This is a genomic window from Paenibacillus lentus, from assembly GCF_042714055.1.
Lineage (GTDB): Bacteria > Bacillota > Bacilli > Paenibacillales > Paenibacillaceae > Fontibacillus > Fontibacillus lentus_A.
On record NZ_JBHGVC010000006.1, the window covers coordinates 57,672 to 288,357 of the forward strand.

The 230,686-nt window shown below is 47.5% G+C and carries 195 protein-coding genes, 3 tRNA genes and 5 pseudogenes (2 of these 203 only partly in view); 53 read left to right on the plus strand and 150 right to left on the minus strand.

The annotated features are described in order from the left end of the window. From ACE3MQ_RS15520 to ACE3MQ_RS15535, 4 genes are all read right to left on the minus strand, one after another. A protein-coding gene (locus ACE3MQ_RS15520; protein WP_379394213.1) for a response regulator crosses the window boundary here: on the minus strand, positions 1 to 711 show its start. 954 nt of this gene lie to the left of the window's left edge; 711 of the gene's 1,665 nt are visible here — the first part of the coding sequence; its start codon is at positions 709 to 711; its stop codon lies beyond the left edge, outside the window. Position 712: 1 nt separating this feature from the next. Beyond that, positions 713 to 2,446, minus strand: a complete 1,734-nt coding sequence (locus tag ACE3MQ_RS15525) for a sensor histidine kinase (RefSeq protein WP_379394215.1) — start codon at positions 2,444 to 2,446, stop codon at positions 713 to 715. A gap of 158 nt (positions 2,447 to 2,604) precedes the next feature. Continuing rightward, complete coding sequence (locus tag ACE3MQ_RS15530; RefSeq protein ID WP_379394217.1) at positions 2,605 to 4,737, minus strand: glycoside hydrolase family 52 protein; 2,133 nt, start codon at positions 4,735 to 4,737, stop codon at positions 2,605 to 2,607. 93 nt (positions 4,738 to 4,830) lie between these two features. After that, on the minus strand, positions 4,831 to 5,136 hold the full coding sequence (locus ACE3MQ_RS15535; RefSeq protein ID WP_379394607.1) for a hypothetical protein: 306 nt from the start codon (positions 5,134 to 5,136) through the stop codon (positions 4,831 to 4,833). Here ACE3MQ_RS15535 and ACE3MQ_RS15540 point away from each other — a divergent pair. Further along, positions 5,083 to 5,886 (plus strand): AraC family transcriptional regulator, encoded by an 804-nt coding sequence (locus tag ACE3MQ_RS15540; protein ID WP_379394579.1) that lies wholly within the window; start codon positions 5,083 to 5,085, stop codon positions 5,884 to 5,886. The two genes, ACE3MQ_RS15535 and ACE3MQ_RS15540, sit on opposite strands and share 54 nt — an antisense overlap. A gap of 787 nt (positions 5,887 to 6,673) precedes the next feature. Then, positions 6,674 to 6,766, plus strand: a pseudogene (locus tag ACE3MQ_RS27410) (transposase); the annotation flags it as partial. A 153-nt stretch (positions 6,767 to 6,919) separates the two neighbouring features. On the opposite strand, the gene ACE3MQ_RS15545 reads toward ACE3MQ_RS27410, so the two are convergent. The 6 genes from ACE3MQ_RS15545 to ACE3MQ_RS15570 form a co-directional block, all read right to left on the minus strand. After that, positions 6,920 to 7,960 (minus strand): NAD(P)-dependent alcohol dehydrogenase, encoded by a 1,041-nt coding sequence (locus ACE3MQ_RS15545; protein ID WP_379394219.1) that lies wholly within the window; start codon positions 7,958 to 7,960, stop codon positions 6,920 to 6,922. Positions 7,961 to 7,997: 37 nt separating this feature from the next. After that, positions 7,998 to 8,546, minus strand: a complete 549-nt coding sequence (locus ACE3MQ_RS15550) for a D-lyxose/D-mannose family sugar isomerase (RefSeq protein WP_379394221.1) — start codon at positions 8,544 to 8,546, stop codon at positions 7,998 to 8,000. Between the two features lie 56 nt (positions 8,547 to 8,602). After that, positions 8,603 to 11,119 (minus strand): beta-mannosidase, encoded by a 2,517-nt coding sequence (locus ACE3MQ_RS15555; RefSeq protein WP_379394223.1) that lies wholly within the window; start codon positions 11,117 to 11,119, stop codon positions 8,603 to 8,605. A gap of 55 nt (positions 11,120 to 11,174) precedes the next feature. Further along, the gene (locus tag ACE3MQ_RS15560) at positions 11,175 to 12,014 is read right to left on the minus strand and encodes a carbohydrate ABC transporter permease (protein ID WP_379394225.1); all 840 of its coding nucleotides are present in this window, start codon (positions 12,012 to 12,014) and stop codon (positions 11,175 to 11,177) included. 3 nt (positions 12,015 to 12,017) lie between these two features. Beyond that, positions 12,018 to 12,911: a carbohydrate ABC transporter permease gene (locus tag ACE3MQ_RS15565; RefSeq protein WP_379394227.1), complete on the minus strand. Its 894-nt coding sequence runs from the start codon at positions 12,909 to 12,911 to the stop codon at positions 12,018 to 12,020. 82 nt (positions 12,912 to 12,993) lie between these two features. Then, on the minus strand, positions 12,994 to 14,361 hold the full coding sequence (locus tag ACE3MQ_RS15570; RefSeq protein ID WP_379394229.1) for an extracellular solute-binding protein: 1,368 nt from the start codon (positions 14,359 to 14,361) through the stop codon (positions 12,994 to 12,996). 281 nt (positions 14,362 to 14,642) lie between these two features. Between ACE3MQ_RS15570 and ACE3MQ_RS15575 the strand changes: the two genes are divergently transcribed. Together ACE3MQ_RS15575 and ACE3MQ_RS15580 are read left to right on the plus strand one after the other, a co-directional pair. Further along, positions 14,643 to 16,415 carry a sensor histidine kinase gene (locus ACE3MQ_RS15575; RefSeq protein WP_379394581.1) on the plus strand — a complete coding sequence of 591 codons (1,773 nt, stop codon included), beginning with the start codon at positions 14,643 to 14,645 and terminating at the stop codon, positions 16,413 to 16,415. Between the two features lie 4 nt (positions 16,416 to 16,419). Then, on the plus strand, positions 16,420 to 17,940 hold the full coding sequence (locus ACE3MQ_RS15580; RefSeq protein ID WP_379394231.1) for a response regulator transcription factor: 1,521 nt from the start codon (positions 16,420 to 16,422) through the stop codon (positions 17,938 to 17,940). A 116-nt stretch (positions 17,941 to 18,056) separates the two neighbouring features. Here the strand turns inward: ACE3MQ_RS15580 and ACE3MQ_RS15585 are convergent, their stop codons facing one another. The 3 genes from ACE3MQ_RS15585 to ACE3MQ_RS15595 are packed head-to-tail and all read right to left on the minus strand — an operon-like array spanning position 18,057 to position 21,068. Continuing rightward, complete coding sequence (locus ACE3MQ_RS15585) at positions 18,057 to 18,863, minus strand: carbohydrate ABC transporter permease (protein WP_379394233.1); 807 nt, start codon at positions 18,861 to 18,863, stop codon at positions 18,057 to 18,059. Next, positions 18,860 to 19,735 (minus strand): carbohydrate ABC transporter permease, encoded by an 876-nt coding sequence (locus tag ACE3MQ_RS15590; RefSeq protein WP_110931880.1) that lies wholly within the window; start codon positions 19,733 to 19,735, stop codon positions 18,860 to 18,862. Before ACE3MQ_RS15590 ends, ACE3MQ_RS15585 begins: the two co-directional genes overlap by 4 nt. A gap of 25 nt (positions 19,736 to 19,760) precedes the next feature. Next, on the minus strand, positions 19,761 to 21,068 hold the full coding sequence (locus tag ACE3MQ_RS15595) for an ABC transporter substrate-binding protein (RefSeq protein WP_379394236.1): 1,308 nt from the start codon (positions 21,066 to 21,068) through the stop codon (positions 19,761 to 19,763). A gap of 266 nt (positions 21,069 to 21,334) precedes the next feature. Between ACE3MQ_RS15595 and ACE3MQ_RS15600 the strand changes: the two genes are divergently transcribed. Both ACE3MQ_RS15600 and ACE3MQ_RS15605 read left to right on the plus strand, forming a co-directional pair. Next, a complete protein-coding gene (locus tag ACE3MQ_RS15600) occupies positions 21,335 to 22,906 on the plus strand; it encodes a response regulator transcription factor (RefSeq protein ID WP_379394238.1) in 1,572 nt (523 codons plus the stop codon). A gap of 16 nt (positions 22,907 to 22,922) precedes the next feature. Beyond that, a complete protein-coding gene (locus tag ACE3MQ_RS15605) occupies positions 22,923 to 24,668 on the plus strand; it encodes a sensor histidine kinase (protein WP_379394240.1) in 1,746 nt (581 codons plus the stop codon). 193 nt (positions 24,669 to 24,861) lie between these two features. Here ACE3MQ_RS15605 and ACE3MQ_RS15610 read toward each other — a convergent pair whose 3' ends face one another. From ACE3MQ_RS15610 to ACE3MQ_RS15625, 4 genes are all read right to left on the minus strand, one after another. After that, positions 24,862 to 25,800: a glycoside hydrolase family 43 protein gene (locus ACE3MQ_RS15610; protein WP_379394242.1), complete on the minus strand. Its 939-nt coding sequence runs from the start codon at positions 25,798 to 25,800 to the stop codon at positions 24,862 to 24,864. 591 nt (positions 25,801 to 26,391) lie between these two features. After that, positions 26,392 to 27,678: a galactokinase gene (locus ACE3MQ_RS15615; protein ID WP_379394244.1), complete on the minus strand. Its 1,287-nt coding sequence runs from the start codon at positions 27,676 to 27,678 to the stop codon at positions 26,392 to 26,394. 17 nt (positions 27,679 to 27,695) lie between these two features. Then, positions 27,696 to 30,077, minus strand: coding sequence for a beta-galactosidase (locus ACE3MQ_RS15620; RefSeq protein ID WP_379394246.1), 2,382 nt, complete (start codon positions 30,075 to 30,077; stop codon positions 27,696 to 27,698). A 108-nt stretch (positions 30,078 to 30,185) separates the two neighbouring features. Then, complete coding sequence (locus tag ACE3MQ_RS15625; RefSeq protein WP_379394248.1) at positions 30,186 to 32,243, minus strand: beta-galactosidase; 2,058 nt, start codon at positions 32,241 to 32,243, stop codon at positions 30,186 to 30,188. A 194-nt stretch (positions 32,244 to 32,437) separates the two neighbouring features. Here ACE3MQ_RS15625 and ACE3MQ_RS15630 point away from each other — a divergent pair, with 194 nt between their 5' ends. Next, a complete protein-coding gene (locus tag ACE3MQ_RS15630; protein ID WP_379394250.1) occupies positions 32,438 to 33,283 on the plus strand; it encodes an AraC family transcriptional regulator in 846 nt (281 codons plus the stop codon). A 57-nt stretch (positions 33,284 to 33,340) separates the two neighbouring features. On the opposite strand, the gene ACE3MQ_RS15635 is transcribed toward ACE3MQ_RS15630, so the two are convergent. The 7 genes from ACE3MQ_RS15635 to ACE3MQ_RS15665 all read right to left on the minus strand — a co-directional run bounded on the left by ACE3MQ_RS15635 (position 33,341) and on the right by ACE3MQ_RS15665 (position 42,202). After that, positions 33,341 to 34,921: an ABC transporter substrate-binding protein gene (locus ACE3MQ_RS15635; RefSeq protein WP_379394252.1), complete on the minus strand. Its 1,581-nt coding sequence runs from the start codon at positions 34,919 to 34,921 to the stop codon at positions 33,341 to 33,343. 69 nt (positions 34,922 to 34,990) lie between these two features. Further along, positions 34,991 to 35,842: a carbohydrate ABC transporter permease gene (locus ACE3MQ_RS15640; RefSeq protein ID WP_379394583.1), complete on the minus strand. Its 852-nt coding sequence runs from the start codon at positions 35,840 to 35,842 to the stop codon at positions 34,991 to 34,993. A gap of 111 nt (positions 35,843 to 35,953) precedes the next feature. Beyond that, on the minus strand, positions 35,954 to 36,874 hold the full coding sequence (locus ACE3MQ_RS15645; RefSeq protein ID WP_379394254.1) for an ABC transporter permease: 921 nt from the start codon (positions 36,872 to 36,874) through the stop codon (positions 35,954 to 35,956). A 198-nt stretch (positions 36,875 to 37,072) separates the two neighbouring features. Then, complete coding sequence (locus ACE3MQ_RS15650; protein WP_379394256.1) at positions 37,073 to 38,644, minus strand: response regulator; 1,572 nt, start codon at positions 38,642 to 38,644, stop codon at positions 37,073 to 37,075. Between the two features lie 66 nt (positions 38,645 to 38,710). Then, positions 38,711 to 40,522 carry a sensor histidine kinase gene (locus ACE3MQ_RS15655; RefSeq protein WP_379394258.1) on the minus strand — a complete coding sequence of 604 codons (1,812 nt, stop codon included), beginning with the start codon at positions 40,520 to 40,522 and terminating at the stop codon, positions 38,711 to 38,713. 191 nt (positions 40,523 to 40,713) lie between these two features. Beyond that, positions 40,714 to 41,613 carry an anti-sigma factor gene (locus ACE3MQ_RS15660; RefSeq protein WP_379394260.1) on the minus strand — a complete coding sequence of 300 codons (900 nt, stop codon included), beginning with the start codon at positions 41,611 to 41,613 and terminating at the stop codon, positions 40,714 to 40,716. After that, the gene (locus tag ACE3MQ_RS15665; protein WP_379394262.1) at positions 41,588 to 42,202 is read right to left on the minus strand and encodes an RNA polymerase sigma factor; all 615 of its coding nucleotides are present in this window, start codon (positions 42,200 to 42,202) and stop codon (positions 41,588 to 41,590) included. Before ACE3MQ_RS15665 ends, ACE3MQ_RS15660 begins: the two co-directional genes overlap by 26 nt. A gap of 234 nt (positions 42,203 to 42,436) precedes the next feature. Here ACE3MQ_RS15665 and ACE3MQ_RS15670 point away from each other — a divergent pair, with 234 nt between their 5' ends. Genes ACE3MQ_RS15670 through ACE3MQ_RS15680 form a run of 3 tightly spaced genes read left to right on the plus strand, consistent with a single transcriptional unit; the run spans position 42,437 to position 45,718 of the window. Next, positions 42,437 to 43,597, plus strand: coding sequence for a COG1470 family protein (locus tag ACE3MQ_RS15670; RefSeq protein ID WP_379394264.1), 1,161 nt, complete (start codon positions 42,437 to 42,439; stop codon positions 43,595 to 43,597). 2 nt (positions 43,598 to 43,599) lie between these two features. After that, positions 43,600 to 44,634, plus strand: coding sequence for an ABC transporter ATP-binding protein (locus ACE3MQ_RS15675; protein WP_379394266.1), 1,035 nt, complete (start codon positions 43,600 to 43,602; stop codon positions 44,632 to 44,634). Beyond that, positions 44,594 to 45,718 carry an ABC transporter permease gene (locus ACE3MQ_RS15680; RefSeq protein WP_379394268.1) on the plus strand — a complete coding sequence of 375 codons (1,125 nt, stop codon included), beginning with the start codon at positions 44,594 to 44,596 and terminating at the stop codon, positions 45,716 to 45,718. Before ACE3MQ_RS15675 ends, ACE3MQ_RS15680 begins: the two co-directional genes overlap by 41 nt. Positions 45,719 to 45,841: 123 nt before the next feature. Here the strand turns inward: ACE3MQ_RS15680 and ACE3MQ_RS15685 are convergent, their stop codons facing one another. From ACE3MQ_RS15685 to ACE3MQ_RS15705, 5 genes and pseudogenes are all read right to left on the minus strand, one after another. After that, positions 45,842 to 46,810, minus strand: a complete 969-nt coding sequence (locus tag ACE3MQ_RS15685) for a radical SAM protein (protein ID WP_379394270.1) — start codon at positions 46,808 to 46,810, stop codon at positions 45,842 to 45,844. A 175-nt stretch (positions 46,811 to 46,985) separates the two neighbouring features. Further along, positions 46,986 to 47,290: pseudogene (locus tag ACE3MQ_RS15690) on the minus strand (pectate lyase family protein); the annotation flags it as partial. A gap of 104 nt (positions 47,291 to 47,394) precedes the next feature. Then, complete coding sequence (gene glpX / locus ACE3MQ_RS15695; protein ID WP_379394272.1) at positions 47,395 to 48,369, minus strand: class II fructose-bisphosphatase; 975 nt, start codon at positions 48,367 to 48,369, stop codon at positions 47,395 to 47,397. A 310-nt stretch (positions 48,370 to 48,679) separates the two neighbouring features. Then, a complete protein-coding gene (locus tag ACE3MQ_RS15700) occupies positions 48,680 to 49,477 on the minus strand; it encodes a pyruvate, water dikinase regulatory protein (RefSeq protein WP_379394274.1) in 798 nt (265 codons plus the stop codon). Positions 49,478 to 49,490: 13 nt separating this feature from the next. Then, complete coding sequence (locus ACE3MQ_RS15705) at positions 49,491 to 50,108, minus strand: helix-turn-helix transcriptional regulator (RefSeq protein ID WP_379394276.1); 618 nt, start codon at positions 50,106 to 50,108, stop codon at positions 49,491 to 49,493. Between the two features lie 370 nt (positions 50,109 to 50,478). On the opposite strand from ACE3MQ_RS15705, the gene ACE3MQ_RS15710 reads away from it, so the two are divergent. The 4 genes from ACE3MQ_RS15710 to ACE3MQ_RS15725 all read left to right on the plus strand — a co-directional run bounded on the left by ACE3MQ_RS15710 (position 50,479) and on the right by ACE3MQ_RS15725 (position 54,515). Beyond that, positions 50,479 to 51,306, plus strand: coding sequence for a helix-turn-helix domain-containing protein (locus ACE3MQ_RS15710; protein WP_379394278.1), 828 nt, complete (start codon positions 50,479 to 50,481; stop codon positions 51,304 to 51,306). 143 nt (positions 51,307 to 51,449) lie between these two features. Beyond that, positions 51,450 to 52,610: a Gfo/Idh/MocA family protein gene (locus ACE3MQ_RS15715; RefSeq protein WP_379394280.1), complete on the plus strand. Its 1,161-nt coding sequence runs from the start codon at positions 51,450 to 51,452 to the stop codon at positions 52,608 to 52,610. A gap of 13 nt (positions 52,611 to 52,623) precedes the next feature. Then, positions 52,624 to 53,358: a ThuA domain-containing protein gene (locus ACE3MQ_RS15720; RefSeq protein ID WP_379394282.1), complete on the plus strand. Its 735-nt coding sequence runs from the start codon at positions 52,624 to 52,626 to the stop codon at positions 53,356 to 53,358. Positions 53,359 to 53,411: 53 nt separating this feature from the next. Continuing rightward, on the plus strand, positions 53,412 to 54,515 hold the full coding sequence (locus tag ACE3MQ_RS15725; protein ID WP_379394284.1) for a Gfo/Idh/MocA family protein: 1,104 nt from the start codon (positions 53,412 to 53,414) through the stop codon (positions 54,513 to 54,515). A 76-nt stretch (positions 54,516 to 54,591) separates the two neighbouring features. Here the strand turns inward: ACE3MQ_RS15725 and ACE3MQ_RS15730 are convergent, their stop codons facing one another. Beyond that, a complete protein-coding gene (locus ACE3MQ_RS15730; RefSeq protein WP_379394286.1) occupies positions 54,592 to 55,227 on the minus strand; it encodes a bifunctional 4-hydroxy-2-oxoglutarate aldolase/2-dehydro-3-deoxy-phosphogluconate aldolase in 636 nt (211 codons plus the stop codon). Positions 55,228 to 55,515: 288 nt separating this feature from the next. On the opposite strand from ACE3MQ_RS15730, the gene ACE3MQ_RS15735 reads away from it, so the two are divergent. Continuing rightward, the gene (locus tag ACE3MQ_RS15735; protein ID WP_379394288.1) at positions 55,516 to 56,460 is read left to right on the plus strand and encodes a sugar kinase; all 945 of its coding nucleotides are present in this window, start codon (positions 55,516 to 55,518) and stop codon (positions 56,458 to 56,460) included. Positions 56,461 to 56,519: 59 nt separating this feature from the next. On the opposite strand, the gene ACE3MQ_RS15740 is transcribed toward ACE3MQ_RS15735, so the two are convergent. The 17 genes and pseudogenes from ACE3MQ_RS15740 to ACE3MQ_RS15820 form a co-directional block, all read right to left on the minus strand. Then, positions 56,520 to 57,539, minus strand: coding sequence for a LacI family DNA-binding transcriptional regulator (locus ACE3MQ_RS15740; protein WP_379394290.1), 1,020 nt, complete (start codon positions 57,537 to 57,539; stop codon positions 56,520 to 56,522). A 204-nt stretch (positions 57,540 to 57,743) separates the two neighbouring features. Further along, entirely contained in the window at positions 57,744 to 59,828 is a 2,085-nt protein-coding gene (locus tag ACE3MQ_RS15745; RefSeq protein ID WP_379394292.1) for a glycosyl hydrolase 115 family protein, read from the minus strand. Between the two features lie 392 nt (positions 59,829 to 60,220). After that, entirely contained in the window at positions 60,221 to 66,271 is a 6,051-nt protein-coding gene (locus tag ACE3MQ_RS15750) for a WIAG-tail domain (RefSeq protein WP_379394294.1), read from the minus strand. A gap of 166 nt (positions 66,272 to 66,437) precedes the next feature. Continuing rightward, on the minus strand, positions 66,438 to 67,298 hold the full coding sequence (locus tag ACE3MQ_RS15755) for a hypothetical protein (RefSeq protein ID WP_379394296.1): 861 nt from the start codon (positions 67,296 to 67,298) through the stop codon (positions 66,438 to 66,440). Positions 67,299 to 67,453: 155 nt separating this feature from the next. Next, positions 67,454 to 67,894, minus strand: a complete 441-nt coding sequence (locus ACE3MQ_RS15760) for a disulfide oxidoreductase (RefSeq protein WP_379394298.1) — start codon at positions 67,892 to 67,894, stop codon at positions 67,454 to 67,456. A 2-nt stretch (positions 67,895 to 67,896) separates the two neighbouring features. After that, a complete protein-coding gene (locus ACE3MQ_RS15765; RefSeq protein WP_379394300.1) occupies positions 67,897 to 68,616 on the minus strand; it encodes a DsbA family protein in 720 nt (239 codons plus the stop codon). A gap of 213 nt (positions 68,617 to 68,829) precedes the next feature. Next, positions 68,830 to 69,471 carry a 50S ribosomal protein L25 gene (locus tag ACE3MQ_RS15770; protein WP_379394302.1) on the minus strand — a complete coding sequence of 214 codons (642 nt, stop codon included), beginning with the start codon at positions 69,469 to 69,471 and terminating at the stop codon, positions 68,830 to 68,832. 196 nt (positions 69,472 to 69,667) lie between these two features. Beyond that, positions 69,668 to 71,383 carry a phosphoenolpyruvate--protein phosphotransferase gene (gene ptsP / locus ACE3MQ_RS15775; protein ID WP_379394304.1) on the minus strand — a complete coding sequence of 572 codons (1,716 nt, stop codon included), beginning with the start codon at positions 71,381 to 71,383 and terminating at the stop codon, positions 69,668 to 69,670. Beyond that, positions 71,376 to 71,651 carry an HPr family phosphocarrier protein gene (locus tag ACE3MQ_RS15780; protein WP_379394306.1) on the minus strand — a complete coding sequence of 92 codons (276 nt, stop codon included), beginning with the start codon at positions 71,649 to 71,651 and terminating at the stop codon, positions 71,376 to 71,378. Before ACE3MQ_RS15780 ends, ptsP begins: the two co-directional genes overlap by 8 nt. Positions 71,652 to 71,729: 78 nt before the next feature. Next, positions 71,730 to 72,581: pseudogene (locus ACE3MQ_RS15785) on the minus strand (glucose PTS transporter subunit IIA); the annotation flags it as partial. Between the two features lie 247 nt (positions 72,582 to 72,828). Beyond that, a complete protein-coding gene (gene glcT / locus ACE3MQ_RS15790) occupies positions 72,829 to 73,671 on the minus strand; it encodes a glucose PTS transporter transcription antiterminator GlcT (protein ID WP_379394308.1) in 843 nt (280 codons plus the stop codon). 167 nt (positions 73,672 to 73,838) lie between these two features. After that, positions 73,839 to 75,449 (minus strand): flotillin family protein, encoded by a 1,611-nt coding sequence (locus ACE3MQ_RS15795; protein WP_379394310.1) that lies wholly within the window; start codon positions 75,447 to 75,449, stop codon positions 73,839 to 73,841. Beyond that, positions 75,450 to 75,992 carry a protease gene (locus tag ACE3MQ_RS15800; protein ID WP_379394311.1) on the minus strand — a complete coding sequence of 181 codons (543 nt, stop codon included), beginning with the start codon at positions 75,990 to 75,992 and terminating at the stop codon, positions 75,450 to 75,452. A gap of 251 nt (positions 75,993 to 76,243) precedes the next feature. After that, positions 76,244 to 77,407 carry an iron-containing alcohol dehydrogenase gene (locus ACE3MQ_RS15805; protein ID WP_379394312.1) on the minus strand — a complete coding sequence of 388 codons (1,164 nt, stop codon included), beginning with the start codon at positions 77,405 to 77,407 and terminating at the stop codon, positions 76,244 to 76,246. 288 nt (positions 77,408 to 77,695) lie between these two features. Beyond that, positions 77,696 to 79,300, minus strand: a complete 1,605-nt coding sequence (locus ACE3MQ_RS15810; RefSeq protein WP_379394314.1) for a UDP-glucose--hexose-1-phosphate uridylyltransferase — start codon at positions 79,298 to 79,300, stop codon at positions 77,696 to 77,698. Continuing rightward, a complete protein-coding gene (gene galE, locus ACE3MQ_RS15815) occupies positions 79,284 to 80,276 on the minus strand; it encodes a UDP-glucose 4-epimerase GalE (protein ID WP_379394316.1) in 993 nt (330 codons plus the stop codon). Before galE ends, ACE3MQ_RS15810 begins: the two co-directional genes overlap by 17 nt. A 1-nt stretch (position 80,277) precedes the next feature. Then, a complete protein-coding gene (locus ACE3MQ_RS15820; protein WP_379394585.1) occupies positions 80,278 to 81,456 on the minus strand; it encodes a galactokinase in 1,179 nt (392 codons plus the stop codon). A 166-nt stretch (positions 81,457 to 81,622) separates the two neighbouring features. On the opposite strand from ACE3MQ_RS15820, the gene ACE3MQ_RS15825 reads away from it, so the two are divergent. Then, on the plus strand, positions 81,623 to 82,474 hold the full coding sequence (locus ACE3MQ_RS15825) for an AraC family ligand binding domain-containing protein (protein WP_379394318.1): 852 nt from the start codon (positions 81,623 to 81,625) through the stop codon (positions 82,472 to 82,474). Between the two features lie 70 nt (positions 82,475 to 82,544). Here the strand turns inward: ACE3MQ_RS15825 and mgrA are convergent, their stop codons facing one another. The 3 genes from mgrA to ACE3MQ_RS15840 form a co-directional block, all read right to left on the minus strand. Then, on the minus strand, positions 82,545 to 83,549 hold the full coding sequence (gene mgrA / locus ACE3MQ_RS15830) for an L-glyceraldehyde 3-phosphate reductase (protein ID WP_379394320.1): 1,005 nt from the start codon (positions 83,547 to 83,549) through the stop codon (positions 82,545 to 82,547). 110 nt (positions 83,550 to 83,659) lie between these two features. Next, a complete protein-coding gene (locus ACE3MQ_RS15835; protein ID WP_379394587.1) occupies positions 83,660 to 84,409 on the minus strand; it encodes an NAD-dependent protein deacylase in 750 nt (249 codons plus the stop codon). Between the two features lie 11 nt (positions 84,410 to 84,420). Continuing rightward, complete coding sequence (locus ACE3MQ_RS15840) at positions 84,421 to 85,194, minus strand: HAD family hydrolase (protein WP_379394589.1); 774 nt, start codon at positions 85,192 to 85,194, stop codon at positions 84,421 to 84,423. Between the two features lie 221 nt (positions 85,195 to 85,415). Between ACE3MQ_RS15840 and ACE3MQ_RS15845 the strand changes: the two genes are divergently transcribed. The 3 genes from ACE3MQ_RS15845 to ilvD all read left to right on the plus strand — a co-directional run bounded on the left by ACE3MQ_RS15845 (position 85,416) and on the right by ilvD (position 88,745). After that, complete coding sequence (locus tag ACE3MQ_RS15845) at positions 85,416 to 86,471, plus strand: acyltransferase family protein (RefSeq protein ID WP_379394322.1); 1,056 nt, start codon at positions 85,416 to 85,418, stop codon at positions 86,469 to 86,471. Positions 86,472 to 86,609: 138 nt separating this feature from the next. Further along, positions 86,610 to 86,867: a KGG domain-containing protein gene (locus ACE3MQ_RS15850; RefSeq protein WP_379394324.1), complete on the plus strand. Its 258-nt coding sequence runs from the start codon at positions 86,610 to 86,612 to the stop codon at positions 86,865 to 86,867. Positions 86,868 to 87,059: 192 nt separating this feature from the next. After that, positions 87,060 to 88,745, plus strand: a complete 1,686-nt coding sequence (ilvD, locus tag ACE3MQ_RS15855) for a dihydroxy-acid dehydratase (RefSeq protein ID WP_379394326.1) — start codon at positions 87,060 to 87,062, stop codon at positions 88,743 to 88,745. Positions 88,746 to 88,844: 99 nt separating this feature from the next. On the opposite strand, the gene ACE3MQ_RS15860 is transcribed toward ilvD, so the two are convergent. The 17 genes from ACE3MQ_RS15860 to ACE3MQ_RS15940 form a co-directional block, all read right to left on the minus strand. Then, positions 88,845 to 90,287: a polysaccharide deacetylase family protein gene (locus ACE3MQ_RS15860; RefSeq protein ID WP_379394328.1), complete on the minus strand. Its 1,443-nt coding sequence runs from the start codon at positions 90,285 to 90,287 to the stop codon at positions 88,845 to 88,847. Between the two features lie 107 nt (positions 90,288 to 90,394). Continuing rightward, complete coding sequence (locus tag ACE3MQ_RS15865) at positions 90,395 to 92,179, minus strand: peptidoglycan D,D-transpeptidase FtsI family protein (RefSeq protein ID WP_379394330.1); 1,785 nt, start codon at positions 92,177 to 92,179, stop codon at positions 90,395 to 90,397. A 229-nt stretch (positions 92,180 to 92,408) separates the two neighbouring features. Next, positions 92,409 to 93,467 (minus strand): HD-GYP domain-containing protein, encoded by a 1,059-nt coding sequence (locus tag ACE3MQ_RS15870; protein WP_379394332.1) that lies wholly within the window; start codon positions 93,465 to 93,467, stop codon positions 92,409 to 92,411. Between the two features lie 276 nt (positions 93,468 to 93,743). Then, on the minus strand, positions 93,744 to 94,484 hold the full coding sequence (locus ACE3MQ_RS15875; RefSeq protein WP_379394334.1) for a Bax inhibitor-1/YccA family protein: 741 nt from the start codon (positions 94,482 to 94,484) through the stop codon (positions 93,744 to 93,746). Between the two features lie 92 nt (positions 94,485 to 94,576). Further along, positions 94,577 to 96,748 carry a methyl-accepting chemotaxis protein gene (locus tag ACE3MQ_RS15880; protein WP_379394336.1) on the minus strand — a complete coding sequence of 724 codons (2,172 nt, stop codon included), beginning with the start codon at positions 96,746 to 96,748 and terminating at the stop codon, positions 94,577 to 94,579. Positions 96,749 to 96,987: 239 nt separating this feature from the next. Further along, entirely contained in the window at positions 96,988 to 98,322 is a 1,335-nt protein-coding gene (locus tag ACE3MQ_RS15885) for a peptidase U32 family protein (RefSeq protein WP_379394338.1), read from the minus strand. Between the two features lie 22 nt (positions 98,323 to 98,344). Continuing rightward, the gene (locus tag ACE3MQ_RS15890; RefSeq protein ID WP_379394340.1) at positions 98,345 to 99,283 is read right to left on the minus strand and encodes a peptidase U32 family protein; all 939 of its coding nucleotides are present in this window, start codon (positions 99,281 to 99,283) and stop codon (positions 98,345 to 98,347) included. 15 nt (positions 99,284 to 99,298) lie between these two features. Next, on the minus strand, positions 99,299 to 100,351 hold the full coding sequence (mltG, locus tag ACE3MQ_RS15895) for an endolytic transglycosylase MltG (protein WP_379394342.1): 1,053 nt from the start codon (positions 100,349 to 100,351) through the stop codon (positions 99,299 to 99,301). Positions 100,352 to 100,425: 74 nt separating this feature from the next. Next, a complete protein-coding gene (locus ACE3MQ_RS15900) occupies positions 100,426 to 100,725 on the minus strand; it encodes a DUF1292 domain-containing protein (protein ID WP_379394344.1) in 300 nt (99 codons plus the stop codon). Continuing rightward, a complete protein-coding gene (locus ACE3MQ_RS15905) occupies positions 100,722 to 101,033 on the minus strand; it encodes a DUF1292 domain-containing protein (protein WP_379394346.1) in 312 nt (103 codons plus the stop codon). The genes ACE3MQ_RS15900 and ACE3MQ_RS15905 overlap by 4 nt, the downstream gene beginning before the upstream one ends. Positions 101,034 to 101,045: 12 nt before the next feature. Further along, positions 101,046 to 101,462 carry a Holliday junction resolvase RuvX gene (ruvX, locus tag ACE3MQ_RS15910; RefSeq protein WP_379394348.1) on the minus strand — a complete coding sequence of 139 codons (417 nt, stop codon included), beginning with the start codon at positions 101,460 to 101,462 and terminating at the stop codon, positions 101,046 to 101,048. Positions 101,463 to 101,471: 9 nt separating this feature from the next. Further along, positions 101,472 to 101,732, minus strand: a complete 261-nt coding sequence (locus ACE3MQ_RS15915) for an IreB family regulatory phosphoprotein (protein ID WP_055105165.1) — start codon at positions 101,730 to 101,732, stop codon at positions 101,472 to 101,474. Positions 101,733 to 101,863: 131 nt separating this feature from the next. Further along, positions 101,864 to 104,488 carry an alanine--tRNA ligase gene (gene alaS / locus ACE3MQ_RS15920; RefSeq protein ID WP_379394351.1) on the minus strand — a complete coding sequence of 875 codons (2,625 nt, stop codon included), beginning with the start codon at positions 104,486 to 104,488 and terminating at the stop codon, positions 101,864 to 101,866. Between the two features lie 412 nt (positions 104,489 to 104,900). Next, positions 104,901 to 105,968, minus strand: a complete 1,068-nt coding sequence (locus ACE3MQ_RS15925) for an AI-2E family transporter (protein ID WP_379394353.1) — start codon at positions 105,966 to 105,968, stop codon at positions 104,901 to 104,903. A gap of 205 nt (positions 105,969 to 106,173) precedes the next feature. Further along, positions 106,174 to 106,383 carry a hypothetical protein gene (locus tag ACE3MQ_RS15930; protein WP_379394591.1) on the minus strand — a complete coding sequence of 70 codons (210 nt, stop codon included), beginning with the start codon at positions 106,381 to 106,383 and terminating at the stop codon, positions 106,174 to 106,176. A gap of 14 nt (positions 106,384 to 106,397) precedes the next feature. Further along, entirely contained in the window at positions 106,398 to 106,919 is a 522-nt protein-coding gene (locus ACE3MQ_RS15935) for a PRC-barrel domain-containing protein (protein ID WP_379394355.1), read from the minus strand. A 93-nt stretch (positions 106,920 to 107,012) separates the two neighbouring features. Continuing rightward, entirely contained in the window at positions 107,013 to 108,170 is a 1,158-nt protein-coding gene (locus tag ACE3MQ_RS15940) for a cysteine desulfurase family protein (protein WP_379394593.1), read from the minus strand. A gap of 197 nt (positions 108,171 to 108,367) precedes the next feature. On the opposite strand from ACE3MQ_RS15940, the gene ACE3MQ_RS15945 reads away from it, so the two are divergent. After that, the gene (locus tag ACE3MQ_RS15945) at positions 108,368 to 108,625 is read left to right on the plus strand and encodes a hypothetical protein (protein ID WP_379394357.1); all 258 of its coding nucleotides are present in this window, start codon (positions 108,368 to 108,370) and stop codon (positions 108,623 to 108,625) included. 150 nt (positions 108,626 to 108,775) lie between these two features. Here ACE3MQ_RS15945 and ACE3MQ_RS15950 read toward each other — a convergent pair whose 3' ends face one another. Then, positions 108,776 to 109,510 (minus strand): collagen-like protein, encoded by a 735-nt coding sequence (locus ACE3MQ_RS15950; RefSeq protein ID WP_379394359.1) that lies wholly within the window; start codon positions 109,508 to 109,510, stop codon positions 108,776 to 108,778. A gap of 332 nt (positions 109,511 to 109,842) precedes the next feature. After that, positions 109,843 to 109,917 (minus strand) — tRNA-Pro (locus tag ACE3MQ_RS15955). Positions 109,918 to 110,396: 479 nt separating this feature from the next. On the opposite strand from ACE3MQ_RS15955, the gene ACE3MQ_RS15960 reads away from it, so the two are divergent. Further along, entirely contained in the window at positions 110,397 to 110,750 is a 354-nt protein-coding gene (locus ACE3MQ_RS15960) for a hypothetical protein (protein WP_379394361.1), read from the plus strand. A 708-nt stretch (positions 110,751 to 111,458) separates the two neighbouring features. On the opposite strand, the gene cymR is transcribed toward ACE3MQ_RS15960, so the two are convergent. Beyond that, complete coding sequence (cymR, locus tag ACE3MQ_RS15965; RefSeq protein WP_379394363.1) at positions 111,459 to 111,878, minus strand: cysteine metabolism transcriptional regulator CymR; 420 nt, start codon at positions 111,876 to 111,878, stop codon at positions 111,459 to 111,461. A gap of 284 nt (positions 111,879 to 112,162) precedes the next feature. Between cymR and mnmA the strand changes: the two genes are divergently transcribed. Next, positions 112,163 to 113,299 (plus strand): tRNA 2-thiouridine(34) synthase MnmA, encoded by a 1,137-nt coding sequence (gene mnmA / locus ACE3MQ_RS15970; RefSeq protein ID WP_379394365.1) that lies wholly within the window; start codon positions 112,163 to 112,165, stop codon positions 113,297 to 113,299. A 145-nt stretch (positions 113,300 to 113,444) separates the two neighbouring features. Further along, positions 113,445 to 114,589, plus strand: a protein-coding gene (locus ACE3MQ_RS15975; protein WP_379394367.1) for an IS3 family transposase whose coding sequence is annotated in 2 segments (ribosomal slippage) — positions 113,445 to 113,718 and positions 113,718 to 114,589 — 1,146 coding nt in all. Because the reading frame shifts where the segments join, the coding sequence is not laid out codon by codon here. Between the two features lie 133 nt (positions 114,590 to 114,722). Here the strand turns inward: ACE3MQ_RS15975 and ACE3MQ_RS15980 are convergent. Continuing rightward, the gene (locus tag ACE3MQ_RS15980; RefSeq protein ID WP_379394369.1) at positions 114,723 to 116,039 is read right to left on the minus strand and encodes a replication-associated recombination protein A; all 1,317 of its coding nucleotides are present in this window, start codon (positions 116,037 to 116,039) and stop codon (positions 114,723 to 114,725) included. Between the two features lie 403 nt (positions 116,040 to 116,442). Between ACE3MQ_RS15980 and ACE3MQ_RS15985 the strand changes: the two genes are divergently transcribed. Continuing rightward, the gene (locus ACE3MQ_RS15985) at positions 116,443 to 116,745 is read left to right on the plus strand and encodes a CD3324 family protein (RefSeq protein WP_199925584.1); all 303 of its coding nucleotides are present in this window, start codon (positions 116,443 to 116,445) and stop codon (positions 116,743 to 116,745) included. Between the two features lie 83 nt (positions 116,746 to 116,828). Here ACE3MQ_RS15985 and ACE3MQ_RS15990 read toward each other — a convergent pair whose 3' ends face one another. The 17 genes from ACE3MQ_RS15990 to ACE3MQ_RS16070 form a co-directional block, all read right to left on the minus strand. Continuing rightward, positions 116,829 to 118,589, minus strand: a complete 1,761-nt coding sequence (locus ACE3MQ_RS15990) for a glycoside hydrolase family 2 protein (protein ID WP_379394372.1) — start codon at positions 118,587 to 118,589, stop codon at positions 116,829 to 116,831. A gap of 75 nt (positions 118,590 to 118,664) precedes the next feature. Then, positions 118,665 to 119,477: a carbohydrate ABC transporter permease gene (locus ACE3MQ_RS15995; protein WP_379394374.1), complete on the minus strand. Its 813-nt coding sequence runs from the start codon at positions 119,475 to 119,477 to the stop codon at positions 118,665 to 118,667. A 17-nt stretch (positions 119,478 to 119,494) separates the two neighbouring features. Further along, a complete protein-coding gene (locus tag ACE3MQ_RS16000) occupies positions 119,495 to 120,391 on the minus strand; it encodes a carbohydrate ABC transporter permease (RefSeq protein ID WP_379394376.1) in 897 nt (298 codons plus the stop codon). A gap of 108 nt (positions 120,392 to 120,499) precedes the next feature. Next, a complete protein-coding gene (locus tag ACE3MQ_RS16005; RefSeq protein WP_379394378.1) occupies positions 120,500 to 121,816 on the minus strand; it encodes an ABC transporter substrate-binding protein in 1,317 nt (438 codons plus the stop codon). Positions 121,817 to 122,045: 229 nt separating this feature from the next. Next, positions 122,046 to 123,647 (minus strand): response regulator, encoded by a 1,602-nt coding sequence (locus ACE3MQ_RS16010; RefSeq protein WP_379394380.1) that lies wholly within the window; start codon positions 123,645 to 123,647, stop codon positions 122,046 to 122,048. A gap of 13 nt (positions 123,648 to 123,660) precedes the next feature. Continuing rightward, a complete protein-coding gene (locus tag ACE3MQ_RS16015) occupies positions 123,661 to 125,511 on the minus strand; it encodes a cache domain-containing sensor histidine kinase (RefSeq protein ID WP_379394382.1) in 1,851 nt (616 codons plus the stop codon). A gap of 35 nt (positions 125,512 to 125,546) precedes the next feature. Next, positions 125,547 to 128,018, minus strand: coding sequence for a family 43 glycosylhydrolase (locus ACE3MQ_RS16020; protein WP_379394384.1), 2,472 nt, complete (start codon positions 128,016 to 128,018; stop codon positions 125,547 to 125,549). 114 nt (positions 128,019 to 128,132) lie between these two features. Further along, the gene (locus ACE3MQ_RS16025; protein WP_379394386.1) at positions 128,133 to 129,179 is read right to left on the minus strand and encodes a GntR family transcriptional regulator; all 1,047 of its coding nucleotides are present in this window, start codon (positions 129,177 to 129,179) and stop codon (positions 128,133 to 128,135) included. Positions 129,180 to 129,418: 239 nt separating this feature from the next. Beyond that, positions 129,419 to 131,572: a HelD family protein gene (locus ACE3MQ_RS16030; protein WP_379394387.1), complete on the minus strand. Its 2,154-nt coding sequence runs from the start codon at positions 131,570 to 131,572 to the stop codon at positions 129,419 to 129,421. 156 nt (positions 131,573 to 131,728) lie between these two features. Further along, on the minus strand, positions 131,729 to 132,481 hold the full coding sequence (locus ACE3MQ_RS16035) for a tRNA threonylcarbamoyladenosine dehydratase (protein ID WP_379394388.1): 753 nt from the start codon (positions 132,479 to 132,481) through the stop codon (positions 131,729 to 131,731). An 81-nt stretch (positions 132,482 to 132,562) separates the two neighbouring features. Then, positions 132,563 to 134,344 carry an aspartate--tRNA ligase gene (gene aspS, locus ACE3MQ_RS16040; RefSeq protein ID WP_379394390.1) on the minus strand — a complete coding sequence of 594 codons (1,782 nt, stop codon included), beginning with the start codon at positions 134,342 to 134,344 and terminating at the stop codon, positions 132,563 to 132,565. Between the two features lie 764 nt (positions 134,345 to 135,108). After that, a complete protein-coding gene (hisS, locus tag ACE3MQ_RS16045) occupies positions 135,109 to 136,353 on the minus strand; it encodes a histidine--tRNA ligase (RefSeq protein ID WP_379394392.1) in 1,245 nt (414 codons plus the stop codon). 610 nt (positions 136,354 to 136,963) lie between these two features. Beyond that, a complete protein-coding gene (locus tag ACE3MQ_RS16050; RefSeq protein ID WP_379394394.1) occupies positions 136,964 to 137,428 on the minus strand; it encodes a hypothetical protein in 465 nt (154 codons plus the stop codon). A 57-nt stretch (positions 137,429 to 137,485) separates the two neighbouring features. Continuing rightward, entirely contained in the window at positions 137,486 to 137,992 is a 507-nt protein-coding gene (locus ACE3MQ_RS16055; RefSeq protein ID WP_379394396.1) for a type 1 glutamine amidotransferase domain-containing protein, read from the minus strand. Positions 137,993 to 138,100: 108 nt separating this feature from the next. Next, positions 138,101 to 138,268, minus strand: a complete 168-nt coding sequence (locus ACE3MQ_RS16060) for a hypothetical protein (RefSeq protein ID WP_379394398.1) — start codon at positions 138,266 to 138,268, stop codon at positions 138,101 to 138,103. Positions 138,269 to 138,379: 111 nt separating this feature from the next. Further along, entirely contained in the window at positions 138,380 to 138,844 is a 465-nt protein-coding gene (gene dtd / locus ACE3MQ_RS16065; RefSeq protein ID WP_379394400.1) for a D-aminoacyl-tRNA deacylase, read from the minus strand. A gap of 38 nt (positions 138,845 to 138,882) precedes the next feature. Beyond that, the gene (locus ACE3MQ_RS16070) at positions 138,883 to 141,060 is read right to left on the minus strand and encodes a RelA/SpoT family protein (protein WP_379394402.1); all 2,178 of its coding nucleotides are present in this window, start codon (positions 141,058 to 141,060) and stop codon (positions 138,883 to 138,885) included. 291 nt (positions 141,061 to 141,351) lie between these two features. On the opposite strand from ACE3MQ_RS16070, the gene ACE3MQ_RS16075 reads away from it, so the two are divergent. Then, positions 141,352 to 141,702, plus strand: coding sequence for a DUF4870 domain-containing protein (locus ACE3MQ_RS16075; protein WP_379394404.1), 351 nt, complete (start codon positions 141,352 to 141,354; stop codon positions 141,700 to 141,702). 214 nt (positions 141,703 to 141,916) lie between these two features. Continuing rightward, positions 141,917 to 143,206 (plus strand): uracil permease, encoded by a 1,290-nt coding sequence (uraA, locus tag ACE3MQ_RS16080; RefSeq protein WP_379394406.1) that lies wholly within the window; start codon positions 141,917 to 141,919, stop codon positions 143,204 to 143,206. Between the two features lie 177 nt (positions 143,207 to 143,383). On the opposite strand, the gene ACE3MQ_RS16085 is transcribed toward uraA, so the two are convergent. The 7 genes from ACE3MQ_RS16085 to ACE3MQ_RS16115 form a co-directional block, all read right to left on the minus strand. Next, the gene (locus ACE3MQ_RS16085) at positions 143,384 to 146,221 is read right to left on the minus strand and encodes a glycosyl hydrolase (protein ID WP_379394408.1); all 2,838 of its coding nucleotides are present in this window, start codon (positions 146,219 to 146,221) and stop codon (positions 143,384 to 143,386) included. A 271-nt stretch (positions 146,222 to 146,492) separates the two neighbouring features. Further along, positions 146,493 to 147,005, minus strand: a complete 513-nt coding sequence (locus tag ACE3MQ_RS16090; protein WP_379394410.1) for an adenine phosphoribosyltransferase — start codon at positions 147,003 to 147,005, stop codon at positions 146,493 to 146,495. 63 nt (positions 147,006 to 147,068) lie between these two features. Further along, positions 147,069 to 149,492, minus strand: coding sequence for a single-stranded-DNA-specific exonuclease RecJ (recJ, locus tag ACE3MQ_RS16095; protein WP_379394412.1), 2,424 nt, complete (start codon positions 149,490 to 149,492; stop codon positions 147,069 to 147,071). A gap of 47 nt (positions 149,493 to 149,539) precedes the next feature. Then, a complete protein-coding gene (locus ACE3MQ_RS16100) occupies positions 149,540 to 150,499 on the minus strand; it encodes a cation diffusion facilitator family transporter (RefSeq protein ID WP_379394414.1) in 960 nt (319 codons plus the stop codon). A 99-nt stretch (positions 150,500 to 150,598) separates the two neighbouring features. Beyond that, positions 150,599 to 151,474, minus strand: coding sequence for a protein translocase subunit SecF (secF, locus tag ACE3MQ_RS16105; protein ID WP_379394595.1), 876 nt, complete (start codon positions 151,472 to 151,474; stop codon positions 150,599 to 150,601). Between the two features lie 16 nt (positions 151,475 to 151,490). Then, positions 151,491 to 152,744 (minus strand): protein translocase subunit SecD, encoded by a 1,254-nt coding sequence (secD, locus tag ACE3MQ_RS16110; RefSeq protein ID WP_379394416.1) that lies wholly within the window; start codon positions 152,742 to 152,744, stop codon positions 151,491 to 151,493. Between the two features lie 131 nt (positions 152,745 to 152,875). Next, positions 152,876 to 153,130 carry a post-transcriptional regulator gene (locus tag ACE3MQ_RS16115; RefSeq protein WP_379394418.1) on the minus strand — a complete coding sequence of 85 codons (255 nt, stop codon included), beginning with the start codon at positions 153,128 to 153,130 and terminating at the stop codon, positions 152,876 to 152,878. A gap of 205 nt (positions 153,131 to 153,335) precedes the next feature. Here ACE3MQ_RS16115 and ACE3MQ_RS16120 point away from each other — a divergent pair, with 205 nt between their 5' ends. Continuing rightward, a complete protein-coding gene (locus tag ACE3MQ_RS16120; protein ID WP_379394420.1) occupies positions 153,336 to 154,943 on the plus strand; it encodes a putative polysaccharide biosynthesis protein in 1,608 nt (535 codons plus the stop codon). Here ACE3MQ_RS16120 and ACE3MQ_RS16125 read toward each other — a convergent pair whose 3' ends face one another. Further along, on the minus strand, positions 154,944 to 155,669 hold the full coding sequence (locus ACE3MQ_RS16125) for a YetF domain-containing protein (protein WP_379394422.1): 726 nt from the start codon (positions 155,667 to 155,669) through the stop codon (positions 154,944 to 154,946). Between the two features lie 224 nt (positions 155,670 to 155,893). On the opposite strand from ACE3MQ_RS16125, the gene ACE3MQ_RS16130 reads away from it, so the two are divergent. Next, positions 155,894 to 156,289, plus strand: coding sequence for a TIGR04086 family membrane protein (locus tag ACE3MQ_RS16130; protein ID WP_379394424.1), 396 nt, complete (start codon positions 155,894 to 155,896; stop codon positions 156,287 to 156,289). Positions 156,290 to 156,376: 87 nt separating this feature from the next. Here ACE3MQ_RS16130 and ACE3MQ_RS16135 read toward each other — a convergent pair whose 3' ends face one another. From ACE3MQ_RS16135 to ACE3MQ_RS16145, 3 genes are all read right to left on the minus strand, one after another. Next, entirely contained in the window at positions 156,377 to 156,967 is a 591-nt protein-coding gene (locus tag ACE3MQ_RS16135) for a hypothetical protein (protein WP_379394426.1), read from the minus strand. A 68-nt stretch (positions 156,968 to 157,035) separates the two neighbouring features. Beyond that, a complete protein-coding gene (locus ACE3MQ_RS16140; protein ID WP_379394428.1) occupies positions 157,036 to 157,701 on the minus strand; it encodes a hypothetical protein in 666 nt (221 codons plus the stop codon). Between the two features lie 23 nt (positions 157,702 to 157,724). Next, the gene (locus ACE3MQ_RS16145) at positions 157,725 to 158,660 is read right to left on the minus strand and encodes a DMT family transporter (RefSeq protein WP_379394430.1); all 936 of its coding nucleotides are present in this window, start codon (positions 158,658 to 158,660) and stop codon (positions 157,725 to 157,727) included. A 119-nt stretch (positions 158,661 to 158,779) separates the two neighbouring features. On the opposite strand from ACE3MQ_RS16145, the gene pdxR (ACE3MQ_RS16150) reads away from it, so the two are divergent. Both pdxR (ACE3MQ_RS16150) and ACE3MQ_RS16155 read left to right on the plus strand, forming a co-directional pair. Beyond that, positions 158,780 to 160,168 carry a MocR-like pyridoxine biosynthesis transcription factor PdxR gene (gene pdxR, locus ACE3MQ_RS16150; RefSeq protein WP_379394432.1) on the plus strand — a complete coding sequence of 463 codons (1,389 nt, stop codon included), beginning with the start codon at positions 158,780 to 158,782 and terminating at the stop codon, positions 160,166 to 160,168. A 25-nt stretch (positions 160,169 to 160,193) separates the two neighbouring features. Next, complete coding sequence (locus ACE3MQ_RS16155) at positions 160,194 to 160,886, plus strand: aspartate/glutamate racemase family protein (RefSeq protein ID WP_379394434.1); 693 nt, start codon at positions 160,194 to 160,196, stop codon at positions 160,884 to 160,886. Between the two features lie 216 nt (positions 160,887 to 161,102). On the opposite strand, the gene yajC is transcribed toward ACE3MQ_RS16155, so the two are convergent. From yajC to ACE3MQ_RS16210, 11 genes are all read right to left on the minus strand, one after another. After that, the gene (yajC, locus tag ACE3MQ_RS16160; protein ID WP_379394436.1) at positions 161,103 to 161,423 is read right to left on the minus strand and encodes a preprotein translocase subunit YajC; all 321 of its coding nucleotides are present in this window, start codon (positions 161,421 to 161,423) and stop codon (positions 161,103 to 161,105) included. A gap of 32 nt (positions 161,424 to 161,455) precedes the next feature. Continuing rightward, complete coding sequence (gene tgt / locus ACE3MQ_RS16165) at positions 161,456 to 162,595, minus strand: tRNA guanosine(34) transglycosylase Tgt (RefSeq protein ID WP_379394597.1); 1,140 nt, start codon at positions 162,593 to 162,595, stop codon at positions 161,456 to 161,458. Between the two features lie 18 nt (positions 162,596 to 162,613). After that, a complete protein-coding gene (gene queA, locus ACE3MQ_RS16170) occupies positions 162,614 to 163,642 on the minus strand; it encodes a tRNA preQ1(34) S-adenosylmethionine ribosyltransferase-isomerase QueA (protein WP_379394438.1) in 1,029 nt (342 codons plus the stop codon). Positions 163,643 to 163,651: 9 nt separating this feature from the next. Beyond that, positions 163,652 to 165,766 carry a SpoIID/LytB domain-containing protein gene (locus tag ACE3MQ_RS16175; RefSeq protein ID WP_379394440.1) on the minus strand — a complete coding sequence of 705 codons (2,115 nt, stop codon included), beginning with the start codon at positions 165,764 to 165,766 and terminating at the stop codon, positions 163,652 to 163,654. A 54-nt stretch (positions 165,767 to 165,820) separates the two neighbouring features. Further along, positions 165,821 to 166,825, minus strand: coding sequence for a Holliday junction branch migration DNA helicase RuvB (gene ruvB / locus ACE3MQ_RS16180; RefSeq protein WP_379394599.1), 1,005 nt, complete (start codon positions 166,823 to 166,825; stop codon positions 165,821 to 165,823). 35 nt (positions 166,826 to 166,860) lie between these two features. Beyond that, positions 166,861 to 167,478, minus strand: coding sequence for a Holliday junction branch migration protein RuvA (gene ruvA, locus ACE3MQ_RS16185; protein WP_379394442.1), 618 nt, complete (start codon positions 167,476 to 167,478; stop codon positions 166,861 to 166,863). After that, positions 167,475 to 167,978 (minus strand): crossover junction endodeoxyribonuclease RuvC, encoded by a 504-nt coding sequence (ruvC, locus tag ACE3MQ_RS16190; protein ID WP_379394444.1) that lies wholly within the window; start codon positions 167,976 to 167,978, stop codon positions 167,475 to 167,477. Before ruvC ends, ruvA begins: the two co-directional genes overlap by 4 nt. 220 nt (positions 167,979 to 168,198) lie before the next feature. Next, positions 168,199 to 168,903 carry a BofC C-terminal domain-containing protein gene (locus ACE3MQ_RS16195; protein WP_379394446.1) on the minus strand — a complete coding sequence of 235 codons (705 nt, stop codon included), beginning with the start codon at positions 168,901 to 168,903 and terminating at the stop codon, positions 168,199 to 168,201. A gap of 124 nt (positions 168,904 to 169,027) precedes the next feature. Next, positions 169,028 to 169,101: transfer RNA gene (locus ACE3MQ_RS16200), tRNA-Pro, on the minus strand. 153 nt (positions 169,102 to 169,254) lie between these two features. Further along, entirely contained in the window at positions 169,255 to 170,937 is a 1,683-nt protein-coding gene (locus tag ACE3MQ_RS16205) for an ABC transporter ATP-binding protein (protein WP_379394448.1), read from the minus strand. A gap of 42 nt (positions 170,938 to 170,979) precedes the next feature. Next, complete coding sequence (locus ACE3MQ_RS16210; protein WP_379394450.1) at positions 170,980 to 172,335, minus strand: PqqD family peptide modification chaperone; 1,356 nt, start codon at positions 172,333 to 172,335, stop codon at positions 170,980 to 170,982. A 522-nt stretch (positions 172,336 to 172,857) separates the two neighbouring features. On the opposite strand from ACE3MQ_RS16210, the gene ACE3MQ_RS16215 reads away from it, so the two are divergent. Genes ACE3MQ_RS16215 through ACE3MQ_RS16225 form a run of 3 tightly spaced genes read left to right on the plus strand, consistent with a single transcriptional unit; the run spans position 172,858 to position 174,785 of the window. After that, positions 172,858 to 173,241 (plus strand): GntR family transcriptional regulator, encoded by a 384-nt coding sequence (locus ACE3MQ_RS16215; protein ID WP_379394452.1) that lies wholly within the window; start codon positions 172,858 to 172,860, stop codon positions 173,239 to 173,241. Beyond that, positions 173,238 to 174,110: an ABC transporter ATP-binding protein gene (locus ACE3MQ_RS16220; RefSeq protein ID WP_379394454.1), complete on the plus strand. Its 873-nt coding sequence runs from the start codon at positions 173,238 to 173,240 to the stop codon at positions 174,108 to 174,110. The genes ACE3MQ_RS16215 and ACE3MQ_RS16220 overlap by 4 nt, the downstream gene beginning before the upstream one ends. A gap of 15 nt (positions 174,111 to 174,125) precedes the next feature. Then, positions 174,126 to 174,785, plus strand: coding sequence for an ABC-2 transporter permease (locus ACE3MQ_RS16225; protein WP_379394456.1), 660 nt, complete (start codon positions 174,126 to 174,128; stop codon positions 174,783 to 174,785). 310 nt (positions 174,786 to 175,095) lie between these two features. Here the strand turns inward: ACE3MQ_RS16225 and ACE3MQ_RS16230 are convergent. Further along, positions 175,096 to 175,254, minus strand: a pseudogene (locus ACE3MQ_RS16230) (YnfA family protein); the annotation flags it as partial. Between the two features lie 178 nt (positions 175,255 to 175,432). Between ACE3MQ_RS16230 and ACE3MQ_RS16235 the strand changes: the two are divergent. From ACE3MQ_RS16235 to ACE3MQ_RS16245, 3 genes are all read left to right on the plus strand, one after another. Continuing rightward, positions 175,433 to 176,356 carry a tyrosine-type recombinase/integrase gene (locus ACE3MQ_RS16235; RefSeq protein ID WP_379394458.1) on the plus strand — a complete coding sequence of 308 codons (924 nt, stop codon included), beginning with the start codon at positions 175,433 to 175,435 and terminating at the stop codon, positions 176,354 to 176,356. Between the two features lie 93 nt (positions 176,357 to 176,449). Then, positions 176,450 to 177,559 carry a D-alanine--D-alanine ligase family protein gene (locus ACE3MQ_RS16240; RefSeq protein WP_379394460.1) on the plus strand — a complete coding sequence of 370 codons (1,110 nt, stop codon included), beginning with the start codon at positions 176,450 to 176,452 and terminating at the stop codon, positions 177,557 to 177,559. Beyond that, positions 177,543 to 177,962, plus strand: a complete 420-nt coding sequence (locus ACE3MQ_RS16245; RefSeq protein WP_379394462.1) for a GNAT family N-acetyltransferase — start codon at positions 177,543 to 177,545, stop codon at positions 177,960 to 177,962. Before ACE3MQ_RS16240 ends, ACE3MQ_RS16245 begins: the two co-directional genes overlap by 17 nt. Here the strand turns inward: ACE3MQ_RS16245 and ACE3MQ_RS16250 are convergent. Then, positions 177,939 to 180,419 carry a P-loop NTPase family protein gene (locus tag ACE3MQ_RS16250; RefSeq protein ID WP_379394464.1) on the minus strand — a complete coding sequence of 827 codons (2,481 nt, stop codon included), beginning with the start codon at positions 180,417 to 180,419 and terminating at the stop codon, positions 177,939 to 177,941. The two genes, ACE3MQ_RS16245 and ACE3MQ_RS16250, sit on opposite strands and share 24 nt — an antisense overlap. A 344-nt stretch (positions 180,420 to 180,763) precedes the next feature. Between ACE3MQ_RS16250 and ACE3MQ_RS16255 the strand changes: the two genes are divergently transcribed. From ACE3MQ_RS16255 to ACE3MQ_RS16265, 3 genes are all read left to right on the plus strand, one after another. After that, entirely contained in the window at positions 180,764 to 181,738 is a 975-nt protein-coding gene (locus tag ACE3MQ_RS16255; RefSeq protein WP_379394466.1) for an aminoglycoside phosphotransferase family protein, read from the plus strand. Between the two features lie 42 nt (positions 181,739 to 181,780). Beyond that, positions 181,781 to 182,635: an aminoglycoside 6-adenylyltransferase gene (ant(6), locus tag ACE3MQ_RS16260; protein ID WP_379394468.1), complete on the plus strand. Its 855-nt coding sequence runs from the start codon at positions 181,781 to 181,783 to the stop codon at positions 182,633 to 182,635. Between the two features lie 62 nt (positions 182,636 to 182,697). Beyond that, on the plus strand, positions 182,698 to 183,171 hold the full coding sequence (locus ACE3MQ_RS16265; RefSeq protein ID WP_379394470.1) for a GNAT family N-acetyltransferase: 474 nt from the start codon (positions 182,698 to 182,700) through the stop codon (positions 183,169 to 183,171). Positions 183,172 to 183,247: 76 nt separating this feature from the next. On the opposite strand, the gene ACE3MQ_RS16270 is transcribed toward ACE3MQ_RS16265, so the two are convergent. Then, entirely contained in the window at positions 183,248 to 183,841 is a 594-nt protein-coding gene (locus ACE3MQ_RS16270; RefSeq protein ID WP_379394472.1) for a GNAT family N-acetyltransferase, read from the minus strand. A 400-nt stretch (positions 183,842 to 184,241) separates the two neighbouring features. Then, a complete protein-coding gene (locus ACE3MQ_RS16275; RefSeq protein WP_379394474.1) occupies positions 184,242 to 185,633 on the minus strand; it encodes an MFS transporter in 1,392 nt (463 codons plus the stop codon). A 162-nt stretch (positions 185,634 to 185,795) separates the two neighbouring features. On the opposite strand from ACE3MQ_RS16275, the gene ACE3MQ_RS16280 reads away from it, so the two are divergent. Together ACE3MQ_RS16280 and ACE3MQ_RS16285 are read left to right on the plus strand one after the other, a co-directional pair. Continuing rightward, a complete protein-coding gene (locus tag ACE3MQ_RS16280; protein ID WP_379394601.1) occupies positions 185,796 to 186,455 on the plus strand; it encodes a helix-turn-helix transcriptional regulator in 660 nt (219 codons plus the stop codon). A 38-nt stretch (positions 186,456 to 186,493) separates the two neighbouring features. Then, positions 186,494 to 187,054, plus strand: coding sequence for an NADPH-dependent FMN reductase (locus ACE3MQ_RS16285; RefSeq protein ID WP_379394476.1), 561 nt, complete (start codon positions 186,494 to 186,496; stop codon positions 187,052 to 187,054). A gap of 149 nt (positions 187,055 to 187,203) precedes the next feature. On the opposite strand, the gene ACE3MQ_RS16290 is transcribed toward ACE3MQ_RS16285, so the two are convergent. After that, positions 187,204 to 188,436: a serine hydroxymethyltransferase gene (locus ACE3MQ_RS16290; protein WP_379394478.1), complete on the minus strand. Its 1,233-nt coding sequence runs from the start codon at positions 188,434 to 188,436 to the stop codon at positions 187,204 to 187,206. Positions 188,437 to 188,591: 155 nt separating this feature from the next. Between ACE3MQ_RS16290 and pdxR (ACE3MQ_RS16295) the strand changes: the two genes are divergently transcribed. After that, positions 188,592 to 190,022 (plus strand): MocR-like pyridoxine biosynthesis transcription factor PdxR, encoded by a 1,431-nt coding sequence (pdxR, locus tag ACE3MQ_RS16295; protein WP_379394480.1) that lies wholly within the window; start codon positions 188,592 to 188,594, stop codon positions 190,020 to 190,022. A gap of 62 nt (positions 190,023 to 190,084) precedes the next feature. On the opposite strand, the gene ACE3MQ_RS16300 is transcribed toward pdxR (ACE3MQ_RS16295), so the two are convergent. From ACE3MQ_RS16300 to serA, 3 genes are all read right to left on the minus strand, one after another. Continuing rightward, positions 190,085 to 191,314, minus strand: a complete 1,230-nt coding sequence (locus tag ACE3MQ_RS16300) for a benzoate/H(+) symporter BenE family transporter (RefSeq protein WP_379394482.1) — start codon at positions 191,312 to 191,314, stop codon at positions 190,085 to 190,087. A 21-nt stretch (positions 191,315 to 191,335) separates the two neighbouring features. After that, complete coding sequence (locus tag ACE3MQ_RS16305; RefSeq protein WP_379394484.1) at positions 191,336 to 192,079, minus strand: YggS family pyridoxal phosphate-dependent enzyme; 744 nt, start codon at positions 192,077 to 192,079, stop codon at positions 191,336 to 191,338. An 81-nt stretch (positions 192,080 to 192,160) separates the two neighbouring features. After that, positions 192,161 to 193,756 (minus strand): phosphoglycerate dehydrogenase, encoded by a 1,596-nt coding sequence (serA, locus tag ACE3MQ_RS16310; RefSeq protein ID WP_379394486.1) that lies wholly within the window; start codon positions 193,754 to 193,756, stop codon positions 192,161 to 192,163. Between the two features lie 218 nt (positions 193,757 to 193,974). On the opposite strand from serA, the gene pdxR (ACE3MQ_RS16315) reads away from it, so the two are divergent. Next, complete coding sequence (pdxR, locus tag ACE3MQ_RS16315; protein ID WP_379394488.1) at positions 193,975 to 195,405, plus strand: MocR-like pyridoxine biosynthesis transcription factor PdxR; 1,431 nt, start codon at positions 193,975 to 193,977, stop codon at positions 195,403 to 195,405. Positions 195,406 to 195,475: 70 nt separating this feature from the next. On the opposite strand, the gene ACE3MQ_RS16320 is transcribed toward pdxR (ACE3MQ_RS16315), so the two are convergent. From ACE3MQ_RS16320 to ACE3MQ_RS16345, 6 genes are all read right to left on the minus strand, one after another. Further along, positions 195,476 to 195,784: a MazG nucleotide pyrophosphohydrolase domain-containing protein gene (locus ACE3MQ_RS16320; RefSeq protein ID WP_379394490.1), complete on the minus strand. Its 309-nt coding sequence runs from the start codon at positions 195,782 to 195,784 to the stop codon at positions 195,476 to 195,478. A gap of 163 nt (positions 195,785 to 195,947) precedes the next feature. Next, complete coding sequence (locus ACE3MQ_RS16325) at positions 195,948 to 196,484, minus strand: pyridoxamine 5'-phosphate oxidase family protein (RefSeq protein WP_379394492.1); 537 nt, start codon at positions 196,482 to 196,484, stop codon at positions 195,948 to 195,950. 248 nt (positions 196,485 to 196,732) lie between these two features. Next, positions 196,733 to 198,022, minus strand: a complete 1,290-nt coding sequence (locus ACE3MQ_RS16330) for an MFS transporter (RefSeq protein WP_379394494.1) — start codon at positions 198,020 to 198,022, stop codon at positions 196,733 to 196,735. 154 nt (positions 198,023 to 198,176) lie between these two features. Beyond that, positions 198,177 to 199,010, minus strand: coding sequence for a sugar ABC transporter permease (locus ACE3MQ_RS16335; RefSeq protein ID WP_379394496.1), 834 nt, complete (start codon positions 199,008 to 199,010; stop codon positions 198,177 to 198,179). Continuing rightward, positions 199,007 to 200,317, minus strand: coding sequence for a carbohydrate ABC transporter permease (locus tag ACE3MQ_RS16340; protein ID WP_379394498.1), 1,311 nt, complete (start codon positions 200,315 to 200,317; stop codon positions 199,007 to 199,009). Before ACE3MQ_RS16340 ends, ACE3MQ_RS16335 begins: the two co-directional genes overlap by 4 nt. A gap of 89 nt (positions 200,318 to 200,406) precedes the next feature. Further along, the gene (locus ACE3MQ_RS16345) at positions 200,407 to 201,735 is read right to left on the minus strand and encodes a sugar ABC transporter substrate-binding protein (protein ID WP_379394500.1); all 1,329 of its coding nucleotides are present in this window, start codon (positions 201,733 to 201,735) and stop codon (positions 200,407 to 200,409) included. A 537-nt stretch (positions 201,736 to 202,272) separates the two neighbouring features. On the opposite strand from ACE3MQ_RS16345, the gene ACE3MQ_RS16350 reads away from it, so the two are divergent. Next, the gene (locus tag ACE3MQ_RS16350) at positions 202,273 to 204,102 is read left to right on the plus strand and encodes a glycoside hydrolase family 13 protein (protein WP_379394502.1); all 1,830 of its coding nucleotides are present in this window, start codon (positions 202,273 to 202,275) and stop codon (positions 204,100 to 204,102) included. 302 nt (positions 204,103 to 204,404) lie between these two features. Beyond that, positions 204,405 to 206,564 (plus strand): alpha-amylase family glycosyl hydrolase, encoded by a 2,160-nt coding sequence (locus ACE3MQ_RS16355; RefSeq protein ID WP_379394504.1) that lies wholly within the window; start codon positions 204,405 to 204,407, stop codon positions 206,562 to 206,564. Positions 206,565 to 207,338: 774 nt separating this feature from the next. On the opposite strand, the gene ACE3MQ_RS16360 is transcribed toward ACE3MQ_RS16355, so the two are convergent. The 8 genes from ACE3MQ_RS16360 to ACE3MQ_RS16395 form a co-directional block, all read right to left on the minus strand. Beyond that, complete coding sequence (locus ACE3MQ_RS16360; protein WP_379394506.1) at positions 207,339 to 207,674, minus strand: alpha/beta fold hydrolase; 336 nt, start codon at positions 207,672 to 207,674, stop codon at positions 207,339 to 207,341. Then, positions 207,659 to 208,129: an alpha/beta fold hydrolase gene (locus tag ACE3MQ_RS16365; RefSeq protein WP_379394508.1), complete on the minus strand. Its 471-nt coding sequence runs from the start codon at positions 208,127 to 208,129 to the stop codon at positions 207,659 to 207,661. The genes ACE3MQ_RS16360 and ACE3MQ_RS16365 overlap by 16 nt, the downstream gene beginning before the upstream one ends. 126 nt (positions 208,130 to 208,255) lie before the next feature. Then, positions 208,256 to 208,879, minus strand: a complete 624-nt coding sequence (locus tag ACE3MQ_RS16370) for a TetR/AcrR family transcriptional regulator (RefSeq protein ID WP_379394510.1) — start codon at positions 208,877 to 208,879, stop codon at positions 208,256 to 208,258. Positions 208,880 to 208,963: 84 nt separating this feature from the next. Continuing rightward, on the minus strand, positions 208,964 to 209,140 hold the full coding sequence (locus ACE3MQ_RS16375) for a hypothetical protein (protein ID WP_379394512.1): 177 nt from the start codon (positions 209,138 to 209,140) through the stop codon (positions 208,964 to 208,966). 147 nt (positions 209,141 to 209,287) lie between these two features. After that, complete coding sequence (locus ACE3MQ_RS16380; protein ID WP_379394514.1) at positions 209,288 to 210,430, minus strand: ABC transporter permease; 1,143 nt, start codon at positions 210,428 to 210,430, stop codon at positions 209,288 to 209,290. Next, positions 210,427 to 211,377, minus strand: coding sequence for an ABC transporter ATP-binding protein (locus ACE3MQ_RS16385; protein WP_379394516.1), 951 nt, complete (start codon positions 211,375 to 211,377; stop codon positions 210,427 to 210,429). The genes ACE3MQ_RS16380 and ACE3MQ_RS16385 overlap by 4 nt, the downstream gene beginning before the upstream one ends. 39 nt (positions 211,378 to 211,416) lie before the next feature. Continuing rightward, positions 211,417 to 211,884, minus strand: a complete 468-nt coding sequence (locus ACE3MQ_RS16390) for a hypothetical protein (RefSeq protein WP_379394518.1) — start codon at positions 211,882 to 211,884, stop codon at positions 211,417 to 211,419. A gap of 18 nt (positions 211,885 to 211,902) precedes the next feature. Further along, on the minus strand, positions 211,903 to 212,112 hold the full coding sequence (locus tag ACE3MQ_RS16395) for a DUF3788 family protein (protein ID WP_379394603.1): 210 nt from the start codon (positions 212,110 to 212,112) through the stop codon (positions 211,903 to 211,905). Between the two features lie 105 nt (positions 212,113 to 212,217). On the opposite strand from ACE3MQ_RS16395, the gene ACE3MQ_RS16400 reads away from it, so the two are divergent. Further along, on the plus strand, positions 212,218 to 212,463 hold the full coding sequence (locus ACE3MQ_RS16400) for a helix-turn-helix domain-containing protein (RefSeq protein ID WP_379394520.1): 246 nt from the start codon (positions 212,218 to 212,220) through the stop codon (positions 212,461 to 212,463). A gap of 136 nt (positions 212,464 to 212,599) precedes the next feature. Here the strand turns inward: ACE3MQ_RS16400 and ACE3MQ_RS16405 are convergent, their stop codons facing one another. Both ACE3MQ_RS16405 and ACE3MQ_RS16410 read right to left on the minus strand, forming a co-directional pair. Then, entirely contained in the window at positions 212,600 to 213,400 is an 801-nt protein-coding gene (locus tag ACE3MQ_RS16405; protein WP_379394522.1) for a CPBP family intramembrane glutamic endopeptidase, read from the minus strand. 277 nt (positions 213,401 to 213,677) lie between these two features. Then, on the minus strand, positions 213,678 to 214,646 hold the full coding sequence (locus ACE3MQ_RS16410) for a helix-turn-helix transcriptional regulator (RefSeq protein WP_379394524.1): 969 nt from the start codon (positions 214,644 to 214,646) through the stop codon (positions 213,678 to 213,680). 422 nt (positions 214,647 to 215,068) lie between these two features. On the opposite strand from ACE3MQ_RS16410, the gene ACE3MQ_RS16415 reads away from it, so the two are divergent. After that, on the plus strand, positions 215,069 to 215,545 hold the full coding sequence (locus tag ACE3MQ_RS16415) for an SAM-dependent methyltransferase (RefSeq protein WP_379394526.1): 477 nt from the start codon (positions 215,069 to 215,071) through the stop codon (positions 215,543 to 215,545). Between the two features lie 285 nt (positions 215,546 to 215,830). On the opposite strand, the gene ACE3MQ_RS16420 is transcribed toward ACE3MQ_RS16415, so the two are convergent. Next, on the minus strand, positions 215,831 to 216,430 hold the full coding sequence (locus tag ACE3MQ_RS16420; RefSeq protein ID WP_379394528.1) for a TetR/AcrR family transcriptional regulator: 600 nt from the start codon (positions 216,428 to 216,430) through the stop codon (positions 215,831 to 215,833). Between the two features lie 122 nt (positions 216,431 to 216,552). On the opposite strand from ACE3MQ_RS16420, the gene ACE3MQ_RS16425 reads away from it, so the two are divergent. The 4 genes and pseudogenes from ACE3MQ_RS16425 to ACE3MQ_RS16440 all read left to right on the plus strand — a co-directional run. Beyond that, complete coding sequence (locus ACE3MQ_RS16425) at positions 216,553 to 217,092, plus strand: hypothetical protein (RefSeq protein ID WP_379394530.1); 540 nt, start codon at positions 216,553 to 216,555, stop codon at positions 217,090 to 217,092. 78 nt (positions 217,093 to 217,170) lie between these two features. Then, entirely contained in the window at positions 217,171 to 217,377 is a 207-nt protein-coding gene (locus ACE3MQ_RS16430; protein ID WP_379394532.1) for a hypothetical protein, read from the plus strand. 169 nt (positions 217,378 to 217,546) lie between these two features. Further along, on the plus strand, positions 217,547 to 217,924 hold the full coding sequence (locus tag ACE3MQ_RS16435) for a hypothetical protein (protein ID WP_379394534.1): 378 nt from the start codon (positions 217,547 to 217,549) through the stop codon (positions 217,922 to 217,924). Positions 217,925 to 218,278: 354 nt separating this feature from the next. Next, positions 218,279 to 218,407 (plus strand): annotated as a pseudogene (locus tag ACE3MQ_RS16440) (NlpC/P60 family protein); the annotation flags it as partial. Between the two features lie 77 nt (positions 218,408 to 218,484). On the opposite strand, the gene ACE3MQ_RS16445 reads toward ACE3MQ_RS16440, so the two are convergent. The 13 genes from ACE3MQ_RS16445 to ACE3MQ_RS16505 form a co-directional block, all read right to left on the minus strand. After that, positions 218,485 to 218,661: a hypothetical protein gene (locus ACE3MQ_RS16445; protein WP_379394609.1), complete on the minus strand. Its 177-nt coding sequence runs from the start codon at positions 218,659 to 218,661 to the stop codon at positions 218,485 to 218,487. Between the two features lie 14 nt (positions 218,662 to 218,675). Then, positions 218,676 to 219,389, minus strand: a complete 714-nt coding sequence (locus ACE3MQ_RS16450; protein ID WP_379394536.1) for a cytochrome c biogenesis CcdA family protein — start codon at positions 219,387 to 219,389, stop codon at positions 218,676 to 218,678. Positions 219,390 to 219,714: 325 nt separating this feature from the next. After that, on the minus strand, positions 219,715 to 220,806 hold the full coding sequence (locus ACE3MQ_RS16455) for a sensor histidine kinase (RefSeq protein ID WP_379394538.1): 1,092 nt from the start codon (positions 220,804 to 220,806) through the stop codon (positions 219,715 to 219,717). 45 nt (positions 220,807 to 220,851) lie between these two features. Next, entirely contained in the window at positions 220,852 to 221,424 is a 573-nt protein-coding gene (locus ACE3MQ_RS16460) for a peroxiredoxin family protein (RefSeq protein WP_379394540.1), read from the minus strand. Between the two features lie 121 nt (positions 221,425 to 221,545). Beyond that, positions 221,546 to 222,238, minus strand: coding sequence for a response regulator transcription factor (locus ACE3MQ_RS16465; RefSeq protein WP_379394543.1), 693 nt, complete (start codon positions 222,236 to 222,238; stop codon positions 221,546 to 221,548). 34 nt (positions 222,239 to 222,272) lie between these two features. After that, entirely contained in the window at positions 222,273 to 222,704 is a 432-nt protein-coding gene (locus tag ACE3MQ_RS16470) for a DUF6526 family protein (RefSeq protein WP_379394545.1), read from the minus strand. 20 nt (positions 222,705 to 222,724) lie between these two features. Further along, positions 222,725 to 223,441, minus strand: coding sequence for a class A sortase (locus tag ACE3MQ_RS16475; RefSeq protein WP_379394547.1), 717 nt, complete (start codon positions 223,439 to 223,441; stop codon positions 222,725 to 222,727). A 23-nt stretch (positions 223,442 to 223,464) separates the two neighbouring features. Beyond that, positions 223,465 to 223,695, minus strand: coding sequence for a c-type cytochrome (locus tag ACE3MQ_RS16480; RefSeq protein ID WP_379394549.1), 231 nt, complete (start codon positions 223,693 to 223,695; stop codon positions 223,465 to 223,467). A gap of 366 nt (positions 223,696 to 224,061) precedes the next feature. Continuing rightward, positions 224,062 to 224,445, minus strand: coding sequence for a thioredoxin family protein (locus ACE3MQ_RS16485; protein WP_379394551.1), 384 nt, complete (start codon positions 224,443 to 224,445; stop codon positions 224,062 to 224,064). Positions 224,446 to 224,500: 55 nt separating this feature from the next. Next, a complete protein-coding gene (locus tag ACE3MQ_RS16490) occupies positions 224,501 to 225,610 on the minus strand; it encodes a flavin monoamine oxidase family protein (RefSeq protein WP_379394553.1) in 1,110 nt (369 codons plus the stop codon). 1 nt (position 225,611) lies between these two features. Beyond that, positions 225,612 to 226,868 (minus strand): MFS transporter, encoded by a 1,257-nt coding sequence (locus ACE3MQ_RS16495; protein ID WP_379394605.1) that lies wholly within the window; start codon positions 226,866 to 226,868, stop codon positions 225,612 to 225,614. 358 nt (positions 226,869 to 227,226) lie between these two features. Further along, a complete protein-coding gene (gene trxA, locus ACE3MQ_RS16500; protein ID WP_379394555.1) occupies positions 227,227 to 227,547 on the minus strand; it encodes a thioredoxin in 321 nt (106 codons plus the stop codon). A gap of 14 nt (positions 227,548 to 227,561) precedes the next feature. Further along, positions 227,562 to 227,849, minus strand: coding sequence for a hypothetical protein (locus tag ACE3MQ_RS16505; RefSeq protein WP_379394557.1), 288 nt, complete (start codon positions 227,847 to 227,849; stop codon positions 227,562 to 227,564). Between the two features lie 413 nt (positions 227,850 to 228,262). Here ACE3MQ_RS16505 and ytxJ point away from each other — a divergent pair, with 413 nt between their 5' ends. Then, the gene (ytxJ, locus tag ACE3MQ_RS16510; protein WP_379394559.1) at positions 228,263 to 228,601 is read left to right on the plus strand and encodes a bacillithiol system redox-active protein YtxJ; all 339 of its coding nucleotides are present in this window, start codon (positions 228,263 to 228,265) and stop codon (positions 228,599 to 228,601) included. 28 nt (positions 228,602 to 228,629) lie between these two features. Next, positions 228,630 to 229,298, plus strand: coding sequence for an ArsR/SmtB family transcription factor (locus tag ACE3MQ_RS16515; protein WP_379394561.1), 669 nt, complete (start codon positions 228,630 to 228,632; stop codon positions 229,296 to 229,298). Between the two features lie 563 nt (positions 229,299 to 229,861). Here ACE3MQ_RS16515 and ACE3MQ_RS16520 read toward each other — a convergent pair. Continuing rightward, a tRNA-Gly gene (locus ACE3MQ_RS16520) sits at positions 229,862 to 229,935 on the minus strand. A gap of 334 nt (positions 229,936 to 230,269) precedes the next feature. Then, on the minus strand, positions 230,270 to 230,686 hold the 3' portion of the coding sequence (locus ACE3MQ_RS16525; RefSeq protein ID WP_379394563.1) for a hypothetical protein. 219 nt of this gene lie beyond the right edge of the window; only the last 417 of its 636 coding nucleotides appear in the window; the start codon falls outside the window, past its right edge; its stop codon occupies positions 230,270 to 230,272.

Sequence of the window (230,686 nt, forward strand, 5' to 3'; positions counted from 1 at the left end):
GATCAGCCAGATCGGATCCATGCTCTCATTCACAACGTCAACATACGAGACGCGGGCGGACAAGTACTGATTGGCAATCAGTCTGATTCTATAGAGCTGCCTGGACTTTGTCGCATAGGTCAGCCCGCTGGCAAAGCTGTTGACCCTGCCCAGCATAATCAGGACAGGCCCATCCGCCTGAAGCGGTATGGCCAGCTCATCAAACTGCTTCTGGTTAATCTCCTGCACCCCAAGCTGCTCGTTCAAAATTCCTTTGATATAGTCTTTTTGCAGCAATTCCCTTGTCGCGTCGAGCTGCTCCTGCGCCTTCTGGAGCAACGCCTCCGCCTTCAGCTCCGTCTCAATATCCATGACCGCCTGCTCTACCATCTGAATCACTTTCTCGTAGCCTTCGGTCTTCAATAAATAGCTGACTCCTTCGTACTGAAAAGCGGAATAAATATAGGAGAATTCATTATGTCCTGTCAGGAAAATCACTCTGCAGCTCGGCCATCTCTCCCTGATTTTGTCCAAAAGCTGCAGGCCGTCGAGGCCCGGCATCCGGATATCGGTAAGCACGATATCAAAACGCGTCCGCTCGAACTGTCGAACCGCCTCATCCCCGGAATAAGCTTTGTATACATCCAGCTCCAATTGAGGCAAATTCGAAAGCACCTCATATAACCCGTCGGCAATGATCATTTCGTCGTCAACGACCAAAAGCCTGTACATATTACATCCCTCCATCCGTGATCACGATGCGAATCGTCGCCTTTAAACCGCCCAATTCGCTTCGTTCCATATATAATCCGCTGTCCTTCCCGAACTTCAAACGGACTCTCTGATGAATATTAAGCAGGCCCGTGGTCTCCGCCTCATCCGGTCGGAACAAGCACTCGTTCAGAATACGGAGCTGCTCGTCGTCCAACTCCTCGCCGTTATCCTCCACGATCAACTGCAGCTCGTTTTGATCCCTAACGATTTGCACTCTTAAAATACCGTTTGCGCTTTTTTTCTCCAGCCCGTATTTGAATGCGTTCTCAATAATCGGCTGCAAAATAAGCCTTGGCACCATAATATGTCCTGCATGATCCGGCAAATCGCCGAATTCGACCCGGTTCCGCTTCGCGAACCGCATCGCCTGGATTTCGGAATACACCTTCGCATGATTGACTTCTTTTCCCAGCAGCACCTCGTCGGAGTCGCCCCGCGTAACGAACTGGAAATATTCCCCGAGCTGATTCGTGAACCGCTCCAGATTGTCGTAATCGCCCAAACGGGTCATCGTGTTGAGAATGAAGAAGCTGTTGTATAAAAAATGCGGATTAATCTGGGACTGAAGCTGCTTCAGCTCGGCCTTATGCGTCAATAGCTGCTGTTTGTACACCTGATCGATCAAGGATTTCAAATTATCCAGCATGGCGTTAAAACGAGTGTAAATGTACTGAAACTCATCGTTGAAATCATGATCGATTTGCTCGTCAAAATCCCCATGCTCGACTTTGCGGAAAGCCTTAACCAGCTTGTACAGCGGCTTGTGAATGTATTTGTAAACGTATAAGGAGTAAATTACGATAATGACAAAAGAGACCGCAGCCAAGAGAACAAACCAGCTTCGGTATTTTTCGAGCGGTTGGAATACCGCATGAACCGGAACATATTTACTTAACACCGCTCCAAAGAAATGCGAGTAGCTGTAGACGGCTAAATATTGCTTATCTTCTATAGCGACAGTCTGCGCCGTGCTATTATCAACATTGCTTAACATTTGGGCTGCGGTTTCCAGATCGAAGTGCGCGTCATGGCTAGTCGTGATTTCAAACTGCGAGCTTTTAAAGATCAATCCCTCTCCCGGGGAATTGACCATCATTTTCAGATTTTCCTTCAGCTTTTCCTTGGATATTTCAATGGCAACGATAAAGATCGGCCATTTTTTGCTCTCCGGCGTAACGAAAGGATAGGAGGCGCTCAAATAGGTTTTTCCATTCACATTGATCAGCTTCGCATCCAGGGATAGTGGAATATTCTTGAATTCATTAAATTCCTGCGAGTCAAACGTGGAAATCGTTAAAGCGGATACATTTTTTTGGATCGCCGGGATATAGGCATACACATCGACGATATAGGCGCTGCTGTTCCGTATGGCGTTAAGCCGCTGCTGCAGGCGCAGAATGCTCTGCATTTTCTCGATATCATTCATCGATTCCGGGATGGCGCCCAGCGCGTTCAGATTATCATCGCTCAAGACATCATACTGCAGCGTTTGAATTCTTTTGAACTCCTCTTCCAGTCCGCTGTAATATTGCGATACCTGCGAGATCATCGATTTGGAGATTTCGTCCTTCAAAGTACGAACCCCCCAGTTATAAATGATCATGCTGAGGATGTAGAGCGGAAGAAGAATGCAAATAAACGAGAGGATCAATCTTTTGAGCACGTTTTTTTTCCATGGATGATTCAGATTCATAATCTCCCCCCCACAAAATAGAAAAGAGCCTTCTATATAGGCTTGTTCCCTATCGAAGGCTGATAACTCCTAATACGACTGCAGCTCCATTCGAACTCGCGTTTGCCTTTCGCTTGCTGTTGCATTTGTGGCTGCTCCTGCAGTCGAGTATGCCGCGTCTATATCTCCGCTGCGCTCTCCTCCAACCACAATATGGCCGTTACGCCCCGCGGATAATATTTGCTTCCCGTAATTTGCCCCGAAATAATTTGATCGCTCCAGCTCCAGATCGAGAGCTCTGGATCCGTCAGCCATTTCACATGGGCTTTGTCGGCTTTGCGGCCCTGCTCATCCCAGGATAGGCCCAGAATTTGCCGGGCGATGAACTGGCACAAATAAATCTTGCTCAGCCAGCTGTTGTTGCTCGTTGAGGACAGCTTCCAGCCCCCGTCTTCGAAGAGGCAGATTCCCTCCTGCAGCACGCTTCGCAGGTGCCGATCCAGCACCTCGATATATGCTCCGTAGCGGCCATGCCGCTCCAATGCATCACGACAGCCCGTCACATACGGGAATATCAGCCCTTCAATCGCTGGAATGATTTTGGAATCGTTGCCTTCCCCGATGACGGCTGGAATATAACCTTGATCCGTGACGCATGCCGCAAGCGTTGCTGCGCATTTTGCCGCTTGTTCCCCTGCTGTCCGCGCTTGATCCGGCCTGCCGAACTCTGCAAACAGCTTCTCCATGGCCACATAAGCCGCCCAGGATTTGCCCGCCAAATAAATATTGTTGCGCGCTTGGCCGAGAGATACATCCAGGCTGTCGTATGTGGTAATTTCGGCGCCGCCTTTCGTTCGTGAGCTGTCCAGCCCCATGATGCCGTTCCGCTGTGCCGGATCAGGGTGATCTCTGTTCAGCATGCTATCGAGACAGCGCTCGACAATGCCCATGTTTTGCTCCATCCACCCGGCGTCTTTCGTCGCTTCATAATACGCTGCGGCACATAATATCCAGTTCACCAGCTGCTCATGGGTCATATGCGAGAAGCAGCCGTCCAGACCGTATATCTCGTATGAAGAATGGCCCGCGCGGGACACGGAATTGTTGACGCCCATATCATGCGTAAAGCTGATTCCTCCCGGATACTCGGTGCTATCTCCCGGAAAGGTAACGGTATCCTCATAGCTGAAGCGTTCCACGAACATATCCAGCTCATTGCGCACCGTCCACGGATTCATCCGCAGCTCATAATACAGCTGATCCACCGTCAAATCGAAGGTGTTCATCATCCGGTATTCGCCTTCGTTGACCACCCAGAAGGGCTCGCTGTTATAATCCAGCAGCTGCGTGGAGCCGTAATAGCTGCGAATGGCATGGGCCAGCATGAAGGCCTGATCCTCGTTCAAGGAGGATTTATCGATTAAATTATTCGCTCGCTCCGCCTCCTCCTTCAGAGCGTCAAACCTGGACAAGGCATATTCGGCGACCGATTCGATATTCGGGAAGAAGCGATTATAATAATAGCTCGCATCTATTCCGGTAGTTACATCTCCGGCCCGATGGAAGCAAACGGCAAAACGATAGGTCTGCCTCGTCCCAGCCGGAACGTCCATCAGCATAGCCCCGGACGAGCCGAGCCCGAAGCCCCAGTTCTCTTCATGCGCCGGTCTGAGAATTTCCTCTATATTGAAATATAGCCCGGATTGCGCCGTCCCGCGCTCGGCCGCAATCGCGATGAAACGGCCCTGCCCGATCCCGGAGAGCCGATCCGACACATCATCCAGCCTGCGCATGGAGCCTGCAGGATCGTTCTTGCGAAAGCCGAAGAAGGCTCGTCTTGACCGGCTGCATCCTGTATTATCCACTTCCACCTCTACCAGAACTGCGGGGACGAGCACATCCTTCAATTCCTGCTCGGAAGCGGTCTTCGGATCGGGAACAGAGCGCACCTGCGAGATGATGCGGAAGGTCAGGCCGCCTGCACTCCAGCTGTCGGTCGCCAGCCGGAAATCCCGCTTGATCTCTTCCCGGGGGAAATGATGGATGATCCTCCGCTTCTTTTTGACGGCAGAATCATCTTCCTTCTCCACGTCATAGCGCTTGCGGTCATCCTCTCCCGTCATTTCATGGAACGGCAGCGAATCGTAACCGCCGCCATCCTCCCGTTCAAGGCCGATGTACACATTTTGCATAGGCGACTGGCCCAGCTCCAAATCGAATCCCCCGCCTGCCTCGGGAAAGCCTAAGGTAAAACTGGCAAAAGCCCCGATCGGCGAATGATGGGCGTTAAAAAACTGGTTTTTCGGCGTCATGCCTCGGACACTCCTTTTATGCGATTCTCCTAAAATCCATAGGGTTCAAAATCTATGGTAAGGCTTACATTCGCGGAGGAACAGGGTCAAACCTTACGACAAAATGGGCAAAACGGACGTCCGCCGTCCAGATTGCCCTTTTGCCGTATGATATAATAAAGCTACCAATTCAAAGTAGACGAGGTTCCGATCATGATGGATTATACCGGCATACCCAACACCATGGACAGCATCATGTCTCCGGATATTCAGGCCGCCTTCCGCATTTATGCCACCCACTGGCGCAAAGTCAACGCCGCCTGGCGTTATCCTGTGCATCAGCACCGCGCGTTTGAAATCAATATCGTGCTGGAAGGCGAGCAGCATATGACTGTTGCCGGCCGCCCCTTTCTGCAGCAAACCGGGGACATCTTGTTCATCCGCCCCGGCGTAGAGCATTCCAGCCAGGGCTCCGGCGGGCCGGAAGGAATGGCATATTACGCCCTTAATTTTGATATCGACGATTCATCCCTGAGACGCTCCCTAATGATGGCGGGTTCGGTCATTCTTACGGGAGATACGGCAGAAATATCGGGCGTTCGGCAGGCGCTGGACGACTTCATCCGCTCTACGATTTCCGGGGAACCGGATACGCACCGCCAGCGCTTAAATGCGCTTCGCGCCTCGCTCCGCCTGCTCACCGCTCTTAGCGGATGGGCTTTATCGGAGCTGCCCGATGACCCGCCGGCGTACGAGCCAAGCCCGCCCGAGAACGTGATTCTGCTCGCCAATGCCATTGAAAAGCACCTTGAGGGGCTAGTTTTCGCTTCAGCAGCTGGCGGCGAAGGGAGAGCCGGCATTGAGGACGTTGCCGCAAAGCTGGGGTACAGCCCTGCCCACTGCAATCGCGTGTTCCGCCAGGTTTACGGCAAATCGCCGCGCCAGTACCTGTCGGGGCTGATTATCCGCCAGGCCAAGCTGCTGCTGCTGAATTACAGCCTGTCTGTGGAAAAAATCGCCCTGCGCCTCGGCTACCGCGACGCCTCCCATTTCAGCAAGCAGTTCAAACGCTGGACAGGCCTTTCCCCGCAGGGCTATCGCAAGCTCAACCATCCCGACCGCCGGGAGATCGATGTCGAGCATCATTATCGCGACAATCCGTTTATATAAAATAAGTGTTCAAAAAGTAAGTCTTTCAGCACCGAGAAGGTTGGATGAAGCTAGAGGCTGAGGAGCGGAGCGTAGGCGAAACCTACGTGAGCACCTGAAATGTTTCCGTAGGAAACATACTTCGAAAGCATTAGCTTGTCTCGGCTGAATTCAAGATTCGATGTCGAATACACTCCCTGTTTTACTTCGTGATCAAAGATTGACTTTTTGACAACCTCTTAATGAGGGGAAAGGATAACGATCTACGGGCCGCTGTTATCCGCCATTTGTCTTGATTAGATTTTGATATGACAAATGGCTCCCAAAGGCGGACGTAAACTCCCTACGATTCGTTATTCTTTTCCTGGGAGCAGGAAATAAGTAAGGGGCTGTCTCGAAAGTAATCATAGATGGTTGAGGCCCCCCCTTCTTTCAAAAAGCTCTCTGTTCTTCGGAATCAATTTTCTCCCTTGCCTGCACCCCATTCTTTAAGTCCTCTTATATAAACTGTTGGGTATACCAACCTATCGTACAGGTCATACAATAAATGGATTTCATGTATCTAGTTATGCTCTAAACGAATGCTTAAGGGGATTAGATGGATTTTATGCAGCTATAATCAAGAATCCATTCCATGATTGGCAATTTTCCTTATTCTAAGTACATGAAATCCATTTAAATTTACATTTTCTTCTTGACTGTAGAAACTAACTACTATAAATCCATTTAGACAAGTGTTGAACTATTAAAAGACTGCAGGGTAAGCAGTAAGTGGATACGATGTAAAGCTTCGCCATTATAAAGTGCAGATCGAGGATTTCGGCGCTTCCTGCTATGCGGCCTGCCCAAAGTAAATCTAGAGGTCGGGCGGCTTTCACTTGCCCATAATATGCTCAAATAGGCCACTATGAAGCAAAAAGCGCAAATTCCGGGGCTGATATAGCCCGAGAACTTGCGCTTTTTATCGTAAAAGTGAAATCGTGCTGCTCGTTCCATCTGTTCCTGCTTTGGAAAAACTACGTTTGGAACAGGCCCTTACATCTACCTTACTAAATTAATCGATTTTGATAACAATCTTTACGACGTCGTTCTTCCGGTTGATATTGACGTCAAACGCCTCGGCAATTTCATCGAATCTGTACTCGTGGGTCACGATGCCGGACACGTCGATGAGCCCTTCGGCCATGGCCTTGATCGCCTGCGGATAGATGTTCCGGTAGCGGAACACGGTTTTGATTTCCGCCTCCTTGCCCAGCAGCTTGGCGAAGTTGTATTCAATGGTATCTTGCGGCGCCATGCCGACCAGCACGACTGTCCCGCCCCGCTTGACCATGTACGCCGTCTGCTGAACGGTTTTTACCGCTCCCGCGGTCTCCATCACGATATCCACGCCTTCACCGTCCGTCAGCTCGTAAATCAGCTTGACCGCATCCATCTCGGCCGCATTGATAACTCGCGTTGCGCCAAGCTCCAGCGCCTTATCCAGCCGCTTTGGAATGACGTCCACGACAGTAATGTCGAGTGCGCCAAATGCTTTGGAAGCCAGCAATGTCGTCAGTCCGATGCAGCCTGCGCCAAGAATGACCACAGTGCTGCCGAGGGTGACGCCGCCCTGCTTGGCAGCGTGCATGCCTACTGAAAGCGGCTCGACCAGCGCGCCCTCTCTGGTCGTAATAGAATTAGGAAGCTTGAACGCCATGTTCTCTGGAAATGCAATGTAGTTCTCAAAGCAGCCATGATAAGGCGGCGTAGCGAGAAACTCCACATCGGGGCAAAGATTGTAGCGTCCGCTTTTGCAGAATTCGCATTGTCCGCAGGTCACGCCCGGCTCCAGAGCTACGCGGTCTCCTACCTGCAGCTGCTTGACGTCCTTCCCGATAGCGACGACCGTGCCTGCGCACTCGTGCCCGAGGATAAAATCGCCGTTGACAATAAAGTCGCCGATTTTGCCATGCTCGTAATAATGCACGTCCGATCCACAGATGCCTACGTATTCAAGCTTGACGAGCACCTCCTTCTCTTTCGGCTCGGGCACCGGAATTTCGCGGATTTCCATTTGCTTCAGGCCGGTCATAAATGCTGCGCGATTGTTCAACAGAAACGCCTCCATCTTGCGTTATTATTTGAATTCATCAGTCCTCAAGGCGAGGAATCCGGTCAATGCGGGGATCCGCAAAAATGTCATATTCGTCAAGACTCCTGGTGCTGAATTCAGATACGACCGCGCCTGCCGGTCCTGCCTGGAACCAGTGCTTCATATTCGGATAAATCGTATATTGCTCGCCCTCGTTCAGCACGATTTCATGGAATACGGAGTAATGCTCTTTGCCGCTCTCCGGCAGAACACCGCGAATATTCGAGCTGGGCTCGCCTTCCACGTACAGGTACACCGTGCCGTAACGGCAGCGGAAGGTCTCCTCCTTGCCTGGATAATTCAGCTCGGGAACCGCCGGGTGCCTGTGCTCGGGACAGGTCTGTCCCGGCAAAAGCACCATCTCCTTCGCACAGCAGCGGTCGGTATTGATCAAGGTGACGATGGAAAGCCCCACCTGCGCGAATTGATCCAGCCCGAAGTCGGCGATTTCCAAATTCTCTTTCTCCTGTTCGGTCAGCACGATATGGGCCTTGTCGTAATAATCCAGAATAATTGGCTTAAAATGCTGATACACTGATCTTTTCATAACGGCCGTCTCTCCTCATCTCCAGTGTTTTAGAAAATTTAGTAATTTATTAATGTTTATCTAACCGAAGTAAACTTGAGCGATTCACTGCCTGCAGAATAGACAGTAATCGTCTTCACCTCACCCGGCAGTAGATCGAAGTAGAGGTCAGAGCAGTCATAACCGCCCGCAACGTATACGCCATGCGCAAAGCCTTTGCTGGTCAGCGTAATTTTGCGATCCGTTCCGACCTGCTCATCACTCACGATTTCAAGCGGCGATGGATCGAATACCATCGTTTTCATATCGCCTGTCCGCAGGGATATCGAGCTCACCGTATCGGAATCAGGAATCAGCATGATGCTGCCCTTGGTGTAATCCTGATCCGGCAATTTTTCCGTAAGCAGGTAAGTCCGGCTGTGCGACTCAAGGGAAATCTCCAGCGTTCTCGTCTGCCGAACTGTTCCGTCGAACGAAATATAACCGTATTCCGCTTGAAAACTCACCTTTTCTGCCGTATCATTCATCCCCTGAACAACGACGTTTCCGTCCACCACGCGCATCGACAGCTTCGTATGGGCCAGAGCGCGTTTTACGCCGTAGTACGGGATTTTGCGGCTCAGATAATAATCGATGATCGTCCAGCCGACCTCGCCCCAGGCATCGTTGTACATCCAGAACAGCGCGCCGCCGCAATCCTCCTTGAATCGGATCGCTTCCAGCGAATACTCAAGCATGAGCGAGTGCACCATGCCGCCGTAAAGCAGATAGTCCTCGATGGACAAATTGTCGGTGCGGTCAAGGTAGTTTTTAGCGATGCCCGTGACGACGGTTCCTTTTTCAAACACATTGCAATGCATTTGCCATACTTCACTGTCGAAATCGATCTCTTCCCCGCCCAAATATTTCATCGTGCTCTCCAGAGAACAAGGGCCGACGAAGCCGTATTCGCTCACGAATTTGGAGTTCACCGTATCGAAGTCCATCGGCTCGATGCGCTCGTTCATATTGAGGCTCATGAAGGCGTTATGCCAGCGATGGACATCGCCGACCGTATCGTCGTTTGGAAGCGCCCCGCCGTACGGCGAGCTGTTCCAGTAAGGAATATGGGAGCAGTTGTTGTACATAATCTCTTTGGCGAGAATGTTCGCGATGTACATGCCGTACTGCTTCTCATGCTTAAACTCAATCTGCCATCGCGGATTGTCATATTTGTTGAAGATCCAGTGCACCTCGTTGGTTCCGCAGAACAAAGCAATGGATGCCCGGTTGCGCAGGCGCTTGGTCTGATAATCCATCTCGGCCCGCATCTCATCGCGGAACTCCCGTTTATGGTCAGGATAAGTGGAGCACGCCATCATGAAATCCTGCCACACCAGCAGGCCGTTCCGGTCGCACAGATCGTAGAAAATATCCCGCTCAAACAGCCCGCCGCCCCAAACGCGCAGCATGTTAAAGTTCGCTTCTACGGCCTCGCGGATCAAGGTCTCATATTTCTCGTCAGTAACGCGCGCATGAATGAAATCAGCCGGAACCCAGTTGCCCCCTTTGCTGAAAATAGGAATGCCGTTGACGATCAGCCGGAAATTGCGCTCTTCGCCGCGCAGGATGGACGTATCCAGCTCGAGCGTCCGGATGCCGAATTGAAACGCCGGATATTCGGTCTTCGCCTTCGCGCTCGACGCGGATACCCGCACATCGTACAGCGGATGATCGCCATGCCCTGCAGGCCACCATAACCGGGCATTTTCCACCTCAAGATCTACGTCAAAGTAGTTCGTACCGGAGGTCAGAAGCAGGTTCTCAAGCTTCTTCGTCACACAGGATTGCCCGTCATAGGAAATGTCGATCTGCAGATCGCAGTTTATCGTCCCGATGATGTCCAGGTTTTCGATGTTGACGGTCGCTTTAAGCCGGGCAGTTTGGGCGGCACTGACGGTAACGAGCTTCACCTCGCGAACCGCAATCTCTTTCTCGCAGCGCAGATATGCGTTTCCGCCAAGCCCGCAGGTAACGACGCGCGGTCCCCAGTCCCAGCCTACCGTATATTGCGGACGCCTTACGTAGGAACGGCGATAGTCGCCGCGATCCTTGCCGCCATTGTCGTATTCGCGGCAAACCGCCCAATTGAGCTCCGACAGATCGTTGTCGGTAACGTCCTCCAGCCCGGTAGTGACGCGCACCGTAAGCGTGTTTTTCCCGGCGGTCAGAATGTCCTTGATATTGCGGACGAACGGATAATGCACATTGCGATGGCTGCCGATATATTGATCGTTTACGAAAATATCGCTGTTTGTGTCAATCGTTTCGATCACAAGCTCGATAATGTCACTATCAAAATCGATACCCGCGCCATCGAACTCCTTGATGTACCACCAGGAACGTTGTTCGATCCATTCGCTGGCGAGCGCATGATCGGACTCAAGCGGCTCCTGAATAATGCCATGCTCGATGAGAGGAATACGAACATCCGTCGGAAGCGTGCAGGGATACCAGCCTTCCTTCAAAGCCTTCACAGCCGCCAGGCTGTCTATGCCCCAGTGCAGCGGCGCCTCATGCAGAAGCCATGCATCGTTTAAGTCAAATCTTTTCATAAGTCTCCCCATCCTTGATGTGTAATTGTTGTAATTCATATTTCATTGGTGTAAATCAACCCTTGACCGAACCAGCGACCATGCCTTTGATGATCTGCTTGGAGAACGCGAAATATAAAGCCATGGCAGGAAAAATCGCGATCAGCATCGATGCCATCATTTTCGGATAATCGGTGACGAACTGCCCTTTGAACAGTGTAATGCCGACAGGCACGGTCATCAGGGTTTCCTTGCTGATCAAGATCAGCGCGAACGTAAATTCATTCCATACGATAAAAAATTGAATGATACCGACGGTGACGAGGATCGGCTGGCACATCGGAAGCACGATACTGAACAAGGTGCGATGGAAGCTGCAGCCATCGATGTTGGCAGCCTCCTCTACTTCAATGGGAATGCTTCGCACATAGCTCTCCACCAGGAAAATCGCAATCGGCAAGCCAAAAGCCGCATAAGGCAAAATCAGCGTGTACCATTGATCGCCCATCCCGGTTTTCGTAAACATCACATACATCGGAACCATTAAGGCATGAATTGGAACCAGCATCCCGAGCAGGTAGTAGTTGTAAAGCGCATTTTTTCCTTTAAATCGGAATCGGGAAAGAAAGTAACCGATAATAAATCCAAGAATCAGGATGATAGCCAATGACAGGAAGCTGTTACGGATGGTGTTTCCCATCCACATCAGGATTTTGCTTTTGGTCAGAATCGCAATGTATTGCTGAAAATTCGGGTTATTCGGCAGAGAAATCGGATTGGCGTAGAACTCGGCCTTCCCTTTAAGCGATGAATAGAATAACCATATCGCCGGAAAAATGCAGGTCATGGAGAAAACGGCCAAAACCAGATTAGGGACTAGCCCGGATAAAAAACGGCGTTTACTGCTCTCCCCCATCACTCACACCTCCTTGTCCTTCGTAAAGCTCAGCAGCAGCCATCTCGTTCCAGCGATAAATATCAGGCTGAGGATCAGAATGCCGATCGACATCGCGCTGCCGTAACCCATCTTATAGCTAAGGAAGGACGTCTTATAAGCGTTTAACGCCATCACATTGCTTGAGGTTCCCGGCCCTCCGCCGGTCATCACATAGATGTGGTCGAAGACCTTCATCGTCCCCGCGATACAGAGCGTCACGCAGACGATCAGCGTGTTCTTTACGAGAGGAAGCGTGATATGGATCGCCTTCTTCCAGCCGTTCGCCCCGTCGATTTCCGCCATTTCGAGTACCTGCGGGTCAATGGAAGCTAGAGCGGAGAGGATGATGATCATGTAATATCCGATATATTGCCAAATCAAAGGGATGGCAACCAATGTCAGAGAAAGGCTCTCATTGTTCAGCCAGGGCTGAATCCATTCCGCTTTTCCGATTTGCTTGAGAAAAATATTGATCAGACCGTAATTGTAGTCATAGAGCATCGTCCAAATAAAACCGATGACGACCGCCGATAGTACCGACGGAAAGTAGGACATCGTTCTATGCAAAGCCTTGAATCTGACGCCTCTTGTATTCAGCATTATGGCGAACAAGAAGGCGAAGCCGATTTGTCCAACAATGCACAGCACCGTAAGGTAAATGTTGTTGAAGAAAGATTGGATGAAAATGTCGTCCTTAGCCAGAGCTATAAAGTTATCCAAGCCAATGTAAGTCTTCTTCATCCCGCCCGACCAGTCAAAGAACCCGTAATAAAATGCCAGGATGATCGGAACGAATACGATAAAGGTATACAGGATAAAGCCCGGCAGCATGTACAATATGAAAGCCTTCCTTGACGGACGAATTGCCTGGTTCATGTAGCTGCTTCCTCCTTAATTAGCGCATGGATGCAAGCTGCCGGCACGCCAGTGGTGCCAGCAGCTTGAACCATCGCGGCGGTTACAGGCTGTCCTGCCCGGACTGAAGCTGCGCGGCCAGCTCTTGGCCTGTTTTCGTACCGTTCAGCACTTCCTGCAAACCTGTATTCATGCTTTCGATAATCGAGCCTTCCATCAGCATGTCGTAAATCGGAGTAAACGTCAGGGAGCCGGTCAATGCGGCAAAATCCTGGGTTAACTGCGGGAATTGTGTCAAATCAGTACCTTCAATCAGGCTTGGGCCGGTCATGCCGTATTTTTCGGCGTAAACTCTGGAAAAGTCATAACCCGCCGTGCTGAATAAGAAGTCCATAGCCGCGTCAAGCTTCGCGCCTTCCAAATTTTTGTTCACCGCCACATACCAGCCGGCTCCGCCGGAAATCGTGTTATTATCTCCCTTTCCGCCATCAACTGGCGGCAGGATCGCAACCTTGGTCTGGCTCAGCACTTCCTCCGAGGCATTGGATAGAAGGTAGCTAAGTGCCCAATGGCCGTCAATGGTAGCCGCCGCCTTGCCCTGTGCGTAATATTCCTCGGCCTGCGCATTGGAGATGATATTGAAATCAGGGTTAAACACCTTGTTCGCCGCAATATTCTGCATCAAATCGAGTGCGCTTACAAACTCAGGGTCGGTAAACTTTGCATTGTTGTCGCGGCCTATAATAGAATTCGTCCAATCGGTACCCGTGAAACGGTCGCCGATGGTCGATAGGATGCTGGATTCAGCCGGCCATTTGTCCTTGTTGCCAAGCGCGATAGCGGAGATTCCCTTTTCATTAAATTTCTCGGCGGCCTTATAAATGTCTTCCCAATTATCCGGAAAACGGTCATAGCCGATCTCTTTCCACATTTGTTCGTTATAAAAAACAACCGAGGTGATCGATAGCTGATTCGGAATACCATATATGTTGCCATCACGCGTAGCCGCATCAAAAACGCCTTTGCGGAACTGATCCTTGTGCTCATAATTGTCCAAGTAGTCGTTGATCGGCATCAGCAGATTGTTATTCGCGAAGTTGCTCACCCAGGAGCCTTTTAAGAAGAAGATGTCCGGTATTTCATTGACGGCTGCCTGCGCCTGGATTTTTGTCGAATAATCCGCCTGCGACATGACCGACTGAACCAGATTGACATTCGGATTGTTCGTTTCCCACTCTTCAACCAGTGTCATGTAGCTGTCCATTTCTGCGCTTGTGGGACGTTCCTCCTCCAAATAATAGTGCGAGAAGGTCAATTGAATCTGTTCTCCCTTTGCCCCGCCCGCACCGGAGTTTCCGGGGGTCGTGCTGCCATTGCCGCTTCCATTGCTGCTGCCGCTGCCGCAGGCCGAAAGCAGCAACGACAGAGCTGCCAGAAATGAGATGATTTGAATGATCTTTTTCTTCTTCATGTTGCCCCTCCAAAACTTATATTTGATTTCATAACCTAACTATAGAAGACGGGAGAACCATTTTGTATCCGCTTTCTTGTCTTCATTATCCTTGTATTTTGTCATATTCAAAAGAAAAATGGGGTCAACCGATGTCAATATCACAAACTATATCCTTAAAATTTGATATTTATCGCAAAAAATGACCATCTCATTAAATTGGCATAGGACAATTGACACCTGTCCGGCGCAATGACAGAATAAATTCATAACATCAAGGGGGGAGTGTGCGCCCTGTGACCATGCGTAAAAAGCTCATGCTGTTCTTCATCTGCCTCGTGATAATCCCGATTCTTACAATCTATTCCGTAGCGATCAACATCTTTTATGAGAGCACGAAACAAGATTTGCAAGCGCTTTTTTCCAACCACATCCATGGAATCGGGAAAAGCGCGGATCAATTTTTTACCGATGCGCTGGATCTGACGACCTATCCATTAATGGAAACGAATCTGAAAGCCTTCCTGAGCAAGCCGAAGAATGATGAGAACTATTTCACGCTGACCAGCAACGCCAACAGCATTTTGCTCTCCATGCCCTATGGTTTTTCCAACGGCATTCGCGGCATTTCTCTTCTTTCACGGGATCAAGCCTCCATTAATGTGGGCATTTCGCTAAAAATATCGAAGGAAGATCTTGAAGCAGCGCGAGCCGGTGAGTCGAGGCCTTATTGGGATTATCACGACGCTTCCAGCCTGCAGGATATGCCAAACGAAGCATACAGCCATATTACTCTAACCCGATTGTTGAGGAATCCCAGCAATTTGTCCGAGGAACTCGGCTTTATCAAAATCGCCATGAGCAGGAAGCAGCTAATCGATACCCTGATGGCAGATCAGATCAACCACGATATTTCCTATTTTATCATCGATGAAAATAACAGAGTCCTTGTGGATACCAGTTCCGGCCAAAGCTATTCCAGCCTGGAGAAAGATATCTCCTATCATCATCTTTTCCAGCTTGCTTCGAGCTCGGCCAACACGCAGATTAGCGGGCAATACTTCATCTCTGCCCATAAAATAGAACGAACGCCATTCGTCCTATACAGCATTGTAAAACCGAATATTCTGACCATTATTAAGGAAACGCTTCTTAAGGGCTTGTCGCTGACGGTGGTGCTTGTGCTCCTGTTTACGCTGCTATTGTCCTTCACTTTTTCCCAGATTATCACGGCCCCGCTCGTCAAGCTGGGCAAGCGCATGAAGTCGATTTCAAACGAAGATTTCTCCGTGCGCATCGATGTCAAGAGAAATGATGAAATTTCGGTGCTGGCCAACAATTTCAACCGTATGGCGCAGCGGCTGGACTTTCTGTATAAGGAGGTCTACATGGGGAATTTGAAATTACAGCAAGCACAGCTAAACGCCTTGCAAACGCAGATCAACCCCCATTTTTTATATAACACGCTGGACACCATTTACTGGATGTCCGAAATGGGCGACACGAAAAATGTCAGCTCTATGGTTTCAAATATGTCGAAAATGATGCGCATGACGCTCTCCCCCAACAACGGTGACATGGTGACACTGGCGGAAGAGCTAGAGCATCTAAGCTGCTATATCCACATCCAGCGAATCCGCTACGGCGACCAGTTCGTATTCGAAATCGACTGTCCGGAGACGTTAAAGTCTTATTACGTCCTACGCCTTCTGCTGCAGCCGCTGGTCGAAAACGCACTGCTCCACGGTCTGAAGAACAGCACGCATGGCATCGTAAAGGTGCGAATTTACCAGAATGAAAATATGCTTGTTTACGAGGTGATGAATAATGGCACGCCGGTGGACGTCGCTGAAATTAACCGCCTGTTGGAGGAAGAGGGCAGCGGCATGCGTGGATTTGCTTTACGGAACATTAAGGAGCGAATCGCTCTGAAAAATGGAAAGGGCTTTCATCTTGGTTGTTTTTTACGTGACGGATTCAGCGTCTTCCAAATTACGCAAAAGCTGAGGGACGAAGATGCCGATGCCCGTGAAATTACGCTTTCGGACTACAACAATGAAAAACAAAGGGGCTGAAGACATGATAAAAATCCTGCTCGTTGACGACGAGGCATTTATCCGTCAGGGAATTCGCTATACGATTCCGTGGGAAGAGCATGGGATGGAAATTGTCGGAGAAGCGGCTAACGGAGAAGATGGCTTGAAGCTGGCCATTCAGCTCTCCCCCGATATCGTTTTTGCAGACATCCAGATGCCGATCATGAGCGGAATTGAGCTGGCCAGAAAATTAAATGAGTATTTGCCGCGCACGAAGGTAATCATTCTTTCGGCTTATGGCAATACGGAGAACTTTACGAGCGCGATTGAGGTGAAGGTAAGCTCCTTCGTCCTGAAAAATGCCGATTCCGGCAAAATACTGGAGGCTGCCCTCCGGGCAAAGGACGCTATTTCGGAAGAAAATGCTGCGTTTGGACGCCAGGCGCTGATGCAGACGATTTATAAGGAAAATCAGCATTTAATTAAGTCCGCCTTGTTTGCGAAATTTTTAAAAAACGAAATCCCGAGGAACACTTTTCAGAAAAAGGCCGAAAAACTGGATCTGCCGCTGCCGGGTTCCTGCTATTCGATGTTGCTCGCCCGCTGTGTTGCAAATGACGATTGGACGGTGTACAACCATTTTGTGCAAGCTTTTCAAGAGTTCGAGCCCTTCGTATTCTTCATTGACGCCGGAAAGCTTGCAGCGGTGCTGAACGTTGATGCGCAGGGAGTTTCGGACGAGGTTATGGACAAGGCGCTCGCGAATCTCAAGCCATATATTTTCGGCAACAGTATGGTGTTAATGAACCGCATCGAGTCGCTGGAGCAGTTCTCCGACTCCTATGCACTGCTGGACAGTGCGCTGGACGCTGCCTTCTGGAATACGGAGCAGGAATACATGAGGGTTCGGCCAAACGATGTGTTTCCTAGCGTTGGGCTAAGTGAGATACGGAATAGCGAGAGCAAGGTCATCTCCGCGGTATTGTCCAAAAATGCTGCCCATATTGAAATCGCTATCCAGGAATACGCTGAGTTTATGCGTCAAAATGCCGTCTCGCGGTCGCGCTTTCTGGAATCGGTGAACCGGATCATCGTGCTGATGGAGGCAGTAATGGAAAGGCAAAACGACGCCCGCAAAACGGCGGAAATTGTTGCCGAAACCGAAACGCCAGAGGAAATTATTGAACTGATGCTAAGCCTAGCCAAGCTAAACATGGAGACGGATTATAAAAATGTGCAGTTTGCAGCCGCTCTGGATTATATCAGCCAGAATTATAACAAAGATCTTAAGCTAACCGATGTCGCCAAGGCCGTTTACATTTCCACCGGTTATTTGAGCAGAATCTTCAAAAGCGAAACCGGTTATTCCTTTAAAGAGTGGGTGAACCGTATCCGCATCGAAAAAGCGAAGGAACTTATTCTTAATAGCGATTTGAAATATTACGAAATCGCCGAACTCGTAGGATACAATGATTACAAGTATTTCTCCGCCTATTTCAGCAAATTATGCGGAGTCAGCGCGAAGGAATACAAGGTGCTGAACAGCCCGATGCTAAATCGTTGACGATGAAGAAAAATATCTCTCGACATACTTTCATATGAATTCTAGAACTAAAAAAGGGCTGTACCATAGTCGGCTTTTCGACTAAGGGGACAGCCCTTCATATTTGATCTTTACCTTTACTTCACCGAACCGAGCATCCCCTGCACAAATTGCTTTTGCAGCAGGAAGAAAATGAGCACCGTCGGCAGCGTCGTCACAACGATGGCAACCATAATAATTCCGTAATCCGGATTATAGGAAGAAGCCAAGGAGGATACGATCAGCGGCAGCGTCTTCTTGTCCTGCGTCTGCAATGCAATCAAAGGCCACAGGAAGCTGTTCCAATAGTTCATGAACGTAATGATCGCCGCAGCCGCATAGGTCGGCTTCATGGTCGGAACGTAGACCCGGGCGAACAAACGCCACTCGCCTAGCCCATCAACCCGCCCCGCCTGCAGCAGCTCACGCGGAAACGACTTCGTATTCTGCATGAAGAAGAAGATCATGAATGCCGTCGTGATGGAAGGCAGGATAACCGCTGTTGGCGTATTAAGCATGCCTATATTGCTGAACATACGGAATAGTGGAATCATGACAGCCGCGAACGGCATCATCATGGAGAGCATGAGCAAGCCGAACAGCCTGTCTTTACCCTTGGAACGGTAAATTTCAAATCCATATCCAGCCATGGAGCTTAAGATCAGCGTGCCGATGGTGCCGACGATCGCGATCAACGCCGAGTTCCCGAAGGCAGCTCCCAAGCTTGTCATATCCAGCAATTTGGTAATATTGCTCTGCAGCATCGAACCGAAGCTGAACTTGCCCTTAACAATGTCAGACGAGCTGTTGGTCATGCCGATCAGCATCCAGACGAAGGGAAAGAGAGAAATAACGGACGCGATGATCAGGAACAAATGAATGCCCAGCGAGCTTAATTTTCTCATTGCTTCTCACCCCCGACCTTAAGCTGGAGCAATGCCAGCACAGCAACCATAACCACGATCGCGTAGGACACTGTAGCCGCGTAACCAAAGTTAGGCGTATATACAAAGGACAGATTATAAATGTATTGAGATATCGTCATCGTTGAGTTGCCTGGGCCGCCGTTCGTAATATTGACGACCTCATCGAACAATTGCAACGTACCATTCGTAGAAATAATTGCCGTAAACAGAATGATCGGCTTCAACATCGGAACGGTAATACTGAAAAATTGCCGCGTCTTCGACGCCCCGTCTATCGAGGCCGCTTCATAGACGCTAGGATCGATATTTTGCATGGCCGACAAATAAAAAATCATGTTATAGCCCGTCCAGCGCCAAGTAATCGCCGCAATAATGACCACGCGCGCCCAAACCGGATCCATGAGCCAGGCAACTGGCTCTTGGATCAAATGAATCGACATCAGCATCCGGTTCAGAACACCATCTACTGCAAAAATACTCTTGAACAGCACCGCGTAAGATACCAGCGATGTTACGCAGGGTAGAAATATGGCCGTACGATAAAATCCTTTGAAGCGAAGCTTCGGCATGTTCAGAAAATAAGCGATTACCAGCCCGAGCATCAGCATGATCGGCACCTGGACAACCAGGTATAGCAATGTATTAAGAACCGCTTGCTTGAACATCGGATCCGAGAACAAGCGTCCATAATTGGCGAGGCCTACATATTGATATACGGTTCCTTTGCCGGACTGAAACGACAAGAGCAAGGATTGTACCATGGGATAGAAGCTGAACAATAAAATAAGCGCTGAAGGCAATAGGACAAACTGCCACCCCATCAAAGAAGATTTATTCCATTTACTGCCCATCGGTTACCACCCGCTAATTTAGTATTTATTGCACCTGCTGTTCAAAGTGTCTCTGGATATTAGCCAAGCTTTGGGTCAAATCTGCACCGTTCAGAATGTTAGGCAGCTCGTTCTTCAGTGCATCCTTCGCCTCTTGCGTGTACATTCCCAAAGTAATTCCCGGAACCTCCGTAGACCATTTCGTGAAGTCGCTGTAAATCGCTTGCCCGCCAAAGAACTCTGGCTTTTGATTGTAAACTTCACTAGAGAAAGCAGGAATATAGGAACCGACTCCCCCGTTTTCAGTCAAGAAGCGCTCATAAAATTCCGTGCTGCCGCCAATCGTCGTGGCCAGGAAATCAATCGCCAAATCTTTATTCGCGGATCCCTCAAGCACGAACCAACTGGAGCCCCCCTCATTGGAAGCATTCACGCCGCCCTCCACTTCCAATCTTGGAATCGGGGCAACTTTCCATTTCCCGCTTTGATCCTGTGCATCCATAATTGAAGCAATTTGCCATACCCCGGATACAACTGTAGCTACGTCGCCAGCGTTGAAGCTGCCTACGAATTCGCTCCAGCCGGTTACCGGCTTGGCAATTCCGGAATCTGCAATCGCTTTATAGACACGCAGCGTTTCCGTCATGGCCGGGTTGTCGACAAAGTTCCCTTTATTGTCTTCCGTAATGTACCAAGATCCTGCGGATTGCAATAGAATCGAAGTCAACGCTTCATCGTTCGGATTGATGGTCGCCATGTATTTTCCTGTCTTTTCCTTCACAACTTTACCGATTTCAATATACTCATCCCAAGTAATGTTCTCGAGATCTTCTGCCGTATAGCCTGCTTCCTCAAGATAATCGGAGCGGTAGAACATTCCTGTTACACCGATATCGAACGGAACGCCGTAAATCTTATCGTCGATCCGCAGCGCATCCACTTTATAAGGGGAGAATTGCGTAAAGTCTACCTTTTCTTTAAAATCAGCAAACGTTCCCGGGTAAGCTGTAACGTATTTTTGAATATTCGGGTCATTCACTAGAATAATGTCCGGCAGTCCGTCTTTAACGCCTGCGGCCAAATTCGTATTCAACTTTTGCTCCAGATCCGCTTTTGCCATATCGACGATTTCAAGCTGGAAATCCGGATGCTCCTTCTTATACAAATCCTCGGCAATTTTCAGCGCAGCTCCGTTAAAGGAGGGATCCCATGCCCAAGCAACCACTTTCTTTGCTCCGGCGCCTCCCGCTTCATTGCCATCCTTCTCTGCAGAGTTCGAATTCGAAGAACCGCACGCCGCAAGCAGTGATGCTGTCATGGAAACCAGCAGCAACATGGATAACCACTTTTTCAATCTTTACAACCCCTTTTGATGTGTTTTTGTAAGCGTTTCATGTAATTCGTTATCTATTTTAGAAAAATAAAAATACGAAGTATAATCATATTTAGCTCTATGTTAGCAGTAATTATTGCTCTCCAGCTTGCTGTAAGCAATTTCCTAGTAATTATTATGGGTCGTAGTATTAATTTTGTATTATTCAATTTTGCATCGTCCTATCATACCTTTCTCACAGGGATTGGTATATGATGAGGACAAAGGACTACAGGTGAGGTGTAAACATGGAAGAACGCTCCGCAAACTATCGGGTTATGATCGTGGATGATGAAGCGATCCTACGCACAGGCATGCTGCATCTATGCAATTGGAGCGAGTATGGCATTGAAATCGTCGCCCAGGCTTCGAATGGTTTGGAGGCGCTCCAATATATAGAAGAAGTTCATCCGCATGTGGTCATCACCGACATTGTCATGCCAATCATGGATGGGGTTGAATTCGCCAAAATTATGGGCAAAGAGCATCCTGAAGTCAAAATCGTCGTATTGAGCAGCTACAGTGAATTCAACTATGTACGTGAAGTATTCAAATACGGGGTCACCGACTATTTGCTTAAACCTAAAGTCTCGGCTGCTGAATTGATATCGTTAATCCAGTCGTTATGCAGCGGCATCGATTTAAGCCAACAAGACCATCTTTCGAATAAAAATGATCCTTCATTGCTATTGGGACAATGGCTGGGCAGCAATAACAGCCATTTAGAGGAAAATAAGCAAAATGAGGCAATGCACGAGGAGCTTCGGGAGCATTTCAAATTCGGACAATTCATCATCGCCAAAGCCAGCACGAGCTTGCTGCTGTCAAGAACCAACTATACCCAGAGTCAATTGGAGCAAAGGCTGCTTGAGCTGACCGCAGAGCACTTGTCCGGCCTGGATCATGCCCTCGTTTTCCTGAAAAGTGAATGTCTGCTGCTCGTCAATTATGAATCGCGTCAATCTGTAGAGGTGTTATCCGCCCTGAAACGATTTGCGGCGCAGGCATTGGAAGCTCTGTCCTATATCTCGTTCGTTCTCTCGAATGCCTTTGGAGATCTGCAGCAAATTAAGGAGGAGCATATTAGGCTCACTCCCTATCTTGGGAAGCTGCTATACTTTACCGAACAAGCGCTTGTTCCAGTGGACGAAATTCATGTGCAGAGTGAGAAAGTGGACTTTAACCAGGAGCATTTTACGGCGGCGCTGCGGAGCTTCTCCATCGATGAGGCGGGCGTGCAATTGGAAACGCTTTTTTCAGAAATAACCATAAGTATGGCCTATGACGAATACAGCTTGAAGCGACTGTGCCAGAATCTCATCTATACCGCGATGAGTACGTTCGAGCAGTTAAAGCAGCCTATAGCAGAGCTGAGCTCCTCCAAGCTGAAGCTGTTCAAGCGAATTGACCTGGCCTTTAATATCGTTGAGCTTAAGAGCATCATGCTGCAATTTCTGCAGGAGCTGAGGGAAATACTCCCTCGCTCAGACCAGCAGCATTCTCCGATTCTTCAGCAAATTTACGCATATGTTCACGAGAACTATGCCAACGATATTTCGTTGTCTGAAATGGCCGACAAGCTGCATTTGAATTATAGCTATTTGTCCTCCTATTTCAAGCAGCGTACACACGAGAACCTGACTACCTACATTAACCGGGTTCGAACGGATAGAGCGAAGGAGCTGCTTCTTGACCACAGCCTTTCGGTGTCCGAAATCAGCCGACTGACCGGGTTCTCCGATCATAACTATTTTTCCAAAGTGTTCAAAAAAATGACCGGGATGACCCCTGTAGAATATCGCAATCAAATCCCTCAATGAAGATAGGTGTTATCACGTGCTGCGAAAAAACAGCATCTTTATTAAAATTCTTGTCCTGATGCTCTCTGGCATCCTTATTATTTCAATCCTATTGATGCTCGCCTCCTCGACAATTTCGGAGCGCATTTTGCTGAATCAAGTCGTCAAGAATGCATCTGCGAATATGAACCACGTTAAAGACGAGCTGCTGAATTACAACGATCAAGTCGTCAATACAATGATGCAAATCAACAGCAGCAGCGAATTCAGGAACTACATTACGAGACCGGCGAATACGCCGCAGGAGCAAATTAATCTGGTCATGACCTTGGGCAAATACATCGACTTGTACAAAGACTATTTAAGCCCGGAGAAATCGCATATTATCGTGTCTGCACTGCCGGGGATAGGCGGCCGGCATTATTCTAGCAACGCCTTGAAATGGGACAAAATCCCCCAGGATATCGTCTCGACCTATATGACCGTAGACGGAACGATTCCTAACCTTATCCGGTACAACAGCAGCCCGGATTTATTCGTGGAATCTGTCCCGTATGACAACTATATTTTTGCCACCAAGCCACTGGTCGACAGCGGAACAGGCTGGATGTACGGATATGCCGCGGTCGTGATGGATGAGCTGAATATTTACCGCAAATACAGCCCCTATATTTCCGAAGGCATCCATATTTCATTGATCTCTTCGGATGGCACGATATTGTCCAGCAGTCGCAAGGATTCTATCAGCAAAAAGGATATGTCCCTCCTATCTATGGCCAATCACGTGTCTCAGCAGGGGGGCGTTTGGTCGGATTCAGAGGACAAGCAGACCTATATATCCTACTATCTGCCGGAATTCAATGCGTATTTATTAGAGGAAATCAATCAGTTAACTGCCTTTGCGCCTTTATACAACATTTCCACCGAGATTTTTATGGTCATCAGCATCGTACTCTTGATCACCATGCCATTCGTCTACTCCCTGAGCAGACGGATTACCCGCCCTTTGAATCAATTGGTGAAGACAATGCAGACCTCCAAAGGGGATAATCTGAAGTTTCATCCATTGAAGGAAGGCGACAGCTATGAGACGAATGTGTTAACCAAAGCCTACAATCGAATGATCCGTGAAATCGATCAGTATACCGAAAAGCTGGTATTCGAGCAGCAGGAACGCAGAAAGGCCGATCTCAATGCGCTGCAAATGCAGATCAATCCGCATTTTCTGTACAACACGCTGAGCTCGATTAAATATTTGGCAAAAATGCATCGCACGGATGAGGTTGACCAAACGATCGATAGTCTGATCTCCATGCTGCAAAGTACGCTTGGCTCGACCGAGGATCTAGTGAGCGTGGAAACCGAGATCGACACCCTCAAGCACTATGTATTCATTAACCAGATCCGATACGGGGAGCAAATCGGGGTTCATTATGAAATCGCAGAGGACTGCACGCAGCTTCTCGTTCCAAAGCTGATCCTCCAGCCCTTTGTCGAGAACGCATTTTTTCATGCCTTTCCGGGGCTCGTCAGCGGAAATATTCATATTTTTATTCGCCGGCTTGAGGAGAAGCTCATGATCGAGATCATGGATGACGGGGTCGGCATGTCCTCTACAGGCAGGCAGATGAATGAAAAGAAGAAACATCACTTATCGGGCATCGGAATCACTAATGTCCACGCAAGGGTTCAATTATTGTTCGGCCCGAATTACGGCGTCCAAATTGAAAGCGAGGAAGGCTACGGTACGGCGATCAAAATTACGCTGCCTGTTGTGGAGTAATTGGACGGGTAGCAATGTGAATATGTTGAATGAAAAAGAAGCTTTCCGGCATTCAACCGGGAGCTTCTTTTTTTAGGATGAATTGACTCGCTTAAAAATCCACTGCAGGCTGGCAAGCAAAAAAATTAGAATGAAAGCCAGCAAAGGCACAGCAAGCCTTTTATTTTATATTTTCATAAAATAAATATCCGCCTTAATACGTCGGCCAGCCGTTGGAATCCCAGTTCAAATCGCTGATCAGCAGCTTCGGATTGCCGTTATCATTCCGATCATACGCATGCCTTGCAATCACATTGTTATATACGTGCTGTCCGCCCGGGCCGGCCCAACGCGTGTTGCCCGCATCGAATACCGTTCCTCCGCCATTCATCATGTCGACCCCGTTTTTATCCTTATACGGCCCCGTAATGCTGGTCGATCTTCCGACGACGATTTTGTAGTTACTGTTAGAGCCCTGACAGCAGTTATCGATGGAGGCGAACATGTAATAGTATCCGTTGCGATAAATGATGGACACGCCTTCGATGCCGTTGCTTCGTTTCGCGATTGAATAAAGGCTTCCCGTCGGTTTCATTGTATTTTTGTCCAGCTTAGTGATTTTGATGCCGCTGAACCAAGAGCCAAAGGCCAGCCATGGGTTGCCGGAAGCATCAATGATGAGGTTCGGATCGATGGCGTTGTAATCGACCGAAGGATCCGATTTAATGACAAGTCCGTCATCCCGCCAGCTGCCGGCCCCAACGCTCGTCGCTGAAGCCAGGCCGATCGCCGAAGTGTTCTTGCCAAAGGTGGAAATCGAGTAATACAGCCAGACTCTGCCGTTATACTGCTTAACATCCGGCGCCCATACATCATTATTAGTCATATTCGGCACATAGGTTGTCCACCAGGAACGCGGACTTAGGAAAATTTGGGGAACACGGTACCAATGAGTTCCGTTATCCGACCTCAGTACTTGAATGCCCGGCCCCGTCGAAAACGTATACCAGGACGAGCCTTCTTTAATGATGGACGGATCATGAACGGCGACATCGCCGGTCAAGTTCCAATGTGCCGCGAGTGCCGTACTCACGGCTGAACCAAGAATAGCCACGCTGCAAATGATCGACAAAAGCAATTTTCGATAACGCATTTGACATTCCTCCATTGGTTTTATTTGGAGAGAAGCATGATAGCGCTTTCCCACAACTACAATATACTAGAAAAGTAAAAATATTGGAATATTAAATTTAAAATGTTATATATTTTTATAAAATAGTCTTCGCAAAAAAAAGCAGCTATCCTAGAAAACTTCTGGGATAACTGCTTCTGAACGAGCTAGTATTGAACATAGATATAATTGCTTAAGCTGCCCATTCGACTTCATTTTTCACCGGGAAACAAAATAGCGACTATTATAAGCTCATTGTCCTGCTGTTGGAAGTATACTCTGAATTTCTTAATCACAATTCGACTGCCGGAAGCCGCCAGACAAGTGTACGAGCAACCATTATTGAAAATCCTCTACGGAAAACGACTTGAGGAAATTCGAAGTACTCATACCTTTGCCTTGTTTATAATCTTGCTGTTTGGAGAAGTTATCTTTTCCACATCATTCCACTCCAATCATTAACGATTTGACGAATATTTTGTAAATACTGTTATTCCTAAGTTAAGAAGTATTATAGCATACCAATCTGGCTCAAGTTGAAACAACCTTTCCATGAATCAAGGGTCAATGTTTCTATTCTAAATCCAAACAGATAGCTCCCTGTTCCCGTACATTGATAATGTAGGTGGAAGTGCCCATTGTGTCCTGGATGAACCGGGCATATTTCGTTGCTTCTTCGTTTGGAAGAATCGTCAGAATCACTCCGGCGAAGCCGCCGCCATGCACCCGGCAAGCACCTGTACCGATTGCTTTCAGATAAGATTCCGTGAGGGCCAGCGTGACTGTAATGCCTTGATGACGCACATCGGTTTCCTGATAGCAGTTCTGCAGCCATTTCCACGAGGAGTTCCCCGAATCCGTGATCAGCTCCAGAAATTGGTCTAATTGTCCAGCCTGCAAGGCTTCAACCTGGGCATCCACTCGGTCATTCTCTGCAAAAAAGTGCAGCGCCCGCAGCACCGCCCGATCCCCGCATTGCTCACGAAGGGAATTCAGGTTGCGGTAGATATCCTCCGGCGACAGATCGCGGCAGACCTCAGCGCCAAGCGCCTTTGCTATCGCATGCATTTCATTCGGCACCGCGGCGTAATCCTCCGTCAAATCGGCGTGATTGCCGCCTGTATTCACGATAACCAGGGAGTAGCCGCTGCTTTGGAAGTCGTAGTTCACCGGCTGAACAACAGGCTGCTCCGGATCGGCGAAATCGATTGTAATGAGACCGCCGTATGCACAGGCCATTTGATCGAGCAGACCGGAAGGCTTATTCCAGTATTTGTTTTCGGCATATTTCCCGATTTTGGACAAGGCGATGGCATCTAATTTTTCTTCATTATAGAATGTATTTAAAATACTGCCGATAAGCATTTCGAACGATGCGGATGAGCTTAATCCCGAAGCTGGAATAACATTGCTCGAAATATAAGCTTTGAAGCCTCCTGCAGCGTAGCCCATCTCTTTAAACCCGGACACGATTCCGCGAACCAACGACAAGGTAGCTGCCTCTTCCGCAACCGCCTCCTGCTGCGTAAGGTCAACGACGAATTTGCCCGGATACCCTTCCGATATGAAGGTGATGGTCGGCTCGTCCACTTTCACGGCTGCAGCGATGGTATCCATATTAATACTGCCCGCCAGCACTTTTCCATGGTTGTGATCCGTATGATTCCCGCCGATTTCACAGCGGCCAGGCGAGCTGAACAAGGCCAGCTCTCCATCTCCAAAATGCTCCTGAAAGGATTTGATCAATGTGCTGTAACGAGCCATTTGATCGGATAACTGCTCTTCCCCGTACATTTTGGACAGTAATGCCTTTGCCTTGCTGCTTTGAAGCTTTTCAATGGTTCGCTCTGCGTTATGCATATTGTTCCTCCTGTCTCCTACAACTCTTTCAATCGGCTAATCAATGTGATACGATACACTGGCTTAGCCGATACCTGGTGAAATACCGCCGTCTGTTCTCCTTCAAACAACTGCTCCACCGCCATCGAAGCATCGGCGGCAACATTCATGATCCCTTTGCGCAGCGGCGTCGTTTCCAAAACGATTTCTCCGCTTTGAATAGCCTCTTTGAAGCGCGACAAGCCGATCTCCCACGGAGCTCCATTATAGAAATGATCGTGAAACAGCCTGCCTTCCGAAAAAGCATAGCCGACGTTTCCCGTATAATCCACCTGAAGGAGAACATCCTCTACGTCCTCCAGTATACCTTGCCCCAGGGAAACCAGCATCTTATGATCATGGATGCGCTTAACTTCCATTTTAATCTGTTTTTCTGGAATTTGTATATGATAGGTTTCGAACCAGCCTTCCCGCGCTGCCGAAATCAGGCAGCCCTCTGTATCCCCCCTCCAGTGCGCCAACCCGTCTCCTTCATGCCTGTACTCTCGAAACGAAAATTCATGTGCGCCATAGCTAAAAAACTCCAACCCCTGCGTAGTACCGGCAAGCGGTGTTTCCGAAAACAGAATGCATCTCTTCCTTCCGCCTGCTGCTTCCGTCTCGACCTCCCACAGCATAGAGGCCTCTTGGGATGTCATCGCATAAATGCGGGTCTCGGTTCCGTCCGGACGGTGAATGCGAATCATGCCTGATGCAGTATGGGATATAACGATACAGTAGCTACCATCAGCATCCTGCCGTACGGTTCCGGCGTCTGTCTCGATGCTCCCTATGTCATCGGAATCCAGCATAAACTCTCCATCCATGCCCTCCGGCATCACAAAAAAATAGGTGCTCCGTCCCTCCGACTCCACTACCGTCACTGGCTGCGCCGTGGCATACCGAAGAAGCAGGCCAGACAGATCGAATTGAAACGGCAGCATAAAAGAAGCATTTCTGCGAACCGTCAATGAATTATTCTGCGGCAAAAGAAAATTGCCTAACGGCAAATGAATGGAGAACTGCACGTCTCGGTGCTCCTTCATCTCAACATGATCCTGATAGTTATTCACAAATACAAATCCGGATTTTCCATTCGTACGTACGGCGTAACGCAGTTTCTCCGTATTCTCTGGTGCAAGCTCGGCCGCTCCTTCGGGCAATACCGTAGACATTGGAGCAAGACGATCCCCAAAGGCTCTTAGGAAATAATGCAGCCAACGAAGCTGGTTATTCGATTCCCGGATTTGGCCGAATTCCCCGATGGGGGCCTGAAAATCATAGGTAATCCGCGGAGTCGTACTCTCGTTCAAATAGCCGCTATCCCCTACGGGATTCGTTCCTCCATGAAACATATAGTACCCGATAAAATTGCAGCCCCCCGCGATTTTCATCAAACTCATCGCAGATACGCTCTCCGGCTCTACTTGGAAACGGGACAAATACCAGGTCTGCATGCCCCCGCCCATTTCACAGCAGGCAAAAGGATATTTTTCCTTCGGGTAGGGCGGGGCAAATTCACCGGCAACTCCGGCATCATGATAGCTGTCGAATAAATATTCCCGGGTCGGCTGCTGCTTCGGGTTTTGCACGCTGATGCTCCAGGGCGTATAGGCATAGCCCCCGTAAAGCGGCAGCACCTCATCCTCCAGCACCGGAGCCCCTCCCCAGCCGGTACTTGTATAGATCGGTGTGTCCAGTCCCGCTTCAATTGCCAGCTCCTTCAGGCGCCGCATATGCCGGATCCCTTCACTGCCCCGGCTGCCTCCGCTCAAATACTCGTCCCCCTGCTTTGCGGTCATCTCCCAGAGAGCCGCCGCCGCATTAAGCTCATTCTCCAGCTGGATGCCAACGACGGGCCCGCCGTCCTTGAACATGAGACCCGACGCCTCCCGGCCGATTTCCGTATACAAACGGCGAACATATTGCAAATAGCCCTCGTCATTCGAGCGCACATCGAAGGTTCGGCCAAACAGCCAGTCCGGCAGACCGCCATTGCGCACCTCTCCATGACAAAATGGCCCGACGCGAAGAATTACATATAACCCGCTGTGCTGACATAGCTCAATGAATTTCCGCAAATTGCGGTTCCCCCGCCAATCGTATGCCCCTTCAATCTCCTCATGATGATTCCAAAAAATATATGTCGCGATAATATTGATGCCTGAAGCCTTCATTTTGTTAATTTCCGCTTCCCAATTGGCTTCGGGGTAGCGAGAATAATGAAATTCACCACAGATAGCAACATACGGCCTTCCATTCAGCTCCATATAATAATTGGTGAAGCTGATTTCATCACCAGCGGGATTTCTTCCTCCTAACCGCAAGGTTGAGGGGTATATTTCTTTGGGCAAAATATGGGCATCAATGGAGTGCTGCATCGTCAAAACTCCTCTCACAGGGACATTTTTGGAGAAAATCGTAGACTCTACGCTATACCTTGGCTGGAAAAACCTTTTGAATGAAGCAAAATTAGGATACTCGTCGGCTTATGCCGGACGTTTCAATACAACTACCCCATGAACAGGCAAAGCAAGATCTCCGCTCACAGCCCCACCTGTTTCCATATTCGTATATAGACGATCATCCAGCTTTACGCGCTGCTCCTTTCCGCTAAAGTTCATTATGAATACATAATCGGACTCACCATCCGTCCGAACCTGAGCGGTCACGCCAGCTGGAAGCTCTGTATGAATAACCCGCTCAACGCCGGCTACATCAACAACCTGCTTGTAAAACTCGCCAAGGAAATCGTCCTTCAGGCGCGTCGCCATATGATAGGCGCGGCCCTGACCAAGCCGGTTCACGGTCAGTGCCGGTCTGCCTGCATAGAAGCTGTCCGTATAGGTTCCCAGCACCTCGGCTCCTTCCGTATGAATCAGCTCGCAGATTTCATGGGATTCGAAGCTGCCGTTGAAGCCTAGTTCATTGCCCTCGGCCATCGCTATGCCGTTCCGGTCATGATCGTACAATCCCTCGATCTCTTCCGCCCAGATGCCAAGCGTCTTGCGCAGCGGTCCAGGGAACCCGCCAAGATGGCATAAATCATACTCGTTGACGATACCGGACCAGTACGTCGTAACCAAGGTTCCGCCGTTCTCGACGAACTTCTCCAGCTTCTGCCCGGTCTCCTCCCGGCACAGATACAACATCGGTGCCACAATCAGCTTATAACCGGCAAAATCATCCTCGGAGCCGATGATATCCGTCGGCACGCCCTGCTCCCAAATCGCGCGGTGATGAGCGATGACCGTCTCCTCGTAATGGATGCCCGAATTGCGCGGTCCCTGCGCATCCTCTACGGCCCAGCGATTATCCCAGTCAAAGAGAATCGCCGTCTTCGCCGGAGTCGGCGTGCCCGCAATTTCCGAAATATCGGCAAGCGTGCGTCCCAAATCCGCGACGTCCTTAAACACTCGTGTATGCTCATGCCCCACGTGATCCACGACTGCACCGTGGAACTTCTCGCTGGAGCCTCTGCTCTTGCGCCACTGGAAGTATTGCACCGAATCCGATCCGTGAGCAACCGCCTGCAGAGAGGATAGCTTATGCATGCCCGGCTGCTTCAGCTTGCTGACCGGCTGCCAGTTCGTCAGGCTCGGCGTGCTTTCCATCAATAGGAATGGCTTCTGCTGCAGCGAGCGGTACAGATCATGCCAGAACGAGATCGAAGCGCCCAGCTCGATATCATTTTTATAATCATGCCAGGTCGGATAGACATCCCAGGAAATAACGTCGAGAATTTTAGCTAATTTCCGGTAATCCAATCCATCGGTCATATGCATATTCGTCGTTGCAGGCAAATCAGGGTTCGCCGTCTTCACAGATTTAATTTCATGATCGCAGAAATCTGTCATTTGATCCGTCACGAAACGGCGCCAATCCAGATTTTGACCATGAACCATATTCTCTCCGTGAGGAGCAGGCGACTCGACTTGGCCCCAATCCGTATACGTATGAGCCCAGAAGGAAGTCCACCAGGCAAAGTTAAGCGCCTCAAGCGTGCCGTATTTCTCCTTCAGCCACTCCCGGAATGCCTCCTGGCAATAATCGCAATGGCAATCCCCACCGAGCTCGTTTGAGATATGCCAGCCGATGACGGCGGGATGATTGCCGTAGCGCTCCGCCAGCTTGCCGTTGATTATGGCTGTTTTCTCCCGGTAAACAGGCGATGTATAGCAGTGGTTATGTCGCATGCCGTGCAGATTGCGCACGCGATTCGCTTCTACCCGGAGCACCTCAGGATACTTCTCCGACATCCAGGCAGGACGCGCTCCGCTTGGCGTGGAAAGCCAGGCATAGATCCCGTTCTCCGCAAACGAATCCAACACCTTGTCCAGCCATTCAAACGTGAATACCCCTTCCGTCGGTTCAAGCGCGGCCCAAGAGAACATGCCAAGCGCCATAACATTGCAATTGGCAAGCTTCATCATGCGGATATCCTCTTCCAGCACCTTTGGATCATGCAGCCATTGATCCGGGTTATAGTCGGCTCCGTGCATGAGCACGGGGAGTCTATCACTGATTGGTGGAAATTTCTTCGTCATTGCTGTATCTCTCCTTATAAAATCGTCATATTCACTTATCTATCTTTGATAATAGACCAAAAACCGCTTATACTCATAGAACATATACATCTAAAAATCGTCCGATCTTAACATTGATCCTTTTTCCTAGCATCAGCTTTATGTGCAAACACATCGATTTCACCTATTTCCTAGTTACGGAGGTCAAATTCATTATGATGCCTTTTCTGCTGGCCGAATTCACCAATTTGGAAAAAATACTCCCGCTTTACGTCTACTGCGTCGGAAGCCATGAACAAAAGCATCTTGAGCGCCCAGAAGGTTATCCTGCGCATCAGTTGTTTTTGTCCAGAAGCGGTCAGGGCATCTTCCGCATTCAAGGCTGCGCCGATATCCTGTTGACTCCCGGTACGGCGCTGCTCCTTCCCGCTAACCTTCCGCACGCCTACTTTCCTTATGAATCAACGGAAAATTGGGATTTGGGCTTTGTTGCCTTTGATGGCAATTCGGCAAAATCGTTATTAGAGCAAATGAACCAGCTCGTGCTGACCGTTCTGCAGGTGCCGAACTTTGATCTGCTCTGGAGCCAGCTGGAATCCCTCTGGCAGCTGATCAGCCTGAACGGGGAACAGTCCTACTGGGAAGCATCCAAGCGGATCTACGGGATGACCATATCCCTGCTCGAAGGACAAACCAGCGACAAGAAGTCCCCGAAAGGCGTCACTTCATCAGGAAGTCCGCAGCCTGCCCTTCAAGCAGCGGTAAAGCTAATTCACGATCATTATAACGAAAGGCTATTGTTAACGAATGTGGCCCGGGCCGCTGGATATTCGCCCCAGCACTTTCACCGCCTATTCGTATCCAGCTATGGCATGACGCCGCAGCAGTACATTTTGCAGCTGCGCATGCGCAGGGCCACCCAGCTGCTTCAGGAGAATCCCGCCATGACCGTCGAAAGTGTGGCCGAGAAGCTGGGCATGGAAACGAGTTATTTTATTCGCATGTTCAAACGTACTTACGGCTTGACGCCCAAGAAATTCAAGGATCATGAGGGCTACTAATGGATAAAAAGCTGCCCCTAACAAAGCGTTTGGGACAGCTTGATTTTTTATCTCTGCCTATTGCTGCTCTGCCAAAAATGCATCAACCTGGCTCTGCATCTCGGCTTCCACCTTATCCATGCCCGCCGCCTGCAGCTGCTTAATCAGCTCTGCCTGACCTTTTTCAATATCCTGAATCAGGCCGTATTCCAGTGGAATCGCATAGCGCAGCATGACGTTACCGATGTTGGATACTTCGTTCTTCACCTTGCCGTCGTCAAAGACGAAGGTTTCCAGCGGGTAATGGTATACCTTCTCCTGCCACTGATTCAACATTTCATCGGCTTCCTTCGGATACGTTGTATCCGTACGGTTCAACAAGGAGTTCCAGCCCCAGTTCGAAAAGCCGGTATAGTTGGTAGAGCTTGCTCCTGGCGTCATTTGATCCTCGCCCACAGGCTCGTAATGCTTGCCGACAATGCCGTACATCGTCAGATCATGGATTTCCTTGTCGTTTTGAAGCAGATCGATCAGCATCAGCGCACGCTCCGGATTTTTGGAGGTCGCATGTATGGCCATGCCGTTCTGAGTTGAAACCGCAGCCGACTTCATTTTGTCCGGCGTCAGATCCACGACTGCCATCTCGTATTCCGGCTTATCCCGACGCGCTTCCGCCACGTTGAACGCAAGCGTACCCAGGTTTTGCGCACGGGATCCAATCTTGCCGGCCTTCATGTCCTGCCATACATCGTTTTTGTAGCTAATGACGTTTTTCGACCATGCGCCATGATCGATCAAATCTTTATAATATTTCAGCAATTCCATAAATTCAGGCGTATCATAAACATTAAATACTTTTCCGGTCGGGTCATCCATTTTGAAAGCGAAAGGAACGTTAGGATCGACGACCTTCCAGTTGTTTTGCTGCTCCAACAATACCTCGTCCAGCTCATGCCACTTCCAGCCATCGCCTGGTTTGGCACCGAACGCGCTAATTCCTTTTTCATTGGCAGCAATCGTTTTGAGATAAGCCGCATACGTTTCAGGGCTGTTCACCGGATCAAGATTGTATTTTTTTCGCAAATCCTCGCGAATTAATACGACTTTATCCACGACTTCATTACTGTTCTGCGGAACCATATACACTTTCCCGGATACCTTCGCCTGCTCCCACGCCGCCTTCGGGAGCGCCTCCCAAGTTTTCGGCGTGTATTTTGCCAGCATATCCTCCGTCAGCTCCAGAAAGCCGCCACGGATCGCTTGATCATTATAAAATGCCCAGTTCGCCGTATAGGCGATGTCAAAATCCTCGTTAGCTGCGAATTTCAACGGATATTTCTGCGTCCAGTCCGACCAATCCAGGAATTCCGCTTCCACGGTGGCGTTGATTTTTTCCTTCAGCAGCTTGTTTAACTCGCCAAAAACCTCTTCATAATCAACCGGCTTGCCACCGACGAGAAGCATTTTCAGTTTAACTTCCTTGGAGGTATCGATCGCATCTGCAGCCTCTGTGCTATTCGCTTCGCTATTTCCTTTTCCGGCGTTCGAGACGCCGCTGTTTTCTGCTGCATTCTTTCCTCCGCCACATGCGCTTAGCAGCGTCGCCAGTATCAGAAAAACAGCCAATAGAAGTGTTACCGTTTTTTTAGTCTGTTTCATGGCATTTCCCCCTAACAAAATAATGTAATCAGAGTAAAACTATTTATTGATAACCAGGTTTCCCTGAGGTCATCCTTTGACGGCTCCAATCGTCAGCCCTTGAACAAAAAAGCGTTGAATGAATGGATAAGCGATTAGTATAGGCCCCGTCGCCACGATGGTCATTGCCATTTTCAAGCTCTCCGTCGGAATATCGATGTTCATCGCTACACCGGATTCCATCATCGCCTTCCGCATTCCGTCCATATTGCCTAACAACCGGTAGAGATAGTACTGCAGCGGCATTAGATCAGACTTCGAAATAAAGAGCAAGGCGTGATACCAATCGTTCCAGTAGGCTAAAGCGATGAACAGGCCGATCGTCGCCAGCGCCGGCTTGGAGAGCGGAATAATCAGCTTCAGAAAAATCAGGAAGTCGCTGGCTCCATCGATTTTGGCCGATTCAGTTATGGCCTCCGGGATACTGCTCATGAACGATTTCATGACGATAATATAGAACACATTCATGAGCATCGGCACAATCAGCACGATCAAGGTATCCTTAAGCTGTAAATAGTTGACGATCATTAAATACCACGGAACGAGCCCGCCGCTGAATAAGGTCGTAAAAAAGAAGAAGAAGGAGAAGTGGTTGCGCCACTTGAAATCTTTTCTGGACAAAACGTAAGCCGTCATCGAGGTCAGGAATAGTCCGACCGCTGTTCCAATCAACGTCACGCTGATCGTCACCCCGTAAGCTTTGAGCATATCTGCGGGATACTTGAATAGAATGCTGTAAGCCTCCAAGGAAAATTGCGCCGGGATGATCTGGAAGCCTTGCTCGATAATCGTGCTTTCCTCGGTCAGCGAGGATGAGATGATGAGTATAAATGGAAATAGACAAAATAGCGCTAAAATCGTTAGTGTCGTATATCCGATCATCGAGAGCAGCAGGCGATCCGAAGTCTTCCTCTTGCCTCCCTGCGCTCGGATTTCAGGATCGAAATTGCCGGGATTTGCTGTTGTTGCACTCATAGCCTCAGGCCCCCCTTTCTAAAATAAAGCGCGATCCTTGTCATATTTACGCACCGCGTAATTGGCCAACAAAATTGTCGCGAATCCTAATATGGACTGATAGAATCCTGCCGCGGCAGACATGCCGATTTCATTGGAGGTTGTTAAGGAACGGAACACATAGGTGTCGATCACATCCGTGGACGAGAAGAGAAGACCGTTATTGCCGACCATGTTGTAGAACATGCCGAAGTCTCCGCGGAAGATGTTGCCGACTGCCAGCAGGAACAAAATGATGACGGTAGGCATGAGATTCGGCACGGTTATTTTCATAATCCGTTGAAAAATATTCGCCCCATCGATTTCCGCAGCCTCGTACATTTCGGTATCAATGCTGGTGATCGCCGCCAAATACATAATGGATCCGTATCCCAAAGCCTTCCACGCCGATACCACTATAAGGATAAGCGGCCAATAAGCAGCCGTATTATAAATATCGATAGGCCCAAGACCCATCGATCTTAGCAGAACGTTCAGGGTACCAACGTCGTAATTAAACAGGTTATACGCGATGGCCCCAACGACAACCCAGGAAATGAAGTAGGGCAGAAACAATACCGTCTGGGTCAACTTTCGGAACCATTTGCCTGCTGCTTCGAACAATAAAATCGCCGTAATGATTTGCAGCAGGTTGTTGACGATGATAAACGCGATATTATATAGTGCCGTATTGCGGGTTACACGCCAGGCATCTCCCGACTCTAAGAAAAATCGAAAATTGTCCAAGCCGTTCCACGGACTTCCGAATATTCCCCCTTGGTAGTTGAACTGCTTGAAGGCAAGAACGATGCCGGCCATAGGTACATAGGCAAACAGCAGGAAGAACAACACAGCGGGGACGAGCATAAGCAGCAGTGCTCTATATTTCTTAAGATCGCTGAAAAAACCGTGATTTCCCATGTCTACTCCCCTCTCGTAGTCTCTTTTAATCTCTAGGCATGCTTACTTTTTTATTATAAGGCGGCGCCTCTGGCATGAGGATTTAGGCAAACAACAAAAACTAATACTTATTCACCGATTCACAAAATAATCCAAGAAAAAGCCCCCGGTTTTTAAACCGAGGGCCATTCCATACTTTGATCTGATTCCGTTCCTGGGCTATATTTTGTTCTTTTTTCTGTACTCTCCAGGCGTCATTCCCAGGCTCGCCTTGAATTGCCTGTTGAAATAAATAATGTTCTTATAACCCATTCTGTCTGCAATCTCATATATTTTCAAAGTCGGGTCGCGCAAAAGCTCGCATATGCGGCCCATCTTGCACTCATTCAAATATTCGCTGAACAGCATCCCGGCTTCTTCCTTGAACAAATGTCCGAGATAATTCGGCGTAAAATCAAAATGATTCGCCACTTCCTTCAGGGTAATCTTCTTCTCCAAATTGTCCCCGACATATTTCATGATCTCATCGATCAATTTGCGCTTCTGCCGCTGCCGCTTTACGTACAGCTTCTCCGACAGTTCAAAGAATCTGCGCCTTAACCAAGAGAGGACATCGTGTACCGTCTCGAACTGAAACAAAACATCGGGCTGATGCGATTCCCACTCCAAAAGCTCGTACAAATTCTCGCTGCGCTGCAAAAGCTCCGCGTGCAGGCTCGAGGTAATGCGAATAATGAGCTCATATACATCCTTTTTGCTGGCCAGCGGCATGCCTTTGTACAACAGCTCAAGCAAGCAATCATCGATCACGACCAAATCGTATTCAATAATGGCTCTCAGCATCGCAGAGACGGTACCGTCGATTGGCGTCCCTGGGGTGCCTTGTCTGGAAGGCTCCATCGTGTCGCGCAGCAGACGATTTTTGCCGAGCAGCCATTTCGCGCTTAACGCTGCCTGGGCCTGTTGAAAGGATTCATATAAACCTTGGGCGCTGCTGGCATATTTTCCTACACCGATCGTAACCGTAAAAGCCGTCGTCCGTGCGACTTCATGGATCAGATCGTTTAACCGCTTCAGAAAAAGCTCCTCAGGCGCCGCAGACAAAATAATCAAACGGGATTGCCGAGCAATAATCAAGGTTCCCAGCTCCGTGTTCATCGCTAACGATTTAATCATCTGCACGATGGCCCGGATCTCGATACGCCGGATTTCCTCGGATAAATCTCTCAGCTTCCACTCCAAGTCATCGACCTCAATCAGCGCCGCTGCGGAACCGTCTAATAATATCGGATCAAGAATGCCCTTCAAATGCGACTCTCCGTAGCCTGAATCGCCATGCTCGAGCCAGTGAAGCAGCAGTTCCTCGCTGACGAGCGACAACGTTTCGGAATAGGTGCGCGCCTGCTCCTTCTCTTCCTCCACTTCTTCGCAAATCTTAGTTAATAAAGTATATAATTCCTTGTCCTCGACGGGCTTTAACAAATAGTCGCTAGCACTGATTTCAATCGCTTCCCGGGCATAATTGAAATCCTCGTGGCCGCTGATAAAAACGACCTTAACCTGGGGATTAACCGCCTTGGCTTTACGCGCAAATTCGGTTCCCGTCATAATCGGCATCCTGATATCCGAGAGGATCAAGTCAATCCGCTGCTCCTCCATCACCTTAAGGGCCAGGAAGCCGCTGTTTGCCGTACCGGCTACATGAATATCCAGCCCGCTGGCCAGCACCCTGCGGCGGAGCCATTCCAAATCTACGGCCTCATCGTCAACCAGCAATACATTTACGCTCATATTACGTAAACTCCTCTCTAAGAAGCGATCCTATCGAACTACGAACATATCAAACCTGTTCCGAGCCTAAAAATAAGTTGCCTCCAGCAATTCATCCGAATCGCTGGGGTTTCCCCCATCTATCGGCAGGAGAAGGCGAACCGTCGTCCCTGCCCCATAGATACTGGCGATATAGACGCCATAGGTTTCTCCATATCTCAGCTTGATGCGTTCATCTACATTTTTCACGCCGTACCCTCCGGCCTGGCTGGGCCCTGTCATCAACTGTTTGACCTGTTCGGGGCGCATCCCCAGCCCGTTGTCGATGATTTTCAGCTCAATGTCATTTGAGATGCGCTTGCCCGTAATCCGGATGGCGATGGTTTCCCCAAACCAGGCATGTTTGAAAATGTTCTCGACGAAAGGCTGCAAAATCAGCTTAATAACTTGATAGTCCATAATCTCGGGCTCGACCTCGACATACACTGCAAACGTGTCTGCATATTTTACACGCTGAATCTCCAGGTATGTTTCGACTTGCTCCAGCTCCTTTTTCAAATGGATGTGCACATTTCCTTGATTCAGCGTTAGCCTATAGAAACGGGAGAGGCCTTGAACCATCTCCGTTACTTTGCTGATTTCCCCCAGATTCGCCAGACTGTTAATCGTCGATAGAGTGTTATATAGAAAGTGAGGATTGATTTGCGCCTGCAGCGCTTCCAGCTCGGCCTGCTTTTTCTGAACCCCTTGCCAATATACGCTGTCAATCAATTCTTGAATATTCATCGCCATCATATTGAATGCATCGGCAATCCGCACGAACTCATCATTGCCGGAGAAGCGGATACGCTTCTGGAAGTTCCCTTCTTGAAACGAACGGACAAGCATGACGATCCGGGTCATTTTTCTGCCGCTGAGCCTAGCTACCATAAATCCGATCAAGGTCATCACGATAAAGCTGATGGCGCATACGCCCAGAATAACTCTCTGAAGCTTTCCGGCGTCTTTCGTTAAATATGCCTCAGGCACGAGTGTTTCGATGGCAAAATCAGTTCCCGGAATAATTTCGTGCAAACTTAAATAGGAATCTCTGCTGCCTTTCTGCTGTCCTCGTCCCGCCTGTTTCGCTTGACCTTTCTGCTCTGCTTGCCCCACTTGTCCCACCTGTTCCGCTTGCCCGCGTTGATATATCCGCTCCCCCGTCACCTGATGGATTAACCGAACCGTAATGCCTTCTTCCACCGGAAAGGTAGCGAAGTTGGCGAACAAGTCATCCAGGGAGACGGTAATTCGTACAAAACCGATGATCGCCCCGTAATCGCTGTATGAGACGAGCTTGCGAATATGGGAAATGTTATCCAGTTTTTTATCGGTATCGATTTGAATCCAGATGTTATCAAGATCCGAATCCTTGTAGGATTTGTACCAATTGGTAAATTCAATGTCGCTGAAAGGCAGGATATAATAATCGCTTTGCTTGATCGGCTGTTCCAGATTGTCGCCAGTTATAATGATCATGTCGCTATTGGGCGTATACAGCATAAAACGGATATTGTTGCCGAACAGCTGCAGCGGCGAAACGATTTGGGGGATGACCTCGTCCATCATCGTCAAATACATGTCCAGCGGCTCTCCTTTTTTCTGCAGCGCTCTTTGAAAAGCCTCACTGCCGAACAGCGTATCCGACATGCGCTGGATTTCATCCATCTGATACTGGATACTGTCCCTGGCCTGCTCCATGCCCGTACGAATATTCGTTTCGGCCATTTCCGTCCGCGATTCCGTCAGCATGGTATAAGAAATATAACCAATGAGCACGTCCGTCAGCAAAACGAGCAGCAAATAAGGGATCATCATCTTGTAAGTGAACGGCATGTAACGCTTCTTCATGTTGGACATCGCTATGGACTTCCCCTTTAATCATTTTGATCTGGTCTATTTATCTTTATCGTGATCACCTATGCTCTATTGAATATCAGTTTAACAGGAAATTAAAAAAAGACACCGTGATTTCTCGAATCCCCGAGCTCACAATGCCTATGCATGCCACAATGCCGGTTCGGCGAGGCGAATATTCCGGCAATCATATTTTAACGTTTCATATCTACCCATACCGCTTCGGGCCCGGTCTGCACTTGGCTGCCGCCTTTCGGCTCCAGGCTAATGATCAGACGCTCGGCTTCGCCGGCCCCATACCCATGGTAAAAGCTTTTTCCTTGCGGATGCGGTATGGAGAGAATGCCCGGGCTGCTCGCCTCATTCTTCATCTCCAGCCAGATCTGATAATCCTTCTCCACAACGGAATGCAAACCATCGACGACGATCAGCACTTCACCTGATTCCCGCTTCAGCCAGACCATGCCCTCTCCGTAATACGGCGGATGAGGCTCGATGATAAACTGCTCCGTATCTGCGCTTTGAATGAGGTGGATTTGTTGCGAAATATCCCGCTCAAGCTGGCCATGATCCCCTCCGACCCAGCCTTGCGGCCGGAGTGAAAACAGACCGCATATGAGCATGAATACCGCTATCCCGCCGAGCGCGCCATAGGTATAACCGCTGCGATGGGCAGACCACTTTTTGCGTAGTGATCGCAGCCTGAAAGATAGGAGCAGCCGACCGCGCAGCCTTCGCGGCGGATGAGATAGTGAATGTGGCAGCCCTTGCGGATGCCGTTCACCATTACTGCTTGCGCAGTCAAGGCTTCGCTCAGCAGCCCCGGCGACATCTGCCTCCTGGGATTGTGCATTGCTGCTTGCGTAATCAGGGCTTAGCCCCAGGCCGGCCTGACCCAACAGCTCCGACCATTCGTTAATCATCACATCACAAATCCGGCATTGATTCCGGTGCTCCAGTATTTTTGCTTGTTTTCCTGGCTGCAGCTGCCCCATAACGAAATCCACCAGCTGCTCCTCCGTGAATAAGCCGCAAAGCTCCGCCTGGGCATCAGGCAATTCCGAGGGTTTATTTGTGAAATTCATCTTGTGCATACGACTCCACTCCCCCTCTCAGCCTGCCCGGGCTCATCTCATCCAGCCGCCGGCGCAAATTGCGGATACCGTAGCGGATTAAGGATTTAACCGTTCCAACCGGCTTCTTCATATGCTCGGCAATTTCGCGGTGCGATAGCTGCTCGATATAGCTCCCGTGCAGCGCCATCCGCTGCATCGACGGAATAGCCTGCATCGCCTCCTTCAGCTGCTCCATCTCCCACTTGCGCAGCGCCTCATACTCGGCGGATTCAATTCCTCGGCTCCAGAGAATATCCGCTTCCCGATTTATCTCCCATTCTTCCGCAACGGACACTCGCTGATGCTTCCGCAATCGATCCATGGATCGGCTGCGGGTGCGAACCGCCAGCCATGCCTCCACGCTGCCACGCGCAGGATTATAGCTGCCTGCCTTGTCCATAACTTCCATGAATACGTCGTGACATACATCCTCGGCCTCGGCAGCATCCATCATCCATTGTTCGGCCATTCTGTAAACCATCGGAGCATATGCATCATAAAAACGGCCGAAAGCAGCAGCCGACCCCTCCGCAATCTCCGCCAGCCATAATTCAGGGCTCTCCTTCATAGCCCAGTCCCTCCTTGATCATAACCGTTTTCTTAGGATCATATTGGGGCCTAACCTTATTAGGGCCTATCATTTTAACCGTATTGTAGCAAATAAAATTCGTTTTTTTGCCTGCTCAATGACATTTTAGCTGATTTTAAGCAAATATTTAGCTGATTTTAAGCTTTCTATAAATCCAAACGAGCTTCTTCCATCGTACTTCTTATGAACAAATATTCGAGGAGGGTTTATACAATGAAACCGTTGGGAAGGAACATGAAACTGTTGAGCCTATTGCTCCTGCTTGCGCTCGGAGCCGGCCTGCTCGGCGGAATGCCAGCAGCTGCTGCCGGAGGAGTCACGCTTTATTCGGCGTACACTTCGATTTCCGTCCCGCCCGGCGAATCTCTGGATTACAGTGTCGAGGTCATCAACAACACATCTGATGTAGTTACAGTGCCATTAGAGCTCCAAAATTTGCCCAAGGACTGGACGGCTACGTTGAACAGCGGCGGCTGGCAGGTGAAGGAAATGTCCGTTAAGCCGGGCGAATCCAGCTCCGTCTCTCTAAATGTGACGGTTCCCTTACAAATAGACAAAGGAACCTATCGCTTCGAACTTGCAGCCGGTTCTGCAGCGCGCTTGCCATTTACAGTAGAAATTACGGAAAAAGGAACCTATCAGACCGAGCTGACGACAGATCAGGCCAATTTGCAGGGCCCTTCCGATTCCAGCTTCACTTACTCGCTCAAGCTGCAAAACCGTACGGCGGATAAACAAAATTACGCTTTGCAGGCTCAGGCCGACCCGGGGTGGAACGTAACCTTTACGGCCGGAGACAATCAGGTATCCTCCGTCGAGGTAGAGCCTGGGGCAAACCAATCCATCACCGTTAAGGTACAGCCGCCGGAGCAGGTGAAGGAAGGAGCTTACAGCATCCCCGTCAGCGCTTCTAATCAATCGACCTCTTCCGAGGTGAAGCTGGAAGCCGTCATCACAGGTACCTACGGACTAGAGCTGACTACACCAAGCGGATTGCTTAGCACGAATGTTACCGCAGGCGGCAGCAAAACCATCGACCTGCTGGTGAAAAATACCGGTACCGCCGATCTTTCAGACATTAACCTTAGCTCGAATGCGCCGGTAGACTGGGAGGTCAGCTTTAGCCCGAAAACGATCGACAAGCTGGCGGCCGGGCAATCCACCACCGTGGAGGCCAAAATAACGGCAAGCAAAAAAGCGATTGCCGGAGACTACGTCACTGGCATGACAGCCTCGTCTCCGGAATCCAGCTCCTCGGCACAGTTCCGTGTTGCCGTGAAAGGCTCTATGCTCTGGGGCTGGGTCGGAGTGCTTGTCATTGCAGCGATCCTCGGAGGCATCTACTATCTGATTCGTAAATACGGGAGGCGATAACCGTGTCAGAGACGGTCATCGACATTCAGGAATTGACGAAAAGCTATAACGGGGTAAGGGCTGTCGATCAGCTGTCGCTGCAAATTAAACGCGGCGAAATATTCGGCCTGCTCGGGCCGAACGGAGCGGGAAAATCGACGACAATTCTCATGCTGCTTGGGCTCAGCGAGCCTGATAGCGGCACCATAAACGTTCTCGGTCTCGATCCAACGAGGGAGCCTATTCCCGTGAAACGCAAGGTCGGTTATTTGCCGGACGATGTCGGCTTTTACGAGGATCGTACCGGCCTGGAAAATCTGGTGCTGACGGCGAGACTGAACCAGGTGCCCGAAGCGGAAGCCAAGGATCGTGCCTATCAATTGCTGGAGAGCGTAGGCCTGCAGCATGCAGCACACAAGAGGGTTGGCGCTTATTCTCGAGGCATGCGGCAGCGGCTCGGATTGGCCGATGTCCTGATTAAAGCGCCGGAAATTATTATTCTGGATGAACCTACCCTTGGCATTGATCCCAAGGGAATGGATGAGCTGCTCACTCTCATCCGCAGCCTGAGCGAGGAACAAGGATTGACAGTGCTGCTGTCCTCCCATCAACTGCACCAGGTGCAGCAAATTTGCGACCGGGTTGGCTTGTTCGTCCGCGGTCGCCTGCTCGCCGAAGGCGACATAGCCAGCCTGTCACACACGCTCTTTGCCGACGATCCTCTGCAAATTACCGTGGAGAGCGGGCCCTTGGATGCCGAGCTGCTGCAGCGGATTCGGGCCATCCCAGGCGTACGGCATGCCGAATTGGCCGAAGGTCGCGAGGATGCGCAGCTATCCCTGCAGGATAGAGTCGAGTCCAGTGGTCGCACAAGGCTGCTGATCGGCTCCGATACCGATTGCAGCGACGTAATTGCCCGAATGATCGTGGAATCCGGCGTCTCCTTGTTCGGCTTGCAGCGGAAGCAATATGGGCTTGATGAAATCTATCATCGTTATTTCGAAGGAGGTGAAGGACATGACCAAGGAAGCGACCGAACAGAAAAACAGCAAGCCTGATCTCATAGGCAGCCTGCGGCGTGCAGTCCAAAGCTGGCGAGAATCGCCTCTGCTTCGCTGGGCTTCACGTAATGTCGAAAGCCGGAACCCGGAATCATTCTCCGAAAGGAGTAAGAATACTTTAAGCCGGGTCGCCTCCCCTTTTGGCGTATTGGTGCGAAAAGAGATTTCCGATCATATCCGAAGCTGGCGCTTTATGCTGCTGCTTGGCATAATCCTTCTTACCTGCATCGCCTCCCTGTATACGGCCATGAACAGCATACAAGAGGCAATCCAATCGGACAGCTCCGCAAATGAATTCGTGATTCTGAAGCTGTTCACGCTGTCGGATGGAACCTTGCCTTCCTTTATCAGCTTTATCGGGTTTCTCGGCCCGCTTCTCGGAATCGGGCTTGGCTTTGACGCCATTAACAGCGAACGGAATAAAGGAACATTAAGCCGAATCATGGCACAGCCGCTGCATCGCGACGCTTTGCTGAACGCGAAGTTCGCCGCCTCCCTAAGCGTCATCAGCATGATGTTCCTGACTCTGGGCTTCCTTATTATGGCGCTGGGAACGATCATTATCGGCATTCCTCCTACATTAGAGGAATTTTTAAGAATGATCAGCTTCCTGCTCGTCACTATTTTTTATATCGGGTTCTGGCTTAATTTGTCCATCGTATTCTCGGTGCGCTTCCGGCAGCCGGCCACCTCGGCGCTATCAGGAATCGCCGTATGGCTGTTCTTCAGCTTCTTCTATGACATGATATTAAACATCGTGTCCAAGGGTATCGCCCCAAATGCCGGAACGGCAACCGTCGAGGACATTGTTGGCTTTCAGAATCAAATGCTATGGCTGAGCAGATTGTCTCCCTACACGCTCTTCAATGAAGCGACAACGACTCTGCTCATGCCCTCGGTTCGCAACCTGGGGCCGCTTACGACCGAGCAGGTCTACGGTGCCATTGCCAGTCCCTTGCCCTTCGGGCAAAGCCTGCTGCTCGTCTGGCCGCAGGTGACCGGCCTTATCGCTTTGACCTTGATCTGCTTCGCCATTTCCTACGTTCTGTTCCTTCGGCAGGAAATTCGCGGCCGCTCCTGACGGAACCGAAAACGGCGGTTTTGCAGCCGTCTCCAAATCAACAAACGGCTATCCTCCGCGCATTGAGGATAGCCGTTTTTATCGTTCTAATTTACCATGCTTCGAGCGATAATGGCCGCTTACCTACAGCACGGTTTCGTCCGATTGAGGATTGGACGGAAATAAGGCTTCCCGCGCGGGACATGGTTCCTGGTCGAGAAACTGCTTTAATGCTGCTGGCATTTCAAGGTAAATATCCCGCAGCGGAGTTCCTTTATGAATATTGCCGATAATGACCGGGTGGCAAAGCTCCGAAATAAGAATGTCTCCGTTGCCGTGCAGATGGAGCTGCTTCTTCCCTTCGATGCAATGAGGGAAATATACGCCCGGCCTTTCCTGAAAACCAAGCTCGGCCATAAATCGATCCATGCAGGTGAAGTACAACGTCATATCCTCTTTTTTATGCGATATAAGATCGTTTACCGCTTGCTTTAACGTTTCCCGGGCAGCAATCGCCTTCCAGCCGCTATGATTCATCATGATGCTGTTCTGTATTTCATGCGTGCGAACACCCATTTCATAGACGTGGTCATGTATCTCCTTCATATGATGTTCGGTTTCGTTAAATAGCAGCGTCTCCAGCACGGTATCCACCGCAGTCGAAGCAAACATGGTAATGTTATTTCTAATTTTTTGGTACACACTGGGATGGATGCTGTAATACCGGGAAAAGGCATCAGCTGTAGTAAAATTGAAGGAAATGTGGATCGTCGTTAGTCCCGCATCGACAAGCCGCTGGATCCCCCGCTCACTCAGCAGACTGCCATTGGAATTAAGCTGGGTCTGAATCCCGCGTGCTGCGCAGTAGCTCACAACCTCCACGCAATCCTCATACTTTAAAGTTACTTCTCCGCCGGATAGCCTTACTCTCTTAAGAGAAGGCAGCTGCTCCAGAAGAGTAATGATTTCCTTCGCGCCGATGCTGTTTCCATCATTTCTTTGATAAGCACAGCAATAATCGCAGCGAAAGTTACAATTGGATGTGATGCCGATTTCCAGCCCTTCCAGTTCATAAACAAGGGGCTTTTCCAGCTCTAACGATTTGTATTTCATGCTCACGACTCCTCTAATGCTAATTAAGCATGTTATATCGTAAAATACTTGCCTCGTGCTGTCTGTGACCCTTCTTATACATGACGACGACCCTTCTTCTCGATGAATCACTAAAACGCGTGTCCCGACTGGAAACACGCGTTTGAATTTCATTGAATTAATTTCCAACGTTGATCTAGCCCACACCTGCATTCGCAATGACATGATTCTTCACTGTATTTACCGCATCCAGCGTGTAGCTGTAAGGCGGCGTATAGCTGGTTGTAGATGTATTCGGCATGCTTCCCGTACTGTTGACGAACAAATTGTCCTTCACATCCAATACCCTTGTTCGGAGCTGTACAATGAAACTATCGGATCTTTGGAATTTTCAAATACGTTATGCTCAATACGGAGCGTAGCCCCCATTCTGGAGTTGATCCCTGTATCGATAATATTGTTGTAATAGTTGTTGAACAAGTGACCCTGACCGAAGCGGAATAACGATCCTCGAATCCTTTTTCAAAAAAAGGGACTATTCTACAAGCTGAGCCAGCTTAAGAGTAGTCCCTGTCGATTTCCGCGCATTATTAAAATACGGCTGCTTAAATAGCGGCTCCTCTCACCGAATTGAATTTCTCGGTAAAGTGGTGAGTGGTCTGGATATAGCTGATCGTTCTGTTCTCGGAGTGCATGATGACGGAATGGGTTTCGGCTTTATGCTTCGGCAGGTATCGCACCCCATGCAGGAAATCCCCGGATGTCACGCCGGTAGCCACGAACAGGACGTTGTCATGGCCGATCATGTCCTCCATCCGCAGCAATTGATCCGGCTTGGCGAGGCCCATGCGGATACAGCGGTTGTATTCCTCCAGTCCGTTCGGGAGAAGTCTCCCCTGCATTTCGCCGCCGAGGCATTTAAGCGCGGCTGCTGCAAGCACCCCTTCCGGCGCGCCGCCCGAGCCCACATACATATCGACTTCCTTGTCCATGGCGGCCTCAATGGCCCCCATCACGTCGCCATGACTCAGCAGCTTGATCCGAACGCCGGATTTGCGCAGGGCATCGATCAAGTCTGAATGCCGCTCCCGATCCAGAATGGACACCGTCATTTCGGCAAGCGGCTTATCCAGTATTTTCGAGGCTTTGGCCAGCGTCGTTTCAATCGGATCATCAAGTGAGAGCTGCCCGGCAAGTGCAGGGCCGACGGCCAGCTTCTCCATATAAATATCGGGGGCATGGAGCAGGCTTCCCTGGGGAGCTGCAGCGATCACCGAGATCGCGTTGTTCAGCCCATTCGCTACCGTTTCCGTTCCTTCCAAAGGATCGACCGCGATGTCGACTCTTGGGCCGCGGCGATTTCCTATTTTTTCACCGATATACAGCATGGGGGCTTCGTCCATCTCCCCTTCGCCAATAACCACAGTACCGTCAATAGCTACGGAATTGAATTTACTGCGTATTGCTAATGTTGCCGCCTCATCTGCGCTATTCTTGTCGCCTCGACCTGTCCAGCGTGCCGCCTCAAGGGCTGCCGCTTCTGTAATGCGTACTAATTCCAGAGCTATGTGACGTTCCATTGTTACTCCCTCCACCCAATTATTTTAAAGGTAGTTCAAAAACTCCTCTTTTGATCACGATGTTTCTCTAGATGGTTCTCGGCATCGAATCTTGCACTCACCTTCGAACTCCGGTGCTCATGTAGGCTTCTCCAAGTTTATGCTTTCGAGGCCGTTTTCTACGAAAACGTTCAACTCTGCTCCTCCTAAAAGTTTTGCAAAGCAAAACTCCTTCGGAAGCCAGGCTTCAGGTTCGTACAATCTTCTCGGTGCTGAAAAGTTGAGTTTTGAACTTATTTTTTAAGATTGAATTTTATAATTTTATATAAAATTATAAGTGCTTCATGATCAGTCCTGCCGTTTCTTCGATCGCCTTGTCGGTGACATCAATCACCGGGCAGCCTAGTGCGGCAAACAGAGACTGGGCATATTTCAGTTCGTACTCAACTCGTTCCAATGAGGCATATTCGGCATCATCCGGCAGCCCCATAGCCTTAAGTCGTTCCGAACGAATTTTAACCAAGTGCTTCGCGTCAATCGTCAATCCAATAATTTTATTGCTGCTGACCTCTTTCAATTGGCTAGGAGGCGTTAGCTCGGGAACAACGGGATAGTTGACCACCTTTCTCCCCTTATGCGCCAAAAACATCGACAGCGGCGTTTTAGAAATTCGCGAAACCCCGAGAATAATAATATCCGCCTTAAGTATTGCGCCTACGTCTTTGCCATCGTCATTATTTACGGCAAACTCGATGGCGTCCACGCGCTGGAAATAATCCTCATCGAGCTTATGCCCTGGCGTACGCTTCGGCGTATCATTAAAAGTATCGACAAAAGCCTGCATCATCGGCCCCATAATATCTACGGCACGAACGTTTAAGCGGACGGCTTCCTCTCTCATCGCTTCCCGCAGTTCAGGCTGAACTAATGTGTATACAACAAAACCTCCGCGTCCAGATACTTCCTCCATCAAACGACTTAACTCTTCTTCATTACGCACGTTCATAAATCTCTTGATCTCGGTGTTAGATAATTCGAACTGCTCAAGAGTGGCCCGGACAACCGCTTCGGCGGTCTCCCCGATGGAATCTGAACAGATTGCTATAAAATGAGCTGGAGCCTGATTCATCCCATTCCTCCCACTATTCCTCAGCTATCGTATCTAGCAACATTTTTATAATGTTCGTTTTAGAAATTCGCCCTACCACTTTTACGTCCCCCTCTTCCCCGGATTCCGCCGGTACGACGACAGGCAAGCTGTCAATTTGATGAGCGATAATTTTCCTTGCCGCCTCAAGCACAGAATCTTCCGGTGAGACGGTAATGATATTAGGTCGCCGAGTCATGATGAAGCTTACGGGCATCGAGGATGCAGTGGCGTTGCCGAGCGTGACCTTAAGCAGATCCTTGCGGGACACGATTCCCGCTAATTTTCCTTGCTCGTCCGTAACAATCAAATGACCTACGTTTTCTAAAAATAGCGAGACGACCGCCTCTTGAATCGTTGTTGTTTCGCGGACAATGACCGGTACTCCATGAAGATCTCCAACCTTCATATCAAGCAGACGCAGCCTGTTCTCGTCCTCGGGCGTTCTTCTCTTGCCCAAAAAATATCCTACCTTCGGTTTAGCATCGATGTAATCGAGCATAACGAGAATAGACAAATCTGAACGGATCGTTGGGCGAGTTAGATTTAGCATTTCAGCTATGAGATCTCCGGTAATCGGAGCATGCTTTTTCACAATGTCAATGATTTCCATTTGACGGGATGTAAGTTTGATAATAATCCCTCCGCTTCAGATAGGTTCGCTCTTAGTATAACATTCCAGTCGATCATTAGAATGTCATATTAGCGAATTTCAATTCCTCCTCTCCATAAGAAAAGTTTTATTGTGTATATATTACGTCATATTTAATTATTATTCAATATATAATACGCACTATTTGTTAATTTGAAACGATTAATGCGTAAATTAATATGTTTTAATGAAATTAACAAGGTTAATAAGCTTAAAAAATTTCTTTGCATATTCGTATTCCTACAATTATGCTTCATCCCTTCGATTAGACATTAATTGTACTTCTCGTTATGATGAGAATATGCAATGTTCAAAGCATGGGAGTGAGGGCATGAAATCTTTCTATCAGAATTGGAAGCTCGATTATGAGCTGCCTTTGGTTATCCACTGGGGGAACAACCTGACGTTCTATGCGCACTATCATTCGGAAATTGAGTTCATCTACGTTGAAGAGGGAAGCATCCTTGTCGGGGTAAATGAGGAAAAACGCCTGCTCACTCAAGGCGATATGGTCATTTGCTGCAGTAACGACATTCATTATTTTGAGAGCAAAGAAACATTCTCAAAGGTCATCATCCTCATATTCAAGCCGGAAATGATCAGCCTATCCGTAAACTGGCCGAAAGATTTCAGCTTCGTTTCTCCCTTTATTCCGGGAGGACACCCGGCATTTACACATATCAGGCAGTTGCTTCACGACATTATGGAAGAGAAAGCAAACGCCAAGCCGGGATACCAAATGTTCATCAAAGCCGGCCTGCTCGAATTATGCGGAACACTGCAAAGAAGCTGGCCGACCCAAAGCTTGAACCACAGCTCGAGAAGCAGGCTTGAGACCAAACGAGCGCGAATACAGCAAATTTTATCTTATATTGAAGAGAACTATCAGGAGGATCTATCCGTGGAAATGATCTCGGCCCATTTTCAAATGGAGCCCTCTTATTTTTGCCGTACGTTCAAAAGCGCTGTGGGCATGAATTTCAAAACCTATCTCAATACGATCCGGGTGCTCACGGCAGAACGCAAGCTGATCAGCAGCGATGCCAGCATTATGGACATTGCTCTCGAATGCGGCTTCAACAGCATCCGTACCTTTAACCGGGTCTATAAAGAGCTGAAGGGCTGCGTCCCTTCAAGCTCCCGTTATGGCGCCTCGTAAACTTGAATATGCAGTCATTCAAAAATGCACTTTTTTAAAAGTGCATTTTTTGTCTATGAATAAGCATAAACTGGCGAGAGATTCATCCCGCTACTTTCTATAATGATAGTGAAACTAATTTTATCATGTGATGGAGGGATACAATGAAGCAGCTGCGCGTCGGAATGATCGGTTATAAATTCATGGGTAAGGCACACAGCAATGCTTATCGGACGCTGCCGATGTTTTTTCCTGAAGCTCTTAAGCCTGAAATGACCGCTCTGTGCGGAAGAAACAAAGCTGCCGTCACCGAGGCTGCCGCACAATTGGGATGGTCTGATGTCGTGACGGATTGGAAGGATCTGATCGCGCGTGACGATATCGACTTAATTGACATTAATGCCCCTAGCGATGCACATAAAGAAATTGCGCTCGCTGCCGCGAAGGCCGGGAAACATATTTTCTGCGAAAAACCGTTGGCCCTGACGTTAAGTGATGCACGCGAAATGCTGCAGGCGGCGGAAGAAGCCAAGGTTGCTCACATGGTCGGCTTCAATTATCGGTTTTCTCCGGCAGTCAAGCTGGCCAAAAAGCTAGTGGACAGCGGCAGACTGGGCAAAATCTATCACTTCAGAGCCTGGTTTCTGCAGGACTGGATTATAGATCCGGAATTTCCGCTCGTCTGGAGATTGCAGAAGGAAATTGCCGGCTCGGGCTCGCACGGCGATCTCGGCGCCCATTTGATTGACCTCGCTCACTATTTAGTCGGAGACATGCACGAGGTCATCGGGATGAGCGAAACCTTTATCAAGGAACGCCCAATCGCCGAGGAAATGACCGGCTTAAGCGCCAAAGGCAGCAAAGACTCTCCGAAAGGGCCCGTAACCGTTGACGATGCTACGCTGTTCTTGGCACGATTCGCAAACGGTGCGCTTGGCAGCTTCGAGGCGACCCGCTTTGCCGCAGGCCATCGGTCGACCAATTCCTTTGAAATCAACGGGAGCTTGGGCAGCGTGAAATTTGATTTTGAACGAATGAACGAGCTTGAAGTTTACTTCACCTCGGATGAAGAGGACGTACAAGGCTTCCGGCGGGTATTGGCTACGGATCCAGCGCATGAATATGCCGAAGCCTGGTGGCCGCCAGGACATACGATCGGCTTCGAGCATACCTTCATCCATGAAATATTAGAGCTGACGAACGCCCTTCGGGAAGACAGGCTGCCGCAGCCGAACTTCCATGACGGCGTGAAATGCCAGGCTGTCCTTGAGGCGGTGGAACGCTCCATCGATGAGCGCCGCTGGGTTGAAATCTCGGAAATGTAAAGGAGAAATAACTATGAAAAAGGGATTAATCGTCTGGGGCGGCTGGGACGGACACGAGCCGGAGCAGGTCGCAGCCATTTTTGCTAATATATTGCGCAATCATCAATTCGAAGTAGAGGTCGCCGACACCCTGGAAGCGTATTCAGATCCAGAGAAGCTGATGGGCCTGGATCTCATCGTACCGGTATGGACGATGGGAGAAATACCGCAGGCCTATGTCAATCATGTATCTGCGGCCGTACAGAACGGCACCGGGCTAGCCGGCTGCCATGGCGGCATGTGCGATTCCTTCCGCCATAACGTAGACTGGCAGTTTATGACTGGCGGCCAATGGGTGGCCCATCCGGGCAATGACGGAGTGAAATACACGGTGGAAATCAAGCAGTCCTCAAGCCCGCTTGTTGCCGGGATGGAAGATTTTACGGTGGAAAGCGAGCAATATTATCTGCATGTCGATCCTGCGGTCGAAGTACTCGCAACAACTCGTTTCCCCGTAGCCGATGGCCCGCATCGATTGAATAAAGCCGTCGATATGCCGGTCATCTGGACGAAGCGTTGGGGAATCGGACGCGTATATTACAATTCCCTGGGACATCATGCCGACATCGTTGCTCTCCCGCAGGTAACCGAGCTCATGACCCGGGGCTTGCTCTGGGCGGCGGAAGGAAAGCAGCAGGCTAAAACGACGTACGGCGACCAGGCACTCCAGCAACAAAATAATTATACCGGTATGGGTGACAGCCAATAACCTAGAGCTATGGGCGCTAACCCCAGAGCTGCTTCTAAGAGGAGAGTCGGAACATGGACAAAATGAAGGTAGGCATTATCGGCTGCGGAAAAATCAGCAGCATTTATATGGAAAACTGCAAAAAATTCAATGTCCTGGAGCTCGCGGCTTGCGCAGATCTCGATCTGAATCGGGCGAGAGAGCAAGCGGAGATATACGGCATTCCCCGCGCTTGCTCCACGGATGAACTGCTTGGCGACCCGGAGATCGACATCGTCATCAATTTGACGATCCCGGCGGTGCATGCCGAGGTAAGCCTCAAAGCACTGCAGGCCGGCAAGCATGTCTATGTGGAAAAACCGCTCACCGCCACGCTTGAGGAAGGGCGACTCGTGCTGGATATGGCGAAAAGGCTCGGCTTACTCGTCGGCAGCGCTCCTGAAACCTTCCTCGGAGCCGGCATCCAAACCGCTCTTAAGCTGATCGAGGACGGTGCCATCGGCCGCCCGGTATCGGCAACGTCCTTCATGATGAGCCGCGGCCACGAATTCTGGCACCCAGATCCGGAATTTTACTATGCGCAAGGCGGTGGCCCTATGTTCGACATGGGACCATACTACTTGACCGCACTCGTTCAATTGCTTGGCCCGATTCGCAGCATTGCCGGAATGACAGGCAAGGCGAAGGAGGAGCGAATCATTACGAGCGAGAAAAAATACGGCAAAGCGATCCCTGTCGACATTCCAACCCATGTTGCCGGTACGCTGCAATTCGAGAGCGGAGCCATCGCCACGCTGATTACGAGCTTTGATATTTTTGGAGGCAGCAGCCTTCCGCCGATTGAAATTCACGGGACGGAAGGAACGATGCTTGTCCCAGACCCGAACACCTTCGGCGGGCCGGTAAAATATCGCAAAATCGGGGAAGCCGAATGGATCGAGCAGCCGCTTCTACCTGGCTATACCGAGAATAGCCGCGGAATCGGGCCAGCTGACATGGCCTACTCCCTGATCCATAGCCGCCCGCACCGGGCAAGCGGGGAGCTGGCCTATCATGTCCTCGAAGCGATGTGGGCCTTTCATGAATCCTCCGATTCTGGCCGCTATTACGAAATGACAAGCCGGTGTGATCGCCCTGCGGCCCTTCCGGCCGATCTTGAACCATATACGCTGGATTAAAACAAAAAAAGATCGGGCAAGGCGCGATGCAGCCCTGCTCGATCTTTTTCTATACCTATATCCGTTTTATCGTCAATTAACGAATCTCGCGAAATTTAGCTACGTATTTAGCTGCCAGTTCCGTAATCAGGTCGTAACGCCCTTCCTTGGCAGGGGCCGTCAGGTTGCCGCCGATGCCTACCGCCACGCATCCGCTGCGAATCCACTGCTCCATATTATCCAAATCAACCCCGCCTGTCGGCATGATGTTTACGTGCGGCATCGGGCCTTTAACGGTTTTAATAAACCCAGGATTAAAATTATTGCCCGGGAACAGCTTCAATACATCGACGCCCAGCTTCAACGCTTCCTTCATTTCGTTCAGCGTCATGCATCCAGGCATATAAGGGATACTGTACAAATTACAGAGCTTCCCGGTCTCCTCATCAAAAGACGGACTGACCACGAATTCAGCTCCAGCCAAAATAGCGATTCTAGCCGTAATCGGATCAAGTACTGTCCCAGCGCCGATTACCGCCTTATCCCCATATTCCTTAATCAACCGTTTAATGACCTCATCCGCATCGGGCGTCGTAAAAGTAACCTCGATATTGTTCAAGCCGCCTTCGATGCAAGCCTTGGACATTTGATAAGCCGACTCCGCATCATCTCCACGTATAACCGCTACAACGCCCAGCGCCGTAATATTTTGCAGCACTTTTATTTTCTTCATCGCAATCTTCCTTTCTAACTAAACTTTTTTATCAGTTTTACCCTGTTAATTTACTTTTCTACATCATATTAAACACCAAAACTGAACTAAATGCACTATATTATTGAAAAACATTTATTTTTCCCGCTAGATTTCGCACTTTCTTATGGATATTATGTGTCAAACCACAAATAAACTATTCCTTTATTGTACAAAACCGATTTATGTGTTAATTTCAAGTTAACCATTATTCAGGATGACAACCTAAGAACATTCTATAATCTTAAAAAGGTTTAGGAGGAAGCACAAATGAACAAAAAGCTGGACATAGTCACTTTCGGTGAACCGATGGCCATGTTTTACGCCAATGAACCCGGAGAATTGCATAAGGCGCTCTCTTTCTCCAAGGCACTGGCCGGAGCTGAATGTAACGTATCCGTTGGCCTATCCCGTCTGGGACATTCCGTCGGGCTTGTCACCAAGCTCGGGGAAGATAACTTCGGACATTTCATTACCGAAACTTTAAATCGAGAAAACATCGATACTTCGAATGTAAAATTTACGAATGAGCATAGAACCGGCATGCTGGTCAAATCCAAAGTGCTTACGGGAGATCCCGTCGTTGAATATTTCCGTAAAAATTCAGCCGCCTCTACGCTTAGTCTGGCCGATTTTGACAGCGATTACTTCGCTTCAGCCAAGCATATGCATGTAACGGGCATTTTCCCGGCCGTATCGAAATCCTGTCATGAATTTGCCCTTCACGCCATCGATTTCATGAGAGCCAAAGGGAAGACGGTATCTTTCGACCCGAATCTGCGTCCTTCTCTATGGCCGGATACCGATACAATGGTTAAAGCCATTAACGATCTTGCCGCCCGCTCCAACTGGGTGTTTCCGGGCATTAGCGAAGGCAAGCAGCTTACGGGCCGTGATAAGCCGGAGGATATCGCCGATTTCTACCTCGAGCGCGGCGTTTCGCTCGTCGTGATTAAGCTGGGGCCGGAGGGGGCTTATTTCAAGTCAGCCGACCAGGAAGGATATGCCGACGGCTTCAAGGTCGAGGAAGTCGTGGATACCGTTGGAGCCGGAGACGGCTTTGCCGTCGGAGTCATCAGCGGACTGCTGGAGCAGCTTCCGCTCAAGGAGGCTGTCCGCCGCGGCAACGCGATCGGTGCGATCAATATCATGTCCCCGGGAGATATGGACGGTCTGCCTGACCGGGAAAAACTGCAAAAATTTATGGAGCAATAAACTCATAGCTTAAGCAAAAGAACATGCCCTGTTTAAAGAGGAGCATGTTCTTCTTTGTTTTATGCATTTACATTTTGTACAGAGTGTCCTTGCTGCAGAACAGGCGGAAAACGGTACGTAATTGGCAAATCCGCTCCCTTCTGCTCGACCGAAGAAAGCAAAATTCTCGCCGCCTGCGTCCCCATGTCATATGCCGGCTGGGATATCGTCGTAATGACCGGATTGTAAATATGTGCAAACTCGGCATCATCAATGCCGATCACGGATAACTGATCCGGAATACGCAGGCCTGTCTGATTGGCAAACTTCAAAATTTCCGCCAGCACAATATCATTGCCCGCCAGCAGCGCAGTAGGAGGCTGGGGCAAAGCTAGCAGCCTCTCCAGAACAACGGCTATTTCTTCTTTTGGAGCATGGCAAATATAGGATTCTTCAATAGGCAGCCCGAGCTCCTCCATTGCTTTTTTATATCCGCTGATCCGTTCCTTGCGCGGAGTGATGGCATATTCGCCCAGCGGCAGCGACAGCAGCGCAATTCGCTGATGCCCATGACTGGCCATTTCCTGGATCGCGATTTTCACTGCAGCTTCATTATCGAGCAGCAGGCTTTGCGTCGTAACCCCATCGACGAGCCGATCCAGAAATACAAGCGGCAGCTTCATTTCCATAATTCTATGGTAAGAACTATTGCCGTTGCCGGTCGGGAACACAATCAAACCATCGACCTGACGCGCCGCGAGCATCTCGATATACTCGCGCTCTTTTTCCGGACTTTCATCGGCATTGCAAATAATCACCTGCGTTTTATGCTGCTGCAGTTCATTTTCAATGGCACGTATGCATTTAATCGAAAGAGAGTAGTCGATGTTCGCCACAATGATGCCGACCATGAAGGTTCGATTCTGCTTCAAACTTCGGGCAAGTCCGTTAGGCTGATATTTCAAGTCCTCGATAACTTCGCCGATCCGCCTTCTCGTATCCTCGCTCATGTACTGATATCGTTCATTCAAATATTGGGAAACTGTACTTTTGGAAACTCCCGCTCGTTTCGCTACATCTTCGATTGTCGGTTTTTTCATCAGCCTTCTCCGCTCCTTGTCTAATCCAGCTGAGGAACAATGCTAATCGGATATCGTCACTCAAAAATCAGTATTACTAAAAAAGTATACCTATCTTTTAGTAAATAATCTATAGCTGACGCTCACTTACGTCCAAATCCCCTTGACCGGCGACCGTAAAACGCAAAAAAGCCAACCGGACTTGCCGCCGGTCGGCTTCCAAAATCAATACCTGCTGCTCCCAATCGCAAATTTCTTCTCCAACCGGCAGGCTAATTCATCATTCGGCAGTGGATTGCGATGCGTATTCTCCAAATAAATGTATTTCTCCGTTTCCGGCATCAAATATTCCTTATACCACAGAAACATATCGGGGCTGTCTCCCAATACCCGTAAATATTTGCGGACAGTATCCGCATGTTCGATCGTGTTTGCGATATTCGTAAGCCAATCCGCCCTATAAAAATGCTCCCACTGGCCTTGCTCTGCTTCACGCAGTGCATGAAGGCCGCTCTTATAGCGCCACACCGCCTGTGAAGCATAAACGAAGGCTTGCGGATATAGCTCGGCCCGAAAGCCCTCATAGGCCGTGCAGATTGCAATCAAGCCTCTGCAGCCGCTTAGATGCAGTTCAATCTGTACAAGCAGCTGAACGTGGAGTCTTCTGGCATCCTCCTCAGACAGCTCTTTCATTACCTGCCGAATATTTTCCCTTAGCTGATACCAGCCCGCTTCAGCCGCCGCTGCCTTCTCCTTGAACCAGCGTACCTGCTCGGCAAACGGCAGACGCCCTGTCGCCCAAACAAGGCTGTCATCCGTATCGGCCTTTCCCCGTAGCCAGTGCCCCATGATTTTACGAGCCGGATGATGATAGAATTCGTCTCCGGCGAGATCGTCCTCATTCGGCCCGTAGGCGATGGCACAATCGGCGTACTGCTGGTACAAGCCTGCAATTTGACCCTGCTGAGAGCTATACAGTCTCCCGATGAATTTGTTCCGATGCTCCTCCACGTCAATGGTTCCGTCCTGCCACAGCCATGCGGTCAAGTCCAGTGTATACAAATGAGGCAGTATGTTGCCGCTGTTGACCAGCAAATACTCCGATGCGCCGCAGTGAAATGCCTCTTCCAGCTCCTCCGCAATAAATTCCGGGCGGCCGGGAAACATCGTCAAGTGGTTGGATGCCTGCAAATCGTGAAACGTCACGTGATAGTAGACGCCATGCTTTCCTCCGTCCCCCTGATCAGGCAACGCCCGCACACGCAAATTTAAATTTCCGTGACGGCGCGAGACCATTTTGCCATACCCGTTGTCCGCCCAGACCTTGATGATGTCTGCTGGCACCTCGATATGTCCCGCTTTGTACAGCTCGGCAATTTCCCCGTACATGGCCATGCAGCATACGGGATCATCAACATATTCCTTGACTATACCGTACTGTCTCTGCACGACGGATGAGATCAATGCGCCGCGCTTCTCCAGGGTATCGAACGCCGGATCATCCTCCCAGAACGGCTTATCCCCCTGGCCGCGGAAGGATAGCACCCATACGATGCGGTCATGCTGCTGCTTTTCAATCGCGGCCCGCCATAAGCCTTCAAACAATTCCGGGTGCTCGCTGTAGCTTGCCTGTTTGCCAGGGTATGCCCGCAGGAACATCTCCGCTCCGAGCGGCTCAGCATGATGATGAGTTACCCATAAGCCCATCTCTGTGGCTAGCTTGTGATGAATACCTGTTTTGGGGAGATCGGTTCCGGGAATGACCATATTGCCTCCGCAGCGCAGCAGCGCTTCAAAAACCGGCAGCCACACTTCCTCCGTCGGCGGATATTCCTCCTTCCAGCCGATAAGGCATACTTCATCGTTAACGAACCAGCCCCGATACCTCACCTTGGGCTGCGCAGAATTATAATCGCATGCCGGTAAAGAGATCATCTCCCTCCTTGCAGGCAGCAATTCCGCCCAATACCAGAAAGGATCCACGCCCAGCACAGTGTGGCTGAAATGAAGCAGCCCATAAATAATGCCCAATTCATCTCTTCCAACGAGATGCAGAACCACTTTCTGCCCTGCAGCCCCATCGGCATACCGGAAGCAGAACGCTTCAGGCCATTCAGGACACCCATCCTCAGGCTCTGCATAACGCACGATCACATCCGCATCGTCTCCCTGCAAAGGAGGCTTACCGAACACTGTCTCATGATCCCTGGCGATCATTTGCCAAGCATGCCGGATTGGCAAGCTCATTTCCGTCTGAAAATGATAAATGCTTGAAGCTGTGATCATAAACTGTTGCTTCCGGGTGTTCATTTCTACTCAACTCCTCCTATGTTATTTTTCTATTTCACTCTAATCGTAAAAACAGCAAAGCAATCCTGCTCCATCTCCTACAATTGGCTATAAATACGATATATTAACTATTCCAAGCTCTTCCTTACTTCTCTGCCGTTGATTTGAATACCTGCTAACGGGGCTCCCCTCATTCAGCAGGACTTCCTCTAAAGGCCGATCATGAACCGCTGGCTGACCATTTATCGTAATGGATTGAGCAGATGAACTGCTGCTGTAGCCGTCAAGAAGCTCACTTCCTTTATTCACGCAAAAGGAGCAGTCGCCTATACTAGCGACCACTCCCCGCTAATTCAATATATAATTGAGCTTTGCTTTGCCCAACTGAGCTGCATTTCTTCTATTTCAGCTCATTAATTTATGCCGCCGACGGCAATCCATGTTATGAATCCATAATTTTTAGAGCCGCCCTTCAGTCTTGAAATTTCAAGGATTGCGGACTCAGGCGATTGTGACTTTAATGTAGCATAATATCCGGGATTATTGGACATGGCCACAATCACATAATGGGCGTGGGCAAATGACTCTTCGAATAAAACCATCACTTCCGTCGATTCTTCATGATCCTGGAGTAGAAAAGCTGCCATCCCAAACTGTTGTATCGTTGGCTGACCATGGATAGACAACGTAGGTGTCACTGCCAGGTGATCCAGTTGCACAGCGCCTGGCTTAATATGCTGACCATGGACTGAACCTGCTGTCAAATGCTGGCTTTGGATCGATTCATCCGACAGGTGAGAGCTCTGCACTGAACCAGCCTGTAAATGCTGTGAACCTACAGATTCTCCCTGTAATACATCCGAATCTACCGCCCCTGCCTGCAAATGAGTGCGGCTAATCGAACCGGCGGCCAAGCCGCTTCCGCTCACGCCGCCTTCAGGCAGCAGCCCTTCCCGTTGTAGCTCGGCTGATAAATGCGTCAGCTGTACGGCTTGCGGCTGGATATGCCGCGCTTCAATCGAGGCTTCGGCTAGGTGATTACCAGCTACGCTATCCTCGGACAGATGGCGGGATTCCACGATGCCTGACGTCAAATGCTGGCTTTGGATCGATTCATCCGACAGATGAGAGCTCTGCACTGAACTAGCCTGTAAATGCTGTGAACCTACAGATTCTCCCTGTAATACATCCGAATCTACCACCCCTGCTTGCAAGTGAGCTCGGTTTATTGAATTCGGAGCCAAATCAGTCCCACTCACACCATCCTTAGGCAGCAGTCCCTCCCGTTGTAGCTCGGCTGATAAATGCGTCAGCTGTACGGCTTGCGGCTGGATATGCCGCGTTTCAATCGAGGCCTCGGCTAGATGATTACCAGCTACGCTCTCCTCGGATAGATGGCGGGATTCCACGATGCCTGACGTCAAATGCTGGCTTTGGATCGATTCATCCGACAGATGGGAGCTCTGCACTGAACGAGCCTGCAAATGCGATGAGCCTACGGCTTCAGCCTGCAATACATCTCTATCTACCGCACCGGCCTGCAAATGTGTACGGCTAATCGAACCGGCAGCCAAATCGCTTCCGCTCACGCCGCCCTCAGGCAGAAGTCCCTCCCGTTGTAGCTCGGCTGATAAATGCGCCAACTGCACGGCTTGGGGCTGGATATGCCGCTTTTCAATCGAGGCTTCAGCTAGGTGACTTCCAGCTACGCTATCCTCAGACAGATGGTTCGATTCTATTATGCCTGGTGTCAAATGATGGCTTTGGATCGATTCATCCGACAGATGATAGCTCTGCACCGCACCAGCCTCTATATGGGATGAGTCAATGGATTCTCCTTGCAGGACAGCTCCATCTACCGCACCAGCCTGCAAATGAGCTCGGTTTATTGAATTCGGAGCCAGATCAGTTCCGCTTACACCGCCCTTAGGCAGTAGTCCCTCCCGTTGTAGCTCGGCTGATAAATGCGTCAATTGAACAGCTTGCGGCTGGATATGCCGTGTTTCAATCGAGGCTTCGGCTAGGTGATTACCAGCCACACTATCCTCGGACAGATGGCGCGATTCCACGATGCCTGACGTCAAATGCTGGCTCTGGATCGATTCATCCGACAGGTGAGAGCTCTGCACCGTCCCGGCCTGTAAATGCGATGAATTTACAGATTCTCCTTGCAGGACGGTTCCATCTACTGCACCGGCCTGCAAGTGAGCTCGGTTTACCGAATTTGGAGCTAAATCAGTTCCGCTTACACCACCTTCAGGCAGCAGTCCCTCCCGTTGTAGCTCGGCTGATAAATGCGCCAACTGTACGGCTTGGGGCTGGATATGCCGCGCTTCAATCGAAGCTTCGGCTAGGTGATTACCAGCTACGCTGTCCTCGGACAGATGGCGCGATTCCACGATGTCTGGGCATAGATGATGGCTTTGGATCGATTCATCCGACAGATGATAGCTCTGCACCGCACCAGCCTCAATATGTGACGAGCCGACGGCTTCTCCCTGCAATACATCCGCGTCTACCGCCCCTGCCTGCAAATGTGTGCGGCTAATCGAACCATCTACCAGATCGCTTCCAATTATCCCTCTCTCCGGAAGTAAACCATTCCGCTGCAGATCGATGGATAAATGCTTCACCTCTACTGCTTGGGAACGGATGTGACAAGAGTCAAGGGAGGCATCGGCAATATGCTTTCCGTCCACACTTCCCTCGGATAAATGCTCCGATCCCACGATGCCTGCCGTCAAATGCTGGCTCTGGATCGATTCATCCGCCAAATGGCGGCTTTGCACCGCTCCGGCCTTTAAATGCGAGGAACCAACGGACTCCCCTTGCAGCACTTCCCCATCTACCGAACCCGCCTGCATATGCGTACGTCCGATAGAGGCCGCTGCCAGATCACTCCCCTGAATCCCTTTCTCGGGCAGGAGGCCTTGTTCCCGCAGCCCGGCTGATAAATGCTCCAGTTGTACCGCCTGAGGTTGGATATGTCGGGAATCAAGCGTCCCCTCTGCGACATGGCTGCCGTTTACGATTCCCTCGGACAGATGGCGGGATTCCACGATGCCTGAAGTAAGATGATGGCTTTGGATCGATTCAGCGAGCAAATGATGGCTTTGCACCGCTCCGGCCTGTAAATGGGATGGGCCGACAGCTTCCCCCTGCAATACGTCCGCATCTACAGCACCGGTCTGCAAATGCGTGCGGCTAATCGAGCCAGATACCACATCGCTTCCAATAATCCCTCTCTCCGGCAGCAGTCCCCCCCGCTGCAAGTCAGCCGACAAATGCTCCACCTGAACCGAAAGAGGCCGAATATGACGGGAATCAAGGGAAGCCTCAGCGATATGTTCTCCCTCTACACTTCCCTTAGTTAGATGGTGGGATTGAACAGCAGCCTCCGATAAGTGTTGGCTAATGATCGATTCATCGCTCAGATGATGGCGCTGTATCGACCGCGGCTTCAATTTAGAGGAGCCTACCGATTCCCTTTGCAGCACATCACTATCTACCGATCCCTCCTGAAGATGAACCCGGCTGATGGAGCCAGGCACTATATCACTGCCGATAATCCCTCTCTCTGGCAGCAATCCTTCCCGCTGCAGATCAGCGGATAAATGCTCTGCCTGCACCGCATGGGACTGAAAATGTCGGGATGCCAGCGATGCTTCAGCGATATGCTTTCCTTCTACGCTTCCCTCGGACAAATGCTGAGCCTCCACTGCTCCGTTTGCCAGATGACCGCTTTGGATGGATGGATGCGCCAAATGATGACTCTGTACAGAGCCTGACTGCAAATGGGAGGAGCCGACGGACTCTCCTTGCAGTAATTCCCCGTTGATCACTCCCGCCTGCAAATGGATGCGCTCGATGGCTCCCGGGGTTATGTCGGCTCCGGCAATGCCGCTCTTCGGCAGCAGCCCTTCCCGCTGCAATTCAGCAGACAAATGCCCGAACTGCACCGCCTGCAGCCGAATATGACGTGAATCGATCGCTTCTTCAACCATATGCTGTCCGTTCACAGCACCTTCGGATAAATGGCGGGACTCCACAATACTGTTGTTCAGATGTTCACTAGTGATGGATTCCACGCTCATATGATGGCGTTGTACGGATTGCGGCTGAATATGCTGGGAACCAACAGCACCGGGCTTCAGCACAACCTCATCAACAGATCCTGGCTGCAAATGATCTCGATGAATGGAATCGGATTTCAAGTTATTCCCGCTCACCCCGTCTTCGGGAAGCAAGCCGTCACGGCACAATTCCGGAGCTAAATGAGCGGCTGTAATAACATAAGGTTTTAGATGCCGCGACTCCACAACCTCGTCGCCAATATGCTGCCCTTCGATAATTCCCTTCGTTAAATGAGTCGGTTGAACCGCTCCCTCTCTTAGCTTGGCAGCCGACACCGAGCCGTCCTCAAGCACCCGTTCCGATACTGAGCCGTCCGCTAAATGGTGGGATTTTAGTATGCCCGTGCCTAAATGCCTATCTGTAACGGATTCAGTGGCTAAATGCTCGGACAATACCGCCCCTTCTGCCAATAAATCACTTTGAACGGCTCCTTTAGATAGATGCCGTGGAAGGATCGAGGCAGGGGCGATCTTGGAAGAGACCACGCTTCCTTCCGCAAGCTTGGAAGCTGTTACTGCCAAATCATTAATTTTATCGCTTGTGACGCTTTCAGGTGACAACTTCAGCGAGGTAACCGCATGATCCTGCAAATGATGGGAGAATACAGCTCCTTGACTAATATGCTCTTCCTCTATCGAACCAGCTTGCAGCTGATCCCCTCCGACACTGCTTTGAGCTAGATGGGGGGTATGAATTAGACCGGGAGCAAGATGACGGGAGTTGATGGCTTCAGTACCAATGGCCGAACCTGTTACGGCTCCATCCGCGATTTTATTTCCAGTTACACTTTTATCACGGAGCTTCTCACTTGTCACTGAACCGTCCTGAAGCTGGGAAGTTGAAATGGATTCCTCGGCAATATGCCGCTCTGAAATTTCTCCATTGCCAATTTTGGCTCCGGTCACGGCATCTTCCGCAATATGCCATTCGTCGATCGTATGGGATGCTATATGCTCGCCCTGCACGGAATCGGCTGCAATATGCCGGGCGGTAACTGCACCGAAGGCAAGCTGTGTTTTTTGAACAGAGCCGGGTGAAATATGTCTCGCCAGCACGGATTCATCGGCAATTTTCTGCGGCAGAATGCTTTGATCGGCAATTTTGGACGAAGTTACCGCCTGCTCAATGATTTGCGCGGTACCTACTGATTGATCCGCTAGTTTCGTCGAAAGAATGCTGCGTTCAGCAAGATGCCTTCCCTTAATTTCTCCTGCGGCGATATGCTCTTCCCCAATGCTGCTAGCCTTGATGTGAATCCGATCGATTGATTCTGGTGAAATATGCTTGGACTGGACAGCATTCTCCTCGATATGCTGTGAAGCGATAATATTGTTCTCCAGATGATTCGCCCCCACACTCGGGCTCGCCAGCTGTTCTTTGCCGACCAAACCAGGGGCCAGGTTGCGTACAGTAATTGCATTCTCCGCCAAATGACGGCTTTCAATAATGCCGTCCTGAATTTTAGACGACGTGACGCAGCCGTCTCGCAGCTTCGACGAGGTTACCGCTTGCTCGGCTAGCTTGGAATTATCGATGACTCCGTTGGCCAAATTAATCGTTTGAATACTTCCGCTCAATATTTTATCCGAGGTCACAGCCTGATCCTGCAGCAAATCCGTTGTCACGATCCAATCGCTCAAGTGACGGCTCTGAATCGAATGATTTGCCAGCTTATCAGCTCCGATAATACTGTCCGCCAGCTTTTCCGAGGTAATGCTTCCATCCTGGAGCTTCTCTCCGCTAATCGAACGGTTTCTGATCAATTTTCCCTCAATAGATCCATCTACCAAATGCTCGCCCGTAATCGACTCTGCGGCGATTTTGGAGGAGGTTATGGCCCCATCCGCAATCTTGATGCCTTGTACGGCGTAATCCGCTAACCAAGCAGTACCAATCGTTCCATACTTGATTTTCGAGGCATCAATCGTATACGGGGCAATTTTTGCCCCTGTAACGGCAGCATCCGTCAAATCATTCGTATAGACGATCCCTTCGCTTGCTAGCGGTGTCTTTTTCTCCGCCAAATGTGCCTCCAAATTAACTGCCGGAAGCGGCTGCTCATCTTCGACTACGGGGTCTACCGTAATTGCTTCCTGCTCCTTCAACTCAACGCTCTCCGACTCCTCCGAAAAAGCATCCCATGTCTCCACTTCATCTTCTTCAGGAGATATTACAGGTGCGATTGATTGGTGGATTTTGATTTCTTTCGGACCGGCTCGTCGTTCGCGCCTGTCATCCTCCAGCATCTTTAGCTCATCAATATCGGGATTATCCACAAAGTAGGGTGACTTTTTCGTTCTACCGGTTCTCAGGGTTTTCTTCTTCTTCAAGCCGTTCTCTCCTTTGCCCAGTAATTAATCGTCTTTGGCATCATATGCGAACGGCTAGGCACTTGTCACAACAGCTTCTCTAAGATGTCGGCTCAGACCCATATGCCTGATAAAAATATAAAACCTTAGCAAGATCACTCTCGCTAAGGTTATAAGCAGAATTCGGTTATTTTGCTACGATAGAATTTAAGGAAGCATAAGCTAAGGGTACGAAACCTTCCGTAGGTTCTCCATGCGGAATGTTCAATTCGAAAATATATCCTTGCCCGTCGATATCTTTAACAATATATTGCTGGGTCAGATCATCTCCGTTCGCTTCCAGAAACACCGAGGTGCCGGGCATGAACTTGTGCAAGACCTCACTGTCTACTTCCTCGGCCTTACCTGTCTTCGATAGCTGCTCCTTCGCTTCCAGCAATAGCTGATCCTTATTATAGCCGGCAGGAAGCTTAGTAATCTTCACTTTGTAATTTGGATCATAATTCATGCTCAAAGTATCCGTCTGGGAATCAAAGTTAAAAATATCGAACACATAGAGCGCGTAACCTTTTCCCTCAGCAAGATTGGCACTCCGTTCTTCCTTCATTCCTTCAAGCTCTACCTCCAGTTGTTTGGTAGGTGGTAGCTTAGCTGCCGAATCCGATTGTGAAGCCTTCACCAATTTGGTGAGGAGCAGCTGCTTCCCTTCGATGGCCTTCTCAACATATTCAAACTCAACCGTTTCATTCAGAGCCAATCCCTCAGCTATGGTCGATATCGCCGCATCCATTTGGAATACCGTCGGTTCGCCATTAACTTCTATTTCTACCGAGTGATTATCAATCAAACCTACAAACTGGCCCGTCCCCTGTTTGGTTTCCTCTTCTGCAGCCTGATCAGGAGGATTTGCTTCATCCTGTATCTGGCTGTTTCCATTGCTCGGATTTGCTGGTGTTCCTGGATCTTTTTTGCTGCAGGCTGTCAGCGACAAAGACAATGTAAGCAATACTGCTGCAAATAACGTCACCATTACTCTGCTCTTGTTCATGATGCACCTCCATTAACAATAACGATTCATGCTCTCGAAATGTTGCATTATCCATTACCCGAACGCAGCAGCAGCCAACCGATAAGCGCTTCGCTCCATACACTCGACGCAAAAATGCCCTCAGCCATTACGAACGGCTGAGGGCATCCTGCGAATTATTCCTGATTTGACGAATCTCTAGCAAGGAACAGACATACAGTGATCAATATAAATGCGATTAGGGCCATAAAAGGAATCGTCACAACCCCCCACCAATTCAAGTAATCAATATTGCACGGTATCCCTACCTTGCACGGCAATAGCTGCGCCAGGCCGGGAATTTTTTGCTGAGCGTAATGATAGGTGGAGATCGATCCTCCGATGATGCTGAGCGGGATTGCATACACAAGAATCCTGCGGTCGTTGCGAAACGCCGCCATACCGAGCAGAAATACTAGCGGATACATAAAAATGCGCTGAAACCAACAGAGCTTGCAAGGCTCGTAATATAGCACTTCACTTAAGTACAAGCTTCCGGCAGTAGCTACCATTGATACAAGCCAAGCGAGATAGATGCCATAATCTCTAAAAAAAGAACGCACCGATCCTTGCTTCATCCTTATTCACCCTTCAACTCGTTTTCGATGAGCTTCTTAATTTCGGCGTAGTCTCCAAAATTACCGTTAAACGACTTGCCATTGATGAATATCGATGGTGTTCCCTGAACTCTTAGCTGGTTGGCTTTGTTTCTATGCTCGTCCACTTCTTTCTGGTACGTCTTCTCCTCGATATCCTTGCGAAGCAGCTCATAATCGATGCCAATATTTTCCTTCTCAGCCAGCTCTACCAAAAAGTCGACGGTCGCCCACTGCTCGCTCTCGATCCCTTGATTTTTGTATAAGGCGTCAAAATAGCTCCAGAACGCTTCGTTGCTTTGGTGATATACAGCCTGCGCTGCCAAAGCAGCCGTATCTGAATCATCATCAATAAACGGATAGTTCATGAAATAGAAGGCCGCCTTGCCCTGATCTATAAAATCGCTCTGGATCTGCGGCTTCACGAGCTCATTGAAGATGCTGCATGCCGGGCACTTATAGTCTCCGAATTCCACGATCTTAACTGGAGCATTCGGATCTCCGAGCACCGGAAGGCTTGCATAATCAAACGCCTCCGATTGGTCAGAGGGTTTCGTCGGGATCGCTAGTACGATAATGCAAAGCGCCAGTAATACCCCAACCGTGGAAAACCAAATAATTCGTCTTGTCTTCTGTTGCTGCTTCTGCTTCATTTGTTCTGACTTGCGCTGCGCCAACGCATTACTCTTTTTTTTCGGCGGCATGTCATCCCCTCTTTCTTTAAATTTGGATAATCACATTATACAGTAGTAACTAACCTAGTTACAAAGGAATGTTTTATATGATCTATAAATGGAATTATAATACATATGGAGAATATATTATACTAAAATATTGACCGATGAATAGAGTGGATCATATAACTTCGGACATGCAAAAAAGACGGCCCGAAGACCGCCTTTTCTTAACCCGTAAAATTATTCTTTTTCCTCCGCAGTCTCAGCAGCTTCCGGCTCCGCAGCAGGATCGACGTCCGCTTCATTCTCGGCCTCCGCCAAGCGCGGCATTACGATAGAAGCCAGCAGTTCATCCTCTAATCCGATCAGCGTAATCCCCTTAGGCAGCCGGATGTCCGCTGCGACCAGCTTATCTCCGGTTCCCAGAGACGTCACATCTACTTCCAGACCACTCGGCAGATCATCCGGCAAGCCTTCAATCTCAAGCTCTGTCGCTTGAATTTGCAAAATGCCGCCGACCTTCGTTCCTTCTGCCGTCCCGTTATACAGCAGCGGTACCTTTACGCGGATCGGTTTATTTTTCGAAACCTTTTGGAAATCGACATGAATGACCTTGCCGCCACGCTGTTGAATCTCTTTTATTAAAACCGGGACGCTTTGATCCCCCTCAATCCGCAAATCAAAAAACTCGGTGCGTCCCGTTCGAGCCACTTTGGCAAGCTGCTTCTCCTCTACGTAAATGGCCTGGGCCTCCGTTCCCCCTCCGTACACATTAGCCGGGATGTGCCCGCTTTTTCTTAATTGGTTTAGTGATGCACGGGTAAACTCCGTTCTTTTCGAGACATCTAAGTACTGGGTCTGTTGATTCGTACTCGCGGTCATAACGTAACACCCTCCTCAATGTAGTGCCTTGGCTAAAGCCACATTGTTATTTTACCCAAATCTGCACGAATCCTAACGTTCCCGCAAATAAGCCTTAACTGCAAAAAAAACCGGCGCATTCCGCGCCGGCCATAGAGAAACCCAAATCTGTTGGAAAAGTTGAAAACAAAACACTTAAACCTAAGCCACAATAACATTATGACAGCTCAATACCCTTTACCAGTTCCACAACTTCCTCAGCCGTGCTTAGCTGGAGCGCTTTTGCTGCCAGCTCCTGCATTTCGCTTTTGGAAAGCTTGGCGATTTGCGAACGAGCAGGCAGGATCGACGTAGCGCTCATACTGAACTCATCCAGTCCGAGTCCGAGCAGCAGCGGAATAGCCGTAGCATCTCCCGCCATCTCTCCGCACATCCCCGCCCAGCGCCCTTCCTTATGAGCCGCGTCGATGACCATCTTCACCAAGCGCAAAATAGCTGGATTATATGGCTGGTACAAGTACGAAACACGCTCGTTCATCCGGTCGGCAGCCATCGTATATTGAATGAGATCATTCGTGCCAATGCTAAAGAAGTCAACCTCTTTAGCAAACTGATCAGCCAATACAGCCGTAGCGGGAATTTCCACCATGATGCCGATCTGGATCTCTTCCGATACGGCGACCCCTTCGGATACGAGTTTGTCCTTCTCTTCCAGCAGCAGCGCTTTCGCTTGACGGAATTCATCCAGCGTAGCAATCATCGGGAACATGATGCGCAAATTCCCGTATGTGCTGGCCCGCAGCAAAGCGCGAAGCTGCGTACGGAAAATATCCGTCCGCTCCAGACAGAGACGTACTGCCCGAAAACCGAGGAATGGATTCATTTCCTTCGGCAGATCCAGATAAGGCAGCTCCTTGTCGCCGCCGATATCTAGCGTCCTTACCACTACGGGCTTGCCTTCCATTTTCTCAAGCACCGTTTTGTATGCATTAAACTGTACTTCCTCTGAAGGAAGCTCAGTCCGCCCCATATAAAGGAATTCGGTGCGGTACAATCCAACGCCTTCACCGCCGTTATCCAGGACGCCTGCAACATCGTTTGGCGTTCCGATATTGGCAGCCAGCTCCACGTGTACCCCATCACGGGATACTGTCGGAACCTCACGGAGCTTCTTCCACTCTTCGATTTGCCGCAAATGCGCATCGCGCTTGGCGGTATATTGCCCTACCACCTCTTCGGATGGATTGATAATGACGACTCCGTCGAGACCATCCACGATAAGCAGATCGCCATTATTCACTTGGCTTAGCACGTCTTTCGTTCCGACAACAGCGGGGATTTCCAAAGAACGGGCCATGATTGCCGAGTGGGAGGTGCGCCCGCCGATGTTCGTGGTAAACCCTTTCACATACTTGCGGTTAAGCTGCGCCGTATCCGAAGGCGTGAGATCCTCCGCTACCACGATAACCTCCTCGCTGATCTCAGCGGGATTCACATAGTTCAATCCCAGCAAATGAGTCAGCACGCGCTTCGTTACGTCCTTCATATCAGCCGCACGTTCGCGAAGATAGGCGCTTTTCATATTTTCAAACATGGAGATGAACTGCTGTGCCGTTTCATTGAGCGCATATTCCGCGCTGACCTTCTCCGTATTGATTTTATCTCGTACAGGAGTGAGCAGCTCAGGATCGTTCAGAATCAGCAAGTGCGATTCGAAAATCTCTGCTTTCTTCTCTCCCAGTTCCTGAAGCGTGCGGGCTTTTATCGCCTCTAGCTCCTGCTGTGATTTCGATAAAGCTTCATCCAGGCGAGCATTCTCAGCCGCAGGGTCCTCGATCTCCCGGTGCTTTACCGAATAATCAGGATGCTCCAGCTTGAATACCGGAGCAATCGCTACACCTGCCGATGCAGCAATTCCTTTAATATTAAGCATTCACTTCGCCTAACCCTTCTTTGACCATTACGTCAGTGAGTGCTTGAAGTGCTTCTGCGGCATTGTCTCCTTCAACAGTCAGCTTAATGAGATCCCCTTGCTCAAGACCCAGGGATAGTACGCCAAGAATGGACTTCAATGTTACTTTCTTGTCGTTTGCTTCCGCAAATACTTCAGCCCCGGCAAATTTGTTCGCTGTATTTACCAACGCTGTGGCTGGACGTGCATGAATACCATCTTCATCCGTAATTCTGAATACTTTTTCCATAATTAGAACATCTCGCTTTCTGCTTAAATTTAATTTATATAGAAATCCCCCACCTCGAGTGATGAGGAACCTGTAACCCTAGCCCTTAACTATCGTAACAATATTACCTTCTCCAGCTTGCAGTGATCCTGCCTTGTTCAGTTCTACCGCAGCGCCTTTCGGAAGATTGGAGAAAACAATCGGTGAAATCAAGGATTTAGCATTCTCCTTCACATAAGCGATATCCACTTCCATGATCGGCTGCCCTGCAGCTACCAAATCGCCTTCCTGGACAAGCACTTTGAAGCCTTGTCCTCTCAGCTTCACCGTGTTGACTCCGATATGCACCAATACTTCCTTGCCCCCGTCGGATAAGATGCCGATCGCATGCTTGCTGGGGAACATATTGAATACTTTACCATTTACCGGAGAGCAAATCGTTCCCTCCTGAGGCAGTACCGCAAACCCGTCGCCCGTCATTTTTTCAGAGAACACCGGATCTGGAACTTTAGTGATATCCATTAATTCGCCGCTAGCCGGCATCACGATATCCTCTTCGATGATCGCTATGCCCTCCTGGGCGGCTTGCTGTTCAACCACAGCAGGCTTCTCCGTCGCCGAAGCAGGCGATATTGCTGGCGTCTTACCACTCATTATATCGCCAATTTGGGTCTTAATCGTATCAGATCTTGTGCCAAATATGGCTTGAATGTTGTTGCCAACTTCAAAAACTCCAAGAGCGCCAAGCGCTATGAGCCGGTTTTTGTCCACATCTGCTTTTTCCTTCACTTCGGCGCGAAGCCTGGTTATGCAAGCATCCAGATGAACAATGTTAGCCCGCCCGCCCAGTGCGGCAAGAATGTGATGCGGCAGCTCCTCCTGCTCGGCTTGCCTTTTCTCAACTCCGCCCGCCCCTTTAGAGGATTCATCCTCACGGCCTGACGTCTGCAATTTCATTTCCATCCTCCCATAACTCTCTCTAGTGTCCAGCAACAGAAAAAGGCATGAGCTAATAAAAGAACTAATTGCACGTCTCTCCTACGGTTATAATACCCCGCATTATGGAAATGCAATCAAAGTACTTTAATCAACTCATGCCTGATCGAATCAGTTACACATTGTCGTATGCTACTGTTGTTTAATAAACTGAGTATAGCAAGAAGCTCGAATCTGTGTCAAGCTTCCTCGCATTGCTTTATCAGTTATGATGAACCGTTATACGATGCAAATGCATAGTTAAGTAACTGATCTCTGCCTGATAGACCGGCTTTTGCAGTCTCTCTTCCATCATCTTCGTCAATTTCCCGGCCAGCTGATATAGCACCGGGTATTCCTGACTCAGCAGAGCTTCCAGCTTCTCTACTACGGCGACTTTATCGCCGCGACGTATCCTTTCGATGGCAAATCTTAAATGCGTCAGCAGACGAGAATAATCCAAGGAATGGCGCAGAATTTTTAGCTCCAGTTCATCCTCCACCACATGGACTAGATCCGCAATCAATTGCGTGTGCTCCCGCACCTCGCTGACATGCCGATTCGTCATCGCGCTGTTAATGTGGAGAGCGATAAAGCCAATTTCGTCCTGACCCAGATCCACGCCTAGTTTCTCGTGAATAAGCTCGATGGCGTATTCAGCCAGTTCGTACTCCGTAGGATATATTTCCCTCGTTTCGAACAAAAAAGGGTTATGGATTGCAATATCCTGCTCCGCCCGTTTCATTGCAAACGAAAGGTGATCCGTCAATGCAATGTGAATATGTTCATTCAGTTTCGTGTTGGTCTTTTGGGATATATACATAATGATTTCCCCGATCACTTCGATTAAATTTTCGTCGACTTGGGGAACGAGCTGCTTATACTGCTCCTGCTCCTGCTGGTTCGTCAGAATGAACATCTTCTCCACCGCATCCAGGGGAATCGAATCTCCTTGTCTGCGGTTGAAGCCGATGCCTTTGCCAATGACAACAACCTCGCCATGTTCAGGATGATTCGCAATGATCACATTGTTGTTTAGCGCTTTGGCTACATGCAGCCTGCTCACAATTGCACCTCACTTGCCTACAAATTCCTTGCTTACGAATATTAAATTTTACCATAGTTTGGTGCAATATAAAAGCGCCTCGCCTCTCGACGGGACGCTTTATAACGTAACTTATACACGAGTTACAAGTATTGCTCTTACTTGTCAGACGCATCCATTTTATCCACTTATGAATTCTGCTCCGAGGAAGCGGCGCTCTCCTGAATGACGGACGGCTTGATCGCTGCCCCTGACGATGGAGAAGCTGTACCGGAAGCCCCGACCTGGGCTGATGCTGAAGCCGATGCGGCTGGAGCCTGCGCAGGTACTGGCGGCAGGGCTTTACCTTGGGTCAAGCCTTTAATTAAACGATCGAGCTCTATACCGGATACGCTTTTCAGCATTTCGGGCGCTGTAGCCATAAGCTCGGTAACATAATTGCTCACTCGGGCTGCGCCTTCCCCTTTGCCGGTGTCCACGACGGTCAGTTTGTCGATGGATGACAACGGGCCAGCGATCTTCTCCGCGAGATCCGGAAGCATTTTAACCACGATATCAAGAATCGCAGCCTCGCCGAATTTCTGGAACGCCTCAGCCAGCTTCTCCTTCGCTTCGGCTTCTGCCAGCCCCCGCAGCCGTATAATCTCCGCGTCGGCTGTACCTTTAGCCCGCTCGGCATCCGCTATAGCCAAACCTTCGAGACGTTTCTGCTCTGCAGAAGCTTTTGCTTGCGTCTCGATGGAATATTGCACAGCATCAGCCTCCCGCATTTTACGAGCCTTCTCCGCTTCGGCCGCTTGCTCTACCGCATAACGATCGGCGTCGGCCTTCTTCTTCACCTCGGCATCATACTGCTTCTGGCGTACCATAATTTCTTTGTCCTGCAGATCGATCTCTCGCTCTTTGCGCACGAGCTCTACCTTCATTTGCTCTTCCACCATCGTCTGCTTCGCACGCGCTTCCTGGATATGATAGGCTTGGTCGGCTTCTGCCTTTGCCGTATCCTGCTCCTTCTTAAAGGAGGCGACCTTCAGCTCCTTCTCCTTGGAAGCCTCGGCGATATTCGTATCGCGCAGCAGCTCCGCCTTCTGGCCGGATTCCTCGGCTAATGCCTTTTGAATTCGCGAATCCCGCACCGCTTCGGCTTCAGCGATCTCGGCATCCCGTTTTACAGCGGCAATACGCGGTTTACCTAGCGCCTCAAGGTAGCCGTGCTTATCGCGTACGTCCTTGATTGTGAAGGAGACGATTTGCAGCCCCATCTTCTTTAAATCACGGGCAGCAACACCTTGTACCTCCTGGGCAAACTTATCCCGGTTACGATATACTTCCTCAACGGTCATCGATCCGAGAATCGAGCGAAGATGGCCCTCCAGAACTTCCTGGGCTTCTCCTTTAAGGGATTCAATCGGCTTGCCCATGAATTGCTCGGCTGCTGTTGCCACGTCCTCTACAGAGCTGCCTACCTTGATAATGGCCACCCCGTCGGCCGATACCGGCACGCCTTGCTCGGTATATACCTCTGGCGTCATGACGTCCAGCTTATGGGACAGCAGTGACATGAACTCCGCTTTTTGAAAAATAGGCCAAATGAACGCCCCGCCGCCGCGGACGATTTTAATTTTACGGCCCGTTTCATCATCTGAAATATTTTTGCTGCCTAAAAAAGAACCCGTAACGATCATCGCCTCATCCGGACTCACCGTCTTATATCGAGCCCAGAATGCCAGGCCAAGCACAACGATCACAGCTATAATAATAATCGGAATCAAGAGAAAATCAGGAACACTTTCAAACAATCACACCAACTCCTTTTCTTGTTCATTCTCATAAAGCCTGGATACCTGCACGACGCCGTCTTTAGAATCGATGACGACGACGAGCGTGCCTACAGGAATTTCCGTGTTGTCCCAACTGGATGCAATATGTAGCGTATTTCCAGCAACAATATTGACCATAATTTCACCGAAGCCCGACGCTGGAATCGGCACGGTCACTTCACCCAGCTTGCCCGGAAGTTCGGCTGCAGAGAAGCCTGTCGAGTTCTCGCTGTTTTCCATCGGTTTTACATAGGCAAAGTAAATGATAATCGACGTCAACAGAGCAATAAGAATCGATAATAGAATGACAACTGTAGAACCAAGATGCGTATAACGAACCAGCAATACGCCAGCTCCGCCAAACGTAGTTACTGCGGATGCCAAGATAATGGGCTTTAAGAAATCAATCGCCAAAATATCGAATATGCCGTCCAGCCAACTGCCAATAATATCTCCCACAATGACGCTTAACAGCGCAAATACGGCTCCGCCAAGCAAACAGCTCCAGAACATGGCCTCCATTCGCCGTCCCTCCTTCCTGGATGTGTATATATTTATTATTACGTAATAAGAAGCGGTTTCGTTTCGCTCATTTAGTACATCATTGAAAATCGAGCCTGTCATTGAATCAACCATCCACCCTTAATGCAGATGTAACCGGCCCAGTGGAAATTAAAAAAGCCGAATAAGGAAAACGTACGTTTCTCCTTACTCGGCTTGTTGGTTGTTGTATTAGATTATACGCGCTACACGGCTATGTTCCGAGTCTCGTGTTACAGCGAACGACGGTAAATGGCCAAAACGTCCTCTTTTTCCAGCTTCGCAAAATGGCCAAAGGCTCCAAACCGCATCGCCTTATCGGCCATAAGCTTAAGCTTGCTATCATCGATGTCGTAATCCGCAAGCCGGCTCGGCGCACCGATCGAGCTCCAGAAAGCTCGCAGCGCTGCAATTCCTTCCTCGGCCACCTGCTGATCGCTCTTTCCGCTCGGATCGACCTGGAAGACCTTTACGGCCAAGCGTTTGAAGCGGGCCACGTCATGGTGCAAGTTATGGCTCATCCAGCTCGGGAACAAGATAGCTAGGCCGCCCCCATGCGGAATATCGTACACGGCAGATACCGCATGCTCGATGTTGTGGGTCGCCCAATCCCCGGACAGGCCCATATTCAGTACACCGTTCAAAGCCATCGTACCGCAGAGAAGGATCGTCTCCCGGTGCTCAAAGCTCTCCAGATTCTCAATCAGCTTAGGCGCCGTCTCGATGACCGTGCGGAGAAGAGACTCGCAAAACTCATCCTGCAATAAAGTATTGGTCTCCTTGTGAAAATAGTGCTCGAACACATGCGACATAATATCGACGATCCCGTAAACGGTTTGATCTCTCGGCAAGGTTAGCGTGTTCTCCGGATCAAGAATCGAAAAGGCCGGATATACGAGTGGACTGCCCCATCCCAGCTTCTCCTCGGTCGCTTCGTTCGAAATGACCGAGCTGCCGTTCATCTCCGATCCGGTAGCCGCCATCGTCAACACCGTCCCGAGCGGAAGCGCAGCCTTGGGAACCGCCTTATGCTCGGCAAAATCCCACATGTCTCCATCATATTTAGCGCCCGCAGCAATCGCTTTGGCACAATCCAGAACACTGCCTCCGCCTACCGCAAGAATCAGCTCAATATTATTCGTCTTGCACAAATCTACCCCGCGGTGAACGGTCGACAAGCGAGGATTAGGCTCAACGCCCGGCAGCTCCGTCACCTCGGCTTCGATTTCCTTTAGTCGAGCAATAACCTGATCATAGAGACCGTTCCGCTTAATGCTGCCCCCACCGTACACCAGCAATACTTTGCTGCCGTATTTAGGAACCTCCGTCTTCAAAGCCGCGACTTGCCCTTTACCAAAAATCAGTCTGGTCGGATTATGGAATTGAAAAGAGTTCATGCAACATGCCTCCCTGTTTTCCTTAGTTTCTTAGTCATGGTTCCATACATGGCATGGATCAGATAGTTCGGATAATCCCCTTACATTATGTACTGCCCTTAAAATTATACTCTCCTTGCTAAAAGGAAACAATCCGCTTGGTTATGGTAAACTGCACGAGGTGCATTGGTTCCGAATGTAAACCTTACGGTATTTATAAAAAAGACTACTCCTCAGAAATAAGAGAAGCAGTCTTGTTATAAATCATCTATAGCATTATCGCTGAAGCTTACTCAGCCCGGCCTATTTTTACTCTTGGTACCCTGCGGAGGCAACAAATCTGCGGAAGGCTTCACGCCCGGACGGCGTCGTCTTGAATACGCCGGCATGCTCCAGGATCGCGGAGAATTTCAGCCCGACCTCATTGCGAAGCAGCGCCTCGGCTTCTTCCTGGCTCAGACCTTGTCCATGCTCGGCAACAAGCTCCCGAATCCATTCGGCATGAACGGCAAGCGCATCCTCAGAGCCTGCGAGAACCTCTTCGTACAATCCCTTGTTCCCGCTTAGGATTTCAGCGATGCGAGCAAGCTCCTCCTTCAGCCGTCCAGGTAGAATGGCCAGCCCCATCACTTCGATCAAGCCGATGTTTTCCTTCTTAATATGGTGCATTTCGCGGTGCGGATGAAAAATCCCCTCCGGATACTGTTCATTCGTCCGGTTATTGCGCAGCACGATATCCATTTCATAGCTGCCGTCCGCGCCGCGGCGCACGATCGGCGTTACCGTGTTATGCGGAACAGGCTGCCCGTCCTCTTCGGTGAACGCCAGCACCTCGGCTGTCGCATCGCTGTAGCTTTTCCATTTCTCGTACAAATCATCGGCGGCGTTAAGCAGCACGTCCGGTTGATGGCTGTTCAGACGCAGCACGGTCATCGGCCATTTCACGATGGAAACCGTCACGCCCTCGAACGCTTCATGCCGGAACGTCGCTTCGGCCGGAGCCTTCTCCAACGGAAACGTATGCCTGCCGCCCTGGAAATGATCATGAGTCAGAATCGATCCGCCGACGATCGGCAAATCCGCGTTGGAGCCGATGAAATAATGCGGGAACTCTGCCGTGAAATCCAGCAGTCGCTTAAAGGTATCCCGCGTCAGCTTCATCGGAACATGATCATGATGGAAGACAATGCAATGCTCGTTGTAGTACACGTAAGGAGAGTACTGGAATAACCATGGCTCGTCGTTCAGCTCAAGCGGAATGACCCGTAAATTCTGCCTTGCCGGATGGTTTACCCGCCCAGCATAGCCGACGTTCTCCCGGCATAGCTGGCATTTCGGATATACCGGAGGAGGCAGCAGCTTCGCCATCGCGATCTCCTTCGGACTCTTCTCCGGCTTCGACAAATTGATCGTAATCTCCATCTCGCCGTAAGGCGTAGCCTGATTCCAATAAATATTATTCGCGACCCGATCCATGCGAATATAGTTGCTGTCTACAGCCAGCTTGTAGAAATCACGAGTCGCCGCCTCGATCCCTGCCGCGCGGGCGGTCTGCTTGAACTCCGCTATCGTCTCGGATGGACGGGGCAGCAATTGGCCCATAATTCTAGCGTCAAGCAGATCGCGATACGTATCGGAATCATCTGGAATAAGACCGATCGCAAAGCCGTAATCGATCAAAATATCCAACGGCTCGCGAAGCTCGCTGGCCAAAGGCTCTTTCAATTCTGACGTCCATGGCTCATCCAGTGCAAACAGCTCCAACAAGCGATTGCGCGTATAATCCATATCCCAGCCATCAAACAATTTATGCTCACGCCCGTAGTGCAGCAGCCGCTCTATCGCCTGCTGTGCCTCTTGCTTAGTTCTCCCTTTAGCTGCCACTTGCAATCCCTCCTTACTTGAAATCGTCATAACCGCCCGGATGTGCGCTATGCCAAGCCCATGCGCTCCGAATAATATGATCCAGGCTGCTTCTGGAAGGCTGCCATTTCAGAATGGATCTCGCTTTATCCGAGGAAGCGATCAGTACCCCAGGGTCTCCTTCGCGTCTTGGACTTATCACAACCGGGAAATCGCGGCTGGTTACTTCGCGCACCTGTTCAATCACTTCCTTGACCGAGAACCCTTGTCCATTCCCCAGGTTGAAGATGTTGCTCTCCCCGCCAGCGATCAAGTGCTCTACCGCCAGCAGATGAGCATCCGCCAAATCGCTGACATGAATATAGTCGCGGATGCATGTGCCGTCCGGGGTATTGTAATCATCACCGAAGACGGAAATCGAAGGCCGTTGTCCGAGTGCGGTTTGCAAAATCAGCGGAATAAGATGACTCTCCGGTCTGTGATCTTCTCCGATCCGTCCGCTCTCGTGCGCGCCCGCCGCGTTGAAGTAACGCAGTGATACGTATTTGATGCCGAGCACCTTATCGAACCAATCAATCATCCGCTCCATCGTCAGCTTCGTTTCTCCATATACGTTCGTCGGGCAGGTGAGGTCGCTTTCCTCGATCGGAACCTTTTCAGGCTCCCCATAAGTCGCTGCCGTAGAGGAAAAGACAATACGCCGAACATTCGCTGCATCCATCGCCTCAAGCAGGCAGAGTGTGCCGTATACGTTGTTGTCATAATATTTCACAGGCTTCTGCATGCTCTCTCCGACCAGCGAGTTGGCAGCAAAGTGAATGACCGCTTCAATCTCATTCTCGGCAAACAGCTTAGCCAGCAGCGCCTTGTCGCGCAAATCCCCTTCATACAGCTTGCCGCCCAGCAGTGCTTCGCGATGTCCCGACTGCAGATTGTCGAGGACAACGACTTCCTTCCCCCGATCCAGCAATTCCGCCACCGTGTGGGATCCGATATAACCGGCTCCTCCAGTAACCAATATAGCCATCTTATTTCTCCTCCTTCATTTGATGTACTCCATGCCCTACTCCGCAAACATAAAATTCGGCCTCTAGCCCCGTACGACGTTGATAAGCCTCGCCTACCTGCTTGACAAATGCCTCTACGGAATCTTCATGCACGAGAGAAACCGTACAGCCGCCAAACCCAGCTCCGGTCATCCGCGAGCCGAGAGTTCCCTCGATTTGCCGAGCTTCCTCCACCATCACATCCAGTTCATCGCAGCTCACTTCATACAAATCCCGCAGAGAGTCGTGCGACGCATTCATCAGCCCGCCGAAATGCTGCAAATTGTTGTTTTTCAACGCTTCTACGGACTCTAATACACGAGCGTTCTCCAGTACGACATGCTTGGCGCGGTCAAGCAGCACCTGATCCGTAAAAATCGTCTCCAATTGCGCCAAGCGCTCCGGCTTCAGGTGAGCCAAATATTCCAGACCCGGCTCGCGGGCCTGCAGCAGGCTGAGCGCTTTATCACATTGCGAGCGGCGCTCATTGTATTTGGAATCGACCAGCCCTCTGCGCTTGTTCGTATTGCCGATTACGAGCTTGTAAGCTCCCGTGCGGAACGGAACGAGCTCATATTCAAGCGTGTCGCACATCAGCAATATCGCATGATCCTTGGCACCGTTGGCTACGGCGAATTGATCCATGATGCCGCTGTTTACGCCGACATATTGATTTTCAGCACGCTGGGACAGGCGTGCGATTTCCACCTTATCCGTCTCCTTACCCTCCATCGTCAGCAGCGCATATGCAGTAACGACTTCAATTGAAGCGGAGGAGGACAGTCCTGCTCCATTTGGAATCTCTCCATGGAACAGCAGATCATAGCCGCTTGTCAGCGTTATGCCAAGCTTGCCAAGCTCTGAAATTACCCCGCTCGGATAATCGACCCATTCGCCTGTTTTGGATTGCCCTAATTCAGAGATCTCATATTCTGCGGCATACGGAAAGTTAGCCGATGCAAAGGTGACTTTGCGATCGGAACGGCGGCGAATCGCCAGCGTTGTTCCGAATTCCAGCGCTGCCGGCAGAACGTAACCTCCATTATAATCGATATGCTCGCCGATGAGATTCACTCGGCCCGGCGCATTAAATATGAATATGTTCTCTTGAGCGCTCCCATAACGAGATAGGAACAATTGCTCCATTTCCTGTTTCTTCAACATGTACACCCCATCTTCATGGAATATTCGTTTCTTGCTATCAGTATAAAGATTTCTCGTCGTTTTGATAATGTATGTATGCGAGGTTTGTATGGATAAATATGACCTTCCCAAGTAGAATATAAATATAACAAGATATTCGTTATGCTTGAAGGAGGCTCCCCCAATGCTAGAAGAAACCTACAGCGCTGCTGCCAACCCCGAAGTATTTGATGAGAGCGACCTGCACATTTTGTTTGCTGGCGAAAGCCAGACCCGGCCAGACCATCGCGTGGGGCCGAAAGTATATGACTATTATTTGCTCCACTTTGTGGAGGAGGGAACAGGAAGCTTCCAAACGGAGTATTCCATATATGAGCTGCAGCCCGGGGACGGATTTCTCATTCATCCGAATCAGCTGGTCAGCTACGCATCGGATATAGAGACACCCTGGCGCTATCGCTGGATAGCATTTACGGGAACCAAGGTGCCCGCGCTGCTCGAACGCGCCGGCTTGACGCCACAGCACCCCGTCATTCATGCTCCCACGGATAGCAGCGTTCCCAAGCTGCTTCTATCCGTGCTGCAGGAATTCCGCAGCAAGAAGCCGAGCTCGCATTTATATTCTTTGGGGTGCTTGCATCTGATTATGGCTGAGGCAGAAGACTCCCACCTTAAGGAATCCACGCTTCCCTCGGGTGAATCGGCCGTTCAGAAAATCGTCAAGCAAATGATTTACTATATTTCAAGCCAATATGCCCATCATGTATCCATAGAAGAAATGTGCGCAAGTCTTGGATATAACCGTGCATACTTGTCGCGTATTTTCAAGAAGGAGACCGGGCTGACCCCTGTCACGTATCTGCTGAAGCTGAGAATCGATAAATCCCGCCAATTGCTGCGTGAACGGCCCGAGCTGTCAATCGAGCAGATCGCCGCCTCTGTCGGGTTAGACGATGCGCTTTATTTCTCGAGGCAGTTCCGCCGCTTCCATGGGCAATCTCCAAGCGAATACCGCAGAAGCGCCCCCGGCAAATAATCAGAGCCCGTTCCCTTGGCCAAAACCATAGGAAACGGGCTCTTCTGTTTGACGGTAATACAGTACTTTGTTAATGATCGCCATGGTTATGAAGAATCGTTTCAATCCGGTTCAATTCCTCATCGGAGAAATCAAGCTTGTTCAGCGCCTGGACGTTCTCCTCTATTTGACTGACTCGACTAGCTCCGATCAGTGCGGATGTGACCTTCCCTCCGCGGAGCACCCAAGCGAGCGCAAACTGAGCCAGGCTCTGACCCCGGGCAGCCGCCATCTGATTCAGCGCGCGTACTTTACGCAGCGTCTCCGGCGTAATTTGCGTTTCTTTCAAAGCGCCTGTCGGGCTCTTCGCCCGGGAGTCCTCCGGAATGCCGTTCAAATATTTATTCGTGAGCAATCCCTGGGCTAGCGGGCAGAAGGCAATGCTGCCGACGCCGTTCTCTTCCAGAACGTCCTGCAGCCCGTTCTCGATCCAGCGATCCAGCAGCGAATAATTCGGCTGATGAATGAGCAGCGGCGTACCGAGCTGCTTGAGGATCGATACCGCATCCTTCGTCTGCTCTGCCGAATAGCTCGATATACCGATATACAGCGCTTTGCCGGAGCGAACGATATGATCCAGCGCCATCATCGTCTCCTCCAGCGGCGTATCTGGATCAAAGCGATGGGAATAGAAGATGTCCACATAATCGAGTCCCATCCGCTTCAGGCTTTGATCGAGGCTGGATATTAAGTATTTACGGGAACCCCACTCGCCGTAAGGGCCGGGCCACATATAATAGCCAGCCTTGGAGGAGATTACTAATTCATCCCGATAAGCAGTCAAATCTTTTTTTAGCACAGCTCCGAACATTTCTTCTGCCGAGCCTGGAGGCGGGCCGTAGTTATTGGCCAGATCAAAATGGGTAATGCCCAAATCAAAAGCTCTGCGAATCATTTCGCGGCCGTTCTCAAACGTATCTACACCACCGAAGTTATGCCATAATCCAAGCGATATGGCCGGAAGCTTAAGGCCCGAACGACCCACACGATTATATATCATCGACTCGTACCGGTCTTCACTAGCAATGTATGCCATTTAGTTCCCTACCTTCCTGCTGTAAATTATCCTTCGAAAAATATCATATCTCGTTCAATCCCCTTTGGCAAGAAAGAAGAAACCGTTTTCGCCTTCGTTGTAAAGCCCGATTAAGCTTCTGCTTTAAGCAACGACTCCACTTGGCCAAGCACAGAACCGATCGGCTCGGTAATCAGCAAATCGGCCCGGCTATCGTAGGCTGTGGAAGATGCGTTTAGAAGAACAGTCCTTTGCCCCCGAAAGTATGTAATCAGATGGGCCGCTGGCTGAACGGTCAACGAAGTTCCCCCGATCAGCAGCAAATCGGCTTCGCTAATCGCCTCTACCGTATTTTCAATCACCGTGTTATCTAAGTTTTCACCGTACAATACGACATCGGGTTTAACCGTACTGCCGCAGGCGTTACACTTAGGCACCAGATCGGCCGAACCCATAATATCCTCCAAGCTATGGAACCTCCCGCAGCTCATGCAATAATTCCGGTGGATGGAGCCATGCAGCTCCAGCACCTTGCGGCTTCCCGCCTTCTGGTGAAGACCGTCAATATTTTGAGTGATGACTGCATCGAGCTTACCTTCGTCCTCCAGCCAGGCCAGAAACCGATGAGCGGGATTGGGCTCGGCATTGAGATGAATCATTTTCGTTTTGTAGAAATCATAGAACACTTCCGGATGACGATCAAAAAAAGGACGGCTTAATATTTCCTCCGGCGAATAAGGGGATGCCTTCTCCTGCTGATAAATGCCCGCTGCCGAGCGAAAATCAGGAATCCCGCTCTCTGTTGAAATCCCTGCCCCGCCAAAAAAAACGATCTTTCTTCCCTCGCTCACCCAAGCTGCCAGTTTTTCGATACTACTCATCGTCATTGCTTTCATGCCTCCTCTAACACTCTCATTTCCATAAAACTGCGTATAACAACGTCCGCGTCCAGCAAATAAGACTCTCCCCCGCCATCCGGCGCAAGACCGACCGTCAGCTGTACCCCCGCTTGTTTGCCCATTTGCATATCCCCATTGCTGTCCCCGACGACAACCGCATGCTCGGGGAGAATGCCGAGCTCGTGGCAAGCAAGCAGCGCCATTTCGGGAAAAGGCTTGCCGATGCTCACGTGATCCCTGCCGATAATCGCACCGAAATAGTGCTCGATTCCCATCCAGCTCAGGTGCTCACGCGCAGCCTCGGTCGTATCCGATGTCACGACGGCCAGGCGAATCTCCCGGGCGTGGCAAGCGCTCAGAAAAGCTTCCAGTCCCGGCATCGGCCTGGCATTTCTGCGTTTCTTCAATTCGATCATCGCCGACGAACTGAACTGTCTCACCTGGATCAACGCTTCATTCCAGGGAACTCCTGCTGCATATAGCTGCCAGGCGAGCAGCGCGGTTACCTCTTCTTCGCTCCCCATCGCCAGCGGACCGGCTTTATCATAATCGGTGATTTGCTGCCGATCATCGAGCTTAAGCCCCAGCAGCGCGGATTTACTATCGATTCGCTGTGCGCCCATCATCTCCAGGTGTCCGTCCAGTAAATCCAGGAGCGTCATCGCCCACTCGCCCCAAAGGGCCATAAAATCCAGGAGAGTGCCATCCTTATCAAATAATACCGCTTGGCAAGACGCCCTCCGTTCCCCCGCTTGTACAATCGCCATGGCCATCCCTGCCCACCTTCTTTGTTCGTTTGATGCATTCTACTATTGTTATTGTAACCCTAACCCCCTATGATTCAATACTTTGCCACAAATGCGGAGACTGAGAGCGTTTTCCCTCGTGATAAAAATCACATGTATACCCCATTAAAAGGAGTACCTTTAATACAGAGACTAAATACTTAAAATTTTGAATGATTTATGGGGTTGGGGAGGCCATCAGCATGACGACAAACATCCAATTGAATCCGCGCGGAGAAACGTTTTTTCTTAACCTGCGTTTTCTGCTTATCATATGTGTTTTTGTAGGAAATGCCATTGAGCCTCTAATTAAAGACATGGCAGCCATGCACACTTTATATGTTTGGATTTTCACTTTTCACATGCCGTTATTCGTATTCGTCACCGGCTATTTCGCCAAAGCCAATTTGCTGGGACAGCCCGGACGCAAGCTGATGCTGCAAATCGGCCTACAGTACGTTATCTTCCAGAGCCTCTACTCCATATTGGACGTTACCATATTTAAGGTTCAGCATATTCAGCACTCTTTCTTTACGCCTTACCTGCTGCTCTGGTTCCTAGCAAGTCATCTATGCTGGCGTTTATTGCTCATCATCATGAACAAATGGACGCCTCTTCAGCAGCTGGCACTATCTCTAGCCTTAGGCGTGCTTGTCGGTTATTTGCAGGTGGATGGAGCCTGGCTCAGTCTATCGCGTACTTTCGTTTATCTGCCTTTCTTTATTGCCGGTTATCATTTTTCGTTTGGTTATTTGAAAAAAATCATCACTCCAAGGATCCGTTTGCTAACTCTCGTCCTGGCAGTCGTGATGCTCGGAGGCGTTGCCTTATGGGGGAACCAGCTCGATGCCGGTTGGCTGTATGGCAGCATGACATACGCGCAGCTTAGCCATCACGAATGGTATGCCGGATTGTACCGCCTGGCTCTTTACGCCCTTCAGTTTTTTGCGGCGGTTGCTTTTCTCTCGTTCGTTCCGCTGCAGGAGAGCAAGCTGACCGATTTAGGCCGGCGTACTTTATACGTCTTCCTGCTGCATGGATTCATTATTCGAATTGCCGCAGTGTCTCCTTTATATAATTATGTAACGAATATGGCAGCTTCGGTCATGCTTATTATCGGGGCAATTCTTATGACCCTCCTGCTCAGCCATTCCTTCGTTCGGAAATGGACATCGCCTGTCATTGAACCCTCGGTGCAATGGCTGCTTGATCTGGAACGCCGGACACTTCGTCCCTTTGGCACGGCAAGCAAGCATTAATTGGAGAGTGCACAATGAATGATATTACCAATTTTAGAGCCTATTGGCTCTTTTTTTGTTTTCTCCGTTTCAAACTAACTGACTGTGGTAATTAATTCATACGTAAAACAATAACAATGACATAAGGAGTTGATTGGAATGGCACGCGAAAACGGCAAAATGAGCCGTCAAGAAGCCGGTCGCTTGGGAGGACAGGCCACCTCCAAAAACCACGGCAAAGAGTTCTACCAGGAAATCGGGCAAAAAGGCGGAGAAGCTACTTCCAGATCCCATAGCAAGGAATTCTATCAGGAGATCGGCCAGAAAGGCGGCGAAGCTACCTCCGAGAAGCACGATAAGGAATTTTATCGCAAAATTGGGCGCATGGGCGGGGAAGCCCGCAACAATAAACAATAAATAAGGATGAATTTTCATCCGTTCGAGAGAGGAGTTCCAGATTAGACTGGAGCTCTTTTTTAGTGAAAACCTTTCTTCCAATCCTTATCAACCGCTAGAAAAAGCAGAATACATATGATAGACTTTAGAGAAAACCTTTAGCGGTGTAAAGTTCCAAAATTACAATATACATTAATGGGGGGATAGGCAACCATGACTGCCAAGAAAATGCGTTCAGATATGATCAAAAAAGGCTTCGACCGAGCGCCTCATCGCAGCTTGCTGCGAGCTGCAGGTGTTAAGGACGAGGATTTCGGCAAACCGTTTATCGCGGTATGCAACTCTTACATCGATATCGTTCCTGGCCATGTGCATTTGCAGGAATTCGGTAAAATCGTTAAGGAAGCAATTCGTGAGGCCGGCGGCGTTCCGTTCGAGTTCAACACCATCGGCGTAGACGACGGTATTGCCATGGGGCACATCGGGATGCGTTATTCCCTGCCGAGCCGGGAAATCATTGCCGACTCCCTGGAAACAGTAGTTTCCGCTCACTGGTTCGACGGCATGGTCTGTATCCCGAACTGTGACAAAATCACGCCAGGGATGATGATGGGCGCGCTCCGCGTGAACATTCCTACTGTATTTGTCAGCGGTGGACCAATGAAAGCCGGCGTAGACAGCAAAGGACGCAAACTGTCCTTGACCTCCGTCTTTGAAGGCGTCGGCGCTTATCAAGCCGGAAAAATTGACGATGCCGATCTGCTTGAGCTAGAGCAGTACGGCTGCCCGACCTGCGGCTCCTGCTCCGGCATGTTCACGGCTAACTCCATGAACTGCCTCGCCGAAGCGCTGGGACTCGCCATGCCGGGTAACGGAACGATTCTGGCGATTGCCGAAGAGCGGAAAGAATTCGTGAAGCAATCTGCGCGCCAGTTGATGGAGCTGATCAAGCTTGATCTTAAACCGCGCGATATCGTCACGAAGGAATCCATCGATAACGCTTTTGCGCTAGACATGGCCATGGGCGGTTCAACGAATACCGTGCTGCACACCCTGGCTTTGGCTCAGGAAGCAGGTATCGATTACCCGCTGGAGCGCATCAACGAGGTGGCCAATCGTGTACCTCATATTTCGAAGCTGGCTCCGGCATCCGATCATTTTATTGAAGACGTTCATCGGGCTGGCGGCGTAAGCGCCGTGATCAATGAGCTCCTGAAGAAGCCTGGAGCGATCTATGGCGATCAAATGACCGTTACGGGCAAGACGCTTGCCGAGAACGTGGCTGGCTGCGAGGTCTACGACCGCGAAGTCATCCGTTCTATCGATAATCCGCATTCCGAGAAGGGCGGCCTCGCTATCCTGTACGGTAATCTGGCACCTGAAGGCTCCGTCATTAAAGTCGGTGCGGTTGACGCTTCGGTCGGCGGATATCATAAAGGGCCTGCCATCTGCTTTGACTCGCAGGAGCAAGCGCTGGAGGGCATCGCGAATGGCAAGGTCAAGGAAGGCCATGTTGTCGTCATCCGTTATGAAGGGCCAAAAGGCGGACCGGGTATGCCGGAAATGCTCGCTCCAACCTCGCAAATTGCAGGTATGGGCCTTGGTGCGAAAGTCGGTCTGATCACCGATGGACGCTTCTCCGGAGCTTCCCGCGGAATCAGCATCGGCCATATCTCTCCAGAGGCTGCAGAAGGCGGACCGATTGCCTTCGTGGAGGATGGGGACATTATCGAGCTGGATCTGAATAACCGCAAAATCGAGCTTCACGTCTCCGAGGAGGAGCTGGCTGGCCGCCGTGCAAACTGGAAAGGCTTTGAACCGAAGGTGAAGACCGGCTACCTTGCCCGCTATTCCAAGCTCGTTACCAATGCCAGCAACGGCGGTGTCATGAAAATTTAATTGAATGTACTGATCATTGATTGTTATTTTTAATAATGCAGCAAATAGCAAAGGGGCAGTTCCACAATCAACATGTGGAACTGCCCCTTTGGCTATGCACTAACACGGCTGAGTTGCACTCAAGGCAGTCTCATCGCCAGCCTCTTCCAGATCAGCTTCCCTGCTTTCTTTTCCGGTGAAGCGTCGGTGAGAGCCGTCTTCGGCATACTTTTCAAGCAAGAGCTCTGTTGGCATCACTATAAGCTTAGGAATCAGTTCATGCGATGAGCGCTGTTTCAGGCGATCCCCGCCGGATGGATGGATGACGCTCATCAGGAATTTTAAATATAAGCGTGTCGATCTGGCAAAAAAGCTATCCGGCAAATCCGTAACCGTGAATCCAAACTGCTCCGGCCCGCGGTTGATCATGCTCACTCCATATAGTGCCTTCACGTCAAGAAGCTCTGGATGGCTCTGGACATACTGTGCAAGCTCGGGCAGTGTCTTCTCTACGCCGCGAATCATTTGAATAGCAACTTGTACGGATGTTCTGGAACGTGAGCCAATTTCGAAGAGCCTCTTATTGTCAAAATGAAGCTCTATTACCCGATCCCCGTTTAAGAGCTGGATATCCCCGTTCATCATCACCGGCTCCCCCCGATACGGACGTACGCGGAAATGAAATATCGGTTCTTCTTTATTCGTCGTTCTAAGCTGGAAGACGAAATGAAATATTTTTTCCCACAAGAGCCATAACGAAACAACGAATCTCTTGCCCCAAGAGAGCTTTCTCTTTCTATTGGGGGCTTCCTTTGATGAAGCAGCCAAGGATTTATGGCCTTTAGCTTCTCTTTTTGCAGCCTCGCTTCTGTCGATCATATCATCGATCCGTATTGTCCCAAGCCCTTTCCTTACAGCTTCCTGAAGAACCCTTTCCAAGGCAGCCAGCATTTCCACGGGTGCTTTCGCATTTGCCCCTAGTGTATTTCCGCAATCATGCAGCAGAAACACCTCGCCGCCCTTGAGCTTCTTCAACATACGCTGAGTTAACCGATCCGCGCCAAGGCGCTGGCGCCAATCCCCGAACATTGAGGACCATAGCACAATCTGCGTTTCATTTCTTCTGGCGAAATCAAATAAATTGACGATTCCCCAAGGGGGGCGATAAAAATGCGTATTGCTCCCGATGATGTCGTAAATGATTTTGTTCGTTCTCTGAATCTGTTTCTTCACCGCGGCAGGCCCCATCAGCCAGTTCGTTTTGTGGACATAGTTATGAATGCCGATCAAGTGTCCTTCTTCATGCATTCGCTTGATTAAATGCGGATATTTCTCCGCATTGGAACCAACGACAAAAAACGTAGCCTTCGCCTCATACTTTTTCAATAAATCAAGCAGCAGCGACGTATATACCGGGTCTGGCCCATCATCAAAGGTAAGGGCAAATTCGTTCATGCCTATTCCGCGCCGAAATACACGAAATCCGAACAGCCGCGTAATCAAGCCGGGTATGAAAGCGTATAGTGTTGAAATATAAAATAACCACAGCAGCAAAGTCTCCATGTCTTTTCCCCACTTTTCTATCTCATTCACTGACTTTGGCGGGCCCTAAGGCTTTTAGTGTATCCCTTTTATTTTATCATATTAACTCCAAAATTAGGGTCTTTTTATTATGAATTCTTTCCTCCTGCTAAAATGTCCATGACTCGGCGAAATAATTCCGTGGCTTGGTGGGGCGCGCCAGCCCGCCGATTTTCCACGAGAACGGCTACCGCATAACGGGGATGTTCTACCGGCCCGTATCCAATAAACCACTGATGATTAGCAGGCCGGCCAGCAGATACGACTTGAGCTGTTCCCGATTTGCCTGCCAAATTCCAATCGGCCGCCTGTAAGGTTTGGCCCGTTCCCTGTTTCACAACTTTACCCATCAATTTTAGCAGCGTCCTCGCTGTAGCTGGAGAAATGGCTCCGTAGCTCGAAGGAGAGGATTGGAAAGGAAACTTAAGCATTTGCGTACCATTTTTAAAATAAATATCCTGTACAAGCCTCGGAGCAGTTACTTTCCCGCCATGCAGCAAAGTGACGACCAGATTTGCAGCCTGCAAGGGAGACAGCATAACGTCGCGTTGGCCTAAAGCCGTTTGAGCCTTAGCTCCGCCGTCAGGCTGAATTCCTTTGGCAAATACAGTCCCTGCTTCCTCCTGATCGATTTGCCTTAGAGCTGCCCCTCCCCGAAAGGATGGATCATACCAGCCAATAGCGCGTCCTATTCCGAGCTTATCAGCCGTTTGCTCGATGCTTGCCGCCGTAAGTCTCTCCCCCAATGTTGCAAAAACAATATTACAGGATTGAGCAAATGCCTGCTCCAACGTAATCTTGCCATGTCCTCCTTCCTTCCAGCAAGAGAGACCATATTTACCGTAATGTCCAGAACAATGAAACACTTCTGTGGGGGTTGTCACACCTTCCTCCAAAGCGGCTGCTGCAATCACAGTTTTAAAGATCGAGCCTGGAACTGCAGCTTTTACGGCATGATTACTCCAATTTCCCTGAGCCAGATCAATATGCCGAGGATTGAAAAAGGGGCGCGATATCATAGCGACGACATCTCCTTGCGCCGCATCCAGCACAACTATTGCTCCTTCGCGGATTTCCATTTGTTCGGTCAAGCTCTCCAACTGCTGTTGAATCGTCTGATCGACAGTCGTCCGGACGGAAAGCGGATAATAACGATCGTTGCTCGATTTAAGACGGAGGCCTAATCCAAGCAGCGGCCGCTTCTGTCCATCAACCGTAAATGCAGCCCGGGTTGAGCCTACACCACGCAGAAATTGATCAAATGTTCGTTCCAGCCCGGCTGCCCCTACTTGCATCGTTAAGGGAACCGCACGGCTGTTTTGCTCCCCCTGCAGGCTGCGAATAAAATCGGGGCGTTGAGAAACATAGCCCAGCCATTGTTTTCCGGAGGCCTCCTCCAGATAGCGCTGCATAAAAGGGAGAACTTTAAAACCGCTAATTTGCGTCCACTTTCCCGCTTCTTCACTTGAGAGCACAAGCGGAGCAGGCCCGTCGCCGTCTTGCCATATATACGGATATTGCAGCTTGCTCCATTTCTTTTCCAGTTCCGTAACTGAAACATCAAGCAGATCAGCCATTGCACTCACCTGAATCTCATCCGGCAAATCCTTTACAGGGAATAGGACTGGAACCCATACCGTAGAACCCGTTAAAGGATAACCGTTCCGATCCAAGAACTGTCCTCTCCCAGGATCGAGCTCAATTCCTTCCTCGCGCTGGCGTACCGAAAGTTCATTCATCGTCATCCCGGAAGCACTAATAGCCATTCTTGCTGATGCAATCTGAATCCACACTACTCTTAGCACGTACAAGCAAAGCACCAACATAAATCCTATTAAAATATAAAATATGCGTTTTTTCCGAAGTAATGTCATCGTCCTCCACCTTTCCGTCTTCTCATTATTTCCTGGGAAAAGCCACTTCACACTAGCTAGGCATTAAGCAGCGTCAAACAGTAGGTGAAATGAGAAAAAACGCCTAAAGGCGCTCAGGCAGAAAAGCTATATACCGTTGTGAAGCCGTGACCTCTGCATTACTTCATAAAATTAAAAAGCCCAACTGAATTTAGACTCCAGTCAGGCTTGAATTATAAGATTGCTTTACTTACTCAAAAAAAATCTCTTCAATTTCAATGTCTCGCTCCCGCGACAGATCCCTAAAGAAATCATCAACCTTAACGAGAGGCTTGAATATATCTGTGGGATTGTTATATACGATCGTGGCGATTTCCCCATTGCTTAATTGCACCCGCTTGCCAATAAAGTTCGGCAGGAGATTTTGGGTCAGCGCTTGAACCGCTTTTTCATTCAGCTTGCCGAAGCCAAGTTCATACACCTTCCGCAGAACCGTTAACAAGCTGTCATGGGGTTGTCTTGTATTCGTCGTCATATCCACATAAGTATTGGCTACAGCGACAATTTGCGAATAAGGATGTATTTCGCCTTTTCCAATTCCCAGCGGGTATCCCGATCCATCTTCATATTCGTGATGCTGGAGAGCAGCAAGTGCGATCGTTTGATTATCTTTGATAGAGTCGCGAATAATATCGTAGCCATAATTGGTATGCCGCTTCATTTCCTCCAGTTCCTCACCTTGTAAATCACTTTCACTTTTGTTCTTTATGGATTGTCGCACGCGGCTTTTGCCGATATCGTGCAGATACCCGGCTTTACTAATCTCATGGCACTCTTCTCTGGAGTATCCGAGCCAGGTAGCTATGTAATAAGACAGTAGTCCAACTTGCAGCGAATGGTTATAAATGTTCAAATCGTCATTGCCGAGCATATACAGCAGCGAGGTAACATTCTTTCGTTCATCCAATGCCTCCAGGGTCGGAAGCAGTTTCTCGTCAACCATGGACTGATTAAATTTGCCCGTAGTTAGCGCCTCAAGGAATATGGCCTGAAAGCCTTGAATGGTTTTATCAAAGTTTTCCTGCAATCTCTGGCTAAAGCCCTGACTACCCGCAACTTCTGCAGATTCAGCCGCACCGCTCCCGTCACGCGGTTCAATATCGACATAATCGATGCTTTGGCGAATTAATAAAGCAATTTCCTCGGTTTTAATTAGCGTTCCTTTAGGTAGAACATGAAGCCCAGCACGATTAAAAGTATCTTCCTTTAATCTATCTCCGGCCCTAAGCTCCATCACATGAGTTCTCAAAGGAAAGACCCTCCCTTCTCATCAATTCGTTCACAGTCTGAGGCATTATTCCCGGTTTATCAGGAACAAGAATCTATTTTCTGTAAACCCTATTTATAATATCGAAAGCTAATGTCATAAATTAAATAGTTCTTAAGACTATATCACGGCGCATCTGTTGCAATACTAAAGTGTACCCAGAAAACAAGGACTTTTAGATCATTTTCTTCACAATCTATATAGAATTAAAAAAGAGGTGGAGATCATTTCTCCACCCCAAAACTTATAAATCGTTATTCAGTCTCTGCTCGCCAATTTGGCCAAAAGGCGAAGCATCTCGATATAGAGCCATACTAGGGTAACCATCAATCCGAAGGCGCCATACCATTCCATGTACTTCGGAGCACCCTGATTAGCACCATTCTCAATAAAATCGAAATCCAAAACAAGATTCAAAGCCGCCACAATCACAATGACGACGGAAATTCCGATTCCAATCCAGTTGCTTTCATGCAGATATGGAATAGAGATTCCAAAGAATCCAAGGATGAAGCTAAGCAGATATACCAGCGCAATGCCGCCTGTAGCCGCAAACACGCCAAGCTTGAAATTTTCCGTCGCTTTAATGAGCCTTGACTTATAAGCTAGCAGCAGGGCGATAAAGACACCCATCGTCAGCAGCGCAGCTTGCAACGTAATTCCCTGGTTTACATTTTCGAACCTTGCAGAAATCGCACCTAGAAACAAACCTTCCAACACTCCATAAATCGGAACGAGAAATGGAGCTGTCGTCGGCTTGAAGCTAATAATCAGAGCGAGGATAAACCCGCCGATCGCCCCGCCTATAGCATATGGCAGCACGTTCTGCCCATTGAAATACATGGACCAAGAAGCAAATGCGCCCCCTAAAAGCACTGCAAGTGTAATAAACACTTTATTTACCGTACCTTCAATGGTCATTGCATCCTGTCCAGAATGATATCCGATTTGATCGAATGTTTTGTCATTCAATGTCGGATTGCCACTACGACCTATCAACCTTGGATCACCTCAGAATAAAGATTTTATAATTATAGTAACATATACTCCAGTATTGTCCATATTATAACACCTATATTTTTGTCTAGGAGTTACACTGTAAACTTGGATAGGGATTCCTTCAAACCGTTGGATACATTCTCAAGTTTATTGGACAGATTCACCAGTTGATCTCCTACGGTTTGCTGCTCGCTACTGAGCGAAGCAACCTCCTCGGAAGTAGCGGACGATTGCTGTGCTACCGCACTGACGTTGCTCATTGCCTCAGACAAGACGGATTGCGATTGATTCAGCCCATCGATGGATAAGGTTACGGAATCAAGATGCTGCACAAAGCCTTCCATTTGCTCCTGAACGGAAACGAAGATTTGACTCGTTTCTTTCACGGACTTGATTTGATCCTGGAACAGCGGGCTAGCCTCGGATAGGGCCTGAACGGTCTCGTTCATTTCCTTTTGAATATTGTCGGTAATTTCGCCGACCATCGTAATGGATTGACGGGATTGGTCGGCAAGCTGGCGAATTTCATCCGCTACGACCATAAATCCGCGTCCTGCGGCTCCGGCACGAGCAGCTTCAATCGTTGCATTAAGCGACAGAATATTCGTTTGCTGCGTAATATTCTGCATAACATCCAACACCTTAAGTACTGAGGATGTGCTTGATTTCAACGAATCTACCTTCTCGGTAAGCGCATTGACCATTTCACCCGTTACACTTGTCTTCTGCAATAGCTCGTTCAAATATTCAGTACCTTGCTGACTGGATCTCTCTACCTGACGAGCGGAAGATTCCATTTCTTTATTTGCAGCAATAACATGATCCATTTGCCGCGAAATGTTCTCTGTCAGCTCGTTGCCCCGCTCGGCTTCGTTAGCCAGGCTTGTTGCTCCGTTAGCAATCTCCTCTGTGGCGATCGCGATTTCCTTGGCGGAAATAGCTGTTTTATTCGAAGCTTGCGTCAGCTCTGCCGCGGTATCCAGTACATCCTGCGCGGAACTGTTTGTTTGTTGGACGAGCTGTGTAATTTGCTCCATCATCACGTTAAAGCTGGCGGTCAGCATACCGATTTCATCCTTAGATTTTGGCTTCATCCGGACATTAAGGTTTCCTTTCGAGCCTTCCTCCATCAGATTCTTAAGCTGAACGAGCGGACGAGCGATCATTCTAACCATCCAAATTCCAATCAGAATGGCAATAACAGCTACAACCGCTAGCGAGATAAACGTGGTAAATAGAATTCCTTTTGCATCCTTAGTCAGTTCATCCGTAGGCAGCACGCCCATTAGCGTCCAGCCGGAATTTTCCTGGGTATTGTAGACAGCAAGTATCGTTCTGCCCTGCGCATCCTTAATACGTGAACTGCCTTTGACCTCGTTTTCTTTTTTCTGGATGTTAAACTCGGACTGCTGTCCATACTCTCCTTCGGCTGAAGAGCCTACAACCATATTATCCGCCGTAAGCATTTGAACTTTAGAGCCGTTGCCGAGGTTAAGCTCCTGTAAATATCCGTTCAAAATATCCAGGTTGATATCTGCCACCAAAATAAAGCGTTTCATGCTGCTGACGCTTTGCACGGATCTAACCAATCTGAAAATTTGCGTTCCGGTTGTATACTCGTTTGATCCTGTAACCCATTTAACCTGCGAAGTATTGGCCATGTCCTCAAACCAAGGCTCATTGCGAATATTGTTGACGAATTCGTTGTCCGCACTCCCTGATGTTACAGGACCAACTAAATCCTCTTCTCCAGGAACCATGTAAACCGCTACTACACCCTTACTTGAGAACGTCATGGAGTTCAGACGATTTCTCATTTGGTTAGAGGTTGTAAACCGGTCATAATCAGACGTAGTTGAGAGTGAAGCATCCCGAATGGCCTTCTGCATTTCATCGTCCAGGAATACTTGCTGCAGCGTTTCCTCATACTTTTGAAAAATAATATCCAGCTTCTGTGATGTCTGTACAATGGTTTGCTGACTCGCTGTTTCGGCATTTTTCTCAATCGTGCCCTTCGCCATTTGATAGGATAAAACGCCTATCGCCAACACGAAAAACATAATGGCAATAAAGAATATGAGAAATAAACGAATACCTACCGACCTAGCTGGGTTGATGTCTTTGGGAAGAAGCTCGATCACATTGCTAAATTTGTCTTTCCAACCCGCACCTACTTTATTTTTAGGCTGTCCGTTATCCGTACCTTTCTTCATCTCTTTTTTGTTGTCTTTAGCTTGGTTCTCCTTCTTTGGAACCAATTTCATGTTGATCACCCACCACTCATAATAATTAAACTCATAAAAGTAGGACCCGAGGTCGTGTCCAAGCCTCATAAAATTTTCCTGCGCTGCTTGTTTATATTCGACAAAAACCCACCTTTTCCTTTTTTATTATCGGTAAATATCTCCTATGAGTTTAATATTCAGCTAAAAAAGTTAAAAAGACAGTAAAAAAGAGTCTTTTGTCCCAGTCGGAAAAGACTCTTTTTCTGTAAAGCATTTATCTATTTTCTTTTTCTCATCATATCGAAATAAGAAACGGGCTGCTCCACTTTCATTTTAATTCTTTGCAGCGGATGGCGCGCCGCATCCAATTCATTGCCCTCTTCATCCCAAATCGTTCCCACCGTTTGCTTAAAGAAGGTGCCGTTTGGACCAAAAAATTCGATTTCCTGTCCAGGCTTAAAGTGGTTGCGCTGCTGAATGACCGCCGTTCCCTCAGCCGCATCATAATCCATCACTAGTCCCGCAAAGTCATAAGGCACGGCCTTCTCCTCAGGTTCGTAAATATGATCCTCATGATCCGGCGTATCGTAGAAAAATCCGGTGTTCAGCGGACGATTGGCCGCCTTATTGATTTCCTCCAGCCATTCCGGCTTAAGCACATAGTTCTCAGGATCGGCCATATACGAATCGATCGCTTGACGATAGACGTTCACCACGGTAGCCACGTAATGGATCGATTTCATTCGTCCCTCGATTTTAAAGCTGTCGACCCCGACATCGATCAGATCCGGAATATGGGCAATCATGCATAAATCCTTGGAGCCCATCGTAAACGGATTATCCTCCTCTTGAAAGAGCGGAAGCGGGGTAACCCCGGTTATAGGTGACTGCACGGACTGCGCCATGGCGAACTCCTCTTCCGAAACCCATACCTCTTCTGGGGAGCCTTCCTCGAACAAATCGTATTTCCAACGGCAGGACTGACAGCAGCCCCCGCGATTCGAATCACGGTCCGTGAAATGGTTGGACAGAACGCACCGCCCGGAATAGGATGAACACATGGCCCCGTGGATAAAGGATTCAATCTCTATATCCACATGCTTCTTGATTTCCTGGATTTCCTCCATGCTGGTTTCCCGGCCTAACACGACCCGCGGCAAGCCCTCGTCCTTCCAGAACTTGACCGCCTGCCAATTGACCGTGGATTGCTGGGTGCTTAAATGCACCTCAAGTCCTGGAACGACCCGGCGCGCCGTATCAATAATGACCGGATCCGCAGCGATAATTGCTGTAATCCCTACATCGTACAAGTTGCGCAAATACTCCTCAATACCCTCAACATCTTCATTATGTGCATATATATTCGTGGCCACAAATACTTTGGCTCCGTATTTCTTTGCGAATTCTACACCCTCGCGCATCTCTTCAAAGCTGAAATTGTCCGCATTCGAACGAAGACCGTATTTCTGTCCCCCGATATATACTGCGTCCGCCCCATAATGGATCGCAAATTTCAGCTTCTCCAAATTTCCTGCCGGAGCAAGCAGCTCAGGCTTGTCTAAGCGATAGCGTTTCCCGGTATATTTCGGCTGATGTTTCTGTGCCGTTTGCATCCTCGTTCACCTCTTGCATCTATTAATATACTTGCTCTTTGTAGAAAAAACCGAATGACAACTCGCGCTCAGCATCCTGAACTTTCCGAATTTCATCCAGCCAATCTTCATTCAATTCGTAATCGTCCGGATTGCTGAAGTAGCTGTCAATCGCTTGACGATAGACACGTATGACCGTTGTATTGTAATTAACATCCTTTAGCAAAGTCTCAATTTTGAAACTGTGCACACCGGAAGCCATCAGATGATGCAAATCCTCCAATATGCAAATATCGTCAGAACTCATAATATGCGTTCCATTCGTATCCTCATAAATCGGAAATTTCTCGCCGGGCCGCTCTGCTTCAACCAGGAATAGTTCCCGTTCTTTGCCCAAATCAGCTCCGTCCTGTTCAGGAGCCCTTCCCTGATGCGTCAAATAACTGTTCACGAGACGCCGCTTGGAGTGATATATATTCGTCATTCCATGGATCTGCACCTCTGAATCAAGCTTAAGCTTCGGCTGCATTTCCGTAATTTCATCCATATTCAGCTCACGGGCCAAAACGACTCGCGAAGCTCCCTTGCTCCCCCAATAATTCGCTGTCGCATAATTCGTCGATGTCATCTCGGCGTTCCAGTGCAGCTTCAAATGTAAGTTCATCGACCTCACCGCCTGCAGTACCGCGGGATCTCCGAATTGTACACCGTCAACTCCAGACTGCTCTAATCGCTGCAGATACAGCGGAAGCTCCTCCAGCAATTCATTGCTGATGATATTTGTTACGCTAACGTAAACCTTCGCGTTCCGGGCGTGAGCCAGCTTTACGGCTTCAGCGATTTCCTCCGGCGTGAAGCTGCCGGGCAGCCTCATTCCATATTTCTCCTCGCCGATTAACGCCGCATCAGCTCCAGCTTCCAGATAGCTCTCCAGCTCCGCCAAAGAACCGGCTGGAACAAGCAGCTCCGGTTTATTTCCCATATTCATACACCTCAGTTAGTTGGCTGTAGCCTTACTTTTTTTAATATTTTTCAAATGCTCCGCATACGTCTTGGCGAATAAATGCTCGCCGCTGCCGTCTTTTTTTGTTACATAGAATAAATATTCCGATGCCTCGGGCTCCAGTGCGGCTTCAATCGATTTCAAGCTCGGAGCCGCAATCGGTCCGGGAGGCAATCCCTTGTACATATAGGTATTATAAGGGCTGTCTACGCTTTGAAGATCCTTATACAATAACCGTTCCTTCGGCTTATCCAGCAAATACTGAACCGTGGCGTCAATTTCCAGCTTCATATCCTTAGCGATACGGTTATAAATAACTCCAGCGACAAGGCTTCGTTCGCTATCCGCCACTACCTCGCGCTCCACCAGAGACGCTACCGTCATCAATTGGTTAAAATCAAGTCCCCGCGCTTTCAGCTTTTGGTCGAAATCGGGAATGCTCTTTATGCGCTTCTCGGTCTCCTGGAGCATTCTTGAGATGATGTCCGCCTCGCTGCTTCCCTTCTCCAGTTCATAAGTTTCCGGGAATAAATAGCCTTCCAAGCGATAATTCAGCTCTGATGGCGCAGGAACGTCGGCAAGGATCGCCCCTTCAATCCCCTCGGCCTCTTTCGCCAGATTTAGGAATAATTCTTTATCCACGTAGCCGGCTTCGGTGAGTTTATCCGCCATTTGCTTTACAGTATAGCCCTCTGGAATGGTAAAACGAATCATCTCGGCTTTAACCACATCGCCGCTGTTCAATTTTTGGATAATTTCATCATAGGTCACGCCAGGCTGCATTTCATAAACGCCAGCTTGGAATCGAGTACCTTCGGACTTCCATTTCAAGTAGGATTTGAATAAAAAAGAATTCTTGATTAAACCTTGGTCTTCAAGGATATTTGCAATCGTAGCCGTACCAGTACCTGCCTCAATCGTAATTTGGACGGCCTGCTCTGAACGCTTCAGGGGCTGCATTTCCATATATCCATATGCGGCTAGAGCACCAGCACCTATAAGCACTAGCAGCAGCAAGGAAATCAGCCACTTCCATACCTTCTTCAACGAATCAACTCCTTAACAGCCAAAAAGGGCGGTATCCGCCCTTCTCAGACTTATCTATAAAAATGTGTTTGCTGCTATTCTGGGAAAGTTAATTCATCGTACAATTCAGATACGTTCTCCCACTCGTCATCATCATCGATCGTAACGAGCTGCAAAGTCCCGTCCGGATCGCTAATAATTTTCAAGATTTCCGGTTCAGCTTCTCCGCTGTTCTCTGCGCGAAGAACCGCATATGAGCTGCCCCCAATGTCGAATTCCTTCTCAATCGAGTAATAGGAGACCTGTCCCCGCTCATCCTGGAGCTCAACGACAGCTCCAAATGCATCCAGAACTCGGGAGGTCCATACAACATTCTCGGCGGAATATTCCGTCATGAATCCTGATCCTCCCCGTCGAACTCATCGATTAACGTATTGAACGTTTCCTCTACGATTTCCCATTCCTCATCACTCTCAATTGTATACAGCTTTAGATCATCGCCGTCTTCCTCGTAACGAAATGCGTATACCTCTTCGGCCTCAGCGTCCTCATCGGATTCCAGAGGAACGACCATCATATACTTCGCATCTGAACCGTCAACCTCGAACTTCATGATGACTTCAAACTCTTCCTCATTGCCCTCATCGTCAGGGATATAAATAATTTCCGGTTCTTCTTCATTGCCGATACGATCTTTAGACATATGCGATCACCCTCACTTTTTACTCTTAGAGTCCAAATAGTTTTGTAAAATCAAAACCGCGGCCATTTTATCCACAATTCCTTTGCGCTTCTTTCTGCTCACATCCGCTTCAATTAGCGTCCGTTGTGCAGAGACGGTGGTTAGCCTTTCATCCCATAGATGAACCGGCACCTTGATCCTGTTCTGAAGCTCTTCCGCAAAGTCCTTGCATATTTCACCACGAGGACCGACTGATCCGTTCATATTCTTCGGCAGACCAACTACGATTTCCTCCACCTCATGCTGATTGGCCAGCTCAGCAATCCGATCGTATTCATCGCCTTCCCGCCGGCGTTCAATCACTTGAACGCCTTGGGCGGTCCATCCGAAGATATCGCTAACCGCTACACCGATTCTGCGATCCCCGTAATCCAGACCCATAATTTTCATGCCATTCTCCTAACGGTGACTGGACATATAAAATCTTACCAGTTCTTCAATCAATTCGTCACGTTCCTTCTTGCGCACCAGGCTTCTCGCATTGTTGTGGCGCGGTATATATGCCGGGTCTCCCGAAAGGAGGTATCCGACGATCTGGTTGATTGGATTATATTCTTTGTCCTGCAAAGCTTCATATACCGTAAGAAGAATTTCCTGCGCAGACGCCTCCTGCTCATCACCTTTGACATTAAACTTGACGGTTTTATCCATGTAGTCCATGATGACACCTCGCTTCTTAAGACATACGTCTTCTTGATCGCAGTCTGGTTTCCTCTTAGTCTACCCTTACTATATCATACTGTAGGTTCTTTAAGGAAATTTTCGGTTACGGCATTGAATTTTATAATCAGTTATTGCTGCGCGGCAATCCACCCTTCAGCCAATTTCAAGGCATCCTCCAGCTTGGAGACGTCCTTGCCTCCAGCCTGAGCCATATCCGGCCGGCCGCCTCCGCCTCCGCCGCAAACGGCGGCAACTTCTTTAACCAGCTTGCCGGCATGAATGCCGCGCTTCACCTGTTCCTGCGGTACGGCTACAACAAAGTTCACTTTGTCGTCCATCGCTGCCCCAAGCACGATGACTGCATCAGGCACCTTGATTTTCAGTTCGTCCGCCAAGGTTCTTAGCATATCCATACTTCCTGCTTCTACCCGTGCCGCAAGAAGCTTGGTTCCTCCTACTTCGACTATCCGGCTCGTCAGCTCGCCAGCCTCGATGGAGCTCAGCTTGCTCTGCAGCGACTCGTTCTCGCGTCCAAGCTCCTTCAGCTGCAGATAAAGAGCCTCGATCCGTTTCGGCACTTCATTCACATTCGATTTAAGCAGCGCTGCGGATTGCTTGAGGAGCTCTAGCTGGCCATCCATGTACAAGTATGCCCCACGGCCTGTAACCGCCTCGATCCGACGCACTCCCGAACCGATACCGCTCTCGCTGATCAGCTTGAACAGACCGATCTCCGCCGTATTGCTCACATGGCAGCCTCCGCAAAGCTCAAGGCTGTAGTCTCCAACCTGAACGACGCGGACGATATCGCCGTACTTCTCGCCGAACAGAGCCATCGCGCCCATCGCTTTGGCTTCGTCAATCGGCTTGTATTCAATGACGACATCCAGCGCATTCCATATTTGCTCGTTCACCTTGCGCTCGATCTCGGCCAGCTCCTCGGCGGAAATACTGCCGAGATGCGAGAAGTCAAAGCGCAGGCGCTGCGGTTCGACCAAGGAACCGGCCTGGTTAACATGCTCCCCCAGCACCTCTTTAAGCGCTTTGTGAAGCAGATGCGTAGCGGTATGGTTTTTCAGAATCTCGCTGCGGAGCTTCCGATCAACCTGAGCCGTTACAACTGCTCCGACACGCAGCTCGCCCGACTTCACCGTCACTTGATGAACATGCTGTCCACGCGGAGCTTTAAACAATCCCTCTACATCCGCGCTGCCCGATTCGCTCAGTATAATGCCCTTGTCGCTTACCTGGCCGCCGCTCTCGGCATAGAATGGAGTTGTCTCCAAAATAACTTGGCCGCTCTCACCCGCAGACAGCACGTCGACAAATGTGTCATTCGCGATTATTGCTAATATGTTAGTTGACGTTTCTAGCTCATTATATCCAACGAAATCTGTTTTAGTCGTAAAATCAGCCAATACCCCGCCTTGTACCGACATGCTGCCTCCCTTATGGCTTGCAGCCCTGGCACGCTCGCGCTGACCCTCCATTTCGGCCTCAAAACCTTCGCGATCTACAGTCAGGCCTTGCTCTGCCGCAAAATCCTCGGTCAGATCCAGCGGAAAGCCATACGTATCATACAGCTTGAAGGCATCTGCGCCGCCGATAACCGTACGGCCTTCCGCCTTGGCTTGCTCGCTGATTTGGGACAGTATAGCCAGTCCATCGCTCAACGTCTCATGGAACCGCTCTTCCTCCGTGAGAATGACCTTCTCGATGAATTCACGTTTCGTAACGACATCCTCATAGTAGCTGCCCATAATGTCGCCAACCGTCTTAACGAGGTTGTACATGAACGGCTTATCAAGACCCAGCGTCTTCCCGTAACGGACAGCTCGGCGGAGCAGGCGACGGATAACATATCCGCGGCCCTCATTGGACGGAAGCACACCGTCAGCTACAGCAAAAGCAACCGTACGAATATGGTCGGCAATCACTTTCATCGCTATATCGCTATCTTCGCTTGCCCCATATTGAATCCCGGCTATTTTAACCGTGTCATCGATAATCGGCATGAATAAATCCGTGTCGAAATTGGAATTCACGTTTTGCAGGATGGAGGCAAACCGCTCCAGCCCTGCTCCGGTATCGATATTTTTGTTAGGCAGCGGCGTATAGCTGCCATCTTTATTATGATTGAATTGCGAGAAGACGAGGTTCCATACTTCCAGGAAGCGCTCGTTCTCGCCGCCAGGCGTGCAGTCCGGATCGGACAAATCGCCGTAAGCATCACCGCGGTCATAGAAAATTTCCGTACAAGGCCCGCATGGACCCTCGCCGATATCCCAAAAGTTGTCCTCCAGCTTAATAATTCGCTCCGCCGGAATGCCAACCTTCTCATTCCATAGCTTAAAAGCCTCCTCATCCTCCGGATATACCGTAACGGACAAGCGTTCCGGATCAAATCCGATCCACTCTTTTCCCGTCAGAAACTCCCACGCCCAGGTGATCGCTTCTTCTTTAAAATAATCGCCGATCGAGAAGTTGCCCAGCATCTCAAAAAAGGTATGATGGCGCCGCGTCTTGCCGACATTCTCAATGTCATTGGTACGGATACACTTCTGCGAATTCGCCATGCGGGGATTGTCCGGCTTCACCCGGCCGTCGAAATAAGGCTTTAACGGGGCCATTCCAGCATTAATCCATAGCAAAGAAGGGTCGTTATGGGGAACGAGAGATGCGCTCGGTTCGATTTTATGTCCTTTGCTGGCGAAAAACTCCAGCCACTTGGAACGAATTTCACTAGATTTCATAAGAGTTCCTCCTAAATAGATCAATATGCATGTATTTTCTGTGAAAAATAGAAAAAACGCCCCTGAATATCAGGGACGATTAACTCGCGGTACCACCCTGGTTATCGTATTTCAGACCATGAACATGATCATGCTTCCGAAAGAAACGATCGCCTCGAACGGCTCTATAACGGGAACCACCCGGCGAATTTGCTTCGCTCTCTGAAATCAGCTTTCCGTCCGGTCAATGATCGGGTTCTTTCAGCCAACGCGATACAGCGGTGCTAATGCCTGCCCGCAGCTTCACGAAGGAACGCCTTCTCTGGAACAATGAACATGGACGTACTTCATTTCGTCAACGATTTGCATCTATACAGATCGTAAATAAATCAATAATAAGTATATAAGGCGGGATTCCCGCTGTCAATGCGGTTTAAACCGTTTTGCGACGGACGTAATACGTGTAAAAATGCTGAATGATCACTTTTGCCACCGCAAATAAAGGAACTGCCAGAATGAGCCCCGCCACTCCGGCGATTTCCCCGCCAACGAGCAGAGCGAATATAATAAGCATCGGATGCAAATGCAGCGATCTTCCCACGACCTGAGGAGAGATAATGTTGCTCTCAATGAATTGGCATATCGTATTGACCAACACCACCATCAGCACCATGCGCCACGAAATCGTTGTAGCCATGACCAGCGCGGGCGCAGCTCCCAAAAAGGGGCCAAGGTAAGGGATGATATTGCAAACTGCAACTACTCCCGCAAAGAGCAGTGCAAAAGGCATGCCGATGATCATATAGCCAAAATAGGCGAGCACGCCAATGATGACGCATACGAGCAGCTGTCCTCGTACATAGTTGCCAAGCGCATCATCGATATCCTTTAATAAGGCAACGATTGACTTGCGGCGCGTACGCGGTAAATAGTGCAATATCATTCGCTCAAACGCCTCAAAGTCCTTCAGCATATAAAAGATGAGAAAAGGAACGATAAACGCATTAAAGACGACCCCGATTGTCGTTCCGATATTGTCCAGGAAATTGGAAATCCCATCAGCCAGCCGATGCTCGAATTGAAAAAACCAGTTGTTCATCCCCATCCGAATGCTGCCTGGAAGAAGACTGCTGTCCCAACGATTGATCATCTGCTGGGTATGTAAAGTCAGCTCAGGCAAGTGCTCGCCCAGTTCCTCAAGCTGCTCTATGAACATCGGAATCACATTGATCAGAATAACCGAAAGGCTGGTCAAAAACACCGCATAAATCAGCAGAACGGCCATTGTCCTCGGTACTTTGCGGCCGCCCAGCATCCGTACCACGGGATTGAGGATATAAGAAATGATCATCGCTATGACAAAAGGGGCAAGCACAGCCTTAAGGAATCCGTAGACCAGGGCTAACATCGGACGAAGCAGCCAAATAAAATAAAGAATGACGAGTGCTAGCAGCAGCCACATTCCATTGCGGAACATTTTACTTTTATAGATCGGTTCCACGCGCGATCCCTCCTTGGCGGTGGACTGGCTATAGGTCAGTATATGCCTGCCGCGCAAAAATTAATCGTACATGTTAGCAAGAGCATCGTCATAAAATATGAAAAGCAGCTTCTTTATCGAGAATTCAAAAAAACAAACCCCTCTCCGCTATGAAGAAGGGTTCACCGGCCACTATAGAATTAGTTCTATATGTAGGCCGACCATATTAAGTTGAAGCTTGCATTTGCGAGAAATCCTGCGACATTTCATCTCCGAAGAACAAATCATCCAAGGAGCTGAGCGTACCGTCTTCCTCCACTTGGTATACGGACATTTTCTCGCCGTTTACCGTCAATTCAATAAAGCATCCCCAGCAATAAAATTGATGGGAACCGATTTTCCCGATATCCTTGGAGCTGCAATTTGGACATTTCATCATTCAATTATCACCTATCCATTGATAGAATTCATGGTCTTCTCCAGTCGTTGCTCACTGTTCGGGGGGACCATGATCGCATTTTCCCCTTTCGTCATCCCTGGTATAAAAGGCAATGTTTTTCGCCCCTCCATCAGGTCGGATATGAATCCGTCACTAATTTCGATACCAGTAATTGTATTTCCCAAATCCTGGTCAAAATAAACATCCGCAACGTATCCAATCATCGTCCCGTCTTCCGTAAGAACGGGAAGTTCCTTCAATTTGCCGTTACCCGAAATGAAGGTAAGCTGTATATTCTCGGCTTCCCATCTGCGGACAGCCTGTTGATTGCGAATCATGACGGCATCCTCGCCGTAAGCGACGATATCTTCCCAGAGCACCACTTTCATATTGGAGGAAAACATGATCTTGCCCTCCAACGCAATGCCCGAGATAGTCCAATCTTCATTCAACATCACATCGAGGACTTTTCCGACCTGCTTGCCGCCCTCGACATCAAAGACGGCCAAGCCTATCATATCTTGCAGTCTCATGAGTTGAGGTCCCTCCTCGCTGGGCTTTATTACAGTTTATTGTGAAAAAGTGAACACATCCTCCTTTCCTGACAGTCTATAAACGAAAGCCCATTATGTTTTTTTACGAAGACGGGTTAGGATGGTTCCAACTTTTTCGGCGGTGTACTCTATTTCTTCACTAGTATTACCCAAACCAAAGCTAAATCGAATCGCGGACCGCAAAAGATTTTGCGGAAGATTCATGGCTTCGAGTACATGGGATGGCTCAAGCGATCCCGAGGTGCAGGCAGAGCCGCTAGCCACCGCTATTCCCTCCATATCGAGATTCATCAGCATGGTCTCCGTCTGCATTTCCGGAAAGCTGATATTCAAGATATGCGGCAAATAATACTCCTCATTTCCATTGACGTGAAAATAACCTCGGCCAACGGCAGACTCAAGACTTTTCAGCAAGGTGGTGCGCAGCATCAAATCATGTTCCCGCCTTTTGGACAAACCGGCTGCAGCAAGCTCTGCGGCTTTGGCAAAGCCGATGATTCCCGCTATATTTTCCGTGCCCGCCCGTCTTTTTTTCTCCTGCAAACCACCGTAGAGCATAGGCTCGATCATTAATTTTTTTCGAATATACAGCGCTCCTACACCCTGAGGACCATTAATCTTATGCGAGGAGAAGCTGATGAGATCGGCAGGGAGCTCATGACAGTGAATGGGAACAGCGCCTAAAGCCTGAACAGCGTCCACGTGAAACACGGTGTCACTGTTATTGCGGCGAACCATTTCGCCAATTTCCACAATTGGCTGCAGGGTGCCAACTTCGTTGTTGCCGTACATGACGCTGACCAGAATCGTGTCCGGGCGCAGCGACTGAGCGATCTGCTCCGGATGAACGCGACCGGTACGATCGACCGGAAGATACGTCACCTCGAAGCCATTCCTCTCCAGCTGGCGACAGGAATGAAGTACGGCGTGATGCTCTATAGCTGTCGTCACGATATGCTTGCCGCGGGATTTTTGAGCTTGTATCGTACCGAATAACGCCAGATTATCGCTCTCTGTGCCGCCTCCGGTAAACACCAGTTCCTCCGGTCTGCAGCCGAGTGACGCCGCCAAACGATCCCGTGCCCCGTTCACCATCCGTTTCGCTTCTCTGCCAAAGGAATGCACGCTCGATGCATTCCCGAATTTTTCGGTCATGACAGAAATCATTGCCTCAGCAACCTCCGGATGCATCGGTGTCGAGGCCGCATGATCCAAATATATTTTTCTAATCAACGAAATCACCTATCTTTGAAAGGTTGTGCAAACAACCTGAATTCATGCGTTATATTGTATTATTCCCCGGAAACATTCCCATCATAACGCCGCGTCAACCCGGTGTCCAGTAAATGTATATCTTATCTTCATATTCTCTTTAATTTCTAAGGCAACATACCGATGATAAGAATATATGACTAAGGAGCGTGAGAATGATGCACGAACTAAAAATGGCAGTTACGCTAGAACAGGAAGTCGTCATAAGATTGGATTCCGGGGATACAATGCGCGGCTTGCCCAAATGGGGAGCAGACCCAAAGAAAGTGCAGCTTCACACTGTTGAAGGAGCATTCTGGTTTCTGCTGGAGGAAATCGTGCACGTCACTCGCATCATTCCTATTGACAAAATAGAAAAGCCCCGCCAGGAAAAAACACAGGCGAAGCGCGATCGTTCTTATCGGATAGAATAATTTCAATCGCATGCTGGCAAATTTAAATTGGTCAAATGCTACGTTATATAAATACAGTCTATTTGCAATTACCTCCATATAATAATAAAAAAAACCTGCCAAAACAGGCAGGTCAAATTTACGGATGATAAGCTAAGCTAATTCATTCCCTTACGGAGTCAATTTTAATATCGTCAGCGTCGTATTCGTCAAGTTGTGAAGCTGAGCAGGTGTTGGGTTGGCGTTAACCAGTTGAATCGTAGTCGGGACGGTGGTGACCGTTATAATGACTTCCGCCGAAGTCGGGCCGCCTCCGTTGCCTGTAAAAGGAACGGGAGTTATGGGATCTCCATTGACGGTTAAGTTGAAATCGGCATTTCCCTGATTATGCACCGTAAAATTGATCAAATAGCTTCCCGTCTCATTGATCGTGACCGTATCGGACGGTGCTATAAACGTAAATGCCCCTCCGACATTAGCAAGGATACCGTTAAATACAATGGCCGAATTACCTGGAACCGTATCCGTTCCTGTACCGGGATCGAATCGGAAAATGCTTAAGAAATCGCTTATCCCGGCTCCTGCTGGTCCGGCTGGGCCTGCGGGGCCAGTTTCTCCTTGCAAACCTCTCTGGCCCTGAGCTCCGGGACTCCCCGGAGGACCCGGTATGCCCTGTGGTCCAGGAATCCCTGGCGGGCCTTGTATTCCTGCTGGCCCCTGAGGGCCCTGGGGTCCTGGGGGGCCACCCGGGCCTTGCAGGCCCTGTGGCCCTGGAGGCCCTGGAGGCCCTTCTGGGCCCTGCGGGGCGTTAATAATAATCTTACGTTTTACCTTAATAACTTTTTTAGGAAACTTTTTAAACTTTTTCACGGAATGAACTCGCTTCTTCTTGATATGTCTAAACATATATTCACCTCCAAGGTTATTCAAGAACAGTTTATTGTGCGAATCAACTAAAGGATTGGACGGCTGTCACGGAACCTCGAAAACGGTTATCGCCTATGAAGCCAAGCGAAAGCATGGAAGCAAAAAAGACTCCTCAAAGGGAGTCTTGCAAAACGAATACAATTTCTATAAAAATCAACCCAGTACCGTTCAGGTATTGGGTTTGTTGTAATACTGGAAGTATAGGAAAAGCGAGTTGAGCCAGTTCGACACTAAGGAAGGATTTACCTGCAATAAAAAATGCCGCCTCACAAGGAAGCGGCCAGTCAAGGGGATTTAAAAATGATGAATAATCCGAATGGCAGGATATTGAACCTGCGACAACTTACTCCCAATGCAAGCCTGCTACCTGGCTACACTACATCCGGTTAATAAAAAGCCGCTGAGTTACCAGCGACTTTCTTGTTATTTAAAATACGTATACATCCATATCGATTGGGAAATCAGATTTATTATCTAGAAATACAATATAGTTGCCAGGTGTTAAGTTAACTGGTTGGTTATAAAAACCGCCATTAGCGAAGGCCCAATGGACTACTTGCCCCGTACTTGTGTTGTGTAAAATGACATACGAACTTATCGGTTTATTTTGGTCTGCTGGATTGGAAGGGCCCTGAAAAATTCGCAGTGTTGCGCTTGTATGTCCTTTAATGAATTGAGCCTCGGCATACTCCTTTGAAGTGTTGGTTTCCGTACACTTGTTTGAATGCCTTTAAAATTCAGAAATTTAATATATATGCATATTATCTTTATTTTGATAGAATAATAAAAATATTACTTTTTTTAATCTGACCACTACATACTTTTTCTCTACAGACACTCCATAGCAAGAAGGGAGGTGAATTTAATGAAAAAAGTAGTGTTGATCTTATTATTAGCGTGCTTCTCTTTCTCTACTAGCGCATTTGCTGCCTATACTGCAACATCACATGATTTGACAGTTAGCCAATCAGCTCAACATAAATTAAGTGTTGGCCTATGGAGCTCTACGAATGAAACCGTTGAGCTATCGCTTTATTCCAAAGGGCCCTCCGGTCAACTTAATAAAGTCTTCTCGACTACCGTGAATATTGGGCCAACCTCTTCAAGTCCTGTCGAGTATTCAGTAGGTTATCTTAGCGCAGGTACTTATGTCCTTAAAGGACAATTCCAAGGATCTTATGGTAGTCTAGGTCCTGTTAGTTTGAATCAAGTCAATTAATAAAATGCATAGAGAGAAAACGGCCAAGCGAATATTTCAATCGCTTGGCCGTTTTAGTTTTTAAGTAAATAGCCATGGACATTCGACTTGAGCCATGTATCGGTCTTCCGTCCCTGGGAATATCCGCTTCGCTGCTTGACAAACCACTGGCTCTCCCTTGATCACCTAGCTATACACCCAGCGCGAAAACCGGGAGAAAAAAGACAAGTCCTCCCCAAATTTCTTGAGAAGGACGAACTTAAAAAATTTATTGAGGTGTCCCGTTTGCTATAACCCCAAATTATTTGGCGTACTTTTTGGGCGTACTTTTTGTTACTCGCTTATACGGGGTTGCGACCCGCTGAAGCTGCTGAACTATAGTAGGGTGACATCGACACGAGAAATCAAACGATCGACGTCAACAACTCGACGCGAGTAGCGTTCTCAGGCACTCCTTCGCTCCAACGAAAAACGAGCAAAGCGAGCGGCTGGTAACCTATGGAATACATTAGCTAAAGCGTTAGACGTCTTGAAAAGTGGGCAAAATACCAAAAGGCTTCAGCAAAAAAATTCAAAGAAGCGGAATTACCAATTAGTCTCACTCCACATAGTCCTTAGACATACTCACGTTCGAATGGGCTATCAACAGTTGATGCGGGTAAAGTGCGGGTAACACTTTTTAAGAATAACCTCAAATCCCTTTGAAGATGCGGGATCTCCTGATCCCTGTTAAATATAGAACATGTAATTCTGATCCGCGCCTTGCTCTTCGAAATTGATCAGATTCTCCAGGGTAGTCGAATCCAGCACCTCAGCAATTCCGTCCCGAATGCGCAGCCATAGATCCCGCTTTGCCGGATCATCCTCTTCCGTGAAGTCTACCGGGGAAATCGGCCCCTCTAATACGCGGATAATATCCCCTGCTGTGATTTCCTCCGCAGCACGTGATAATATGTAACCCCCATAAGCACCGCGTACGCTCTTCACAAGCCCTGCGTTTCGCAGAGGGGCGATTAGTTGCTCTAAATAATGCTCAGATAGCTGGTTTTTCTCTGCGATGCTTTTCAAGGAAGTAGGTCCTTCACCGAACTTTGCAGCGAGTTCCATCATGATTGTCAAGCCATAGCGTCCTTTTGTGGAAATCTTCAAAGAAGCCACCTCTTTCAATTTTCAAGTAATATTTATATAATTGAACTCTGATCAATAAAGATATGACAGGGATCCTCGCCCGTACCTGAAGGGCACGTGAGCGTATAACTCCCTATTCCTATCATTAACCTATGTTTATCGTAACACATCCCGTGTCTTTTGGAAATTAAAACAGCCCGGCTTTGCCTAAATTGTTTACATGGCATTTACAATTTGACGGCATCGCCCAAGCGAGCTGCTTATGATAAAATATCGACAGGGAAACCGCCAAAGGAGTGATATAGATGTCTGGATCAAACAGCGAAACAAGAATTGTCGTCGGCATGTCCGGAGGCGTCGATTCCTCGGTAACGGCGCTGTTGCTCAAGCAGCAAGGATATGATGTTATCGGCATTTTCATGAAAAACTGGGATGATACCGATGAGTTCGGCCGCTGTACGGCGGAAGAGGACGCCGAGGATGTGCGGCGCGTCTGCGAGCAAATCGATATCCCGTACTACACCGTAAATTTCGAGAAAGAATACTATGATAAAGTATTTGCCTATTTTCTCGAAGAATATAAGCGCGGACGCACCCCAAATCCGGATGTGATGTGCAACCGCGAGATTAAGTTCGGCGAATTTCTGAATAAAGCGATGGATTTAGGAGCTGATTATGTTGCCACAGGCCACTATGCACGTGTTGTGCAAGAAGACGGCATGTACAAGCTGCTGCGTGGTGTAGACAGCAATAAGGATCAAACCTATTTCCTAAATGCGTTGAATCAGGAACAGCTATCCAAAGCGATGTTCCCAATTGGTCACCTGCCTAAGCCGGAAGTGCGCCGCATTGCCGAAGAAGCGGGGCTGTATACGGCTAAGAAAAAAGACAGCACAGGGGTCTGCTTCATTGGGGAACGTAATTTCCGCGAGTTCCTAAGCCAATATTTGCCAGCTCAGTCCGGAGATATGGTTGATATTACGACCGGTGAAGTCAAAGGCCGTCACGACGGCTTGATGTACTACACGCTCGGGCAGCGGCAAGGTCTTGGCATCGGAGGATCGGGCAGCGGAGAGCCTTGGTTCGTGGCCGAGAAGGATTTGGAGCACAACATTCTTTATGTGGTACAAGGCGACAAGCATCCTAGTCTGTATTCAACAGGACTGGTCGCTTCGGGCGTAAACTGGATCGCAGGCATGGACAAACTGCCGGACAAGCCTTTCAAATGCACGGCTAAGTTTCGTTACCGCCAGCAAGACCAAGGGGTTACCCTGACCCCTAGGGAAGACGGGACAATATACGTCTCCTTCGACCAACCACAAAAGGCGATTACTCCAGGCCAGGCTGTCGTCTTCTACGATGGCGAAGAATGCTTAGGCGGCGGTACGATCGAAGCCGCGGAGAAGCTGCCTGTGCCTGAATTGGGAACAACCCGCATCTGATGCTTCATGAGTACAAAAATGAAGCCCTCTTCGACTGCCTTATGTAAAGGGGACTGACCCCATAACGTGAGACAAATCAAAACACCTTCAAGAGAATCAAACCATGTTGTAAGATATGGAAGATAACCTTGGAGGTGTTTTTGCGTTGGCAACTAGAGTGAGTTACCCCTTAGAAATAAAGATGAAAGCCATAGAAATGAGGCTTGCAGGAGTTCCGGTAAGAGAGGTTATGGAACAGTTGGGAATACGGAATAAGACACAGCTAAAGACATGGATGAGGTGGTATCGAAAGGGCGAAGTACATCGTCTGGAGCAGCTCTTGGGTAAGCAATACAGCTATGGGAAAGGTCCGGAACATTCTTCGGAGCTCGAAAAAGTAAAAGCAGAGAACCGATTTCTAAAACAGCAATTGGAATTACTAAAAAAGTACAAGGAGTTGGAGAGGAGGTGGAACCAAAGATCGTCATTGCCTGGATCGAGTCCGTTCGAGAAGACGTAACGGTATCTGAGGCTTGTGCGTGGCTTGGGATCGCAAGAGCTACCTACTATCGCTGGAAAGCAGTCGCGAAGGAAGAAAGTATAGATACAACCGTGGAGAAAATTCGAGAGCTTTGTATCCGTCATAAATTCCGGTATGGTTACCGAAAAATTACCGCACTCCTTCGGGCAGAAGAGAACTTGAATCACAAACGAGTTCAGCGGATTATGCAACGTGAAGGGTTACAGTGCCGCGTGAGGACGAAAAAACGAAAGAGCATCGGTCAACCTGCACATCCAGCAGAAAACTTACTCCAGCGGCAATTCCATACAGAGGCACCTTTGCAAAAGCTAGTCACGGACATCACTTATTTACCGTTTGGAGGCAAAATGTTATACCTCTCAAGTATTCTGGATCTGTACAATGGGGAAATTGTAGCTTACAGTATAGCGGACAAGCAAGATACGTCTTTGGTTTTGGATACACTGAATCAACTTCCAAAGCGGGCAAACATGCTGCTTCATAGCGACCAAGGCAGCGTATATACGTCTCAGGCTTATCAGGCTGCGATAAAAGGAAAAGGCATTACCATGAGCATGTCCCGTAAAGGAACGCCTGCTGATAATGCCCCCATTGAATCGTTTCATTCCACGCTAAAGTCTGAAACGTTCTATCTCGAAGGGTTAACCTGTACAACGACTGCAATCGTGGTACAGACCGTTCGAGACTACATCACTTACTATAACTCAATTCGCATTCAAACGAAACTAAATAACCAGTCGCCGATGGATTTCCGACGACTGGCTGCTTAAACTTGCAAGGTGTTTTGATCCCTGTCTCACAAACAGGGGGCAGTCCGAAGGTAGATGAAGAGGGCTTTTCTTCTGCAAATTGCTCCAACTGCTGATTTGCTCCAGAAACTAAAATTGGGATTATATTTTCACCCTACTCCATGTCCTTCGCACGGCGAATTTGCTGATTATGGCGGATTTTGCTCTCATTCCCCTGCTCCGTCGCCTCGTAGAACTTCCGCTTCGCCAAATTCGGCGGCAAATAATCCTGCTTCACATAATGCCCCGGGAAATCATGCGGATATTTATAGCCGACATGTCCAAGCTTTTCGGCTCCCTTGTAATGGGTATCCCGCAAATGCAAAGGCACCTCTGCCGATCTCACATCCTCGATGGCGGTCATCGCCTTGGAGATCGCTGTGGTCACAGCGTTGGATTTCGGGCTCTCTACCGCAAATAAAATCGCCTGGGCAATGTTCAGCTTCGCCTCCGGCCAGCCGTTGTGCCGGTAGGCATCTAATGCGCTCACAGCCTGAACCATCGCCTGAGGATTGGCCAGGCCGATATCCTCGCTGCTCGCGGCAATCAGCCGCCGGATAAACGTCATTGGATCCATTCCCAGCTTCTCAACAGCGTAGAGAAACCAGAACAATGCCGCATCGCTAGAGCCTCGAATGCTTTTATGAAAAGCGGACAGCACGTCGTACTGCGTCGATTCGTCCGCTTTGACAAGCGGGCGCCGGATCGATTCCTCCGCCACTTCCAGGGTAATGTGAACACCGCCATCACCCCGGGGCGGAGTAGTCATCGCCGCCAGCTCCAGCGCGTTCAGCGCACGGCGAATATCCCCGTTCGCCATCGCCGCGATATGGAGCAGCGCCTCTTCGTCCACCTCCAGATGCATAAAGCCCAGCCCTTTCTCCTTATCCGTCAAAGCACGCTTCATCGCAATAAGCGAATGCTCTTTCGTCAAGGGCTGCAGCTGGAACAAGGTCGAGCGGCTCATCAAAGCCCCGTTCACATAATGGAACGGGTTCTCCGTCGTCGCTCCGATAAATGTAATCGTGCCCTTCTCTACCGCCGGCAGCAGGGCATCCTGCCGCGAGCTGTTGAATCTGTGCACCTCGTCCAGGAACAGAATTGTTTTGGTTCCATAAAAAGACTTATCATTATGCGCCTTCTCGATCACTTCCCGCACATCCTTTACGGAAGCATCTACGGCATTCAGTCTTACAAACTCTCCTTGCGTATGATTTGAAATAATATGAGCAAGCGTTGTCTTCCCGCAGCCGGGCGGTCCATACAGCAGAATCGAAGAGACCTGATCCGCCTCAATCGCCCTGCGCAGCAGTTTGCCGGGGCCGACAATATCTTCCTGCCCGATATATTCATCCAGCGTCGTCGGCCTCATCCGATCGGCAAGCAGCCTGCCGGCAGGGCTTGAGCTTTGCTGGTAAGAGAACAAATCCATGAAGTTCACTTCCTTATGACTCATAATGACTCGATATTCGATAGTAGCTCATCTATGATATTACTCTAAGAACCTAATGTCCATTTTACCATATTAGGGTACAAAACATTTATAATCATTCTTTCGCTTTCTTCCATTCACGTAATATGAGTTAATATAGATGTCGGGCCGACGAATCACTGGAAAGGGGGCTGATAAGTGTGATTTCAGTGAGTGAGGTGGTTTCCGCGTAAGCGGAAACCTCAAGCAAGGGGGCTGTATAGCCCCCTTATTTTCGTTGCTATGAAAATATGTTAAGATATAGCCAGCTTCATTAAAAAAACAATTTGCGAAAGGGGGATTACGATCATGCTAACTTATTTCGTTCTTGAACTAGATCGAGCACATCGAAACAAGGAGGAACATGACCGTGAGCTACAAAAATGGGAAGGATGTGCTTCCCCCCCGATTGCTGAAGGAATTGCAGCGCCATATTCAAGGTGAGCTTCTCTATATCCCTAAACCGGAGCAAAACCGTGCTTCCTGGGGAGAGTTAAGCGGTTCCCGCACATCGATTGCCAATCGGAATCAGGAAATATTTCGTAAGTATTGTTCAGGCCTATCGGTTAGAGATTTAGCCGAGATGTACTATCTCTCAGACGAGAGCATTCGCAAAATACTGACCAAAATGCGAACTGCCCAGAAGGAAACATTACCCTCATGCTAACCAATAAATCTCCATATAACGAAACGGGAGCTGCCCCATTAGGATTTTCTAATGAGCAGCTCCTTATGTTGTTCCCTACGAGACTAGGATTGATTAATCTCCTTTATGACTTCCAACGGGACTTTTAACTTTCGCGACTCCGTCAGGAGCCCATTCATCTCTTGCTGTACATCCGCAATCTGTGTATAGCAGTAGCCGACGATATAATCCGTATTCTTAACAGCGTGGTGTATCGCTTTTAGTCTTGCCACGAATGAATCTTCCGAGGACTCCTGATTGCCGTATCCCCAACCCGCCTCATTTTTAAAGGCAATGCCACCGAATTCGCTGACAATGATCGGCTGCCCGCTATAAGCATAACCATCTGCAAAAGCATATTTCCTATTGTTAAAGGCGATTTCGTTTCCTGTAATTTTCTCTTTATCCTTGTAACGCTGCAGGAACTCTTCTCCTGATTCTACGTAATCATGGAGCGTTATGAGATCCGACACCGTATGCTCCCAGCCGTCATTGGATATGACAAGCCGGTAAGGATCATAAGCTTTGGTGAGATGATAGATGGCCTCCGTAAAACGCTGCTGCTTCTTGTCCTTGGCAATTTGCATGATTCCCCAGGATTCATTAAATGGAACCCATACAACAATGCATGGATGATTGTAATACTGCCGTACCACTTCCATCCATTCGTTGGTAAACCTCTGAATCGCATTGTCGTTAAACTCAAATGTAGCTGCCATCTCCGACCATACGAGCAAACCCTTCACATCGCACCAGTAGAGAAAACGGGCATCCTCTACTTTCATATGCTTTCGTACGCCGTTGTAACCCATCTCTAGAATCGCATCGATATCTTGAATGATGGCTTCCTCCGAAGGCGGAGTAAGATGGCTCTCCGGCCAATAGCCTTGATCCAGAACAAGCCGCTGGTAGATCGGTTCGTTGTTAAGCAATACCTGTCCGTCTTTGGTGGAAATCTTCCGCATGCCAAAATAGGAATAGACATGATCAAGCTTCTCATCGCCACGATACAAAATAAATTCGATGTCATACAAATTCGGATTGTCCGGCGTCCAATAGCTCATCTTCCAGGGGCCGTTCACTTCGTGAACCAGGTCAACCTCCAACTGGAGCCAGGCTCGATCCATCGCCAAGCCGACCTTTTTAACCTGCTCCCCCTGCAAACTAACGATCGTTTCCAGCCAAATATCTCCGGCCGGCCAATCGCCGCTCATTTGATATTCAAACCTCACCTTCCATGCGTCGACGTCTGGGGTTATTTTCACATTTTCGATATAAGCAGGCGCCACGTATTCCAGCCATACCGACTGCCAGATCCCCGTCGTCTGCACGTAAAAGCACTCGAAGCTATTCTGTTCCCAACGCTGCTTCCCTCGCGGCTGGGCAGCATCCATGCTATCTTCCACCTTAACCGTCAAGCTATTGGCTTCTCCGCAAGTGATATAGGAGGTAATATCGAAGGAAAACGCGGAATAGCCTCCCTGATGCCGTCCAACATACTCCCCATTCACCCAAACCTTGGCGATATAATCAACGGCTTGGAAGTTCAGTATGACTCGCCTGCCGGCTTTCTCGGCCGGAATATCCAGCGTCCTATGATACCATACGTTAGAATGATGCTCTTCTTCGCCAATACCGCTGGCTTTCGTTTCATAAGTGAAAGGAACAACAATTTGGCGATTACCGCCGAACTTCTTTGGCCATCCCAAGCGCTCACCCATGTTTTCATCATCGAATCCGAAGCTCCACTCGCCATTCAAATTAACCCAGTCGGTTCTTACGAATTGCGGTCTTGGATAATCCTTGATATACATCTGTGTTCCCATTGTCTCTCATCTACTCCTTCATCCTGGTTCTATCTCATGCTATGTCGTCTTAAGCAGCTGATTAAAGCGTCTAATCTACCCTTTAACTCCTGTCATCGATACACCCTGGACGATATGTTTTTGGAGAAAAATATAAACAATCATCGTAGGAATAGCAGCGATCGCACTGGCTGCCATAATCGTGTTCACATGCAGCACATTATTTGAAAGGAAGGTCGGCAATCCTGTAGAAAGCACCATGTTTTCTTCCGAATTAATCGCGATATACGGCCAGATGAAATTATTCCAGGACATAATAAAATAGAAAATACCAATTGCAATCATGGCTGAACGCGTTAGAGGCAAATAAATTGACCACCACAGGCGGAAATCCCGCCCCCCATCGATTTGCGCTGCTTCCATATAGTCCTTCGGCAGCCCATCCATAAATTGCTTAATCAAGATCAGTCCAAGCGGATTCGTCAGGCTGGGCAAAATAATGCCCCACATATTATCAAGCAAATCAATGCTTAAGACCGTCTCGTATAAAGGAATCAGCATGGCTTCCGTCGGAATCAGCAGCCCGGACACGCATAAGATAAATAAAAACCCCTTGGATCTAAATGTTTTGCGTGAAAAAGCAAATGCCCCCAACGAGCTAATGATCACGGTAATAAGCGTAGTTACGGCTCCGATCACGAAGCTATTCCAGGTCCATCTCAAAATTTGCGATTCGGTTAATACTTTGGCATAGTTTCTAATGGTTAAGTCCGAGAAGTCCGCCCACTCTGCAATCGTAATCGCGGATACGCCTTCAGGCTTCAAGGAAACGACAAACATCCAAACTAGAGGAATCACAAATATGACTGCCAGTATGACGGTTAAACTATAAATTGCTGCTCGCGCCACCTCTATTCACTCTCCATCTACGACTCTTTTCTGTTAACAACAATGTATTGAACCGCGGCAATCAACAGCATAAAAATACAAAACAACGTAGATTGTGCGGCTGCAAGCCCGAACATATCCTTCTTGAATCCCGTGACATAGATATAACGGATGATCGTATTCGTCGTATCCCCGGGTCCGCCATTGGTCATAATCTGTACCTGCCCGAACAGCTTCAAGCCCGCGATGATTTGAAAAAATATTTGTACCTTCATCACAGAAGATAGGCCCGGAAGCGTAATGAACCGGAATTTATGAAACGAAGACGCGCCGTCAATATCAGCGGCCTCATAGAGCTCCTGTGATATTTCCTGCAGCCCTGCCAAGAACAATACCATGACAAAGCCGACCGTCCACCACACGGTAGCAATGACAATGGACCACCATGCTGCCTTAGGATTTGTAAGCCAGTGAACTGAGGATAATCCGAGAGCCTCCAGGATGACATTCACGAGTCCATGCTTGGAATCGAACATTCTGAGCCAGATAAAGCTAATCACGGAAACGGAAAGTACATAAGGCAGGAAGTAAATTGATCTAAACATCGTCTGAAACGGAATCTTGCGGTGAATTAACAGAGCCAGCAACAGACCGAGCGAAATAATGATCGGAACGACTAAAATAACAAAATACAAGCTGTTCCATAAATATTTATAAAAATCGCTGTTTGTCAATATTTTTGTATAATTATCGAAGCCCACATACTTCTCCATCCCCAAAATCGTCCAGGAATGAAGGCTAATATAAGCGCCTCTAAGCAATGGCCAAATATAGAAAACAAGAAGCGGAATTAAAAATGGGGCTAGAAATGCAATGGCTGAAAACTCATTTTTCAATTGCCTTTTCCACCCGCTTGCTGCTTGCTGAGCTTTCACGGTCATCCTCCTCCAACGCGATGCGGAACTGCGAAACCAAGCCCGCTTTCAAGGTTTAAGGAATGAAACCGCATCATCAGATACGGTTTCATTTCACCCACCTTACTCTTAATTTTGAAGAATTTCGTTAATATCCTTCTCCATGCCCTTTACCCCTTCTTCCGGCGTCATGGTTTTAAAAATAACAGCCTGAAGCACATCCTTCACCACCGTATCGATCGCATTGTACCGATTCGTCTTAGGTGCATGCTTGACCGTCTTTTGCGAGGCGACAAACTCTTCCCGATACGGAAGGTTCATGTATTCGTCACTGGCAGTTACCGCCTTCGCTGCTGGAACATGACCCGCTTGCGCCCAAATTTTCCCGCCCTCAAGCGTGAAGTACTTCATGAATTTCATTGCAGCAACCTGCTTCTCTTCCGTCACATATTCAGGAATAACGAGAGTATGGGAGGCTGCCCAATGCGTCTCGCTGCCAAAGATCGGAGGAATCGAGGTGATGCCGACATTCAGGCCTTCTTCGCCGAGATGCCAGCCCGCTTCCCACACGCCGCCAAACCAGGTCGCGGATTTGCCGCTATGGAATGTATCCCAAGGCGTCTTGTCGTTAATATCGCTAAGACCTTGATCATAGAGATCCAAATAAAATTTCAGCACATCTATTGCTTGCTCATTGTTAATGTCGGCTTGACTCAGATCATCCGTCAAAATACTGCCGCCAGCCTGATAATATAAATTGTAGAAGGGCTCATGAAAATACGGCGTATTCACACTAAACGGCGTTACTCCTGGTACTTTGCTCTTGATCTCTGTCAAAAACTGCTTGAAGCCTTCAGGAGAAATCTCGCCAAACTTCGGTGTGCCATCCTCGTTTAGCAGCCCTGCCTCCCCAAGCAAATCTTTATTGTAGTAGAACATGTGGAAATGAGTATCGATGGGAACGGCATAGGAAATTCCGTCATAGCTGACGCTTTCCACGTTGCTATCCGTAATTTCGCTGAAATCAAAGTCGGCTTTCTCCGTCAGCTCATTCAGCCCACTTAATTGCCCTGCCTTGACAAAAGGCGCAAGCCGGTCAGCATGAGCTACCGCTACATCCGGACCTTTGCCAGAGGCCAGTGCTGTACCGAACTTGGCATAATACTCGCCCGATTCCAGCCGCAGCGTTTTGACCTTAACCTCTTGCTGGGATCCGTTAAAACCGTCTACGATCTGATCGACAAAATCGCCTTCCCCGCCCCCAAATAGATTCCAAAACGTAATTTCGACCGGCCCGCTGGCCTCACTGCTGCCTGCGCCGCTATTCGTCTCCGCCGCCTTTCCCGAGTTGGCCGGACTGTTTCCTTGGCTGGAGCAGCCTGCTGCAATCAGTATGATCGCAAGCATCATGAATAACATTGTCGTGAACCTGTTCTTTCTAGCCATGGCGTATCCCCTTTTCTTGTATAGGTTTAGAACAGCTTCTTCCAACTCGCCTGTAATGCAAGCGTATTCATTCTGTTCTTGAATTTCATATTAGAATAAAGCGGCAGTCATTCAAACGGAATAAACCACGCTATCTATCGTAAAAAATAAGGTTTTTACTGCTTGATTCTTCATATCTGGTCTTTACGGTGCAATATTTCTCTCTATCCGTGTAAAATTTACAGATGACTTACATGGACTTCATCCCATCCCTGTATTCGCTTGGTGTTGCGCCTGTCATTTTTTTAAACAGTTTGGAGAAATACTTCGAGTCGGAAACGCCGATCAACGTGCCGATCTCACTGCTCCTAAGATCTGTATTGCGAAGCAAGGCTTTGGCACGATCAAGCCGAACTTTGGTAATATAGTCGATGACCCCTTCGCCCATTTCTCGCTTAAACAAATTAGAGAAGTAATTTTTACTAAGATGAACATACTGACTCAGCACTTGGAGCGACAGATCTTGATCATAGTTCTGCTCGATGTACTGAATGGCCTTCGCAACGCTTCCTTGATCACTTGAATAGACGGCCCGCATCTTTCGGATCAATTCCTCATAGATCTGTACGAACCACGATATAATCTCCTCCAGCGTTTCAAGCTGTTTAATCTGGTCAAATAATTCCTTCTTCCGTTCATACAGCCATTCTTGATCATGGGACAATTCCAAATACATATTGGTCAAATTCAGCAGCAGTTCAATGGATATTAAATGCACGCCTTCATAGTCGAGCCTTGCCTTTGCATGATCGAAGGTATCGACAAGGTATTGCTGCATCGCTTCACTATCCAAGGAATACAAATAATCATTCAGCTTCTTGTTCATCATCGGAACCGGATTCTCCGCATGTTCAGTTTCGTATACGAATTCTTGGCCAATCACTATGCCGCATCCGAGAAACAGCTTGAGCCGATAGCGATGCTCTGCCTGTAGATAAGCATTACGAAGCTCAAGCAAGGAATGAAACAGACTGCTTACCCCAAGCGTAATCGATAGCCCTAATTTGTCAGAGAAACGGGAAATGAGCCGTTGCGCCAATTCCTCTGCCGCTTCGCCGGAAATCCCTTTTAGCAGTACACTCCACACCCCCGTAGTTCCGGAGATAATTTCGTTGTCCTCTGAATCCAGGGAGCATGCTTTCCGAATCACTTCAATCCCCTTGGTATGGAGCATTATGATTTCATCTTCCGTGTGATGACTTCTCAGCTTTTCCAAATCATCGATCCCAATATAGAGTAAGATCAAAGGAGTCCTAACGGGAGACAGGCCCGCTGCTTGCAGTTTCTGCTCGGTTACGTTGGCCTCCGAAATCGTGCCGTGTGCCAGCCCCATTAACAATGCTTCTTTGGTAACGCTATCCTGATTCGATTCGTGCGCTTGCCGACCCGCGGAGTGACCAGCGGCATATTGAGCCTCGTCCAGAACGGTCTTCAGATTCATCATCACCTGCTCCAAATCCTTGGGCATAATATCTGACTTGATCAAATAATCCGTAATTCCGAGACGTATTGCCTTCTGGGCATACTCAAAATCGTCAAGACAAGTCAGCAAAATCAGCTTAACCTGCCGATCCAATGCCCTGACCTGTCTGACAAACTCGATCCCATCCATCACAGGCATTTTGATATCGGTAATGACGACATCGGGCTCCAGCTCTTCGAAAGCAAGAAGGCCCTCCATGCCGTTGCTTGCTTCGCCAACCACATCAAACCCCATACTTTCCCAATCTATCATCGCTTTAATTCCATAGCGGACGAAATGCTCATCGTCAACGATCAGTACTTTGTACATAGTGTCCCCCTGACTACTCTAGTATTGGCAGCGTAATAACCACAACGGTTCCCTTTCCAGGCTTGCTGTTTATAGCAAGGCCGTACTCTTCCCCGCAAATCAGCTTGATTCTTTCCTCTACATTAGAGATGCCCACCCCTAGGAAAAAAGCTCCTTTCGGCAAATCATCCGGTACCAGGCTACCGAAATGAACCTCATCCTCAAAACCGAGGCCATTGTCTATAATTTCGAATAATAGACGATTCCCCTCCTGCCTGCAGCGAATCGTAATTACAGCTCCCTGCGGCTGATCCGCAAATCCATGCAGCACCGCATTTTCTACAATCGGCTGCAAAATAACCTTAGGCGTTCTATACATCTTCACCTTGTCTTCGATTTCATAATTTACTTCAATCGGAGTAGCGGTGCGCAAGTTTTGAATTCCCATATAACATTCCACATGCTCTAGTTCCTCTTGAACAAGGACCGTATCGCTTCCTTTTCCGATACTGATATGCAGCAAGCGGGATAATAACCGGGCCATCTCCGCCGTATTATTCGCTTTCTGGAACAGCGCCGTCCATTTGATCGCGTCCAGTGTATTATAGAGAAAATGCGGATTGATTTGCGCCTCCAGGGCTTTTACCTCGGCGATTCTTTTATTATTCTGCTCCACATACACCGCTTCCACCAATTCTTCAATTCTCCCCACCATATCATTAAAATGGTTCTCTAGACTGCCGATTTCATCCATTCTGTTCTTATTGATGCGAATTCGTATCGCTAGATTGCCAAGATGAACCTGCTTCATCGCCTTCACCATCTCTTTTAAGGGCTTGGAGACAGACGATGCCATGGCATAGGCCGTAATGATCGAGAACAATACGCACAATATCATGATCATAGCGATTACTTTTATCACTTGATTCGAGTCCTTGTATAAGCTGGACCGTTCTATAATATGTACAACCTTCCAATCGTTGCTCTTTAACTGCAGGTAGTTCACCATAACCTCCTTCCCTTTATACTTGGCCACGAAGCTGCCTTCCTTCACCCCGTCCTGAATAGCCGCCCCCGCATCATGTTGAAAATAGAGGTTTATCGGCGTCATCAGCATGGATTTGTCCGCATGCGATAAGATGATTCCATTCTGATCGATCACGAAGCTTTCTGTATATAGCTCCCCGTCTGTATTTTTATTCAAAATATCGCTAAGCATCTCTTCCCGAATATCGAGCACAACTACCATGCCCATTTGCCGGCCATCATGAATGTTGAATACCTGCTTGGCCAGAGAGAAGACCAGCTCTTCATGGTTGTCCGCCGTATCCGAATACTGACCTAGTCTTGTGGGAAACCAGACATAAGAATTCCGCTCGGACATCGTCCGCTCATAGAAATCGGCCCGATGTGCTTCAAGATCCTCCCAGCGAAAAATTCCCTTAATATATTGAGCATCCGTAATAAACGAAATAGATTTGAACTCCGGAGAAACCGCCGTGAAGTAAGCCAGCTTGGTAGTGAGAGTGAGATGTTCCACAATGCTCTCATCACGCTGCTGCAGCTTATGCAGCAAAGACATAATTTCCGTGTTCGTGATGACCTGCATCAGCATATCTTTGTACCCGGAGAAGCGGATATCGATATTTTCACCCGTCTGTCTAATCAACTGCTTCGAGGAGTCTGCCACCTTCTTGTCAATGGCGTCTTTTGTAATTGAATACGAAACCAGCCCCAAAATAAACAAAGGGATTAGTGTAATCGTCATGAGCAGCAATATCCATTTGTATTTAATGCTCTTTCGCAAATGCCGCCAGCCTTTGCTTAATCTCATCGTCATCATCTCCACCTGCTTCGATACGAACAAAGAAAGACCCAGCCGCATGGCAGGATCCTTCTTCCATTATTTCAGAACTATAATTAAGGATAGACCGTGAAGTTATCAAACGACGTACTCTGATGAGCCGTCCTTAAACCCGCCTTTCCATGGGTAAATGCCGTTTCCGAGTTATCGTTATAATCAATTTTCGGAACGTTCATATCGCCTACGTACACCTTAATATTCGTTCCCTGAACGACTACCTTCATTTTATGCCATGTGCCTGTGGACAGAGCCAGATTCACACCCGTTAAAGGGCTCCAGTTGTAATTTTGTTTACCGAGATACACTCCATCCGTCTTGATATAAGCATAATATCCTTGTAAGAAATCGGCATTGCCTTGTCCAAGCTCCAGACCATTTGCCGGATTGGTTCCGCGGACAATGATCCCCGAGTCTCCTCCGCCCTCATTCATGCGAATATCCGCTTCCACGGTGTAGTCCGCCCAATGATCATCGCCAATCGTTGATTTGGCAAATGTGCCGCCTGCGGAGTGATACAGCCCGTCGCTTACAGACCAGCTTCCTTCCCATTGCTTCCAGTCGCCGCTCTTGCCGCCATCAAAGTTATCGCTAAAATGAGGTACGCTTGCATGATGCTGGAATTCCATACTGGCAAAGTCGGCCTCACCGGTCACAAATTCAACGCGTAATTCTCTTAAGCCTTGCGTGAGAGGTATGCCCTTAGCCGTTATCGAGCGCCATTCATCCCAGCCGCCAGTATTAGGGATTTGCACAATACCGGTCAAATCCGTCGTTCCGTCCCACAGTCTGATTTGTACGCCATTCATTGTGGTTGCCATTCGAAACGTAACGTCATAAGCTCCCGTTGAAGCCACATTCACCTTGTACTTCAACCATTCCCCAGACTGGTTCCAGCCTACGTTATAGCCGCCCTCCGGATTAACGCGGATATCTACCGCCTCATTTCCATATTCGCCGCCCAGATTATTTGCAGTTGTATCATGATAAGCGATTCCTTCACCACCGCTCATATAATGAACAGCTTCTACTTTGCCGGGGACGGGCTTGTACGCATCCCAAGCGTTACTGCCGTCCACTTTGTTGCTGAATGCGACATAAGCAAAATCAGCATGCGTGTCTTCGGTTAAATAGCCGACCTGACCACCGCTAAGCTTCGCGTTTTGTACGATCTTCAGCATTTGATCCACATAGATTCGGAATTCGTTCCCTGACTTCTCGACCCGAATGCTATGCCACTTGCTATAATCAAACCCGGAAGGCAGTGAAGCATAAACCCATTCTTGAGGCACACCGTTTACTACAAAATTGACTTCCAGGCGGTTGTTCAATTCGCTCAGCATCGCCACGCCGTAATTATCTTCATTTTCATAAGAAAATGTAGCGCCGTAACGCGGGAAGGCGCTTGTGCCTCGATTCATTTGCTTCATATGGAACTCTGCCGTATAATTCGCATCCGTCTCCGCGTTCGTAATTTGTTTATGCGCCGCCGTAGACCCCAGGCTATCCTGCCACATTAACTCCTGGTTATAGATGCCCCAATTCCCGCCGTTTACATTGTACCAGTTCGAGCCGATGGCCGTTCTGTTAAAGCGGTCATAAAAATCCGGCATATCCGGGTCGGGCTGTGACGTTGTCGTAGGGCCCAAGACGAGCATTTTGTCCCCGTTCCATACGACACGATCCATATTAATGCTTCGAATTGGCCAGCCTTCAGGCGTGTAGCCCTTCCAATTATGATAGAACATATAAAGCGAATCCAGATCCGGGCCGGTAACTAACCCATTATGGCCCAATCCAATCGTTTCCCCTTCGGTCGAGAGGACGACGGGATTCTGTTTGCTGGCAGGCACAAATCCCGTTAAAGGATTGCTGCTAACCGCATAATCAATCCGGTAAGCCGGACTATGGACATGATTTCCGGTATATGTCATGTAATATTTTCCGTTCCGCTTAATGACGGTAGCCCCTTCTGTCCAGCCTCCGCTAATTGAGGCGCCGGTATTATGTCCGGCTCCAAAAGTATAAGGATCACTCATAGGATGAGCGACCATCTGGCCATGTGCGGCGCGGTAGAAGTACCACTGTCCATCGTCATCAATAAACACATGCCCATCAATACTCAATCCTTTATTCGGGGTTTGAACGGTGAAAGGCCCCGTTGGGCTTTCGCTGCGAAGTACGTAATGACCGTTTCCGCCTGGAGAGGTATACATATAGAAGTAGCCATTCCAATAAATAACCTCCGGTGCGTAAGCTCCTTTCGTAACCGGGTCTGTTGCCACAAGTCCGGCATATGTCCAATTGACTAAGTCCGGCGAGCTCCAGGCTTTAATGCCTGTCTCGGAGTCCTTCGTGCTGACGTACAAATAATAATCGCCTTTGAATTTCAAAATATAAGGATCACCGGAACCATAAGTTGCCCATTCATTGCTGAGTGTGTTTGGGTTCTGATAGGCTTGCGCCAACGAAGACGGCAAAGTCATGCATCCTACCATTAGAACAAGCAAAATCTTTAAATATCTTCTCATGCGTCCTTTCCTCCCACAGGCGAATGTAATCGCTTTCTATTTTACCGCCATCTTATCATCACTCCTTGAAGTTTTTTATATCTTATAGAGTATATAATTGAAATGACTGTTCTTTTAATGAAATAGAATGACAGGTATGGTTACTCTTCTTGGGAGAAACGTCCCGTGTATCTGCTCCAGCAGGAGCTCCACAGTGATTTTGCACATTTCCTCAACATTTTGCTTGATGTAGCTCACTTCTGCTAAATCGGACTGATCAAAACTGATCAGTTCCAGACGTTGCTCATTTGACAGATTCATATGTTTCATGGCCCGAAGCGTCATGTGAGTGAGTTCTGCATTTCCAGTGAAGATCGCCGTAATTTCAGGGTGATTTCTCAGAAATTCCTGAATCATGGAGCTTCCTTTTCCCGAAGCCATATCAGCTATGCTTACCACGCACCATAAATTTTTGTTAATCGACAGATTTCTTTCTAGGAACGCCTTCTCAAATCCCAGCGCCCGATCTGCTGTCACCGAATTGGTCACTTCCATCGTCACAAAAGCAATTTGCTGATGCCCTCGTGTAATGAGATGCTTGACCGCCTGATAGGAACCATCCACGTTATCTGCGCTTACACTATAAGTCTCGATTTCTTTCAGATAACGATCGATCAAGACGAGCGGAAACCGATTCAATGACAATCTTAAAATATCATTATTATACATCTCCTGTTCAATCGGGAATATGATGAGCCCCTTTACCCTTAATTGGAGCAAATCCTCAATAGCCCTGCTCTCTTCCAGCGATGATTCCTGTGTAATTTTGATCAGGAGATGATAACCGTTTTCCCGAACGTATTGTTCGATAGCATTGATGATCCGCTGATCTACCTTTGTCTTCATGCTGGGGAGAATTAGCCCTATTAATCCCTTATGACCGCTCATAGACTGGATATCCGTGGGGATATGATTGACAAATGTCCCTTTTCCCCGATGCCTGATCAGGATTCCTTCTTCAGCCAGTCCATTCAAAGCATTTTTAGTTGTAATCTTGCTTACATGATACTGCTCGGCGAGCTCTGTCTCCGATGGGACGCGATCCCCTGGCCTCAGCTGCCCCGTCCGTATGAGATACCGGATATCCTCTTGAATCATTTTGTATAGCGGCAATGACTTCATGGGCTAGTCACATCCTCTCTATTTCAGGCTGCTTTCAGCTTATTTATATCTACCTTTCGCTTGCAGATTAATGCTTAAGACGTATAAATGATTATAACATCAGATATCCCGCATGAGAGCGGATGCGCCTTTTTTGCTATCGTCCAGGACGGCATATTTTTAGCTGAAAAATATGAAAGAGCTGCCGAAACAGCTCTTCCAATGCTTAAACCTATACTTCAATTTAATGATGTCTGAATTTACAGGAGAGGACGAGTCATGTTCATGACCATCTCTGTATCATCCGGGAGCACATAATCAGGCAATTTCTCTCCATGCAACAGCCAGAGCTCGTGCAACGCCCGAGTACAGCCGACGTAAAGCAGCTTGGCATCCTCGCTAGAGTAATGCTCTCTATCGACATCCGTAACGATAACAGCGTCGAACTCAAGCCCTTTAGACAAATATACCGGGAGAACCGATATCCCACCCGCATATTGCTGGCTATTTCCATTGATCAAATTGACGTCGATCCCTTCCTGAACGAGCAATTCATGAAGCTCGCAGGCATCCTGCAGCGTCCTCGTCAGCAGCGCCGTCGTTCGGTAGCTTCCCGTGAGCACGGCCTTCAATACCTCTATAATGGCGGTAATCCGCTCCGTTCCTCCCGCAGATAACAGCTTTACCGCCTCCCCGCTGCGGAATACGGGCACAGCCAGCAGTTCAGTTCCAACTCCCTTAGTTAAAATGTCATTACCAAACGAAATAATTTCCATCGTTGAGCGATAGCTCCGCGTCAGGGCAAAATAAGCCGTATCCTCCAAACGGAACAGCTCCTGCATTTCACGCCAATCGCGCACCCCTTTGTAATAATGGATGCCTTGCGACAAATCGCCTAGAATCGTAAAGGAGTGCCCTTTAACAAACCGGTCAAGTACAGCGACCTGAAAGGGCGAAAAATCCTGAGCTTCATCAATCACAACATGGTCAAAGATCATTTTCCCTTCAATCTCGTTGATTCGGGTAAATAAATATAACAGCGCAGCGAGATCCTCCTCTTTAAAGATCCCCTGCTTCAGGTTGCCGCGGGTTTCCTTCCAGATCGGGGCAGGGATGTTAGCAGATATATCGGACAAGCCCATACCACCGCTCTTTTTCATCTGAAAAAGCTCCTCGTAAAGCGATAACGGCGTAAGCTCGGGCCACTTCTTAGCATAGGCTTTCTCACGCTGCTGCGCCTTCTTCTTCCGTTCCTTGAGAGCCGCCGTAGACGAAGAATTTTTCAGCTCCATCTCGATCCAGCGATGAATTCGGGCAAGAACCCGCTCCTTGCGCCTTGCAACGGGATAATGCTTATACTCTCCCTCAAACCATGCCATAATCTCCGCATAGAAAAGTCTTGCCCCGTCCCAGGGCTCAAAATCAATTTTCGGCACACATAGGGATTCCATATTCTCGAGGAAGGCATCGATCAGGGCTTTGAATTGAACCGAGCCTTTAAATCGGGCGGGCAGCCCGGTTTCCGGCAACGGCTCTGTTTGAGCCGTGTCGAACCAGCGTTGGAGGTCGCCTTGTCCGGCTTCCGCAGGATGCTCCATACCAAGCACTTCCGCTGCCCAATCCGTGAACGTACGCTGTTGAATATCGCCTACGCCGAGCTCTGGCAGCACCTCGGAGATATAGTCGATAAACATGTGGTTCGGTGCAAAAATGATCATGCGCTCCGCCTGTATCTGCTCTTTATATTGATACAGCAAAAAGGCCAAGCGATGCAGCGCTACCGTCGTTTTTCCACTGCCCGCTACGCCTTGGATAATGAGCGCTGTATTCTTAGCCGCCCGAATGATCTGATCTTGCTCGGCCTGGATCGTGGACACAATATCCCGTAGACGATTGTCTTTATTCTCGCCTAGACGATAGACAAGGAACTCATCCGACACCGCCGGCCCGGCATCCTCCCGGTTGTACGTATCGACGACACGATCCAGAATTTGCTGGCGGATCACGATGTTTCTTTTTAAATAGACAAGACCCTCAATAATACCCTCCGGCGCTTCATAGGATGCTGAATCTCCGCCCGTGAACGAATAGAACAAACTAGCTGCCGGCGCTCTCCAGTCCATAACGATTGGATGCTTGCCCGAAGGATCGCCTACGCCGACTTTACCGATATAGAGCGTGGCTGGCTCCCGTCCCTGCTCCTCAAAATCCAGTCTGCCGAAGTAAGGTTCACGCGATGACTTCTCCAACTGCTGGCGCTGGCCTTCCCGGCCAGCCTCCAGTACCTGCTCCGTGAAATCATGTCCTGTGTACACAGGTATGGCCTGCAGAGCTGACAATTGGCGATCGATCTCCTGTAAGGTGCGGTCCAGCCGCTCCTTCTCTTCTTGATAGGCACTTTGAAAATCGTTCATTTCAGTTACCTCCTAAGGTTTAGTATTCCAATTGTCCTGGCGTGTATTTTCCATATCCAGAAGTCAAAAGGAGTTACATTATACCACCATGGAAAACAAAAAGCGACTGCCTTAACTTAATAAGGAAGAGTCGCTTATAACTACCCGCCACTTTTTTTATATCTTGATCCCATTGATTTCAAGCAGTTCCCGGACGGCTACGCTGACCATAATGAGGCCGACGACGGGCGGAACATAAGAATTACTGGCCGGAGGCTGCTTCGCCTTGCGGATTTTTGCGCCAGCCGGGGCAATTCTCTCGGTCACATCCTGGCGAGGCTTAACGGGCTCCTCCGTGGAAAATACAACCTTAACCCCTTTTTTAATGCCGTCTTTACGCAGCTTGGTGCGAATGACGCGAGCCATCGGGTCAACCGATGTTTTTGAAATATCCGCCACCTGAAACCGGGTCGGATCCATCTTGTTAGCAGCTCCCATGCTGGACAGCAGCGGAATTTTCCGCTTCAGGCATTCTTTAATGAGATGGATTTTGTACATAATCGTATCCGAAGCATCCAGCACGTAATCAATATCGTACTGGAACAGCTGCTCATAGGTTTCTTCCGTATAGAACATGTTAAGCGCAATCGTCTCGCATTCCGGGTTAATTAACTTTACCCGTTCGCACATCAAATCCGCTTTTTTCTGTCCGATCGTTGTCGTTAAAGCATGGATTTGACGGTTAAGGTTCGTAATATCGACGACGTCTTTATCGATAAGAATAATGCGTCCGACTCCTGTTCGCGCCAAAGCTTCCACAGTGATCGAACCGACTCCACCGATACCAAGTACAGCGACCGTGCTGTTCTTCAATGCTTCCAGACCTTCTGTCCCGATGGCTAGCTCTGTTCGTGAAAACTGATGAAGCATACTTCCCGCAGTCCTCCTTTATGAAGCAGAAACGGGCTACGGCTTCCTGACAGGGAGCAGTACCCGCTTCTTGCTAAGGTATTATTGTTTTTTATCTTCAGCCGGCTTTGCGGCCAGTTTAATATGCAGCTGCTCCAATTGAGGTGCGTCCACTTCAGAAGGTGCATTCATGAGCAGGTCTGTCGCGCTTGCCGTCTTCGGAAACGCAATCGTCTCACGCAGGTTGCTGCGGCCAGCCAGCAGCATCACCAGACGGTCAAAGCCGAAGGCTACGCCGCCATGCGGAGGAGTACCATATTCAAAGGCGTCGAGCAGATAGCCGAACTTCTCCTGGGCTTCTTCCTGGGACAAGCCGATTGCTTTGAACATTTTCTCCTGAATGTCCCGTTTGTAGATCCGCATCGAACCGCCGCCTACTTCGTATCCATTTAACACGAGGTCATAGGCTTGAGCCAAAATTTTACCCGGATCCGTGTCAAACAAAGCGATATCCTCGTCGCGAGGACGCGTGAACGGATGATGCTCGGCGACATAGCGCTTCTGCTCTTCATCCCAGCCTAGCAGCGGGAAGTCGACAACCCAAGCGAATTTGTACACATTATCGTCGATCAGACCGAGATCGCGGCCGATTTTGAGACGCAGATTGCCAAGTACGTCAGCTACGACTTTCTTGGTGTCTGCAGAGAAGAGCAAGAGATCGCCTTCTTCTGCACCTGTGCGCTCTCTCAGCGCTTCAATTTCTTCTTCGGTGAAAAATTTAACGATAGGTCCGCGGAACTCGCCTTCCTTCACCTGAATCCACGCGAGGCCCTTCGCTCCGTAACGAGCCGCAAACGGTCCAAGATCGTCGATTTCTTTACGGCTCCATGTGCCGCAGCCTTTAGCGTTAAGCACCTTAACTTCTCCGCCTTTCTCGATCACGGAGGAGAATACTTTAACGCCGCAGGTAGAAACAATGTCGTTCACTTCAATCAATTCCAGGCCAAAACGCAGGTCAGGCTTGTCGGAACCGTATTTGCCCATCGCTTCTGCATAGCTCAAGCGTTGGAATGGTGTAGGAATATCGATTCCCTTTGTTTCTTTGAACAGGCGTACCACGAGTCTCTCCATCATGTCCAGCAATTCGTCACGGGACAGGAAAGAGGTCTCGATGTCCACCTGTGTAAATTCAGGCTGGCGGTCAGCACGAAGATCCTCGTCACGGAAGCAGCGAGCGATTTGATAGTAGCGCTCTACTCCGCTGACCATCAACAGCTGCTTGTACAGCTGCGGCGATTGCGGCAGAGCAAAGAACTCGCCCGCATGCACCCGGCTTGGTACGAGATAATCACGCGCCCCTTCCGGGGAGCTCTTCGTCAGAATTGGGGTTTCCACTTCGATAAATCCTTCCCCGTCGAGGAAGTCGCGGAATACTTTCGCCGCTTTGGAGCGAAGCAATAATGTTTTTTGCATTTCTGGACGACGAAGATCCAGGTAACGGTATTTCAAGCGAATGGACTCGTCCACTTCTACGCCGTCTTCAATAAAGAACGGAGGTGTTTTCGCCGCATTCAGCACTTCGATTTCCGTAATTTGAACCTCGATCTCTCCGGTTGGCAGGTTCGGGTTTACCGTTTCGGGATCCCGCTGTACTACTTGGCCTTGAACGGCGAGGACGTATTCGCTGCGCACTTTGTCGGCAATCTCCAGCGCTTGGCCGGAATAGGCGGGGTTGAATACGATCTGCACGATACCGCTGCGATCGCGGAGGTCGATGAACAGAACGCCTCCTAGGTCACGGCGGGTTTGCACCCAGCCGTTCAGGGTTACAGTTTCTCCAATATGAGCGGCGCTAAGCGATCCGCAATGATGAGTACGATTCATGTTTATGGCTCCTTCATTAGATATATTGTCTCAACCAGGGTCTCAACCCACCCAAACCCTCCCTTACCGTAAGGGAGGGCCCCCGAGGGCTCGCTGCCCTCGGGACTCCCGCAAACTGGAGTAACGTAGGAGGTGAAGAGATGTTCCTGCAGCCGCTGTTCCCTTCTGGAATGCGCTGAGTTGGTGCGTTGAACGCTTTTCCCCCTTCGGGTACGTCTTACTTTTGGCACTCCCGGGTTACCTGGCAAACACGCTGCATAGTTCTTCTGCTTTCGGCTCACCCGGGTAGGTGTAGTGCTATCAGCCGCTTGCCGCCCTGACGGGCCCGCTTTACGCCGGCGCTCCTGCGATTGGGGTGATGACTGCTACGGAGAGTGCGTATTGGCGGTACTGCGGGCTTAGTGGGCGCTCTCCCCTTTGGGGATTCGCTCACTATAGTGCAGAGCATTTGCTTCTTGCAGGTTGCGCTCTCTCCTACGGAGATACGCTTGCTGCGATGCAAAGCTTCTACTGCTTACAGCATGGCTTACGGCTCTTACTTCTGCTTTCGTCTAAGGAGACGCTCTCCCCTTTGGGGATTCGCTCACTATAGTGCAGAGCATTTGCTTCTTGCGGGTTGCGCTCTCTCCTGTAGAGTTACGCTTGCTAAGATGCAAAGCTTCTACTGCTTACAGCATGGCTTACGGTTCTTACCTCTGCTTTCGTCTAAGGAGACGCTCTCCCCTCACGGGGATTCGCTCACTGTGGTGCAGGGCAACTGCCGCCTACTTCAGCTCGTTCACAAGCTCAGCGAGCTTGACGGTCCGCTGCTCGCCAGTTTCCATCGACTTAAGGGCAATTTCGCCGCGTTCCAGCTCGTCCTCGCCAAGGATCGCGGTATAACGGGCTTTCATCCGGTCGGCGGACTTCATTTGCGCCTTCATTTTACGGCCCAGGTAGTCGCGCTCGGCCGAGAAGCCTGCTTGACGCAGCTTGAACAACTGTGTCGAGATTTCCTTGTCGGCGGCTTCGCCTAAGGCAACAAGGTAGACATCGAGCGGCTTCTCCGCCGTGAAGCTGATTCCTTGCTTCTCAAGGATGAGCGCGATTCGCTCCAGACCGAGGCCGAAGCCGATGCCCGGCTGGTCGGGACCGCCGATTTCGGAGACGAGACCATTGTAGCGGCCTCCTCCCCCAATCGTATCGATGGCTCCGATCCCTTGGGCTTTATATTCAAACGCGGTATGCGTGTAATAGTCCAGGCCGCGCACGAGACGGTGATTGATCACGTACTCAATGCCCATCGCAGACAGCAGCTCCTGTACTTTGGCAAAGTGCGTCGTGCACTCTTCATCCAAGCTGTCCAGAATGGAAGGGGCGTCTGTGAATTTAGCCTGATCCACCTTGCAGTCGAGTACTCGCATCGGATTGCGCTCAATCCGGGATTGGCAATCCTTGCACAGCTCATCCTTCATCGGCATAAGGAATCCGAGCAGCTTGTCGCGGTATGCGGCGCGGCTTGCCGGATTGCCGACGGAGTTCAGCTCCACCTTGACATCCTGTAAACCAAGCTCTCGGCAGTACTCGTAGCCAAGAGCTACAACCTCGGCGTCAATCGCCGGATCGGTGGCGCCGAATACTTCTACGCCGTATTGATGGAACTGCCGCTGGCGACCCGCCTGGGGGCGTTCATAGCGGAACATCGGGCCGATGTAATACAGCTTGGTTACATCCGGCTCGCCGTACAGCTTGTTCTCGACATAAGCACGAACGACTCCCGCTGTGCCTTCCGGACGAAGCGTCATGCTCCGGTCGCCCTTATCAGTGAACGTGTACATTTCTTTCTCGACAATATCCGTCGTCTCCCCGACCCCGCGTTCGAACAATGAAGTTTGTTCGAAGATCGGGGTGCGAATTTCCTTGTAATTGAATCGACGGCACAAATCTCTGGCTTTCTCTTCAATGAATTGCCACTTTTCTACAGCGCCGGGCAGTATGTCCTGCGTGCCTGTCGGTTTTTGAAAAGCCATGGCCCATCCCTCCATCTAAGATCATACTTAAGCAGTGAAAATAAAAAACTCCCGTCCCTGTTCATAAATCAAACAGGGACGAGAGATCGTTTACCAAATCACCCGTGGTGCCACCCACATTCCGATTACCGCGCTTTAAACCAGAAGTAATCCTCCTGCAAAAATAACGGCATTCGCTTTATGCGGTTAACGCCCGCCTACGCCGTTCGGCTACTCTGCTACCTATTTCGCCGCCAGTTCTCAGGGAAGTCTTTCGTTCAATCATCACCAGAATCCTTCCAGCCAGTCATGAGCTGCATAGGGTTCGAGACAAGCTCGGAACACAATATGACCCTCACGCCGGGATTCCTCTCTGTGGATGTGGGGCTGAATTACTTTCTCCCGTCATCGAATAAAAGTATTAAAGAAATTGTGTATATTTTTAGATTTTAAGGAACCCCTCACACAAAGTCAAGCCTTGAAAAGAAAAAGACCTGCTACCAACGGGGTGCAGGTCCAACAAGTATATATTAAAAGGGGGTCATGCTCTTATTATAAACAGGCTATGTTAAAGGAACATGAAAGTAATATTACAGTTATATTACATAAACGAAAGCGATTTATTAATCGCTTATGATTCATCAAGCTGGGCTACAAAAGCGCCCTGAGAACGCAATTTATGAACGACGGCATCGTAGTCCTTTTCTTGAACCTTAACGCTCAGTACGTATTTCAGGCTGTCGTAATCTTCTTCGCCGAAATCATTCAGGTCAACGACAGAATCGGCTTCATACCTGTTCCTTCTGTCTTCGAATTGTTCCTCATTTACGTCCTCGCCGGTTATCGGCCCGTCCGGCCCTACGACGGGAATGACGCCTTGTCCTCCTGCTGCCCCCGGGTAGCCTACCGCGCCGTAAGTGCCTCCTGTTGCACTATTGTTGACGGGGACGAAAGGAACAAGGATGTTGTTGTCCGTCCCAATCGAATGCTCCAGGCGCCCTACCTCGACTTGCTCGGTCTCAAACGAGAGCAGGCTCGTCCTGGCTCCCTCCGCCTGATCCTCACTTTTAAAATAAGCTTGTATATGCTTAGCCATATCGTTCTCTCCTTTATCATACGATAATCGGGAATCGGGAAAGAGCTTCCCCGTCAATTACAGCACCTGCAGAATTTCACGTACAAAGGCCGGCTCATCCTTAGGTGTGCGCGATGTAATATAGTTACCGTCGACGACAACCTCCTGATCTTTAAATTCGGCTCCGGCATTGATCACATCGTCTTTTAACGGGGGATAGCACGTAATCGTGCGATCCTTCAGTAGATCAGCGCTAATCAATATTTGCGGCCCGTGACAAATCGCGGCAATTGGCTTTTTGGCCTCATTCGCCTCTTTTACAAATTGCAGTATTCCGTCATTTAGGCGAAGGTTTTCCGGAGACGACCCGCCAGGGATGACGACAGCATCATAATCCGAGACTTTGACATCAGCAATGGCTTTATCCGACTTATATTCGGCTTTGCCCTGCTTTCCCTTCAATGTCTCTCCTGCCTTAAGGCCAATAATATCGGCTTCATGTCCGGCCTTCTTCACTTCGTCATATGGAACCTGCATTTCCGAATCTTCAAAGTCATTAGCCAACAGAAAGGCTACCTTACTCATGGATATCCTCTCCTTCCAATGGTTTTGCCTTCGCATGTTATTACCCGGAACGCCATTTTTTATAACAATGCACGGATCGGCCAGCCAATGAGAATAGAGCCGAGAACCCTAGCTTTCGGGACGGGGAACTAGTTCCCGCCCTGGCTTAAATTCCAAATGGAGCCATTCGTACTCCTCCGTTCTGGCTGCGCGTGACAGCGCACGGGCTTCGATCCGATCTCCCGTAGGGAGAAGGAGATGATGATGGAAATGGGTTGCTTTAAGCGACTGTCGCATGAGATAAGCTCCTTTTTTTGCAAAGGCTGTGGAAATGATCAGGAAAATAAAAATACGATCTCTCTTCTCCAGATTACCCTGAAAAGAGAAATCGTATTCTAAGCCTTGGCGCTACGGCGTATCCGCCTTTGGCGGTTGATGGCTTTCCAGCATTAAAGTCACGGGGCCCCAATTCGTTAGCTGCACGTCCATGTCCGCACCGAACTCCCCCGTTTCGACCACCAGTCCTTTATCACGAAGCAGATGATTGAAGTGCTCGTACAGCGGCTCCGCTTTATCCGGTTTGGCTGCGGCTATAAAGCTCGGCCGCTTGCCCTTGCGGCAATCCCCATATAAGGTAAATTGGGATACCGACAGAATAGCCCCGCCAGTGTCGGTTACGCTGCGATTCATCTTGCCTTCATCATCTTCGAAAATTCGCAGTCCGGCGATTTTATCCGCGAGGTACGCCGCCTCTTTCTCGGTGTCCTCATGCGTAATGCCGACGAGCAGCATTAATCCCTTGCCTATAGAGCCGACCACGGAATCATTAACCGTAACCTTAGCTTCCTTACAGCGCTGCACTACAACTCTCATCAATCAAAATCCCCTTTATTTCCGATCCTTCATTTAAATTACTGCATAATGCGGTGAACCGTATATACATCCTGAACCCGTTTGATCTTCTCCACGACAGAATGAAGATGATCCGTATTCCGAATAAGAATCGTCATATGAATGAGTGCCATCTTATTCTTGTCCGCACGTCCAGAGACTGCTGAAATATTCGTTTTGCTCTCCGAAACCGCTTGAAGCACCTCATTTAAAAAGTTCCGCCGATCATGTCCGGTAATTTCGATATCCACGCTATAGTTCGCTTCAACCGCATTTTCCCATTCCACTTCAATGACGCGAGCTGCCTCTTCCCCGTCGCTCGCAGTCGGAATATTCGGACAGTCGCTTCGGTGAACAGAAACTCCGCGCCCACGGGTAATGTAGCCGACGATGTCGTCTCCCGGGACGGGATTGCAGCATCTGGCGAAACGCACGAGCAGATTATCAACGCCTTTAACGACAACTCCATTCGTTGGGCGGGATCTACGAACCTCGGACTGAGCCTTCACTTCCTTGACTTCGGAGGTCAGCTCGATTTGCTCTGCCTCTTCCTGCTCCTTGCGCAGCTTCTCTGTCAGCTTCGTCACGACTTGTGAAGCTGTGATTCCTCCAAACCCAATGGCGGACAACATATCCTCAACATCGTTGAAGGCATATTTCTTCGCCGCTTCAAGCAGCTTATCCTCCGTCATAAATTGCGGCGCATCGAGACCTGCCCTTTTCAATTCACGCTCGATGGAATCGCGGCCCTTCTCCACGTTTTCTTCCCGCTTTTCTTTCTTGAACCACTGTTTGATTTTGCTGCGGGCGTGGGAGGATTGAGCAATTTTGAGCCAATCCTGGCTCGGGCCATAGGAATGCTTCGACGTGAGGATCTCGACGATATCACCGGTCTTTAGCTTATGATCCAGCGGCACGATGCGTCCATTGACCTTGGCGCCGATCGTTCGGTTGCCTACCTCGGTGTGAATACGATAAGCAAAATCAAGCGGAACGGAGCCGGATGGCAGCTCTATCACTTCTCCCGATGGGGTGAAGACGAATACAAGGTCGGAGAAGAAGTCCATCTTCAGCGACTCCACGAATTCTGAAGCATCCTTGGCTTCATGCTGCAGCTCCAAAATTTCGCGGAAAAACGTCATTTTGTTCTCCGGCGTGCTCGCATCCGTTCCTTCTTTATAAGCCCAGTGAGCGGCAATCCCGTACTCCGCAGTCCGGTGCATTTCCTTCGTGCGGATTTGAACCTCTGTAGGCTCTCCAGTCGGGCCCACAACGGTGGTATGCAGAGACTGATACATATTGGCCTTTGGCATGGCGATATAGTCCTTAAACCGCCCAGGCATCGGCTTCCAAAGGGTATGGATAATCCCCAGGGTTGCGTAGCAGTCCTTAATATTGTTCACGATAATTCGAATGGCAAGCAAATCATAGATTTCATTGAACTGCTTGTTCTTCGTCGTCATCTTCTTATAGACGCTGTATATATGCTTCGGACGACCCGACAGCTCTGCCTCAACGCCCATTTCATCCAGCTTCTCCTGAATCCGGGCGATGACATTCTTAATAAATTCCTCCCGCTCTGCCCGCTTCTTGTGCATCAGATTGGCAATCCGATAATATTGCTGCGGGTTTAAATAGCGCAGAGAAATGTCCTCCATTTCCCACTTGATCGCCGAAATACCGAGCCGATGGGCAATGGGGCAAAAAATCTCCAATGTCTCATAGGCAATGCGGCGCTGGCTTTCCTCAGATTGAAACTTCAGCGTACGCATATTATGCAGGCGATCCGCAAGCTTGATAACGATGACCCGGATATCCTGCGCCATGGCAATGAACATTTTTCGATAGTTTTCATTCTGCTGTTCTTCCTTGGATTGAAACTTAATGCGCTCCAGCTTGGTTAGCCCGTCTACGAGCATGGCACAATCGCTGCCGAAGTGATCATAAATTTCCTTCAAGGAAACGGTCGTATCTTCAACGACATCATGAAGCAAGGCCGCAATAATAGAAAGAGCATCCATTTGCATGCCCACGACAATTTCCGCAACCGCTAACGGGTGCAGAATATAAGGTTCACCGGATTTCCTCAGCTGTCCGTGATGGGCTTGTTCCGCGAAGTCGTATGCTTCCCGAATGCGCTTGAGATCCGGTTCTTTAATGTAGGGAGACGCCTTTTCAAGTAATCGCTCTATGCCCATTGAATCCGATTCGTTTCCTTTCTATATAAAATAAGACTGTATTGCTACGCGCAAAAGGGCACTTTTTGCCCCATTTTGATTTCCTATAATTATGACTCCTGCGTCCACTTACGTCAACTATTGACCGAGAAGAGCAAAGCTAATCTTATTTCAGCATCGAATCCTTTTAAAAGCTGCTTTTGAAGAAATTCTTAAAAAAATTTGTAGATTAAACAGGAATTAGTTTCTTCGTATCGAATATTTTTCATTTAGCTCAAATACATATTGTTATCAAGGAGGTTTACGTACTTTATGAACGAACCGCATGTTGATGCTTCATCCACCAATCTTGATCCGAAAGTCGCCGGTTTACTATGCTATGCACTGAGCTTTATTACGGGAATTATCTTTCTCGTCATTGAGAAAAAAAGCCGCTTCGTCAAATTCCATGCCATGCAATCGATCATTGTTTTCGGCATACTGACCATCGCTAACATCATTTTCTCTAAAATCCCTTTCATCGGCTGGATCGGCTCTCTCCTTATCGGCCTGCTCTACTTCGTGCTCTGGATTGTACTTATGCTGATGGCGCTGCAGGGAAGATGGTTCAAGCTGCCCTTCATCGGGGATTTTGCCGAACAGCAAGCCAATAATTTTAAATAGATCCTGACAGGATATCAGATCAATAGAACGATTAACCATCGATTTTTAGTGGATATTCTATCCTTTTTTGGGGCCCAAAGGCTCGCTGCGGCGACTTTCGGGTCTTTTTTTAAAATAAATTGTACCTGTATAATATTTTCTGTTGAAAAATGCGAACAATGTCATTATCCTAGTAAGGATAACTAAATACGAACGTTTAGAGGAGTGACCCTGTTTGCAACGTGAAATTCAAGTTAATGAGAGAGTTCCTTTCGGACCTGGTGTTCTGCTGAGTATGCAGCACCTTTTTGCTATGTTCGGCAGTACGGTTCTTGTGCCGAATATATTTAAAGTAGATCCGGCGATGATCCTGCTCATGAACGGTATCGGAACCCTGCTGTACATCTTGATTTGTAAAGCAAAAATCCCTGCTTACCTCGGATCGAGCTTTGCCTTTCTTTCCCCGGTCGGCGTAGTATTGGCTACTCACCCGGGCGCGGGCTATTCTTATGCGCTAGGCGCCTTTATCGTAACGGGCTTAATCTTCATCGTGATCGCCCTTGTCATCAAATTTGCCGGAACCAACTGGATCGATGTCGTATTCCCTCCCGCAGCTATGGGAGCGATAGTGGCGCTGATCGGGCTTGAACTGATTCCGGTTGCCGCTGGTATGGCTGGCTTGATCAATTCGGATCCGACCCAAGCCTGGACGCCTAATCCAACGGATATCATGCTCTCCCTCGTTACGCTTGGGGTCACCGTTCTCGGAGCTGTTTTGTTCCGCGGCTTTCCGAAAATCATTCACATCCTCATCGGCATTGTTGTCGGATACGGTCTTGCCTATTTTCTGGGCCAAGTCGATAAAGCTGCTATAGCAGCCGCCCCTTGGTTCTCCATGCCAACCGTTACGACGCCGCAGTGGAATCTATCCGCCATCATTACGATTATTCCGGTAGCGCTGGTCGTTATCGTCGAGCATATCGGGCATCTGCTTGTAACGAGCAATATCGTAGGAAAGGATTTATCCAAGGATCCCGGTCTGCATCGTTCCTTGCTGGGTAACGGAATATCAACCGTACTGTCCGGATTTGTCGGATCAACACCGAACACCACTTATGGGGAAAATATCGGAGTCATGGCGTTGACGAAGGTTTACTCGATCTTCGTTATCGGCGGCGCAGCCATCTTTGCCATTCTGCTCTCGTTCTCCGGTAAATTTTCTGCGATGATCGCGTTTATTCCTACGCCAGTCATGGGTGGAGTATCGCTTCTGCTGTTCGGCGTCATCGCTGCTTCGGGATTGCGCATTTTCGTAGAACAGAAGGTCGATTTCTCCCGGCCAACGAACATGCTGCTGGCTACTATCGTTCTCGTCATCGGTCTTAGCGGAGCAACGCTGAAAATGGGCGATGTTGAGCTGAAAGGTATGGCGCTGGCTACCATTATCGGTATTTTGATGAGCCTGTTCTTCAAACTCATCGAAGTCCTCGGTCTTTCCAACGAGAAGGAAGAAGCCGCGAAATAATAGTAAGAGCAGCATATATCGATTTATATGTAAGAAAAACGTCTATCGACGCCGCTTGAAACTTATAGTTTCTATAATCTTAACAAAGGTCGAGCAGGGAATAAGGATTTCCCTGCTCGACCTTTTTTTCATAAATATCGCTAATCCTATCGTCCTGTGCTTCTCCGTTCGGATTACTTAATTTGTAAACGTATAATGAGGTGAATCATATTGCGGGCCTGATTTCTCATACGTAAACCAGTAATCGATCACGTCACCCGCTTGCAAACCACCAATGAGCTGCTCCCAGATCCCGTTATAATCCGCCATTCGGTAATTAAGCTGCTGGCCTCCTGACACTGTATAATGGATATCTACATAGAGCGCGGGGGTCATTGGAGTGAAAACAACCTTAACCTCTGAACCGGAAACTCGGTTTACATCTACGGTATAATCATCCGTAACGATTTCCCCACTGTCTCCGCCGGATGGAGCTGTCGTAACCTCGACGCTATTGCTGGCCGGCGAAATATTGCCAGCCGCGTCCTTGGCCTTAACCGTGAAAGTATAAGCTGTATTGGGCGCGAGCCCGCTGACTACTGCTGCCGTCCCCGACGCCGCAGCTACCAAGCTGCTTTCGCTATATACTTCATATCCTGTCACGCCTACATTATCGGTTGAAGCGGCCCAGCTTAAGCTGACCGTTGTCGCTGTTTTTGCCGTAACGCTTAAACCCGTAGGGGCTGTCGGAGCCACAATATCCGAGTCGTCGCCGCCCCCGTCACCGCCATTCCCGACATTAAAGCTGTTCGGCTGTACCGTAACCTGCTGGCCGTCCGAGAAACGAACCGTCTTCGCACTGCTCGTCATGTTATAAACAATATAGGTTTTAACGCCATTTTTATTGAACACGGCATAGATCGGATAGTCTGCGGTAACCGTCGGATCAGCCTGACCTAATGCATCCAGATTATGAATCCAGTGGTACGTATTCGCTTTGGAATTTCCTGCCTCAGGAACTAACTGGGATACGCGGGCACTGAATTTCGCCTTGGCATCCGCAGGGTCGGAAATCGCCCGGTACATATATACAAGATCTTCCCAAGGACTGAAATTACCGCCGCTCTCCGATAAAAGCGCATTGTAATTTCTCGCTGCATATTCAGGATATTGCGTCAAATAAAGCGATGCGGATGTGATTGGCAGCCAGTTGATGCCGTGAACTTCAGTCGGGTTATTCGTCCACCAAGTGGCATCGCCTACCGTCTTGCCTCCCCAAACCATGCTCGCCGTCTCTTTCGTAAAACCAGCCGGGAAATTCGTATTATGCACGTCAAACCAGTATTCGTTAATCGCATTCATTTCTGTCACATATTGATAAATCCCTGCATCGCGAATTGTCTTGTTTCCCGTTGCTTCTCCCCATAAGATGAGTCCTGCCCAAGCATTCATAGCCTCCGACGATGATTCATTGTTATTGCCGTCTCCGAACTTGGCATGTCCGGAAGCCCAGGAATGCCCGGCATAAGGATCAAAATTTCGCAGATAGGGGAACATGGAATCATTGCGGTCTACATTAGCAATGTCGCGAATGAGCAGCTTAATCATCCCGCCCCAATTGGAGTCATTAGCCCAATCCTTATCCGTTCTGGCGATCTCGGCTGCTGCCTTGATGAAATAACCGTAATGGAAGTGGTGATCGTTCAGCTCATTGGCTGTCCCGTAGCTGTCAGGATAGCCGATGACGGTTCCCCAATTACTGTTGTAATAAAAAACGTTTGTTGCTTTTAAAGCACCGGAGGAATTGCTGGCCTTAAGCCAGTCCTCTAGAATACTTTTAATCTCTGATCGGAACTGGGCGGCAGCAGCCGTATTTCCAACCTGATCAGCAATCGGTGCCAAAATGGCCAGCTTGCCCAAGCGTTTGCCTGTCCAATACGTATCCGCCGCTCCCGTATATTGCTCGGCCGCAGCCTCGTTCACATATTGATTTAAAATATTTTTATCATACGTCCCGAGATCCGGCAGTGCAGGCAGAACACCGTTATACTTCATCTTAGTTTGAAAAGATGTCCCCTCAGCCGTCTTCATTTGTCCGCGAACGGATGGATACGTATACGCAAGCGTAGATACAGAGGAATTTTTCCACTGATGAGGATATAGCGCAAAAATCGTCCCTGATTGATTCCCCTCTTTAGCTGTAGTGCTTGCCGTGAAGGTAGTCGTTACTTCACTGCTCGCTTCATTGTAGGCATAGTCCACTTTAGTGTCAGTGATATGGGAATAGGCGTACTGCTTGAACTTGTTCAAGGTTTCTGGGGAGTTATCTGGAAGAACAGCGACCGAAAAATAATTTTTGCCGTTTAAATGATTGGTCAGCGTGTTGCTTCCGATACCGCCCCATGTCGTGCCCGTTGCTCCGAACAACCCATAATGCGCGCCTTCTATCGTAATGCCGAGAACAGAGCTGCCGCTACTTCCCGACCAAACGGTGGGTGGCGTATAAAATTTCAGCTTCGGATCTCCGCCAGCAAAGGTAAAATATACATACGGCGAGCCATGTCCGTAGGATACGTTCATGGAGCTGCTTCCTTGCTGATACAGCGAATTCACGAACCAATCGCTGAATCCATCCACTTTGGCATCCGAGAAGGAAGACACCGCGGAATGACTGACGGTGAAATCATGAATGTCATTCATCCAGCCAGCGACAAATCCAGGCTGAGCCGCTATTCTTGCTCCTGGATAGTATATCCGAATGCCGTCCTCCTGATTTTTCATCGCCAAAGGGTGCGGATACTGAGCCTCGGAATGAGGATTCCATGCCAGGCTGCTCCACCAATCGTTCGTAGGCATTTTCCCGGTCACGTTAGAGGTTTTATATATGCTGGACGGTGCGTCTGTTGCTCCTGGCGGCAATACGGTTGAATATGAACCTTCACCAACAGTAACTTCTCCTGAAAACGCATTCATATTTGTCGCCCACAGCGACATTCCAACGGCCAAGACGAGTACATACGAAATTAGCTTCTTCACTGGAATCCTCCTCAGGTATAATAGTTAAAGTCGCATTGTGCCTGACTTAATCAGTACACCCCTATTGTTAATCCCACCCAACATCCAGGTCAAGAAATTATTGTTATTTTTTAACTAAATAAGGCGAAACTACTGGATTTTAGACTAAACTCTGGTACGAAATGTCTGCATTGATTTTCGTAATTTTCCATTATCTTACACTGATCACGATTTAAAACACAAAAAAGGCAACCTTGCAAGGATGCCTTTTTGCATTAAAAAGCCGCTAATTTTAATACGTCAGCAACGAGAAAACGTCGATGCCCGGTAATTTTGCCCGGCCGTTCAGCTCGCTCAGCTCAATTAAGAACGCAGTTCCTGCAACGTTGCCGCCTAGTTCTCGTACGAGTTTAACCGAAGTGGAGATGGTTCCCCCTGTAGCCAATAAATCATCGGCGATTAAGATATTTTGCCCTGGTTTGATAGCATCGCTATGCATAGCAAGACGATCTGATCCATATTCCAGATCATAGCCGACCTCAATCGTTTGATAGGGCAGTTTCCCGCTCTTGCGAATCGGGATGAAGCCTACGCCAAGCGCATAAGCCAAAGGAGCGCCTACCACAAAACCACGTGCTTCCGGCCCGGCGATTAAATCGATCTTCAGATCGGACACCATGTTCTTTAACTCATTAATCGCTTCGCGGTATTTCTCTCCATTGTTTAGCAGGGTCGTAATATCCTTGAAGCTGATTCCCGGCTGGGGAAAATCGGGTATAACGCGGATGTACTCTTTAAAATCCAATACAATCTCCTCCTAATAAGTTACGCATAACAGCAGCATATCTATAAAATAAAATAGCGAAAGCTAAGATACATTTTGCTGATTTGTCATCAGCCACTGGGTAATTTGCGGTATTCCTGCATGATGGAGCATCTGCTCCATTTCAGCCAGCTCTCCCAGCTCCATGTATCGGCGCGAGGAGTCGAGCGCTCGCTTGGCAGGCGCCTGATTCATCGTTACTGTACCCATATGACGATATATGAAGCCAAGCTCCTCGAAAACCTCCAGCGTCATAGCCAGCATCCGCCGGGATAAGCGTGTGCGCTGCATTAAGCCGGAGATAAGCTCTTCCTCTTGAATCGCAGCAGTGACCTGATGCTTGAGCAGTGCATAAATCTGTTTGAATTGCTCTCGGGTAGGAGGAAGGATCGCTTCCTGCCTATCCTTTGCCGAATGAAACAGATACACCCTTTCAAGCGATGGGAATGAGCCCATCATTTTGTGCCATATGTCAAATGACTCAGGAATTTCCAGGACGAACAGTATTTTAATACTCTTGCTGCTTCGTCCGTTCATTTGAGCAACGGAATTACCAGGCGCTGCACCAACCTCCTTATCATATATCCAACAGGGGGTATCCATCAATTCATAATTTTTTGCTAAACTCGAATCTTCCGTCATAACGACGGCAACCATCTCATTCTCCAGCGATTGCAGCTCTGAAAGCTGGCTTCTCACTTCACTCATCTTATTCAGAGGATACTTCAAGCCGCGGTAGTCGAATACCTGCAGATGAGGCACCGCTAAATCCTGGATCATCAATTGAGGCTTCCGGGAACCGTTCCATTCATTGATGCTGGCTTCTGCAACGACATCGACCCTTGCTTCTTCTGTCAAATGAGATAACAGCTGACCCTTGCCAAATGCGACGGCTTCCATTGTCGTTCCATTCTGGCTGAGCAGCAGCTTCATATGCTTGCCCTCCTTGCCCAAAGGCCGGCATTCTACGAGCTTGGCGCCACGAATAAGAAGCCTTGGGCAAGTATTCCCCATTCCGAACGGGGCAAGTCCAGCTAGCTGTTCAATGACCGGCAAAGAGATATCCGATAACGCGCACTCTAAATCCGTATGCATGATCGGGACAAAATGCTCCTCGCATAGCACGCCAGCAGCAAATTCATTCAGCTGTTCTTCCAGAGGTTTAAGCTGGTCGCGATGCAAGGTCATGCCTGCGGCTGAGGGATGTCCGCCATAATGCTCCAACAGGCTTTTGCAATGAGTTAGAGCTTCATAAATGTCCAGCCCGGGAATGGATCGCGCAGAGCCTTTGCATATTCCGGTGTCGGGATCTATCCCCAGGACTAGGGTAGGGCGATAGTATCGATCCAATATTTTTGAAGCCACGATTCCGATGACCCCTGGATTCCAGCCTTCCCCAGCTAGAACGATGACATGAGGAATCGAGCCTTCGGCTTCTCTATTCGCTAATTGGGCCGCCGCTTCCTGGACGATACTGTCTACAAGCAGCTGGCGTTCTTTATTCAGGATATCCAAATCCTCGGCAATCTTCTCAGCTTCCTCTATATTTTGCGTCGTTAACAAGGCGACGGCCTGTTTTGCATGGCTCATTCTACCGCTAGCATTAATGCGGGGAGCAAGACCGAATGCTACGTTATTCGAAGAAACCTCTTCCTTCTTCTCTCCTTTCGCGTAGCCCGACGCGCCAATCAGAGCAGTTATCCCTGGAAAACTGGAATAAGACATCGCCTTCAAACCATTCATAACTAGTATGCGATTCTCATCTGTAAGCGGCATCAAATCCGCTATCGTTCCTAGCGTAACCAGCTCCGTCCAAGCATCAGGAGTGTTCTCGCCAAGCAGGGCTGCCGCTAATTTATAAGCTACCCCGACTCCAGCAAGACCCTTAAACGGGTAGGGGCAATAAGGCAATTTCGGATTCACTAGCGCATAAGCATCAGGGAGAATATCCGGAGGCTCATGGTGGTCGGTTACGATTACATCCATGCCTGCGGCATACGCATACGCGATTTGCTCCACTGCGCTAATTCCTGTATCTACGGTAACCACAAGCGTAAAGCCACGCTCGACAAACTGCTCCAGTGCAGAAATATGAAGTCCATATCCCTCTTTTGACCGATGCGGAATGTAATACTCATACCTGGCGTTCAAATGCCGCATTAAACAAATCATAAGTGCTGTAGAAGATACGCCATCTGCATCATAGTCACCATATATTAATATTAGCTCGTCCTGTTCGACGGCCCTCCTAATTCGTTCCACAGCCTCTTGCATGCCGCTAAGCAAATAAGGATCATGAAGATCATCCATCGTTCCCTGTAAAAAATGCCGTGCTTCCTGAACATTGTGAATCCCTCGGCTCGCGAGCAGGGAAGCCAGCATTTGTGGTATTTCTAGCTGCTCGGCCAGCAGCGAAGCGACATCCTCATCACTATGTAAACCAACCCAACGGTACTTCGGATGAAGCAACCTGACAGCACCTTCTTTCTCACTATCCTACTTCTGCGCCTCTCTCGTTATTGCAGCAGTGTAGGCAGATCATTATTTGATCCTTCATAATTACTCTTGTAAGGATAGCCCGGATCATAGGGCATCACTTGTATACTTACATCGCTCACCTGGGAAAAGCGATTCAAAAGCAATATTTTGGCGCGATTCGCAATGTGATTCGCCTCTAAAACGGATATGCGCGGATTCACGCTAATGATGGCAGCGACGGAAATATAGTGGCCATTATCCTTTATTTTCAATTCGTCTACGCTAATAACTCCATGAACCCTTTGTACAGTTTCAATAAATGGCGATTTGTCCTCAGTCTGCACCTTGGGCTGCTGTTTACCGTAAATGGCTCCGAAGATTAATCGATAGCCTCTCCAAAAGACAAGACAAGCTGCAACAAGAGCCGCTGCCGGGTCTAAATACAGCATTAGCGGCTTATCCCATACTTCCCCAGTCATCGCCCCGAAAACCCCCAGAAGAACGACAATAGAACAATATAAGGAGTGTCTATGCATCTCAATATAAGTCTGGGACACCTTCCCCGAGCGCTTGCGGTTCTGGCGAAGCTGTATTTGAAATACTGCCTCTCTTAAGGCAAGCGAGATCACAATAGCCACCCCGGACATAAATCCCGGAGCGATAATATTTCCGCTCGCTATTACGGATATTGAAGATATCCCCATCTGCAAAGCACCCATAAACAGAAAAACTGCGAAAAAACTCGCTATGAGCGGTTCTGCCGTACTATTCCTTCCTGCCCATGGCCGCATATCTCTCCTCTTTTTGAGCTTTTGCGGCAACTGAACCTTCTCGGAAATGCCTGCTGCTGCATCCGATGCTGAATATAAAGCATCAGCAAGAAGCGCGCGGCTGTCAAAGAGCAAACCTACCACCCCTTTGAAAACAGCTACAATGGCATTGTTAATAATGCCAAGCCAGGCAGCAGAACCAGATGGTACAGCTTGTTCGCGAATCATAATAACCCTCCTGGAACACGTTATTACCATTAAGACGGCGAAGCCGCGTCCATCATCGAGACGCGGCTTCGCTCTGCCAAGCACATGGCAAACCGTCGTTTAGGACGCTTTGGCCGGTTTGATTTTTTGCTTGCTCTTGAGCACAAACCACAGCGGACTGGCAATGAAAATCGAGGAGTACGCCCCGAACAGCAGTCCAATAACCATGGCCAGCGAGAACATCCTAATCGAAGCTCCACCGAGCAAGAGCAGGAATAGAGCGGCAATAAATACAGTTAATGCAGTATACAGCGAACGCATAAGGGTTTGAGACACACTCTTGTTTACGAGATCGGCCAAATCCTGGCGTGTCTTCTGTTTCCCAAAGCGTAGATTTTCCCGAATGCGGTCAAAAATAACGATCGTATCATTAATCGAATAACCGATAATAGTGAGAACCGCTATGATAAAGGTTAAATCCACCTCTAGGCGGAAGATGGAGAAGATGGTTACCACCATAAAGGCATCATGCAGCAAGGCGACAATTGCAGCAACCGCAAAGCGCCATTCAAACCGGATGCTCACATATACGATAATCCCTAAACTCGACAGCAATACAGCCCATATCGCGTTAGCCGCCAGCTCTTTAGCCATTTCCGGGTCTACGGTGTTGATTTCCATTGATGCCCCATTGTCCAGCTCCAGAATTTGGCTCTTTAATTGGTGATCCTGATCTTCAGTCAGTACCTCGTTAAAGCGAATTGACATTCGCTCTATTCCCGGAGTGATTTGCGTACCTTCCGAAATTCCGATTTCCTCCAGGATAGGTTCAACCTGCTCTGATGTAATGGCTTTAGTAAACGAAATGTCGACATTCGAACCTGCTTTGAAATCAACGCTATAGTTGAGTCCGAATACCGCCAATGAAATAACACCGATAATCGTTAATATAATCGAGAATGTATAGCAGCGTCTGCTGATGTGAACAAAATCCATATTTAACAGCTTATTCTTAAAGCTCACCAATCTCACTCTCCTTTACACCGAAATGTTTCGGCTTCTTCAGCTTACCCGCTTTGAGCAGCAGGCCCAGCAGGAATCGAATGAAATAAATATTGGTGGCGATACTGAGCACAATTTCGACAATCAAGACGAGGGCAAAGCCTCTGACCGCTCCAGTACCATAAATATACATCACAATCGCAACGATAATCGTAGTGATATTCGAGTCCATAATTGTACGGAAGGAATGCTTGCTGCCCGCTTTAACGGCAGACATGATGCTCTTACCGAGACGCATTTCTTCCTTGATCCGCTCATTCGTAATAATATTGGCGTCGACAGCCATGCCTATCCCGAGTACGATCGCGGCTATCCCCGGCAGGGTCAATGTAAAGTCCGCAAAATTAAAGACTAGAATAAGCAGCCAGGTGTGTACGATGAGGCCAAAGCTGGCCAGAAGACCTGGAACGCGGTACATCCAAATCATAAATATCAATATAAACAGAGAGGCGATCAAGCCCGCCTGAATCGTCTGATAAAGGGACTGCTTCCCTAAAGTAGCTCCGACGCTTTGCGAATATTTCTCCGTTAATTTAAGTGGGAGGGCACCACGGTTGATCTCATCACGCAAGTCATTTGCTTCGTCACGCGTATAGCTTCCGCTGATGGAAGCTGTCCCGTCTCTTAATACAGCCCGAACCACAGGGGCAGACAGTAATTCGTCATCGAGGAAAATAGCCAGTTCTTCACCAAGCAGACGCTCGGTAATTTTCGCAAATTTATCCTTATCCTTCAGCTTTATCGCAATTTCCGGCTGATTCAACTGATTAAATTGTACAGATGCGCCACCTTCGACAAAGTCGGTGCCGACCAATTCAATCTTGTTAAATTCTTCAGGCTTCGTCTCCGTTCCGTCTTTACTCCGGAACGTCAAGGTTGATGGCTTCTTCATCAACTTCCGGACTTCATTCTCATCGGTTACACCAGCAAGCTTCAGCCGAATTCGATTCGTTCCTTCTGTTGTAACTTCCGGCTCGCTTGTACCTAGCTGATTAGCACGCTTTTCCAGGCTCTGAGCCGTTTTGAGCAGTGATTCCTTCGTTACCTTAGCCCCAGTATCAAAAGGCTCGGCTTCATACAAAATCTCAAATCCACCCTTCAAATCCAGGCCAAGATGTACATCTCGAAGCAAACCAGGGCTTGTCCAAGCCATGATTGCAGTTGAGACGGCCACGACGGTTATGAATGCGATGAGTCTTTTCATCCCGTACTTCGTTCCCCTTTCGAATTCTCAATATTCCTATTATAGCGATGCAGGAAAAGAGCGTCAATTTATCAAATATTGTCGTTTTCTTTAACTCGCTTCATTTAGAACAAAAAAAGAATCCCGATTCCTTAGAAACGGGATCCACGATATGCGGATAACGTCATGTAATTCATGAACTGGGTTGATTTCAATGAAAGGATATCGTTGACCAATTGATGCAGTTCAGGATAGCCTTCCTTCTCATATTTATGACTAACGCAGTCCCATATTTCCGATACGGTCACGTGTTCATAACCGATAAGCCGAAATTCATCCACTTTGCTGCGGCATAGAGCTTCGATCGTTTCGTTCAACTGTCTCTCGGCGAATTCCTGTTGATCCATTTCATGATGCCCCTTTCCTGCGAGCTAAGCTGTCTCTTAATTAATTCTACCCAGATCTCGTGATTCCTGCTTCTCTTATTCTGGATACTTTTTGCAAAACGGTTCATAAAGAGCAGGTATGAATCTGGACAGGTCCAGCATATTCATAAATATATCAGACAAGTCGTCATCGTAAAATGCTTAATCCGGGAAAGAGGGAATCATTTTGAATAAACAAACCTTTATCCAAGGGACGATGATCCTGCTCGTTGCTGGCATTGTCAATCGTATTCTCGGCTTTATCCCCCGCATCCTTCTTCCCCGAATTATCGGTGCCGAAGGGGTGGGTCTCTATCAGTTGGGATATCCTTTCTTCCTCGTCCTTGTTACGATTATTACCGGTGGTATTCCTCTTGCCGTCGCTAAGCTGATTGCGGAGGCAGAGTCTTCCGGCCAGCCAGGCCGTTCAACAGCGATACTTCGGACGAGCCTTATTTTTACAACGGGTGCCGGATTTATCTTTACCATCGCCAGTCTCTTCGGTGCGCCGTGGATCAGCCGCTATGTCTTGCCGGATTCCCGGGTATATCATACCTTCCTCGCCATGAGTCCTATGATCGTTATTGTAGCAGTCTCCTCTGTTTTTCGCGGATATTTTCAGGGCAAGCAGAACATGATTCCTTCTGCGTCCTCGTCAATCCTGGAAACATTGGCTCGAATCGCATGCGTGCTTTGGTTCTCTTATTTAATGCTTCCTATGGGCGTTGCATATGGAGCTGCCGGAGCAATGCTTGGCGTAGCTGCCGGTGAAGTGGTGGGTATGGCGGTAATCTTATGGCATTACTGGCGCTCTCGGATTAGAGAGGCTGGGATTCCAGCCTTAGGCCCGCATGGAGAGGAAGCGAAGCACCCAGATGCAGATCCTGGCTCAGGAACAGGTTCAGGAAAATGGTTTGCCTTCAATCTGAAGCGCATTCTCCGAATAGCCATTCCGGTTACGGGTGGGCGACTCGTCGGCTCTCTATCGTATTTGCTGGAGTCCATCACCACGGCTCAAAGCCTGGCCATCGCCGGCATTACCACCGCCATTGCCACAGCTCAATATGGAGCTCTTCAAGGCATGATTATTCCATTGCTGCTGCTGCCTGGAGCACTGACTTCCTCTCTTGCCGTGTCTCTCGTTCCTTCACTAGCCGAGGCTCAGGCGCGTGGGGATATGCGAACAATTCATCTGCGGCTGCATCAGTCACTGAGGCTGGCTCTCGTTACGGGCGGCCCCTTCGCGGCGATTATGTATGTTCTGGCCGAACCTTTATGCCTGCTTATTTATAACAATGCGGATATCGCCGGTATGCTCAAAATTATGGCTCCGTTCGCCCTGTTCCTTTATGCTCAGTCTCCCTTACAGGCAGCTTTGCAGGCACTGGATAAGCCGGGGCGAGCCCTGCTTAATACATTGATCGGTGCAATCATCAAAATCTCGCTTATATTTTATTTAGCCTCTAATCCAAGCCTTGGGATTTATGGCGCGATTATCGCCATTATTGCCAATTTTGCCATCGTGACTCTCCTCCATGGCTATAGCGTCTCAAGGGCGCTCCGTTATCGCATTCCTTATCTGGATATCCTTAAGGTCATTTGCGCCATGATCATTATGGCCGGAGCAGCCGCTTATATTTATCATGAGCTATCCATCAGCCTGCTACCTGGAATCCAATTGATGGCCTCTATCGCCATCTCAGGAGTGTTGTATATCGTACTATCAGGAATAATGGGGCTGATCGACCTTCACGATCTTCGCCGGCTTCCACTGCTTCGCAAATGGTTCCGCTAACTATTTATCCTGCATTAAATTGATGTACAGCTTTCCTTGATGATCGATGGAACAAAAAAAGATTTCCTTAAAATCTTTTACTCCTCTAGCTTGAATTTGATTCTTTAGCCAAAATCTCGTTTTACCGATCTGCTCCAAGTTGTAATCCTGCACCTTGCCATCCATAATAAGCGACAACGGAATTTCCTCATACCTGATTTTGGGAATAACGGATGAATTGCTGGTTTGGGGCACGCTTCTGTCCTCGGCACTGCCTCTGCTGCTGCCTTCCGGGCTTTTAGACATAACGCTCAATTGGCCGCTAGTCTCCAGCACGGCGAATTCTACGTCGGCCACGTTGTCAATATTATTGGCACGCAATTGCATCATCAGATCGTCAAGATTATACCGCTGTCTTTTCATTTCTTCCCGGTTGATCTGGCCATTCTGTATGATTACGCTCGGCTTGCCGTCAAACAGAAAACGTATGCTGCGGCTGCGCAATGACAGCAAAGCGATTACGATTTGTATAAGCAGCAAAGTAATCATAGGAACAAATCCATCATACAGGGGACGCTCCATATCCTCGATCGCAAATACCGCGATTTCGGCTATCATGATTGAAATGACCAAATCGAATATCGACAGCTCCCCAATCTCTCTTTTCCCCATAATACGCATGACAGCAAATGCCGTAAAATACATCAGCATCGTTCGAAGTACAAGTGAAATGAGATGAGCAGTCAAATTGGTTACCTCCATCACATTTAGTTTGTTTCGGACAAAACATCGTACAGATATTCTGGCCTTCTGGGCGGATAACCATGCAAATCTCAAATGGCTTAAAATACGGTTATTTTATACATTTTATTCCTTATAGGCAATATTGCTTGCAGCTATCCTTAAACATGTACTAAACCTGTAGGCTTGACCATACAATGGTGTTATTAAATGAATAGGAGGAACGAGTCATGGATTTCTTCCGAAGTTTGGCGTCAATTCGGCTTTCACATCCCACTCTTTCCGGCATATGGTATGCTTTCTTATGGATGATGATCGGAGCCCTTATCTTGTCTCTGCTGCTTCAGTCGGGCGCGCTGGAGGAGCATAGTCTTACGTGGCCTATTTACACCGTTCATGCAGCAGCTCTATTATGCGGAGGACTTACCTCAGGAAAGCGCGCGGGGCAAAAGGGGTGGTACCAAGGCTCTCTAACCGGATTATTTTACGCCATTCTGATTTTAGGCATCAGCTTTCTCGCTTTAGACAACTCTCCAAGACTAAGCGGTTTCACCTTGCTGCTTCCCGCTATATTGATCGGTGCTGTGGGCGGCATGTTTGGAGTTAATTTGCACAAGAAAAAATGAAGAACTTCTCCGGGAAAAAAAAAGAGCCTGCATCAGGCGGTCCTCAGTAAAACAGCATTTGAATGAAGTGTGGCGTAGCGTAAAAAGCTACGCCATTTCTTCATGTATCGGGTTATTCAGTTCCGTCAAATCCGTGTACTGCTTACACTTGCAGATAAACCACTCCACATCATCGGCGTGCTGTTCCTGTTCGTCCAGTTCCGCTTGCCATTGCTCCAGCTTGCTTTCCAAATCGGTCTGTTCCGCTTCATAATCAGCGGATAATTCCTCAAAGCGAATATCACTCAATTTTCCGTTTACGTTGTCCTCATACATACGCTTGAACAGCTTGGATAATTCAGCAATACGCCGCTCTCGCTCTGCCTGTGCAATCTGTTTACGCCGAAGCATGACTTGCTTCTTGCGGTCTACGGTATGCTTTGCGTTCATCTTCTCTCGAAAAATATCCTCATACGCCGTTACAAAACTGGTGACATACTGCAAATGCCAGAGTACCATTTCTTCCAGAATAACCGCACGAATAAAGTGCGTTGGGCAAACCTCTTTGCCCTTTTTTCGTGAAGTGGAGGCAGACAAAATGATCTTGCCGAGTTTCAAAACTTTTGCTGGTACAGTAGTAGAGTTTTTCCCCGCAATCGGCACAGGCCGGTTGGCTATCTCTAATTTTGGGGAATGCACCTATCCAGCCGCCAACACAACGGTTTTCCGTTGAGCCGTTTTGCTATCATTGGTATGAGCTGAGGGTTTTAGCTAAAAATCTGCAACAGCTCCGTTTTTGCAGAGGGAGATAAACTTCTAATACGGTTTTCCAACTTATTAAGGTTCTTTTCAATATAATCCGCTTCGATACCCGGTGGCGCATAAATAGAAAACAGAACATCTGTAGTAGCTTCGGTGATACGGCTTCTGTAGTCGGGGCCTCTTAGAATACTGGATATTGTACCGGTCTGGTCGCACAGCATCATATCGTTCTGCACTGCGGTGACTTCTCTGCCGGAAATGGACTGATAGACCTCTGCACCAGTAGCGATTTTTAATTGCAACGGTAATTGCAATTTAGATAAGTCATGACCGGCTGTAAGTAACATACCGTCAAGCTCTGAAAGAAACATGGCCTGTAATAGCCCCGATTCGGAATGTACGGACTTTTTCCCTTTCAGCATGGACTCCAGTTGCGATAACAGATGGTAGCTGCTGCCAAACTTCTTGTAATAGGCAACATAAGCCCCGATAGGATGAAGTTCCTTTAATGCCGCTCTGTCCAAATGTCCATATTTTTGATGTAAGCCATCAATGACCGCTGTTATTTCCGACTCCTTGCATGAGCCGGAATAAGAAACTCCCCGCATGACCAAAATCCCCATTTTTGTGCTGGGATAAGAAGCCAGAATATTGTTGTCGATTGAAAACATAATACCCTCCAAAATTTTATAGTTTATTGGTTATCTGCTGATGTGACTGCCGCGTTTCTATTTCCAATCATCAGCATACTGGAAATAATCAATAATCCTCCTACCCATTGCGATAAGCCTACTGCTTCTCTCAAGAAGATGATGGATAACAGCAAAGAAGTCAAAGGAATCATTCCCGAAAAAGCGGCGGTTGTGTAGGCATCACAGCGTTTGACCCCTGCGTAGAAACATACGAAAGCCAATGCGGTTACGACCAGTCCATACCAAACCAAGGCGATCCATTCGGTCATTCCAATCGTCTGTAAAGCCGCAAAGGGCTGTTCTGCAAATGCTGGAACAAGGGATAGGCCGAAAGCGATTGTCGATACAATCAGCGTTTGCACCACAGGATGGATTTGCACATCCGATTGGTCTTGGTTTATTGTCCTGTGTTTCCTTGAAATGATGTTAAAGGTGGATTCGCTTGCCGCCGTACAGAGCATGAACACATTCCCTAAAAAGTTCTGTGATGAAAGCCCAATAGAACGCAAACTCGTTCCCTGCAATAGCACGATGCCAGAAACGGTGCAGGCAATGCCAAGAGCAGTCCCGCCTGTGGGCTTCTCCCTAAGTATAAGGAAAGCCAAAATAGCGGTGATTGCAGGGGTTGTCCCGGTCAGTATTCCGGCCTCTACGGTGCTTGTCAGGTTTACGCCCAAGAGCAGAAACAATCGAAACAGGAAGATTCCAAAGAGGGCTTGCAGAACAAGCAATTTCCAATCGCTTCTTTTTAACAGGCGGATCGTTTTAACGGTTTTCACCCCATAAAACGGAGATAAGCACAAAATTACAATACCTAAGCTGACAGCGGTGATGGTAAAGCGGCTTAGCTTTTCGGAAAGGATATATCCTGTCACCACAGACGTCCCGGCCAACGCAAATGCACATAGCAAATAAATTTTCCCTGCGATATTTTTCATTCTCCACCTCTGTATTGACAAACCAGTTTGTTTCGCCTATCATTCTATCGCATAAACTGGAATGTTATAAGAGCCAGTTCAGAGGTGTTTTTACAGAGCCAGTTGGGAGGTGGTATCTCATGTGGGGTATTGAGCTACGTCACAAAGATGAAATTGGTTTAGCCCGTCAGATTTTCTTATCAATGAAGCAGCGCATATTGGCAGGGCAGCTTTCACAGAGCGAGGCCTTGCCATCAACACGGGAGCTTGCAAAGGGACTCTGTGTTTCCCGAAATACAGTCTGTGAAGCATACGATATGCTTTTGGCCGAGGGCTTCATTGTCAGCCGTCAAGGTGCGCCGACCCGTGTTGCGGAAGGACTTCATCTCAAGACGGAAAAAATTGCGATTCCTACGGAGCAGAAAGCAGAGCCGACACCAATTCTATGGGACTTCAAAACGGGACAGCCTGATTTATCCCTGTTTCCTCGCCAAGTTTGGAGTAGACTGGTGCATGAAGCCGCCAGTACCATGACAACCTCGCTTTTGGAATACAGCGGACCAAAAGGCTATGAACCTCTTTGCGAGGAAATTGCCCATTGGCTACTACGCAGCAGAAGTATGGAGGTCAGTTCCGAAGATGTGTTCATTACATCGGGCGCAACAGAAGCACTCCATTTACTTGTAGAGATACTGCATAAGGACAACCATGCGTTTGTACTGGAAAATCCTTCGCATCAGGGCATGAGAACCGTTGTTTCTGATCGAGGGCATCCCGTGGACTGGCTTCCGGTGGACAACCAAGGAGCGGATACTTCTACGATCAAAGGCAAGGATATTTCGGCGGTCTATGTCACGCCCTCACACCAGTTTCCATTGGGCGGTATTCTCCCTGCCGGACGAAGGGCAACACTCGTTCGCTATGCAATCGAAAAGGACTTTTACATCATTGAAGATGATTATGACAGCGAGTTCCGTTATTCCGGGTCGCCTGTCAGTCCGATTTATTCGATGGATTCCTCTCATGTGGTTTATGTGGGAACTTTCAGTAAAACCCTGTTTCCTGCGTTGCGTATCGGGTTTGTGATACTGCCCAAGCAACTACAGAAGAAGTGGCGGCATTATCGCAACTACATGGATGTGCAGAATCCGATTTTGGAGCAGATTGCACTCGCCAAATTCCTGAACACACGGAAGATGGATAAGCATATTGGGCGTATGCGTAAGATATATGGTGAAAAAAGAGAAATTCTACTACGTTCTATCGAGGATAGGTTTGGCGGTGCGGTTGAGCCTTGGGGCGATGCTTCCGGTCTGCATATTGCTCTCCAATTTCCGGGTATGGAGTTTGGGGAACAGTTTATAGACAAGTGCAAAAAAACCGGTATCCGAATATCCACTGTAACTCGGTATTGTCCTACGAAAGATACTCACAAGGATAAACTGCTTTTGGGCTATGGACATTTGAGCCATGAGCAGATTCAAGAGGGCATCAAAGCATTACATGAAGCTGTTATAGAAAATAGTTAGAGAACCCAAAAAGGAGGAAGTGAAATTGAAAACAATCGGTATGCTCGGCGGTATGAGTTGGGAAAGTACGGTCACTTATTATCAGGCTGTGAATGAAATCGTGAAGCGAGAATTGGGTGGATTGCATTCCGCCAAGGTATTGCTTTACAGCGTGGATTTTGCCGAAATTGAAAAATGTCAAGCAGAGGGCGATTGGGATAAAAGTGCGGATATTTTGTCAGCAGCGGCACTAAACTTAGAAAATGCCGGGGCAGATTTTATTGTGATTTGCACCAACACCATGCACAAGGTAGCCCCGCAGATTCAAAACAGAATCGGTATCCCCATCATCCACATTGCGGAAGCAACAGCAGATGAATTAAAGCAACAAAATGTTTCCAAAGTCGCATTGCTCGGGACAAAGTACACCATGACACAGGATTTTTATAAGGACAAGCTGATAAGTGCTGGAATTGAGGTTCTTATTCCCGATGAGCAAGGAATTGAAGCGGTAAATGATATTATCTATAATGAGTTGGTTTTAGGCATTATTTCTGAAAGCTCAAAAGCAAAATATCTTCGCATTATTGATGCCCTCTCAAAGCGAGGTGCGCAGGGAGTGATTCTCGGCTGTACGGAAATCGGTCTGCTCATTGGGCAAAAGGACACCGAATTGCCTGTGTTTGACACAACTCAGATTCATGCTGCAAAGGCGGCCATGCTGTCAATCGGTAAATAAAATCTAAAAGTGATGGCCAACTTGTCCCGAAGTCCCGTATGTACCCCCATCTTTTAGTTTTTCTACAAAGTAAAACAAGGCATCGTTTCAATTAAACGATACCTTGTTTTCAGACATTTTACTTGGCAGTCACCCATAAACAATATATTTTTCTTATACTGTCTTATGCAGGACTACCTTCAGGCTCTTCTTGCATTTAGATTCTGCTTCGCTTCATTACTTGGATTCAGAAGCTTTATCCGTATTTACGCTATGGCTAATCGCGTTACGTTCAAACGTCAATTTGGTGGCATCATTCACAAGAAGCACGACGGTATCATCCGTCAACGTGACGATCGTACCATGCAGACCGCCGATTGTGACGATTTTGTCCCCTTTCTGGAGCGCCTTGAGCATTTCGTTACGAGATTGCTGCTTCTTCTTCTGAGGACGAATCAACAGAAAGTAGAACACGACAAACATGATAGCGAACGGAACAACCAAAGTAATGATTGGATTTCCCGCAGCCGGAGCTGCCGTTGCTGCATAATGAAACATATAAATCCCCCTTTCGCTGAGTATTTCTCTTCTTAGAATCCTTTGTCGTTGCCAAACAAACCATACCGCTCGAAGAACTCATCCCGGAAGTCGAGCAGCCTGTCATCCATAATCGCCTGACGAACTTGACGCATCAGATCAATTAAGAAATGCAGGTTGTGATATGTAGTCAGCCGAAGACCGAATGTCTCATCACTCTTGATCAGGTGCCGCAAATAAGCTCGGGAGTAATTGCGGCATGTATAGCAATCGCACTCCGGATCGAGCGGCCCAAAATCCTTAGCATATTGAGCGTTACGCACCACTAATCTGCCCTGACTTGTCATCGTTGTACCATTGCGGGCTATCCTTGTAGGCAGCACGCAATCGAACATATCGACTCCTCGGATGGAGCCTTCAATCAATGCATCCGGCGAACCTACACCCATTAAATAACGGGGCTTGTCCGCAGGCAGCAGAGGCACAGTATAGTCGAGCACTTCATACATCAAATGCTTAGGCTCACCTACACTCAGTCCACCAATAGCATACCCCGGAAAATCTAGGGAAGTCAAATCCTTCGCGCTCTGTTTCCGCAAGTCTTCGAACATGCCTCCCTGAACGATACCAAACAATCCTTGATCATCTGGGCGGGCATGGCTTTTCAAGCAGCGCTCCGCCCAGCGGCTTGTGCGTTCGAGCGACTTTTTCACATACTCATATTCGGCCGGATAAGGCGCGCATTCGTCAAAGGCCATCATAATGTCAGAACCTAACGCATTCTGGATTTCCATGGCTACCTCAGGGGATAGGAACAGCTTGTCCCCATTCAGATGCGAGCGGAAATGTACACCTTCTTCTGTAATTTTTCGCATCTCACTTAATGAGAATACCTGAAAGCCGCCGCTATCGGTCAAAATCGGGCGATCCCAGTTCATGAACTTGTGCAATCCGCCCGCCTCACGTATGATCTCGTGTCCAGGTCTTAGAAATAAATGATACGTATTGCTCAAAATAATTTGGGCATTCATATCCTTCAGCTCTTCCGGACTCATCGTTTTAACCGTTGCCAGCGTACCTACCGGCATAAAAATCGGCGTCTCGATAATGCCGTGCGGCGTATGCACCCGTCCAAGTCTTGCCCCGGACTGCTTGCACGTCTTAATGTGTTCATAGGTAATTGCTGCTGCCAATATCATCAACCATCCTTCTTAATAAATAAACATAGCATCCCCGAAGCTGAAGAAGCGATATTTCTGCTCAACGGCTTCCCGGTATGCATTCAAAAGCTGCTTTCGTCCGGCAAGTGCGCTGACAAGCATGACTAGTGTAGACTTAGGCAGGTGAAAGTTGGTAAGCAGCGCATCCACCAGTTTAAAAGTGTAGCCAGGGTAAATAAATATCCCTGTCCAGCCGCTCATCGCTGTAATCGGGCCATGGCCGCACTTTCCGGCCACGGTCTCCAGCGTGCGGGCGGAGGTCGTTCCTACAGCAATGACCCGGCCTCCACGCTTTTTCGTGGCGTTCAGCAGCTTCGCCGTCTCCTCGGATAGAATATAATACTCCTCATGCATAACATGATCCTCTACTCTTTCCACGGACATCGGGCGAAAGGTTCCCAGCCCCACATGCAATGTAACAAAAGCGATGTCTATTCCCTTAGATCGAACCTGCTCCAGCAGCTCGTTGGTGAAATGCAGGCCAGCGGTCGGTGCCGCCGCAGAGCCTTCATGCTTTGAATATACGGTCTGGTAACGCTCGCGATCGTCCAATTTTTCTTTAATATATGGAGGCAGCGGCATCTGCCCAAGCCGATCCAGGATTTCATGGAAAATCCCATCGTATGAAAAAGACAGCACCCGCTCCCCCATATCCCCTTCACTTTCGATTGTTGCCTTCAGCTCATCTCCGAATGTGATTACGGCGCCGGCCTTTAGTTTCTTGCCGGGCTTGACTAACGCTTCCCACCGATCCTCGCCTAAATTCTTAAGCAGGAGAACCTCGGCTTTCGCCCCGGTGTCCTGCTTTACACCGAATAACCGGGCAGGAATAACCCGAGTATCGTTTAATACAAGCGTGTCTCCAGGCTGCAAGTAGCTTAAAATTTCCGGAAACATATGGTGCTGAATATCCCCATCCATTTTATTTAAAGTCAGCAGCCGAGATGCGCTTCGATCCGCAAGCGGAGTCTGGGCAATTAGCTCCTCCGGCAATTCAAAATCATATAAGTCAACATTCATGTAATAAGATCATTCCTTAACAATAGTGACGTTCTGATAATAGTGTTGCAATATGGCTGCATAATCATACCCCGCGTCAGCCATTCCCTTGGCTCCCCATTGGGATAATCCGAGGCCATGGCCGTTGCCGCGACCTACGAACAGAAATCGATTGCTCTGGTCAATCACTCGAGCGGCTCCATCCGCTCCCATTACGACCATACTGCCCCCGCTCCAGGCAGCTGCGCCCGTTGAAGACAGTACAGGCGTTCCAGAGGTCGCCGTCCCTGTAGACGTTGTTCCCCCAGCGCTCTGAACAGTATACCTACCGGTAGCTGCAATATTAAACAACGTACTAGGCAGCCCGCCGAAAGCCGAGCGGAACAAGTCCGGGTAGCGAACATCGAGGTTTTGCCCGTTGGCTTTTATCTGCGTTGCCCGGCCAGATGGCCCTCGCTGTGTAATCTCCAAGTTGAGGATGGGCGAGGGGGATTCCGTTGCCGTCTTGCCTTTCAGAGATTTCAACAGCTCGTCCGAGCTGTATGGGCCGCGAATCCATGAATATGAGCTGGATTCATCAACGATACTCAGAACAACTGCCTGATCCCCAGGATTCATTTGGGCCACCGGGCTTACATCCGCTTGAATCATCGGAATCGGGCGCACATTCGTTGCATTTGCCGTCACGGTCATTTTAGATAAGCCCGCTGCAGTCGCTTCTCCCGTCAGCTTCACATTATCCTCTCTTACATAGCCCGCTTTTCCCGAAGGAAGCAGTACATGATACCATGACTTCAATCCGGTCTGTGCTGCCTTATCTCCTTCACTGATCATGCTGCCGAACGTTGAATTCGGATTATTCCATACTTCCGATGAATCTGCCGTCATCCCACCGCTATTGGAGGAAAAAATCGCTTCAACAATTCGGCCATTGGATTTTATGACTTCCCCAGCCGTGCTGTCAACAGCTTGTACGATGCTATCCACTTCTTTTTCTACACCATTATAGACCTGGCTTAAAGTCGTATCCACAAGACCCGCGACCTTAAACTTGTTCCCTTCTGCGTGAAAAAGCGCGTAACTCCGGGCTGCGACGGCCTGCGCCTTCAACGACTCCTGCGGCCAGGAGCTGGGCACCTCCGCTGCGACTACCGAATATAAGTATTGCTCCAATGGAACATCGTTCACGAGAGCTAGCTGTCCATTTACTGAGCTGATCTCGAAATCTCCACGATATTTGCGGGCTGATCTCTCCGTTACCTGAATGACGGAATCCTCGCTATCGCGCACAACAAGCTTCGCATTCACGCCGCTGAGCGCATAATGAGCGATGGCCTTTGACGCATTTGCATCTCCCGTAACGTCCCGATACACGATTAATGCCGGTGCCTGAGCATCGACCGCCGATAAATTCAATTGAGGCTGAAGCTGCAAAATTTGCGCCTTAAGCCCCGCCAATGCCGCTTCGCTAACAGCTCCGCCTACCCACACAGCATATTGATTTGCTCCAACGAGAACTACCCTTGCTTCGATTCCAGGCAAGTTCAACGCTTGATGATAGGCTTCTGCTTCCGCTCTGCTTCCGAATACGCCTGCGGAGTAGTAATAGCTGCCATGTATAGATGGCTGTTGATCACCTATTTGTCCTGCAAGCGCCTGAGTAACCCGTGCCACCGCTGCTTGTGCATCTTCTGCGCTGGCATAAGGGCCGGTATATATTTGATATACCGTGCCGCCGGCTTGCTCCGATGCAATCGCGACAGGCTTGTCTGTCCCTGCTTGCAGCTTCTTTATGGCAGCCGAAGCAGTTTGCCAATCCGCGCTCTCCAGCGCCTTGACTTTAAACCCTTCCACACTAAACCGAGCTGTCTCGCCTGGACTGAAATCCACCCAACTCTCTAAGCCGTCTCCCCTTTGCGGCCCTGCCTGCCATGCTGATTCCGCGGTCATTGTCACGGCTGGTACCGTTGCTTTATATGCGCTCCCTGCGTCCAGGAACATCGCTACGCGCACGCGCGTGTCCGGCATCTCATCGGCACTGGCTGGAAGCTGAAGCATTCCGCCCAGCAAAGTTGCGGCTAATATGGCCGCTGCCCACTTGTGTGTCCTGCTTCTTTGTCCTCGTCTCGGTTTTGGTCTAGTCACGCTCCGTAATCCTCCTCGTTAACGTATAATCCTTCCGTTATTTCACTAAATCTATCAAGAATCTGCAGGCACCGGCAGGCCTAAATGCTGATAAGCAGCAGGCGTTACCATTCTACCGCGCGGCGTACGCTGCAAATAACCAATTTGGAGCAAGTAAGGCTCATACACGTCCTCGATCGTCTGACCCTCTTCCCCGATGGTCGCCGCAATCGTATCAAGTCCGACAGGACCGCCTCGAAAGTTCGTGATCATCGCCCGAAGCATCTTATGGTCGATCATATCCAGCCCCATAGGATCAACCTGCAGCATTTGCAAAGCTTCCTTGGCAATGTCGTTTGTAATGTGCCCGTCTCCCCGAACCTGGGCAAAATCTCGAACCCGCTTCAGGAGGCGGTTGGCAATCCGCGGCGTTCCCCTAGAGCGCAGCGCGATTTCATCGGCCGCATCACCTATAATATCGATGCCAAAAATATCAGCCCCCCGGCTGACGATATAGCTAAGCTCCTCCACCGTGTAAAATTCCAGTCGGTTCATCACTCCAAAACGATCCCGCAGCGGCGCCGACAACAGCCCGGCTCTTGTAGTCGCACCGATTAAGGTGAATGGCGGCAGATCCAGCCGCACGGATCTTGCGCTCGGCCCTTTTCCGATCATGATATCCAGGGCAAAATCCTCCATCGCCGGATACAGCACCTCTTCGACCGTCCGATGCAGCCGATGGATTTCATCAATAAATAGGACGTCCCCTTCCTGCAAATTCGTTAGAAGCGCAGCTAAATCTCCTGGCCGTTCAATCGCCGGCCCTGAGGTCGTGCGCAAATTGACGCCAAGTTCGTTGGCAATAATGTTCGCCAGCGTCGTTTTCCCGAGTCCCGGAGGGCCGTATAACAATACATGATCCAGTGCTTCGTTGCGCATTTTTGCGGCTTCAATATATATTTTCAAGTTTTCCTTGATTCGGTTTTGTCCGATATATTCCGCTAAATAACGGGGACGAAGACTAAGCTCCACCGCCTGCTCTTCCATCATTAAGTTCGCGGATATGATCCGGTCTTCCATCATCGCTTTCTCGCTCCTTCCCCTTTAACCCAAAATCAGCCTGCATATAGCAGCTTGAGCGCTTTTTTCATGACCGAATCCACCTCTTCGGTCGGTTTGACCGAATCCTTCAACTGCTGCCATACACGGTCAAGCTCTGCATCGGTATAACCAAGCGCCTTCAATCCTTCTCTTGCTTCCGGCCATCCCGGATTCAGCCCATCCAGTTCTTCCAGATCCGCCGGCAGTTCATCGAACAACGAAGGCCCGCCTAAGCCGTCAAGCTTATCCTTCAAATCAAGAATCATGCGCTGGGCCGTCTTCTTGCCGATCCCCGGGAGCTTCGTCAGAAACGTAATATTCTCCTGCTGAACCGCTGCAACGACATGATCCGGATGCCCCCCGCTTAGAATGCCGAGAGCAACTCGCGGACCAATTCCTGACACTTCGATCAGCTTACGGAACAGCTTCTGCTCCTCTCTCGTTGGAAAACCGTATAGCAATATAGCATCGTCCCGTACGTGATGGTGAGTATACACGGTAACCGTCTGTTCATTTTTAGCGGCAAAAACATAAGGATTCGGGCAATAAACGCGATAGCCTATGCCCTGAACGTCCAACACGACATAATCATTTTCCAAATGAGCCACCTGGCCCCTTACAAAATCAATCATGACCTCAGTACCTCGTTTATTTTCGAATTTAATGTATAAGAATGGGCATGGCAAATCGCCACGGCCAGCGCATCCGCTACATCGTCCGGTTTCGGAATCGCTTGCAGCTTCAAGAACATTCTCGTCATTTCCTGCACCTGCCTCTTCTCCGCTTTGCCGTACCCAACGATCGCTTGTTTGATTTGCATGGGTGTATACTCAGAAATCGGCAGATTCCGCTGTGCCGCTGCCAGTACGAGCACTCCCCTCGCCTGACTGACCGACATCGCGGTGGTCACATTGCGGTTGAAGAACAGCTTCTCCAAAGCCACCGCATCAGGCTGGTATTTATCGATGAGCTGAACCATGCCCTCATAGACATGAAGAAGCCTTTCCTCTTCTGGTGTGTGTGCTTCTGTCTGAATGCAGCCATATTGTACAGGTATACATTTGCTGCCTTGTTTATCAATAAAGCCGAAACCGACGATGGCGATGCCGGGGTCAATCCCTAAAATTCGCAAGCTTAATCTCTCCCCATGTTTGTTGCGGCCTCCGATTTCCCCTTAATATAGGAGAACTCTATTGGAACTGAAGCCTATGTCCAGATAACCGAACATATGTATTCACTTATTATATCAAAAGAATTGATCCTGTTGAGGAAAATCTTTGTAGAACTTGTTTTTGGCGACAAAAAAAAGAGACGTTAAATTAACGCCTCTTTGGCCTGACAATATATACGCTTTATTCATCACTTTGTTGCATGACTTTCCTCGCAGGCAAAGCCGCAAATTCGCTAAAAGTTGACAGCACGCTGTTGTACTCCTCTACGTCTTGTATGCGAATTCCCTGATGCAAGTGCAGTAGGACGTCCGGGGGCAGCGAGCTTTCCATCGTCTCTACATCCAGTTGAAAGAAGGTTTTTAATACTTTTTCTTTATCGGGCGGGCCTTCAAACAAGCTGAGATTTCCCTGCTGATCAATCCCGAAATACCCATTTCTCTTGCACGTCTCCGACAACTCATTGATGCGCTGCTCAAACCACACATCTCCTTCGGCACCGATAGTACCCTGCCAATCCGGATTTTCGTGAGATAATCTGATCACTTCATTCGGAGTCATCGTTCCAAGGACAGAGCTTTCTTGTCCACAAGCATATATTTTGTTTAATCGTACGATCCGCGGTTGATCGCTTCGTTCTAATTGTTTGATCCAGTTCGCCGCTTCAGGTTCAGCTTCCTGCCCTGTTCCTACGGCAGCTTCTTGTAGGATGCCCAGCGTTTCAAGCGCAATAGGCTCCTTCGTCATCAATTGTTCCATTTGATTAGACAACAGCAGGCCCAGCCAAGTCATCAGCGTGACCAACCCGCAGCCGCCTATGGTCCAAATAGCCCGTCTCCACTTTCTCCAACGACGTCTCAATTGCTTCTTGATACGGAAGATATTCACAGGTATCCCCTTCTATCAGTCAATATTTACTGTTATTGTGACCGGAGGGGTTATGAAATATACAACATGCCATGTGCACAAAAAAAGAAAGCAACCATCTAATGATGGCTGCTTCCTGTTCATATCGGGACGACACGATTTGAACATGCGACCCCCTGGTCCCAAACCAGGTGCTCTACCAAGCTGAGCTACGTCCCGAAGTATGTAACATTGCTAGTGATCCGTTTTTGGGTCACTTCTAAGATCATATCACCCCTATATAAATAAGTCAACACTAAATCTAGTAAATTAAAACAAGGAAGCTGCCGCTCATTGTCAGCCCCCTTGCATTAACCCGTTTGGCGCTTGGTCTCATGATCCTTGCAATAGAAGAGTTTGCTTATATTGATCCAAATCGATTACTTTATTAATAAATTCATATTGATCAGTTTGATGCGAAATCATGATTAAAATATTACAAAGCTGCTCGGCATTTAAAATGCCTGCGATCTGATCTTTCGTATCTATATCCAAGTTCGATGTCGCTTCGTCTAAAATGATAATATCCCTTTTGGCCAAAACTGCTCTTAAAAACGCGATTACCTGCGTTTGTCCTCCTGACACGCCAAATCCATTCTGCGAGATCTCCGTATTCAATCCTTTTTGGAATTTTTCAAGATGACCCATTAAGTTATATTTCTGGGCTGTGATAATAATATCCTCAATTGTTTTATCTTTTTGTCCATAAAGAATGTTATCCGCTACAGTTCCTTTAAATAAAAAGACACTTTGGGAAACTATGCCTATCCGATTTCTTATTGAATCGATATCCAAGAGCGAATAATCTTGTTCGTTTATTAATATTTGTCCATGAAGGGGTTTGTACAGGCCCGTAATCAGTTTGATCAAAGTAGTTTTTCCTGAACCGTTTAAGCCGCGAAGGAGCACTCTATCTCCCGTTTTAAACTCAAAGTTCATGTTTTGGATAACCCATTCATCGCTGGTTTCATATTTAAAGCTTACTTCATTAAAACGAATTGTGCTGATGCCTTGCTCAAGCTTCCGGGCATCGGCATTATTTTCTTTTTCGGTTTCCAGTATCCCCTTAATTCTGCTTATGCTTACGCACACCGGCTTTAATGTAACTTCTATACTGCCAAAGGCTTGAGTAGTCGAAAGAAGCTTCGACAAATATAACGAAAAAGATGTATATATCCCTATGGTCAGGTGATTGTTTAAAATTAAAATTCCTGAGATGAATAGAACGAATGTCGTAACCAAGTTGTTGCTTAAGATGATGTTTTGAACAAAAAACACAAAATTCAAACTTTGCTTGAGCAGACTCTTAATCATGCTTACGAGCTTGTTGTTAAGTTTTTGAATCTGTGTGCTCTTACCGACTAGCAGCTTGATCTCTTCTATTCCATTTAACGTCTCGAATACCTCTCCATTTAATTGAGCAGATGATTCATACACTTTAGTGGTGCTTTCGGATATTTTTTTAGATGCATGCCTGGAAATAATAAAATAAAGCGGAATGATGATTAAGGTTGTAAAAGTAAGCGTGGAGCTCAGTTTGAACATCACGAACAACGAGAATATAAAATCAAAGACGCCGGTCAACGTCCCTAAAAAAGAGGGGGAGAACAATACGCCTAAACTTGAAGACTCCGCGATCCTTCCTAAAATATATCCTTTATCATGTTTATTATGGAAGGCTAGGGGAGCATCTATCACCGATTCTACGGTTGATACTCTAACCTTATTAACAACCTCATATTGAACCTTGGAAAAAACATAGGAGTAACCTACGTTTGCCATATAACCAAGGATGTATATTGCTGCCATTAGAAGAGCAATTTTTAATAATTCGAAATGGCTTTTATTCATTAATATAATATTATCAATGGAATACCCGATTAAATAAGGAATCGGGGTGATCAGCAGAGATGACAGTCCCATGCCTATGATTCCGACCATAAATTTATACTTCGATTGCTTTAGATATGGCCATAAAAAAAGGAGATTTCTATATTGGAATTCCTTTTTTTTCATGTTATTTCACTCCAAGGCCTTATAATATTTACTTCTATCGTTCTAAATAAGCAGCTTCTCCTTGATCAAGGCCGGAATCTTGTTCTTATACCATGTGCAATTATCTCCTATTTCCTTCGCTTTAATGAGTCCTCTTAACACACAGGCACTGCAGTAATATATATTGGGACAGCTCATGCATTCACTCGAATCAAGTTGTGGGGAGGGCATATTGAAAAAGGCTAAAATGTAGTCTCTATTTTCGTGGTAAAGTGTCTTTATGTCCTTCTCTAGCACATTGCCAATACTGCTATCGAAGTACTTTAAATTATCCATCGTACAAATTTTCACGTCGCCCCGGGATGAAACCACGCAGTGGGATGTCAAAGCACCGCAATTTTTACTTTCGGAACGATTGCTGTCGATAATGGATATAAAGTTGCTGTATTTATTATTAATGATATTCAGTTTCTCTTCTAGTAAAACCATATCCTCAGAGGTCAAATATAAGTCATTATCCGCTCCCATGGCTCTACCTAAGGAAAGAACGGGAGAGATGCCAAAGTGCTCTATGTTTAAGCTATGTACCCAATCTGCGATTTCCTCAATTTCTTTCATGTTTCTTCTTGTAATGACTGTTGCAGTTCTCATCTTCACATTGTTTTCCGCTAGCTTCATTATATTGCGCTTAATTCGATCCAAAGTTCTTGGGGCTTTAGTAAACCAATGCAAGTAATCATCGTCTAAACTATGAATATCGATTTGAACAACAAAACGGGATTTATTCTGTATAATGATGTCCATGATCTCTTCCGTTAAAGCAATACCATTGCTCAAAAAAGAAATTTGGTCATACCTTAAGCTTAGTGTATACAATAAAATTTCCTTAAGATCAGGATGAATCGTAATTTCTCCCCCAGTCAATTCAATGGTATGAACGCCTAATTCCTCAAACTGAAACAATACCTTTTTGATATCATCCAGGCTCATATCATGATTCCCGACTTTTCCGTAATCGCCATAACAATGCAGACATTTGATATTGCATCGGTCGGTTAACTCTAGCGTGACGACTTTGGGATACATCGATTTTTCATCCACGATCTCGTATGAAATATGTTTCGGTGCTCTGCTGTAAATCACGTCAATGCCATGCTGCTTAGATAAATTCATTATAAATTCTGTTACTTTCATATCTACGACGTCATATTTTTCGTTATATTTCTCAGACAATAACGCAATGACTTCATCATAAGTTCTCGTACCGTTGATGGAACGAATAATTTCTGCGCCCGTAGCATTCAAAGAAAATGAATGACATTTTCTCTTTTCCAAATCCTCATATACTTCCATTACGATAATTTGATCCGAGTATCTCTTCAGCTTTAGGCTCTTATTCCATGAAATATAGTTTTTCATCGCCAAACCTCCCATTCCTCTAAATATTAGGAATAATATGACCAGGACTCATCCCTGATTGAAGTAAGCGACTATGAATTTAGGGATAAGTCCTCCAACTTCAATATTAGTCAATTGTGTTCAGACCGCTCAGTGCAGATACAAGAGTCAATGCCGTAACCGTACATGCCGCACACGCCAAACATCCCCAACATGTAATGCCATTTGGTTCAACGCTTGGAGTTACCATATTTATTTCACCTCCTTTCTATATAAAAGAATAAAATTTGATGTAATTCCTTTAAATGTAATTTCTATCTCGATATTAGTTTACGCAGAATCTAAATTCAATAGATTTGCAGATGATATTTTTTACAAATTATAGAACTAAATACAATTTTTTAATTAAAATTATTAGGGATTATTTCGTTTAAATTACTTTAGAGGAAAAATTATGCTTAAAAGCAGTGGACAATTTGATTTTTCAAGCGTAAACTAAAAAGTGTATATATCGTATATATACAAAATAACAAAGAGGTCGATATGGACATTTCAATCGTATATTCTTTAAAGCAGCCGATTTATGAGCAAATCATTGAGCAAATTATTTCGCAAGTCTTAAATGGCAAACTGAAGGAAGGAGATCAGCTGCCGTCTATAAGAAAGCTTGCCAGTGAACTTAAGGTTAGTGTAATTACTACTAAACGCGCTTATGAAGAATTGGAAAGAACCGGGTACGTTAACACCGTTTTAGGAAAAGGCACATTTATCGCCTTCCAAGACAAAGAGAATATGAAGTTAAAGCAATTGGAGGCCATTACCCGAGAATTAAAGCGCCTTATTCCTGAATGCAGAAGGTACAATATTGAACTTAATGAGTTACAGAACCTTGTGCAGGCTATTTATGAGGAGGAAGATGGATCTTGAACGAGGAAGAAAACATTTTGGAGGTAACCGATATTTGCAAGAAGCATAAAAGGTTTGAGCTGCAGCGGGTCAGCTTCTCTCTCAAAAGAGGTTATATTATGGGTTTTATAGGCCCTAATGGAGCAGGCAAAAGCACCACGATCCGCTGTATTATGGGCCTCACTCATCCTGATAGCGGCCATGTCAAATTATTTAATAACGACGCCCAAGCAAATATGAAATCCCTGAAACAACGCATCGGCTTCGTGTATGACCAAAATGTATTTTTTGAAGATTTGACTGTAGAGAGGAACAAACAAATTATTTCCATGTTCTATGATCATTGGGATGACAAGGCTTTTTATGACTACATCACAAAATTCGGCGTGCCTCTTTCCACGCCTGTGAAGTCCCTCTCCAAAGGGACGGCCATGAAGTTCGCTCTGGCTGTCGCACTTTCACACCATGCAGAACTGATCATTATGGATGAGCCTACATCAGGACTCGACCCCATTTTCAGAAAAGAATTGCTGGATGTATTGCTTGAAGTCATTCAGGACGATGAAAAAGCTATTTTTTTCTCAACTCATAATATTTCGGATTTGGAGCATGTGGCAGATTATATAACCTTCATTAATGATGGAAAAATTCAATTCAGCAAGGAAACAGAAACAATCCTTGACGATTATTTCATTATCAGAGGCCCCAAAAATCTAAAAGAGCTTGTAGAGGAGCACCGTCCTATCGCCATCAAGCAAACCTCCTTGGGATTTGAAGCATTCATGGAAAGGGAGCGACTAAAGCGATTGGATATGCACCCGGAGCTCAAATTGGAACGCCCCTCGCTGGAAGACGTTATGTATTATGTTGTGAAAAGCCAGATGGGGTAAAAAGGAGCTAATTGTATGTTGAAATTGCTTTTAATGGAATTGTACACCCAAAAAAAAATAGCCTTTCTGATTCCAATCATTATGTTTCCCCTTTTCCTTACGCTCGGCGATAAAATTTCAGGCTCAGATCCGTTCCCCACGATCATTTTCAGTCTAGCTGTAGGGTTTATCAGTTATTTTCTTACGAGCTACTCCAATTCGAACACGGGAGAAACTGAAAAGCTTCAATACAAGCTGCTGCTGAGCTTGCCGGTTTCCCGCAGAATGATTATAGCCGCTAAATACGCCATGGTTTCCCTATGGTGGCTGATATCTTATATTTGGCTGATTTTGGTGCTGTTACTGTTGAAATATGCAGCAGGCCTCCAAATGGAGCAGCCGATTTTAAACTGGGAAGTCACGTTCTTATCCTTATGCTGTTCTTATTTCATGAACGCTATTTTCTATCCCTTCTATTTCAAATATGGATATCGAACAGCGAATATCATCGGCATTATGGTGTTTTTTACGCTATCAAATATTGCAGGAAAAATAGGCTCTCTTAACTTGTCCAGCCATGCAGTTTTTGCTTCTGTGTTAGATTACCCGCTGGCGGCCTTTGCTTCTTTGACTGCTGTCTTAGTTTTATTTGCTTATATGATCTCCCTCCGTATTTTCATAAGGACGGATTATTAAGTTCTCATCCAAATGATTTCATAACTATATCTATATCGGGGTGAATTATGAATCTGAACAATTCTAAAATCTTCTCTTTTATTATGGCGGCTGTATTTATCATCATAGCCTTATCCCAAGCCTTAAGCGGTTATTATGCTGCCATTTTCCCATTCGCATGCGCTTTAATTTTTCTATATAGAGGCTTTAATCAAAAATAAAGATAACAGCTATAGTAAAAGCTGGGTACAGATGGCTTCATTCTGCGCCAAGCTTTATTTCACGGATGCTTGCTTATTCGACTTACCACCTTTCAACATCCCAAGCAAGATTAGCTTCTCGGAGCCCAAAGCATGACGGATACTCCGACGATGCAAATAGCGGCTCCCAACCAATCATACTGGTCGGGAGTCTTCTTATCGATAAGCCATCCCCATACCACCGCAAGAACGACAAACACGCCACCATAAGCCGCATAAACTCTTCCAAAATCTCCCTCTTATTTCTCATGCAAAGTGATGTCTATAACTATGATTCAAAGTCAATCTGATTATGCTAACTTATAGCTGCACCAGCGTGTAGTTTTTACCTCCCATCCACCAATTCGACAAAAACCGACACCACCTTCATACTAGGTTACAAATACATAATTTGGGGAGGGTTTACACATGCTTGATCTTTCTATGATGTTAGAGCATTACTATGATTACTGTAAATATCAAAAAAATTTAAATTCAAAAACATTGAAAGCATATCAAATAGATTTAAAGCAGTTTCTGCAGTTTGCTCAAAATTCCAAGCAGGAGTTGACCAAAAGCAATGTTTCTAATTTCGCAAGGCTGCTGCACAAGACATATAAGCCTAAAACGATAAAGCGAAAACTGGCAAGCATTAAAGCGTTTTGCAATTGGCTGGAGTACGAAGAATTCATTAAAGAAAATCCATTTGCCAAATTGAATTTAAAATTTCATGAGCCCTATGTTCTCCCACGAACGATACCTCTAGATATCATTGAAGTACTACTGCAGTCAGCTTATCAAGTCTTATCTCATGAAACAGCGTCATCTTATAAAAAACGTACATATTTGCGTGATGTTGCGGTTCTGGAGCTGTTATTTGCAACTGGCATAAGAGTTTCTGAGTTATGCTCGTTAAAAGCTAATGATATTAATCTGACTAATGGACTGGTTCGCATCTATGGAAAAGGTTCTAAGGAAAGAATTATTATCATAAGCAATGCTGATGTGCTGACAGCACTTAAAAATTACAAAGCCGCTTTTGACCAGCAAATTGAAGGCATCGGGTATTTTTTTGTTAACAGAGTAAACAACCGTTTATCAGAGCAGTCCGTGCGGCTGATGATCAGTAAATATACCAAAAAAGCAAACATTGCAGAGCACCTGACTCCGCATATGTTCCGACATTCGTTTGCTACTTTATTATTAGAGGAAGATGTAGATATACGATATATTCAGCAAATTCTAGGACATAGCTCCATTACTACGACTCAAATTTACACGCATGTTTCTACAAAAAAGCAAAATGACATCCTCACCTTAAAGCATCCACGAAATCGCGTCTCCATATATTAGCCAAACCAGGGACTGATGGCCTCTTTTGCCGAATCAGTCCCTGGTTTGAGTAAAGGATAATATGTAATTATCCTTTAATGAAGGAGAGAGCATATGTACACACACCAAAAAAAGGTTATTGATCACTACATACAGCAGGCCATTTCTGTTAAAGATAGAATATTACTTGTACTTGTTATGAATGTTAAAGATATAACGGTTAATTATAATGACTACTCCTCCACGTCCGTAATAAGCGAATACTATTCATATAAGCAGTATGAAGAGATAATTAGTGCTCTGCGTAGTTGTAATTATGATGTGAAATCATATTTTGATGAGAACGATTTTATATCTGATTTTCAATCGGGTATACTCCGTGACAATTATCCGCGTAAGCTTGTCGTTATTAACTCGGCACAAAAAGGAACAGGGGCTGGTCGCAAATCTCTAATTCCTGCTTTTTGCGATTTGCACGGCATTACATATACAGGTAGTGATGCTTATACTGTAAGCTTCGCCAGAGATAAATATCACTGGTTTAGTTTTTTGCAACAGGGTGGTTTTCCTACATGTAAAAGCTATCTATTTGATCCTAATCATCATTGGATTATGAACCAAAAACCCAAAAATGGACAGCGAGTTATAGCAAAGCTTAATGGCGAGTCATCCAGCATAGGCTTAGATAAAGAAAACATCTTCTATTACTCTGAGGATAAAGATCAGTTTCTATTACAACTAAGTCAAAAGTTTAACCAGCGCATTATCGTTGAGCAGTTTATTTCAGGAGAGGAAGTAGAAGTTCCTGTAATTTCATCTCTTCAAAATACCTGCAGCTTATTTCCCGCAAGTATTACTGTGAATGGAAACAGTGATTTGAACGATACCATATTAGACTATACCATTCGTGGAGATCATTTATTTGATTATGAACTTTACTATCAGAAGAATCCGCAAATTGCAGAAGATATTATGAAAACTACTGAAGAGGTAACTAAAGCCATGAATATTCAAGGCTTTGGACGAATCGATTATCGAATCAACCATTTTAATGAATTCTTTATTACCGACATTGCAACTAATCCTCATATTACCCAAAGCATGACATTTTGGTTTGCTTACCGCCAAATGGGCTATAACTACAGCGATGTGTTACAAACTTTAATTGGCACTGCACTAATTCAAAATAATGTAAGGATAAATTCATATGAATATTCACTATAAATGCCAATTGCCGACGATAGAGGGATGGAAGGCATTGCGAAAATCTGCTGGATGGACAATACACACAGATCAAGATTTTCACAATGCCGGCCGAGGAACACTATTTGGCGTAAGTGCGTATCATAACGCTCAAATTATTGGAATGGGGCGGATTGTTGGAGACGGGAGAATTTGTTTCTATATTCAAGATGTTGTTGTAGCTCCGGAATACGAACGCAACGGGATTGGTACTGAAATAATGAAGCGGCTACTAAAATATATTAATGAAAATGCGGTGCCCAATGCTGTTGTTGCGTTAATGTCTTCTCGAGAAAAAGAAGATTTCTATTCTCGTTTTGGTTTCATTAAGCGCACAGATACAAATGGCTTTGGAATGCACTTACCACAAATCCCAATTATTTAGCGCACTAAATACATAACCTCTTCCATAGTAATTCCATGGATTGACTTGCATTTCACTGGTGCTGTTCAGTAGAACAGTCTCCCATTGTCGATAATCTGGACGGGCTAAACTAGTTTTCATGAAATGGAGCAATTTGGTTTTTCGGCGCATCATAAGAGAACCACCAACACTATCCATTTTGTCATCTGCAATTTTGACTAACTGTGCTATTGCATCCTCTGTATTTCCTAGTAGATACTGAAATACTGCGCAATTTACAACTACTCGATAATTATATATCTTTTCAGGATCACCATGACTTGCCTGCAAATTACCCTCGAGCTTGAGTGTTTCAAATGCTTCCTCAACTTTACCATCTAAAGCCAAGAAGATGGACAAATTAGAAGTATAGAAGAGTCTTTCCGCACATAAGGGCATGCCGGTTATCATCCCTTTAAATCCTTCAACACATTCGCTTGGCTTAAGATATCCTGATAAATATCCTGATAATAAATAGTTATTAACGGATATTCGGATACGGGGAAAATCGAAATTAGGATTTTCCTCCATGAGATCCCTTGCTTTTTCAGCCGCTTTGAAACTATCTTGATAACGACCGCAGACGCATAGTGACGCTGAATAATTAATTAATGATATGTAATATTGCTTAAGATTTGTCCAAAGATGATTATTACTGCTATCAGGTCCAAAGTAAGCTACAGCCTCTTCAATCTTACTACAAGCAATTTCACAATCATAAACGGATGAAGATATCAGATTTAGCCTATGCAATCGATCTCTAGCGGTATCATCATGTCCTATTCGTTCACGGAGTGAATCAATAATCTCTTCTTCTATTTTGCGAGCAGTTTGTAATTCATTAATATGTATATACATTGTCATTAATCGTATTTTAACCCGTTCATAGATATCCCGTTCATTTCCGCAATGGTCTAGAGAAGCATATTGACTAAGTATACGAATCCCTTCTTTACGGAAGTCGGCATCAATTTTTTTGGAATACGTTAAGGAACGTAAAATTTGTTTTTCGGCGATTAATTGATTAGGCAGAGTATCGTTAATAGCACTGATTTTAATATATGCTTCATTATATTGGTTTTTTTGATATAGATGCATTGCTGCTTTCATACTATCTACGTAGGATAAATATTGTGGATGTTCTCTTAGCAGCACCTGTGCTTGTTCTGATAAAGAAGGAGTTACATCTCCATTCTCTCTAATTTGCTTAATGATTTCCAACACGAATAAAATAAGTCCTTCATTTGTATCCCCAACTTTAAATCTGTATTGAGCTCTTCTATGATAATGATCTGGAGCAATTTCACTGATACATTTTTCTATTTTTCTGTAATAAACTATTTCCTGACTTGAAATTTTCATTTGAAAAATATCACGGATAAATTCATGCGCAAATTTTAGTTGGCCGTAACGAGGTTCGTGAACCAGTTCCATACTTCTGGCATTATCAATAATACGATTAAAATCATTATTTTCTAATTCAGTAATCCGATTAAGCTCAAATTTCGAAAACGTAACGCCTAAAATAGATGCATATTCCAAAACAAAATTAATTTTACTTGACTCTAGCCCGGAATCATTTAGTCGACTTTCCAATACCTGCAGCAGTAACTTTTTTATTCCCTGATCCACATTGCTAAGATCCACATTCTTATTAGTGAGTTCTCGTATCAATTCTTTGAGCATTGTCAAATGCCCCTTCACTAAAGAGTGCAGCATCTTCTTTTCGGTAATTGATAAGCTTCCGCTATAATTAAGCATACGAAGGGCAATATCAAAATCGTCAAACTCCATTTCGGGAAATGGAAGCTTAACAACACATTCTCTGTTAATTACTGCATCGATCCGATTTCTATAACTATTCTCCTGATCTGTAGTAATTGTAAATAGAAACAGTGCATTACTTAAAAATTTATATTTTTTTTGAGCGTGATTTAGAATGATGTACATCAATAAGAGAGATCTTTCATCCCAATAATGAAAATGATCGCAAAAAAAGATGAGACGATATCTTTTCGACAAAGTCTCGATTTTACATACAATATCCTGCTCTATTTCATTTAGAATCGAGTCTCTGCTTTTCTTTTTTGCATTATTTTGATCAAACATTAAATTCAATAAAATTTTTAACGGTTTCCCGATACTTGGAATACTTTCTCCAAGCTCTGTGATCGATTTTTGAAAGGACTGCCTATCAAAAGATGAAGTGTCATTAGACAAACCATCTAGAAATGGTTTGTAATCTCTATCGATCAACTCTTTGTCGCCAACCAAATATAAAATTTTCGTATCTTCATCCTCGTAGCTTTGTAAGAATGATTCTACGGAATAAGATTTTCCACATCCTGAAGGACCATTTATTACAATTTGTTGTGATCCATTTTGTATTTCTGTTCCTAATCGCTGAACAAATCTTTTCTCGTGAGGAAAATACATCATTTTCACTTCCGTTCAGTGTTATGGATAATTACATATTATCCTTTACTAGGGCACATTATATCATATTAATAGGACATATTCACTATTTCTCCAACAAATCCACTTTAATCCTGCATGTAAAATAAATGTAATTGATAACTTCGTGAGTCTCTCTCTAACCGAGACATTTACGTGAGCTGTTATGATGGGACGATGGACACAGCCACTTCCTCATCCGAAATTCAGTAATACGCATACTAATATGTACATTACAACTCTTTATATTTCCATATGCTATTATCATTATATGAAATAGGGACAAAAAGTCAGTGTTGCGATTCGCTGTTAATAAGGAGGATAACTTCATGCACAAACTCAAGGAACTTTTAAGTCGGCATTATGGACTTAGCGCAAGGCAGATTACTCCACGGCAAGGCGGTTGGTCTGCCCTCGCTTATCAAGTGGAGACGGAGGAAGGGCTCACCTTTTTGAAAATGTATGAAAAAAGCCGGGCTTCGACACCTAAATGGACCGCATTAATCGATCAATATGTTCCCCTGCTGCTCCGTCTTCATCAATATAGCTCCTTGCAGGGAAAGCTTCCTGTGCCGCTGCTGACGGTCGACGGACGATGCAAATGCGAGAATGATGATGGGATTTTCTTGTTGTATGAGCATATCGACGGAGAAACGATTGGTTCGAAGTCATTGACGGATGCTCAAATCGTCCAATTAGCCGATATCATGGCGGAATTGCATTCCTACGACGAGGTATTTGTATTGGATACCTTAGAGCAAAGCATTCTTCCATTGAAAGAAAATTTCGAGCTCCCCTTCCTCCCCTCCCTGTATAGAGCAATAAATGAGCTTTCTCCATCGATAGCGGATGCCGGTAACATTCATGAAGTACTTGCACCTTTCAAAGAGCCGTTAATCGCGTTAATGGACTCCGTTCAGACGCTTTCCCAGCGCTTGCGGCAGCGTTCTCTGCGCTACGTGCTTTGTCATACGGATCTGCACCATTGGAACCTGATGTCGTCGGACGGTCAGTTAATACTCATCGACTGGGAAGGGATACGGATTGCTCCGGTGGAGGCGGATTGGATGTTTATTGTAGATAAGCCCTATTATGAAGATTTTCTAACCGTATACCGCAAACGCCACCCTAGCTTTGTTCCCGACCCGGAATGCTTAAGCTTCTATCAAGGCAGGCGCAGGCTGGAGGACATCTGGGAATTTACGGAGCAGCTACTATACGATACCCAGGATGCCGAAGAACAGGCGGATGCACTTAGCAGCTTGAGGAAAGAGCTTCAACAACTGCCATTAAATCCGAGGTGATTATACTTTGAAGCAAAAAAGTTGGAATGGAGGTTTTCGTTATTGAGAAGTGAACAAGAAATGATGAGGATGTTTGTAGATTTTGCTAGGAAGGATGATAGAATTCGATTGGTGGCTTTAGAAGGGTCACGTACAAACAAGAATATCTCCCCTGATCCATTTCAAGATTACGATATTTCATACTTTGTAACAGATATGGATTCTTTCAAGTTAGATGATCAGTGGCTTGGAATTTTTGGGAAGCGTATTATGATGCAAAAACCTGAGGATATGGAGCTTTTCCCGCCAGAATTAGGAAATTGGTTCTCCTATTTAATTCTTTTTGAGGATGGAAATAAATTAGACCTAACACTTATTCCAATTCAGGAAGTAGAGGATTACTTTGCCAATAGCGACGGATTAATTGAGGTCTTGCTGGATAAGGATGCTTTGATTCAAAATGAGGTAACCGCAGATGATCGTCAATATTGGATTAGAAAGCCAACTGCAAGGGAGTTTGACGATTGTTGTAATGAGTTCTGGATGGTTTCAACTTACGTCGTAAAAGGATTAGCAAGAAGAGAAATACTATTTGCTATTGACCATTTAAACGAGATTGCACGACCTAATTTACTTCGCATGATGGCTTGGCAAATCGGTTCAGAGCAAGGATACACCTTTAGTGTGGGGAAGAACTACAAATTTATAAATCGTTACCTTCCTATAAAAGATTGGGAAGCATTACTATCAACCTATTCTGAGAATGGGTATCAAGAAATGTGGAAGTCTTTATTTACTTGTTATGAGTTGTTTAGAAAATACTCAACGACTGTCGCAGAAAATCTCGGATATAAGTATCCAGATTATGATGAAGCCATCACTAAGTATACGATAAATATTTATAACTCATTGATATGATAGTGACTTCGTAGATTAAATTAACCAAAGCTTTTTAAGAATTAGTAAAGGAGAATTTTTTTATGAATTTAAGGCATGTGCTTGAATCTGATTATTTCCCAGTGATCTCCGTAATCGATGATTGGTGGGGCGGTCGGCATATGGCTGACATGCTGCCAAAACTATTCTTTCAACATTTTCGTGAAACAAGTTTTGTAGCTGAACATTCCGGTCAAATCATTGGCTTTTTAATCGGATTTGTTTCGCAAACCTATCCAACGGAAGCGTATATTCACTTTATTGGTGTGCATCCGGAGTACAGGAATAGTGGAGTTGCAAAACGTCTGTACCAGATGTTCTACGAAACGGTGCAAGAAAAGGGATGTGAAGTAGTCCGTTGCGTCACATCACCAGCAAACAAAACTTCAATCGCTTTTCACACGCGCATGGGATTCCAGATTGAGAAAGGTACTGGCGAGGTTGACGGTGTCCAAGTTACTGTTAACTATGATGGGAAAGGACAAGACCGAGTTTTGTTTATAAAAGATTTGCCATAGATATGACCTCCTCCACCGTAACAGCTGCTAATTTCATTTCTATGGCTTTCACCTTCACTTTTTTCCAGGGCAGCATTTAGTCCGCCCTGCTCCACTCCATGTAAATGCGGGCCTGAAATCCTTGAACCTCTGCGTTTTCTTCGACTGTCCGTTCGATCTCCCGGAATCCCATTTTCTGATAAAGTCGACGTGCAGCATGATTCGCATCCGTAACTTCGAGTAAAAATCGCCGGTACGGCAGCTCATCCATCACATATTTCATCAGTGTGGTGGATACACCTTTACCCCGCGCCCCTTTCAAGGTAGCCACACATTCGATATATCCCGTCTCATCATCATGAAGCAGAGCGGTGTTGAATTCATTTTTTAAAACTTGGTAAGCCAGCTCCCCGACCTGAGCTCCGAAAGCTTCCTTGAGTGGTTCTAGTTGGACTGGCATAGCCCTTTGCCTATTGCTGGAGCAGCCGAGCATACCTACGATTTCGCCTTCCATTTCAGCCAAATACAGCACCTCAGCATTAAACAGATTCTTGAAGGCTAAAATTAACTTTCTCCGGTCTTTTGTAAAATAAGACAGCTCGTCGTAATAACCATCTACGAATACCTGAGCTACTTCTTCCCGTACGTCACGGCTAGTATCCATCATTTTTGTAACGAAAATTGAATGCATTGCTTATTCCTCCTATCCTATCAAAAATGAATTCTGCGCTTTGCTTCTTTTGGAAAATCCTTTATCTGCAAGCTGCTTCTCTGCCATTGATAAGCACGCAGTCCTCATCTCTACTATACGGATTCCTGCGTAAACCTGCATCATTCTGAGGTACAGAGCTGTTCTCGAACCTAGGACGGAGCTTAGGGACATAGGTATATTTTTACCTTGCGCTATTAGTACGGATATTACCGATAAAAAAAGGCCGCTCTGTTGAACGGCCTTTAATTAAAATGATGGGATATTTCTTACAACTGACTATAAGCTATTCAAATTGCCGTTACCAAGTTCAAGATTCTAACGTTTTTTTTATGTAAGGAAGATAGAGCTCTAGATGGCAAGAATCTGAACTGGGCAACCGTTAATCTCTGTTGAGAACCCCGGAGGACGATGGGGCTATCGTTTGAGCCTGCCTGGTTCGCATAATCGCAAACAAGCTCAGCAGAATTAAAGCAAGATTGAACGTCATAGCCATCGTAATTCCGGATTCCATGGACATTCCCGCCGTTTGACTCAGTGCAATAACAGCACCGCCAATTCCGACTGCTACACCAGGCGTAAACGAGTCCGCAAATTGCAAGCTCCCGGAAACTTGGCCTGCTTCCCCCTCTTTGGCGAGAGCGAAAGCGACCGTCCCGCTAACGGTATGAGCCAAACCGATCCCAATGCCCGTAATGATTTCACCGAGCACCGCTAATGCGATATTGATTGCAGGAACCCAAACCATAACAGCGACACCGACGATCATCAGCAGTATACCCGCAGTAATCCGTTTATGCCGGCCCCGCCCTTGGTCTGCCGCATCCCAACGAGCCTGCAAAATCGCCACGATGCACCAGCTAATTGCCGCACTGGCCACGATGAGCCCGGCCCTGTCGGCAGCCAATCCCTTCGTATTCGTTAAGGCAAGCACCAAAAAGTTCTGTGTACAGACATAAGCAGCGAAAAATAAGCCTCGAGAGCCGATAAGAGACGACAATCCGGGGCGCAATGTCAACGTACCTGCCGGAAGAAGCTTACGAAGAGGCTGTGCCATAAGAACCAAGCCGACAAGCAAAAGCACAATTCCTAATGCTTTAGGAAGCATTCCAAGACCGCTTAAGAAAAGCCCTGTACCGATCGCGAGCAGAACGGACAATCCAACGACGCCTGTTTCATTCTTCTCTTGGACGGTAGGCATTTTCAGCTTACGGAAGACTGGCATACTGAGGAGAACCGCCAGAAGCAAAAAAGGAAGCACTCCCCAAAAAACGAACCGCCAGGACCATTGTGCGGCAATAACGCCTGCAACATAAGGACCGAGCATCGATGGCAGAACGTAGGCCGTACCGAGGGCACCTAATATTTTGGCTCGAAGCTCATCAGGATAACTTAAGGAAATCGCTGTGTATATACATGTATACATGGCACCTGCCCCAAATCCCTGCAAAGCACGCGAGCCGATCAACACATACATATTGTTTGCGACGGCAGCTACGACTAAACCGACTGCGAATAATATAATGGCGATAGTAAAAAGAAAAGCCGGGCCTTGCCTGTCGATTTGCCGGCCAATCACCAGAGTACCTACAATTTGTGCTAACAGGTAAGCGCTGAATATCCAACCGAAGAGATGAAGTCCTTGGAGATCTTCGGCAATAACCGGAGCAACCGTCGTTACAGCCAATCCTTCAAAGCCTATTGCCATTGCGGCTAAAATGATACCAACCGATAATGCAAGATATCGCGATCCAAATATGCTTTGTGATGACAATCTTCTCACCTTCCCACCATGTTTTCTAATACAACAGTACCCGGATACTTTATAAAGAAAGATCTTTGCAAACAAAATATACCATTTGCTTTGACTTTGTCAAGATTTTTCTTTATAATCTCTTTAGAATAAAATGGTTGTAGGTGATGTAGAGTGAAAAAAATGAAATCACCTGAAAAAATAGGTGCCGAAAGAACAAAAAGAGCTATTGTGAAATTACTCAAACACAATGGTGCTATGGATGCTCATCAATTAGCGAATGAGCTTGGGGTTACCGCAATGGCTGTGCGGCAGCATTTATACAATCTGCATGAGCAGAATTTGGTTACCTTCAAGGAAGCACCAAAGACGATGGGGCGGCCCGCAAAGCTGTGGTCTCTCACCGCAGAGGCGAATCGGCTATTTCCGGATGGGTACGCCAACCTTACAGTCAGTTTGATTGAATCTATGAAAGAAGCATTCGGAGACGAAGGCTTGGAGAAACTGCTGGAAATCCATAACCGCAAACAAGTCATGGATTACCAGAGCCAAGCGCCTTCAAGCCTTTCGTTGCTGGAACAATTAAAGGCTTTCGCGGAAAATCGAACAGCCGAGGGGTATATGGCTGAGGTCATAGAGAACCCCGATGGGTCTTTCTATCTTGTGGAGAAGCATTGCCCGATTTGCGAGGCGGCGAGAGCATGCACTGACATTTGCAGAAAGGAATTGGAAATGCTGCAATGCATTCTTGGCGACAATGTTGAAATCACAAGAGGCGAGCATATTATAAAGGGCGACAACCGGTGTGTATATAGGATTAAACCGGAAGAAACATCTGTATAAAACTTGGGCGTCGTGTAGTGGAAAGGGGAATTCTATCTATGAAACTGGTTGGGATATCGGGAACAATAGCGGGGTCGAAGACATTGATCACGGTTAAGACCGTGCTGGACGAAATTAAGCGGAACTATCCTGAAGTGGAAGTCGAATTGCTTGATCTGAAGCAATACAATGTGCAATTTTGCGACGGTAGGGATCCTGCCACTTATACGGGAGATACGAAAACCATCATCGATACAGTAGCTTCAGGCGATTTTTTTCTGATCGGCACTCCGATTTATCAAGCATCACTAACCGGAGCACTGAAAAACTTATTCGATCTGGTTCCTATCTCCGCATTGCAGCATAAGGTGATGGGGTTTGTTGCAACAGGAGGAACCTATCAGCATTATCTCGTCATCGAAAATCAATTGAAGCCGATTGCCGGCTTTTTCCGGGCCTTTGTCGCTCCAAGCTATGTTTATGTCCATAATGAGCATTTTAACGAACATAACGAAATTTCCGATGAGGGAGTTCTGGAGAGAATTAGCAATTTGGCACATGAACTGGTCTTTATGCAGAAACAATTGAAAACAGCTCTTTTGCACGAATCCCAAAAATAAATTTAGAAAAGCAATAAACGAGGAAATACAGCAAGAGAGGATGTCACTCTCCTCTCTTGCTCAGGCTGTCGGAAAAATGTCGACAGCTATTTTTGTATTCATTTAATTCGATGGGATATTTCTAGAATCGATGTACCGATCCCATTCCCTCAATATAAAGGAAATTGAGACGTAATTTCCCGTACACTTCCCAATATTTGATCTTTAACCGTCGAACTTTTGGGATTTCTAAAGGCAAGTCCAATAAGCTGGCCAATTTCTTTCATTTCCTTGGATCCTAAGCCTCTTGATGTCATAGCAGGGGTTCCGAAGCGAATGCCGCTCGTTACTAACGGGCTTGCCGTATCATGAGGAATTGAATTTTTATTAGCCGTAATCCCCACTTCATCGAGTATGGCTTCAGCTTCCTTGCCCGTAAGTCCAATCGTGCGCAAATCAACCAAAACAATATGATTATCCGTACCTCCCGATACAACGGTTAACCCCTCATTCATTAGTGTTTCCGCCAATACATTAGCATTTTCAAGAGTTTTTTCCATATACGTTTTGAAATCCGGTTGCAATGCCTCGCCTAGCGTAACAGCTTTTGCCGCGATAACATGCATAAGCGGGCCGCCTTGTGTCCCAGGGAATATCGCCTTATCAATGGCTTGCGCCCACGGGTTACGGCACATGATGATACCGCCTCTTGGTCCTCGCAACGTTTTATGCGTTGTCGTCGTAACAAAATGTGCGTGCGGCACTGGATTAGGATGCAGGCCTGCCGCGACAATTCCCGCAATATGTGCCATATCCACAAAGAAAAGTGCTCCAACTTCGGCTGCAATTTGGGCGAATAACTCAAATTCAATCTTTCGTGGATAGGCGCTGGCGCCGGCAACGATCATGCGCGGATGATGCTTATGAGCGAGTTTTCGTACCTGGTCAAAGTCAATGCGCCCCGTTTGTTCATCGATACCATAAGGAATAAAGTTGTAAAATCTTCCGGAAAAATTCACCGGACTCCCGTGTGTAAGATGGCCCCCATGGGATAAATTCATGCCCAAAATCGTGTCACCAGGCTTGACTGAAGCAAAATAAACCGCCATATTGGCCTGTGCGCCGGAGTGAGGCTGCACATTGGCATGTTCAGCACCATAAAGCTCTTTGACGCGTTGAATGGCCAGCTCCTCGATCACATCGACATACTCACATCCGCCATAATATCTTCTTCCAGGATACCCTTCAGCGTATTTGTTGGTCAGTACCGTACCTGTAGCTTCCATGACAGCCCGGCTTACAAAATTCTCCGATGCAATCAGTTCTATTTTATCCCGCTGCCGTGCAAGCTCTTGCCGAATAGCGTTGGCCACTGCTTTGTCTTGTTGCTCCAAATATTTCATGGACATCTTCCTTTCTGTTCGTTTATCTACTTCTGTCGTATTGCAAAAGAAAGTATTGCCATGATAGTATATCAATCAATGGATTGTTATTAAATGTCCATAAGGCATCGTTTAGGACAATCCATAATTACAGTAATAACACTGGAGGTGAATGAATGCTAAAAGTAAACCGAGATGACCAACGCCCCATCTGGCAGCAACTGCTGGATCAAGCGATCCATAATATCACAACTGGAAAATGGCCGCCAGGCGAATTGCTGCTCCCATCCCGCGAACTCGCTCTATTGATTGGCGTTTCCCGTTCAACCATACAGATTGTTTACGAGGAGTTATTCAGCCGCGGGTATACCGTAACCTCCCGCCGCGGCGGGACAAGAGTTAGCGAATGGACATATACGGCTCGTCCTTCCGAGGAGGCTGCGACACAAGGCCCCATCCCCCCCGAATTGCCTTTATTAAACGACGCAGTAGGCCATTTGCACAGTTGGTTTGGAGACAAAGAAGATCGAAAAGTAGAGATCGATTTCACTCCTCATGAGCCTTATTTGGACGAACATTTTCAAAAGAATTGGAGGCAATCATTTTTACAGGCCTCCACAGAGACAGATCTGGATAGTTGGGCTTACGGCGACGCTTATGGATTCCTCCCGCTACGAGAACAGATTCAACGTTATTTGTCGCTTGAACGAGGCGTTCATGTGGATATCGATCAAATCATACTAACCTCAGGCGCACAGCATAGCATTGATTTGATCGCCCAGGCCCTTTTACATGAAGGAGAAACGGTATCGGTTGAAGACCCCGGCTTCCCTGCTGCCTGGATGGCGATGAAATATCGGCGTATGCAAGTTGTATCCGTTCCAGTCGATGAGTACGGGCTATGCGTAGACCGCATTCACCCCGGGTCCAAACTTGTATTTGTTACGCCATCGCACCAGTGTGCGGTTGGAGTAATTATGTCGGAACCTCGCAGGCAACAATTGTTACACATGGCTGCTCGGCAGCAGTTCTGGATTATCGAGGATGATTACGACAGCGAATTTCGATATCGCGGCGACCCACTTCCAACCTTGTTCAGCCAGCGACCTCAGAACACGTTGTATATGATGAGTTTTTCCAAAATGATTGCTCCTGGTATTCGAATATCGGCAATCATTGGTTCCAAAGAGGCTATTCGTCAGCTGGCCCAAGTCCATGAATTAACCTATCGCCATCTTCCGATTATGGAGCAATTAACACTTACTCATTTTATCGAGCATGGTCATTTCATGCGCCATATGAGACGAGTTCGAAATGTATATCGCCGCAGACACGAAGCCATGACCAAGGCCATCATCACGACAGGTCTGAGTGAACACTTCACACTAAGCGGCGTAGAAACGGGGCTCCATATGCTTCTGGAGGCTGATAAATCGTTTGACGAAGAAGCCGTCACGAACCTAGCGCTCGAAAAAGGAATTCGTGTTTATCCACTTAGCACGTATTGTTTGGAGAGCGATCGAAAAGGATGGGTACTGGGTTTTGCTAAAGTAGATGAAGCTGCCATTGAAGAAGGCATTTATCGTCTGGCGGGAATGCTCTTGTAATACAAGTAATCCCGCCCTCCCTCTTTTGATCCGTTCTGTACCTGTATTCATTTGCACGCCTGCTATTGTTTTTGTTCGGCTTGTTGTACTCCACTCGGCCTGTATTGCTTTTTATGAAATTTCCCATGAATCAATAGATGTGCTGCCAAACCTGCGACAAGTCCCCAAAATGCCCCGCCGACGCCAAGCAAGGTCACATTCGCGGCTGTTGCTAAAAATGTAATCAATGCGGTCTCACGTCCCTTTGGGTCCGTTAAGGCGCCCGCAAGACTGCCGCCAATTGTGCCAAGCAATGCCAACCCCGCTAACGTTGCGATAAAGGTAGCAGGAAGAATCAAAAACAGAGCAGCCAACGTGACGCCAAAAATGCCGACAACAATGTAGAAAATGCCACAGGCAATGCCTGCAATATAACGTTTTGTCGCATCCTCGTGCGCGTCTTTTCCTGTACAAATCGCTGCTGTAATAGCTGCTACATTAAAAGCGTGCGAGCCGAATGGCGCTGCAAGGAGCGAACCCAAACCTGTTATAGTCAAAATCGGATTCGCGCTCGTCTTGAACCCGTCATTCCGCAATACAAGCATGCCGGGCATGTATTGTCCCGTTAAAGTAATAATAAACAGCGGCAATGCAACGCCCAATAAAGCATGCAACGAAAACTCCGGAACGACAAATACCGGTAATGCAATCGCCAATTGGATCGTACTGAAATCCACTTTTCCCATGCCAATCAAATACATCAGTCCGATTGCCAGTATGCCAACAATCGCATAGCGGGATGTAAACCGTCTTAGCACGATATACGCGCCAAACAGCACAACAACAAGCAATGGGTCAACTTTTGCTCCTCCAAAGGCTGAAATGCCAAACTGCAGTAAAATGCCTGCTAGCAACCCGGAAGCGATACCTGAAGGAATAATCCGGACGAAGCGTTCAAACATGCCCGATAACCCTAGAATAATAAATCCTAAAGCCGAGATGATGTAAGCACCAATGGCTTCCGCATAAGGTGTTACCGCTAATGCCGAAACAAGAAAAGCTACCCCTGGTGTTGACCAAGCCGTAATAATCGGTTCCCGGTATCGATAACTTAGCCATATCCCGGTTACACCCACTCCAATGGAGATCGACCAAATCCATGAAGAGGTCATTTCGGGACTTAAACCCGCGACTTTTGCTGCCTGAAATACGAGAATAAAAGTGCCCCCATAGTTGACAATGACAGATATTAAAGCGGCTATGGTCGGCGATATCAAATCGCGGCCGCGCAGCGAGGGTGATGTTGTGTTCATATACGTTCTCCTGCCTCTCTCCTAATCGTCCTGACTCGCGTTTTCGTTCCAGTAATAACTGTCCGGCAAGTAACGTTGACCGAAAACGCTTGTTCCTACACGAATGATGGTAGCTCCTTCTTCGATGGCCACCTGGAAATCACCGGACATGCCCATCGAGAGGATATCCATTCCTACGCGCGGAAGCTGTTTTTCCCTAATCTGTGTTTGAATCAATTTTAATAAACGGAAGCAGTGCCGGGTCTCGTCGTTTGTGGCATTCAGCTTTCCAATGGTCATTAAGCCTTTCACGTTTAACGTTTCAAACTGGGACAATTGTTCCACCAACTCCAGCGCCGCTTCCGGAGGAGCTCCAAATTTGCTTTCTTCGTAGGACGTATTGATTTGTACCAAAATATCCATAGTCTTGTTCTCTTTAACGAGCTGATGATGCAGGACATGCCCCAATTTCAAACGATCCACAGAATGAATGAGCGTAACATATTTGACGACGTCCTTCACTTTATTCGTTTGCAGATGTCCGATAAAATGCCATTCCACCTGTTTATACTGCTGCATAAGTGGAAATTTGCCCCGTAGTTCCTGCGCTTTGTTTTCCCCAAACAGAGCTGCGCCCGCTTGCATGGCCATTTGCAGCTTTTCAAGCGGCACGGTTTTGGTCGCCAATAATAATTGCACGTCCTCGATGTTGCGCCCCGAGGCTTGGCAGGCCAATTCCATCTGCTGTCTCACGGTTTTGAGATTTTCTTCAACTAGATGACTCATGTCTCCTACCCTCTTTCTGCTTCAAGTAATAAGTCCCTAATTACATCCTGTACGTTGATCATAGGTAAGTCCTGTTGTCAGTTAGTCAAAGGAGATTTCCCTTACGCGCTTGATTTCAGGTATCGCCAATAAGGATTTCATCACGTTCTTGGATACCTTTTTATCGATTTTTAATATCATGACCGCCGAACCGCCGACTTCGTTACGCCCCATTTGCATCGTGGCAATATTAATACCACTATCCCCGAGCAACGTTCCAACACGCCCTATGATGCCCGGCCTATCCTTCTGTGAAATCAATAAAACATATCCTTCAGGTAAAATATTAACTGGATAAGGGCCGATTCGGACAAGACGTTCCCCGACGCCAGGCAGAGCAGACCCTGTTAACCATCTCTCCTCGATTGCCGTCTTTAATCGAATCGTAATCTCGCTGGAAGAGCTTTGAGATAACAGGGATTTTCGTACCACAAGGTGAATGTTACGAAAATTTGCCAAGTGTATGGCATTGACGGCATTGACTTGTTCCGCACCGGGATGGTGAGAAAGGATCCCCTTAAGTACATAAGGGATCAGTGGCGTCGTATCCAGATCAGCAAGCTGGCCTGCATACTCCACCGTGACTTCACGCATGGCGCCATCGGTCATCTGGGCAAGCGCCTTTCCCAGTTGCTCGCACAATTTAAAGTAAGGCTGTAATTTATTCAGCAGATCGGTCGGAATGGCCGGCAGATTGACTGCATTTTTAAACGGTTCATCTCGCAGGATATGAATAACTTGTTCAGAAACATCAAGGGCTGCATTCTCTTGTGCTTCCAAAGTGGACGCGCCTAAGTGCGGGGTAACAATCATTTTAGGGTGACTTAGAAATGGGTGATCTGGCGCCGGAGGCTCATATTCAAATACATCGAAAGCAGCTCCTGCCACAATCCCTTCGTCGAGTGCTTTAACAAGAGCCGACTCGTCAACAATCCCCCCGCAGGCGCAGTTGATGATTCGCATTCCCCGTTTCATGACATCGAATTGCGGCCCCGCGATCATATGATGCGTTTCATTCGTCAGCGGCGTATGAACCGTCATAAAATCAGCTGTCCGCATGATTTCATCTAGGGTCGCCAGCTTAATCCCCAGTTTGTTGTTAGCCCCTTCTTCCGATAGAAAGGGATCGTAGCCGATAACGGTCATCCCAAACGCAGCTGCGCGTTTGGCCACTTCGATCCCGATACGGCCAAGTCCCAGCACACCGAGTATCTTGTCTCGCAATTCAACGCCAAGGAATAATTTACGATCCCACATCCCGGCAACGGTTTTGGCATAGGCTTGTGGAATATGCCGGGCCAATGCCATCATCATCGCAAAAGTATGCTCGCACGTCGCTACCGTGTTTCCGTCGGGTGCATTAACCACGATAATCCCCCGGCTCGTTGCGAAATCCATATCAATGTTGTCCACACCGACTCCTGCCCGGCCGATGACTTTTAAATGAACACCAGCCTCCATGATTCGCGGAGTGACTTTCGTTTGAGAACAGACGAGCAGCGCATCATAAGCACGAATGATGGAAACGAGCTCCTCCTCGCTCAGCCCCGTTATTTTGGCGACCTCCACATCTTTAGCACGCATCAGTTGCTGCAGTCCAAAATCACTTATGGGATCTGAGACCAAAACTTTAAACATTGACCTTCCTCCTTCTCTATGTGAAAACTCTACGGCAGTTGAATTGTCGGCTTGTATTCAGTGATTGATTCAGCCTGTATAACATTGCATGGATGAAGAGTACTATGCTAGTATACCAATAGATGGATTGGTTAAATATATCCAAAATCGGTGTGTTTAAGCAATCCAAAAAAATGAGCTAATTTTATTCCAGCATATAAAATGGGGGAATCTCATTAATGAAAATAAATCGCGCCGACAAAAGGCCCATATGGCAGCAATTGCTCGATCAGGCCATCGATCATATTACAAATGGCGATTGGAAGCCAGGTGAACTCCTGACGCCTTCTCGAAAGCTCGCTCAGCAGTTAGGAGTATCTCGTTCCACCGTGCAAATAGTATATGAAGAACTGCTAACTCGTGGTTATACGGTAACATCACGACGCGGCGGAACTCGTGTCAGTGATTGGATTCAGTTCAAGGATAAACAGAATGAGGATGCTCCCCCCCTTGTTTCGCCACAGCTTCCTGAACTGCCCCTGCTGGTAGATCTATCTGAGCAGTGGTTTAGAAGCAAGGATAACCGGGAATCGGAATCGGTCATTGATTTTAGCCCCTATCAACCTTATTTGGATACGCAGTTTCTAAAAACGTGGCGTAAATCGTGTTTGAATGCTTCTACGGAATTAGAGACATCCTCTTGGTCATACGGAGATGCTTATGGATTTGAGCCTTTACGAAGGCAGATCCAACGTTATTTATCGCTAGAGCGTGGAATTCATGTTCAAATGAACCAGATCTTGTTGACATCTGGGGCCCAGCATAGTATTGATCTCATTGCACAAACGCTTCTGACCAAAGGAGACACCGTAACGGTCGAAGATCCCGGCTATCCCGTAGCTTGGATGACGATGAAGTATCGACAAATGAAGATTGCTCCAGTTCCTGTTGATGAGTACGGCCTTGTTGTAGAGAAGGTACCGCCTGAAGCGAAGCTCATTTTCGTTACCCCCGCTCACCAATGCGCCGTAGGTGTGATGTTATCGGAACCACGCAGGCAACAGCTTTTGCATAAAGCCTCGCAGCAGCATGCATGGATTGTCGAGGATGACTATGACAGCGAATTTCGATACCGCGGAGACCCGATGCCAACTTTATATAGCCAGCTTCCACAGCATTGTCTCTATTTAATGAGTTTCTCTAAATTGACTGCGCCAGGCATTCGCATATCCGCTGTTATTGGACCAGCCGAAGCAATTGCTCAACTGGCTCGCGTTCAAGCGTTCACCTATCGCCATCTTCCTATCATGGAGCAAGCAACACTGGCCCACTTCATCGAGCATGGGTATTTTATGCGCCATATGCGACGAGTCAGAAATATCTACCGACGACGCCACGAAATCATACAAAAGGCGATTGCGGCCAGCGGTCTCGGCAATAAGTTTACAATGCGAGGGATTGAAACCGGCTTGCACGTGCTGCTGGAAGCAGATGAATCGTTTGACGAGGATACGATGACCCTTCGGGCGCTTCAAGGCGGAGTTCGTGTGCATCAACTCCATTCCTATTGTTTGGAGAGTAAACGTAAAGGGTGGGTATTGGGCTTTGCTAAGGTGGAAGAGGAACTAATTGAGGAAGGTATGTACCGACTTGCTGAAACGGTCTTATAGAATGTACGGGGAATAGAGCCACCGCCTTTGTTTATTAGACTCGTGGCTCTGTGGTATTGCTCGACTTGATTTATCTTTCAACCCAAGTTCTGTGCTTGTTGAGCTCCATCTTTTTCTGAAATGCTTCTTCCAATTCGATTTCGAGTTGGTTGGCGAGATCTAAAATATTGAAGATGACATCGTACATCTCCAAGCCTATATTTTCCTTTGCCATCCGCACTTTTTCCTCCGTTGGGTGGAATGAAATGCTTAAAATTTCTTTTGCCAACTCTCCAACTTCCGTCATTAAATACAGGGTTCGGGTTTGGATCGTATTGACACCGAATCCTTTTTCTTCACTGAATTGCTTGGCATATTTTTGCATGCTTTCAATATTCATTGATAACTCCAATCTGTTAGTGCTCGGATCACACCGATCATTTTATCCCCGAGCCAGGCGGTCATCAGGATATCTGCGTTGTTCATCATTGCTTGGATTCGTTCAGATTGATCAACTGGTCGTGCAATCCCGCTATTTTTTACCGCCTTCCCAACAAAACATCTTACACGGTTTTTCCAGGTTCGAACATTTTTTCTTCTTCAATCGGATTTTCCTTCGCGGTGATATGGTGGGGATCAATTCGGTACACCTGAACCGGACCGCCGAATACTGCTGATCGATATTTGTCTACGTGCTGCTGGGGTAACGGCCGATTATAGTAACCAGGCACATATTTATAAATCATTTCTTGCAGCATATGTGTGGCTTCATTCAGATCGACGATGGGCTGTGCCTTGCCAAAAATCATTACACTCATATACGCTGTGTCCGTTTTGGCTGGCACCGGATCAGTAATCGTTCCATATTCTTCACAAACCGTAAAGCAGACCTCCGGATTCGCACTCATAACCTGATTTCGTCTCCCACCAGTAGCTCCATGGAAATAAAGCTTCCCATTTGTCCAGACAAAATTGAGCGGAACAACATACGGCTGATGACCATCAACCATTCCAAGATGTCCAATTCGAGCTTGCTGCAGAAATGTCTCGATCTTATCCTTATCTAACACTTCTCTTACCTTGTAACGCACTCCATTCATTGCTTTCACTCCTTTTGTACTGCAGTATTATTATGTAAGTTTATCAGCCATTGGAGTGAGTATAAATGTCCATAATTACAGAAATAAGGCAATCCATATCTAACACATTCTCAGGGCAACATCGACTTGATTCTAAGCAATATCAAACTACCTGTTTCTGAAATCAATTTACGGGATAAAATGGACGGCGAGAAAACGCTAGCTTCCTGTTGAAACTACTTTTCCTTTTCTCCAATTCCCCCTAATCCCTACCAATAAGAACGTATCGGCTTGAATAGCATAGCCGCCAACAGACCGGCCCCAAACAGACACCAGCCGGTAGCACCCAGCATCGCCTTTGCTCCCCATTCGTCGGCCAGTACTGAGGTGATTGCAAGCCCAACCGGCGGAGCGACATTTGTCAATGCCACCATTGTGCCGTATACTCTTCCCTGCATCTCCTGACCCACTTCTGAGCGAAGAATAATCTGAAGTATCATCGAACAGAAAGCGAACAAAATTCCGGCTGATAGAATGACCGGAAGGGCCGGGGCTGCCGTATCCATAATGGAAATGAGATAGAAAGCTGGACCTAACGAAATAAATCCGGCGAATACCCATAACCCTCTCCTCCCGATTCTTGCGCCAAGCGCCATAATAATCCCCGCACCGATCATATAGCCGAGCGGAACGCACATCTCTATCAGGCCAAAAGCCGTTGGACTGGCCCGCCAATCCCTGACTGCCACAACCTGAACGAGCATCAGAGACGACATAAAAAACAAAATAAGCAGCGGATTCAGGACGATGATCGCCCGAGTCAGGGGCTCCTTGACGATAAGCGCCAGCCCCACCTTCCAATCCTTGAAGAATGAAGCTTTCCTATCTTGCTGTGGGCCTCTGGCCGAACGGGGGAACACTCCTGCGGCTAACACACATATGGCAGACAAGAAAAATGTAACTGCCGTGAAAGTCATAGCCGTAAATCCCCCAAAAGCTGCAACAACTACTCCTCCAAGCCCCAATCCCGATATCCGCGCAATATTATCCGTCAGGTGGACAGCGCTAGTCGCCTGTGCAACCTTCCCCGAGCCGGCCAAATGGGTAACTGACGCATGAAAAGAAGGCGCTTGGAACAGATTTGCAAAGGCGGAGACAGATATGAGAACCAATATGATCCAGAAGGGCGCATTTAGAAAAAACAGACAAATTGCAAGCGTTACTGCTACGATTCCTCTCAATAGATCGGACAGAAGCATCAGCTTCCTCCGATCCAGCCGATCAGCCACCGTTCCGGCAAAGGAAGCGAATAGGATGCTGATCACCATATAGCAGATCTGTACAGCCGCCATCCGCTTGGCGCTTCCGGTCGTCTGCAGCACCCATAAGCTGAGAGCGATGCCATTAAAACTGTCGCCGAAGACGGCAATCGTATTACCGGATAGGATCCAGACGAACGTCCGGTTCCTCCATAAGGGGCGGCCAGACCCTTCCGAAGCTTCTGATGATAGCGGAAAATCCGCTGAATTGCTTCTATCAAGCGGACTTGATCCATTCATGCCTGTTCCTCCTCGTAATTGCCGGGAAAAATTGGAATTCTTGCCTCTCCAGCTATTTCTTTACCTCGTAGCGAAACCATATGACTGGGCTTTCCTCTGCAAGGCTCCTTAAGAGGAAGAAAAGATCCGGCTGCCTAATGTTCTCCAAATGCCTCTAACCTTTGGAAGCTCCTGCAGTCAGCCCGTCGACCAGATTGCGCTGAAGCAGTAGGAACAGCATCGTGATAGGCAGCGCGACAAGAACAGCTCCAGCAGCGAACATCGTAAATTCGGTTGAATTCCGCTGACTCACCATTCTGTATAGCCCGACCGCCAACGTCCGCTGATCTTCTGTCCTCAACACCAGATCTGCGAAGATAAAATCGAGGAAGGCGCCGTTAAAGATCATGAGGCTAGCATAGGTCAGCATGGGCTTAGCAAGCGGGATAATGATAAAAAAGAATACCTTCAGATGGCTAGCCCCATCGATTCGTGCCGCATCTTCCAAGCTTTTCGGAATCGTATCAAAGAAACCTTTGGCTACGAATACATTCGATATAATCGCACCCGAGCTGTAGACCAGAATCAGCGCCCAGTGCGAATTGAGCAACCCCATCGTATTCAGCAGAACGTAGATAGCGATCATTGCCATGAATCCTGGGAACATCTGAAGCACCAGCAAAGTGTTAAGGGCAAATTTACGGCCCGCGAAGCGGAATCTTGAGATTGCGTACGAAGTAAGCAGCAACAGAAACGTTCCGAAAAGAGTCGACAGCACTGCAACCTTCAGCGTATTCATGAACCACAGGGGGTATTTGGTCTTCTCGAACAAATCCCGATAATGTTCCACCGTAAAGGTGCGAGGAATTAACGTATCACTGTAAAGACTGTTGCCTTCCTTTAAGGAAGACATGATAATCCATAATGCGGGAAACAAGCTTACACAGGTTAAAATGACAAGCAGCATATAGCTAACGCCAAGCTTGACCCGGGCAGATCGGCTGTTCATGCTATCATATCCTCCTCTTTATAGGATCTGGTGCGGCGGTAGCTCATAATCGACAAGGAAGCGATGATTAGGAAGATAATGATGCCGATAACCGACGCGAAGCTGTATTGCGATTGATTCAAGGCCAGCTTGTAAAGCCAGGTCACCAACAAATCCGTATGCCCGGCGTATTGGTAATTCGAATTGACCGGGTTCCCGTCTGTCATTAGATAAACGACGTTGAAATTATTTATATTGCCGGCAAATTGCATAATTAGAATAGGCGCCGTCGAGAACAACACCATCGGCATCGTAATGGAACGGAATTTCTGGAACGAATTCGCTCCGTCAACCTCAGCCGCTTCGTACAGATCCCTCGGAATCGTTGTCAGCACCCCGATAGCCAGTATCATCGTTACTGGGATACCGATCCACATATTGACGAGAACGAGTGTAACCCTAGCCCAGATCGGATCTGTAAGCCACGGTATTCCGTCGAAGCCGATCCAACGCATGATATCGTTGACCGGACCAAACTTGTTGTTAAACATATTCCGCATCACGAGAAGAGAGATCATGCTCGGAATGGCAAACGGAATGATCATAACCGTACGCCAGAACACCTTGAATCGAATGCGGGGCTGTTGAATCAGTACCGCTATCAGGATGCCGCCGATATAAGTCGTCACCGTAGCGAGGATTGCCCATATCATAGTCCAAAGCAGGACACCGAAGAACGTGTTGCTCCACACCTTCAGGCTGACCAGCTTGACAAAATTGCTGAAGCCAACCCAGTCAATCAGATTGGCAGGTGGGAGGATTGGATCTGCATAATTTGTAAAGGCCAGCAAAATAGAGAAGATTAATGGTAGGATCGTCAAGAACAATATCGTGACGACGGGCAGCGCAAGTACGAGATAGGCGAAGTTTTTCTGATTTACAAGCTGCAGCGACTGACGGAAGTTATTCGGGGCTATACCCGCATCCCTTTCCTTTCCAACTTTGTAGGCATCCCTGATATTCAGAGCGTATATCGCGGCGGCGAGCAAAAAAGATAAGGCCGCCATCAACCCTTTAATCATAAGAAATATCGAGTGGTCGCCTTCGACCATCTTCATAATTTTACCTACCTTCACCATTCCACTGGGTTGCTCTCCCAATGTAATAAGCCCCTTTAGGTAAGAAGGAAGGCCAATCACCGAAAATAAGTATATTGCAGTCAGGCCTGCCGCCAAGAACAAAATCCCCTTCATCCATTGCCGGTTGTACAATTGTCCGAGACCCATAAATAGAACCGACAGGGTCGTACTTATTGTCTTTCTCTGCATGCGTTAAACAACCTCTTTTCTTGCGATTTTACAGACTTCACCCGACCGCCGGGCGATCGGGTGAAATCGTTGAAAGATCGGCTAACCTGCTACTTGGATGAAATATTTGTCTTGATTGTATCGACCATCGTATCCAGTGTGGTCTTGACGTCGGCCTTCGGATCGTCCCAAATTGTTATGAACGCCGCTTGAAGCGGATCCCATACCGCATTAATTTCCCCGATGGTCGGCATCGGCGTAGAGTGGGAGAACTGCTCAAAGAACCCGCTGATTATCGGATCATTCTTGATCTCCGGATCCTCTCCCGCTTCCTTGTTTGCAGGAATGGCTCCCGTCATCTGGTAGTTCAACAACTGGTTCTCCTTATCAGCCGCGAAGTTGGAGAAAAGACGCGCAGCAATCGGATAGTCAGTGTAAGAGTTAACGAAGTAAGCTTTAACACCAGAGAACGAGTGCGATATTTCGCCGTTCGACATCGCTGGCAATGGAGCGACTCCGAAGTTGACTTTGTCCTTGAATGCCGCAACGGACCAAGGACCGTCGATATTCAAAGCCAGCTTGCCTTCCTGGAACAATTGCGTCTTCACGTCGTAGGACACATCTCCCGCGTTCATAGGCAGAATTTTTTTAAGGCTCTTCAGCAACTCGAAGCCCTGAACCGCTCCTTCGTTATTCAAGCCGATATCGGTCGTATCGGTGTTATCATTACCGAAGAAGTAACCTCCGAGCGTGCTGACAAATGGATAGGTATAGTATCCAACGAACTCCCACATAATGGCGTATTTATTTTGCTTAGTGTCCGTATAAGTCTCCGCGAAGCTTACGATTTCGTCCCAGGTTTTCGGAGCTTCAGGGAAGATGTCCTTGTTATAGTACATGGCGTATGTCTCAACTGATTTCGGATAGCCGTATAAAACTCCATCATAAGTCACCGCTTTGATTGCGGACTCCTCCATTACAGCGCGTGTCTCATCCTCGAACAGGTCGTTAGGCAGTAGAAGTCCTGCTTTAACCGCTTGGGCGATCTGATCATGAGGCAATGTAAGGACGTCGGCTGCAAGCTTCGACGGTCCGTCAGTCGCTAGACGGGTGCCCTGATCCCCGCCGGCTACGACTTCCAGCTTGACAGGCACTCCATACTGCTTCTCGAATTCAACCGCGATTTTCTCCATATACTCAATTTGCTCCTGTGCTTCCCACACCGTCAACTTGGCCCCAGGTTCAGGTAAATACTCCTCTTCGCTAGCCTCTCCGTTTTCAGAAGAAGCAGGAGGCGCATCTGATGTGTTAGATGGCTGGGAGCTGTTCGGGCTTGAATTGCCTCCATTGCCCCCGCATGCCGTTAGACTGAGAACCAACACTACACTAACCAGACTGATAACCCATTGTCTCAACTTCTCTTTTTGTTTCAACTTCACCTAGTCCACCCTTTCTTGATTTAGTTTCTAATTTCTTTTGTGCAAACGTTATACCCAATTTGCAAAAAATACCTCTACCCCCTAACTTCTTGTAACTACGAAAAAAAGAGTACAACACTCTACAAATCGCACGATTGTCGAGGTTGTACCCTTGGGGTAGCAGCGCCTTTAAATTGCTCAAGCGGTTATAATTTTCACTAGAACTATTAAGACACTCCAATCATAAACTATACGAGAAAACGTTTGCAAATACAGTAATTGATGAAAATTGGCGTTAATATCACAAAATTATATTAAATTTCTCTTTTTCTTCTGTATTATATACTAAAATCTCATTTTTTCTCCTTTTTTCTTGCTCATACGATGTTTTTATAGGAAATGCCTGTCCACTGCACCTGCTCGATAATGCTGTTGCCAGCATGGAAACAGTATGATAATATGGAGAAAATTTAAAGGCAATGAAACTTCGGGTTCAACCTCGTCCCATTCAGAGGTTGGACCTTTTTGTGTTCTCATGCCTGAAGGAGGCCATCATTAATGATTATGCTGGAAGCAGTATACCATCGCATCGGGCTGAACTGGTCCTATGCCTATAACGAATCGACAGTGCATATCCGTCTGCGCACGAAGCGCGGCAATGTGGCGCGAGTGCAGCTGGTTTGTGGCGACAAATACAGCTGGGATAAGTACAACGAATCCATTGCCATGGAACGGTTTGCTTCAGACGGCCTGTTCGATTACTGGCAAGCCGCCATCTCGCCGCGGTTTCGGCGGGTCGTGTATTATTTCGCCCTCCATGAGGAAGCGGGCGAGGCTGTCTATTTTCTGGAAAAGGGCTTCTTCGATACGCCTCCGACGATTCTGTATGAGGGGCTGTTCGATTTCCCTTATCTGAACCCCGAGGATGTTCACTCTCCGCCGGAATGGGTCAAGGAAGCGGTCTTCTACCAGATCTTCCCCGAGCGCTTCGCCAAGGGCGACCCGTCTATCGACCCGGAGGGTGTACTGGAATGGGGCGGCGTGCCGAGTCCGACCAATTTTTTTGGCGGCGATCTGCAAGGGGTGCTTGACCATCTGGACTATCTGGCTGAGTTGGGAATCAACGCGATTTATTTCAATCCGTTGTTCGCTGCGACAACCAATCACAAATATGACACAAGCGATTATATGGTTGTCGACCCGCATTTCGGCACGAACGAAAAGCTGAAGGAACTGGTCGACGCCTGTCACGCCCGGGGCATTCGGGTACTGCTGGACGGCGTATTCAACCATTGCGGGCACACGTTTCCGCCCTTTGTCGATGTGCTGCAGAACGGCTCCGCCTCCCGCTATGCCGACTGGTTCCATATCAAAGAGGGGCCGCTCATGGTGGAGAACGGCATCCCGAACTATGCCACCTTCGGCTTCGAGCCGATCATGCCGAAGCTGAACACGGGCAATGAGGAGGTAAAGGCCTATCTGCTGGAGGTCGGCCGATATTGGATTGGCGAGCTGGGACTGGATGGCTGGCGGCTGGACGTGGCCAACGAGGTGGATCGACAATTCTGGCGCGAGTTCCGCCGCGAGATCAAGAAGATGAACCCGGACGCCTACCTGCTCGGGGAAATTATGCATGATGCGATGCCGTGGCTTCAGGGCGACCAGTTCGACGCCGTGATGAATTACCCGTTCACCAACATTTTGCTTGATTTCTTCGCCAGAAGACGCACCGATGCCATTCAGTTTGCCCAGAGCATCAATGCCCAGTTGGCCAGCTTCCCGCAGCAGGTCACCGAGGCGGCGTTCAACCTGCTGGGCAGCCACGATACCGTCAGGCTGCTGACGCTGTGCGGCGGCAATAAGCGGCTGATGAAGCTGGCAGTGCTTTTCCAGCTGACCTTTCAGGGAGCGCCCTGCATCTACTACGGGGATGAGATCGGCCTCGACGGCGAGCATGACCCCTACAACCGCAAATGCATGGAGTGGAACCCCGCGAAGCAGGACCACGATCTGCTAGGCTTCTTCCGCCGCCTTATCGCCATGCGCAAGGCCCATCCTGCATTGCGCGGCAGCGGCCTTCACTTTTTGGCGGCCGCCGGGCAACCGCAGCTGCTCGCCTACGAGCGGCGCGATGAGCGGGATCGCTTTCTGCTGCTGCTGAACAATGACGAGAGCACATGCTCGGTCATCGTGCAGAGCGGCGAGCTGAACGGGCTGTGGCAGGATGCCGGCAGCGACGCCGATATCAAGGCAGATGAGGAAACGATCCAAGTCGTGCTCCCTGGCTTTGGATACGCCATCCTGCACGCTTATGCGGATAACGTCACCGGAGCAATCCGTCTATCCGCGCATAGCGCCCTAGCCCAGGCCCGGTGCAGCAGTCTGTAAACAATTTATTTTATTGTTAGTATTTGACAAAAATAAACTCGTCATTTAGAATGAAAGCGCATCCTTGTTTGGCATTCTGCAACTTGCAGGGGTAAAGGTATCGATTTACAATTTGAGGGCGCTGCTTTTCTGATCATGTCCCGAATCAGGAACAACCCCGTAATCTTCATGTGAAGATTACGGGGTTATTTGCATAGGCAGCGGGAAAGGAGGAGACTAACTTCATTCAGCGCTTAGCTTGGTGTCTAGGGAAGTGTACACGTGCAGAAACAATATAAAAAGCTTGAAAGGCGGTTTGATCAATGAAATGGACGATTAAGAAATCAATTATCACACTTCTTACTCCCATCTATCTCTTTACAGCATGGCTCGGCCTGTCTATTGCCGTTCCTACGGCAAACGCTGCTCCCGATACATCAGTTCTGAACAAGCAAGGGTACTCCACCGATGTCATCTATCAGATCGTAACCGACCGATTTGCAGACGGGGATGCCTCCAACAATCCATCTGGTGCAGCATTCTCTCCAGGCTGCACGAATCTTAAGCTGTACTGCGGCGGAGACTGGCGGGGAATCATAAATAAAATCACCGATGGCTATTTTGCCGGGATGGGCATAAGCGCACTGTGGATTTCCCAGCCTGTAGAAAATATATATAGCGTCATCGACTACTCTGGCGTAAACAGTACGTCCTACCACGGCTATTGGGCCCGCGATTTCAAGCGGACAAACCCGGCGTTCGGCAGCATGAGCGATTTTCAGGAACTAATCAACACCGCTCATGCCAATAATATCAAAATTATTATCGATTTTGCGCCGAATCACACTTCTCCGGCTTCTGAGACACAACCCTCCTTAGCCGAAAACGGGCGGCTGTACGATAATGGCAGCCTGATCGCTGGCTACACCGGAGATACGAACGGTATTTTTCATCATAATCTGGGAACTGATTTTTCCTCGCTGGAGGATGGCATTTATCGCAATCTGTTTGATCTGGCCGACATTAATCACCACAACAACACGACAGACGCCTACTTCAAGGAGGCGATCAAGCTCTGGCTGGATATGGGGATCGACGGCATCCGGGTAGATGCGGTGAAGCATATGCCGCAAGGCTGGCAGAAGAACTGGATGGCTTACATTTCGGAATATAAGCCGGTGTTCACCTACGGCGAATGGTTCCTCGGAGTCGGCGAGAATGATCCGAGCAACGTCAGCTTCGCCAATGAATCGGGCATGAGTTTGCTGGATTTCCGTTTCGGGCAAAAGGTACGTCAGGTATTTCGCGACAACACCGACAATATGTACGGTTTGAACAGCATGCTGGCCGAAACTGCAGCCGAATACACGCATATTCAAGACCAGGTCACGTTCATTGACAATCATGACATGGATCGCTTCAAGCTCGGTAACAATGACCGCCGCCTGGAGCAGGCACTGACCTTTACGCTTACCTCGCGCGGTGTTCCAGCTATTTATTATGGTACGGAGCAATACATGGCGGGCAACGGTGATCCGGCAAACCGCGCCTTCATGAGCAGCTTCTCGACGGCTTCCACCGCCTATCAAGTCATCGGCAAGCTGGCGCCGCTTCGCAAGTCCAATCCGGCTATTGCTTACGGCAATACCCAGGAGCGTTGGATCAATAACGATGTCTATATTTACGAGCGGAAATTCGGCAGCAGCACAGCGCTGGTTGCCATTAACCGCAGCGAGACAGCCGCTGCATCGATTACCGGCCTGCAGACATCGCTCCCTGCCGGCACCTACGTGGATGAGCTAGGAGGATTACTCAACGGCGGCGGTATAACGGTTAGCGGCGCGGGCTCCGTGACAGCCTTTAACCTGCCGGCCGGAGCTGCCGCCGTATGGCAATATGCCGCTGACGAGACGGCTCCGATGATCGGCAATATCGGGCCGGATCTGGGGAAAGCCGGCACAACACTGACGATCGACGGACGCGGCTTTGGCGATGTCAAGGGCACCGTCTTCTTCGGCACAACAGCGGTCACTGACAGCCAGATCATCCAATGGGAGGATTCCCAGATTCAAGTCATCGTTCCGGCGGCTGCACCCGGCTCTCATAACGTGAAGGTTCGCAGTGCCTCCTCCGTAGACAGCAACAGCTACAGCAGCTTCAGCCTGCTGACGGGGGATCAGGTCTCGGTCCGTTTTATCGTGAACAATGCTAGCACCGTATACGGCGAAAATGTCTACCTGACAGGCAACACTGCCGAGCTCGGCAACTGGGCTCCGAACAAGGCGATCGGCCCGTTCTTTAATCAAATCATTGCCGCCTATCCGTCCTGGTACTATGATGTCAGCGTGCCTGCCGGAACAGAGCTGCAATTCAAATTTATCAAAAAGAACGGTACAGCCGTCACTTGGGAAGGCGGCGCCAACCACAGCTATACAGCGCCCGTCAGCGGTGTCGGCACCGTCGTAGTCGACTGGCAGCCTTAGTCCCTAGCTCAAAAGTCCAGCCTGGGGGATCTCCCTCGGCTGGATCTTGCCGTGTTCACACAGGTCTTCACTTTTTATTTTAATAGAGAGAAATGAGCAAGATCCTTTTACAATCGTAATTGAGCTCCTGCATTTTCTGTCAATGCAGCAACGATTTCATTATGAACTTTCACCGGTCTTTTTCTTATATCTTCGATGGAGGTTACCATATCCCTCATTAACTATTGGCAATTCCAAAATATCTTTGTAAAAATGGATCAGCGTCTCAACATCCTTGGTTGCAAGATTAATTCCTCCGAAATTTTGATCTTTATGATCTCCTCCATAAATTCAGGAAATGACTAAAATTTAGGAATACCGGTCGAACAGCCATGGGATTAAACATCACTAATCGTTCCGGTTTTTGTTATCTGGCCAGCAAAGGATGACTGCATTGCATACCACGCACCCAGCACACCCTCTTCGGTTTTCATGGAGGTTAAAAAGGCATTATGCACATATTGAAGTTCTCTAGCACAGATTTCCCTCCTGTACAAGTGTTTCATAAAAAATAGCGTCCAAAACTTCAAAGGGATCTCTTGATGAAGAATTTAGAGCATTCCTTTTGGCGTGATTTCATACTGCGCCAATTCTGAACGATGTGGCTGTATAGCGGAGGCTTCGATATTGATATGTGGACTGACACGTCTTGATAGGTTGCATCTCATTGTGGACACTCCTCATGTTCCTTACTTCTGCGAAAATACGGACATTATCAATATCAGCTGCCTTAATTTATTGATTTGTGCTATTCATAAACTCATCCAGCGCTTTTTCAATTTCTTCTCCATGACCGACCATCATATGACCTCCATCATCGAAGCCAATCAGCGTACTGTTCAGAAAACGGGAAGCCGCCTTTTCCATCGCATAAAAGTCCGATAGTTTATCATCTTTTGCCCCTATAATTAAGGTCGGGATTTGAAGATTCTCGACAGGATATTGCTCATAATTTTTTCCCATATCCGGATTGACAATAGAAGCATCAATTTGCATACCCGAACTCCGTTTGCTAACAGGCAGTATTTGATAAATAGTATCCGGATCCATACCCATCATTGGCTCAAACAACGGACGAAACATCCACATGGCAAAATCGTTGCACAGAAAAGCGGGAGGGCCTTGGTATTCTTGACCGTAGCAGGCTTTTCTGTGAAAGGCATCGCTGAAGAATAGAGAATCAACCCAAGCGTCCGTTCTGGATAGTCCAGTGCGAATCGAATGGCTACCGTACCGCCTGCAGAAGTTCCTAATATGTAAGTACGCTCAATCCCCAGCTTATCCAAAAACTGCGCATATGCCGCTGCCTGTGCTTTGGGGCTTGTATCCCATGGCACAGAGCTGCCTAAGTATCCAAAGCGTGACGGAGCCAGAATACGGTATTGTTCTTCCTTGCCCCTCAGGGTTTCATACCCTTGGTCATACCCGCCGCTCATACCGTGAGCAACCAGAACGGCCGGCCCGCTTCCTGCATCCACATAGGTCATTTCACCGTACTCAAGCGATATCGTTTTGATAACTCGCAAGCCGTTTTTCTGCTTCGATAAGTGCTCTTTGCAGTTGAAAGTATTGTATCCCCAATACTGAAATCAATAGCATACAAGCGATTACAATGATCATCATTTTTTTCCTTTTCTTGCGGAAATAATTCATTAAAGTATTTCCCCGTTTTTTGTATATTGCCAAGAGAAAGCTCTGATGTGACTTCTAATAAGTTTTTTAACTTCTTCTTCACTTGGTAACTGGTGGTCGTATCGAGACAGCATGAGAAATAGAGGGCCATAAAATTGCAAAGCCATTTCTTCAGGCTCACCTTCTTTAAAAACCCCTGCATCTATCATCTTCTGGAATAAATCTGCTTCATGCGCCAAAGGTTCTTGAATAAAAATCTTATGGTACAAATGTGACGCATGCGTATTGCCATATTGCTCAATTGTAAGCATTTTTCTGAATTTTGAAACAATATCGTTCTGTAGATAAAACATAAAGATTTCAAAGCATAGCTGTTCTAATCGATCCATCGGCATGCTCATATACTCAGGTGCAAAATTATTTATATCCGGCATCTTAATTTGTTCATAAATGAGCTTTGTTTGAGAGGATGCAATGTCGATGATTGTATCAAATATTTCACGTTTACTTGCAAAGTGCTTATAAATTGAACTGTCGCGAATGCCTACAGCCTGTGCAATCTCTTTCACAGACACATTACTAAAACCATGTACGGAGAACAGCGATAAGGCTTCGTCAATAATTTTTTGTTTTGTATGATTCATTCCTCTTTGCCCTTTCATATTTCAGGCTAGTGAGTGCTAGCTTCCCAGTAATTATATTGTAATATATAAGAAAAAAACACAACCTCAAGATTTTAAAATAATGGTTGCTTTTGCGCCCTGTGGCGAATAAACATCCAGATGAATTCGGTTGCCATCACTGAGGGTAAGAAAGTGTTCTTCCGGCATAGTGGCATCGTCCAGGCGGTATTGACGCGGCAAATAATGTTGTACGGTTTTCCACACCATATCGTTTTTATACAATGCCATCCCTCCCGATAAACCTCTCTATTCAATGATCTGAACATATGGATAGTAGTTGCTTAAAAGCTTAACAGATACTTTCCTTCCACTGTAATTTTCATGCCATGCCTCATAGTCGGGATTTTCCCATACTGTACCGTCCGAAATTTACGCTTTGGACAGCTTACGCTTCTGATATAGAATTAATCCTGCTAAAAAATAAATCAGTGTAAGTGCAACAATCATAAAGACATCAAATCGGATCTCGTTTAATCCCGCCCCGTAATTCAAAATTTTATTGAAGGCATTCACAGTATGCGTAAGCGGCAAAATGTCCGTAATACCCAGCGGATGCCCAAGGATCGAGAACATATTCAACTTCGGCAGCGGAAACATAGTGCCTGAAAAGAACATGAGTATAAAGAATGGAAAACAGCCAACGGTTAAAACATCAAAAACCGTATTCAGGAAGCTTGCCACCACCAGACTTACGGACAACATCGAAAGGCTGGAAATAATTCCAATCAGAAGAACAGGCCCGAAATTTCCCGCCGGACTATAGCCCAGCCCAAGTGCAGTCCAATAAGAAAGGAAAAGCGCACCCACAGCGATAAAGGCTTGCACAATACAAATAGCCGCAAGGAAATTAAAAGCTCCGAGACGGCTTAGTTTCAGTCTGATCAGTGTTTTTTTATCGTTCTCCTTCACAATGGACGCGGATGCAGTAAACAAAATCATTAAAATGGCCAAAGCGAATAGGCCCGGAACGTATCCCTCGAACTCGTTTAAGGGAAGTTGTTTTTCCAAAAAGGTCTCGGATATCGAAGCCGGAAGCGTAATTTTGGCGGCCTCTACACCTTGTTTATTTATTTCATCAGCAACCATGACAGCCGCGACTGGATATCGTAAATTATTCATGCTCCCGTAAAAATGGACATCCGACGGTACAATCGCTTTCTTTGCCTTCGCATCCGCATGAATGATTGAATAATCATTTGGAATAACCATTCCAATATCGATTGTTTTTTCTTTTACTTGTACCTCCAATTCATGAAGCTCGGTTGTATGGCTTAAATTGAATAAATTGCTGCCATCCTGTCCCTTCTTCTCTTTTATCATTTCAACCAGTTCAGTCGCCGGTTTGCCACCATCGAGATTAAGAATTCCGATATTGTATATGGTCGGCTCTCCCCCATAAAACAGGTACATGATCAGCAAAAAAAACGGAGAAAAAACCAAAACCATCACAAGTACTTTCCAATCCCGAATATTTTCCTTCCAAGACTTTAATGCAGCCGCAATCAGCTTCATTCCCGAAGCCCCCTTCCTGTCATAGAAATAAATGCATCTTCAAGCGTCCGCTTGCGTATCGTCATATCATCCATCTGTATATGAAACGCTTTTAACGTCTTGTTGACGATTGGAATGTGCTCAATCACATTGCTTGCGCCAAGCAATAAGAGACCGTCTACAATCTTTTTTTCAACGAATACGGGCGGAAATGCTTCCAGTAGTTTATCGGTTTTATCCTTATGTATTCCGCTGAGTCTTACCTGCAAAATATCTCCTATGCCTGATTTTTCTTTAAGTCTTTCAGGCGTGTCGATCTGGAGTATTTTCCCATGGTCAATGATAGCTACACGGTTTGACAGTCTATCGGCTTCATCCATGTCATGCGTCGTAAGGAGTACGGTTTTTTGTTGGACTGCCAGTTGTCTGATAAAGTCGCGCACAAGTACACGGCTCTGCGGATCGAGCCCTGCCTGAGGTTCGTCCAGAATGATCAGCTTCGGATCATGGACAAGAGCCAGCGCGATATTCAGCCTTCTTTGCATTCCTCCGGAAAGAGTCCCTGCAAGTTTATTCTTCTTACCTGTTAGCCCAAGGGTTTCTAGAAGGTTTTCGGCTCTTTTGCCAGCCTCTTTTGGAGATAATCCATAGGACACTCCGGAAAATTTCAGCTGTTCGAAACAGGTCAGTTTCTCCCAAATCACAATTTCCTGGGGACATAATCCGATCATCCCTTTAATCTGACGATAGCTTGCCGACATCGAAATTCCATCGAAGGCCACGTTTCCGGCATCCGCTTTCAACAGTCCGCACAACATACTTATCGTTGTCGTCTTGCCGGCGCCATTTGGGCCAAGCAATCCAAAAACCTCTCCTTTATACACCGAAAAGCTTACTTTATCCACTACTGGTGTGTTTCCATAGGATTTGCTTAACCTGTCCACAGAAAGAAATATTTCATTTTCCATTCCCTCTCCCCCTTTGAATTAAGATGGCGGCAGGCTGTCCTAAAATTTTGAATTTTCATAGTTGAAAGGTATGCTTGTACCAACAACTACATCTTCGATTTTATTTATAATCAGCCAATCGTCCATATTTCCTTGATGATCAAAAGCAAGCAGCGGCTCAATTTTCTGAACACCTTCAAATTCAACTAGACATAGGCATTTTTTGTGCCAGCGTTCTTTTTGTTTTTCAGTCAAATTCAACTTCTCCTGATTGCTGTTTAGTGTTTTTTCAATTTCGTCTTCTGTCAGCTTCACATAGTTTTGAACAGATTTCACGGCAGCCAAGGCAGAGATAAGTGCCGATCCCTTTTCCATAAAATAAATCGATTCGCCCTCAAACACTCGACTATGTGGTATTTTACGACCAGCTGCACCTCTTACAACCATTGTTTTTGTTCCAGATAAGATTTTATCTAAAACTCGCTCTCCCTTTTTACCTGTATTATCGCAATATACTAAATGCACCATATTTCTTTTTCGCACCTTTCATTTTTGCTTTTTGTTCGGCTTCTTTTTAATCCATATCATTTTTTTAATGTCGTCTACAAGATAACCATCTGAAACCTCTAACATGACCCAATTTCCATCGTGATAAACAGCGGTAGCATCATAAATGTTCCGAACTTCCTCCGTTCTGTTCGATCTATTTCGATATATTTGGATTGCTTTAAGCAGCGGAATTAACAATAAAACCATGATGATTGTTGCGCCAACAAATTGCAGGTATGCTACCCACGCGATTGGCTCGACAGGCCACGGAATCAGAATTGCAATAGCAACTCGAAACACCCAAACCAGCAATTGGCAAATGAATTTTCATATAATAAATGCTACCTTAGCCGATTAATCTCTGAGGAATTCGGAGAAAGTTTTCAGAAAATAGTAAGAGATATACGGATGGAGGAAATCGAGACATTAATCCGATATACGAATCTATCCATTGAACAAATTGCTGAACAAGTAGGATATAAAAACGCCGTTATAATCTATAAAATGATCCGTGAAAAATATAATATGACTCCTACTGAATATCGAAAGAATCGATGATTTACCACTAAATGATAGCGCAGCTTTCATCCCTTAAGCCTTCTGTTCACTTCTTTCTTAAAAGAAGCCACCATAAAAGGCGGATACACTGGCGGTATTACGATAATTGTGAAAGTCATTCAAACTCGCATTATGCTTATACTATTCGCCTGTGCTTTTTGTCGTACATCACAACAGTTACAATTGAAACAAGAACAATCACAGCATTTGCGGCAATGGTTCCCGCCCAAGTCATAGTCATGGTGCCAAAGATGGGGGATGCCGCATTGAACATGGTGTGGAATAATACACACATAAACACACGGCCTTTTCCTGATATTTTGTAGATTGCCCCGTTGAAAAACCGAAACGCCATGAGTTGAACTGCAAACATCCAAAAGTTAATGAGTCCCTCTCCGTGATTCGTCCCCGGAATGAAGAAAAGAGGGATATGCCATACAATCCAAATAATCCCGGTAAAAATAGAAGATAAAACAAAGCCGTATTTTTTGTCGAGTTTAGGCTGCAATATGTACATCCAGCCCGCTTCCTCCAAGCCACCGATAATAAGATTGCCAGGAAGAGAAAGGAAGAACGTATAAAAGGGAAGCACCATTTCCGTACGGCCTGAAACTGCAATATGTATCAAAAAATACAATGCAAGCCCTGCTACCACGAACAAATAGAGAGATATGTTATTTTTGGCGTAAAAAACAGTTTTCAACCATTCCATAAAATCTGCTATTTTATTATTTTTCTTCAGGACGATATACGAAGCAATAGCGGGCGACAAAATATAGATTGCAAAAGGAATATTCATCATGAATTGCTGGAATGAGTGAACCCAATTGTGAACCGAATATCCGAATGGCCCAAGAGCAATCAAAGCACCTGACACAAGATAGGCTATGCAAAATGTCAGCAGCGTAAATTGTACTATGATTTTTTTGTCTGTCACGATTTCTTCACCTCACGGTTTGAAGTATACAATATATTTTAACGGATGAACGCCATGACTTTTATCACCTAATGTTTGCTTTCTGCCAATTCAAAGTTGCGAACAGCAGATTTCCGATTACTTGGTTATGTTCTAATGCGAACTTAACTATCATTTGTGAAACTTTGCTTTCCAGCTCATATCCCTCATATTGATAAGCAACCACAGTTGCAGCGGTGTCAGGATGTTATCATATGTAGTAAAGCACCTATCGCATTGGACAGGTGCTGTTTATTGATTATGACTTCCGCACTGGTCTGATATACTTAAAAAACCGTTCCGGATTAAAATAAAAGTAAATTATTCTACCGGGGGAAGTATCAAAACAGTAACCAGTGCCTGCAAAATCAAAAGTTGCCATTGCCTTTTCAATCTTTTCCTCCACACTACGATTTTCCTGCTCATAATCAAATGGCCCATGTTCAAAAACAATATACTCGGCTTCGGGAACATCAATTATAAGCATTTGTGGTGGTACTTCGCCTTTATAATCAAAAGGAAGTCGTACACCCCAACACTCTGTACGCGGAATACCCCAGTCGCAGAGCCTACCGTCCGGGTCGTTAATGTACGCCATAATCTGACCGCTTCCGCAGTTAGGTTCGCTCCCACCATCGTCATCTAATTTGCCCTTGATACTATCGAGTAATCCGCAAATTGTTTCGTAGTCCTGTCCCGGAATAAGACTTTGCTTTTGCCAAAAGTCCCAATACCCATTGCTCTCATAATTTTTAATGTGCAAAAATTTGTGTGCGGGAATGGTTACAAAATAAATTTTAACATCATCTGTAGATTTCATCATACCAATTTCCCCCAATCCTAAAAAGTAGCGGTCGAAAGGGTTTATTTTTGTACGAAGAACGACAGGCTTAGGCTTTTTTCGGTATTCACTTGGAGTTACACCATATGTTCCTTTGAAAGCTCTGGTAAAAGCTTCATGTGATGAAAAACCATAATCAAAAGCAATATCCAAAATGCTTTTTTCACTATCCCTAACCTCTTTTAGTGCAAAGGCTAATTTTCTATGCCGCAGATAATCCCTAAATTGCATACCCGATATTTCCTTAAATTTTCTCGTAGTATGAAATTCGGAATAACCCAACTTGCGAGAAAGAAACCTCAGCGTTATGGCTTCACCGTTACGGTGTTTAATACATTCGTCAATTTCATCAACGATTACTTGAATTTGCTTATGCCACTCGTACATTCGTCTGTTCACCTCGTTTCAACCATCCTATAGTCATTATAGAGTAATGGAAATCGCACTACTTGATTTTACTTGCGGAAAAGATAGGTTATGTTTTAGTCCTCACCAAACACCAGTCCAACCTTATCGTAATAGCGCAACATAGGCGTTGAAATACCGATTGATTTTGTAACTTGTGTTATTGTCTTTAAATTGCTCATGCCTGATCTCCTTACTTACTCAGATGATAAAGTACGACACGACGTCAAAGTCAAGCCATTCATTCCTGCTCCAAATATTAAAGGCAGGCCGGCAGATAAACCGGAACGGTGACCATGAATATTGACATATATGTTACAGCATCTTAAAGGCTTGTAGTATTAAAATGCATCGGTATACTGAATGTAACGGCGCCGTAAATAAATCGAATAGGAGATTAATTTATGGGAATTTTCACGGTAAAGTCAATCGGTAAACTGCGTTCAGACGGGAGCGGAGTGCGTATCGAGCTGGAAAAAGAGTTTATCCCGGCCCTTACCAACCTGGAAGGCTTCGTTTATATTAACGTCCTTTGGTGGTTTCATCATAGCGATACTGAGGAGTCTCGTTCAAAGCTTGTAGAGAAAAGCCCTTACACAAAATCTCCGGATACATTAGGCACTTTTGCGACACGTTCTCCGGAACGTCCAAATCCGATCGCCCTAACATGTGCCTGCATCACTTATCTGGATGTTGATAACGGAATCATAGGTCTGGCTTATATTGATGCAGAAGACGGAACTCCGGTTATTGATATCAAGCCCTATACCCCAAGTTTTGACCGAGTAGAACATCCTATTGTCCCGAATTGGTGTGCTAACTGGCCCAAGAGTGTTGAAGCATCTGGAGACTATGATTGGAGCACGGTCTTTAACTTTTAATTCAGAGCTAGTCGCTTGTTCATATTGATCGAGTAGGCCCATGCGCAATTACATGGGCCTCTCACAGAACTTGTGATGTCACCGCCTTCGTTGTGAACGTAAAACGGATGGTGAAACTAATAGAGCAAAAGCAGCCCGCCCTCAGATGGGGATAAGCTGCTTTTTCCGTTTCTTGCTATTCGTTTTTCCAATTCAGAAAACCAAGGCTTTTGCAGGGCTCTCGATTATGCGGCATCTTTTTAATATCCGTACGTTAATGTATTTTTGTGCAGGTGTCGTTTTCAATTAGGAAAAGGATTCTTCCGTACAGATAGATTTCATATGATAGGTAAGCAAATTTGTGATTTGTTCATAATTTACCCGCTTCGTATCAAGAAATGCGTGCAGTGCTATGCCATCAATAAAAGCGTATAACCGTTCTATCTCCAGTGCACAGTCAAGTTCAGGCCGCAGTACTCCTGACTCTTTCATGCTGTGAAGCATTCGCTCCACTAGATCCAGCACGCCATCGTGCTCCGCGTCAAATGCAGTGCCACTGCTTCTATAGTGAGCGGTGTATGCAAACCACACCTCCATTTCTGCCAGCTTGTTATCATCTGTAGGCAAAAGCTCCAGCAATATCCGTAGTACCTTTGGAAACAGTGGTATGTCTAAGTCGATCAGTTTATTAATACGGGCTGTCGCTCGCTCTTTCACCAACCTCATGGAGAAGTCAATCAGGTCATCCTGAGTCGAGAAATAATGGCGCAACGCACCAAGCGACAATCCCGACTCCCGGGCAATATTTCTAACGGTCGCTCCTTTCATGCCCATCTGTCTTATGACACGTAAAGCAGCCTCGGCAATTAGTAATCTTCTTTGATCATGATCTACAATTTTTGTCATGTCCCCATTGTAGCAAAGGTTCCCTTGACGCACAACGAAATAATACACTTGTATTATCTGAGTGCAGATGATATACTTTTTCTCAATTCAAATAATACAAGTGTATTATACGGGGGTGCTTTATGAATTTTGTTGCTTGGATGATTGTCGCATGCGAGGTTGCTTTTTGGGTTGTCATCATTTTAGGTTTTATAGCACGGTACCTGCTGCGCAAGGAGAGATTAGGCTTCCTTCTGCTGGCGCTTACTCCGATAATTGATTTAATCTTACTTATCATTACAGGGCTTGATCTTTATCGTGGTGCTACTGCGACATCCGCGCATGCGCTTTCTGGCGTGTATATCGGTGTATCCATCGTTTTTGGAAAAAGCATAATTGCATGGGCAGATGAACGATTCCGCTACTATATCGTCAAGCAGGGAGATAAACCGCTCAAATGTTATGGCTATAAATATGCAAGACATTATTTAAAAAGCTGGCTCAAACATGTTCTTGCCTACGCAATTGGTATAGGCTGTCTGTTCGGACTCATTTACATCGTTCAGAATCCAGCACGAACCGAAGCACTAACGAGTACGATCCATTGGTGGTCTCGAATATTGGGCATCGATCTGTTAATTACCATCGCCTATTTTATTTGGCCCAAAAAAGCACCTGTCTAGCATAAAACTAATGACTGAAAATGACTAATGACACTTCAGATTAATACATCACAATTTATTAAGTAGGGAGAAGCTGCAATGAATAAAAGCAGTGTTGAATTTATTTGGGGCATAATCTTTCTCATCACTGGTACGATACTCCAATTCGTACCGAAAAATGAAAGCAACTTTTTCATCCTATCAGACCTTCCAGGGACGGGACGCTTCCTGCTCATCTTCGGGGCAGGATTTGTAATTTACGGTATGTATCTTCGTTCTAAAGAGAAACGAAACGGCCATAAATGATTGTTCCGAACAACACGTTTATTTTGGCAAATCAATTTTAGACGCTAGTGGTCGCGAAAAATGATCGACTAGCCGATTCTTTCCTGAAAGGACAGATTTCATGAAAAACTCAGCGAGTATAAGTATGCATATGTTTTGGTATGCAGCAAGGTGGGGTGTCACTATTATGATGGCAATTTCTCTACTTGGATGCAGCAGCTGGCCGGGTGCCAAGAACGACTCCGCTACCAAAAGCGGCATCGTGAAGTACGTCATTGAGAGCGATGCACCTACTGCAGACAGTGTCTCCGTCAAATTGACAACGCAAGACGGCACTGACTCGCGGGAAGAAGCCGACATAGCACTTCCCTATACCCTTGAGCTCCCTGTTGACTATAGTAAACCATTCAACTTCAAGTCCGCTGAAATTTCAGCGACAGCATCCGCTTCGGCTAGTTTCATTACCTGCCTCATCTTCTACGACGACAAAAAAATGATCGAAGTTACCGCCAAAGGCACTGCCCCATCTGTAACCTGCCAAGGCGATAAATGGCCATTACGCAAATAAGCGCCCTATCGTCACAGAGCTTTTCTTGCTTGCACGCCTATCCATAATGAATGGCATGCGTCGGTTGATGCCCATGAACAGTCTAACTAACATCGATGCGGCCGAGAAGATCGTGTAAGCTGGGCTATGCCCTCAACAATCCTCAGAACATTCACACTACCTGCACTTTTCATCATATAGATAATATTCCTACCGCCTTACACAAAATTCTTGACGCTACCTAGAAACTCATATCCTTGTTCTTTAAGAGAGCAATCATCCATCTTCATGTCCTCGGCTTAGCGGAATCACCCTGACTGCCAAATTGGTAACAACAATGGCTTAAGCGAATAACTTCTGGTTCTGTATCAACCTATGAATGGAATTGAATTAAAATGGGGCACCCGATTCCAAAAGAACGCAGGAACAGCCGTAATTAAATCGAACTTGCAAAAAGGTGATCTTGTATTTTTCTCCGTTGGGAAAAGTTCAGAGATTGGTCATGTTGGCATATACATTAGCGATGGAGACTTCATTAATAGCCCCCATATAGATTTGTTGAACTATTCCTTGGAAGTCAATCATGTAAGAGGTCGGGTAAGCAAATACTTGATATTGTCCGGAAATCTCCCTCCTATTTTGCCTATAAAATCAGAAAGTTCGACTTCATTTCCTTCCAAATCGAGCAATGTAAAATTCGGCGCTAGATTCCCTTTCCGAATACCGATATCAACATCTTCTAACTGTATTTTCCACATATCACGCACCTCTTTTAATACGAAATGGGAGTAAACTGCGCCAACCATGCACTGATCTTTTGCAACTGTCCAGTGAAGACCAGCAGCCCCATACCAATCAATATCCAGCCATTAATCCTGGATAACAAAGGCAGCCAGCGATTGATTTTTTTTAAAATCCCTAATGAATAGGTCAGCATGACCGATATAATCAGAAACGGAACGCCTAGTCCCATCGAATACACAAACAACAAAAACATCCCGCTATATAAAGTCTCCGTCGAGCCAGCGAGCAATAATATAGAGGACAAAGCTAACCCCACACAAGGAGTCCATCCCGAGCCAAAAGCCAATCCCAAAAGAAATGAACCTGCATTTCCCTTCTTTGTCTGGTTAGTTCCCCATTTCTTATCCAGCATGAGAAAACGTAAGGTTAATATCCCAGCCATTTGCATGCCAAAAATAATAATAAGCAAGCCACTTATTTTCTCAATCAGCATGCGATTACCAGCAAAAAACTGGCCAATAAAGCTGGCGGACGCTCCCATGGCAACAAATACGACACTGAATCCCAGAATAAAATTGATGGAGCGGAATATTAACATTTTTTTCTCAGCATTGATTTTATTGTCTTGCACAAGGGAACCCGTTAAATGAGAAACATATGCCGGAATTAATGGAAAAATACATGGCGAAAGAAACGAAAGAATACCGGCTATGAGTGCAATCACTATAGTTGGATTTTCCATGTCATTGAACCTCCTTATTCTTTGTCTGACTTAATCTAGTACTGAATCCTAATGCGAGAAGAAAAATAATGATGTAAATTACCTGTCTCTTGGTGAAACCAGCTATAGTAAACGCCCTGTTTTCCTGGACAAAATAAATGCAAGCCAGTCCAACTCCTCGATCTCCCCCATCAAAGTAAATCAGTGACATCGGTTGCTCAATGACGGAAAGCGGATCAAAAAGGATGAGACTAAATTTCCATGCCTCCGTTCCTCAGCTTGGAACATCATTAGTCAAGTAGCTTTTCGATTCAAAGTTGAGAGGAAAAACATCCTTATTCGCAGCTTATCGAACTAGGGAGAGGGGAATGGTAAACCAGAAGGCATACTCGTCGCCATTCGGCGTTAATCCTATTTGCCCCCCATGTTGTTGAACAATTTCCTTTGCAATGGCAAGTCCCAACCCTGCGCCGCCCGTATCACGTTGTCTGGCTGAATCAACGCGGTACAAACGGTCAAACACAAAAGGGATTTTTTCAGGAGGAATAGCTTGACCAGCATTGGTGATCGTCACACGATATTCCTTCTCCTCTCTTGTGCCTGTAATTCGTATCCATCCACCCAGATCATATTGCAGCGCATTTTGCAGTAGATTGGTTACGACCTGCCTCAACCCAACTTCATCGCCTTCTACCACTGCCGGACTGACGTCGAATACAACGTTCATCTGTGCATTTCTTAGCTCCAATTCAAAACTTTGATAGACGTTTTGAATGATCGCATGCAAGTCGGCCTTCTGCCATTGTGGTTGTGCGATTCGTCTATTTTCCCAGACTGCAAGCTGATGCAACTGTTCCACTAACTTCGCCAGGTGCTTCGCTTCATCATGCAATGAACGATAAAGCTCAGTATTCCCTTCAATAACACCATTACTGAGCGCCTCCAGATAGCCATTCAGGTTGCTCAACGGAGTGCGCAATTCATGTGAAATGTTGCTAAACATTTGCTTTCTGCTTTCTTCAGATTGACTAAGAGTAAGGATCATTTGATTAAAATGACGACTCAGTTGTCCCGTCTCATCTTCTGATGCAACGGGAAGCGGGTCTGGATATTTCCCCTCGTTCATCAACCGGGTAGATTTCATCAATTGATGAAGTGGAATCTGGATTTTTCGCATTAATAAGTAATAAATGACTGCCGCTACCAATAGTGCAATAAGACTGGCACGCACCAAATAGAAATGCATCGTTTGATTAAAAAAATGTTGTTTTTCCTGCTCAATAAAGCCATGCTGCTCAACGAGAAGGCAAGCAAAATCTTTAACCGAAACTCCTACCATCCATATGACAATCCCGATCACGATACCATTGATCATCATAATTTTCCAAACAATGCTTTTTCTCCAAATACACAGCCCCTTTATTTTTGAAAGCAACATCACCCGCCACCTTTTTCACACTTCTTACTTCCAGTCTTCCCGTCTCTACGGAACCTGCTGCATAAGTTCCTCCATTATTTCATACGTCAGCGGACCAACAATCTTTTGCTCAATTTCCCCCTTTGAGTTCAGAATAAAGGTTGTTGGAATTGTGGTGACTTGATACAAATCGGCTACCTGAGAAGCTTCGTCAAAAACTACGGGAAACGTCAATTCAAAATCGTCAATAAATTGATAAATACCTTCCTTATGTGCCTCCGATTCGGTCAAGTTTATCCCAATCACTTCAATTCCCTCATCTTTATGAGCCGAAAAGAAGGACTGCAAGTCCGGCATTTCGGCAATACATGGCGGACACCAGGATGCCCACAGGTTCATCATTACTCGTTTCCCTCGATAATCAGACAGTTTCAGTTCTTCACCATCTGCAGTCAACAATGTAAAATCAGGCGCCAGCTCCCCTTGGTTCAACCCGATTTTCACTCCCTCTTGCTGATCTTCCTCTACTGCTTGTGCTGTCCGCTTCTTCTGCCACGGCATCGCACTTTCTTTGCTGATATCATATACGCCCCAAACAATGAGCGCAGTCAATGTGATCAGAGCAAACCATTTCTTCATAAAAGCCAGCCACCTTTCTGTATACTGTATCGTTGCATTGTTAAGATTCCTTAAAGACAAGCAACAAGAAAAATATTACCTAAACAAAAAAACTGCCCAAGGGCAGTTCAATAAAAATATATTAGTATATAACAAATCGATATCCCATACCTCTGACAGTTTCAATGCATTCTGCAGAGCATCCTGCTTCAACCAATTTCTCTCGAAGCTTGCTGACATGAACATCGATGGTTCGTTCAATGACAAGCTTTTCGCTATTCGGATAAAGTTTCTCCAAAATTTGCTCGCGACTCAAAATCTGCCCAGGATGCTGCATTAGAAAATGAAGAAGACGAAATTCATGTTTGGTTAAAGGCAGAAGTACACCGTTGCATTTGGCTTCCCCGCGAAGTGGCTTAACGGTGAGCCCTCTATAACTTATTTTACTACATCGATTTGCGGTTCTTCTCAAAATCGTCTCGACACGCAGAACTAACTCTTGCGGGCTGAATGGTTTGGTTACATAGTCATCTGCTCCGAGTTGCAAACCGTTAATACGATCTTGCTCATCCACTTTGGCCGTTAACATCATGATCGGCACATCACTTTTGCATTCGCTGCGAATATGCCGGCATAATTCTTCGCCCGTTTGTTTCGGCATCATGAGATCCATAATTACAAAACAGGGGTCATACGTTTCAAACTTGAGCTGCCCTTCTTGACCATCATCAGCTTCAATAACCTCAAATCCTGACTTTTCCAGATATATTTTGAGCAATTGCCGTATCTTCTGATCATCCTCAACGAGCAAAATGTTTTTTCCTCTTAACTCCATTCACTAGCACCTCAGTTCTGCCGCTTTTTCTACATCAAACCCTCCAGTGATCAGCACGCCACCGGGTAATTTGACGTTTTATCGCATCAGGCGCCATGCCCTCTCCAACAGCACGTTGGCAAAGTGCAAGAAATTCGTCATCTTCTGCGAACCGTAGTGCAATCACCTGACCTAATTCCAATTTAGCATCAAGGGGCTCACCCGTTAATTGGATATGTCTAAAATTCACTTCATTCCAGATGATTCGGTCCTGGAGCTTCAGCGCATAAATACGCACCAACATTCCAAGAATAAGTATACCGATTGATGTAAGCAAGAACAGAAATGAAGGTAAGCTCCCCTTACTCAAAATAATATTCACAATAGCAAGAATCAGTATAACCAGCGCCAGCGGCATTAAAATATACTGTTGCAGTGGAGTAATTTTTTTATGATTTTGATAGTTTTGTGGTGGACTCGTTTTCATCAGATTCCCCTTCTTCCTTTCTATAATGGCTCAAACGCATCATTAATGAAGCTGTCTGCTTCGGAATAATCAACAACTTCCGTAAGTTCACCCGTTACGATCAAACGATCCGAGGCATCTGCACTGTAACAAGTGACAAGAGTTAATAGTGTTTGATCTTCTACGTCGTCAATGACATCCACGCGCTCCGGCATCACGATTTCACGATGAACCATCGTGTACTTATATACCTTGTCTTTATTTGTAATATAAAGCTCATCGCCCACTTCCACATACTTTAAGGATCCAAACAAAACGTCCGGATTTCGGGAATTATGAGCAGCAATAGCATAATTGCCTTCTCCCATCGCTTGATCAGGCTTCATGGTTGCGCTTGCCGCTTTTAAGTTCTCATTGGTTGCTCCATATAATATCGGCAAATTGATATCTACGCTGGGAATGTAGATCCCGCCTACCACATTTTCAGTTTGAATCGTTGCCTTTTTGTCTATAAATCCCAGATTCTCCACTGCCGAGAAATCAAAAGCCCCTGCTTGCTTTTGCTTATTCTGCACATTCAAGCTCTCCATATTTCGCTGGATGCCTTCAACGCCCAGCCCGGTTTGATACAGTTTTTCCAAATGTTTGGGAGTGACCCAGTAGTCCATAATTGGTTTATATGCAAGTATTCCTACTCCCAAAAGGAGCAATACAACAGACAAGACACTGTAGAAGCGATTTCCACTTCTATTCTTCATGCTTCTCCTCCCTCGGAATCCTACTATTGGAACGTAGCAAGCCAATTCATCAAATTAACAATAACGTCTCCTGGCAATGTTTTTTCAAATGAAGGCATGCCTCCCCCACCTTTGATTATTTTCTTATAGATAGCTTCTCTCGTCATCTTCGCGCCTACTATCGTTAGCTCCGAATCGCTACGCCCCTGAAACTCATCGCCATGGCAAACCAAGCAGTTGCTTTGGTATACAGCTTCTGCTTGGGCTGTATCCACCGGCGTATCTGGAAGAGTCTGTTTTATTAAAGCACGGCTGTTTCATCGACTTAACATGCTTACCATATGCCAACCCTTATCATACTTCTGCATTGTTAAGATTTGTTTAAGATCGGCAAATCCCCACTTCTACAGTACAACGAAGTAATATTTTCTTTTTATGTATAAAAGGAGTCGTTCGATACCGGACCTTCTGTATCCATAATCAATCTGGCTACAGGCACCTGAGCCTGCTCGAACATAAAAGTCAATGTCATGGTATAACTGCCGCCGACATCAGCATTTGTTGCGGGTTTGTGCCTTCACTTTACCTTTTCTTACTTTATTAATACAGATGCAAATATCGCCTGTAAGCACTGCTGATCATTATTTTATCCCTTCATCTAACATAGCAAATTGGTATACTCGATCAATTTGTGTCTTTAATTGATCAAAACGGACAAATTGATTCGCTCGAATATACTCTTTTTGATCCATGGTCAACAGAATGGTTGGGACAGTAAAAATTAAAAACTTTGCCGCAACTGCTTCAACTTGATTCGCATTGATGTGACCAAAATGGATATGCGGATAATTCAACTTAGGTATAAGAGCATGACACACCGAACACTCTGGTCTTGATACGTATATCATACATAATTTATTCTTCTCCAGAAATGCTTCTACCTCATTCAGCGAAGTTAGCTCATGATTTTTTTCAAGTTGCCACCTCCAAACAGTATCAATATTGGGACAATGCCCAACTTCCATAAGAATGTTTTATCAAAAAAGCACAGCCATATGTGACTATGCTTGGGCTTATGAGTTATTCGTTTTTGAAATATTCCATGAGCTCAGATACTGCTCGATCAGCAGAACGCAGAGCGCCTTCCAAATGCCCGCCTTGTGCGCGAGCGGTTTCTGTGCCGGCAAAAAAGATCCTTTTATCCCGGCTTTGACTGCCAACAACAGGGCCATAAACCGGGTAGTCAAGAAGAGGTTCCCTATCTTCAGCAACAGCCGTAACCGGATCTCTCGCCCAATCCTTACAAAGAAGGGCAATCGGATGTTCAGCAAACGGTCCAAAAAGTCGGAGAAGTTGCTCCTGAACAAGCTTTAGCAGACTTTCCTCCCCTAACTCATCGCGTTTACCGGCCGGTATGCCAAAAAACCCAAAAAGAGCTCCCGCTCCGGTAACAGGCGATGCATCATGAATTTCTTGCAAAGGTCCGGCCCAGCTTGTTGCAAAACCTGAAACTCCCTGTTCGCGCCAAAATGGGCTCTTGTAAACCGCAATCACTTTCGCATGGGACGCCATCCACGTAGGCTTGCTCAGCAAACTCACCATCAACTCGGAAGATAACTCGGGCTTGAAAATGATATTCCGCGCGGCCAACCGTGGCGGTATCGCTATAACGACTGCGCTTGCCCCGATTTCTTCCTTTCCACCATCAATCTCAATAGCAAGAGTACCGTCGACTTTCTCGCGAATCGAGGTCACTCTCGTATTCAGTTGAATGATTCCATCAGGAAGAGTAGCCGCTATGGCGTCAACAAGAACCTGAACCCCTCCCACAAATCTGACGGCGCTTTCCACAGCTCCCTCTGGCAACGCATATTGCTGCGGAGGCTCCTTTTGCGATCGCTCTGTAACCATAAGTCCCGTCTGATATTGCAGGAACGTCTTTAAACCAAGCTCATGAACAAGCTCGGTAATAACAGGTTCATAGCGCGGCCAGAACCACGTTGGACCCAAGTCAAATTTTCCGAGATCAGGTCTGTCAACAACCTCTTGACTTAAAACTCTCCCGCCAATACGCTCCCGGGCTTCGAGCACACGGCATGGAATCCCTTGAGCGGTAAGCAAAGAAGCTGCTCGCAGGCCGCTTAAACCTGCACCGATAATCATTACGGGGTTATTTTTTTCATATTGCATCCTACTCACCTTTTTTCTTCCGAACCCAAAGGACAACTGGAATCAAAAGCAAAGACAGAAAAGCTCCAGCTAAGGAAAGGGTTGTGAAGCTGGATTGCGCTACAATCATACCCGACAACGCTCCTCCAGAAGCTCCGCCTAAAGCGATCAAAACATCTACCGTACCTTGGGTTTTCGCCCGAATCTGTGGAGGTGTTGCATGAACAATTGCCGCCGTTCCGCTAATCAAGCCAAAATTCCAACCTAATCCAAGCAGCGCAAGAGCCAGAACCAACACAACCATGGAATCACCAGGTCCAAATGCAGCCAATAAGCCTGACAGCAACAGCGTAACTCCAGCAACGTATGACATGGCGATATGTCCATATTTGTCAACGAGAACACCTGTGATCAGGGAAGGAAGATACATAGCTGCAACATGAATGCCAATGACAATACCTACTGCACCCAAACCGTGTCCATGATGCTGCATGTGAACAGGAGTCATCGTCATTATCGCAACCATTACAATCTGTGTAAGCACCATAACCGTTGCGCCAATGACAATCCCTTTTTTATTGGCGACATTTTCGTTAGTTCGGGATTGCTTTACATCATTGGTTATAGATTCGAGTCTTTGCTTTTCAGCTACAGCCTTGGCAACAAGGAATGGATCAGGTCGCAAGAAAACAAACAGCACCAGCCCGGCAATCAGATACGCCGCCGCTGCCAGCATGAATGGTCCTGACAATGGCGGAGCGCCCAAAGACACGGCGAACCTGCCGGTCAGTGTGACCAGATTCGGTCCCGCAACAGCGCCAAACGTTGTGAAAACCATAGCCATACTTATCGCCTTCGCCCGATGGGTTGGCAATGCCAAATCCGTCCCCGCATATCTTGCTTGCAAATTGGTTGCCGTACCTGCCCCATAAAGCAACATGGCAAAAAAAAGTAAGGGCACACTGTTGAATAGCGCGGAAAGCACAACGCCGACAGCTCCCAAACCGCCTATCATAAACCCTATAGCCAATCCTGGCCTGCGGCCCCATCGCTGGGTAAGTCGCCCTACTCCATAAGCGGCCGCGGCAGAGCCCAGCGTAATAAGTCCTGAAGGAATTCCGGCATACTGATCTGTACCCAGCATATCTTGGGCAAGCAATGCGCCTACGGTGACCCCTGCCGCCAAACCCGCTCCAGCAAGTATTTGCGATAAAATAACAACCTTTAACGTTTTGGCATGCAACTGACGCTGTTTCTCCGATACATTCACGTATTCCATAATGGAAGGCGACAGATTATGCGCCTTATTCTCAATAGCTACAGTGTTATCCAGCATTTCTATTCTCCCTTATCTGTAAATATATATACGGGATATGATTCTCAAGACTCGCCTGATTCGTTCTCATGGTCAGCCGAAATAGTTCACCGTAAAGTTTGACTCTTCAATTATTCTATTGAATTATAGTTTCGAATATAAACCACGTCAAGTTCATTGCTATACCCATTCAAACTCATTTCCTTATGGTGAATGATAGAATCAAGGTGGCTTCAAAATAAAAGGGAGCCAACCTTTTGATTGACTCCCATCACGAACTTCTTAATAGCCATCATGTACGGTGCTGCCAGTTATTTTTCAATCACGAATTTACTTGGCTCAAGACTTTGCTTTTAAGTACAGGCTTTTGATTAATCCCCACCATTTGCTCTATCAGCTTGCCATCCTTAAATAGCAACAGAGCTGGAATGCTGCGAATACCAAATTGTGAAGCCAGTTCCCCTTGTTCATCGACGTTCACTGTAGCGATCGTCGCCTGCCCATTCATTTCATCAGCTAATTCATGAACAATTGGAAGCTGTATTTGGCAAGGCCCACACCACGGAGCCCAGAAATCAACCAAACTTACCCCAGACTGAATTGAACTTTGAAACGTATCTTTCGTTAGTGCCACTGCTCCCACTCTAAATACCTCCTTTAATGTGCCGTGTAGATTCGGATTTCAGGCTCCGCTGCCAATAGATCTTTCAAACCGACGACAACGTCGTTATTAAAAAGGTCGCTTTCGAGATAAGCTTTTGCATCGGACTCGCTGCTGAAACTATGAAGAACTTGAACATCTTCGTCACGGATCAAAAGTTCTTTCGTCAATGCACCATTAATTCCTTTCAAAAATGGCTCTTTGTATGTCGTATACACTTTTGCAGCTGCTTCACGATTCACTGGTTCAATTTTCAACGTGATTTGAAGATAAGCTTTTTGCATAATGCCTACGCCTCCAGTTTATAAAATTTTAATCAATATAATTCAATAATTCAATCGATCAATTGAATTATAATACTAAAAAAATCACCCGTCAAGAGTCTCGCCTTTCTGTGCCACATATAGATTCACCTATAGAACCTCATTGAGAATATCCTCACGAAACCCCACTAACTCCAAGTTATGGTCCTCTAGTAGGTACGCAAAATTGGGATAAAATGATCCTTTTGCAAGTACGGAAACCACTTGCGTACCCGCAATCCAAGCAGAACATGATACCATAAAAAAATTTACAATACACTAGTTATCTCCATTTTGTTGCTCAATTGAATAATTGAACAACTTGATGTACACTATATAAAAACTCCCGATTACTTTTATTAATAATCGGTTTGATAAGGAAAGGAGCCTTTCATATGGATTGGATTGAAGTTACGACGCTTGAGGAATGGAATGAAGTCTTGCAAAAATCATCCAAACGCGGACAAGTGCTTCTTAAACATAGTACAACTTGTCCTGTAAGTGCTAACGCACTTCAAGAATATGAACAGTATTTAAAAGATACACCGAATGATAATTTGGATTATGTTATGATCAAAGTCATCGAATCGCGACCGGTATCCAACAAAATAGCGGAAGATTTGAACGTGAAGCATGAATCTCCTCAAATTATTTATGTAAAGGATAAGTCCAAATTTTGGACCGCATCGCATTGGTCCGTCACAAAGGCGCATATGGCCGCGGTGTTAGATTAATTTTTTCAAGAATTGAGGGAAAATCATTATGTCAGATCATATGCTGGAGTCCGCGAGTATCTTTAAAGAGGAACTATACAGGCAATTATCGAGAATCGGAAAATGCCTGTCGAGCGATAAACGTTTGGAAATTCTGACCTTATTGTCCCAAGGATCAAAAACGGTGGAAAAGCTAACCACTTCCTCGGGTATGAATTTTGCCAATGTCTCCCGCCATCTTCAGGTTTTATTGGATGCCCGACTTGTTAAATTCACAAAGAAGGGCACCCATGTCATCTACTCATTGGCCGACCCTGCTATTGTCGATTTACTTAGTTCCTTGTGGAGGATCAGTGAGAAACAACTTCCAGACATCACCAAACTTAAAAACGACTTTTTGCATGAACTGGATCATATTCAAACTCTGACGATGGATCAAGTGATGGAAAAATTAAATACAGAGTCTATCCTTCTTTTAGATTTACGTCCAAAAGAGGAATTTGAAATTAGTCATATCAAGGGCGCTATATCCGTTCCCATGAAGGAACTGGAATATTATATGAGTAAATTGTCCAAGGATACCGAGATTGTTGCTTATTGCAGAGGTCCGCTCTGTGTATACTCTGCAATCGCTGCACAAAAATTGCAGGCTGAAGGATTCAGAGCCTATCGAATGGATGAAGGATTACATGAGTGGCAGGAACATTTTGCTCACTAAAACAAAAATTACGGGATCATTGACTGTACTTTCCAACAAAAGCAGAGAGTTGTGTCTCTTTAATAACATAGTCAATGGCAAAAGATTAGCACAGAGCCAATGAAGTCGAGATATGGATCGGCTTCATTGGCTCTGTGCTTGATGCTGGCACCATTCGTATAACCTCATCTTCCATCAGAAAAGCCCAGATGCTATATCTGGGACATTTTTAAGATAGCAGAGTTTTTTTAGCATTAGATACCGCTTCATCAATTCAGCTAACAAGTTTAGGCTTGAACATTACTCTAAACTCAGGCTTGCCATATAATTTGAAATTAGCATATCGTAGTAGCCAATGTCACCGGATGATCTAGACAATAATTGAGCTCCTTGAACAAAAGCGACAAGCATTTGGGCCTGCTCAGCCGGAGTAATACCGAAAATGAAATCGCCGGCTTCCTTTCCTTGCTTGAGTACATACTCAATCCAGTTCTTGTTGGCATCAAAGAACAAATTTAGAGAACTTGGGGTAAAGCTTTTGCAGAGCTCTGCCTTACCACTTGGCTATGGCGCCATATGAGTAATGGAGCGGAAGACGGGATTCGAACCGAGACCCTCGCCTTGGCAAGGCGATGCTCTACCCCTGAGCCACTTCCGCGCATTTCATGCCCTCTGGAAAGCATCGTGATCTCCAGAGGGTCTTTACTGGGGATCAAGGATTCGAACCTTGGAATAACGGAGTCAAATTCCGTTGCCTTACTGCTTGCTTGGCTAATGAGTCAACACCTGTTCCGCCAAAGTAAGACTGTCATCCGACACATAGATATTCCAAACTGGATGAAAGCCATCCCAGTCGCTTCCAAACCCAATCAAGAAATCCCCTTCTGGATGTCTTTCGACATACTCCTTGGAGATGGGCAAAGGTATTTTATACTTGAAGTATTCCATAAGCCAAAAAACCGCTTAGCCGCGCTGCTAAACGGTCCAATATGCTACATCTGAATTGACTTAATCATCTCATGAACGGCCTCCTGCCATTCACTCCTCTCATTAGCAGGAGCAGTAAAATCAATCTCAAGAAGTGCGCCATCTAATTCTGCCCAAGCCACGAAATGATAAGTGTCATCACCCTTCTTGGATGAGATGATGACTTCATTGATCGCGATATGCTTCCCATGAACGAGCTGCGTCTCATCCTTTAACCACTCTAGCTTTTCTCCTTCACTGTCTTGTTCCATAATTCCCCTCATCTTCAATCGCGCCCCATCGATTCCAGCATCAGTCGTCATTTGCTCTGGATCATGCTTCATCTCTAGCTTAACTTTCTTATGGCTATCCGTATAGACAAGCTTCGCGTTCGATGTCTCATTCGCTTGCACCTCTAATCCCTGTGGAAGCTTCAGTGACAT

Excerpts from the sequence above, each read along its gene's own strand:
- ACE3MQ_RS16485 (WP_379394551.1), bottom strand. The coding sequence starts at position 224,445 with ATGGAAGTTGGGCATTGTCCCAATATTGATACTGTTTGGAGGTGGCAA.
- ACE3MQ_RS16030 (WP_379394387.1), bottom strand. The coding sequence starts at position 131,572 with ATGAACGATTTTCAAAGTGCCTATCAAGAAGAGAAGGAGCGGCTGGAC.
- ACE3MQ_RS16245 (WP_379394462.1), top strand. The coding sequence starts at position 177,543 with ATGAATATTCACTATAAATGCCAATTGCCGACGATAGAGGGATGGAAG.
- ACE3MQ_RS16455 (WP_379394538.1), bottom strand. The coding sequence starts at position 220,806 with ATGTTGCTTTCAAAAATAAAGGGGCTGTGTATTTGGAGAAAAAGCATT.
- ACE3MQ_RS15845 (WP_379394322.1), top strand. The coding sequence starts at position 85,416 with ATGACGACAAACATCCAATTGAATCCGCGCGGAGAAACGTTTTTTCTT.
- mgrA (WP_379394320.1), bottom strand. The coding sequence starts at position 83,549 with ATGGCATACATTGCTAGTGAAGACCGGTACGAGTCGATGATATATAAT.
- ACE3MQ_RS16100 (WP_379394414.1), bottom strand. The coding sequence starts at position 150,499 with ATGATTCGCGAACAAGCTGTACCATCTGGTTCTGCTGCCTGGCTTGGC.
- ACE3MQ_RS16490 (WP_379394553.1), bottom strand. The coding sequence starts at position 225,610 with ATGCAATATGAAAAAAATAACCCCGTAATGATTATCGGTGCAGGTTTA.
- dtd (WP_379394400.1), bottom strand. The coding sequence starts at position 138,844 with ATGAGAGTTGTAGTGCAGCGCTGTAAGGAAGCTAAGGTTACGGTTAAT.
- ilvD (WP_379394326.1), top strand. The coding sequence starts at position 87,060 with ATGACTGCCAAGAAAATGCGTTCAGATATGATCAAAAAAGGCTTCGAC.
- ACE3MQ_RS15570 (WP_379394229.1), bottom strand. The coding sequence starts at position 14,361 with ATGAAGAAGAAAAAGATCATTCAAATCATCTCATTTCTGGCAGCTCTG.
- ACE3MQ_RS15630 (WP_379394250.1), top strand. The coding sequence starts at position 32,438 with ATGATGCCTTTTCTGCTGGCCGAATTCACCAATTTGGAAAAAATACTC.
- ACE3MQ_RS16020 (WP_379394384.1), bottom strand. The coding sequence starts at position 128,018 with ATGAGAAGATATTTAAAGATTTTGCTTGTTCTAATGGTAGGATGCATG.
- ACE3MQ_RS15580 (WP_379394231.1), top strand. The coding sequence starts at position 16,420 with ATGATAAAAATCCTGCTCGTTGACGACGAGGCATTTATCCGTCAGGGA.
- ACE3MQ_RS16370 (WP_379394510.1), bottom strand. The coding sequence starts at position 208,879 with ATGAATCATACAAAACAAAAAATTATTGACGAAGCCTTATCGCTGTTC.
- ACE3MQ_RS16140 (WP_379394428.1), bottom strand. The coding sequence starts at position 157,701 with ATGTTTTCAATCGACAACAATATTCTGGCTTCTTATCCCAGCACAAAA.
- ACE3MQ_RS15840 (WP_379394589.1), bottom strand. The coding sequence starts at position 85,194 with ATGGCGATTGTACAAGCGGGGGAACGGAGGGCGTCTTGCCAAGCGGTA.
- ACE3MQ_RS15890 (WP_379394340.1), bottom strand. The coding sequence starts at position 99,283 with ATGGGAAATAAACCGGAGCTGCTTGTTCCAGCCGGTTCTTTGGCGGAG.
- ACE3MQ_RS16255 (WP_379394466.1), top strand. The coding sequence starts at position 180,764 with ATGCACAAACTCAAGGAACTTTTAAGTCGGCATTATGGACTTAGCGCA.
- ACE3MQ_RS15740 (WP_379394290.1), bottom strand. The coding sequence starts at position 57,539 with ATGAAAAAACCGACAATCGAAGATGTAGCGAAACGAGCGGGAGTTTCC.
- ACE3MQ_RS16450 (WP_379394536.1), bottom strand. The coding sequence starts at position 219,389 with ATGGAAAATCCAACTATAGTGATTGCACTCATAGCCGGTATTCTTTCG.
- ACE3MQ_RS15810 (WP_379394314.1), bottom strand. The coding sequence starts at position 79,300 with ATGACGATTTCAAGTAAGGAGGGATTGCAAGTGGCAGCTAAAGGGAGA.
- ruvB (WP_379394599.1), bottom strand. The coding sequence starts at position 166,825 with ATGGAAGACCGGATCATATCCGCGAACTTAATGATGGAAGAGCAGGCG.
- secD (WP_379394416.1), bottom strand. The coding sequence starts at position 152,744 with ATGAAAAGACTCATCGCATTCATAACCGTCGTGGCCGTCTCAACTGCA.
- ACE3MQ_RS15575 (WP_379394581.1), top strand. The coding sequence starts at position 14,643 with ATGCGTAAAAAGCTCATGCTGTTCTTCATCTGCCTCGTGATAATCCCG.
- ACE3MQ_RS15565 (WP_379394227.1), bottom strand. The coding sequence starts at position 12,911 with ATGAACCAGGCAATTCGTCCGTCAAGGAAGGCTTTCATATTGTACATG.
- ACE3MQ_RS15780 (WP_379394306.1), bottom strand. The coding sequence starts at position 71,651 with ATGGAAAAAGTATTCAGAATTACGGATGAAGATGGTATTCATGCACGT.
- ACE3MQ_RS15880 (WP_379394336.1), bottom strand. The coding sequence starts at position 96,748 with ATGAAATTGGTTCCAAAGAAGGAGAACCAAGCTAAAGACAACAAAAAA.
- ACE3MQ_RS16050 (WP_379394394.1), bottom strand. The coding sequence starts at position 137,428 with ATGGCTAAGCATATACAAGCTTATTTTAAAAGTGAGGATCAGGCGGAG.
- ACE3MQ_RS15760 (WP_379394298.1), bottom strand. The coding sequence starts at position 67,894 with ATGAAGCAAGGATCGGTGCGTTCTTTTTTTAGAGATTATGGCATCTAT.
- ACE3MQ_RS15745 (WP_379394292.1), bottom strand. The coding sequence starts at position 59,828 with ATGAACACCCGGAAGCAACAGTTTATGATCACAGCTTCAAGCATTTAT.
- ACE3MQ_RS16350 (WP_379394502.1), top strand. The coding sequence starts at position 202,273 with ATGATTATGCTGGAAGCAGTATACCATCGCATCGGGCTGAACTGGTCC.
- ACE3MQ_RS15625 (WP_379394248.1), bottom strand. The coding sequence starts at position 32,243 with ATGACGAAGAAATTTCCACCAATCAGTGATAGACTCCCCGTGCTCATG.
- ACE3MQ_RS16010 (WP_379394380.1), bottom strand. The coding sequence starts at position 123,647 with ATGTACAAAGTACTGATCGTTGACGATGAGCATTTCGTCCGCTATGGA.
- ACE3MQ_RS16215 (WP_379394452.1), top strand. The coding sequence starts at position 172,858 with ATGGACATTTCAATCGTATATTCTTTAAAGCAGCCGATTTATGAGCAA.
- ACE3MQ_RS15650 (WP_379394256.1), bottom strand. The coding sequence starts at position 38,644 with ATGAGCGTAAATGTATTGCTGGTTGACGATGAGGCCGTAGATTTGGAA.
- ACE3MQ_RS15935 (WP_379394355.1), bottom strand. The coding sequence starts at position 106,919 with ATGAGACTGCAAGATATGATAGGCTTGGCCGTCTTTGATGTCGAGGGC.
- ACE3MQ_RS15885 (WP_379394338.1), bottom strand. The coding sequence starts at position 98,322 with ATGCAAACGGCACAGAAACATCAGCCGAAATATACCGGGAAACGCTAT.
- ACE3MQ_RS16495 (WP_379394605.1), bottom strand. The coding sequence starts at position 226,868 with ATGGAATACGTGAATGTATCGGAGAAACAGCGTCAGTTGCATGCCAAA.
- alaS (WP_379394351.1), bottom strand. The coding sequence starts at position 104,488 with ATGAAATCTAGTGAAATTCGTTCCAAGTGGCTGGAGTTTTTCGCCAGC.
- ACE3MQ_RS15990 (WP_379394372.1), bottom strand. The coding sequence starts at position 118,589 with ATGGGAACACAGATGTATATCAAGGATTATCCAAGACCGCAATTCGTA.
- ACE3MQ_RS16005 (WP_379394378.1), bottom strand. The coding sequence starts at position 121,816 with ATGGCTAGAAAGAACAGGTTCACGACAATGTTATTCATGATGCTTGCG.
- ACE3MQ_RS16270 (WP_379394472.1), bottom strand. The coding sequence starts at position 183,841 with ATGCATTCAATTTTCGTTACAAAAATGATGGATACTAGCCGTGACGTA.
- ACE3MQ_RS15555 (WP_379394223.1), bottom strand. The coding sequence starts at position 11,119 with ATGAAAAGATTTGACTTAAACGATGCATGGCTTCTGCATGAGGCGCCG.
- ACE3MQ_RS16410 (WP_379394524.1), bottom strand. The coding sequence starts at position 214,646 with ATGTACGAGTGGCATAAGCAAATTCAAGTAATCGTTGATGAAATTGAC.
- mnmA (WP_379394365.1), top strand. The coding sequence starts at position 112,163 with ATGTCTGGATCAAACAGCGAAACAAGAATTGTCGTCGGCATGTCCGGA.
- ACE3MQ_RS15700 (WP_379394274.1), bottom strand. The coding sequence starts at position 49,477 with ATGAATCAGGCTCCAGCTCATTTTATAGCAATCTGTTCAGATTCCATC.
- ACE3MQ_RS15950 (WP_379394359.1), bottom strand. The coding sequence starts at position 109,510 with ATGTTTAGACATATCAAGAAGAAGCGAGTTCATTCCGTGAAAAAGTTT.
- queA (WP_379394438.1), bottom strand. The coding sequence starts at position 163,642 with ATGAATGTTGACTTATATGATTTTGAATTGCCGGAGGAGCTAATTGCC.
- pdxR (WP_379394480.1), top strand. The coding sequence starts at position 188,592 with ATGCTAAAAGTAAACCGAGATGACCAACGCCCCATCTGGCAGCAACTG.
- ACE3MQ_RS15560 (WP_379394225.1), bottom strand. The coding sequence starts at position 12,014 with ATGGGGGAGAGCAGTAAACGCCGTTTTTTATCCGGGCTAGTCCCTAAT.
- ACE3MQ_RS16335 (WP_379394496.1), bottom strand. The coding sequence starts at position 199,010 with ATGAACAGCCGATCTGCCCGGGTCAAGCTTGGCGTTAGCTATATGCTG.
- ACE3MQ_RS16225 (WP_379394456.1), top strand. The coding sequence starts at position 174,126 with ATGTTGAAATTGCTTTTAATGGAATTGTACACCCAAAAAAAAATAGCC.
- ACE3MQ_RS15915 (WP_055105165.1), bottom strand. The coding sequence starts at position 101,732 with ATGGACTACATGGATAAAACCGTCAAGTTTAATGTCAAAGGTGATGAG.
- ACE3MQ_RS16465 (WP_379394543.1), bottom strand. The coding sequence starts at position 222,238 with ATGGAGTTAAGAGGAAAAAACATTTTGCTCGTTGAGGATGATCAGAAG.
- ACE3MQ_RS16325 (WP_379394492.1), bottom strand. The coding sequence starts at position 196,484 with ATGAATGGAGTGCGTTACAAGGTAAGAGAAGTGTTAGATAAGGATAAG.
- ACE3MQ_RS16035 (WP_379394388.1), bottom strand. The coding sequence starts at position 132,481 with ATGCTTCATCAGTTTTCACGAACAGAGCTAGCCATCGGGACAGAAGGT.
- ACE3MQ_RS15905 (WP_379394346.1), bottom strand. The coding sequence starts at position 101,033 with ATGTCTAAAGATCGTATCGGCAATGAAGAAGAACCGGAAATTATTTAT.
- ACE3MQ_RS15960 (WP_379394361.1), top strand. The coding sequence starts at position 110,397 with ATGAAAAAAGTAGTGTTGATCTTATTATTAGCGTGCTTCTCTTTCTCT.
- ACE3MQ_RS16470 (WP_379394545.1), bottom strand. The coding sequence starts at position 222,704 with ATGAAAACGAGTCCACCACAAAACTATCAAAATCATAAAAAAATTACT.
- ACE3MQ_RS16205 (WP_379394448.1), bottom strand. The coding sequence starts at position 170,937 with ATGAAAAAAAAGGAATTCCAATATAGAAATCTCCTTTTTTTATGGCCA.
- ACE3MQ_RS15640 (WP_379394583.1), bottom strand. The coding sequence starts at position 35,842 with ATGATCGGATATACGACACTAACGATTTTAGCGCTATTTTGTCTATTT.
- ACE3MQ_RS16505 (WP_379394557.1), bottom strand. The coding sequence starts at position 227,849 with ATGCAAAAAGCTTATCTTCAAATCACGTTGAAAATTGAACCAGTGAAT.
- ACE3MQ_RS16475 (WP_379394547.1), bottom strand. The coding sequence starts at position 223,441 with ATGAAGAATAGAAGTGGAAATCGCTTCTACAGTGTCTTGTCTGTTGTA.
- ACE3MQ_RS16330 (WP_379394494.1), bottom strand. The coding sequence starts at position 198,022 with ATGAATGGATCAAGTCCGCTTGATAGAAGCAATTCAGCGGATTTTCCG.
- yajC (WP_379394436.1), bottom strand. The coding sequence starts at position 161,423 with ATGTTTCATTATGCAGCAACGGCAGCTCCGGCTGCGGGAAATCCAATC.
- serA (WP_379394486.1), bottom strand. The coding sequence starts at position 193,756 with ATGTTTAAAGTTTTGGTCTCAGATCCCATAAGTGATTTTGGACTGCAG.
- ruvA (WP_379394442.1), bottom strand. The coding sequence starts at position 167,478 with ATGATTGATTTTGTAAGGGGCCAGGTGGCTCATTTGGAAAATGATTAT.
- glpX (WP_379394272.1), bottom strand. The coding sequence starts at position 48,369 with ATGGAACGTCACATAGCTCTGGAATTAGTACGCATTACAGAAGCGGCA.
- ACE3MQ_RS16420 (WP_379394528.1), bottom strand. The coding sequence starts at position 216,430 with ATGACAAAAATTGTAGATCATGATCAAAGAAGATTACTAATTGCCGAG.
- ACE3MQ_RS16340 (WP_379394498.1), bottom strand. The coding sequence starts at position 200,317 with ATGCAGAGAAAGACAATAAGTACGACCCTGTCGGTTCTATTTATGGGT.
- ACE3MQ_RS16025 (WP_379394386.1), bottom strand. The coding sequence starts at position 129,179 with ATGAAGTCATTGCCGCTATACAAAATGATTCAAGAGGATATCCGGTAT.
- ACE3MQ_RS15615 (WP_379394244.1), bottom strand. The coding sequence starts at position 27,678 with ATGCATAACGCAGAGCGAACCATTGAAAAGCTTCAAAGCAGCAAGGCA.
- ACE3MQ_RS16395 (WP_379394603.1), bottom strand. The coding sequence starts at position 212,112 with ATGGTTTTATTGTTAATTCCGCTGCTTAAAGCAATCCAAATATATCGA.
- ACE3MQ_RS16430 (WP_379394532.1), top strand. The coding sequence starts at position 217,171 with ATGAATAAAAGCAGTGTTGAATTTATTTGGGGCATAATCTTTCTCATC.
- galE (WP_379394316.1), bottom strand. The coding sequence starts at position 80,276 with ATGGCTATATTGGTTACTGGAGGAGCCGGTTATATCGGATCCCACACG.
- pdxR (WP_379394488.1), top strand. The coding sequence starts at position 193,975 with ATGAAAATAAATCGCGCCGACAAAAGGCCCATATGGCAGCAATTGCTC.
- ACE3MQ_RS15705 (WP_379394276.1), bottom strand. The coding sequence starts at position 50,108 with ATGGAAATCATTGACATTGTGAAAAAGCATGCTCCGATTACCGGAGAT.
- ACE3MQ_RS16320 (WP_379394490.1), bottom strand. The coding sequence starts at position 195,784 with ATGAATATTGAAAGCATGCAAAAATATGCCAAGCAATTCAGTGAAGAA.
- ACE3MQ_RS15900 (WP_379394344.1), bottom strand. The coding sequence starts at position 100,725 with ATGACGGAATATTCCGCCGAGAATGTTGTATGGACCTCCCGAGTTCTG.
- ACE3MQ_RS15825 (WP_379394318.1), top strand. The coding sequence starts at position 81,623 with ATGCTAGAAGAAACCTACAGCGCTGCTGCCAACCCCGAAGTATTTGAT.
- ACE3MQ_RS15585 (WP_379394233.1), bottom strand. The coding sequence starts at position 18,863 with ATGAGAAAATTAAGCTCGCTGGGCATTCATTTGTTCCTGATCATCGCG.
- ACE3MQ_RS16515 (WP_379394561.1), top strand. The coding sequence starts at position 228,630 with ATGTCAGATCATATGCTGGAGTCCGCGAGTATCTTTAAAGAGGAACTA.
- ACE3MQ_RS15665 (WP_379394262.1), bottom strand. The coding sequence starts at position 42,202 with ATGAAGGAGAGCCCTGAATTATGGCTGGCGGAGATTGCGGAGGGGTCG.
- ACE3MQ_RS16380 (WP_379394514.1), bottom strand. The coding sequence starts at position 210,430 with ATGAAGCTGATTGCGGCTGCATTAAAGTCTTGGAAGGAAAATATTCGG.
- ACE3MQ_RS15610 (WP_379394242.1), bottom strand. The coding sequence starts at position 25,800 with ATGCGTTATCGAAAATTGCTTTTGTCGATCATTTGCAGCGTGGCTATT.
- ACE3MQ_RS15530 (WP_379394217.1), bottom strand. The coding sequence starts at position 4,737 with ATGACGCCGAAAAACCAGTTTTTTAACGCCCATCATTCGCCGATCGGG.
- ACE3MQ_RS16235 (WP_379394458.1), top strand. The coding sequence starts at position 175,433 with ATGCTTGATCTTTCTATGATGTTAGAGCATTACTATGATTACTGTAAA.
- ACE3MQ_RS15930 (WP_379394591.1), bottom strand. The coding sequence starts at position 106,383 with ATGAAATGTCCAAATTGCAGCTCCAAGGATATCGGGAAAATCGGTTCC.
- ACE3MQ_RS15635 (WP_379394252.1), bottom strand. The coding sequence starts at position 34,921 with ATGAAACAGACTAAAAAAACGGTAACACTTCTATTGGCTGTTTTTCTG.
- ACE3MQ_RS16285 (WP_379394476.1), top strand. The coding sequence starts at position 186,494 with ATGAAACTGGTTGGGATATCGGGAACAATAGCGGGGTCGAAGACATTG.
- ACE3MQ_RS16240 (WP_379394460.1), top strand. The coding sequence starts at position 176,450 with ATGTACACACACCAAAAAAAGGTTATTGATCACTACATACAGCAGGCC.
- aspS (WP_379394390.1), bottom strand. The coding sequence starts at position 134,344 with ATGAATCGTACTCATCATTGCGGATCGCTTAGCGCCGCTCATATTGGA.
- ACE3MQ_RS15600 (WP_379394238.1), top strand. The coding sequence starts at position 21,335 with ATGGAAGAACGCTCCGCAAACTATCGGGTTATGATCGTGGATGATGAA.
- ACE3MQ_RS15670 (WP_379394264.1), top strand. The coding sequence starts at position 42,437 with ATGAAACCGTTGGGAAGGAACATGAAACTGTTGAGCCTATTGCTCCTG.
- ACE3MQ_RS15720 (WP_379394282.1), top strand. The coding sequence starts at position 52,624 with ATGAAAAAGGGATTAATCGTCTGGGGCGGCTGGGACGGACACGAGCCG.
- ACE3MQ_RS16015 (WP_379394382.1), bottom strand. The coding sequence starts at position 125,511 with ATGCGGCTGGGTCTTTCTTTGTTCGTATCGAAGCAGGTGGAGATGATG.
- ACE3MQ_RS15985 (WP_199925584.1), top strand. The coding sequence starts at position 116,443 with ATGACCGTGAGCTACAAAAATGGGAAGGATGTGCTTCCCCCCCGATTG.
- ACE3MQ_RS15550 (WP_379394221.1), bottom strand. The coding sequence starts at position 8,546 with ATGAAAAGATCAGTGTATCAGCATTTTAAGCCAATTATTCTGGATTAT.
- pdxR (WP_379394432.1), top strand. The coding sequence starts at position 158,780 with ATGTGGGGTATTGAGCTACGTCACAAAGATGAAATTGGTTTAGCCCGT.
- ACE3MQ_RS16355 (WP_379394504.1), top strand. The coding sequence starts at position 204,405 with ATGAAATGGACGATTAAGAAATCAATTATCACACTTCTTACTCCCATC.
- ACE3MQ_RS16250 (WP_379394464.1), bottom strand. The coding sequence starts at position 180,419 with ATGATGTATTTTCCTCACGAGAAAAGATTTGTTCAGCGATTAGGAACA.
- ACE3MQ_RS15620 (WP_379394246.1), bottom strand. The coding sequence starts at position 30,077 with ATGCAGCACTCCATTGATGCCCATATTTTGCCCAAAGAAATATACCCC.
- ACE3MQ_RS15590 (WP_110931880.1), bottom strand. The coding sequence starts at position 19,735 with ATGGGCAGTAAATGGAATAAATCTTCTTTGATGGGGTGGCAGTTTGTC.
- ptsP (WP_379394304.1), bottom strand. The coding sequence starts at position 71,383 with ATGCTTAATATTAAAGGAATTGCTGCATCGGCAGGTGTAGCGATTGCT.
- ACE3MQ_RS15945 (WP_379394357.1), top strand. The coding sequence starts at position 108,368 with ATGATGCACGAACTAAAAATGGCAGTTACGCTAGAACAGGAAGTCGTC.
- ACE3MQ_RS16300 (WP_379394482.1), bottom strand. The coding sequence starts at position 191,314 with ATGAACACAACATCACCCTCGCTGCGCGGCCGCGATTTGATATCGCCG.
- hisS (WP_379394392.1), bottom strand. The coding sequence starts at position 136,353 with ATGGCTTTTCAAAAACCGACAGGCACGCAGGACATACTGCCCGGCGCT.
- ACE3MQ_RS15710 (WP_379394278.1), top strand. The coding sequence starts at position 50,479 with ATGAAATCTTTCTATCAGAATTGGAAGCTCGATTATGAGCTGCCTTTG.
- ACE3MQ_RS15735 (WP_379394288.1), top strand. The coding sequence starts at position 55,516 with ATGAACAAAAAGCTGGACATAGTCACTTTCGGTGAACCGATGGCCATG.
- secF (WP_379394595.1), bottom strand. The coding sequence starts at position 151,474 with ATGGATTTTGTTCACATCAGCAGACGCTGCTATACATTCTCGATTATA.
- ACE3MQ_RS16445 (WP_379394609.1), bottom strand. The coding sequence starts at position 218,661 with ATGTGGAAAATACAGTTAGAAGATGTTGATATCGGTATTCGGAAAGGG.
- ACE3MQ_RS15860 (WP_379394328.1), bottom strand. The coding sequence starts at position 90,287 with ATGGAGACTTTGCTGCTGTGGTTATTTTATATTTCAACACTATACGCT.
- ACE3MQ_RS16210 (WP_379394450.1), bottom strand. The coding sequence starts at position 172,335 with ATGAAAAACTATATTTCATGGAATAAGAGCCTAAAGCTGAAGAGATAC.
- ACE3MQ_RS15755 (WP_379394296.1), bottom strand. The coding sequence starts at position 67,298 with ATGAACAAGAGCAGAGTAATGGTGACGTTATTTGCAGCAGTATTGCTT.
- ACE3MQ_RS15645 (WP_379394254.1), bottom strand. The coding sequence starts at position 36,874 with ATGGGAAATCACGGTTTTTTCAGCGATCTTAAGAAATATAGAGCACTG.
- ytxJ (WP_379394559.1), top strand. The coding sequence starts at position 228,263 with ATGGATTGGATTGAAGTTACGACGCTTGAGGAATGGAATGAAGTCTTG.
- ACE3MQ_RS16385 (WP_379394516.1), bottom strand. The coding sequence starts at position 211,377 with ATGGAAAATGAAATATTTCTTTCTGTGGACAGGTTAAGCAAATCCTAT.
- ACE3MQ_RS16130 (WP_379394424.1), top strand. The coding sequence starts at position 155,894 with ATGGATTTCTTCCGAAGTTTGGCGTCAATTCGGCTTTCACATCCCACT.
- ACE3MQ_RS15660 (WP_379394260.1), bottom strand. The coding sequence starts at position 41,613 with ATGCACAAGATGAATTTCACAAATAAACCCTCGGAATTGCCTGATGCC.
- ACE3MQ_RS15680 (WP_379394268.1), top strand. The coding sequence starts at position 44,594 with ATGACCAAGGAAGCGACCGAACAGAAAAACAGCAAGCCTGATCTCATA.
- ACE3MQ_RS15685 (WP_379394270.1), bottom strand. The coding sequence starts at position 46,810 with ATGAAATACAAATCGTTAGAGCTGGAAAAGCCCCTTGTTTATGAACTG.
- ACE3MQ_RS15850 (WP_379394324.1), top strand. The coding sequence starts at position 86,610 with ATGGCACGCGAAAACGGCAAAATGAGCCGTCAAGAAGCCGGTCGCTTG.
- ACE3MQ_RS15765 (WP_379394300.1), bottom strand. The coding sequence starts at position 68,616 with ATGCCGCCGAAAAAAAAGAGTAATGCGTTGGCGCAGCGCAAGTCAGAA.
- ACE3MQ_RS15835 (WP_379394587.1), bottom strand. The coding sequence starts at position 84,409 with ATGAGTAGTATCGAAAAACTGGCAGCTTGGGTGAGCGAGGGAAGAAAG.
- ACE3MQ_RS16425 (WP_379394530.1), top strand. The coding sequence starts at position 216,553 with ATGAATTTTGTTGCTTGGATGATTGTCGCATGCGAGGTTGCTTTTTGG.
- ACE3MQ_RS16435 (WP_379394534.1), top strand. The coding sequence starts at position 217,547 with ATGGCAATTTCTCTACTTGGATGCAGCAGCTGGCCGGGTGCCAAGAAC.
- ruvX (WP_379394348.1), bottom strand. The coding sequence starts at position 101,462 with ATGAAAATTATGGGTCTGGATTACGGGGATCGCAGAATCGGTGTAGCG.
- ACE3MQ_RS16280 (WP_379394601.1), top strand. The coding sequence starts at position 185,796 with ATGAAATCACCTGAAAAAATAGGTGCCGAAAGAACAAAAAGAGCTATT.
- ACE3MQ_RS16415 (WP_379394526.1), top strand. The coding sequence starts at position 215,069 with ATGGGAATTTTCACGGTAAAGTCAATCGGTAAACTGCGTTCAGACGGG.
- ACE3MQ_RS15725 (WP_379394284.1), top strand. The coding sequence starts at position 53,412 with ATGGACAAAATGAAGGTAGGCATTATCGGCTGCGGAAAAATCAGCAGC.
- ACE3MQ_RS16460 (WP_379394540.1), bottom strand. The coding sequence starts at position 221,424 with ATGAAGAAATGGTTTGCTCTGATCACATTGACTGCGCTCATTGTTTGG.
- ACE3MQ_RS15715 (WP_379394280.1), top strand. The coding sequence starts at position 51,450 with ATGAAGCAGCTGCGCGTCGGAATGATCGGTTATAAATTCATGGGTAAG.
- ACE3MQ_RS16145 (WP_379394430.1), bottom strand. The coding sequence starts at position 158,660 with ATGAAAAATATCGCAGGGAAAATTTATTTGCTATGTGCATTTGCGTTG.
- ACE3MQ_RS15770 (WP_379394302.1), bottom strand. The coding sequence starts at position 69,471 with ATGACCGCGAGTACGAATCAACAGACCCAGTACTTAGATGTCTCGAAA.
- ACE3MQ_RS16290 (WP_379394478.1), bottom strand. The coding sequence starts at position 188,436 with ATGAAATATTTGGAGCAACAAGACAAAGCAGTGGCCAACGCTATTCGG.
- ACE3MQ_RS15655 (WP_379394258.1), bottom strand. The coding sequence starts at position 40,522 with ATGTCCAACATGAAGAAGCGTTACATGCCGTTCACTTACAAGATGATG.
- ACE3MQ_RS15800 (WP_379394311.1), bottom strand. The coding sequence starts at position 75,992 with ATGGAGGCCATGTTCTGGAGCTGTTTGCTTGGCGGAGCCGTATTTGCG.
- ACE3MQ_RS15865 (WP_379394330.1), bottom strand. The coding sequence starts at position 92,179 with ATGACATTACTTCGGAAAAAACGCATATTTTATATTTTAATAGGATTT.
- ACE3MQ_RS15805 (WP_379394312.1), bottom strand. The coding sequence starts at position 77,407 with ATGAACTCTTTTCAATTCCATAATCCGACCAGACTGATTTTTGGTAAA.
- ACE3MQ_RS15525 (WP_379394215.1), bottom strand. The coding sequence starts at position 2,446 with ATGAATCTGAATCATCCATGGAAAAAAAACGTGCTCAAAAGATTGATC.
- ACE3MQ_RS15730 (WP_379394286.1), bottom strand. The coding sequence starts at position 55,227 with ATGAAGAAAATAAAAGTGCTGCAAAATATTACGGCGCTGGGCGTTGTA.
- ACE3MQ_RS16115 (WP_379394418.1), bottom strand. The coding sequence starts at position 153,130 with ATGGATCAACAGGAATTCGCCGAGAGACAGTTGAACGAAACGATCGAA.
- ACE3MQ_RS16070 (WP_379394402.1), bottom strand. The coding sequence starts at position 141,060 with ATGGGCATAGAGCGATTACTTGAAAAGGCGTCTCCCTACATTAAAGAA.
- ACE3MQ_RS16390 (WP_379394518.1), bottom strand. The coding sequence starts at position 211,884 with ATGGTGCATTTAGTATATTGCGATAATACAGGTAAAAAGGGAGAGCGA.
- ACE3MQ_RS16055 (WP_379394396.1), bottom strand. The coding sequence starts at position 137,992 with ATGAGTAAGGTAGCCTTTCTGTTGGCTAATGACTTTGAAGATTCGGAA.
- ACE3MQ_RS16075 (WP_379394404.1), top strand. The coding sequence starts at position 141,352 with ATGAACGAACCGCATGTTGATGCTTCATCCACCAATCTTGATCCGAAA.
- ACE3MQ_RS16060 (WP_379394398.1), bottom strand. The coding sequence starts at position 138,268 with ATGCGACAGTCGCTTAAAGCAACCCATTTCCATCATCATCTCCTTCTC.
- ACE3MQ_RS15980 (WP_379394369.1), bottom strand. The coding sequence starts at position 116,039 with ATGGATTTGTTCTCTTACCAGCAAAGCTCAAGCCCTGCCGGCAGGCTG.
- ACE3MQ_RS16305 (WP_379394484.1), bottom strand. The coding sequence starts at position 192,079 with ATGAGTCATCTAGTTGAAGAAAATCTCAAAACCGTGAGACAGCAGATG.
- ACE3MQ_RS16265 (WP_379394470.1), top strand. The coding sequence starts at position 182,698 with ATGAATTTAAGGCATGTGCTTGAATCTGATTATTTCCCAGTGATCTCC.